Genomic DNA, 224,733 nt, shown 5'->3' on the forward strand with positions numbered 1-224,733 from the left:
GGGCGTGGCCAGCGAGCCCGGGTACATCACCTACCACTACGAGGTGATGCGGCCGCGACACGGGGTGGACCCGCGATTCGTCGTGTACCTGATGAAGTCCGAGTGGTTTACATCCGAGATGGTCCGACGCGAGCGTGGCATCGCTGCCGGCGACGACAGCGGATCCGTCCGCACGACGGAGGTTCCGTTCAAGGTCCTCAAGACCATCGATGTCCCGGTGCCGTCAGCCGACGGTCAGGTCGCGATCGCGGACTTCCTGGACCGGGAGACCGCACAGATCGACGCCTTCATCGCGAAGAACGAAGAACTCGTCACCCTCCTCACCGAACGCCGTGCGACTGTTGTCGACACACGCGTCTTCGGCTTGCGCGACGGTGACGCTGCGGAGCGTGTAATTCCAGAGTTCGTCAGCCAGAGCGCAGCAATCCGCGACTTCATTGCCCGAATGCCTTCCACTTGGTCAGTAGGACGCTTCAAGGCGCTCACGAAGCGGTTGGACACGCGGAACGCCAACTCGGCAGCCGCCATGAAGTCGCTCACCGTTTCAGGTGAAGTAGTGCCCCGCAGCTCAAAACAGAATCCGGACGAATCCAGCATTCCTCGATACCTGCTGGTCTCACCGGGCGACTTGGTCGTCAACCCGATGTGGCTCGTCGGCGGGTCAATCGGCGTCTCGAACGCGCACGGAGCTGTGAGCCCGGACTACCGCGTGTTCCGCCTTCGTCCAGCGATTCACGACCGCTATCTCCACCACGCAATGAGGTCTCGGCCCTATCGTCGCCAGTACGAGCTGTTCACACGCGCCGAAACCACATTCGATCGCCGCGTCAGCCAATCCGACCTCGATCGGTTGCCGATTCCGCTACCCGATATCGACGAACAAGTTGAGATCGCCCGTGCAATTGATTCTGAATTGGCGCACATCGACAAGACGATCGAGGTTGCACGCACGTCCGTGGACTTGGCTCGTGAGCGGCGTGCGGCGCTGATCTCGGCGGCGGTGACCGGCAAGATCTCGGTGGGGGTGGACGCATGAGTGGTGTGGCGGGGGCTCATCTGGAGTCGGTGCTCGAGGAAGAGATCTGCCAGCACCTTGAGGCGAAGGGGTGGTTGTACTCGCCGACGGATGCAGGCTACGACCAGGCGCTGGCACTGTTCCCGGAGGACGTGCTCGGGTGGATTGCGGACACGCAGCCGGACGAGTATGCGAAGGTCGTCCGCCCGACGGACAGCCCAACCCAGCGGAGCGCGGCCGAGGGCGTGCTCCTCCAGAATCTGGCGAAGAGGCTGGACAACGATCCGTTCAAGAACGGCGGCACTCTCGAGATCCTCCGTGGCGGCTTCTCATTCGTGCCGCCGACGGGCGGTGCCGTGAAGGTGCGGATGGCGCAGTTCCGTCCGGCGACGTCGAACAACCCCGACACGCTCGCCGCCTACGGCAAGATGCGTCTGAGGGTGATGCGGCAGGTTCACTACTCGGCGAAGAACCCCTACAAAGCGCTGGACCTCGTGCTGTTCGTCAACGGCCTGCCGGTGGCAACGGTCGAGTTGAAGACCGACTTCACGCAGAAGATCGCCAACGCGACGAAGCAATACCAGTTCGATCGCAACCCCGCGGGCGAGCCGCTGTTCGCGTACGGAAAGCGTGCGCTGGTGCACTTCGCGGTCTCGAACTCCGAGGTCGCCATGACGACCAAGCTCGCTGGGGCCAAGACGCGGTTCCTGCCGTTTAACCAGGGCGATGACGAGGGCAAGGGCAACCCGCTCAACCCTGCCGGCAGCGCATCGTCGTACTTCTGGGAGCAGATCCTGGAGCGCGACACGTGGTTGAAGATCGTGGGCTCGTTCATGCACACCCAGGTCGACACCGAGGTCGACCATGACACTGGCAAGAAGACCCGCGTCGAGAAGATCCTGTTCCCGCGTTACCACCAGTGGCGTGCCGTCACCCGCCTCATCGACGACGCCCGCACCCAGGGTTCCGGCCAGCGGTACCTGATCCAGCACTCGGCCGGGTCGGGCAAGACCAACTCGATCTCCTGGCTGGCCCACCAGCTGTCCCAGCTCCACGACGCCGACAACGGCAAGGTGTTCGACACCGTCGTCGTGGTGACGGACCGCACGGTTTTGGACAAGCAGCTGCAGGACGCGATCGCGCAGTTCGAGCGTCATGCGGGGGTGGTGAAGTCCATCACCCGTGCCGACGAGCACTCCAAGTCTGCCGGGCTCGCGGCCGCGCTGACCGGGGGCAAGCAGATCGTCATTGTCACGATCCAGACCTTCGAGGCGCTGATCAAGCTCCTCGACACCGCGCCTGAGCTCAAGGGCAAGCGCTTCGCGGTCATCGCCGACGAGGCCCACTCCTCCCAGACGGGCTCCACCGCCGGGGCCTTGACGAAGGTGTTGTCGCCAGACGAACTCGCCGCCGTCGCGGAAGGAGCCGAGGTCGACTCCGAGGCGTACCTGCAGTGGGCGATGTCCGTCACCGCCCACGCGCCAAACATCTCCTACTTCGCGTTCACCGCCACGCCGAAGGCAAAGACCCTCGAACTGTTCGGCCGGGTCCCTGAAGGCGGCACGCTGCCGGAGCCGTTCGATCTGTACTCGATGCAGCAGGCGATCGAAGAGGGCTTCATCCTCGACGTGCTGAACAACTACACGCCCTACAAGGTGGCGTGGTCACTCCAGCACGGCGGTGCGGACTACGACAGCGCGGGCGAGGTCGACGAGTCCACAGCCGTCAAGGCCCTCGTGCAGTACGTGCGCCTGCACCCGACGAACATCTCGCAGAAGGCGAAGATCGTCGTCGACCACTTCCGCACCTTCGTGGCGACCGAGCTCGACGGCAAGGCCAAGGCGATGGTCGTCACCGCCTCCCGGAAGGAGGCGGTGAGGTGGAAGAAGTACCTCGACAAGTACGTCGCCGAGAGCCACATCCAGGGCGTGCAGGCTCTGGTGGCGTTCTCCGGCACCGTCGACGACCCCGAAGACGTCGGCGAAGGCCTCACGGAGAAGACCCAGAACCCCGACCTGTGGACCTCGGACCTGGCCGAGGCGTTCAAGCCCTCGACCTACAACGTGATGATCGTTGCGGAGAAGTTCCAGACCGGCTTCGACCAGCCGCGCCTGGTCGCGATGTACGTCGACAAGAAGCTCGGCGGCGTCCAGGCTGTCCAGACCCTGTCGCGCCTGAACCGCACGCATCCAGGTAAGGACAAGACGTTCGTCCTCGACTTCGTCAACGAGCCCCAGGACGTGCTCGACGCGTTCCTGCCGTACTACCGCAAGGCAACCCTGACGGCGACGACGGACGCGAACCTCATCTACGACATCAAGTCCAAGCTCGACAATGCCGGCATCTATGACATGAGCGAGGTCGAGCAAGCATTCGACGCCGCCCTGACCGGAGGCCCGAACACCAACAGCGCCATCACAGCGGCGACTGCGCCCGCGGTGAGTCGCTTCCGTGCGCGTTGGGATGAGGCGTTCGTGGCCGAGGACAAGGCCGCGCAGGACGAGCTCAAGCTCTTCAAGTCCGATGCCGGCGCATTCGTGAAGTTCTACGACTTCATCTCCCAAGCCCGCAACCTCGAGGACACTGACCTGCCGCGCCTGCACTACTTCCTGCGCCGCATCCTGCCGCAGCTGTCGACCGCGACCTACGAGGAGCCGGTCGACGTGTCCCAGGTCAAGCTCTCGGGGCTCTCGATCACGAAGGGCGAAGCGGTCAGGCTCACCCTCGAGCAGGGGCCTGGGCTGGACCCGATCATGGCGATCGGCTCCGGCGCGGTCAACGAGAAGCACCGCAGCGCCCTCGAGGAGATCATCGCCAAGCTCAACGAACGCTTCGGCGACAAGTACGGTCCCGGCGTCGTCGACGGCACCATCGGCTCCATCGTCGTGCGCCTCGCCCACGACGAGAAGCTCGCCCACCAAGCCGAGGTCAACACCGCACACCAGTTCGCCGAGTCACCTGCACTGCCGAACGCCTTCGCCCAGGCGATCATGGGCGTCCGCGACGACACACCTCAGCTTGTCGATGACATCTTCAGCAACAAGGACCTGTTCGACCTGCTCAGCAACGCTCTGCCGGCGATGCTCTACGAGCACCTGCGCGGGGAGAGCAGCGAGTAATGGCACCGCAGTTGGGCGCGTTCTATGCCAGGACTCGGACGGCGCGCCGCAAAGGAGGGGGGGTCACATGACCGACGCAATGGCGGCACCCAGTGGGGAACTCGGCGGACAGTCCGTTGCCGACGAGATCCGTGACCGACTCAGGGATGACTCGACACGCCTTGGCGACGTCTATCGCCTGGTCGAACAAGGGCTAGAGCCCACGGAAGTGGCCCAGCGCCTCAGCGTTCCGACCGCCGGCTTCGTCTATTCGTACCGGCTCATGGCCGAGACGTTGATTTCGGGCATTGCACCCAACGGGCCAGTGCTCGCGGGCCAGTTCGCCGGGCGTGTACGCAAGTGGCTTCGTGAGGGCATTTGGAGTGTCGACGCGCGCGCTCACCTCGAATCCACTTTGGAAAGGCTTGAGGCCGTCGCGGAGCGCAGCGACATCCGGGAGGAAGAGTCGCGCCAGGCTTCAGAAAGTACCGCCCGGGGCGAGGAGTCTGGCATTCCCGGTGTTTACGTCTACACATATCCCCATTACCTCCGCCATCCATACGAACCGTCGTCCGGCAGGACTCTGCTGAAGGTGGGCCAGAGTGGCCGAGATGCCGCAAACCGAGCCGTCAGTCAGGTTCGCGGCACCTTCGTTCCAGAAGACCCATGGCTCCTACGCATCTACACGTGCGAGAACGTGCAAGAACTCGAAAGAAGTATGCACAGCGCGATCGACGCCGCGGATCACGACAGATCGCCCGGTAGACGAGCGGGGCGCGAGTGGTTCGTCACGTCGACGAAGTTCCTCGACGTCATTGCGAATCTCGCTGGGGCGTCGGTCGCATTCGTCAACGACTTCGATGTCCTCGCAGACTGACCGAACTGCAGATCTCGCGGACGGAGCGCCCTCGCGCCTCTCGACGGCTCGCGGGCGTGCGCGGGCAGGACGCGCTGGAGAACGTTGCGGGCCGTGCATGATGACCCAGGTAGGTTCGTATCCGTGGCATCTGATTGGGACGATTTCATCCTCGACTTTGTAGACGCCCTTGGTCGCGAAGAGTTCACGACCCGCGACTTTCGGCGCAACCTCGGTGTATTTATGGAACGTTTCCCCGACAACACCACCCCCGAAGAAAGCATCCGACGGCGCCTTCAACACCTTCGCGACCGCGGAATGATCGAGTTTGTCGATAACAAGGGCACCTACCGACGGGTCCGCGCGGACGGAGCCGCCGGAGCCATGGGAGTTCACGCTCCCACCGCGGAGCCACGCAGGAGGTCCGTAGGGCGATCCTCAACGCGCGCGGACGCAGTGTGTCCCCAGTGCTTCACAACCCTCGCCGCAAACGGCGCCTGCGGCAACTGCGACTAGAGACTCTGTGTAGCGCGCGCATCCAGATCGGGAACGATAGCCGCGGATCGGCGCGCATCTTCTGAATAGTCCGAGGGCTGATCTGCGCGCGGCCGTCGGACGTCACAGGAGGGCGGCGGACGCTCTGAGAGTCTTATCCGACACGCGGCGGGCTGAGGTCGATCCGCATCCACTCGCTTGCCTGGCCAAGCGCCTGGATCAGCTCGTCCTGGCGGGGCTGGCCGAGCAGCTGCCGGTACGCGACGACGGTGCGCAACAGCCTCCGATAGTGCTGGAGCTCGCGACTCAGCGGGAGTGCCGGTACGTAGCGCTCGATCTTCGCTCCACCCTCGGGCGCGAAGACCCAGAACGGCACCACCTCGGAGTCCTCGCCTGAGCGCGAGGCGACGGCTGCTGCGAACACATCGGCCCAGGGATCGTCGCTGCCGTCGAGCCCATGGCGCCCGAACTCGCGCGCGACGTTCTTGCGCACGGCGTGGCCCTTGTATCGGTGGACCCGCCCCTCGCGCTGCTCGAGGTCGACGGGGTTGCCCGGCAGGTTCCAGTGCACGATCGCGTGGGAGTAGGTATGGAAGTCCAGGCCCTCCTGCCCCACCGAGGTCGACGCGAGCACGAACGGCCGGAACGGCGAGTTGTAGGCAACTCGCACCGTGCCCTCGCGCATCAGCGCACTGTCGCTTGACTGCAAGCGCCCGTACCTTGCGGCGAAGTGGCTCGACATGCGTTGAGGTTCCGCGACCACGCGACCGTCCTCGACGCGCACATCCTCGACCACGTTCGTCGCGGTGCGGATCGCGAGGGCCTCATGCATGACCTCCGCGATGGTGCCCGCTCGGTCGAGCGGCTCAACGTCCTGGAGCCCCTCGGACTCGACCAGCACATGGGCGTACTCGTCCAGCACCGACTGGAGGCAGCCATCGAGCCCATGGCGCGCCACCTCGCGCCAGTACGCCTCGCCACCTTCCGAACGCAGCAACGCGACGATCTCCGGCTTGTTGAACATCGACCTGAGCCCTTGCGCCACCGTGAACGCCGCGTTGCGCAAGGTCGGCTCTGCCCGGACGGCGTCGCCTCCGCACACGCGCCCGAGCGCACGCAGCGCGACCACTGCCGGCCCGCCCAGGGCGAGCTCCGTGAGGATCTCGGCCAGGTCGTGCGGCCACGCTCCGAGCCCGAGCGCTTCAGCATCGGAGCTGGTACGAATCGCGTCAATACCGGACAGCACGTCCAGGTGCGCGTCGATCCGCCCGCTGCCCCCGTCCGCCTCGTCCTCGGCCTGGCCCTTGAGCGTGCGCACGAAGTCCCCAGCACGCGCGTCGAGCTCGCGATCAAGGAGAGTCGGCGCGACCCAGTACCACCGTGCGTCCGTCGCACCGCCGTCGACCGCGTACGCGCGCACGGTATCCAGACGCGCCTCGATGCGGGCCCGCACGATGCCGATGACCTCGTCACGGTCCATCGGCATCGTTCCGGCCGCACGGGCGATCGCGAGCGGATCGCCCACCTCCGCTAGCGCCGGCGAGGGAAACAGGAGCGCGAAGGTCGTCCCCGAGGCCCGGAACTGCAGCGGTGGCGTGGGGGGACGATGCGCGTCGTAGTCGCGGGTGGCACCCCCGTTGGCCTCGACCGTGCGCCGCTCGGCTTCGTAGCTCGTCATCACGGCGACGGCCTTCGGCACCACAGCCCATGCGGAGAACACGAGGCGCTTGGTGAACTCGGTCAGGGCGGGATCGGAATAGGCGCCGCGCGGGTTGTAGTACGGCATCGACGGCGGGAGCCAGGCCAGCTGCCACGCTCCCCTGTCGAGCACATCTGAGAAGAGCCCGCGTAGCTTCGCGTTCCCGGGGTCTACCCCGCGGTACTTCACCACGTCCTGCCACTCGAGGAGCCCGCCGGCATCGGCGAGAATCTCGGCGAGGTGCGGATCCTCCCTGTCGACGGCCGCCTCGAAGTGCTGACGCACCTGGTAGGAGTTGCGTTCCATCAGGTTGAGCGGGTACGGCGTGCTCCGCCAGTACTCGAACACGTCATGCCTGTCGAGGGCGCGGGCGACCCTGTCGAAGGTCACCCAGGCGTCCACGTCTCCCGCGCCGAGCGCGAGGCCCGGCAGGTCACGATGCTGCAGCATGCCGTCGCGATCGGGCGTCGAAGACAACCGCTCCGTGCGTGCCATCACGCGCCTCAGCTCGGCCTCGACACGGTCGCGCGCACCCACGGCGTCCGGTGCGGCGCCCGCGAGCGCGGTGTCGCGCATCGTCCTGAGATCGCGGCGTACCCGCGAGGCGGCGTCGTCGCCCGCAAGGAACGCGACCGTGCGGTTGAAGTCTGCGAAATGGTCGTCGCCGGCTGGCTCATCGGGAAGCGTGTACATCTTGAAGGGCGTCGCGGACAGCAGCAGCACGCGAGCGCTCACGTGGTCGAACACCTCGCGCGCTAGATCGGCGCCATAGCCGTCGCCATCAAGGACGTCCTTGAACCGCTGGAACTCGTCGAGGATGACGAGATCCGGCTCGAGGTGCTCGACTCCGGCCTTCGCGACAAGGTGTCGCAGGGCTCCGACCAGGTGGTCGCGCTTCCAGCGCAGATGTTGCGGCGGCCACCCCCGCAGGTGCGTGAATTCGAGCACGCACTCCTCGAGCTCGTCCCTCAACGGCGCGCCCTGAGGCCCAACGGCGCGAGCCACCTCCTCGTGGAACGAGTCGACCAACCGTTGGTCGAGGGTCGAGGTGTCGAACCACCCGAGCTGCGCCTCGTAGCGGTCGCGCCTCACTCCGCCTCGGAAGAACTTCACCCACGCTGCCTTGCGCGCGATGTCCCGGCCCCACCGCTCCGCGAGCATCCAGTGGAGCAGCACACGCTCTCGCACCGCTCCCCCGGTGCTGCCCACTGCGAACGACGTGCCCGGCGTGAACGACACGAAGTTGATCTTCTGTCCCCGCAGCTCGCGGATCACGGAAGGCAGGAGCGTGAGCCGATCGGCGTGCCGCATCTCGGCACCGCCCACCACGTTGAGGCGACTGAGGTTCTGCCGGGCGACCTGGGAGTTCGAGCAGATGTAGACGATGTCGATCCGCTCCTCCTTGTCCCAGAGGTAGTCCACCGTCTTCGCGATGACGCCCTTCGCGACCATGGTCTTGCCCAGCCCGACTTCGTCGGCCACCAGGAAGCGCTTGGTCCAGTCGTCGTCTGTCCAGAGTCGACGGAACGCGTAGTCGACGGTGTCGCGTTGGAAGTCCTTGAGGCTCGCGAGGATCTTCTCCTGGTCGGGCTTCGTCATGAGCGTCGCTCCTGGTGAACCGCCCACACGACCGCCCAGAGCTCCTCGAATCCCTCGGGCAGGCCCGGCCCGCGGTCCATCTGTTGGATCTCCTCAACGGCGCTTGCGATGCGCGCCAGCGCTCCCTCGTCGCGTCCCGTCGCCCTCACCATGGGCTCGAACAATGCGATGTCGAGGTTCTCGCCGGCAGGCGCGTCGCCCCACCGGCTCTCACCGCCTGCGCCAGCGAGATCGGCGAGCAGCGCATCGTACGCAGGGTCACCCAGCAAGAACACGAGGTAGCGGAGCACGTCCTGCGGCGTGCGCAGCACCGAACCCATCGCCTCCCTGCGCCGGTCGCCGACGTCGCCTGTCAACTCGGCCTTCACGACGCATCGTCGCGTGACGCGAGCGTCGCCCTCACCCGCGGACGTCTCGACCGCGATGAACGGGGTGACGTTCGCTCTCGCGAGGCGCCAGGTCATATCCGCCGCCATGCCAGCGGCGTGGGCATCTCGCCCGAGCGAGATCGGCCACACGCGCGTCTCGCCGACCACGGGCTCCGGCCAGCGCATGCGGACCGCGAGGTCGACGGTGTCGCCGTCTGTGGTGGGGACCGTTGCCGTGATGCCGCGCTCGGCAACAGCGCGCTGGAACGCCTCGATCGCGTACGTCACAGCGATGCTCGGGTCGTCGATCCCGTCGGCGTCCGCAATGTCGACGGCCTCGAGCATGCGGGTCAATCCAGGGGCGTCGACCGTGCCGTCAAGGACGGACTTCACGCCGCAGTCACGCGTACGGCCAGTGAGCACGACATCGAACTCGACGTTGCGGCCCCATCGACTGCTGGTGAGGTTCGCACTTCCGGTCACCACCATCGAGCGCGAACCCTTGAGGTCCAGCACATACGTCTTGGCGTGCACGCCCTCGTGGGTACCGACCAATTCGGAGACCGCTCGCGCTGCCTCCCCGATGTCCTCGCCGGGATCCGCCTCGGCGATGCGCTGCAGGACGTTGGCGTGCCAGCCATCGAGGGCGCGCGATCCCATGAGCTCCAGCGTCTCCTGGCGCGACACGAGGGTCCTCTCGCGAGAGATGCTTGCCAGCGCGTCGAGGCCACCCCGGGTGAGGAACGGGCTGATGGCGAGGAGACGATGCGCATCGTCCGGGAACGGCCAGACGTCTCGACCGTCGAGTCCGATGGGCACCATGGCGCCCCCATCAAAGCCCGATGGCGGCGCGAAGGCGACGCTCGCCAGGCTTGCGCTGAGCTCTGCGATGTCCTGCATGCGAGCCGGGCCGAGCGGTCGCAGGGCGAGACCCGGCAGCGAGCCGACGAACTCTGCGAGAGGAAGAGCCGCGATGGCACCGGCCGGGTCCTCGTCGAGCACGAGGGCGGTGTCCCACGACCGGTCCTGCGTGAGGTTGCGACTGAGGACCACTGCGCGATGCCGGAGTCCGCCGCACTCCTCACGGAACCGCAGGGCCCACACCTTGGGGTGGAAGATCGCGCCATCCGTAGGGGCCACGACCTCGACCACGCTGTCCTCGACGAAGGTTACAAGCGAGCGGTAGGCCGGAGGGACGTCGATTCCCCCGGCCTGGCAGAACACCGTGGTGCGGTCCGCATGCCTGCGGACGGCCTCGAGGAGCGCGATCGGGTCGGTCGCGTCGCCGTTCGCGTCGGCCGTACGCTCCTGCATCGCGAACGAGAGCGGCGCCATCAGCAGCGACGTGAGGTTGAGCGAGTAGGTGGTGCCGACGGCGATGTCCAGCGCGAAGCCCGCCGGAGGTCGCAACGCGTCGGTGAGGAGGACGCGGGTCTCGGGTGCGAGCGTCATGCGGCGTCCCGGGCGTCGTAGAGGTCTCCCAGATGCGAGCGAGTGATGTCCCAGCGATACGCGAGCCGACCGAGACCGCTCGATCCCGACCACCGGTCCAGGGCCGACTGATTGTGGAGGCGCGCTCGGCCTCCCTTGATCTGACGCTCGCGATTGGACACGAGACGTGCCGCTTCCGGACTGGTCACCAGGTCATCGTCGGCTTCGACCACCGTGAGCCATTCGTCGACGAACGTCCGGGTCATCGACCGCAGTCGCGGGTTGCGCTCGGCGATGGTCGCCCAGAACGCCGCCCGGTCCCATTCGCGGGCCGCCTGCGCGGGCGCCTCCTCACGCTGCCATGAGACCAATGCGGCCTCGTGCCTGTCGCGTGCGTCATCCCGTCCGGACTTCCGCGCGAGCGCGACGTTGTAGACGAGTGCGGCACCGTGCATGACGAGGCTGAAACGCCGGGCGTGGTCGACCAATGCGCGATTCGCGGGGTCGAGCGCGTCGAGGTTCGCGATCTCCCAGGGCGCTGTTGCTGCGGTGTCGCCAAGTCCCGACCCGAGATTCTCGGGACGGTTGCGGACCAGCCACGCGAGCAGCGAGCCGTGCGTGGATGTCGCGATGCGTGTCGAGAGGTACTCCTCGTCCTCGGGCGTGAGCACGAAGGTCACCTTCGCCATGAGATCTTCGGGCGCAGAGTGAAGGTTCGCGTCGATACCCGACGAGGGAAGCAGCTCGCGAGCCTCAGGGTCGTCGGCGGCCGCGGTGCGGCGCGCAAGGCTGCGAAAGTCGCTCTGCTTCCTGAAGAACCCTTGCGCCGAGCCGGCATCGACGATCCCCCACCGCCCGAGCACGGACCAGTAGGCGACGCTCGGCAGGCGCTTGAGCTGTCGTCCTGCGACGTTGCCCATCACCCCTTCGACCTCGCCGCCCTGTGTCAGGCTGCCGATGAGCCGGAACTCGAGCTCGCGGAACTCGGCGGCCATGTAGTCGGGCGTGCGCTTCGCGGCGGCGCGCCGCATGAGCCACGGCAGGAACAGCACGTACCGGAGGCGCGTATGAAGGGTTGACGTGCCAGGGAACATGGCATCCGCAAGCGTGTCGCGTATGGAACCGATACCGAGCTCGTCGATGGTGCCCTGCTCGCGGAACAGCTCCACGATCTCGATCATCCTGCGGCGTTGCGCGTCGTCGTTGTCGAGCCAGCCGAAGCTTGAGGTCATGCCACGATTCTGGCCGCGCACGCACCAAACAGGGCCGCGCCACGAGCAGGCGCGCGACATCCGGAGCTCCGTCAGAGGCAGCCGCTACGGTCAGTACATGCCAGATCACCAGGACGCGACGGAGCACCCGGGGCCGACCTACCTTGGCTTGGACGCGTGCAAGACCGGGTGGGTCGTCGCCGTGATCGACGACTCTGGCTGGGTCGACGCCTTCGTCGCGCCCGCCATCGCCACCGCGGAGTCGCACGGCGTGGCCGCGTTCGGCGCCGGGCATCTGGTCGTCGACATCCCCATCGGCATCCCAGACGCCGGGCCGCGGTCGGCGGATCAAATCGCGCGACGCTTCATCTCCCCGCGCGGCTCGAGCGCCTTCCCCACCCCGGTCCGACCGGCGCTCATCGCACCGACCTACGAGGCGGCCCGCGTTGCGTCGCTTGCCGCGTTCGGCAAGAGCCTTTCCAAGCAGGCGTACGCGATCGCGGACCGGATCCTGGACGTGGACGGCCACGTCGCAAGCGCCACCATCCCGATTCTCGAGCGCCATCCCGAGGTGAGCTTCCGCGCGATGGCGGGCGAAGGCATTGTCTACCCCAAGAAGGCCTTCGCGGGAGCCTCGCTGCGGCTGGCGCTGCTTGCAGCCGAGGGTATCGACGTCCCTGTCGGGATCGAACGCTCGCTGCCCGGGGCGGCTTGGGACGACGTGCTTGACGCCGCTGCCATGGCGTGGACCGCGCGGCGCGTGGCGCGCGGCGAGGCCGACCGTTTCCCCGCGGAGATCGATTCCGAGCGCTTCAGCGACGGCATCGATTCGGCGATCTGGCTCTAGGCGATGGCACACAAACGCAACGCAGGCGCACGCGACACGCGTCCTGTGGCTACCGACCTCAATACGCGTGTGTGGCCCTACCCGAAATCGTCACCGCAGTTGCTGACGCCTAGCGCACAGCGGTTCGCGGCGTGGCTTCGGTGGTGCTGGACGAGTGTCCTGGTGTGCGGCTGCACGTTCATCGTCGCCGCGTTAGGGCTCCTGGCGGTTCCAGCCAGCTCGCTCGTCGCGGCCGCGGCGGCCGGTGCGGCCCTCGCATGGGGCCTTAGCGTCTTCGCAACGGCCCTCACGGTCTCGTGGGCACCACGGCCTACCATCGAACTCGTGGAGACACTGTCGTGACCACTGCGATCGTCGCCGGCGTCTTCGCGACCGCCGTCGCAACAGTGGTCACCGCGATCTGGCAACTTCGGGGCCTGCGGCATGCACGCGCAGCATTCGAAGCCCGCAAGCGCGAGGTCGGCATACAAGCCCCGCTTGAGTTCGACCTTCTCAGGACCCACGAGTTCATCCTCGCCGCCACAAGTCCGTCGCTCAGGGGCTTCCCATCGACCGCCGAGTACGGTGACCGCACCGTCCTTCAACAGGATGCGTATCGCGCCAAGCTCCGTTCGCTAGCCGAGGATTCACACTTCCGCGAGTCGACAGCCAGCACGACGTTGACGGTGATGGCGGGCGTCGCATCGCTCCCCGTGATCAACGCCACCAAGGCCTTGTGGGAGGCGCGGCGCCACCATGACGCGTTCCTCGCAGCCGAGGGAACATGGCTCGCCTGGCTGTTGGTGCTCGCCGTGCTCGTCGTGGGACCGGGCGTGGTGCGCATCGGCGAGGAAGCGCGGCGCAGTCGGATCCATCAGCTCCTCGCGGCTTACGAGAACAGCGACGGGTCGCGTTCCTAACGACCGACGGACGAGAAGGACTCGCGTGGACCCGCCGGCGGGCTATTTTGCAGGGGCTCGGCCGAACGCACATCAGAGTGAAGCCTGGTCTGCGAGCCTCGCGCAGGGAACTTCGCCCACGACTCCTCTCCGCTCCGAGAGCCCACCCTGTTGTGCGCCAGCAAGACAGCACTGTGCGCGCACGCCACCGCGGCACGGCGTCCGCCGTAGCGGTGAGACGTCCCGCTGACGCCGTGCACAGCGTCAGCGCCACCCACTGAACCCCTGCATCGTCCCGTGACACCCGCTGCCGGAATACCCACCCCGGTACCCGCGTTGACGCCACCCGGCACCGCACGGGCTCCTCGCGCACAATTCGAGAAGACGCCCACGCCCCACTCCCACAAGGAAGGCCCCTCATGAAGGCACTGATTCACCACGCGTTCGGCAACCCGGCCGAGGTCCTCACCGTCGAGGACGTTCCCACCCCCGAGCCCGGCCCGGGCGAGGCGCGCGTCCGCCTCATCGTCTCCCCGATCCACAACCACGACCTGTGGACCGTGACCGGCAACTACGGCTTCAAGCCCGAGATGCCCGCCCGCTCCGGCACGGAGGCCGTCGGCATTGTCGAGGCCGTCGGCGAGGGCGTCGAGATCCTCCAGCCCGGTACGCGGGTCGCGACGGGCGGCACGTTCGGCGTGTGGGCGGAGCAGTTCGTCGCCAAGGCCGCCGCGCTCATCCCCGTGCCGGACGGCATCCCCGACGACGTCGCCGCGCAGCTGGTCGCCATGCCCTTCTCCGGGATCAGCCTGCTCGACTCGCTCGACCTCGCCGAGGGCGACTGGATGATCCAGAACGCCGCCAACGGCGCCGTCGGCCGCCTGGTCGCGCAGCTGGCCGCCGCCCGCGGCATCAACGTGGTCGGCCTGGTCCGCCGCACCGACGGCATCGGCGAGCTCGCCGCCCAGGGCATCGGGCGCATCGTCGCCACCGACACCGACGGCTGGCAGGAGCGCGTCCTCGAGATCACCGGCGGCGCGCCGCTCAAGGTCGGCGTCGAGTCGGTGGGCGGCCCGGCGGCCGGCGACGTGATGTCGCAGCTCGCCGAGAACGGCACGCTCGTGGTGTTCGGCGCAATGGCGTCGCCGACCCTGGAGATCGGCTCGGGTGACGTCATCTTCAAGCAGGCGACCGTGCGCGGCTTCTGGGGCTCGAAGGTCAGCGCCGCCATGTCGGCAGAGGACCGTGGGCGGCTGATGCGGGAGCTGTTCGCGCGGCTTTCCGATGGAACGATCACGCTGCCGGTGGAGGCTACGTTCTCCTTTGACGAGATCGCTGACGCTGTGAAGGCGCACTTCACGCCTGGGCGCACCGGGAAGGTCATGCTGCGTCCGTAACCGCCACTGGACGATGCGGCGGTCGGGTTCGCGCCCGGCCGCCGCTTCATTGGGCGAGGCGTGGGGTCTAGCGCCGCCCACCGCGCAGGCGGGCGGCGTGGTCCGCGTCCGTCATTGTTGCTTGCACTCGCACGCTCGCACCCTGAGGGAAGTACGTGCGGCGCCGCTTCTCCAGCGCGAGGACGTACCACCACGGCGGTGTCATGTTTGCCTTGCGCCGGTTGTGACCGGCGCACAGCGCCTGGCCATTGCTGACCACCGTCGGGCCACCCTTGGACCACGGGAAGACGTGATCGGCCTGCTCGGCCGTCGCGGGGCACCTGCCCCACGCGAAGAACAGCGCGCCCTCGCAGCGCCAGTCGGCGCGCGCCATCACCTCGACTCGCGCCCCGTACTTGAACACTCGCCACCGATCCCGGCGCGACGAGCGCGGGCCACGCCCGGGCATGGGGAACGCGATCACCAACGCGAAGAGCACCGCGGGGATGATCCACGGCAGGAGCGGTGAGAACGCCGCCATCAGCGAGTTGACCAGCAATCCCGGATCCACGTCACCCATTGAGCCCCCTCAAACTCGCGCCTCTCGCGAACTCCGCACCAAGCGGCAGTGCCTTCCCTGGCAGGAGGCTAGTGCCCCGCCTCAACATCGTCCGCGGGAAATCTCTCTGCCCCGTCCTCGAGTGGGGCCACAGCGACCAGGTCGACCGCCGACTTGGAATATCGGATAAGTGCGGAGGTGAGACGGTCGCGCATGCGGCGGCTCACACGCCCGTCCGAACCAGCGAGCGTTCGCACGATGTCATCCCGGTCGAGAGCCTCGGAGCCGCGCCGGGCGATGCCGCCGTATGCCACGATCGCCTCCACCGGACGAGTGCAGACCACATCAAGAGAGTGCCCACCCGTGTGACCTCGGATCATCGTGTCAAGATCTCCGTCTACGCCAAGCGGGGTTCGCCCTAGGGCGCCGGCCTGTGCCCGCTCGAACACGGATCGGAGGCGCGCCGGCGTCGCAGTCCCTCCGATCGTCGCAGCCGACGCGAGCGCCTGTGCAGCGGCCTGCGCGGTTGCCATGGTGCCGCCGCGGCGTGGCTTGAGCTCGATCGCAAGAAGGCCACCGCGCGAAGACACTCCAAGGAAGTCGATCGCGGGCTCACCCCACGACGAGGTCGCGTCATTGATCTGCCATGACGGCACCATCACTTCCCACGCGATCAGCCGCACCGATCGGCCCGCGAGGTCGAAGGCGCCGTCGGACCACGCGCGCGCAAGATGCTCCTGCAGCGCCCACTCTGTCATCGCCCGCTCCCCTGCCCCGCTTCCGCGCCGAGCGAGTCGAAGGCGTCCCTCGGATCGTGGATGCGCACGACGCTAGCGCCGGACCGTTCGGATGCTGCGCCTGACACGCCCCGACGCCGCGGCCACGCTCCCTACGCGACTGAACCCCCGCATCGTCCCCTTGCCATACCTCCAACCAGCGAGTACGGTCCCGTAATTGTGCCCAGCGACCGCCGCGGGCACCGTTGCAGTACAAGGAAGGAGTCACGATGCGCCTCGAAGCGAACCGCTCGGCCGTCGAGTATCGACTTCTGCCTCAGCGCACCCCGCTCAATCCCTCCTTGCGCTAGCCAGACTCGCCCACACGACCGTGGGCCACCATGGCGGCGCCGGGCCTGAGCCGCGCCCCGTCTCGCCGCACCGCGCCGCGAGCTCCGGCGCCCCCACCCGCCATGAACCGTGCGCGCGCACGCCTGCTCGCCACTAGCCGCCCCCGAGGGCGGCACCCACCCACACCAACACCCAGCAGAAAGGAAAGACCATGGAGAAGCTGAACGCTCGGCTTCTGAACTGGGCGTCCATCCTGGACCCTCAGACCAAGGAGCAGGCGCTCACCACCTCGACCATGCCGTTCATCTACCCGCACCTCGCTCTCATGCCGGACGCCCACCTGGGGCTCGGCGCGACCGTCGGCTCGGTCATCCCCACCCTGGGGGCGATCATGCCGGCGGCGGTGGGTGTGGACATCGGCTGCGGCATGATCGCCGTCGCGACCCAGTTCACGCGGGCCGACCTCGAGGGCAAGGACCTCGCCGAGCTGCGCCAGCAGATCGAGCGGGCCATCCCCCTGAGCGCCGGCGCGCGGAACCGGAAGCTGCGCGAGAGCGCCCAGGCCCGGGTCGCGGAGCTCGAGAAGGCGGCGACGCCCGAGCAGCTCGCACGGTTCGACGACCTCATGCGGCATTGGCGGCTCCAGCTGGGTTCGCTCGGCTCGGGCAACCACTTCATCGAGGTCAGCGTCGACGAGTCCGACAGCGTCTGGTTCTTCCTCCACTCGGGGTCGCGGGGCATCGGCAACCGGATCGCGCAGCACCACATCGGCGTCGCGCGACGGGAGATGGAGCGGTACTGGATCACCCTGCCCGACAAGGACCTCGCCTACCTGGTCGAGGGCACGCCGGAGTTCGACGCCTACATCGTCGACCTCCTGTGGGCCCAGGCCTACGCCCTCGCCAACCGGGAGGAGATGATGGACCGCGTCATCGACCAGTTCGAGCGGTGGTTCGCCTCCGCTACCGGGGACGATGCGGCGGTCCAGCAGCGCAACAGGATCAACTGCCACCACAACTTCACCCAGCGCGAGCGGCATTGGGGCAAGGAGGTGTGGGTGTCGCGGAAGGGCGCCATCTCGGCGACCGACGGCGAGTGGGGGCTGATCCCCGGCTCCATGGGCACCGCGTCCTACGTGGTGACGGGGCGCGGGCACGCGCCGGCGCTGCACTCCTCGCCGCACGGTGCAGGCCGCGTGTACTCGCGGTCGGCGGCGCGGCGGGCCTTCACCCAGGAGGATCTGCGGGCGTCCATGACGGGCATCGAGTACCGCGACACCGACGCCTTCATCGACGAGATCCCCGCCGCGTACAAGGACATCGACCAGGTGATGGTCGACGCCGCGGACCTGGTGGAGATCCGGCACACGCTCCGGCAGCTCGTCAACGTGAAGGGCGACTGACCGCCTTCCGAGGCGACCACCGCGGGACGATGCGGCGGCTGGGTAGCCGGCCGCCGCATCGTCCCCCGTGGGGGTGGGTGGGGCGACGGCGAGCTCAGCCGGTCGCGTCCTGGAGCCGGTCGCGTTCCGCGATGATGCGCGCGCGTCGCGCGCTCACGAGGAGGTCGGCACTGCCGAGCGGCAGGGTCGGCCAGGCGAATTCCATGGGAGCGTCGATCGCGTTGAGGAACACCTCGGCGCGCTGCGACACGGCGCCCGTCACCCCGAACCATCCGACGGCCTCCTCGACCGTCGGGCCCTGCTTGAAGGTGCCGGCGGTCTCGTTCGCACGGATCACCGCCCAGCCGATCGCCGCGGCGCCGCGCGCGACCAGGGACCGCCGCCGGAAGATGCCCGGGTCGGCCGCCGCCGCGCGCGCGAGGAACCGGCGCATCGCGGTGCGGTGCTCGACGTCGAGGTGCTGGTCCGCGACCTGGTCGAGCAGCGCGAGGTACTCCCCCACGCGCTCGCGGATGTCCTCGGGGATGCCGTCCCAGGTGAAGTCCTCGTCGGGGAGGGGCTCCGTGTCGAGGCCGCTCAACCGGGTGCGGCCGCCCACCGCGTCCGCGAGCCGGTCGAGCAGGAAGGCCTTGGCCTCGAGCTCGTCGTCGAGGTCGCCGAATGGGTCGGTGGCCCGCATGGCCTCGCCGAACGCCGGGACCATCGTGCCGATCGCGAGCAGGACCTCGTCGGTGAGGTCCTGGTCGACGCCCTCGCGGCGGTGCACGAACCGCACGAAGTCCGCGAGCAGCGTGGGAACCTCCTCGACCTCCTCGTAGCCGACCGGGACCACGTTCGGCATCCAGTCGAGCAGGAAGATCTCCGCGACGATCGGGCTCCAGCGCAGCGGACCGCCGACGTTCGCGCTCGCGCCGAACTGCAGGATCAGGTCGAGGTCGAGGATGGTGCCGTCGTCCTCGTCGTCGGCGAACCCTTCCGGGGCCGCGAACTCGTCGGAAGCGAGGAACTCCGCCTTGAGTGCGTCGAGGTCGTCCTGGGTCCACTCGCGGTCGGCCTCGGCGACGCCGCCGTCGGGGAGCAGGGACAGCAGCCACTCGGTGGCGGGGCGCAGCTCGGGCCACTCCTGGTCCTCGATCATGCCGGGCGTCTCGCGTGCGCGCTCGATTGCGGCGGTCACGGTCGCGCGCGCGGCCGCGGCGTCCCATTCGCGCACGTAACCCGCCTCGTCGGTGCCGAACTCGCCGGCCTTCACGCGCGCGAGCAGCTCCTCCTGGGACACGTCAAGGAGGAATGCGCCCTTGACCGCCGAGCCGAGGTTGTGGTCGATGAAGATCACGTCAGTGAACGCGTCGCCCGAGGGGAACCGTGCGCCGAGCACGCAGTTCTCGCCGTCGCCGGCGGACTCGGTCATCCTCGCCACGGCGACCTCGACGCGACCGGCGGCGAGGTCGCGGAGCCAGAGAGGGAGCGGGTGGCGGCGGTGCGCAAGCTCCTCGGCGATGGCCGCGTGGGCGCTGTCTGTGGGCGGGAGCATCTGCGACATCACGGTGAGCAGCGCGGTGGTCTCCGCGAACGGGGTGCCGATGAACGAGTCGACCAGGCCCTCGCGGGAGATGCGGTCCGTGTCCGATTCGGAGTCCCCTCCACCCAGCAGGTCGACGCTCGACCCGCGAGGGTCGGTCACCTCGATGATGGTGCTCACCAGCTGGATGAGGTGGATGGCGGTGTCCGCGCGCAGCGCCTCGCTCACACCGCTCAGCAGCTCCTCGGCGCGAGGGTCCTGGTCGCGGGCGTTCTCGTCGGGGCTCTCGTGCGCGGCGCGGTCCGGCACCGCGTGGAGGTGGCGGCGCGGTTCGGGGCGACGATGCTGGGGACGCTTCGCGGGACGGCGCTTCTTGGTCACGGGTCGAGGCTATCCGGTGCGCGCGTGCGGGGTCCTGGTCGAGCGGGGTCAGTACGGGTCCTCGCTGGAATCGTCGGAGTCGCGTTCAGCGATGATCGCCGCACGTCGCGCGCTGATGAGGAGGTCCGCGGAACCGAGCGCGGGTGGCGTCCGCGTGAACCCGTACGAGGCCGTCGACGGCGCGCCGATCGCGTGCCTGTAGATGCTGGCGCGGTCCGCCACTCCCCCGTCAGTCCCGAACCAGCCGGCGAGCACTTTGACGTTGGCGCCTGGGCGGCGGCTCGCGATGGTGTCGTTCGCCTCGCACACGACGAGAGCCATGGCGGCCGCACCGCGCACGACGGAGGAGCCGCGCCGGAAGACGCGCGGGTCCGCGAGCGCGATCCGCGCGAGGAGGCGCCTCATCGCGGTGCGGTGCTCGACGTCGAGGTGTGCGTCAGTGACCTCGTCGAGCAGTTCGAGGTACTCGGCCACCGGTGTGCGGATGTCCTCGGCGATCCCCTCCCATCGGAACTCCTCGTCGGGCAGCGGTTCCGTGTCGAGAGCGGCAAGCGCGTCCGGGCCGCCGACGGAGGCGGCGAGGGCGTCACGCGCCCGGTCTCGGTAGTCGCGTAGCTCCTCGTCGCGGAGCCACGGGTCGACGGGTCCTCGCCCGCTCCAGGTCACCGTCCCGTGGATGCGCCGGACCGACTCGTGAATCTCTCGCGCCACCTCCTGAGACGTGAGCGGGTCGACGCCCTCGCGGCGGTGCACGAACCGAACGAAGCCGGCGAGCACCGTCGGCATCTCGTCAATGGCGCCGCAGTCCTTGACGATGCCGGGCGCCCACACACGCAACAGGTGGCCGACCACCTGGGAGTCCCACCGCATCGTCCCGCCGAGGCTGACCACCTCGCCGAACGCCAGGATCAGGTCGAGGGCGCACCCGGCGCACTTACCCGGGCCGTACGGGGCGTCGTCGGATGCGAGGAACTCGGCTCGGAGGTTCTCGGACTCGTCGGAGAGCGCGCCATAGACGCGCTCGCCGGGGCGCGACACGCGTTCATCCCAGCCCCTGTCCCAGCCCGTGGACCACCACCGTTCATCTCGCATGCCCCGACGCTATCCACGCCGATCCCCCGGTGGACGTTCTCCACAGGACGGAACCCGCGCATCGTCCCGAGGCAGTGCCGGCGACCCCGGCGACCGATGTCCACAGGCCGTCCCGGCGCGAAGTTATCCACATCTACCAGGGGCAATGTCCGAGGTGGCTGTCAGACCCCCGTGATGAACTTGTTCCATGGACGTCACCACCGCAGCGCTCGACCGGGCAGCAGCCGGCATGCGCGCGCTCGACGGCGCTGACACCCGCGAGCTGCGCGGCGCGGGGCTCCATGCCGCGATCGTCGCCGCGTGCGAGGTGCTGTCGGAGGCGCGCCGGCTCGCGGCCCCGATCGCTGCGGCGGTCGCGCGCGATGCGGGTGGGCAGGGGCTGCGCGGCGGGATCTCGCGCGAGGCGGGGCACCGCAGCCCGGAGTACTTCATCGCGAGCCTGCTCGGCGGCACGGTGGCGGAGGCACGGACGCTCATCGGTGCGGGGCTAGCGATGGACCCGGATGAGCCCGAGGGATCGGGCGGGCCGGGTGGTTCGCGCGGGCCGGGAGACCCGGACCAGGGCGGCGCGGGCGGCTCCGGTGGCGGCGGTGGCGACGACGACAACCCGGACCCGCCTGACCCCAACCCGAAGCCCGAGCGTCCCAAGCCGCGGCCGCCGGTTCGCGGATCGCTCGCGGAGGCGGTCGGCCGCGGGGCCGTCGCGATCGAGGCTGCTGCACTCATCCGCACCACCCTCATGGAGCTCTTCGACGTGGTCGACCGCCCGACGCTGTGGGAGATCGAGAAGCGGCTCGTGGCGAAGGCCCCACGCCTTTCCCTGTACGACCTGCGCAAGGCCTGCTGGCGCGAGCGCGCCACCGCCGACCCTGCGGGGTGGCTCGAGCGCGAGAAGCGGATCCGCGCGCGGCGCTCGCTCACGCTGGGCGAGGACGCCGAGGGCATGACGACCCTCACCGCGCGGCTCGACCCGCTCTCGGCCGCTCCCCTGCGCGCGTGGCTCGACGCGCAGACCACCGAGGCGTTCCGCTCGGCGCGCGACGCGGGCGTCACCGAGGAGCGCACGGCCGCTCAGATCCGCGTCGACGCCCTGGCGGGGCTGGCCTCGCACGGGCTCGACTGCGACTCACCGGGGTCCGGTGTGAAGACCACCGTGATGGTGACCATCGACCGCGATGCGCTGGAGAGCGAGCTGGGGCTCGGCTCGTGCGACGGGATCGGTGTGCCGGTGTCCGGCGCGACCGCGCGCATGCTGGCGGTCGACGCCGAGATCCTGCCCGCCGTGTGCGGCGGCGAGTCCGAGGTCCTGGACCTGGGCCGCGCGCGGCGCCTCTTCACCCGCGCCCAGCGTCGTGCCCTCTCCGTGCGCGACGGAGGGTGCGCGTGGTGCAGCGCCCCGATCTCCTGGGCGGACACCCACCACATCGACCACTGGGCGCGCGACGGCGGCTGCACCGACCTCTGCAACGGAGTCCTCCTCTGCCGCAGCTGCCATCTCCGCCTCCACGACACGGGCTGGGAGGTCGAGATCCACGGCGGCATGGTGTGGTTCAGACCGCCCGCGTCGGTGGACCCGAACAGGGTGGCGATCCTCGGTGGGCGACGGCGCCTCGCGCCCGAGGAGATGCCCGCGCCACCGCCTCTACCCACGTCGCCTGCCTCCCGCCGGTGCAGCGGGAACCACGTGCGGACATGAAGATCGGCGAGGGAGACGATGCGCGGCGCACCTGGCTCGGTGGCGTTGCCCCCGTCGGAGTGCCCGGCTAGGGTCGACGGAAATCCGCACGCACGACTACTGGGGGTGTTCCAGTGCGGCACCTGCTTGCCATCGCAACGCTGGGGTGGGGTCTGGGGCTGGGTCTCGCGCTGGGTCCCGCGACCGCGGCGGCGGCCGCAGCGTCCAGCACAGCCATCGACGATTTCATCACCGCTGAGATGCCCGCCTCCGGCGCGCCCGGCGTCGCCTACGCGGTGATCACGGACGGCGAGATTGGCGAGGAAGGCGCACACGGCGTCATGCGCGTGGACTCCGAGGATCCCGTCACCACGCACACGCCCTTCGTCATCGGCTCGATCTCGAAGAGCTTCACCGCGCTCGCCGTCATGCAGCTCGTCGAGGCGGGTGCGGTGGACCTCGACTCCCCCGCGGGCGACTACGTCGACACCCTCGCGGGCACACCCGCAGGCGCCCCGACGGTGCGCGAGCTCCTCAGCCACACCAGCGGCTTCTCGACCCTGCAGGGCAATAGCGGGCACACCGAGTCCACCGGGAGTCCCGACGACCTCGCGAACGCCGTCGCCGCACTTGCCGCCGTCGAACCCGCGTACGCCCCCGGCACCACCTGGGAGTACTCCAACACGAACTACCAGATCCTCGGCGCGCTGATCGAGGACGTGACCGGCACCGCCTACGGCACCTACGTCACCGAGCACATCCTCGACCCGGTCGGGATGGCGGACAGCTTCGTCGCCGACGGTGAGGTCCACCCCGAGATCGCCACCGGCCACACGCCGTTGTTCTGGACCAAGCGACCGCTCGCCGAGAACACGACCGACATCGCCACCGCACCCCAGGGCGGGATAGTCGCAAGCGCACACGACGTCGCGCTCTACCTCGCGATGATGATGAACGGCGAGGACGACGTCCTCAGCGCCGACGGGAAGGCCCTCATGATGAGCCCCGCCGGCGATGTCTCGCCGTTCTACGGGTTCGGCTGGTACGTGGACACCTCGGACGGCACGGTGGGCCACACGGGCTCGACCCCGGGCGTCGAGACGCAGGCCACCATGGTGCCCGCAAGGGATGATGCCGTGGTGGTCCTGGTCAACGCCGGCAGCGGCATCGGGTTCGGGGAGACCACGCAGCTGCGCTACGGGGTCACCGCGATCGCGCTCGACCTCGACTACGACGGCGAAGGCTCGCGCTGGGCGCAGAAGGCGCTCTTCCTGGGGCTTTGCCTCGCGCCGTTCGTCTATCTCGCGAGCATGGCGTGGGCGTGGCGCAAGCGAGCGGCGGTCCGCGCGAAGAGGCACGCGGGGTTCGCAGGGCTGTTCAGCCTGTGGTTCCCGCTGCTCACCACCGCCGTCGCGGCGTGGGTGCTGCTCGTGCTCGTGCCGGGCTTCATGGGAGCCCCGCTCGGGACGGTGCGGCTCTTCCAGCCGGACATGGCGCTCGCGACGACCGCCACCGCGGTGGGCGGAGTGCTGTGGGCGGCGTTGAGGCTCGCGATCGCCTACACAGGGCGACCGGCCAGCGAGCCTTCCGTCGAGCCAGACGTGAGATCCGCCACTGGATGACCCCTCTCACGCCGAGCTGGGCCTACCATCGTCCCGCGCAGCCCGCGCACGTCTGAGGGGACACTCCATGCTCGCCGTTCGCCGCCTGAGCGCCGTCGCGGTCGCCACCGCCATCGCCGCCATCGCTTCGGTGCCCGCAGCCGCGCCGCCCGCCGACGCCGCCTCCGCGGTGCGGTTCTCGTACGTGCAGTACAACAGCCCCGGCTCCGACACCGGCGGCAACACCTCGCTCAACGGCGAGTACATCAAGATCAAGAACTACGGCACTGCCTCGAAGAACCTCACTGGCTGGTCAGTCCGCGACGTCGCGAACCACGTCTACACGTTCGGCAAGTTCACACTGAAGCCGGGTGCCACCGTGACCCTCTACACAGGCAAGGGCACCAACACCGCGTCAAAGCGCTACTGGGGACAGACCTGGTACATCTGGAACAACGATGGCGATACCGCGAAGCTCCGGAACGCGTCCGGCACCACGGTCGCCAGCTGCAAGTGGGGCAGCTCGGGCTCCGCCAAGAACTGCTAGACCTCAGCCTCGTCGCTCAGTCGCACCCGCAGGACCCGGAAGGCGTCCGCGCCTGCCAGCACACCTCGCAGATGCCGTAGCTCTTCTGCTCCGAAGGGTCGGCGGGCGTGATGCGCTTCTGCACGCCAGGGCTCATGCTGCGCTTGGTGACGGGGAAGTCGACGGCCCAGTTGACCATGCCGTTGCCGTGGGTCTTGTCGCGCACCCGGTCGGGAAGGTCGGAGGCGGCGATCGCCTCGCGCTTGGAACCGAACCACTCGGTCGACCGCTTGTTGATGTGCAGCGGGTGCAGGCCGTCCTCACGGAACGCCTTGATGTAGGTGGACTTCACCTCGCAGCCCGTCACCCCTGCTCTGAGGGCGATCTGGCGCACCAGAGGGCGGGCCTCGTCGGCGATCTTGAGCTGCTCCATGGCAGCCTCGAGGGGGATGTAGGTCACGTCGTTCACCCCTTAGGGTCCCATGAACTTCGGGGGTCCTGCAGGGCCGGACGGCCTACTCGAGGTCTCCGAGGTCGATCGACAGGTCAAGATTCGCGGGCGCTGAGAGCCCCGAGGGCGGCGCCGGACGCACCGGCCGGGCCACCACGTGCGGCACCTCGGTCACCAGCCGCTCCGGCAACGTCCCCAGGAAGTACGCGTCCTCGACGAACCCCGCGGCCGCTCCCCCGGCACCGACCCATGCCCGCACCGGCGTGTGCGACACGGTCCGCGTCACCATCAGCCGGTCCCGCGCCCGAGTGAGCGCCACGTAGAGCACGCGCCGCTCCTCCTCGATCTCGTCCACGTCACCCAGGGCCCGCGCAGACGGGTACGACCCCGCCGACACCCCCGCCACGAACGCCCAGTCCCGCTCGAGCCCCTTCGCCGAATGCACCGTCGACACGATCACGTGATCCTGCTGCGACTCCGGCTCCATCTCCGAGGTGAACACCGGCGACAGGATGTACTCCTCGATGAACTCGAGGATGCTGCGACGGGTGGCAGCGAGCCGCTCGACGTGCACGAGGTCGCGGGCGCGCGCCTCCCAGTTGTCGTTGCGGTACTTGTGCGCCAGGACCGGCTGGAGCATGGCCGCGGCCCTGCCCACCGCATCGTCCACCCGGGCCGCCGCGTCCTCGATCGCGTCGAGGCCCGCGGCCAGCCACGCGGGCATCCCGGCGAGCGCGACGGCACGCGAATCCCGGGCGCTCGCCCCACCCGCCCTTGCTGACAGGAACGCGTCGAAGGACCGCGCGGCCGTCACGTCGCCGACCCGCGGGACGAGGGTGAGGAGGCGCATCCACGCGACCTCGTCGTCGGGGTTCGCGACCACGCGCAACGCGGCGAGGACGTCGCGCACATGGGCGCTTTCCAGGAGCTTCACGCCGCCGAAGAACACGTAGGGGATGTCGTTCTCGACCAGCCGCGCCTCGATCGCGCGGCCCGAGTAGTTGGAGCGGACCAGCACCAGGTGCGTGGCCCAGGGCAGCTCGTCGGCGCGGGCGCGGAGCATCTCGGCGGCGATCCAGCCGGCCTCGTCGGCGGGGGTCTCGAAGCTGTGGAGCTCGGGCTTCGCGCCGCGGCCGCGGACGGCGCGCAGCTTCTTGTCGTAGCCGAGCGGGGACGCCGAAAGGAGCCAGTTCGACAGGTCGAGGATCTCCTGCGTGGACCTGTAGTTGTCCTCGAGCTTGAGCACGGCGGCTCCCGGAACCCGCGACGCGAAGGAATGGATGGAGGCGAAGTCCGCCCCACGGAAGCCGTAGATCGACTGTGCGTCGTCGCCCACGCAATACAGCCGCGTGTGAGGCACCAGCGGGTCGAGGATGAGCCACTGCAGCGGGTTGGTGTCCTGCATCTCGTCGACGAGGATCTCGTCGTAGTGCGACCCGACCCAGGCCGCCACCGCAGGGTCCTCGAGGCGCTTCGCGAAGACCCGCAGGATATCGTCGTAGGTGAGGTAGCGGCGCTCCTGCTTGCGCTGCTCGTACGCGCGCACCGCCGCGCCGATCGCCTTCGCGTCGACGTCCATGTCAGGGAACTTGACCGCGATCGCGGCCGCGAGCGTGCGCCGCGTGTTGTGCGCGAAGCTCAGCACGTCGACGATCTGCGCGGCCTTGAGCCCCTCGACCCGCTTGCCCCGGCCGAGCACGCCGCGCATCACCTGCAGCTGGTCCTCCGCGTCGAGCACGCTCCAGCCCTCGTAGCCGAAGACGTCGGGCGCGCCGCGCACCTCCCGCATGGCCCAGCCGTGGAACGTCATGGCCGCCACCCGGGACGATGCGCCGGCCAGGTCTCCCTGGACGCGCGACCGGATCTCGGCGGCGGCGCGGCGGGTGAAGGTGATCGCCAGGATCCGGTCGGGCGGCGTCCCCTGCTTGATGAGGTGGCGAATGCGGGCGACGATCGTGGTGGTCTTGCCCGTGCCGGCGCCGGCGAGGATGAGGTTGTGGCTCGCGCCGGTCAGGACGGCGGCTCGCTGTGCGTCGTTGAGGTGGCTCAGCGACCCGTCCACCTGCTCCTCAGCCATGCCGACGAGTCTAGGTCCGGGGTGCGACAGGGCCGACCCCGCCTACCGCCCCACGCTCGCCCACACCTCGGCCAACGGCTCCCCCGACGCCACCCGCAGATCCCGCGACCCGAGCGGCTCCGCCAGCTCGAACGTCACCGTGCAGATGGGCTGGCTCGCGTTCATCGGGATGAACCCGGAGCCCCCGAACCCCAGCAGGTCCAGCGTCACCGCATCGGCGGACTCGAGCGCCCGCAGCCGGATCATCTGGCCGCACCCTCCCGGCGGCGCGTACGCCACGGTCAGGGCCGAACCCGACGCCGAGTACCCGTCCACAAACGCCTGTTCCGTCGCCCCGACCATCCCCACGCCGGCCACTCCGAGGGCGAGGACGCCTACCGCAAGGCCGTGCGAGACCACGGCACCGGCACCTACCAGGGGCGTTCCCATGCCGCCACGGTACTCCCACGAGTCAATCGACGTCTTGAACCAGCACCCTCACGTCCCACGGCCCGAGCTCGATCACCGAGTTCTCGCAGATGCGCTCGCCGGACACCGCGTCCACCACCGGCGACGGCGGCGCGACGGACACCGACCCCCAGCCCCAGTGGTGCACGAAGAAGGCGCGTCCGCCGTCCGCGAGCGTCGTCGACGTCACCCGCACCGACTCCGGCAGCCCCGTCCAGCCAGCGACCGGCTCCGGCACCGCGGAGCCGACCAACGCCGCGACCGTCTCCTGATCCGGCACCGTCCCCACCACGGTCACGCGACCCGCCCCAGCCGCGGAAGAGGTGATCGCCGCGTACGCGCCCAGGTGCGGGTCGTCATACGACGCCAGCACCGAGGCGCCGGCCGGCCGCAGGTACTCGACCCACGCGGTGGCGACGGGCGACTCCACCCGGGCCAGCGCATCGTCCCTCGCCACCAGCGGGATGGACGATGCGACGGACTGGAACTCCTGGTACGTCACCTGCGCGAGGCGCGCCAGGCGGGCGGGCTTGATCTCGCCGCGCGCCCGGGCCTCCTCGTCGCCGTAGGCCGAACGTGGCCCGAGGATGAGGTGCCCGCCCGCCTCGGCGTACGCGCACAGCCAGTCCAACAAGGAGTCGGAGGCGGCGTAGTCGGCCGCGACCACGAGCACGGGCCGCGCGGCGGCGAAGGCCGCCGGGTCCCCGAACAGCGCACCAGACCCCACCAGCTGCGCAGGCCGCACGATGCTCACCTGCAGCCCCGCGTCGAAGGCCGCCCGGTAGAACGGCAGCGCGAGCTGACGGTACGCGTCCGGGTTGGGCCCCTGCCGCGCCTCGCCCGCGGGCTGCTGCAGCTGCGGCGCCGAGAGCGCCCACTTCGAGTCGCTCGAGTAGAGGAACGCGACGTCGGCGTCCGGCACGGCGCCGGCCAGCAGCGGCCCCACGGCCTCGAAGTCCGACCCGATCGCCGCGACCTCGTCGAGGATCCGCCCGGGCGCCCCGTCGTGCGGGATGAGCCCGATCCAGTAGGTCTCCGCGCCGTACTGGAGCGTGTGCCAGTGCCAGTACTCGATGGCGCGCGCACCGCGCGACACCAGCGCCCACGCGATCTGCCGCAGCTGCCCGTCGAACGGCGGGATGTTGTACGCGTTCTGGCCGATCCCGCCGGCGTTGGTCTCGGTGACCCAGAACTCGGCCTGCTTGGACGAGTACGCGAGGTCCGCGAGCTCGTAGACGGCCCAGGTCCCGTTGGCGATCCAGTCCGGAGACATGGGCGACGAGTGGGGCACCGCCAGCGCGTCCTGCGCCGTGTAGTACGCGTTGCAGGAGGCCGCATCGAGGGCCCGCGAGAGCGACGCGTCCTCGACGGCGGCCTGCTCGTAGGAGATGCACGTGGTGACGAAGGGCGCACCCGGACCCGACCCCACGATCTCCCGGACGAGCGCGGCCTGCCACGCGATGTACTCGTCCACGAGCCGCGCCTGGAAGCGCCGCCACGCGAGGTGGTACTGCGGCTGCCAGTTGTTGTCGGGCCGCCAGAGCTCGTCGAAGGAGGTCAGCCGGTGCGACCAGTACACGAGGCCCCACTCGCGGTTGAGCGTCTCGACGTCACCGTAGGTGTCCTCGAGCCACGCGCGAAAGGCCTGGAAGATCCCGTCGTTGGAGAGCAGCCGCAGCCCGGGCTCGTTGTCGACCTGGCAGCCCACGATCGCCGGATGGCCCGCGTACCGCCCCACCACCGCGCGGATCACCCGCTCGGCGTGCGACCGGAACGCCGGGTGGGTGAAGTCCATCTCCTGGCGCGCGCCCCACCCGATGGGCTGCCCGGTCGCGGACTCGCCGATCAGCTCCGGGTGCTTCGCCGCGAGCCACATCGGCAGCGCGTACGTGGGCGTCCCCAGGATCACCGCGATGCCGTGCCGGTGCGCCGCGTCGAGCACGGGCTCGAGCCAGTCGAGCTCGAACTGCCCGTCGCGCGGCTCCCACGTCGACCACACGGACTCGCCGACGCGGATCAGCGTGAGCCTCGCGGAACGCATGGTCTCCATGTCGCGTTCGATGCGCGCGAGGTCGGGCTCCTGACCCGCGAGCGGGTACTCGTGGTAGTACGCGGCGCCCAGGTGGAGGCGGCCGGGCGTGTGGTCGGCGGGCTGGGTCACGGTGCTTCCGTTCTCGTGGTGCGGGCGGTGCCGGCGGGCTGTCGCACGCGGGCGGGCTTCATGGGGGCAAGGGCGGCGCGCGCACGCGCCAGGCGGACGATGCGCAGGCCCGGTCGGCGACGCGGCGCCGCCTTCGCGTGGCCCGGCGTCACGGTCACCGCGCCTCCCGACGGTTGGCAGGCGGCGGCGCCGTGGACGCGCGCACCCGCAGCTCGACCGGCACCGCCTCGCGACGGGACGCGGGCGCGCGCCCCTCGACCTCGTCGAGCAGGCGCGCCACCCCCTCGCGGGCGATCGCGTCGAAGTCCTGCGCGAGCGTGGTGAGCGGGGTGTGGAGGTACGCGGACACGTCGGAGTCGTCCATCCCCACCACGCTCACGTCGCCGGGCACGGACAGCCCGCGGCTCTCGAGCGCGTGGATGAGGCCGATCGCCATGTCGTCGTTCGCACAGAACACCGCCGTCACGTCGGGCTGCGCGCCCAGCGCGACGCCGGCGGCGTACCCGGACGCGGCGGTCCAGTCCCCGGCCAGGGTCGGGGGGACGATGCGCCGGGCGCCTTCCAGCGCGGCACGCCAGCCCTCGGCGCGGGCGTCCGAGGTGCGCCAGCCCGCGGGCCCGGCGACGTGATGCACGGTGCGGTGGCCCAGCCCGAGGAGGTACTCGACGGCCTCGCGGCACGCGCCGGCGTCGTCGGCGCCCACGTGGATCCACTCGGGGCTCTCCCCCGGCCGGTCCTCGAACACAAGCACGGGGGTACCAGGCGTCTCGTGCCCGATGGTCGCGGTCGACTCCGCGGGCTCGAGGATCACGATCCCGTCGACGCCGCGCGCCACGAGCGAGTCCATCGCCTCGGAGATGGCCCGCGGGTCGCCCGTCGCGGTGCGCGTGAGCACGATCGAGTAGCCGGCCTCGCGCGCCGCCGCCTCGACGCCGGCGAGGATCGCCGACGGGCCGCGGAACGTGGTCGACATGGTCACCACTCCGAGCGTCCGGGTGCGCTGAGTCACGAGCGCACGGGCGGCAGCGTTGGGGCGGTAGCCGGCCTGCTCGACGGCGGCGAACACGCGGGCGCGGACCTCGTCGCGGACGTTGGGCTCGTGGTTGATGACGCGGGAGACGGTCTTCTGGGCGACCCCGGCCAGGCGCGCGACGTCGGCCATCGTGGGGTTCCGCGTGGCCGCTCGGCCCGCCGTTGACTGCGCTGTCACACCGCGAGTATCGACCCGCCTGACAGCGCTGTCAACCGCAAGTCGACCCGCGCGCGGGTGAACATCGCGCGACCGCCCTTCCCCGCGCATCGTCCCCCGACCTACCCTGCCCCCAGAGGCCCGACCCCCCGGGGCCCCGCGCGAAAGGGCGAGCGTCCATGACCGACGTCCGCGACCTCATCGACTACGACACCCCGTACGACTATGCGGAGCTCCTCGAGCGCGCCGGCGCCACCCGCGACTCCGCGCGCTGCACGCTGTGCGGCCTCGACTCCGAGCCCCTGCCGCCCGCGCGGCTGACCGTCATCAAGTACCGCCAATCGGGCAGCGAGCGCGGCTCCAGCCGCCTGTACTGCGCGCTCCACCTCGCGGCCTGGAGGGACGATGCCCGGTCCAGCAGGCGCCCCGGGCGCCGGGGCGCGGAGGCACCGTCCCATGAGATCTGCCCCACCTGCTTCATGCAGATGCCGCTCACGGGCGGCTGCCCCCAGTGTGACTAAGTTATCCAGGGACTTTACGCAAACTTGGGAATGGCGAGGACTCGTCGCGAGTTGAGCAACGATGCCCGCCCCCGCGCCGCGGGGGCCATCACCGACGGAGCGAAGACCCCGCCATGAGCGACCCCCGTGAACGCCACCTGAGCCTCGACAACTACGCCGACCTGCTGTCGCTCGCCGGCATCGTCCGCGACGTCGCCCCCTGCTCGGCGTGCGGACCCGACGCCCCGCCGCTGCGCACCGAGGCGCTGTGGATCGGGCACGACGCGCTCGGCGAGGAGCTCAGCGGCGCCGCCCTGCTCTGCGTGCGTCACGCGGCGGAGTGGTCGGACACGGGCCACATCGCGCTCGCCTCGTAGTCGCGTGGCCGGCGCGGGACCAAGGGCCCCCGGAGGCGCCTCGCGCCGGCGCTACCGTGGGGGCGCCCACGAAGACAACGACGTACGGAGTGCGGGCCCATGATCGACACCCCCGAGCGCCTCTTGAGCCTCGACAACTATGCGGACCTCCTTGCCCTCGCGGGCGTGGTCCGGGCGACCGGCACCTGCAGCGCATGCGGTGCCGCGTCCCACCCGGTCCGGACCGACGCCCTGTGGATCGTCCACGACCGCACCGGCCACGACCTCAGCGGCATGTCGCTGCTGTGCGCGCGGCACGCCGCCGACTGGTCGCGCTCGGGGCACGTCGCGGTCTGACGCCTCGCGGCTTCCCGCGTCGTGCCGGGGCCTCGGAGATCAGGACGAAGGCCCCTCGCATCGGCACTTGGTGCCACATAACCTTGTTGCTTCCCCGGATCCCGACTACCAGGCAGCATCATGACCGACCTTCACGAGCACGCACCCGCACTGAGCCTCGACAGCTATGCGCAGATCCTCGCGCACGCCGACGCCGTGCGCGACGCCGCGGCGTGCGCGGACTGCCCGCCGTCGGCCGTGCCGATCAGCGTCGACGACCTCTGGGTGGTGCACGACCGCACCGACCCCACGCTCGCGAACGCCTCCGTGCTGTGCGCACGGCACGCCGCCCAGTGGGCGCGCCCCCACCTGATCCGGAGCGCGACCGGCGGGCACCCGTTCACCCGCCGGCGCATCGTGCAGGCGCGGCCCTACCTCCACGCGATGGAGACGCGCGAGGGCTGAACGCTCTCGACGGCTACGCGCGCCGCAACCAGACGATCCCGCGGTAACCGTCCGGACCCCACCGGACCATCCGGTCGAGGTCCGCGGCCGCGACCGGCATGTCGTGGGTGTCGACCCACGACTCCCCGGCGACGTCCTCGACCCACGGGTCCTCGAGCAGGAACATCCCGTCGCGGGCCGCGTGCGCCACGATCCAGTGGGCGCCGGTGACGCCGTGCATGGGCTCCTCGTCGACCAGGAGCAGCGCGACCCACCCCTCCCGGATCCGGACCTCGAGCTCCTCCATCGACACCCGCGCCCGCGACACCGGCACACCCAGCGCCGCCGCCCGCGCCGCCGAGTGCTCCTGCAGCTCCGCGCGGTAGTTCCAGTCGAACCCCTGGTAGTCCTCCAGCAGCACCGGTCCGTCGTGGTCCAGCGCGACCTCGACGGGTGCCCCGTCTGGTGCCCCGCCGGCGGAAGCCCCGACCTCCTCGCGCAACCGCACCGCCAGTCCCACCGGCTCGCACGCGGGATGGTTGGTCGCCTCGCGCCAGAACCCGATCTCGCGGTCGCGATCGGATCCGCCGGCACCGGCGAAGCCCACCACGCCGCGGGACTCGACCGCCATGAGCCCCGCGACCGCGCCGCACGTGTACAGCGTGGTCTGGGCGTAATAGCCGAGCTCCTCGTGCGGCACGTCGCGCAGCCATAGCACGTAGCCGGCGAAGCGCTCGGTGCCCTTGGCGCCCCACGGCTCACGCAGCGGCGCGAAGCCCCGCGCGATCGCGAACGGCGGCAACGCGAGCCCCGGCGCGACCTCCCACTTCACCGCGGCGTCACCGGCGACCGTCCGCTCCTCCAGCAGCCCGTCGACCAGCGCCTCCGCGGCGGCGAGCCCCGCCGCCGACGCGGCCCACCACAGGTCCACGATCTTCACGGCGGCCGTTGCGGGCCTCCCGCTGGTGAGCATCGCCGCGAGCGGCGCACCGTCCGCGTCGCGCCGGACCGCGAGCGCCGGCCGGTAGGCGGAGCGCGGCAGGTTCCACCGCGCGGTCCGCTCCTCGCCCAGCACGTCCGCGAGCTCGGCGCCCCACTGCTCGAATGCCACCGGCGTGAAGCCCGCCGGCGGCGTCCCGAATCCCGACACGTCAGTCCTTCCCGTCGGCGGGCACGGCGTTCTCCCGCATCGCGGCCGCGACCAGCAGCCTCGTGTACTCGTGGGCGGGGTGCTCGAGCACCTCGTGGCACGGCCCGGCCTCGACCACGCGGCCGTCCCACATGACCGTCACCGTGTCCGCGATCATGCGCACCACCGCGAGGTCATGCGAGATGAAGAGGATCGCGATGCCGAGCTCGTCGCGGAGCCGCGCGAGCAGCGCCAGGATGTCCGCCTGCACCGACACGTCGAGCGCGGACACCGACTCGTCGCAGATGAGCAGCCGCGGCTCGGGCGCGAGCGCCCGCGCGATCGCGACCCGCTGGCGCTGACCTCCGGACAGCTCCGCGGGCCGCTTGCGCGCGAACTCCGCGGGCAGCCCCACCATCTCGAGCATCGTGGGCACCTCGGACGCTTCCCGTCCCGCCACCCCCAGCGCCTCCGCGAGGATCGCTCCGATGCTCATCATCGGGTTGAGCGACGAGTACGGGTCCTGGAACACGATCTGCATCTGGCCGGGCGTGCGCGACGCGCGCCCCGCAGCCAATGCGGCGCCCCCGAGGACGATGCTTCCCGCGTCCTCCCGTTCGAGGCCGGCGATGCACCGGGCCAGGGTGGACTTGCCGGACCCCGACTCCCCCACGATGCCGACGATCGCGCCAGGCGCGATGCTGAGATCCACCGCGTCGAGGACGGTGCGCGCGCCGAAGGCCTTGGTGACGCGCTCGCACACCAGCAGCGCCTCCACCTCGGCGGAACCGTCCGCCGATTCCTCGGCGATCCGCGCCCCCGTCCGGGCGGCCACCACCGGGTCCGCCTCGATGAGCGCCCGCGTGTACGGGTGCTCCGGGGCCGCGAGCACGGCGGCGGTGGCGCCCCGCTCGACGACCTTGCCGTCGCGCATCACCAGCACCTGGTCGGTGCGGCCCCTCACCACTCCCAGGTCGTGGGAGATGAGGATGACGGACAGGCGCCGCTCGAGCTGGATGCGGCGCAGCAGGTCGAGGATCTCGGCCTGGTTGGACGCGTCGAGCGCGGTGGTGGGCTCGTCGGCGATGAGCAGCTGCGGATCCGAGGCGAGCGCCGCCGCGATCGCGACGCGTTGGCGCATCCCGCCCGAGAGCTCGTGCGGGAAGGCGTCAGCGACGCGGGCCGGGAGGTTGACCTCGGCCAGCCTCTCCTCGACGGCCTTCCGCCGCGCGCCCCGCGTGAGCCGCCTCCCCTGCGCCGCCTCGATGGTCCACGCGATCTGATCGCCGCACCGGTGGACGGGCGTGAGGGAGGTGAACGGGTCCTGGAGCAGCAGCGAGACGGAACGTCCCCGCGCCCGCCGCCACGCCGCATCGTCCCCCGCCCGGGTGACCGGAAGGTCCTGACCGGCGACGGAGACCGCCCCGGTCGCGCGGAAGCCGCGCGGCAGCAGGCCCACGATGGACTTGGCGGTCAGGGTCTTTCCGGACCCGGACTCGCCGATGAGCGCGAGCGTCGCGCCGGGCGCGATCTCCGCGTCGATGGGCTCCACCATCGTCCCGGATGGCCCGAGAACGGTGAGCGCGGACAACAGGACCGTCATCGGACCTCCTCCCCCACCTGCGAGAGCCGCTGCCCGATCCAGTCGCCCACGAGGTTGACGCACACCGCGACCGCCACGATCAGCAGCGCGGGCACGAACACGGCGGCGGGGTTCTGGAACATGATGGCGCGGCCGTCGGTGAGCTGGCGGCCCCAGTCGGCGGTGCCGGGCGCGACGCCCACGCCCAGGAAGGACAGCGACGAGAACGCGACGAGCGCGAACGCGACGTTGAGCATCATGTTGGTGACCACCAGCGAGGTGACGTTGGGCAGGATGTGCCGGAACATCACGCGCCAGCGGGACAGGGACAGCATCTGGGCCGCCTCGATGTAGGGCCGCGCGGACTGCTCGAGCACGCCGGCGCGGACGATCCGGATGTCGGACGGCGAGAACAGCACGATGAGCAGCGCGACCGTCACCCAGTAGCCGCCGCCCATCACGCCCGAGACCACGATCGCGGCGAGCAGGACGGGCACGGCGAGCAGCAGGTCGGTCCAGCGCGAGATCAGGGTGTCGAGCCAGCCCCGCTCGTAGCCGGCGAGCGTGCCCATCACCACGCCCAGCAGCATCGAGCCGATCGCCACGATCACCGGTCCCACCAGGGCCGACGCGGTGCCGGCGACGGCCATCTGGAGGATGTCGCGCCCCAGCTCGTCGGTGCCCAGCGGATGCCCGGGCGAGCCCGGCGGCAGCGTGGAGGCGAGGATGTCCTGGTGCATCGCGTCGGGGAAGATCAGCTTCCCGAACGCCGCGGCGAGGACGGCCAGCGCGAGCACTCCGAGCGCGATCGCGACCCCGATGGGCAGGCGTCGGCGACGGCGCCGGACGGGCGCGACGCCGATCACGCGGATGTCGCTCATGACGCGGCTCCCATCTGACGGCGCACGCGCGGGTCGAGCAGGATGTACGTGAGGTCCGCGATGAGCGCGATCGCGGCGATCACCACGGCGACCAGCAGCGTGAGCGACTGCACCACGGCGATGTCCTTGAACAGCACCGAGTCCTGCAGCAGGGTGCCCAGTCCGGGCAGCGCGTACGTGGTCTCGGCGAGCACGGTGCCGCCCACCAGGAAGGTGAGCACCAGCGAGGCGCCCGTGACGATCGGGATCGCGGCGTTGCGCAGCGCGATGCGCCGCACCAGCCGCTCCCCCAGGCCGCGCGAGCGGGCGAACGTAACGTAGTCGGACTCGAGCTCGCGCAGCATCGCGGTGCGGGTGAGCTTGACGATGATCGCGCCGAGCCCCAGCGCGAGCGTCACCGCGGGCAGCACCAGGTGCCTGAGGGTGTCGACGCCGCCGTCGCCGCCCCCGTAGACCGGGAAGATCGGCAGGTAGTACGCGAACACGTAGAGCAGCAGCAGGCCCACGGCGAACGTGGGGGCGCTCAGCCCCAGGATCGACATCGCGTTGCCGGTGCGGTCCACCCAGCCGCCCGCCTTGACGGCGGAGCGCACGCCCAGCGGCACCGCGGAGATCACCGCGACCACGAACGCCAGCAGGCACAGCGCGAGCGTGATGCCCACGCGGTCGCCGATCGCGTCCGCGACCGGCTGCTGCAGGCGGATCGACATCCCCAGGTCACCCGTCACGAACCCCTTGAGCCACGAGAGGTACTGGATCACCACCGGGTCGTCCAGACGGTACTGCTCGCGCACCGCGGCGATCACGTCGGGGTTGGTGGGTCGGTTGCCCAGCAGGTTCTTCACGATGTCCCCGGGCGCGAGGTACATCATCGCGAACACCAGGATCGACAGCACGAACAGCACCCCGAGCACGCCGAGCACGCGCACCGCGACCATGCGGCCCAGGGGCCGCAGGCGCGAGGCGCGTGCTCGGGTGTCAGCGATCGACAACGTCAGCCTGCCCTGTACAGCTGGGCGGGCCAGGTGGAGACGAACGTGAACGCGCTGTAGTCGTTCACGCCCAGGTCGTTGGCGAAGCCGGTCGCGGACTGGCCCCACCACAGCGGGATGTTGATGGCGTCCTCGGCCTGGAGGGTCTCCGCCTCGACCAGCAGGTCGATGCGCGCGGCCGGGTCGTTCTCCGCGCCCACCTCGGCGAGGAGGTCCAGGACCTCCTGGTTGTCGTACTGCGCGGGGTTGCCCGCGCCGATGAGGTAGGACGGGATCTCCGCCGGGTCGCCGAGCGTCGAGAAGTACCACATGTAGTTGAGGCCGTACTCGGAGCTCGGGTCGAGGCTCGCGAGCCACTCCTCGATGGGCACCTCGCGCACGTTGAGCGTGATGCCCACCTCGGCGAGGTCCTGCGCGAGCGCCTGGGCCGCGGTGCCCAGCTGCGGGCCCGTGTTGGGAGTGAGCAGCTCGGTGGTGAAGCCGTCAGGGACGGACGATGCCGCGAGGGCTTCGCGTGCCGCGTCCAGCGAGTAGTCCCACTGGGGGATGCCGGCGAGGATCTCGCGCGCCTCGTCCGCGGAGTACACGCTGCCGAGCGACTCGGGCGTCATGATCGCGGTCGCGGCCTCGCCGTGGCCCTTGAGGAGGGTGTCGACGTACGCGTCGCGGTTGACCGCGTGGGCGATGGCCTCGCGCACCTTCGGGTCGTCGAACGGCGCGACCCCGGTGTTGAAGTACAGGCCCACATAGGAGAGGTCGTTGACGTACTCGACGCGCATGTCGGACAGCGACTCCCACTGCTCGGCCTGCGAGAACGGCACGTTGAACGCGATGTCGACGTCGCCGGACTGGGCGGCCAGCAGCCGCGTGGACTCGTCGGCGACGAAGTCGACGCGGATCTCCTTGACCTTGGGCAGCTCGCCCCACCACGTGTCGACCCGCTCGAAGGTGACGTGCGAGTCGGGCACGAACTCGGTGACCTGGTAGGGGCCGGTGCCGAGCAGCAGCGAGTCGGACGTGCCGACGTCGCCGGAGTTGGCCTCCCAGAACGCCTTCGAGGTGATGAACGCGGCGCCCGCGGTCGACATGTTCGCCGCGAAGGCCGCGTCGGGGGCATTGAGGGTGATGGTGACCTCGGAGTCGCCGGTCTGCTCGATGGTGTCGATGCCGGTCATGTAGTAGGCGAGGCCGGGCGAGGCCGTCTCGTCGCGCGCCATGTCGAGGCTGAAGACCACGTCCTCGGCGGTGACGGGCGTGCCGTCCTGGAACTGCGCGTCGTCCCGGAGCTCGTAGACGTAGGTGACCTCGTCGGTCTGCTCCCAGCTCTCTGCGAGGCCGGGCTGGATCGCGCCGTCCGCGTCGATGGTGACCAGGCCCTCCTGCGCGACCGAGGCGATGTAGTAGTTGAGGATGCCGGACTCGGCGCCCACGTAGAGGCTCGACAGCGAGCCCGGCAGCGCGACGGTGATCGACTCGATCTCCTCGCCGGTGTCCGTGCCCACCTCGGCCGGGGCCGGAGCCGAGGACGAGGTGTCCGGATCGGACGATGCGGTGCAGCCGGCGAGCGCCAGCGCGCCGGCGACGGTGGCCGCCGCGGTGCGGGCGACGGCTCCGGACGTGAGTGCCATGGTGTTCTCCTCGGTGTGGGTGGGTCCCAGGGACGCGAAGCGCGCCCGGTGAGCGGTGGTGCGGCGGCGCGCATCGAGGATGGCCTCGACGCCGACGGGTGAGGGCTGGTGCGCGGCGAGCACGCGCAGCGCGGCCACCACTCCAGGGATCTGGGCCGCCTCGGCGAGCGTGGCGGCGGTGGTGCGGCGGCGGATCGCGGGCGCGAGGCCCAGCGCGCGAACCGTGGACGGGAGGGTCGCGCCCTCGAGCGCGGATTCGACCACGAACGCCGTGCCGCGTGCGTGCGCCGCGAGCGCGACGGCGGTCTCCGGGCGGCTCACCGCGATATCGTGCGCGCCCGCGCCCCGACCCAGGCGGCCCGCGACGGTCGAGGTGCACGTGCCGGCGCCTGCGATCCAGGGGGTATCCGCGAGCGCCGCGGGGTCGATGCGGCCGTCCGTCGCGGGCACGTCCGTCGCCGTGACCGCGATGACCTCCTCCGCGAACAGGAAGGACGTGCGCAGCCCGGTGGCGCGCGCGCGCTCGCGCGGGTCGAGCGGGGTCGGGGTGACGGCGATGTCGGCGCGGCCGCCACGGACCATGTCGAGCGCGGCGTCCGCGTCGGGCGCCTCGAGGATCGCGACCTCGAGGTGAGGCTGCAGGCGGGCGAGCCGCGTGGCGGCGGGCGCGAGCACCGGCCCCACCTGGTCGGGGGTCGCCACCAGCCGCACCAGCCCGCCGCGCTGGCCGAGCGCGCGGGCGAGCTCCGTCGCGGCCGCCGTGAGGCTCGCGTCGATACGCGGGGCGTGGCGCGCGAGCAGTGCGCCCACGGGCGTGAGGCGCGCCGCACGTGCCGTCCTCGCGACGAGCGGGGCGCCCAGCCGCTCCTCGAGCCGCTGCACGTGCTGGGTGATGGTCGGCTGGCTGTAGCCCAGCGCGCGGGCCGCCGCGGAGATCGAGCCGTGCTCGTCGATGGCGACCAGGATGCGCAGCGAATGGAGGTCGATGACCCTCGTGAGGGACTCGATCTCGGGGCCGTTCGCGCCTTCCATAGGGGGACGCTATCCATCTTTTGGCAACCATGGATTACAGCAATGTTTCAATTTGCTCCGGATCCGGTGTCGGACGCGGGTGCGACCATGGCTTCCGTGACCGGACCCACCTCACCCGCACCGCCCGCCGCCGCCGACTACGCCGAGTGGTGCGCCGCGCGGGACGCGGCCGCCTTCGGCCCGCACGGCCTCGCGACGCTCGCCGGCACCGTGTGGCTCACCACGGGAGCGGACCCTGGCGTCCCGGCCGAGGCCACCCTCAGCTCGCTCCTGCTGCGCCGCTTCGAACGCGAGGGTCAAGTCGCCCTGCGCATATACGACCCCGCGCGCCCCGACCACAAAGGGCTCGAGTTCATCGAGCGCTACCCCCACGACCCCGCACTGGCCATCCCGGGCCGCTTCGACGCCACGCCCGCCGACCCGACGCCCACGCGCGCCGTCGACGGCTACCTCTCGATGACCGTCTACGACGGCACCGTGAGGTTCACCCTTGCCGGCACCGAGCTCGAGCTCCTGGTCCATCGCTCCGGCGACGACCTCTTCGCAGCGTTCTCCGACACCAGCAGTGCAGACCGGGACTCCTCGTACGAGTTCCGCATGATCCGCATCCCCGCACCCGGCCCCGACGGCCTCGTGACGGTCGACCTCAACCGCGCCTACCTGCCGCCCAGCCGCTTCTCCCCGCACTTCGTGTGCGTGATGCCTCCGGCGACCAACCGCTGGCAGGTGCCGGTGCAGGTGGGCGAGCGACGCATCGTCCCCCGCGACCAGGACTGAAGCGCGGTCAGAACAGCGCCGGGCGCTCCTGCTCGGGGACGCCGGCGGCCTGCACGGGGCCCACCTTCTCGAGGTAGCAGCGACCGCAGAGCGACTCGTAGTCGGCCTGCTGGCCGTCGATCGCGACCTGCTCGCCGTGGCTGACGAACACGCCGCCGACCACGCGGCCGTTGAAGATCGCCTTCGATCCGCAGCGGCAGATGGTCTTGAGCTCCTCGATCGAGTGCGCGATCTCGAGCAGGCGGAGCGACCCGGGGAAGGACCGCGTCATGAAGTCGCCGCGCAGCCCGTAGCAGAGCACGGGGATGCCGTGCTGAACGGCGATGACGAATGCCTCGTCGACCTGGGCGGGCGTGAGGAACTGCGCCTCGTCGATGAAGATCGCGTCGATCTGGTCGAACGGACGATGCGCGCGCAGTTCCGCCTCGAGCGACGCGTCCGCCGGCAGCAGCACGTCGACGGCACGCTCGACGCCGATCCGCGAGGACACCGCCTCGCCCGCCTTGGTGTCGGTCCCCGGCTTCACGATGACGGGGTGCTGCGCGCGCTCCTCGTAGTTGTAGGCCGCGGTGAGCAGCAGCGCCGTCTTGGACGAGTTCATCGCCCCGTATCGGAAGTAGAGCTTCGCCACCTCGGTCCTCTCGTTGCGCGTGAGCCGCGTGTGCGAGAAGGGTACCGGCGCGCCGGCACGCGCCCGCGCCGCACCGTCGGCGCCCGTGCGCGACGCGTGAAGGCGAGGGTCCACGCGCGCCCCTCGCCGCTTTCATGCACCTTCAGCGGGGAACGGGCGGACGTCGGCGCGCACGTCGCGCCGACGACGTCGACAACACCCCTGGTAAAGGAGCTGCGCGGATAATGCGGTGCCGCGCGGAGCCCCGCCGACCGCACCGACGAGGCCGCAGACCGCTCCGGCGAGACCGGCTATCCCGCGAGAGTGCATGAAAACGGCGAGCGTGGCGACACGAGGTCCGCCGCCAGCCACCGCACCCGTATTTTCCAGGACTCTCCACAGATCTGGTCAGGAGCCGCCGGAAGTGGTGTCATCCTCGTAGGGCTCAACGCGAGCAGTCGGCAACGACGCCGACCAGAAGAAGGAGCATGCATGTCGCTCAACCGGACCGAGGTCGCCCGTACCGGGGTGGAGCTCACCGCCAACCTCGAGCGCGCGGGAATCTCCCGTGAGCAGGTGCTCGAGGACCTCAGCTTCAGCGAGCGCCGCCTCAAGGAGACCCTCCGGGTGGGCCCGGCAGCCGACCCGGCGGACGTGTGGCTGCTGCGCGACTACCTCGACCGCGCCATCCGCGAGCGCGGCGACGTCCCGCAGGCGTGGACCGTGCTCACCGACCAGGCACGTCTGCGCGCGACCCACTGGTTCGCGCTGCGCGAGGCGCCCACCGCACGCCGGGCGTCCTAGGCGGGGCCACCGCACCCGGCAGCGCTCGGCGACGGCGTCCTAGTCGGAGTCGCCGACCTCGGCGGACCCGAACCGCCGACGCGCGTCCGCGCCCGACGTCCCCAGCGCCGCCCCGATCACGGACCACGGCTCGCCCGCGGCGCGCGCATCGGCGACCGTCTCGGTGAGGCGCTCGTACGCGGACGTCACCTCGCCGGCCGCGTCCGCGATCGCGCGCAGGTGCGCCGCATGGCGCGCGGCCCGTGCCGCGGGCACCGCCTCGGGCGACGCGGCGGCGTCGGGCAGGTCGGTCGCGGACTCGCTGGGCTGTCGCATGGTTCCTCCACCATGCGACACCCGGCCTCAACCGTCAACGGCGACCTAACCTGAACCCATGGCCGACACCCCGGCACCTGACGCCCCGGCTCCCGATCCCGCACCCCCGCGCGCGACCGCCGCGCAGGCCACGGTCCTGTGGATCGCGATCCTCGGCAGCTTCGTCGCGTTCCTCGACGGCAGCATCGTCACCGTCGCGCTGCCCGCGATCGCCGACGACCTCGGCGGGGGCATCGCGCTGATGCAGTGGGTCACGGACGCCTACCTCATCACGCTGGGCGCACTGATCCTGGTGGCGGGGTCCCTCTCCGACACGTTCGGGCGCCTCCGGGTGCTGACCGTCGGGCTGATCGGCTTCGGAGCGATGTCCCTGGTCATCGCGCTCGCTCCCACAGGCGGCGTGCTGATCGGAGCGCGCTTCGCGCAAGGCGTCGCCGGGGCGCTCCTGGTGCCTTCGAGCCTCGCGCTCATCATGAGCGCGTTCCGCGGCGCCGCCCAGGCGAAGGCGATCGGCACGTGGACGGGAGCGACCACCGCCGCGTTCGTCGCGGGCCCCCTGCTGGGCGGCGTCCTCACCGACTACGCGTCATGGCGCTGGGCGTTCGGCATCAACGTGGTCCCGATCGCCGTCACTCTTTTCCTGGTCGCGCGGCTCACGACGCAGGGTCACCAGGACGTGCGCCGGCCCGGCGCGACCGTCGACTACCTCGGCGCGGCGCTGTGCGCGATCGGCCTCGGCGCCGCCGTCTACGCGCTCGTCGAGCAGCCGCACCTCGGCTGGGACCACCCCGCCATCGTCGGCTCGGCGATCGGCGGCGTCGCCTGCCTCGCCGCGTTCCTCTGGCGCCAGTCCGTCATCCCCGACCCGATGCTGCCGCTGAGCCTCTTCAGGGCCCGCAACTTCGCGTGGGGCAACCTCACCACGTGGTTCGCGTACGGGGCGCTCGCGCTCAACGGGTTCATCGTGAGCGTGTACCTGCAGCAGGGCGCGGGGCTCACCGCGACCGCGGCCGGCCTCGCGAGCCTGCCCGCGACCGTGATCCTCATCCTCGGGAGCTCGCGCGTGGGCGCCTGGGGCGGGCGCTACGGCCCGCGCCTCTTCATGACGGTGGGTCCGCTGACGATGGGTGTGGGCTCGTTCATGCTCGTCGCCGTGTCCGACGACTTCGACTACTGGACCCAGGTGCTGCCCGGCATCGTCGTGTTCGGCGTCGGACTCACCCTCATGGTCGCGCCGCTCACCTCGGCCATCCTGGGCGCGATCGAGACGGCCCGCTCCGGCATCGCGAGCGCCGTCAACAACGCGGTCGCCCGCATCGCGGGCCTGGTGGCGATCGCGCTGATCGGCACGATCGTCGGGGGCGTGCTGGACCTCGACGGCTTCCGCCGCGCCACCATCGTCACCGGCATCTTCATGGTGGTCGCCGGCACCATCAGCTGGGCGGGCATCAGGAACGATGCGGTGGCCCGGGATGACCCGCCCGTCGCCTGAGCGCCCCTACAGATCCAGCGTCGCCCGCTCGATGAGGTAACGCCGGTTCATCACCACGGCCTGCGCGGTCGCGAGCGAGAAGCACGCCATCGCGATGATCGCGGTGTGACCGCCGGGCGGCAGCACGATCACGAGCAGCGAGATCACCAGCCAGATCCCGCCCGACACGTAGTACTTGGCCTTGGCCGTCTTGATGCCGGCCCAGAAGAAGCCGACCCAGCACAGCACCCCGAGCGACACGAGCGGCGGAAGGATCCACCAGGACGTCTTCCACCGCCACGCCCGGTTCTCGAGCTTGCGGACCGCATGCGGCGGGAGCGCCGAGCCGTCCGGTCCCGTCACCGCACTCACGGAGCAACCCCGAGGTCGTATGTCCACACGTTGAGGGTCATGGGGACGCCGCGATAGTCCTCGCGCAGCTCCGCGCGGAACTGGAACCCCACCGTCCGGCACAGCGCGTTCGAGGCGGCGTTGTCGACGTTCGGGCAGGCCATGAGCAGCGGCAGCGGCCCATGCTCGCGCGCGTCCTCGATCACCAGGCGCACGCCCGCGGTCGCGACGCCCCGGCGCTGGAACTCGGGCAGCACCATCCACCCGATCTCCAGGCAGGGCTCCCCCGCCCACTCCGACTCCCACCAGCCGATCGAGCCGACCGCGACCGGCGCATCGTCCCTCCGGATGGTGAACATGCGTGGGCGCCCGGCGTCCCAGCCGCGCACGTACTGCTCGTGGCGGCGCGCGACGCGCGCCGGCGTCTCGGGACCCGCGAGGTGCTCCATCATCGCGGGCGCGTTGGCCGCCTCGAGCACGGGCAGGTCCGCGTCGGTCCAGCGTCGCAGCCGGTAGCCCACTACAGGCCCTTCTCCTTGTCGGTGAGGAGGCCGGCCCAGCCCTCGTACTCGCCGCCGTACCGGGAGGCGATGTCCTCGCACAGGTCCACGCGCTCGCGCAGGAAGTCGGGCACCAGCGGCGTCCGGTACGCGCGCACGAACAGCATCCATTCGGGGATGTCGTGGCTGGGCTCGACCAGCTCGTGGTTGACGCGCTGAGACCGCAGCTCGTCCGCGGCGGCCTTGGCCTTCACGTCCGACGTGAACGAGACGAAGAACTCGGACTCGCGCGGCGCCGTCGGGTCGCCGCCGCGCGCGGCGAGCGCGTCAAGCTGCTCCTGGTCCTCGGCCCACAGGTCGTGCGGATCGACGCGCTTGCGGCCCCCGAACACCTTCGACAGGAATCCCATGGGTCCACGCTAGCGGCGCATGAGCTCGACGAATCCCAGCTTCTCGTACAGCGCCCTCGCGGGCGCGTTGTCGACGTCGACCGTGAGGGCGAGGTGGGTCTCCCCCACGGCCTTGAGCGCACGGGACGATGCGGCGAGCAGTCCCGCCGCGACCCCCCGTCGCCGGTGGTCGGGGAGGCTGATGCAGTCGAGCACGTACGGGCTGTCGGGGAGGTCGTCGCGCAGGGTGCAGCGCTGCACCACGGTGACGGCGCCGGCGATGGAGCCGTCCTCGGCGAGGCCCACGGGCGAGGCGACGGGCATGAAGTCGCCGGCGGCGTTCTTGAACATGCCCTGGGTCTCCGCGACCACCTCGTCCCACGTGGGCTGGTACGGCCCGCGATGCGGGTAGGCGTCCCACACGGCGCCCGCGAGCCACGGGATGTCCTCGGGGACCATCGCGCGCACGTGCGACCATGGGGTGGCGGCCGCGAGGATCGCGGCGACGGGCGCCTGCATGACGATGCGTCCGATCGACTGGTCCTGCTGCTCCGTCGCGTTGTCGGCCATGCCCCCGACCGTACCAACAACCCGTGTTGACACATACCCCCAGGGGTATGCATACTGGATGGCGGAAAGCGACCCTACGTCAGGAGAAACCCCTATGTGCTCTCGGATCACCTGCAGCCAGTGCGGCAAGCCCACGTGGACCGGCTGCGGCCAGCACGTCGACCAGGCGCTCGCCGGTGTCCCCCAGGACCAGCGCTGCACCTGCGACCAGGGCAGCGCGAACTCGGGCTCCTTCGGCTCGATCTTCGGCTCGATCTTCTCGCGCTGATCGCGTGAGGCCGGCGCAGGCCGCCGGCACCCCATCCGGGGAGGAACCCCCGTCGCCCACGAGGCGGCGGGGGTCTTTGCACGCTCAGGGCCCTCCCCATGTCGCGGTGAGCCGCGGCTGACTAGGCTCGAGGAAGGTCCCCCGCCACCTCTCCTGGAGCCCACCATGACCGACCCGGCACCGATGCTCCCTCCCAAGGACACCGCCATCACGTACATCCTGTGGTTCTTCCTCGGAGTGTTCGGGGTGCACCACTTCTACATGGGGAAGGTCGGCCGCGGGATCCTGTGGCTGCTCACCGGCGGGCTCTTCCTCATCGGGTGGATCGTCGACCTCTTCACCATCCCGTCGCAGGTGCGCAACGTGAACGCGCGCCGCGCGATGGGGTACCGCTGACCTGCCCCCACGCGCCGCGCGCTCCCTGGCAACGCGCGGCCCGCTCTCAGGCGGCTCTCAGGGTCCGTTGATGGGATGAGGGGCATGACCACCACCGACTCCGTCACCGACATCCTCGCCTCGCTGGAGCGCGCCGACGACGCCGCCTTCGCGGCGACGTTGCGTGGCGCGCTCGACGTCGAGGCGTTCGCGACCTACCTGGCCTTCCAGGAGATCGTCGACAACTACGACGCGCCCGCGACCCCATGCAGCCACGCCTACGTCTGCTACGACCCCGCGACCAGCCGCCTCGCGGTCGTGGACTGGGCGCTCGACGTCGCGATCGGCGACCGCTCCGGCCTGGGCGACGCGTCCGGTGCCCGCGCGCTCGCGGACCGCTTCCTCGCCCACCCGGCGTTCGCGGACCTGGTCGACCGCGAGCTCGAGCGGCTCGCCACCGCACTCGTGGACGCGGACGCCGCGGACTTCGGCGCCGCCGTGGGCGCCCGCGTGCTGCGCGAGCACACGCCGCGCCTCGCGCCGGCGCCCGCCGCCTGACAACGACCCGGGAACATCGGGGTTTACCGGGCACGTCGCCCGCGCCAGGATGAGCGCATGGACAACCTGAGCTCGTACCGCACGTTCTTCGTCGTCTGGGTCCTCGGCTTCGCGTTCGTGATGGCGTTCATCGCCACCGCGCAGGAGGGCGGCGACGGCGGCAACACCTTCATCCCCACCTTCTTCCTCGCGGCCATCGCGCAGGTGCCGCTGTTCGTGGTGGTGCTCATGGTGGAGCAGGTCGCGCGCAACCAGGCGACCGCGCTCGCGCGGATCGAGGCGGCCCTTGCCGCGAACCCGGCCGACGCATCGTCCGACTGACACCCCTGCTAGGTTCGAAGCACCCCGCGAGGAAGGTGCGCCACCCGCCATGACCGAGGCCCCGCCGATCACCCTGCCCGAGTACGGCGTGCACTCGGAGGTGGGGCCGCTGCAGAAGGTGCTGGTGTGCTCCCCCGGCCTCGCCCACCACCGGCTCACGCCGTCCAACTGCCAGGACCTGCTGTTCGACGACGTCATGTGGGTCGAGAACGCCGCACGCGACCACGCGGAGTTCGTCCGGCTCATGCGCGACCGCGACATCGAGGTGATGGAGCTCCACACCCTGCTCGCCGAGACCGTCGCGATCCCGCACGCGCGCGCCTGGCTGCTCGACCGCAAGGTCACCCCCGACGAGGTCGGGCTGGGCCTCGCCACCGACATCCGCGCCTACCTCGACGAGCTCCCCTCCGACGAGCTGGCCCGCCACATCATCGGCGGCCTGTCCACGCTCGACCTGCCGCGCGACTTCTCCCCGCCCGGCATCCAGCTGGTGCGCGAGGAGTCCGGCATGCGCGACTACCTGCTGCCGCCGCTGCCCAACACGCTGTTCACGCGCGACACCACCTCGTGGGTCTACGGCGGCGTCACCCTCAACCCGCTGTTCTGGTCCGCGCGTCACGCGGAGACGCTGGTGATGAAGGCGGTCTACGGGTTCCACCCCGACTTCGGCGACGCGGTCAACGTGTGGTGGGGCGACCCGGAGTTCGACCACGGCCTCGCGACGCTCGAGGGCGGCGACGTCATGCCGATCGGCAACGGCACCGTCCTGGTGGGCATGTCCGAGCGGTCGAGCCGCCAGGCCATCACGCAGCTCGCGATGGAGCTGTTCCTCGCGGAGGGCGCACAGCAGGTGATCGTCGCGAAGCTGCCGCGGCTGCGCTCGGCGATGCACCTCGACACCGTGTTCACGCTCGCGGATCGCGACCTGTGCACCGTGTTCCCCGGCATCATCGACGAGATCGAGACCTTCGTCATCCGCGAGGCGCCCGCGCCGGTGATGCTCGACGTGCGCCGCGAGGAGCGCCCGTTCGTGGAGGTGGTGGGCGAGGCGCTCGGCGTGGACCTGCGGGTCATCGCGACCGGGGGCGACCGCTACGCCTCGGAGCGTCAGCAGTGGGACTCGGGCAACAACCTGCTCGCGCTCGAGCCCGGCGTGGTGGTCGCGTACGACCGCAACACCCAGACCAACGACGAGCTCCGCAAGGCGGGCGTCGAGGTCATCGAGATCGTGGGCGCGGAGCTGGGTCGAGGACGCGGCGGCGCGCACTGCATGACCCAGCCCCTGCTGCGCGACGCGTAGCCCGGCGGGACCTACACCGAGGGCGGCGTGCCGCTCGGCAGCGTGGGCGTCTGCGGTCCCGAGCGCGGCTCCCACGCCTGGTCGTGGAGGAACAGGTCGCGGATCTGGTCGGGGAACGCGCCCGTGACCAGCTGGTCCACGGTGACCTCGTCGAACACCATCCGCACCGCTGCGCGCGCCGCGACCCACACCTCCTGCATGTGCTGCAGGCCCTCGGGGTAGACCACCTCGTGAGGTCGCAGGCCGTGCACGTCGGCGAGCGGCCCGTCGATCGCGCGCACCACCTCGCCCACCGTGATCTCGGCTGGCGGCCGGTGCAGCACGTAGCCGCCCTCGGGCCCGCGCATCGACTGCACGATCCCCGCGCGACGCAGGTCCGCGAGCGCCGTCTCGAGGAACTTGCGCGGCATCTCGAACCGCTCCGCGAGCACCGCGACCGGCACGCGCGCCGGGTACGCCTCGGCGAGGCCCACCACGGCCCGCACGGCGTAGTCCCCCTTGGCGGTCACGTGCATGCGGACACCCTACCCGCGGGGGGACGATGCGCCCGCGAGCGCGCGGCCTCCCTCCCCTCCCGCGACGGCCGGGAGGGTCGGGCCGGACGGGGCGACCGCCGCATCGTCCACCGGGAGCGTCGCCGCACCCGCGGCGAGCCGCAGCCAGACCGTGTCCCCCACCCGCGCGCCCAGCGCGCGCAGCTCCGCGCGGGTCAGCACCACGGCGACGGGCGGCGCGCCGCCCACGCCGACGCGGACGCGCGCCTCGTTGCCCACCCGCTGGATGTCCGCGACCACGCCGGCGACGGCGTCGCGCACCTCGATGCCGAGCACCTCGATGTCGTGCGGGCGCACCAGCCTCCCGCCGAGCTGGGTGACGGGGCCCAGGAAGGACATGACGAACGGGTTGGCGGGGCGGTCGTAGAGCGCGTCCGGCGAGCCGGTCTGCTCGACGCGGCCCTGGCTGATCACCACGATCTCGTCGGCGACCTCGAGCGCCTCCTCCTGGTCGTGCGTGACGAACACGGTGGTGACGTGGACCTCGTCGTGGAGGCGGCGCAGCCAGTCGCGCAGCTCCTTGCGGACCTTCGCGTCGAGGGCGCCGAACGGCTCGTCGAGCAGCAGCACGGACGGCTCGACCGCGAGCGCGCGGGCGAGCGCCATGCGCTGGCGCTGCCCGCCCGACAGCTGCGACGGCATGCGGTCCCCGAACTGCTCGAGGTGCACCAGGCGCAGCAGCTCGTCGACGCGGGCGCGGACCTCCTCCCGGGGGCGCTTGCGGATCTCGAGCCCGAACGCGACGTTGCGCGCGACGGACATGTGGGGGAACGCCGCGTAGTGCTGGAACACGAACCCGACCCCGCGCTTCTGCGGGGGAAGCCGGGTCGCGTCCGCGCCGTCGATGGTGACCACGCCGGAGTCCGCCGTCTCCAGGCCGGCGATGATGCGCAGCAGGGTCGACTTGCCGCCTCCGGACGGGCCCAGCAGCGCGGTGAGCGAGCCGGGGCGGATCGCGACGGAGACGTCGTCGAGCGCGGTGAAGGACCCGAAGGTCTTGGTGACGTCACGGATCTCGATGCTCACGAGGTCCTCCTCTCGGTGCGGGCGCGCAGCAGGCCCACGATGGCGATGGCGATGATGGACACGCTGGCGAGGGTGGCGGCCACAGCGAAGGCCCCCTCGCGGTCGAAGTTCATGTAGAGCTCCTCGACGGTGAGCGTCGCGGTCTGGGTGCGGCCGATCAGGTTGCCGGAGACCACCTTGACCGCGCCGAACTCGCCGACCGCGCGGGCGAGGCACAGCACCACGCCGTAGACGAGCCCCCAGCGGATCGCGGGAAGCGTGATGCGGCGGAACGTGGTCCACGGGCCGGCGCCCAGGGAGCGGGCGGCCTGCTCCTGCTCGGTGCCCACCTCCTCGAGCACCGGGATGATCTCGCGGATCACCAGCGGGAGCGCGATGAACGTGGTCGCGAGCACGATCCCGGGGGTCGAGTAGATGATGTCCAGCCCCACGTTCGCGAGCGGGACGCCCAGCCAGCCGGACCTCGCGCCGTAGACCAGGGCGATCGCGAGGCCCACCACCACGGGCGAGACCGCGAGCGGCAGGTCGACGAGCGCGGCGAGCAGGCGCCGTCCCGGGAACGTGCGGCGCACCAGCAGCAGCGCGACCCCGACGCCGAACACCGTGTTGAGCACCACAGCCCAGCCCGCCGCGATGGCGGTGAGGCGCAGCGCGTTGAGGACCAGCGGGTCGCGGAACGTGTCGAGGACCGGCGCGAGGCCGTTCGCGAACGCGCCGGTGAACACCAGCGACACGGGCCACGCGACCAGCAGCACCAGGTACGCGATCACCACGGCGCGCAGCACCACGGGTCCGCGCCTAGCCACGGCGGCCTCCCACGCGGTTGAACAGCCCCAGGGCCAGCGTGACGGCCAGCGAGATGGCGAGCAGGAACGTGGCGACCACGGCGGCGGCGGCCATGTCTCCCCCTTCGATGTAGCCGAGCATGCGGACGGAGGCGACCTCGGTGCGCATCGCGAGGTTGCCGGAGATGAGCACCAGCGAGCCGTACTCGGCGACGCCTCGCGCGAAGGACAGGGCGGCGCCCGCGGCGATGGCCGGCGCGAGGGCAGGGAGGACGATGCGTCGGAACACCGTCCAGCCCGACGCGCCCAGCGAGCGGGCCGCGTCCTCGGCGCTCCGGTCGAGCGTCTCGAGCACGGGCTGCACGGTGCGGACCACGAACGGCAGGGTGACGAACGCCAGCGCGAACGTCACGGCGACCTTCGTGTTCGCGATGTCGACGCCCAGCGGGCTCTGCGGTCCGTACAGCGCGAGCAGCACGAGGCCGGCGACCACGGTCGGCAGCGCGAACGGCACGTCGATCACCACGTCGAGCACGCGCCTGCCGGGGAACCGGTCGCGTACCAGCACCCACGCGATCGCGGTGCCCATCACCGCGTTGATCACGGTCACCAGCGCGGCCTGCTCGAGCGTGAGGCGGATCGCGGCGGCGGTCTGCGGCTGCGTGAGCACCCGCACCACGCCGTCCCAGCCGCCCGCCGCGGCGGTCGCGATGACCGCCGCGAGCGGGAGCAGCACCAGCAGCGAGAGCCACAGGACCGCGAGGCCCAGCCCGAGCCCGGCGCCGAGGCTGAGCGGCGGGGCTGCCGGGGCGACGCCGCGCGAGCTCGAGGCATGTGAGCCGCGCGCGCCGCCGCCCCGGCGCCGGCGGGACGTCACGGGCCGCCCGACCCCGTCTCCACCGGCGACCCCGGGTCGGGACGATGAGGCGACCGCCGCATCGTCCCTCACCGGGGTGGTCATCCCTCGACCCCGAGCTGGGTGAGGAGCTTCGTGATGGTGCCGTCCTCCTCGTCGAAGAACTCCGGAGCGGCGACCTCCCAACCGCCGAAGTCGTCGATCGTGTAGAGGTGCGACGGCGTCGGGAACGGGTCCGCGGGGTCGTTGGCGCCGGGAACCTCGGGGATCTCGACACCATCGATCACGGGCCGGTATCCGGTGCGGGCGAACTCGGACTGCGCCTCGGGCGTGAACAGGAACTGGTACCAGTCGCGCGCCTTGGGGTCGGCGTCCGTGAGCACGGCGCCCGGGTTGTCGATCCGGAGCGTGACGTCGGGGACCACGTAGTCGAGCTCCTCGCCGCTCGCGCGGGCCAGGATGGTCTCGTTCTCGTAGCTGAGCAGCACGTCGCCGGTGCCGGCGAGGAACGCGCTGGTCGCGTCGCGACCGCTCGCGGGCAGCGAGACCACGTTCGCGAGGACGTCCTTGGTGAAGGCCTCCGCGCCCTTCGCGTTCGCGCCGTCCGCGAGGGCGGCGGCCCACACGGCGAGGATGTTCCACCGCGCGCTGCCCGAGGACGTCGGGTTCGGCGTGACGATCTCCACGCCCGGCTCCGCGAGGTCCTCCCAGCTGTCGATGCCGAGCGGGTTGCCCGGCCGGACCGCGATCGCGACCACGGAGCTGGAGACGATCCCCTTGTGCTCGTCCTGGTTCCACTCCGGGTCCACCAGGCCCGCGTCGACCAGGCGGGTGACGTCGGACTCGAGCGAGAAGTGGACGTAGTCCGCCTCGAGCCCCGCCTCGACGGCCCGGCTCTGGTCGCCGGACGCGCCGTAGGACTCCACCCACTGGACGCCCTCCCCCTCGGGTGTCTGCGCCCACAGCGCCTGGATCGCGTCGTTGGCGGCCTGCGGGACGGCGTAGCCGACCACGGAGAGCGTGGTCTCGGTGTCCCCCTCGCCGGAGCCCGAGGCGGCGGGATCGGCGTCCGCGGCGCCCGAGCAGCCGGCGAGGACCGCCACCAGACCCGCCGCGACGGACCCTGCCACCCACCCCCGCGTGCTGAGCTTCCCTGCGTTCATGTCGACCTCCCAGGTCACGAGCCGAGCGGCGCTTGTCGCCTATTTCCTATCGGCTTGATAGACATTAGGGGGATTGCGGGCGCGAGGTCAACCACGAGGCGGGATCCGGCGTGTCGCGTGGGTCCGCAGATCCGTCGCCGGACGCGAAGAACCCCGGGCGGCCGCATCGTCGAGGCCGTCCCGGGGTCACAGGGAGGTGCGGACACGCCATTGTGTCCGCACTCGCCGACGCTAGCGCCGATCGTGGCCCGAATCCGGCCCGTTACGGAATAGTTATCAATGGGAACGGTCACAATGCGTCGCCCGGTGCCGTTCGACCGCTCCGAGGGACGATGCGCGGCGCGGCGCCGCGGCGGCGATACAGTCACAAGGGTGAGGGGGTGACGCCCATGACCGGATCCGCGACCGCCGCGACAGACCTCGCGCCCGTCCCCGACACCGGCCTCGCCGCCCGCGGCCTCATGCTTGTCCGCAGCCTCGCACGCCCCCGGGCCCGCGCATCGTCCACCCGACCGCCGCGCATCCTGGAGCCCACGTTCTCGGGCGTCGGCCTGGTGGTCGGGGCTCTCTTCATCGCCGTCTCGCTCGAACCCTCGCTGCTGCCACGGATCCCCGTGGTCCAGGGTCTCGCGACCGGCGTGTCGTTCATGGTCGGCTACGGGCTGGGCGCCGGGGCGCACTCCATCTGGAACTACCTCGAGGTGCCGAACCTGCGGGGGCGCGCGCTCACGGTGGTCGCCTGGGTGGTGCTCGGGCTGATCGGGGCGAGCCTGGGCCTCGCGATCTGGCGGTGGGTCGGGTGGCAGAACGGCATCCGCCGCACGTTCGGCATGGAGGAGCTCGACCCGACCGCTTGGCCCATCGTCGTCGGGATGGGCCTCGTGGTCGCCGCCACCGTGCTGGTCTGCTCACGCCTGCTGCGGGCCCTGTTCCGCTGGGGCGACTCGCTGCTGCGGCGCTGGCTCCCCCGCCGCCTCGCAGTGACGCTCGCGACCGCGGGGCTGGTGCTGCTGCTGTGGCTCGCGTTCTCGGGCGTGCTGGTGCGCGGCTTCTTCATCACCGCGAACTGGGCGTTCTCGGCGCGCGACCTGGGCGACAAGGTCGGCACCGAGGCGGTCACGTCGCCGCTGCGCTCCGGCGGCGAGGGCTCGCTGGTCGCATGGGAGGACCTGGGCCGCCAGGGGCGCGCGTTCCTGTCCTCGGGGCCATCCGTCGAGGAGCTGGACTCGTGGTCGGGCGGCGGCGCGATCGAGCCGATCCGCGTGTTCGTCGGGCTGCGGTCCGCGGACACCCTCGAGGAGCGCGCGCAGCTCGTGCTCGACGAGCTCATCCGCACGGACGCCTTCGACCGCGAGGTCCTGGTCCTCGCCACGACCACCGGCACCGGCCTCATCGACGCCAACGCCGCGGACTCCCTCGAGTTCCTCTACCACGGCGACACGGCGATCGCCGGGCTGCAGTACTCGTACCTGCCCAGCTGGATCTCGCTGCTCGCGGACCAGCAGGCGGTGAACGACGCCACCCAGGCGACGTTCCGCCTGGTCCACGACTACTGGGCCGAGCTCCCCGAGGACTCCCGCCCCGAGCTCTACCTCTACGGGCTGTCGCTCGGCTCCGCGGGCCCCGAGTCGGTGCTCGGGTCGATCGACATCCTCAACGAGCCCGTCGACGGCGCCCTGCTCACCGGCCCGACGTTCCTCAACCTCATGCACAACGAGCTCGAGCGCTCGCGCGACGCGGGCTCGCCGGCCTGGCTGCCCGTGGTGGGCGAGGGCCGCACCGTGCGCTTCACCGGGGAGGACGATGCGCTGGGCGAGCCGTCAGGGCCGTGGGGTTCCACACGGGTCGTCTACCTGCAGCACGGCTCGGATCCGGTGGTGTTCTTCTCCCCGGTGACGTTCTACCGCGAGCCGGAGTGGCTCAAGGCCGGGCAGCGCGCGCCCGACGTGTCGCCGCAGATGCGGTGGTTCCCGCTCATCACCGGGTGGCAGACCATGCTCGACATGCCCGCGGCCGGCTCGGTGCCCGAGGGCTTCGGGCACATGTACACCGCGAAGGCGAATCTCCAGGCGTGGGTCGGGGTGACCGACCCCGACGACTGGACCGCCGCGGACACGGAGGCGCTCGGCGACTTCCTCAACGAGCGCCGCGCGGAGCGGCTCACGCTCCTCGAGCAGCTCGGGCGGTAGCGGGCGCGGGCGCGAACGCAGGCGCAACGACGCGCGGCGGGCCCGGGGCCCGCCGCGCGTCGTCTCGGTGGTTCAGCGTGTGGCTGTTCAGCGCGCGACGGCGAAGCCGCCGGTCCACGGCAGCTTCTCGCCGACGGCGAGGGTGAGCTGCGCGAAGCCGATCGCCTCGAGCTCGTGCGCACGGGCGAGCGAGCCCGCGTCGATCCCGTCGAGGCCGCCGGCCTCGATCGCAGAGATGAGCGTCGCCTTGGCCTCGGACGAGTCGCCGGCCACCAGCACGGTCGTGGTGAGCTCGCCGACCCTCTTCGACGCGAGGGTCGCGGCGAAGGTGGTGTTGAAGGCCTTGAGGACCGTGGCGGCGGGGATCTTCGCCTGGATCTCGGCGGTCGCGGACGAGCCGGCGGGGACCACGAGCGAGTCGAAGGTCTCGAAGTTCAGCGGGTTGGTGATGTCCACGACCACCTTGCCGTCGAACGCCGAGCCGTAGGCCGCGAGGATCGCGTCGACCGCGGGGAACGGCACGGCGAGGACCACGACGTCGCCGGCGAGCGGCGCGGTGCCCACCTCGTCCTTCGCGACGTAGGTGACCGAGCTGCCGCCGTCGGCGAGCACGCCGCCGATCGCGTTGGCCATGTTGCCGGTGCCGATGATGGTGAAGGTGGTCATGTCCTGATCCTTTCGATGCGAGCCTGGCGGCCCGTTAGTTGTACCTACAACCACCGACCATAGACCCTCTTGGTTGTAGATGCAACCTCTTGGTAGGATGAACCCATGACGAGCACCACCACCGCCCTGCGCCACCCCGAGCGCGTCGCGGTCGCGCGCCTCCACGCGCTGCTCGAGCTGCTGCCGACCGCGCTCGATCACCGCCTGGCGGACGCCGGCCTCACCGCCTTCGAGTACACCCTGCTCGAGGCCCTCGACGAGGCGCCCGCGCACCGCCTGCGCCTCAGCGCCCTCGCCTCCCGCACCAACGCGACCCTGCCGCGCCTCTCGCGCGTGGTGACCGGGCTCGAGCGCAAGGGGCTCGTGGTCCGCGCCGCGTGCGCCGAGGACGGCCGCGCCTTCAACGCCGTGCTCACCGACGCGGGTGCGGACGCCTTCGCGGACGCCCGCCCGGTCCACGCGGACGCCGTGCGCGAGATGGTCCTCCAGGACCTCACCGAGCAGGACGTCGACGCCCTGTCGGATCTCGCGCTGAAGATCCTCGGCCGCCTCGACCCCGACCGCCGCCTCGCGGTCACCGCGTCGCTCGCCGCGTGCGCGGCGGACCCCGCACCCGCGACCGAGTGTGCGGCCGACCCCGCGCCCGCAGCCGACGCATCCTGCCCCGCCGACCCCGCCGAGTAGCGCGCGGCCCGCACGCCGCGCGTCGTCCCCGGAACCCGCGGGACGATGCGCGGGTTCAGTGGTGCTTGCGCGCCAGCCTCCACATGGTCCAGGACGTCCCGATGAAGCGGGCCGCCTGAGCCAGCAGGCTGCGACGCCTCCGCAGCTCCGCCCCGGTGGGCAGCGGCGCTTGGGCGATCCGCTCGTTGGTCGTATCCATCACAGACCTCCGCTCACTCCGGGATCCACGTCCACCCGGGACGCGCCTTCGCCTTGTAGATGAACAGGGTGTGCAGCATGCGCTTCACCCAGTGGCCCGAGAGCCCGATCTCACCCTTGGTCGCCTTGAGGTCGCGCCCCGTCTCGGGGTAGCGCTCCCAGTCCGGCACCACCGGGCTCATCGTCATCGCCGCGGCCGTCCCCGACCGGAACCCGGTCCCCGCCGAGGCGACGCACGCGGCCGCCATCTCGGACATCGACGCCGCATGGGTGGGCGCGGGCGCCGCGTGCAGGATCATGTCCGCGATCGACTTCGCGACCACCTTGCCCATGGTGCCCGAGGGCATGCCGGTGCGCGGGGGCGACGGCGCTACCGCCACGCCATCCGGGGTCGCGCGGGGACGGGAGATCTGGTGCGGCGGCGCGAACGCGATCCCCACCGCGAACACGTTGCGGTAGGTCGGGTTCTGGTACGTGCGCGGCCAGTCGCGGGCGCTCCACTCCTCATAGGGCCTGGGCGTGTAGTCCGCGTCGACCTTGAGGAAGCCCGACGGCGCGAACACGGTCGCGGTGATGTCCTCGCCGGCGCGGTCGAAGGCCTTCCAGTCGTTGCCCTTGAACGGCGGCAGCAGCATCGCGAAGTCGTAGGCGAGGTCGTTGTGGGACCCGTCGAGCTGGTCGTAGTGGATCACGCCGGGATCGATCGAGGTGACGGCGGCACCGGTGATGGCGCGCACGCCACGCTCACGGAACAGCGACTCGGTCCACAGCTGCGAGGTGGTGCGGTACCCGTTCTGCTCGAACTCCATGCCGCCCACGCCGAAGTCGCCGAGCTCGTTCTCGTTGGTGAGGTAGACGATCTCGGCGTTGTCGCGCACGCCCGCCTCGCGGAGCTCGTGCTCGACGTTGAACGTGTACTCGAACGCCGCGCCCTCGCAGGTGCAGGTGCCGTGCCCGACGCCGATCACGACCGTCTGGCGGCGCGTCCGCAGCACGGTGATCAGCGAGGCGAGCCGCGCCGCCGCCTCGGTCGCGTGGTCCGGCGTGCACACCGACAGCGTGTGCCCGCCGTCGGGCCCCAGGCCCGGGGTCGCGCCGAAGTTGAGCTTCGGGCCGGTGGCGTTGACGACGTAGTCGTACCGGATCTTCTCCGTCCGACCCTTGCGCCCGGGAGAGGTGCGCTCGACCTCGACGGCGGGCTTCGCATCGTCCGCGTCGCCCTCGGGCCACAGCGCGACGGCCTTCGCCTGGACGAAGGAGATGCCCTTCTTCCTGTAGATGGGCGCGAGCTCGAAGACCACGTCCTCGTGGCTCATCCTCCCGACGCCCACCCAGATGTTGGACGGGATCCAGTTGTAGGTGGGCTTGGGGTTGACCACCACCACCTCGTGCTCCGGGGGAAGGAGCTTGCGCAGGTACAGGGCAGCCGTGTGCCCCGACACCCCGGCGCCCAGGACGACCACGCGGGCCATGACCGATCACCTCGCTGACCTGAAAGGAGGGCCGTCGTCGTTGACGGCCCCTCAGCCCAGGTCTATACCCCCGAGGGTATCTACCGCAAGGGACGTTGGTCCCCCGCACGCGTCAGTCGCGGCGGTTCTCCACGGCCTTCTTGAGGAAGATCATGGGCAGCAGCCACGTCGCGAGCGCCGTGATGAGCCACACCAGCACGGTCGCCGCGATCCACGTGCCCACGCCGTCGATCGACAGGCCGTCGACCACGAGCGAGGTGATGAGCAGCGCCACGAACGTGGAGACGAGGCCCACGCCGCCCAGGAACGCGTTGGCGTACTTGGTGGCCATCTTGAAGATCAGCGGGGACAGGATCCACTGCGCGACGGTGAAGATCACCGCGGCGACCAGGAGCCCCACGAAGTCGATGGTGAAGCCGTCGAGGACCATCGAGGTGATCCAGAGACCCAGCGCTGCCGAGCCGAAGAAGATCAGCGTGTTGATCAGGAATCGCACCATGGTGCCGACGCTACTACCGACACGCCCGTTTTGCTCGGAAATCAGGGACGATGCGTGGGTCGAGGGACGATGCGCCGGTTCAGTCGCGCTTGTCGACGGCCTGGCCGTCGGCGGGCTTCTTGTCGCGGTCGCCGATCCTGTCGAACAGCCCGGGCAGCACCCACACGCCGATCGCGGTGATGAGCCACACCAGGAGGGTGCCGGCCGCCCACGTCCCGAAGCCGTGGATCGTGAGCCCCGAGGTGAGCGTCGCGGTGATGAGCAGCGCGACGAACGTCGAGATGATGCCCACGCCGCCCACGACGGCGCGGGCGCGCTTGTGGATCTGGCGCTCGATGAGCGGCGACAGCAGGCTCTGCGCGAGCGCGAAGATGATGGTCGCGGTGATGAGGCCGCTGATCTCGAGCTCGAAGTCCTCCCCGAGCATGAGCGAGGTCAGCGCGAGCGCCGCCACCGCCGACGCGAGGAACACGGCCGCCTTGAGCAGGAATCTCTCCATGAGCCGACGCTACCCCGCGGGTGGCGGGATGCGCGAGGACTCACGCCGAGCATCGTCCCAGGCAGCGCCCGCCGGACAGACGACGAGGGCGCCTCCGGGGAGGCGCCCTCGTGGTGCTGTCGACCATGTCCGGCCACCAGGGACTTGCGGCCGGTTTCAAGGCGATCAGGTCCTAGGACCTTGTGCCCAGAACACTAACGCATCGCACGGAATTCCCGTACCCCCTCACGTATTCGCGGAGCGCGAACCAGCCGGTCCCGGACACATGCGCGCAAACTCGGACGGATAGGGTCGGGGCATGCTCCACCATGCCCCCCTCATCGAGATGATCGCAGTGGGCCTGGTAGCGGCCTTCATCCTGGGCTTCGCGGCGCAGAAGCTGCGCCTGTCCCCCATCGTCGGCTACCTCGCGGCCGGCCTGGTGATCGGTCCGTACACGCCCGGATTCGTGGGCGACGTGGACCTCGCGACGCAGTTGAGCGAGATCGGCGTGATCCTGCTGATGTTCGGCGTGGGCCTGCACTTCAGCTTCAAGGAGCTGCTCGCCGTGCGGCGCGTCGCGCTGCCGGGCGCGATCGCGCAGATGACGGTCGCGACGGCGCTCGGCACCGGGCTGGGCCTGCTGCTGGGCTGGGGCATCGAGGGCGCGCTGCTGTTCGGGCTCGCGCTGTCCGTCGCGTCGACCGTGGTGATGCTGCGGGCGCTCGAGGAGCGGCAGCTGCTCGACACGCGCGCCGGTCACATCGCGGTCGGCTGGCTGATCGTCGAGGACCTCGCGATGGTGATCGCGCTCGTGGTGGTGCCGGTGCTCGCGGGCGGCGACGCGTCCGGAGCCGAGCTCGCGGGCGAGCTCGCGCTCACCGTGCTGCGGGTCGGCGCCTTCGTGGCGCTCATGTGGTTCGTGGGACGCCGCGTCATCCCGTGGGCGCTCGCGCGCGTCGCGGACACCGGGTCCCGCGAGCTGTTCACGCTGGGCGTGCTCGCGATCGGGCTGGGTGTCGCGGTGGGCGCCGCATGGATGTTCCAGGTGTCCTTCGCGCTCGGCGCGTTCTTCGCCGGCATGATCCTGCGCGAGTCCGACCTCTCCCACCGCGCCGCCGAGGACTCCCTGCCGCTGCGCGACGCGTTCGCGGTGCTGTTCTTCGTCGCGGTCGGCATGCTGGTGGACCCGTCGATCGTGCTGCGGCAGCCGGTGGCGCTGCTCGCGACCGTCGCGATCATCGTGGGAGGGAAGTTCGTCATCGCGTTCGGCCTGGTGCGGATGCTCAAGTACTCGCGATCCATGGCGCTGCTCATCGCGGTCTCGCTCGCGCAGATCGGAGAGTTCTCCTTCATCCTGGTCACGCTCGGGGCCGACCTCGAGATCCTCCACGAGGACGCGCAGGACCTGGTGCTCGCCGGCGCGATCATCTCGATCATCCTCAACCCGCTGCTGTTCGCATGGGTCGCCAGGATCCTCGCGCGCAAGAACGCGCTGCCCGAGGACGCGGACGCCGGGCCGGTCTCCTCGGAGGCCACCGGGCACGTCATCGTGGTGGGCTACGGCCGCGTGGGCGGCCGGGTTGCGAAGGCGCTCTGGGCCGCGGAGATCCCGGTGGTGGTGATCGACGACGACGAGACGCGCGTGCAGAAGATCCGCGACCGCGGCCACGAGGCCATCCTGGGCAACGCCGCGCGCGCGGGCGTGCTGCGCTCCGCCGGGATCGGTGCGGCGCGTGCGCTGCTCGTGGGCATCCCCGACCCGCTCAACGCCGGGTCCGTCATCGCGAAGGCTCGCTCGCTCGAACCCGAGCTGGACATCGTGACCCGGGGCCACGGCACACGCGACGTCGAGTACCTCGAGGGCCAGGGCGCCTCGCGGGTGCTGGTGGGCGTCCACGAGGTCGCGGACCTCATGGTCGAGCGCGTGGGCGGCCCGCCCAACGAGTCCGAGGCGCGGGGCTAGCCGCGTCGCGTCGATTGCCCATGACACTTGTGACGCAAGTGGACCGGTGGGGCACGTGAGGTCGCCACATCCTTCACGCGGCAACACCTGCGTCACAAGCGCCATTGGAGATCATCGGGCGGTCGCCTGGTGCGCGGCATAGCCTGGGGGTATGAGCCACGACGCCGTCCGTCTCGACGCTCTCATCAAGGCGCTCAGCCACGCCTACGACTCGGCGTTCGACGAGGCCCTCGCGGACCGGTCGACCACCCGCGCGGAGTTCGTGATGCTGAGCCTGCTGGCCCGCTCCCCCGACCCGATGACGTGGCAGCAGCTCGAGGACCACATGACCCCCTTCTACAGTCCGGCCAAGCTCACCGACGCGTGGAACGGCCTGGTTGCGGGCGCCTGGGCCGAGGACCTCGAGGGGCTGCGCGCCGCCACGCCCGAGGGGCGCGAGGTGGTCGACGAGCTGCACGACGAGATCGAGCGCATCCACGACGACGCATCGGAGGGCCTGACGGACGCGCAGATCGAGGCGGCGGAGACGGTCGTGCGGACGATGCTGGGGAACCTCGAGCGCTGAGCGTCGAGTCTCCCGATCGCGCCTACTCGGCGCCGCGCATGACCCTGTTCCACGCGTTGGTGACGGCCACCACCTCGACGATCGCGCCCAGCTGGGTCGCGTTGAACCACTCGCCGGCGTGGGCCCGCGCCTCCTGCTCGAGCGCCCGCGGGGCATCGGTGAGGACCTCCGCGAGACGCAGCGCAGCCGCCTCGCCGTCGGTGACGAGGCCGGGACGGATCTGACGCGCGGGGCGCGCGAGCGCCGCGATGAGATCCGGGCGCGTGCCGCCCTGCGCGAGGGACTCCGAGTGCAGACGCACGGAGTGGTGGCAGCCGTTGAGGTGCGACACCCGCAGGCGGATCATGTCGCGCAGCCGGGGCTCCAGGGCGTCGCCGACGTCGCCGTCGATCCGCTCGAGCGCCTTGAGGAAGCCGGCGCCAACCCTCGCCTCCATGCGCGCGACGCTACCCGTGCATCGTCCCCCGGTACGGGAGGCGTGCCGCCAGGCGCCCAGGTGCCCCGCGCATCGTCCCTGCTCTCGATTCCCGAGCACGGTCGCGCCTCTGGAAGAATGGCGCCCATGACTTCGCGCATCCCGGACAAGGCCACCGTCGACGGGCTTGAGGACCGCTGGAACGAGGCCTGGGAGGCCGCCGGCACGTACCGCTTCGACGAGTCGAAGACCCGCGAGCAGGTGTACTCGATCGACACCCCGCCGCCGACCGTCTCGGGTTCGCTCCACGTCGGCCACGTCTTCAGCTACACGCACACGGACGTGGTCGCGCGCTTCCAGCGCATGCGCGGCCGCGAGGTGTTCTACCCGATGGGGTGGGACGACAACGGCCTGCCCACCGAGCGCCGCGTCCAGAACTACTACGGCGTCCGGTGCGACCCCACGCTCCCCTACGTCGAGGGCTATGAGCCCCCGTTCGAAGGCGGCGAGGGCAAGTCCGTGAAGGCGGCGGACCAGCAGCCGATCTCGCGTCGGAACTTCGTCGAGCTGTGCGAGCGCCTCACCGCGGAGGACGAGAAGCAGTTCGAGTCGCTGTGGCGCCACCTGGGCCTGTCCGTGGACTGGTCGCGCACCTACCAGACCATCTCCCCGTCCTCGCAGGCGGTCGCTCAGCAGGCGTTCCTGCGCGGGCTGTCGCGCGGCGAGTGCTACCAGGCCGAGGCGCCGACCCTGTGGGACGTGACGTTCCGCACCGCCGTCGCGCAGGCCGAGCTCGAGGACCGGGAGCGTCCCGGCGCGTACCACCGTCTGGCGTTCGAGCCGGCGGCGGACATGGAGGAGGCCACCGGCTCGTACGAGTCCGTGTGGATCGAGACCACCCGTCCCGAGCTGCTGCCCGCGTGCGTGGCGCTGGTCGCGCACCCGGATGACGAGCGCTACCAGGGCCTGTTCGGCAAGCACGTGCGCACGCCGCTGTTCGGCGTCGAGGTGCCCGTGGTCGCGCACCACCTGGCGAACCCCGAGAAGGGTTCCGGCATCGCGATGATCTGCACCTTCGGCGACGTCACCGACGTCACCTGGTGGCGCGAGCTCCGCCTGCCCACGCGCCCGGTCTTGGGCTGGGACGGCCGGATGCTCGCCGAGGCACCCGCGGGTGTGGTGTCGGCCGAGGGGCTGGCCGCGTACGGCGAGCTCGCGGGGCTCACCACGTTCTCCGCCCAGAAGCGGATCGTGGAACTCCTGACCGAGGCCGGCGTCATGGACGGCGAGCCGCGCCCCATCTCGCACCCGGTGAAGTTCTTCGAGAAGGGCGACAAGCCGCTCGAGATCGTCACCACGCGCCAGTGGTACATCCGCAACGGCGGCACCGACGCCGCGCTGAACTCCGAGCTGGTCGCGCGAGGGTCCGAGCTCGACTTCGAGCCCGACTTCATGCGCGTGCGCTACGAGAACTGGGTGAAGGGCCTCACCGGCGACTGGCTGATCTCGCGCCAGCGCTTCTTCGGCGTCCCGATCCCGGTCTGGTACCCCGTGCTCGCGGACGGCTCGCCCGACTACGACCACCCGATCGTGCCCGCCGAGGACGCCCTCCCCGTGGACCCGTCGGCCGACGTGCCCGTGGGGTACTCGGCGGACCAGCGCGACGTCCCCGGCGGCTTCACGGGCGAGAAGGACATCATGGACACGTGGGCGACCTCGTCGCTCACCCCCCAGATCGTGTGCGGGTGGCGTGACAACCCCGCGCTGTTCGCCGCCACGTTCCCCATGGACCTGCGTCCCCAGGGCCAGGACATCATCCGCACCTGGCTGTTCTCCACCGTGGTCCGATCGCACGCCGAGCACGGCACCCTGCCGTGGAGGCACGCCGCGATCTCGGGCTGGATCCTCGACCCCGACCGCAAGAAGATGTCGAAGTCCAAGGGCAACGTCGTGACGCCGATGGGCCTGCTCGAGCAGCACGGCTCTGACGCGGTGCGCTACTGGGCCGCCGCCGCGCGCCTCGGCACGGACGCGGCGTTCGACGAGGGTCAGATGAAGATCGGCCGTCGCCTCGCGATGAAGGTGCTCAACGCGTCGAAGTTCGTGCTGGGTGCGACGGGGATCGCGACCGCCGCGGGTTCGTCGCTCGCGGCGGGAGTCGATGCGACCGCCGCGGTGGTGTCAGCCCCCGTCACCGAGCCGCTCGACCGCGCGATGCTGTCGGCGCTCGCCGACGTGGTCGACGCTGCGACCAAGGCGCTCGAGGGCTACGACCACACCAAGGCCCTCGAGGTCGCGGAGACGCTCTTCTGGACGTTCTGCGACGACTACCTCGAGCTGGTGAAGACCCGCGCCTACGACGGTGCGGCCCCGGGCGAGGCGATCGACCCCCTGGCGCCGTGCTCGGAGGGTGCGGCCTCGGCGCGCGCCGCGCTCACCCTCGCGCTGCAGACGTTCCTGCGCCTGTTCGCGCCGGTGCTGCCGTTCGCGACGGAGGAGGTCTGGAGCTGGTTCCAGGAGGGCTCCGTCCACCGCGCCGCGTGGCCCGTGTCCTCGCCGCTGCGTGAGGCCGCCGGCGCCGACTCGGCGGGTGCTCCCCTGCTGGCCGCCGCAGGCGAGGCGCTGTCCGTGCTGCGCAAGGTCAAGTCCGAGGCCAAGGTGTCCCAGCGCACGCCGCTCGCGTCGGTCGACCTGCTGGTGCCGGCCGCGAAGGCGGGCTTCGTGCGAGCCGCCGCGCCGGACCTGCTCGCGGCGGGTCGCGTCGAGTCGATGCAGATCGTTGACACCGAGGCCGCGCTCGAGCCCAATGTGGACGGGCTCGGCTCGGAGGACGGCTCCTCGGACGAGATCGCCGACCCGACGGTCATGCGCACCGAGAACGCAGTCCTGGGCGAGGCGTAGTTCTCCTCGCCCTCCACCCCCTCCCCAACTTCACCGCTATGGGGAACTCAGCGACGGTTCTGGAAGGTTTGCCACTCCTGTGGGGAACTGAGTGACGCTTCGAGGCGCGCGCCGCGAGTCATCTCGCGCTGCGCGCCTCGAGCACCTCGCGCACGCGCGCACGGCATTGCTCGGGTCGCTCGATGATGTCGTCGTAGGTCAAGCGGACGGTCTGAATCCCGATCCCGGCGAGCAACGCGTCACGACGGACGTCTCGCTGCCGCTGCTCCGGGTTCGCATGCGAGGCGGCGCCATCGAGCTCGACGGCCGTCATGGTGCTGGGGTCGTACATGTCGAGCCTGAAGAACTCGCCCTGCGCCGTCACCCGATGCTGTCGGAGGAAGCGCGCAAACTCCCCCGTGTTGAACACACGGCGCAGGCCCACCTCCTCGAGGTAGTTCTCGGCTCCGCGCTCCGCGGCCTCGACACGCCTGAGGAGTTCGGCGCGCGCCGTGCACCGCGGGACCCGCGCCAGCGCATCCCGGATGGCACGGGCCGTCGTGAAGCCGCTGCGGAACGCACGGTGCACGGCCGACGACCGGTCTCCCCGTGCGAGCCCGCCGAATCCGTGGATCACCGCCATGTCGGGTCCCAGCACCGTCGCGCGCCCGATGCGCGTGGTCGGCGGGCGGTAGGTCAGGCGCCTCACGCGGATCCACGTGGGTGGATACGGGCGTTCGCGGTGCGGCACGGCGATCTCGATGATCTCCGGTGGCTCGACCACGAATCCCCACAGGAACATCGCGGCCACGCCGGAGACCGCGGCGTTCGGTCCCGCCCAGAGCAGCGCGGCGTCCACGCGGGCCGCGAACGACTCGGCGTGGATGGCCGCGACGTAGGTGTCCGGCAGCAGCCTCACGATGTCTCCGCGTGCGATCGCGGTACGTGCTTTGCGCTCCGACGTGATCCCCTTGAGCTCGTCGAACGTGAAGGCACGAGGCTCGCGGCGCAACGCTTCGACAAGGGAGCCGCCAGGTGCCACCGTAGGCAGCGGCCTCAGATGGGTCATGCGACCGTTGTAGGCGACACGGCGGGGCCGGTCAGCAGGCGCGACCGGCGCTGGGGAGGCACGAGCGACGATGCGGTGCCGGGGACATCGGCCCACCACCGGGCAAGCCCGTCGCGCAGTTCCCCATGGCTCGCTCAGACCTGCCAGAACCGTCGCTGAGTTCCCCATAGCGCGCGGGGCGGACGCGCGGGCGCGGCGCGAGCGGACTTAGGCCGCGCCGGCTTCCTCGACCGGACCCTCGAAGGCCGGCCGGGCGCGTTCGAGCACCGTCTCGCGCGTGACGATCACGCGGGCGATGTCGTCGCGGCCGGGGACCTCGAACATGGTCTCCTGGAGGACCTCCTCCATGATCGCGCGGAGGCCGCGCGCGCCGGTGCCACGGTCCAGCGCCTGCTCGGCGATCGCCTGGACCGCCTCGGGCTCGAACTCGAGCTCCACCGAGTCGAGCTCGAACATGCGCTGGTACTGCTTCACCAGCGCGTTCTTGGGCTGGGTGAGGATGTTGACCATCGCGTCGACGTCGAGCGGGTTCACGGTGGCGATGACGGGCATGCGGCCGATGAACTCCGGGATGAGCCCGAACTTGTGCAGGTCCGTGGGGGTGACCTCGGAGAACAGGTCCGTGTTGTCCGCCTCCTTGAGCGTCGCGCCGAAGCCGATGCCCTTGCGGCCCACGCGCGAGCTGATGATCTCCTCGAGGCCCGCGAAGGCTCCCCCGAGGATGAACAGCACGTTGGTGGTGTCGATCTGGATGAACTCCTGGTGCGGGTGCTTGCGCCCGCCCTGCGGCGGCACCGAGGCGACCGAGCCCTCGAGGATCTTCAGCAGCGCCTGCTGGACCCCCTCGCCGGAGACGTCGCGCGTGATGGACGGGTTCTCCGCCTTGCGGGCCACCTTGTCGATCTCGTCGATGTAGATGATGCCGCGCTGGGCCTTGTCGACGTCGTAGTCGGCTGCCTGCAGCAGCTTGAGGAGGATGTTCTCGACGTCCTCGCCCACGTAGCCGGCCTCGGTGAGCGCGGTGGCGTCCGCGATCGCGAAGGGCACGTTGAGCATCTTCGCGAGGGTCTGCGCGAGGTAGGTCTTGCCCGTGCCGGTAGGGCCGATGAAGAGGACGTTGGACTTGGCGATCTCCACCTGGTCCTCGTCGCCCTTGAGCCGGGTCTCCCCGGCGCGCACGCGCTTGTAGTGGTTGTAGACCGCGACGGACAGGGCTCGCTTGGCGCTGTCCTGACCCACGATGTACTGGCCCAGGAAGTCGAAGATCTCGCGCGGCTTGGGCAGCTCGGTGAGCTCGGCCTCGACCTGCTCCGCGAACTCCTCCTCGATGATCTCGTTGCACAGCTCGATGCACTCGTCGCAGATGTACACGCCGCCGCCCGCGATGAGCTTGCGCACCTGCTTCTGCGTCTTTCCGCAGAACGAGCACTTGAGCAGGTCGCCGCTGTCAGCGGGTCGGTTCATCGGGGGCTCCTCTCACGAACTCCGTCGTGCCCCTCCAGGCTACCCACGGGGTCCGACAAGCGTCGGGCGGCGCGCCGGGCCCCCGGATGCGCCTGGCGCGTAGCAGGACCGTCGATGCAGCGCCTTATGCAATCGAGACCTTCCCGTCATGCATCCGAAACGCGGCGGGGGCGCCGCACGCGGAGAAAGCCGCGCGCGACGCCCCCGGCGTCTCGTGGAGGGGGTCCTACGAGTGGACGGCCTGCGTGCCCTTGCGGGACTCGAGCACCTGGTCCACCAGGCCGTAGTCGCGCGCCTGGGCGGCGGACAGGAACGTGTCGCGCTCGATGTCCTCGCGCACCTTCTCCGGCGTCTGGCCGGAGTGGAACGCGAGGGTGTTCTCGAGCCACTCGCGCATGCGGAGCATCTCCTCCGCGTAGATCTCGATGTCGGAGGCCTGCGCACGCGCGCCGCCCTCGATGCGAGGCTGGTGGATCATCACGCGGGCGTTGGGCAGCGCGAGGCGCTTGCCCGGCGTGCCCGCCGCGAGCAGCACAGCCGCCGCGGAGGCGGCCTGGCCCAGGCACACGGTCTGGATCTCGGGCTTGATGTACTGCATCGTGTCGTAGATCGCGGTGAGCGCGGTCTGCGAGCCGCCCGGCGAGTTGATGTACAGGGTGATGAGACGGTCCGGGTCCTGCGACTCGAGGACCAGGAGCTGCGCCATCACGTCGTCCGCCGAGGCGTCGTCGATCTGCACGCCGAGGAAGATGATGCGGTCCTCGAACAGCTTCGCGTAGGGGTCCTGGCGCTTGAAGCCGTAGGCCGTGCGCTCCTCGAACTGGGGAAGGATGTAGCGCGACGAGGGGGCGTCGGACACGCCGCCCCCGTACGCTCCGCCGCCGAAGGCGCCCGCCGTACGGCCGGCCGCCTGGAATGCGCGCTGGATCTCGCTCACGCCTTGCCTCCCTGGGACTTGTCGCCGGCCTCGGCCGCGTGCTTGATGACCTTGTCGACGAAGCCGTACTCGAGCGCCTCGTCCGCCGTGAACCACCGGTCGCGGTCCGCGTCCTTGGTGATCTGCTCGATGCTCTTGCCGGTCTGAGCCGCCGTCAGCTCCCCGAGCACCTTCTTCATGTGCATGATGAGCTCCGCGTTGATGCGGATGTCGGTCGCGGTGCCGTAGATGCCGCCCGAGGGCTGGTGCATCATCACGCGGGCGTGCGGCGTCGCGAAGCGCTTGCCGGGCGCGCCCGACGAGAGCAGGAACTGCCCCATCGACGCCGCCATGCCCATCGCGACGGTCGCGACGTCGGGCTTGATGTACTGCATCGTGTCGTAGATCGCCATGCCCGCGGTGATCGATCCGCCGGGGCTGTTGATGTACAGGTAGATGTCCTGGTCCGGGTCCTCCGCTGCCAGCAGCATCATCTGAGCGCAGATGGCGTTCGCGTTGTCGTCGCGCACCTCGTCGCCCAGCCAGATGATGCGCTCGCGCAGCAGCCGGTTGAAGATCGAGTCGTTGAGCGCCATGCCGGGCCCCTCGCCTCGTGCCGTGATCTCGTTCACGTGTGTCCTCCTGTCGAGCGTCCTGGTTGACAGTAACGCGCAGCACCGACGCCTCGATGCCGTTTCCCCCCTGGTTTCGCTACGGGGAGAACGGCTAGGGTCGCGACGGGCGCGAGGGACGCCCACGACGACGGGAGAGAGATGTCCACCACGAACGACCCCTTCAGCCAACAGCCCCCGGAGGGCACGATGCGCCCGGCCGAGTCGAGCGTGCAGCCGCACCAGGGATGGGAGCCGCAGGCCACCGCGGAGACCCCCGCGCCGGCAGCCGCGGACCTCCCGCCCGCGCCCGCTGCCCCGGCCCCGGCGCCCACGGCCCCCGGGTACGCGGCCCCGCCCGCGCCCTCGGCCGGCTACGGCGGCTACGCGCCGCGCCCCGCGAAGACGTGGATGAACATCACGTCGCTGGTGACGTCGCTCGTGGGCCTGGGCCTGCTCGGCGTGATCTTCGGCCACCTCGGCGTCGCGGCGGCCAAGCGCGGCGAGGCCGACTACAAGGGCATGGGCATCGCGGGCCTCATCATCGGCTACATCGGGATCGTCGCCACGATCATCTACGTCATCGCGATCATCGCGTTCGTGTCGGCGGGCACCGTCACGGTCCAGTAGTCCCCCTCGGGGCCATCCCCGACCCGCGCATCGTCCGGATCACACCGGGGGACGATGCGCGGGCCGGGCGGCGCTCGATAGCGTCGCCTGAGGAGGCGGCCACCCGGCCGCCGAGGAGGAGACCATGTCCACGCCCCAGGAACCGTTCGACCCGGCCGCCCCGCGGCCCATCCCCCCGTACGCGCAGCAGGCGCCTCAGCCGGCCCCGCAGCCCGCCTACCCCCAGGCGCCGTACGCCCCGCAGCGCCCCGCGGGAACGGACAAGAACTGGATGGGCGTCACCTCGCTCGTGCTGTCGCTCGCGGGCCTGTTCACGGGCATCACCGCGATCGTCGGCATCGTGTTCGGCCACCTCAGCCTGAGCGCCGTCAAGCGGGGCGAGGCCGACAACTGGGGGGTGGGTCTCGCGGGACTCATCATCGGCTACGTCATCACGGCGCTCGGGCTCCTCGTGCTCATCGGCCTGTTCGCCGTGTTCGGGTGGGCCGTCTCCGAGTGCGGCGGCTCGAACGCCGCCGACTGGTGCACGTCGACGGGATCCTGACCCGCCCCGCCACCACCCGGACCGCCCGCCGCGCCCGCCAAGGCGCGCGCGGCTAGCCTGGAACAAGACCGCGCATACGCCATCCGAGGAGGGATGATGTCCACACCAGACGAGCGCGAGAACGCGCCGGAACCCACGCCCGCGGAGCCCACCGCGTATCAGCCGGCCCCGTCGACGGAGCCCACCCCCGCGGAACCCACGGCACCCGCCGCGCCGGCCGCGGCATCGTCCCCTCAGGCGGGACCGCAGGCCACCCCGCCGCCCGCCCAGCCATACGCCCAGCCGGGTGCGCAGCAGCCGGGCTACGCGGCCGCGCCCCCGCCGCCCGCGTACCAGCGACCCCCCGGTCAGGCCGGAGCGAAGACGTGGATGAACATCACGTCGTTCGTCACGAGCATCCTGGGGCTGGGCCTCGTCGGTGTGATCTTCGGCCACCTGGGCGTCTCGGCGTCCAACCGCGGCGAGGCCGAGCTCAAGGGCCTCGGCATCGCGGGCCTCATCATCGGCTACCTGCAGATCGTGCTGGGGATCATCGCGATCGTGATCGGCATCACGTTGTTCGTCAGCTGCGCCAACGACCCGCAGTGCGTCGACTTCTGGACCCAGCTCGACCAGGAGATCAACGCCCTCGCGGCCTGACGCGAGACCCCCGGCAACAGCACAGCGCCCGCCTTCCCCGAGGGGAGGGCGGGCGCTGTCGCGTCTGCTGAGGGTTACTCGGCGGCGGCGTCCTCGGCCGCGGCCTCCTCGGCCTTCTCGTCCTCGATCGAGCCGATGACCTCGGAGAGGTCCACCGCGGTGCCCGCGGTGTCGACCACGGTCGCGCGGCGCAGCGCGAAGGCGGTGGCCTTCGAGCGGGCGACCTCGGCGACCATCGCGGGGATCTGGCCGGCCTGCTCCACCTGCTGGATGAAGGTGCCCGGGTCCATGCCGTACTGGCGCGACGAGTTGATGAGGTAGTCGAGGAGCTCGGGCTGCTCGACGTCGATGTCCAGGTCGTCCGCGAGCTGGTCGAGGAGGATCTGGGTGCGGAGGGCCTTGGTGGCCTCCTCGGTGACCTCGGCGCGGTGCTCGTCGTCCTCGAGGCGGTTCTCGTTCTCGAGGTGGCTGTGGACCTCGTTCTCGATGACCTTCTTGGGGAGCTCGAAGTCGGTGGCCTCGACCAGCTTCTCGAGGAGCTTCTCGCGCGCCTCCATCGCCTGGTTGTTGGTCTTGATGCGCTTGGCCTGCTCGGTGAGGTCCTCGCGGAGCTCGGCGATGGTGTCGAACTCGGAGGCGAGCTGGGCGAAGTCGTCGTCCGCCTCGGGCAGCTCGCGGGTCTTGACGGCGGTCACCTTGACGGTGATCTGCGCGGTCTCACCGGCGTGGTCGCCGGCGGCGAGGGGGCCCTCGAACGTGGTCTCCTCGTCGGCGGACAGGCCGGTGATGGCCTCGTCGATGCCCTCGAGCATGTTGCCGGCGCCCACCTGGTAGGAGGTGCCCTGCACGGTGTCGATGGTCTCGTCGCCGATCACGGCGGTGAGGTCGATGGTGACGAAGTCGCCCTCGGCGGCGGGGCGGTCGACGCCCACGAGGGTGCCGAAGCGCTCACGAAGCGCGTCGAGGCGACCGTCGACGTCCTCGTCCGAGACCTCGATGGGCTCGACCTCGATGGTGAGGTCGGCGGGCGCCGGGAGGGTGACCTCGGGGCGCACCTCGACCACGGCGGTGAACTCGAGGCCCTCGTCGCCGTCGACGACGCCGGGGACCTTGGTGACCTCGACCTCGGGCTGGCCGAAGGGACGGATGCCCGTCTCCTTGACCGCCTCGGTGTACCAGCCGGGCAGGCCGTCGTTGACGGCGTGCTCGATGATGGCACCCTTGCCGACGCGCTGCTCGAGGACCTTCGCGGGGACCTTGCCCTTGCGGAAGCCGGGGATCTGCACCTGCTTGCCCACGTGCTCGTAGGCGTGCTTCATGGTGTCGGCGAGGTCCGCCTCGGTCAGGTTGACCGTGAGCTTGACGGTCGTGGCGTCGATCTTCTCGAGGGCGCTGGTCACTACGTACTCCTGGAATTGGATGGTGGGGCCCGCGGGGGCTCCGTCGGCTCCCGCTGGTCGGGCAACCCTGCAATCGTACGCGCCGCACGCGTGCAGACCAATTCGGAGGGGACGATGCGGGGCACGGCGACGCGCGGACGTCCCGTCGCGCGCCTTTCGATAAGTGAGTTATATTCCTGACTTATGGACTCACGTCGCCGCACCATCGTGGAGCTGGTCTCCCAGACGCAGCGTCTCACCCGTCTCGCCGCGCAGGCCACGGGCAACTCGACCCCCGCCTCCGCGTGGCGGCTGCTCGCGATCCTCGATCGCGAGGGACCGCAGCGCGTGGGGACGCTCGCCGCAGCCGTGCGGGTCAGCCAGCCCGCGCTCACCCAGCTGTCGCAGCAGCTGTGCGAGCAGGGCCTCGTCACGAAGGGCTCCGATCCGGCCGACGCCCGCGCCTCGGTGCTCTCGATCACCGACGAGGGCCGCGTGGCCATCGAGGACTGGCGCGCGGAGCTCGGCGGCGCCCTCTCCCCCTACTTCGCCTCGCTCGATGCCGCGGCCTGGGAGCACCTCGCCGCCACGGTCGACATCCTCACCTCTCTCGACAAGGAGCACCTGTGAGCCCGTCCCTGCTCCAGCAGCCCAAGGCCGTCTGGGCCGTCGCCTTCGCGTCCGTGGTGGCGTTCATGGGCATCGGCCTGGTGGACCCGATCCTGCCCGCGATCAGCGAGTCGCTCGACGCCTCCCCCACCCAGGCGGAGCTGCTGTTCACCTCGTACCTGCTGGTCACCGGCCTCGCGATGCTGGTCACCAGCTGGGTATCGGGGCGGATCGGCACGCGGTGGACGCTGCTGGTCGGGCTCGGACTCGTGGTCGTGTTCGCCGCGCTGGCGGGCGCGGCCGGGTCCGTGAACGAGATCATCGGCCTCCGGGCCGGCTGGGGCCTGGGCAACGCGCTGTTCATCTCGACCGCCCTCGCCACCATCGTCGGCGCGGCCTCGGGCGGTGCCGCCAACGCGATCATCCTCTACGAGGCGGCGCTGGGCCTGGGCATCGCGATCGGGCCGCTGCTGGGCGGCCTGCTCGGCTCGGTCTCGTGGCGCGCGCCGTTCTTCGGCACCGCGACGCTCATGGCCATCGCCTTCGTCGCGCTCGCCGTGCTGCTGCGCGGCGACGCGACGCCGCGCGTGCGGGTGCCGTTCAGCGCCCCGTTCCGCGCCCTGCGTCACCCCGGGCTGCAGCGCCTCGCGATCACGGCGCTGCTCTACAACATCGGCTTCTTCACGCTGCTCGCGTACACGCCGTTCCCGCTGGGCTTCGACGCGATCGGGCTCGGGCTCACCTTCTTCGGCTGGGGCCTGGGCGTCGCGATCACCTCGGTGTGGGTCGCTCCGCTGCTCACGGCGCGCGTGCGCCGCACCACGGTGCTGGCCGTCACGCTCACGCTGCTCGCCGTCGATCTCGCGGTCGCGGCGGTCGTGGTCGCGACGCCCGCCGCCCTGGTCGCCTGCGTCGTGGTGGGAGGGCTGCTGCTGGGCGTCCTCAACACGGTGTTCACCGAGGCGGTCATGGAGGTCACGGACCTCCCGCGCACCGTGGCGTCCTCCGCGTACTCGTCCGTCCGCTTCCTCGGCGGCGCGGTCGCGCCGCCGCTCGCGGCGTGGCTCGCGGCGCAGGCCGGCGACTGGCTGCCGTACGTGGTCGCCGCGATCGCGGTGCTGGCGGGCGCCGCCGTGGTGGCCGCCTCGCGCGGCGTGCTCGCGCGCGTCGACGCCCACCTGGGCGAGCCGGCCGAGGTGGAGGCCGAGGCGATCTCCGTGGGCGACGCGGCCTGACGGCCGCGTCGGCTACAGGAACTGCTGCGGGTCGAACTCGGCGATCGGGATGATGCGCACGCGCGGCAACGACTCGTTGAACGCGTGCACGTCGTACTCGAGGTCGAAGAACTCGAGGCCCCGCTCCTGCAGCTCGATGAAGCCGCTGTTGCGGAACTCGACGAACCCCGCGAGGCCCACGCGACGCCCGTCGAGCAGGTCCTCCATGCCGTCGACGAAGTCGCCGTCGTTGCTCACCAGCACCACGTCGGCGTCGCGCTCGCGCAGCGCCTCCATGGTCCGCTGGATGGCCATGTCGACCACCTTCTCGTGCGGCGCGCCGGACAGCGGCACCGGCCGGAAGCCGATCGCGAGCAGCGCCTGCACGAACGTCATGGGCAGCTCGTTGTTCGCCGCGAGGAAGAACAGGCCCTGCGACTGCTGACCCCAGCGCTCCTCGACGTGGCGCAGCACGCGCTCCCAGCGCGGGCGCTCCTCCGGTCGCGGGCGGCGGCCCAGGATGGACGTGCCGAGGGTGGCGTCGATGTTCTCGCCGTCGACCAGGACGTAGGTGACCCGCTTGTGTGCCATGCCTGGAGCCTACGCGGGCTTAGCCTGACCGCATGAGCGAGCCGCGCATCGTCCCTGCCAACCGGGCGTCTCGGGCGGACCTCGACGTCATCATGCGCGAGGGCGGGGATGCGAACTCCTGCCGCTGCCAGTGGTTCAAGCTGCCGCAGAAGGACTGGACGGCGACGGGCCGCGAGGCGCGGGACGATGCGCTGGTCGCCCAGGCGGGTTGCGACCGGCCGGGCGCGACGGCCACCTCGGGGCTGGTCGCGTACGTGGGCGACGAGCCCGCCGCTTGGGTCGCGGTCGAGCCACGCGTCGCCTACCCGCGGCTGCGCACCGCGCGGATCCCGTGGTCGGGTCGCGACGAGGACAGGGACGACCCGGGCGTGTGGGCGGTCACGTGCTTCGTGGTCCGTCGCGACTTCCGAGGCCGCGGCCTCGCGAAGGCGCTCGCCATCGCGGCGGTCGCGCACGCGCGTGCCGGCGGCGCGACGGCCGTCGAGGGCTATCCACGGGTCGAGGGCGGCAGCGTGTCCGACCTGTACGTGGGGTCGCGGGAGATCTTCGCGGCGGCGGGCATGATCGAGGTGTCGCGGCCCACCCCGGGCCGCGCCGTGATGAGGGTGGAGTGGTGATGCTGGTCGTGTCGATGGGGCTCGCGGGGCTCGCGGCGGCGGTGCACGTGTACATCTTCTGGATGGAGTCGTTCGCGTGGACGCGGCCGGCGACGCGGAAGGTGTTCGGGATCGCCACCGAGGAGGAGGCGCAGACCACGCGCGCGCTCGCCTACAACCAGGGCTTCTACAACCTGTTCCTCGCGCTGATGGCGGTGGTGGGCATCGTGCTGCTCGCACTGGACCAGACCGCGGCGGGCGCCGCGCTGGTGTTCGCGGGCTGCGGCTCGATGGCTCTCGCGGCGCTGGTGCTGGTCGCGGGCTCGCGGTCGTACGCGAGCGCGGCCGCGAAGCAGGGCGTGCTGCCGCTGCTCGCCGTGGTGACGCTCGCGATCGCCGTGGTGTGACGCCGGGACTCTAAGCCTCGGCCCGCCGCGCCTCCAGCCGCTCCTGTGATGCAGCCCGCCACACCTTGACGCCCGCGTCGGCGTTGAGGACGGCGATGCCCACGCCCACGACGATGTCGGGCCATCCCGACACCCACGCCAACGCCAGGACGGCGGAGCCGATGATCGCGACGTTCGCCAGCGCATCGTTCCTGGCGGACAGCCAGGCGGCACGTGCGAGCGACCCTCCGACGTGCCGGTGCCGCGCCAGGATCGCGGCCGCCGCGAGGTTGGCGGCCAGCGCGCCGAGCGCCGTCACCGTGAGCGGGACGGTATCCGGCCGTGTCGGGTCGAGAATCTTCGCCACCGCGGTGATGAGCGTGACGGCCGCGGGCACCAGGATGACGATCGCGAGGGCATGGCCCACGCGGGCGCGGCGGTGGAGCGGCCACGCGGCGGCCACGAAGATCAGCATGTTGAGGACGCCGTCCTCGAGGAAGTCGATCGAGTCGGCCACCAGCGCCACCGAGCCGATGACCTGGGACACCGTGAACTCCACCACCGCGTACGCGAGGTTGATGAGCGCGACGGCCAGGACGGCGCGCCGCAGGGGGTCCAGGCGGGTCATGCCCCCAGCCTGGCATGCCGTGGCGTTGGCTCTAGGTGTAGCGTCGCGTCGCCGGGTCGCGGGCGCCGCGCACCAGCAGCCAGAGCGAGAGCCCGACCTCGGCGAGGAAGCTCACCGCCCACGCCGGGTAGCTGAGCTCACGATGATCGGGAAGCAGCATCGCCTGGAGGAACCAGAACGTGACGGCCACCGCATCGAGAAGCACCAGGTAGCCGAGCAGCCGTGGCACCACACCGCTGCGCAGCAGCAGGATGCCGAGCGGTACCAGCCACGCGCCGAAGAACACCTGGGCGGCGACAACGCCGTAGCCGTGAAGCGCGATCGCGGCGTCGACCGGCCCTGCGCCGCCTTGCGCCAGCGCAGCGGCCAGCTCGACGAGCCCGGCGACGTGCACCGCAGCCCCCACCGCATTCAGCACAAGGAACAGGAGCGCGCCCGCTTCGCCGTGCGGGCGCAGCAACACGTAGAGCATCCAGGCCGCGAGCAGGAACAGCAGATCGGCGAGCATCGCCAGCACGAGGCCCGCGCGGAAGCGGACCTCGGCGGTCTCGATCACCCGGGCGAGGGCCGCATCGTCGCTGAGACCGATGTCGCCGATCACGTCCGCAAGGATCGAGAGCAAGACGAAAGCAAGGTAGAGAGCACCCGCGGTTCGCGCGGCGCGCGACCGGCGACGGTGCTCCTCGGCGTCACTCGACATCGCGCCACCTGAGCCCGTTCTCCTCGCCCCCTACAAGTCAAGCACCACGGAAAGGCTTGCGCTCGCCGCCACCGCCACACCAGCCCGCCGCGCGCGCGACGCGTCCGACACTCACGGCGCAGGCGTGCAACCGGCCGGCGGCGAGTTGCCGCTGATCGAGAAGTCCTCGCATGTGAGGTAGTACGGGTGGAGCCATCCGAGCAGGGCGCTCAGCACCGCGATCACCGTCACGACCCCAGCGGCGGCGAGCCACCCGCGCGCCGGCACCGCCTCGACCAGGTCGTGTCGCAGGGTGGTGAGCAGCACCCACAGCATGGCCGGGAGGCCCACGAGGGTCACGGCGGCGCCGAACCACCGCAGCACCGTGGCGACGACCCCGCCGGTGGGCGGCGTCGCGAGCTCCGCGACCACCCACAGGCTGGGCAACGCGAGACTGGCGAGCAGCGGCCCGGGCGGGCGCGGACCGCCCTGCTTGAGCAGGACCACGAGAAGCGCCGCCGTCGCCGCGGCCCACAGCAGCAGGATCTGCTCGAAGAACACCTGACCCCACGCGCCGAGCTGGAACGCGGGCCACCAGATGATGGTCGATGTTGCGACCACGAACGCGCCGACCGTGCGTCGGGCGCGCTGCGTCTCCGTGGGCGGCGGCGTACCCGTGCCGGCCCCCGGCGCCGGCGATTCGGCAGTCACCGGGCCTCCGCCGGCAGACCGGCCTCGCGATACTCGAACGTCTGGACCGTCCAGAAGATCGCGAACAGGCCCAGCAGGCCGAACTCGAGCCAGAACACCAGGTGGCTCGCGTCGCTGGTGCGGTTGCGGAGCTCGATCACCGCGACCACCACGCCGACCGCGAGCACCGCGCCCATGGCCCACGCGATCGCACGGTAGAGCGGGCCCGCGCGCACCGCACGTCCCGGCAACGGCACGGTGCGCGTGCTCTGCCGCGCGTTGATGATCGCCACGAGGATCATCGCGACGATCGCGCCGATGGCGGCGGCGTAATGCCCGAGATCGAGGATCAGGCCCCTCACGGTATCGCCGTAGCGGCCGGCGTAGCCCGGCACGAAGGCGAGCCACAGGACGCACGCCGCGGCGAACCCCCAACGGTCCGAGCGATCCCCCCAGCCGCGCGACCGGAGCGTGAACGTCGCGAAGATCAGTCCCGCGGCACCCACGACGGCGAGCGTGGTCACGGTGACGTCCGCGTAGGGCACGAAGTCCTTCGGCACGCACATCTCGCGCCGGGGGCACCTGGCGCCGGGGATGCCCGGATCGCCCTTGAGTGGGGTCGGGATCGCCGCGACGATCGGCAGCAGCAGGCCCGCGGCGTCGAGCAGGTTGTTCTCGAGGCCGCGACGGCCACGGATGACGATCGCCATCACGCCCGCGGCGAACAGCGAACCGACGAAGACGGTCTGCACGGGCGTGTAGAAGTAGGCGCTCATCGAGCTGAGCCACCTGCCGGACCACGCGATGTAGACCGCGAGCCCGACGAACAGCAGCACCACCATGGCCGCCACCGCGACGCGCATGTACAGGTAGGTGCGGACGATCCCCTCCGACAGCCCGTCGTCCTCGGGCTCCGCGTCCGTCCCCATCGAGTCCCCCTCGATCGCGTCTCTCCCATTGAAGCACCGGGGTCCGACGCGGTGCCGGGCGGCCACCCGCCCCCGCACGCGTCCGCGCGGCCCGCGACGGCCGCATCGTCCCCCGCCGGCAGTAGTTGACACATCAACTGCATGCCTCTACATTTACTTCAACCTACAAGCAATCAAAGGACTGGCAATGGACACCGTCTTCCTCATCGCGCGCATCCTCGTCGCGCTGATCTTCCTTCTCTCGGCCGTCGGCCACCTCACGAGCGCCGACGCGATGGCGCAGTACGCGAACTACAAGGGCGCCCCGGGCGGCAAGTCCGGTGTGATCCTGTCCGGCATCGCGATGGGCGTCGGCGGCCTCATGATCCTGCTGGGCTTCTACGGCGAGATCGGCGCGCTGCTCATCGCTGCGACGCTCATCCCCGTGACGTTCTTCATGCACGCGTTCTGGAAGGAGACCGACGCCCAGGCGCGTCAGACCGAGCAGATCTCGTTCAACAAGAACCTGGGCCTCATCGGCGGCGCGCTCGCGCTGTTCCTGCTGTTCGCGAGCCAGGGCGCGGCGCTCGGGCTGACGATCACCGAGCCGCTCATCTCGATCGCGTAAGGCACGCACGCGAGGGGGCGGCCCGGTCGGGCCGCCCCGTCGTCGTCTCCACGGTCGTGGTGGTCGGTCGGGGTGACAGGATTTGAACCTGCGACCCTCTGCTCCCAAAGCAGATGCGCTACCAAGCTGCGCTACACCCCGTCGCGCCCGTCCGCGGGGCGCTGTTCCTCGCTCGCGCGAGGCTCCGCTACTCTAGTACGCGCCGAGCACGCGTCAGCGCCGGTCGGCTTCGCGGGTGTAGCTCAATGGTAGAGCCTCAGTCTTCCAAACTGATGGTGCGGGTTCGATTCCCGTCACCCGCTCTCGTGTGATGTGTCGGGACAGCGTTCACAGACGTCTCGGGTCATCGTTCACAAAGGCCCCTCCTCCGGGAGGGGCCTTCCTCGTTCCCGAGCGGCGTCCGCGCGCTCTGAAGCGGCGTCGACTCGCTCCGCTGATCGGATCGTGCAGAGAAGTCGCGACGGATCTGATGCGGTGTATCAATCCAACCGGCCGCGCCGCGGCGAACCAGCCCTGCCCGGGCGCACCGGACCCCTCCGGCGCGGCTCACAGCGCCGCCCACGCCTCCCGGCGCACCATGACCCGCTCGAGCGCACCCAGGAACCGTTCCACCGCCACCGAGTCGATCGTGAGCGGCGGCTTGATCTTGAGCACGTTCTTGTGGTCGCCGGTCGGCTGCACCACCACACCCTCGAGCAGCATCGCCTCGCAGATCTCACGCGCCGCGACCGGGTCCGGCTGGTCCGGTCCGCCCGCGACCACCTCGAGGCCCAGGTACAGCCCCATCCCGTGCACCGCACCGAGCGCCGAGAACCGAACGGTCAGCCCCATCAGACCGTCCCGCAGGAGCGCCCCGACCACGCGGGCGTTCTCCTGCAGCCCGTCCTCGTCGAGCACGCGCAGCACTGTCGACCCCACCACGGCACTCACCGGGCTGCCGCCGGCCGACGAGAAGAACGACCCCTCCACCGCGAACGCCTCGGCGATCGCACGCGTGGTGATGACCGCGCCCAGCGGGTGGCCGTTGCCCATCGCCTTCGCGACCGCGATCACGTCCGGCACCACGCCCTGCTGCGCGAATCCCCAGAAGTGCTCGCCGAGCCGCCCGTAGCTCACCTGCACCTCGTCGGAGACAACCACGCCACCGCGCGCCCGCACCGCCTCGTACAGACCCGCGAGGTAGCCGTCGGGAAGCAGGATCCCGCCGCCGTTGCCGAAGATCGGCTCGGCGACGAACCCCGCCAGCACGACCCCCGCATCGTCCATCTCCGACAGCCGCGCGAGCGCGTCCTCCAGGTAGCCACCCGCATCCGACCCGCGGTGGCGCCCGCGGTACGTGTTGGGCGCGTCGAGCAGGTGGACCCAGTCGGGCCGCGACTCGAGCGCGCCCGGGTTGTCGCCCAGCGACGTCGAGATCGCATCCGCGCCCACGGTCCACCCGTGATACGCCTCCGTGAGGGCGAGGATGTCCGTGCGACCGGTCGCGGCGCGCGCGACCCGGATCGCGAGGTCCACGGCCTCGGACCCGCTGTTGACCAGCATCACCGTGTCGAGCCCCTCCGGCGCCCGGGCCGCAAGCGCCTCGGACAGCTCGACCACCGCCTCGTAGTGGAACCGCGAGTTGGTGTTGAGACGCCTGAGCTGACGCGCGACGGCGTCCGCGATGCGCGGCTCGCCGTGCCCGAGGATCGCGACGTTGTTGACCATGTCGAGGTAGCCGCGGCCGTCCGTGTCGAGCAGGTGGTGCCGCCAGCCACGCTCGATGCGCGGGGGTGCCACGTAGTAGTGCTCCTGGACCTGGGCGAACGCGGCGTCGCGGGCGTCCAGCAGGTCGCCCGGCGTCCGGGGGGACGATGCGGCGGCTACCCTCCCCAGCAGCGGCGCCGGGTCGGGGCACAGCCGGGTCCAGGCGTCCGCGTGTTCAGCCGTGACCATCTCCGGCGGCACCAGCCCCGGTACCGCGCAGACCTGCACGTGGAACGGTCCGTCGGCCCGCGCGAGGAGCGTGCCCGTGACGATGTCGTCGTCCGGACCGACCACCGTCGATGCACGCGACAGGTAGACCGTCACACCGGTGTCGAGCTGGACCGCGAGGTCGCGCGGCCCGTGCATCGCCGCGAACCCCGGACCCGGGCTGCGGATCTCGGTCCCCACCGGCACCAGCACGTCCACCCCGAGCGCGACGGACCGTGGCGCGTCACCGGTCACCGCCTCCGGGGTCAGCCGGCGCTCGCCGTGGCGCGTGACCGCAGCCCATTCGCCCGCACCCGCCCGCAGGACGTCCTGAGGCCACGAGCGCCACAGCCACGCACCCCCGTCGGCGGCATCGCCCAGCACCGACAGGTCGACCTCGGGCGCGTCCGCGAGACCAGCGACCATCGGCACGACGCCGTCCATCGACACGGGTGCAACCCGACCGAGCCGCTCCATCAGCAGCAGCTCCGCCTCGTCGTACCCGAGCGTGAGGGCACGCTCCAACATCCGGTCCTCGAGCACGCGGCGCACGCGCGCGTAGTCGTTGCCCGGGTCCTCGGCCAGCACGCGCTCCCCCGCCGCCGCCAGCACCACCGCCCGCGACACGACCAGCGGCCAGAGCGCCGCGATCTCCTCGCGCGTCTGCGGGACCACCGCGTCGAACGCGGCGATCGCATCGAAGGCGTCGCTCACGGCCGGCCCATCATGCTGGAGCAGCGAGCACGCGAGCACCGCAACCTCCGCCACCAGCCACCCACGCCCCAGGTCGCCGAAGTCGATCACGCCCGCGATCGCGCCGTCCACATCCACCACGACGTTGTCGGCCGTCAGGTCGCCGTGGATCGGCTGGACGCGCAACGCGTCGCGCACGTGCAGCAGCCGGAACTCCGCCTCGGCGAGCACCGACGGCAGCTGCTCCAGGTACACCCCGCCGAGTGCCGGCATCGCCTCGTCGAGCACCCGGCGCGCCTCGCGCAGGTCCCAGTCGCCGCCCTCTCCCAGGCCCGGGTGGTCGAAGCCCTCCAGCGCCGCGACCACCGCTCCGGCGGTCGCGCCGAGCGCGGCGGGCAGGCCGGCGGAAAGGCGGGCACCGCGGGGCGGCTCACCCTCGAGGAAGTCGAGCACCCGCGCATGCGCGCCACCGTCGAGCGGCACCAGCGAGCGACCGTCGCGGGCAGGATGCACACGCGGCACCGCGACCCCGGAACCGGCCAGGTGCGCGAGAGCGGCATCCTGCGCCTCGAGCTCGCCCCGCGCGATCCCGCCGTGCGAGACCTTGAGCAGCCTCCGCGACCCGTCGGCCAGCGTGAGCAGCACGTTGCGATCCTCGTTGCTGCCCAGGTCCCGAGCGGCGAGGACGTCGAGCCCCCACTCACGGGCGGCCAGATCACGCAGGTAGTCGAGCGAGAGCGAGTGGTTCATGATGCGCGCATCGTGTCACGCCACCCGACCCCACGCCCGGCGACGCGCTCGCGACGCCGGGCGACCCGCGCATCGGCCCTACGCGGAGGCCTCCGTCAGCGCCGCGATCTCGTCGGCGGAGAGGTCGAGCGTCATGGCCGCGAGCAGCGGCTCGAGTTGCTCGACCGAGCGCGCCGACGCGATGGGCGCGACCACGGTGGGCTGCTCGCGCAGCCACGCGAGCGCGACCGAGGCGACACCGACGCCGTGCGCCGTCGCCACCGAGTCGAGCGCCGCGAGGACGCGCCGGCCGCGGTCGTCGAGGTACTCGGACGCGCCGGCCGCACGCGGGCTGTCGACAGTCGCGCCGTCGCGGTACTTGCCGGTGAGGAAGCCCTTCGCGAGCGCCCAGTACGGCAGGACGCCGAGGCCGTGCCGCTCCGCGGCGTCGCGCAGCCCGCCCTCGAACTCGCGCTCGACAAGGTTGTAGTGCGGCTGCAGCGCGACGGGACGGTGGAGACCCTCGCGCTCGGCGATGGCGAGCCATGCGTCGATGCGCGCGGGCGTGTAGTTGGACAGCGCCATCTCGCGGACGAGCCCCTCGTCGATCAGCTGCGAGAACGCGGCCGCGGTCTCCTCAAGCGGCGTCGACTCGTCGTCGAAGTGCGCGTAGTAGAGGTCGATGTGGTCGGCCTGAAGACGGCCGAGGCTGGCGCGCGCGGCGGCGGCGACGTTGTCCCCCGACAGCCCGGAGAACTCCGGGTGCTGGCTCACCTTGGTCGCGATGAGCACGCGGTCGCGACCCCCGCGGCTCGCGAGCCACTCGCCGATCACCGTCTCCGACTCCCCACCCGAGTGGCCGGGCACCCACGCGGAGTACGCGTCGGCGGTGTCGATCATCTCGCCGCCGCCGTCGACGAATGCGTCGAGGACGGCGAAGGAGGCGTCGCGGTCGGCGGTCCAGCCGAAGACGTTGCCGCCGAGCGCGAGCGGTGCGCGCGAGAGGTCGAGGGATCCGAGGGTGGTCGAGGCGATCTCAGTTGTCATGCATCCATCAACCATCGCCGGCCGCGAAGATTCCCTCAGAACAGCCCGAGGATCAGGCCGGCGATGCCGAGCGCCACCGTGTCGTGCGCGGTGTCGATGAGCGTGACCCCTGGGCTGCGCACCGCGAAGCCGTTGTGGATCGCGTGCGCGCCGCCGCGGAACACCAGGCCGATCAGCGCGCCGAGCGCCAACCCTCCACCCCAGGAATCGATCCCCAGCCCTGCCATCAGCATCGCGAGCAGGATGACGCCGAGCACGTTGAACACGATGGTCCCGCCGAACGCGGCGCCCATGTTGGCGTCCTTCATCAGGTCGTCGGTGACGCCCGCCTTGTCCCGCCACACCTTCCAGAACCCGGCCGGCGAGTACCACCACCACCCGATCGCGAAGCTCACGACGAACGCGACGAGCACCCCGATCCAGCTGATCCCCTCGAACGTGAACCAGTTCATGACCCCTCCCCGGGTCCACGGGTCGCCGCTGCGACCCCTCATGCCGAGCGTATCGCCGGGCTCCGACACCAGGGGGGACGATGCGCGGGTCGCGACGCGCGGTCGGCTCGCCTCAGGCGGCGGTGCGCCCCTCCGCCGCCTCCGCGATGTGAGCCAGGTCCTGGTCGAGCGCCTTCCGCGTCGCCCGCATGCCCGCCTTGCCGAACACGAACCAGCCGATGCGCTGCGCGGGGCCGGGGTTCGGCGTCTCCGCGGAGAAGTCGCATACCAGCAGGGTGCCGGCCTCGGTGGGCTCGAGCGTGTAGACGGTGAGGTACTCGGTGCCGCGGGACTCCGCGTGGATGCTGGTGGAGCGCGGCGGCTCGGATGCCACGACCTCCATCTCCTCGGTCTCCTCGCGCCCCCACATCTTGCGCGTCTCGCGCCACCGGACGCCCACCTCGTAGCCCTCGCCCTCGAGTCGCTCGAGGCTGACGATCGCGGGGATCACCTCGGCCGCATAATCGAGGTCGGTGATGATGTCCCAGACCCGCTCCACGGTCGCCGCGATCTCGCGTTCGACGCTCACACTGTGCCCGACCATCGTCGATCCCCTCTGCCGGCAGTCCGCCCAGGCTAACCCGCGCACCTCCCGGCCCGGGCATCGTCCCGAGGAACGGCGCCTAGGAGAAGTGCCTGATGAGGTCCCCGATGTCGGCTTTGAGCCGCACCGTGCCGCCCAGCGTGAAGAAGCGGGAGATCGCGCGCCGCATCGCGCGCTCCGCGATGGACGGGTCCGGGTGGTAGACGTGGAACACGCGACGCACCAGGGTCCCATCCTCGGACTCGGCGAGGAACGTGGTGCACGTGAACGTGCCGTCCTCCCCCACACGCTCCTGGACGAGCCGGTGGTACGGATCGACGGCGACCGTGGTGAGGCGCACCACCACGGGGTCGCTGCTGGCGTCCTTCTCGGTGAGCTGCAGGACGTGCCCGACCTCGCCGGGGATCCCGGCCTCCGTGACGGCTTGGCTCACCATGGTGAACACCTCGACACGCAGATCGGGGTCGGTCAGCGCATGCCACACGTCCTTGGCGGCGGCGGGCACCATCCCCTCGCGCTCGACCGAGACATCCAGCGGCCCTGACATGACCCCTCCTTCGCGGGACGTCCGGGGCGCGCCCCTGCTCCCACCGTAATAGCAGGAGCGGCGTTGCGTCGGAAGGGTTGCCCCGGTCGCGGGCGCGGCGCTAGCCTGACCCCGAAGCCCACGAAAGGTCTGGACGATGAGCATCGAGCGCAGTGCGGCCCCCGCACCCGCCTCTGCCGTCCCGACGTGCGCTCTCTGTGACACCTGCTGCCGCTGCTGCGGCTGCTGCTGTCTGTAGAGCGCTGGAAGCGCCTCGCCCGGCCTAGCCGCCGAGCCTCGCCCTCACCCAGCGCTCGCCCCGGCATCAATCGCGATGCTCCTGTGTTGTGCACCCAGAAGTACCCACCTCTCAAGGGAAAAGAGGAAGTAACCCCATGGCACGCATCTACGAGGACGTGACCGCCCTCATCGGCAACACTCCGCTGGTCAAGATCAACGCGCTCGCCGAGGGCGTCGACGCGACCGTGCTCGGCAAGCTCGAGTTCTACAACCCCGCGAACTCCGTCAAGGACCGCCTGGGCGTCGCCATCGTCGACGCCGCCGAGGCGGACGGGTCGCTGACCTCGGGCGGCACCATCGTCGAGGCCACCTCCGGCAACACCGGCATCGCGCTCGCCATGGTCGGCGCGGCACGCGGCTACAAGGTGGTCCTGACGATGCCCGAGACCATGTCCAAGGAGCGCCGCGCGCTGCTGCGTGCGTTCGGTGCGGAGCTGGTGCTCACCCCCGGACCCGAGGGCATGCGCGGCGCGGTCGAGGCCGCGAACAAGATCGCCGAGGAGCGCCCCGGCTCGATCCTGGCCCGCCAGTTCGCGAACGAGGCGAACCCGGCGATCCACCGCCGCACCACCGCGGAGGAGATCTGGAACGACACGGACGGCGAGGTCGACATCGTCATCGCCGGCATCGGCACCGGCGGCACCATCACGGGTGTCGGCGAGGTCCTCAAGGCCCGCAAGCCCGGCGTGCAGATCATCGGTGTCGAGCCCGCCGAGTCGCCCATCCTCAACGGCGGCCAGCCCGGACCGCACAAGATCCAGGGCATCGGCGCGAACTTCGTGCCCGAGATCCTCAACACGGAGATCTACGACGAGATCTTCGACGTCGACGCCGAGACCGCCGTCGCCACGGCCCGTGCCGCGGCGCGCAAGGAGGGCCTGCTCGTGGGCATCTCCTCCGGCGCGGCGCTCCACGCCGCCATCGAGGTCGCCAAGCGTCCCGAGAACGCCGGCAAGACCATCGTCGCGATCATCCCGTCCTTCGGCGAGCGCTACCTGTCCTCGGTCCTCTACTCGGACCTCATGGACTGACGCCCGTCACGCCCTCCTCACGTCCCCAGCAGTCCCCACCCGGAGGTACCCAGATGGCATCCGAGATCGGAGCGCTCGCCCGAGCGTTCGAGGACGTCCGCACCGTGCAGAGGCGGGACCCCGCCGCGCCTGCATGGTGGGTGATCGCAGGCTCCTACCAGGGAGTCCATGCCGTCTGGTACCACCGGGTGGCGCACTGGCTGTGGAAGCGCAACATGCGCTCGTACGCGCGGCTGCTGTCGCAGTACGCGCGTCGGGCCACGGGCATCGAGATCCACCCCGGCGCGCAGCTGGGCCGCCGCGTGTTCATCGATCACGGCAGCGGCGTGGTGATCGGTGAGACGGCCGTCGTCGGCGACGACGTCCTGATGTTCAACGGCATCAACCTGGGCGGCACCACCATGAGCCCGGGCAAGCGCCACCCCACCATCGGCGACCGCGTGGTCATCGGTGCCGGCGCGAAGGTGCTGGGGCCGCTCCGCGTAGGCCCCGACGCCCGCATCGGCGCCAACGCCGTGGTGGTGAAGGACGTGCCGGACGGCGCGACCGCGGTGGGCATCCCCGCCGTCATCCGCAACCACCCCGGACCCACCGAGGCGTCGACCGCGGCCTCGGCGGTGGACTCGGGCGACTCGCACCGTCACCCCAACCCGGACGCGCCGCCGGAGCCGGTGCGCGAGCCGGCGATGTACTACATCTGAGCGGTCCCCCCGCGAGGCCCTCCGTCGGCGACGGAGGGCCTCGTCGCGTCTCTAGACTGGGACGGTTCCCCCTGATCAAGGAGAGTCGATGAAGACGTTCACCCTGCCCGGAACCGAGATCGCCGCGCCCGCCGTGGTGCTCGGCCTCATGCGCATCGTCGAGAAGTCCGACGAGGAGGTCCGCACGCTGGTGCGCACCGCCCTCGACGCCGGGATCGACTTCGTCGACCACGCGGACCTCTACGGTCCCCCGTACCACGGCTGCGAGCGCCGCTTCGCGGAAGCGATGCAGCTGACCTCGTCCGAGCGCGAGGCGCTCACCATCCAGACCAAGTGCGGCATCCGCCAGCCCGGCCCGTACTTCGACTTCTCGTACGAGCACATCCTCGAGTCCGTCGACGGCTCGCTCGAGGCGCTCGGCACCGACTACATCGACATCCTGCTGCTGCACCGCCCCGACGCGCTCGTGGAGCCCGACGAGGTCGCCCGCGCGTTCGACCACCTCCACGCGGCGGGCAAGGTGCGCCACTTCGGCGTCTCCAACCACACGCCCGGGCAGATCGAGCTGCTCAAGCGCAGCGTCCGCCAGCCGCTGGTCGCCAACCAGATCCAGCTGTCCGTCACGCACGCGCCGTCGATCGCCAGCGGCATCGCGATGAACATGGGCGACCTGGACCAGTCGATCGACCGCGACAACGGGATCGTCGACTACTGCCGCCTGAACGACATCACGCTGCAGGCGTGGTCGCCGTTCCAGTCGCGGTTCTTCAACGGACCGTTCCTCGGCAACCCGCACTACGAGGAGCTCAACGCCGTGATCGACCGCCTCGCGTGGAAGTACGAGGTGCCCGCGGAGGGCATCGCCGTGGCGTGGCTGACCCGCCACCCCGCGCAGATGCAGGTGGTCCTGGGCACCACCACGCCCGCGCGCGTCGAGGCCGCGGCGAAGGGTGCCGACGTCCACCTGTCGCGCGCCGAGTGGTACGAGATGTTCCGGGCCGCGGGCCACACCGTGCCCTGACCGGCACGCGACGCGACGGGGCCCCGTCGCCCGGGTTCACCGGGCGGCGGGGCCTCGCGCGTGTGTCCCTCGGGAGGGACGATGCGGCGGTCAGGCGGCCGCGGAAGCCCCGTCCTCGACGGCGTCGGACTCGTCGTGCTCGCGGGTCCGCGGGAGGGCGAGGGTGGCCGCGAGGCCCAGCAGGATCACGCCCGCCGCGACCCCGGTCGTGACCTTGGACGCGTCGACCATCGCCTGCGCGGCGGCGTCCCCCGCGACCGTGGTCGCGGGGTCGGCCTGGAGCTCCGGGATCGCGGCGCCGGCCGAGTGACGGACCGTGTCGACGATCGCGGGGGCGGCGTCCGCCGGCACCCCGGCCTCAGCGAGCCGCGTCTCCGTCGCCTGACCCAGCGACACCATGAGCAGCGTGCCGAGGATCGCGACGCCGAGCGAGGAGCCGAGCTGCCGGACGGTGCTCTGCAGGCCAGAGGCCTGGCCGGACTCCGCGACGGGCACATCCGCCAGGATCACGCTGGTGAGCTGGGCGGTGGCCATGCCCACGCCCGCGCCGTAGACGAACAGCCACACGGCGATGAGGACGCCCGAGACGTCGATCGACAGCGTCACCGCGAGCGCGCCGACCGCGAGCGCCTCCAGCGCGAGGCCGGTGCGGACGACGGCTCGCGCGCCGATCCGACGCGTCAGCTGCGGGGTCGCACCCGACACCAGGAACGTGCCGATCGCGAGGAACAGCACCAGCCAGCCCGTGCCGAGCGGCGTGTACCCGAGCGCGTTCTGCAGCAGCAGCGGCAGGGTGAAGAGGAGGCCGAACTCGCCGAGGGCGACCACCAGCGCCGCGATCGAGCCGTAACGGAACGAGCGCAACCCGAACAGCGCGAGGTCGACCAGCACCACGCCGCCGCGACGGCGCCGCACGAGCTGGTCCCGCACGAAGACGACCATCAGCACGAGTCCCAGCGCGATGACGACGGGCACGGGCGACAGGCTGCCGTCCTCCTGGAGCCACCAGCCGTAGCGGCCGCCCTCGATCAGGCCGAAGACGATCGCGGCCATGCCGAGCGAGGACATGACGGCGCCGCGGATGTCGAGACCACCCTTCGCGGTCTCGTCCCTGGTCTCCGGGACGGCCCAGATCACGAGCGCGAGCACCGCGAGCCCGACGGGCACGTTGAGCCAGAAGGCCCATCGCCAGCTCACGTCGGTGGTGAGCCAGCCGCCGACCAGCGGTCCCACCGCGGCCATGCCGCCGATGGTCGAGCCCCACACGGCGAACGCGATCGCGCGCTCGCGGCCGCCGAACACGGCGTTCACGGTGGACAGCGTCGCCGGCATGATGAGCGCGGCGCCGATGCCCTGCACGGTGCGCGCGGCGATGAGCGCGCCGCCGTCGGCGACGGACCCGGCCACCACGGACGCCGCGATGAAGACCACCATGCCGATGAGCAGGAGGCGGCGCCGCCCCCACAGGTCGCCGATGCGGCCCGCCGTGAGCAGCAGCGCGGCGAACATGAGCGAGTAGACGGCGTTCATCCACTCCGCCTGCGTGGACGAGAGCCCGACCTCGCGGATGATCTCGGGCAGCGCGACGTTGACGATGGTCGCGTCCATGATGATGAGCGAGACGGCGAGTGCGACCGCGCCTAGCGCCCACCACCGCCGCCGTCCCGGCTGTCCCGCATCGGCGGACGAGGCTGCGCCCGCGCTAGAGTCTTCGACTGTCATGTCGACATCTTATCGACAGTTGCGTCGGGAAGATGTCGATCGCACATGAGAGGAGGCCCCGATGCCTCGCATCGACGCCCCCACCGTCGCCGAGCACCATCGACGCCGGCGCGCCGCGCTCGTCTCTGCAGGACGGGCGTTGCTCTCCGAGCGAGGCGCCGAGGCGGTGACCCCTGCCAGGGTGGGCGCGGCGGCGGGGATCGCACGCTCGAGCGTCTATCAGTACTTCCCCTCGACGGGCGACCTGCTCGCCGCCATCGTCGAGGAGGCGTTCGCGTCCGCGACGGCCCAGATCCGCGCGTCGCTGGCGGACCTGACCGCGCCTCGGGACCGGCTCGACGCGTACCTGAGGACGGCCTTCGCGCTCGCCACCGGCTCCGAGCATCGGACGTTCGACGCGATCGACCCCGCAAGCCTGCCCTCGGCGACCCACGGACGCATCGCCGCGCTCCACGACGAGCAGATCGCGCCGCTCGCGGACGCGGTTCGCGACTCGGGCGCCGCGGATCCCGCGATCGCCACGCAACTGGTGGGCGGCATGCTCACCGCCGCCGCGCGCGCGGTAGCGCATGGCGCCGACCCGGACACGACCCTCACCGCCCTGCTGCGCGCCGTCCATGACGGCCCCGTGCCCGGCTGAACCCGCGAGCGACGCCCACCATCCCGGTCAGGACGTGACGGCGACGCGACCGGCGTCGGGCGCACCGGCGACGGCCGCGGTATCGCGCTTCAGCGCCTTGCCGAGCGATAGGAAGAGCAGGACCAGCGCGCACGTCATGGCGATGTGCCCCAGTCCGGCCATGCCCGCGATCGCCGCGCCGGATTCGCGTCCGAGCACGGTGAGCGTGCCATGCCAGCCCATCATCATCGCCGTGACGACCAGTGCGACGTTGTAGGACCAGAAGAACCAGCCGAACATCCTGCTCCCGGAGAGTCGGAAGACCTTCTCGAGGACGAGGACGATGAGCAGGACGAGGGTGCCGAGCGCGAGCAGGTGGGTATGGACCCCGCTCAGCATCGTCCGCTGACCCTCGAAGTCGTTGAGCGTGGTGAGCTCGCGGTAGTAGAGGCCGGAGGCCAACCCGGCGATCGCGTAGGTGAAGGCTGCAGTGTAGAGGCGCTGCATGGAGAGGTCCCTCCGGTCGGACCGGAGGTGCGCGCGCGCCCGCCGGGTCGGTTATCGACAATGTGTCGGCATCTTACCAACACCTGTGTCGCGATCCCGACGGCTCGCGACGCGACGAGGCCCCGTTGCCCGGGTTCACCGGGCGGCGGGGCCTCGCGCGTGTGTCCCTGGGGAGGGACGATGAGGGGGTTACGCCGCGAACGACCGCAGCATCCAGGCGGCCTGCTCGTGCGCCGCGAGGCGCGCGTTGAACAGGTCCGCGGTCGCGCCGTCGCCGGCGTCCTCCGCGACCTCGACGAGCGGGCGCACGAGCCGCGCGAGGGTCTCGTGGTCGCGGGCGAGGTTCTCGACCATCGTCATCGCGTCGGTGGTCCGCTCGTTGTCCGTGAGCGACGCGTGCTCGAGGAACTCGGCGAACGAGCCGGGTGCGCCGGACCCGAGGGCCCGCATGCGCTCCGCGAGCACGTCCACCGCGGCCCACAGCTCCTGGTACTGCTCCTCGAACATGAGGTGAAGCGACCGGAAGTGGGGTCCGGTGACGTTCCAGTGGTAGCCGTGGGTCTTCACGTACAAGGTGAAGGTGTCGGAGACCACCTGGGCGAGGCCGGCGTTGATCGCCTTGAGGTCATCGGCCTTGATGCCGATCTTCGGGCTCGACTCGGTGGTCTTCACGGGCGTGGTGGCAGCCATGGTTCCTCCTCGGTGTCGGTGCGCGGCGCCCAGGGTGGCGGCGCCGTCCTCCCCTGCCAACCGAGACGCGCGGGCGGGCATTCCCGCCGCGGCGTGACCACCGTCACACGGGTGGCACGGAATGCCCACTTTGACTGATACGTTCCCGGTCCATGGAGCACATGCGCCTCGACCCCACCCGCAAGGCCCACGCCGAGACCTGCCCGGCGCCGGTCCTCACCGACGTGCCCGGCGACGACGAGCTCGCTCTCGCGCTGGCCCGGACGCACCGGGTCGCGATCGTGGGGGCGTCGCCCAACCCGTCGCGCACCAGCTACCAGATCGCGGTGTGGCTCATGGAGCACACCCCCTACGAGCTGTACCTGGTCAACCCCGCCGCCGTAGGCGAGGAGATCCGCGGGCACGGCTTCTACGCGTCCCTCGAGGACCTGCCCGTGCCGGTGGACATGGTCGACGTGTTCCGTCGCGCCGAGTTCACTCCCGCTATCGCGGCGGACACGGTGGGGATCGGCGCGAAGGCGCTGTGGCTCCAGCTGGGCATCACGCACCCGGACGCGATGGCGACGGCGCGATGCGCCGGCCTGGTCGCCGTCCAGAACCGTTGCATCAAGGTCGAGTACCGGCGCCTCGAGGACCGGATCGCCTCGTTCCGCGCGCTCTGACGCCGCACCCCGAACCACCGCGGGCGGCGACGCGCCGCGACCGTGCCAGCCCGCGCATCGTCCCCGATGCCACCATGGCGATATGTCCGTCACGCCCGGTTATCGCCTGATCTCTCTCACCCCCGACCGCGCGGGCGACATGCTCGACGTCAACCGCTGGGCCTTCACCGGGGACATGCGCCCGGAGGACCTCGAGGCGTACGCGTCGGAGATCCCGTTCTCGCGCACGCGTGCCATGGAGATCCAGGACGCCGCGCACGGCGAGGTGGGCGCCCTCGCGGGCGTCGCGGCCTCGTACACGTTCCGGCTGCGCGTGCCCGGCGGCGCATCAGTGCCGGTCGCGGGGCTCACGTGGGTGGGCGTCCACCCCGGCCACCGCAGGCGCGGCCTGCTGCGGGCCATGATGGGCGACCACCTCGCGGACGCGCGCGCCCGCGGCGAGGTCGCGTCCGCGCTCTACGCGGCAGAGACCGAGATCTACCAGCGGTTCGGCTACGGCCTCGCGGCCCGCCAGATCGACGCGCGGCTGCCGCGCGGGGCCGCGCTGCGCGACGTGGCCGGCTCGGACGAGCTCAGGGTGCGCGTCGAGGACGCCAGCCTAGAGCGGCACGGCGCGGCCGTCGCCCGCATCCAGCGGCGCATGGAGCGGCCCGGCACGCCCACGCTGGACCACGAGGAGACCCTGCGGGCGCGGTTCGGGGACCCGATCGCCCACCGCCGCGACAGCGAGCGCATGCGCATCCTGTTGGTCGAGGCCGCGGACGGCACACCGGTCGCGTACGCGTTCTTCCGCCGCGAGGGCAAGTGGGACGAGGACGGCGTGCCCGGCGGCAAGGTGCACACGTGGTCGTTCGGCGCGGTCGACGCGGCGGCCGCGCACCGGCTGTGGTCCGTGCTGCTCGACCTCGACCTCATGGGCACCGTCGAGGCGATGCCGCTCGCCACGGATGACGCCCTGCTGTGGCTGCTCAAGGATCCGCGCGCCGCCCGCGCACGGATCCGCGACAACATCTGGCTGCGGATCGTCGACGTGCCCGCGGCGCTCACCGCACGCGAGTACCTGTGCCCCGTCGACGCCGTCATCGAGGTGACGGACCCGCTGTTCCACGACAACCACGGCCCCTGGCGCGTCACGTCGCGCGACGGCGAGGGCCACGTCGAGGCGGCGCCGGGCGCGACGCCGGACGTGGTGATCGGCGTGCAGGAGCTGTCGGCGGCCTACCTCGGTGGGGTCAGCCTGGGAGCGCTCGCCGCGGCGGGGCTCGTCGAGGAGCGCACGCCGGGCGCGGTCCACGCGCTCGCCGCCGCGTTCGAGTCGACCTCCGCGCCCGTGTGCAACCTGTTCTTCTGAGCCGGTTGCACGGCGGCGCCGACCCTCAGCGCCGAGCCTCGTAGTCCTTCATGAGGTCGATGCGGCGCTGGTGACGCTCGTCGCCGGAGAAGGGTTCGGCGATGAACGCGTCCGCGATCGCGGTGGCCTCCTCGAGCGAGTGCATGCGTCCGCCGAGCGAGCCCACCTGCGCGTCATTGTGCTGGCGCGCCAGCTTCGCGGTCTCGACCGACCAGATGAGCGCGGCGCGGATGCCGGTGACGCGGTTCGCGGCGAGCTGCTCGCCGTTGCCCGAGCCACCGATCACGATGCCCAGGTCTGCGCCGGCGCTGGCCGCGACGGCCTCGGCTGCGGCGATGCACATGGGCGGGTAGTCGTCGAGCGCGTCGTACTCGTGCGCGCCGTGGTCGACCACGTCGTGGCCCGCCTCGGCGAAGTGGGCGATGAGGTGCTGCTTGAGCTCGAAGCCGGCGTGGTCCGCGGCGATGTGGATGCGCATGGCCACCATTCTGCCAGCGTGCGCGGGCTGCCGACGTGCCGCTCGCCGCCGCGCCTGGACGCGCGGCGGCGAGCAGTGCTCGTCTGGAGTCAGCGGCCGCCGAGCGGCGTGTTCTGGTAAGCCGCGAAGAGCCAGCGCCCGCCGGTCCTGTGAGCGACCAACGAGTAGACGGTGCGCTTGTTGCCGTCGCTCGACCGGTGGTCGAGGTACTCGATGTGGCCGTGCGCGATCAGCAGCGCGACATCCGTGGTGATGAAGCGGATGCTCTCGATCACCCCGACCAGGCGGCTGTCCCGCGCCCAGGCGTTGAAGATGATCTCGTGGCCGTCCACGATCTCCTTCCACCCGTGCTCGATCATCCCGTTCGCGATGATGTAGTCGGCGTCGGGGGTGAAGCACTCGGCATAGGCGGCCGCGTCGCCCCACGCGTCGATCATGCGCTGGTAGTGGTCGCGGATCTCGACCTCGTCCGCATAGGTCACGTCGATGGACATGGTGTCTCCTTCGCTCGTCGAGCCAGGCAGGCCCCGGACGGCGAATGGATGCGCAGGGGCCGCGGCACGGATGTGCGCCTGGCGGAAATCCTGCGGGGCGGGCGTCACGCCCGCCGGAGGACCGACTCGTCGATCCCTTCGGAGCTCACGCTCCTAGACATTGGTCTCCGCCGCCGATGCTAGCGCCTCGCCGTGAGCGAAACGGCCACGCCCTGCGCAACGTCCACCCCTAGGGTGAGAGGCATGACGCTTCACTCCGGCATCGACCAGTCCGAGTTCTCCCCCACCGTCCGCGCCCAGGACGACTTCTTCCGGTACGTCTCCGGACCGTGGGAGGCGTCCCACGTGATCCCGGGCGACCGGTCCGCGGACGGCTCGTTCTACACGCTGCGCGACGAGGCGGAGAAGCAGGTGCGTGTCATCATCGAGGAGGCGTCGCGCGCCAGCCAGATCGGCGCGCTGTACGCGTCCTTCATGGACGTCGAGCGCGTCAACGCGCGCGGGGTGTCGCCGCTCGAGCCGGACCTCGCGAGGGTCGAGGCTGCCTCCTCGCACGAGGAGCTGGCGCGCGCGCTCGGCGAGCTGCAGCGCGACGGCGTGTCCGGCACGGTCGGGTACTACGTGTTCGCCGACCGCCTGGACCCCGACCGCAACGTGGTCTACCTGGGCCAGTCCGGCATCGGCCTGCCGGACGAGGCGTACTACCGCGACGAGGCCCACGCGGAGACCCGCGAGAAGTACGTCGCACACGTGGACCGCATGGCGGAGCTCACCGGCCTGGAGTTCGACTCGTCGACGGTGGTGGGCCTGGAGACCGCGATCGCGCGCGAGCACTGGGACGTGGTGAAGACCCGCGAGGCGGAGCTCACCCACAACCCCACCACCCTCGAGGGCCTGGCCGCCGACGCGCCGGGCTTCGAGTGGGCGGCGTGGGCGCAGGCGATCCGCATGCCGGCGGAGGCGCACGCGCTCCTGGTGGTCGGCGAGCCCTCGTACTTCACGGCGTTCGCGAAGATCTGGGAGGAGACGGACCTCGACACGTGGAAGGCGTACCTGCGCTGGCGTATCGCCAACTCGCGTGCCGCCTACCTCACCGAGGCCCTGTCGAGGGCGAACTTCGACTTCTACGGCACCGTGCTGTCGGGCGCGACGGAGCAGCGCGAGCGGTGGAAGCGCGCCGTGAGCCTGGTCGAGGGCGTCGCGGGCGAGCTGGTGGGCCAGGAGTACGTGTCCCGGCACTTCCCGCCGGCGTACAAGGTGCAGATGGACGCGCTGGTCGCGAACCTCATCGAGGCGTACCGGGTGTCGATCGAGGCGCTCGACTGGATGACGCCCGCGACCAAGGACAAGGCGCTCGACAAGCTGCGCCAGTTCACGCCCAAGATCGGCTATCCGGAGAAGTGGCGCTCCTTCGACGGGCTCGAGCTCTCGCCCGAGGATCTGGTGGGCAACGTGCGCGCCGCGAGCGCGTTCGAGGAGGACTGGGAGTGGGCGAAGATCGGCAAGCCGGTCGACCGCTCCGAGTGGCTGATGACGCCGCAGACCGTGAACGCCTACTACCTTCCCGTGGCGAACGAGATCGTGTTCCCCGCGGCGATCCTGCAGCCGCCGTTCTTCCACCCCGAGGCGGACGACGCCGTCAACTACGGCGGCATCGGCTCCGTGATCGGCCACGAGATCGGGCACGGCTTCGACGACCAGGGCTCGAAGTACTCCGGCACCGGCGCGCTCGAGGACTGGTGGACCGAGGCGGACCGCGCCGCGTTCATGGAGCGCGCCAAGAAGCTCATCGAGCAGTACAACGGCTACTCGCCGCTGCAGCTCGCCGGCTCGCACCACGTCAACGGCGCGCTCACGGTGGGCGAGAACATCGGCGACCTCGCGGGCGTTGAGATCTCCCTCAAGGCCTACGAGATCGCTCTGGGCCACCCGATCGCGGAGGCGCCCGAGCTCGAGGGGCTCACCGCGGTGCAGCGCTTCTTCATCGGCTACGCGCTCACGGAGCGGATGAAGGTGCGGTCGGAGGCGCTGGTGACCCGGCTCGCGACGGACCCGCACTCGCCGTCCGAGTTCCGCGTCAACGGGATCGTGCGCAACATGGACGCGTGGTACTCGGCATTCTCGGTGGGCGCCGAGGACGCGCTGTGGCTCGAGCCGGAGGAGCGCGTCTCCATCTGGTGACCTCCCCATCGTGAGGAAGGCCCGGCCCCGGGCGCGGGGTCGGGCCTTTCGCATGCGGGCGCCGCGCGGGTGGAGGTCCGGCGGTCCGGCGCGCACGAGGCGGACGACGGGACCCATTGATCGGATCGTGCAGATCCGCCGCGGTTTCTCTGCACTGGATGATCAGTGGGCGCAGGGGTGCCTCCGCGCGCGGGGAAGATGTCTCCCCGTGACACACCGGTGCTCGCACAGCGGCGTGTGCGCGCACTGATGTGTCACCAGGAAGCGACGAGCACTCACGTGTCACCGGGGCGCACGAGCGGCGTGCCCCCGCCCCGCCCCACGCCTCACCGGTGCAGGTAGACCCGCGCCTCCCACGGACCCAGCGGCACCTCGCCGGCGCCGGCCGGGTACGGCGTCGCCGCCTCGCCCAGGTTGTGCAGCACCAGCCCGCCGTGGGCGACGTCGACCGCCGCCGTCACGTCCGCGCCCGAGATGTTCGCCACCACCGTCAGCACCGTCCCGTCGAGCACGCGCCGGTACGCGAACACCTGCGGGTCCTCGGCCAGCAGCATCTCGAAGGTGCCGTGCGCGACCACGGGCTCCGCGTGCCGGAGCTCGATCAGCGAACGGTAGAACGCCGACACCGAGTCCGGGTCCTCACGCTGCGCCTCAGCGTTCAGCCACGTGTGGTTCGGCGTGACCGCGATCCACGGCGTCCCCGTGGTGAAGCCTCCGTGCGCAGACCCGTCCCACTGCACCGGCGTCCGCGCGTTGTCGCGGCTCATCGCCGCGAGCCCGTCGAGGATCCGTGCCTCCGGCACGTCGAGCTCGCGCAGCTCGTCATAGGCGTTGAGCGACTCGACGTCGCGATAGTCATCGATGGACGTGAGGCCGGCGTTGGTCATGCCCAGCTCCTCGCCCTGGTAGATGTACGGCGTGCCGCGCATGAGGTGCAGCACGGCCGCCAGCGCCTTCGCGGACGCCGCCCAGTGGTCGCGGTCGTCGCCGAAGCGCGACACCACGCGCGGCTGATCGTGGTTGTCCCAGTACAGCGAGTTCCAGCCGCGGTCCGCGAGCGCGGCCTGCCAGCGGCCCAGGATCGCCTTGAGCCGCACCAGGTCGAGCGGCTGCGGGTCGAACTTGCCCAGCGGCCCGTGGTCGACGTCGACGTGCTCGAACTGGAACACCATGTCCACCTCGGCGCGCTCGGGGTCGGTGAACAGGACCGCGTCGTCGACGGTCGCGCCGGGGGTCTCCCCCACGGTGAGGAACCGGCCGGCGCGCCCCGCGAACACCTCGCGGTGCATCTCCTGGAGGAACTCATGGTTGCGCGGACCGCACGCGTACAGCGGGAAGCCGTTGCCCAGCCCGCCGGGCAGGGGCTCGCCGTCACGCAGCGGCAGCACCTTGGAGATGAGGTTGATGACGTCCATGCGGAACCCGTCGACCCCGCGGTCGAGCCACCAGTTCATCATCGCGTACACCGCCTGGCGGACCTCGGGGTTCTCCCAGTTGAGGTCGGGCTGCTTCTGGTGGAACAGGTGGAGGTAGTACTCGCCGGACTCCTCGTCGAACGCCCACGCGGGCCCCGAGAAGAACGCCCGCCAGTTGGTCGGCTCGGCGCCGGGGGCGCCGGGCTCGAACCCGTCGCGCGGGGGCCGCCACCAGTACCAGTCGCGCTTGGGGCTGCGCTTCGAGGCGCGGGACTCCAGGAACCACGGGTGCTCGTCGGAGGTGTGGTTGACCACGAGGTCCATCACGACCTTCATGTCGCGCGCGTGCGCCGCGGTGAGCAGCGCGTCGAAGTCCTCGAGGTCCCCGAACGTCGGGTCGATCGCCTGGTAGTCGGAGATGTCGTAGCCGTTGTCGGCCTGCGGCGACGCGTAGATGGGCGACAGCCAGATGACGTCGACGCCGAGCCACTCGAGGTGGTCGAGCCGTGACCGGATGCCCTCGAGGTCCCCGATGCCGTCGCCGTTCGAGTCCTGGAAGCTCCGCGGGTACACCTGGTACACCACCGCGGACTTCCACCAGTCGTCGCTCACGGGCGCTCCTCTCGCATCGTCGCCCTGTCCACCCTAGTCCGACTGTTCGGCGGCGAGCCGGGCGTACAGTCCCCCGCGCGCGACCAGCTCGCCGTGGGTGCCGGACTCGACGATCCGCCCGTGATCGACCACGTGGATGACGTCCGCGCCGCGGACGGTGGACAGCCGGTGCGCGACCACGAGCGTGGTCCGCCCCTCGGCGGCCCGGTCCAGCGCGGACTGCACCACCCGCTCCGAGACGGTGTCGAGCGCGCTGGTGGCCTCGTCGAGCAGCAGCACGGGCGGGTCCTTGAGCAGCACGCGCGCGATCGCGATGCGCTGCTTCTCGCCGCCCGACAGGCGGTAGCCGCGCTCGCCCACCACCGTCTGATAGCCGTCCTCGAACCCGACGATCGCGTCGTGGATGTTCGCCCGGCGGCACGCGTCCTCCAGCTCCGCATCGGTCGCGTCGGGCCTCGCGTAGCGGAGGTTCTCCGCGATGGTCGCGTGGAACAGGTAGGTCTCCTGGCTCACCACGCCCACGTGCTCGACCACCGACTCGTGGCGCAGCCGCCGCACGTCCTCGCCGGCGAACATCACCGCTCCCCCGGTCGCCTCGTGGAGCCGAGCGGCGAGGTAGACGATCGTGGTCTTGCCCGCACCCGACGGCCCCACGAAGGCGTGCGAGGTGCCCGGCGCGACCGCGAACGTCACGCCGTCCAAGGTGGGCGGGGCATCGTCCCGCGCGCCCGGGTACCGGAACACGACGTCGCGGAACTCGACCGCGCCGAGCGGCCCGGGCGCGTCCTCGACGCCCACCGCGTCGGGGACGTCGCGGATCGCGGGCTCGAGGTCGAGATACTCGAAGATGCGCGCGAACAGCGCGCGCGACGTCTGCACCTCGAGCGCCACGCGCATGAGCGCCATGAGGGGGAACAGCAGGCGCGACTGCACGGCCGTGAACGCCACGATGGTGCCCGCGGTCAGGACCGTCGACCCCTGCGAGATCAGCAGGCCCGCCGCGAGGTAGATGACCGCCGGCACCGACGACATCACCACGGTCACCAGCCCGAAGAACCACTGGCCCGTCATGGCCTGCTGGACCTGGAGGCGGATCTGGGTGGCGTTCTCCGCGCGGAACCTGTCGGTCTCCAGGCGCTGACGGTTGTAGACCTTCGACAGCAGGATCCCGCTGACGGACAGCGTCTCCTGGGTGATCGCGGTGAGCTCGGACAGCGACTCCTGCGTGCGTGCCGCGATGCGCGCCCGCACCCGCCCCACCCGCCGCTGCACCATGACCAGCGCGGGCATGAGGATCACCGCGAGGACGGTGAGCCGCCAGTCGAGCAGGATCATCGCGACCAGCGACGCGGCCACCGTGACGGTGTTGCCCACGATGCTCGACACGAACGTGGTGAGGACGCCGGACACCCCGCCCACGTCGTTCTGCAGGCGCGACTGGATCACGCCGGTCTTGGTGCGCGTGAAGAACGCCAGCTCCATGGACTGGAGCCGCGCGAACAGGCGTTCGCGCAGATCGCCGGTGACGCGGTTGCCCACCGAGGAGGTGAGGTACGTCTGCCACACCTGCAGGCCCGCGGCGATGACGTAGATGGCGATCATCACGCCGACCAGCCGGGCGAGCAGCCCCACCTGGACGGTCCCCGACGTCGGGAACAGCGCGTCGTCGAAGATCCGCTCGACTATCAGGGGTGGCACCACGGTCGCGGCCGCCGCGGCGACCACCAGCACCGCGGTCGTGACGAGCGCGCCGCGGTACGGCCGGAACAGCGCGACCACGCGCGGCCACAGGTCGGGGATGTCGGGCGCCTCCGCATTGAGGGCGCGCTGCGCGTCCTCGTCGCGGCTCGCGACGCCGCGCCCCGCCATGCCTCCGCCCATGGCGGCGCGGCGGCTGCCGGAGGGCGCGGGATGGCTCATGGACAGAGCCTAGGGCCGCCGTGGGACACGGGACGATGCGCGGGTCCCGGCCGCCGCATCGTCCCACCGGCGGCGCGTGCCAGACTGGCGGCATGCCAGTCGCCCTGCCCTCGATCGCGTTCTACGAGCCCCGCATCCCGGAGAACACCGGCAGCGCGATCCGCCTGTCGGCGGTCACCGGCGCCCCGCTGCGGCTCATCGAGCCGCTCGGCTTCGAGCTCGAGGACTCCAAGCTGCGTCGCGCGGGCCTCGACTATCACGACCTCGCGACGGTGACCGTGCACCCGAGCCTCGACGCGATGCTTGACGACCTGCCGGAGTCCCGCGTGTTCGCGTTCACTGCACGCGCGGGCGCCACCTACACCGAGATCGAGTATCGAGCCGACGACATCCTGATGTTCGGCCCCGAGCCCACCGGGCTTCCGGAGGAGGCGCTCGACCACCCTCGCGTCACCTCGTGGGTGCGCATCCCGATGCTGCCCAGCCGGCGCTCGCTCAACCTGACGAACGCGGCGTCGATCGTCATCTACGAGGCGGCACGCCAGCTGGGGTTCACCGGCATGGAGTGAGCGGGGCTCAGATCCCCAGCTCGAGCAGGTCGCGCGCGTCGGGCTCCCCGGCCGCGCGGGCGAACGCCTCCATTCCCCGGCGCACCGCCTCGCGGTCCTCGGGCGCGACGGAGTCGAGCACCTCGTGCAGGAGCGCGCGGCGCCGCTCCGTCACGGTGGACACCAGCTCGGCCCCCGACTCGGACAGGTCGACGCGCACCTCGCGGCGGCTCTCGGGCGACTCGGCGCGCGTGATCCAGCCGCCGTGCTGCAGGCGCTCGACGGTGCGCGTGAGGGTCGACGGGTGGATGCCGATGCGCTCCGCCAGGTCGCCCATCCGCAGCGGACCCGCGGTGGACAGCACCACCAGCACCCGGAACTGAGGCACCGTCACCTCGGACAGCGCGGGCGCGAGGGAGCGGGCGACTATCCCGAGGAGGGCCCGCGAGGCGACCAGGGTCGCAGAGGTGGCGTCATCGTGCACGCGCTCAACATAGCGCCACGGCCTGCTAGGGTCCAAAGGTTGCATTCATACAACAGTAAGGACCCTCCAGGTGGCCGTGCTCACCCGTCTGCGCCGTTCCGAGAACACCGTGCTCATCGCGCTGGCGCTGGTGGTGGGCGTCCTCGGCGGTTTCGGCGCGATCGCGTTCCGTCGGCTCGTCGAGACGGCGACCTGGATCTTCACCGGCCAGGCGGACTACGCGGCCACCACCGGCCACCCGGCGCACCCGTGGCTGCCGTGGCTCGGGGGGTTCTTCGTGATCCTCGCGCCGGCCGTCGGCGGCCTCCTCTACGGACCCCTGGTGCAGCGGTTCGCGCGCGAGGCGCGCGGCCACGGCGTCCCCGAGGTGATGTACGCCATCCACCGTCGTGGCGGACGCATCCCGGCGCGGGTCGCGTTCGTCAAGGCGCTCGCCTCCGCGCTCACCATCGGCTCGGGCGGCTCGGTGGGTCGCGAGGGCCCGATCGTCCAGATCGGCTCGGCGCTGGGATCATCGCTCGCGCGCGCCGCACGCCTCGACGAGGGCGGCGTGCGGATGCTCGTCGCGTGCGGCGCCGCCGGCGGCATCGCGGCCACCTTCAACGCGCCCATCGCGGGCGTGTTCTTCGCGTTCGAGCTGCTGCTCGGGTCGCTCGCGGCCCGCTCGCTGGGCGCGATCGTCATCTCCGCGGTCACCGCGTCCGTCATCGGCCGCGTGTTCCTCGGGGACGAGCCGTTCCTGGTGCTGCCCGAGTTCCACGTCGACCACCTTGCCGAGTACGTCCTCTACGTGGTGCTGGGCGTGCTCGCGGCGCTCGTGGCGGTGACCTTCACGCGCGTCCTGTACAAGGTCGAGGACTGGTGCGACGCGGTGTGGCGCGGCCCCGAGTGGGCGCGTCCCGCCGCGGGCGGCCTGCTGCTCGGCCTGCTGCTGTTCGTGCTGCCGCAGATGTACGGCGTCGGCTACCCGGTCCTCGAGGGCGCGGTCCTGGGGCGGTACGCCGCATGGTTCCTCCTGGTGCTGCTCGCCGCGAAGGTGGTCGCGACGTCGCTCACCATCGGGATCGGCGGCTCGGGCGGCGTGTTCGCGCCGTCGCTGTTCCTCGGCGCGATGCTGGGCGCGGCCTTCGGCCAGGGCGCGGCGGCGCTGCTGCCCGGGCTCGGGCTCGACGCGGGCGCGTACGCGCTCGTGGGGATGGCGGCCGTGTTCGCGGGCGCGTCGCGCGCGCCGCTCACCGCGGTCATCATCCTGTTCGAGCTCACCGGCGAGTACACGATCATCCTGCCCCTCATGCTGGCCGTGGCCGTGTCGACGCTGCTGTCGGGCGCGATCACCCGCGACAGCATCTACACGCTCAAGCTGCGGCGCCGCGGCGTCGACCTCGCCCAGCGCGCGGACACGCGCGCCCTCGCGGGCGCCGCGGTGAGGGACGAGATGACGCCCGCCCCGCCCGCGCTCCGCACCGGCCTCACGGTGGACGATGCCCTGGCCGCCCTGGTCGCCGCGCGTCGCCACGCGCTGCCGGTGGTGGACCAGGGCGCGTACCTGGGCGTCGTGACGTCGGCCGCTGCGGCGGGTGCGGTGACGGGCGACGACGACGCGGCCGACGTCACGGTCGCGCAGCTGGTCGAGCGGCGCGCGCCCGTCGCCCCGGACGATGCGCTCGACGCGGTGCTCGACCCGCTGCTCGAGGACGACGGCGCCGACGGCCTCGCCGTGGTCGAGCGCGGCGCGCTGGTCGGATGGCTCCATCAGGACGCGGTGCTGCGCCGGCTCGCCGCCGCGCACCGCTGACTCCCAGGCACGACGCGGCCGGGCACGTGGCGGATGCTAGCGTCGTCCCGATCGAAGGGACCCCCGCATGATGCCTCGCCTCCTGCCCGCCTGGACGGCAGCCGCCGTCGGCGCAGCCGTCGCGCTCGCCGGCTGCACGCCGCTCGACTCGGACACGGAGCCCTCGACGGACCCGTCGGCGATCGCCGACCCGACGGTCTCCGCCATCGCGGAGGCGCCCGCGGGCACGCCCGACCCGTGCGAGACCCTCACCCTGAGGCGCCTCAACGCGATCGTCGGCGCCAAGATGGCCGAGGGCGAGTTCAACTCGAGCCTGTCCTACGACGGCCGCAACATCTGCGAGTGGCACCCGGAGAACGAGGAGCGCTCGGAGCCGCGCGTGGTGGTCGAGATCAACTGGGAGTATCCGGACGCCGCACGTCACCGCGAGCTCGCCGAGGAGCAGCTCGGCAAGACATACGTGGTGAAGCGGAAGATCCCGGGCGCCGAGAACGCCTACGCGAGCTCGACACGCCGCACCATCGGCATGGAGGTCGACGGGAACTTCGTCAAGGTGTCGTTCGTGCAGCCCAAGAACAAGTCCGGCCAGGAGATCACGTACAACCTTGCGCGCGAGGTCGCCGCGACCCTCAACCCCGAGCCCGCCGAGGGCTGAGCCCGGGACGTCCTCCCGGCCCGCGCATCGTCCCCCCGTCCGCTAAGGCGTAGGCGACTGCGCGTCGTACTCGCGCCACGCCCGCTGCGCGCGGGTGAGGATCGCGATCAGAGCGATGATGACGATGCCGCCCAGCAGCGGCGGGAACCACAGCGCGACCGCGGTCGCGAGGATGCCCGCGTACATGTCGCCGATGCGCGGCCCGCCGGTGACGACCACCATGAACACGCCCTGGAGGCGGCCACGCATCTGGTCGGGCGCGGCGGTGATGATCATGGTCTGGCGGAAGATCGCGCTGACCTCGTCGGACGCCCCCATGCCCGCCATCGCGAGCGCCATGAGCGCGAGCATCGACAGATCCGTGCCCGACCAGCCGGGCCCGGCCGCGTGATCACCGCGCACCGCGAACAGCGTGACCACGCCGAACATCAGGGCGAACGCTCCGAACACCTGGATGGCGCGCGAGATCGCGATGCCGTGGCGGTGGACGTGCGAGATGCGTCCAGAGAACAGGCTGGTGAGGAGCGTGCCGATCGCGCCGGCGGCCGTGAGCGCGCCGACGGTGAGCGACTCGCCGCCCACCACGGTCGCGCCGAGCGCCGGGAACAGGACGTACGGGCGGCCGAACGTCATCGCGATGACGTCGACGATGAAGCTCATGCGGATGTTCGGCGCGTGCCGCAGGAAGGTCAGCCCCTCCTTGACGACATGCCAGCCGGCGTCGACCTTCTCCCCCAGACGGGGCAGCGGCGGCAGCATCCAGATGCCCAGGAAGCCCGCGCTGAACAGCACCGCGTCGACCACGAACGTCCACGGCAGCCCCACACCGGCGGCGAGGACGCCCGCGAGCGCGGGACCCACGGTCACCATCGCGCCGAAGCTGATGCCGTTGAGCGCCGTCGCGCGGCTGATGAGGTGCTCGGGAAGGATGCGGCCGACCACCGAGCCGCGCGCCGCGCTGCCCACGGTGGTCGCGACCGCGTTGACGGTGGTGACCAGGTAGAACGGCCACACGGGCGCATGGGAGCCGCCGCCCTGGAGGTGGACGTCCCAGAACGCCAGCGCGACCAGCGACAGCGTCGACGCCCACGACACCAGGGACGATGCGATGAGCACCTTCCGACGGTCGAAGACGTCCGCGATCATCCCGCCCCACAGGCCGGCCACGATCATGGGCAGCAGCGAGATGCCTCCCACCAGGCCCACCATGAACGTCGAGCCGGTGATCTCGTGGATCTGGAGGCCCACGGCGACCTGGGTCATGAACGCGCCGATGCCGGAGACGGCACCACCGATCCACAGACGCGCGAACGCGGGGCTCGCCTTGAGCGGCGTGATGTCCACCAGGTGCCGCGTGAGGCGGCGGCGGGCGACCTCGGGCTCGACGGGGGCGGTCGCGGGGTCGGTGGCGCCCTGCTCGGGGTCGATCTGCTCGGTCACCGCTGGAGTCTAATGGCGAGCGCCCGCACCGATTTGGCGACCGGGACCTCCGCGCGCTACGGTCCCTCCCGTGTTCACCTCGCTCATGACGACCGCCCGCGCGAACTTCGCTGCCCCGGCGCGCATGTGCATGCGAATGTGTTGACGCACCAGAGCTGAACCCCTCGCGACGCCGCGCCATCCCTGACCCCGGGCCCCGCCCGGGCAGCTGACGGCCGCCCCGGCTCGCCCTTCGCTCTCCCGCCGCGGGCCGCCGCCCCCTGCCCGGCGACGCCCGCGCGCACCCTCGCTCGCACCCCCACGGATCCGGCACGGGTCCCGCTCGAAAGGCACGCGTTGATCACCGTCACCCACCTCGCCAAGGTCTACCGCCAGGCCGGCCGCGACATCCATGCCCTCGCCGGCGTGAGCCTCGACGTCCCGGCCGGCACGGTCCACGGCGTCATCGGCCCGTCGGGTGCGGGCAAGTCCACGCTGGTGCGCTGCCTCGCGCTGCTCGACCACCCGACGTCCGGCACCGTCGAGATCGACGGGGTCGACCTCGCCTCGGTCCCCGCCGCGCAGCTGCGCCGGGCGCGCCGCCGCCTGGGTGTGGTCTTCCAGCACGCGAACCTGTTCGACTCCCGCACCGTGCTCGACAACGTGGCCTACCCGCTCGAGATCGCCGGGGCGGGCCGCCGCGAGCGCCGTGCCCGCGCGCTCGAGCTGCTCGGCCTGGTGGGGCTGGCGGACGCCGCCGGCGCGTACCCGGCGCAGCTGTCGGGCGGCCAGCGCCAGCGCGTCGGGATCGCCCGCGCGCTCGCCACGGACCCCGACGTGCTCCTGTGCGACGAGCCCACCAGCGCGCTCGACCCCCGCACCACCGACGAGATCCTCGACCTCATCGCGGGCCTCAAGGAGCGGCTGGGGCTCGCCGTGCTGGTCATCACCCACGAGATGTCCGTGGTGACCCGCATCTGCGACGCCGTGTCCCTCCTGGACGCCGGGCGGATCGTCGAGTCCGGCGCGATCGCGGACGTGGTCGCGGACTTCGGCAGCCGCCTCAGCGAGGCCCTGCTCGCCCTGCCTGGCGACCACGCCGGCGGCGACGTCGACGTCCTGGACGCGGTGGACGATGCGCGGGTCCCGGCCCTCGACCAGGTCGCCGCGGCGCTGGGGGCCGGCCCGCGCATCGTCTCCGGGACCGTCGAGGCCTTCGGGGGCGTGACGTTCCACCGGCTGCGGCTCGCCGCGCCGCCCGGGGTGACGCCGGACGCGCTGGTGCGCGCCCTGGTCGACGCGGGCGCCCGCGCGCAGGAGGTGGCCCGATGAGCTGGATCGACTCCCTGGTCTCCAACCCCGCGATCACCGAGGCGCTGGGCCCCGCCGCTCTCGAGACCGTGCAGATGGTGGGCATCTCGACCGTGTTCACGGTGCTGCTCGGGCTGCCGCTCGGGGTCGCGATGGTGGTGACGGCGCGCGGCGGCATGGCCGAGAACCGCGCCGTCAACGTGGTGCTGTCGGGCGTGATCGTGAACATCACCCGGTCCATCCCCTACGCGATCCTCATGCTCGCCCTCATCCCGGTGACGCGCGCGCTGGTGGGCACGTCGATCGGACCCATCGCCGCATCGGTCTCCCTCACCGTGGCCGCCGTGCCGTTCTTCGCGCGCCTGGTCGAGACCGCGCTGCGCGAGGTCGACCCCGGCAAGGCCGACGCCGCGCACGCGATGGGCTCGACCCGCCGCCAGACCATCACCCGCGTGCTGCTGCCCGAGGCGCTGCCGTCGCTCATCGCGGGCGCCACCACCACGGTGGTCACGCTCATCGGCTACAGCGCGATGGCCGGCCTGGTGGGCGGCGGCGGCCTGGGCCGCCTCGCCTACAACTACGGCTACCAGCGCTATCAGCCCGAGGTGATGGTCGTCGTCCTCGTGGTCCTGGTGCTCCTGGTCCAGGCCGTGCAGGCCGTCGGCGACGCGCTCGCACGACGCGCCGACCACCGCTGACCCCTCCTGTCCACCCCACCCGATCCTCCCCACCCATCACAAGGAGAAACCCATGCGACTCACCCGCACCCCCCTCGCCACCGCCGCGTTCGCCGGCCTCGCGACCCTGAGCCTCGCCGCATGCAGCGCGGACGCGTCCGGGTCCGCCTCCTCGGCCGGCGCCGAGGCGGGCGACGTCACCACCGTCACCGTGGGCGCCAGCCCCATCCCCCACGCGCAGATCCTCGAGTTCATCGACTCGGAGCTCGCCGCGGACGCCGGCATCGACCTCGAGATCGTCGAGTTCGACGACTACGTCCTGCCCAACGAGGCCCTCGCCTCGGGCGAGCTCGACGCGAACTACTTCCAGCATGTGCCGTACCTCGACTCGCAGATCGCGGACAAGGGCTACGAGTTCGAGCACGGCGCGGGCGTCCACATCGAGCCCTACGCGGCGTTCTCGCACACGTACGCCTCGATCGACGAGCTGCCCGACGGCGCCGCCATCGCCATCACCAACGACGTCGCGAACCAGCTGCGCGGCCTGCGCCTGCTCGAGTCCGCCGGCCTGCTGGTGGGCGTCACGGACGACTCGTCCGTCATCAACCTCACCGACGAGCAGAACCCGCACGGCTTCACGTTCGTGGAGAACCAGCCCGAGGTGATCGTCCAGCAGATCGACGACCCCGCGATCGACCTCGCGTTCGTCAACGGCAACTTCATCCTCCAGGCCGGGCTGTCGACCGACGACGCGCTCCTGGTCGAGGAGGTCGAGGGCAACCCGAACGCGAACATCCTGGTGTGGCGCTCCGACAACACCAACACGGGCGTCGAGGTCCTCGAGGAGCTCCTCCACTCGCCCGAGGTCGCGGACTTCATCCGTGAGACGTGGCCGTCGGGAGACGTCCTCCCGGGCGCCTGATCCCTGCCGGTCCCTTCGCGACGGGGACGATGCGCGGGTCGGGTGACCCGCGCATCGTCCCCGTCGCGTGTGACGGCGGACGCACGCGGGCACGAGCGTCGGAGGGGCGTGGCACAATCGCGCCATGCCAGGTACCAACCTCACGCGCGCCGAGGCCGAGGCCCGCGCCGCCATCGTCGACGTCGACACCTACACGGTCAACCTCGATCTCACCTCCTCGGACACCACGTTCCGTTCGATCTCGACCGTGCGCTTCACCGCCACCCCTGGTGAGAGCACGTTCATCGACCTCATCGCACCCGAGGTGCTGAGCATCACCCTCAACGGCGAGGAGCTCGACCCGGCCACGCACTTCGCGGACTCCCGCGTCACGCTGCCGCACCTCGCGGCGGACAACCAGCTCACCGTGGTCGCCGACTGCGTGTACATGAACACGGGCGAGGGTCTGCACCGGTTCGTGGACCCCGAGGACGGCGAGGTGTACCTCTACTCGCAGTTCGAGGTCGCGGACACGCGCCGCGTGTTCGCGGTGTTCGAGCAGCCCGACCTCAAGGCGTCGTTCGCGTTCACGGTGACCGCGCCCGAGCACTGGCACGTGCTGTCCAACTCGCCCTCCACCAAGGAGGCCGCGGACGGCACCGTCGAGGTCGCGAGGACCGCGCGCGGCAAGGCCACCTGGACGTTCTCCCCCACCACACGCATCCCCTGCTACGTCACCGCGATCGTCGCGGGGCCGTACCACGAGGTGGTCGGGACGGTGGAGAGCCGCAAGGGCACGCTGCAGGCCAACGTGTACTGCCGGAAGGGCCTCGCGCCGTACCTCGACGCGGACGTCATCCTGGACGACACCCAGAAGGGCTTCACCTTCTACGAGGAGAAGTTCGAGACGGACTACCCGTTCGAGAAGTACGACCAGATCTTCGTGCCCGAGTTCAACGCGGGCGCCATGGAGAACGCCGGCTGCGTGACGTTCCTCGAGGACTACGTGTTCCGGTCCAAGACCGCACAGGCGCGCGTCGAGCGCCGCACCGTCACCGTGCTGCACGAGCTCGCGCACATGTGGTTCGGCGACCTGGTCACCATGAAGTGGTGGAACGACCTGTGGCTGAACGAGTCGTTCGCCGAGTTCGCCTCGACGCTCGCGACCGCCGAGGTCACCAAGTACACGAACTCCTGGGTGACGTTCAACGCGCTCGAGAAGTCGTGGGCGTACCGCCAGGACCAGCTGCCCTCGACGCACCCGATCATGGCCGACATCCGCGACCTCGAGGACGTCGAGGTCAACTTCGACGGCATCACCTACGCCAAGGGCGCGTCCGTGCTGCGCCAGCTGGTCGCGTGGGTGGGCCAGGACGAGTTCTTCGCCGGCGTCGCCGAGTACATGCGCAAGCACCACCACGCGAACGCGACGCTCAACGACCTGCTGGTCGAGCTCGAGAAGGCCTCCGGCCGCGACCTGTCCGGTTGGTCGGACGTGTGGCTGCAGAAGGCGGGCGTCACCACGCTGCGCCCCGAGATCGCGGTGGACGATGCGGGGGTCATGACCTCCTTCGCCGTCACCCAGGAGGTGCCGGCCGAGTGGCCCACCCAGCGCCCGCATCGTCTCCGCGTCGGCGGCTACGACCTCGCCGTGAACGACGAGGGCGACGAGGTCCTCGCCCAGACGTGGTCCGTCGAGGTCGACATCGACGGCGCGCGCACCGAGATCGCGGAGCTGGTCGGTCGTGAGCGTCCCGCGCTGGTGCTGGTCAACGACGGCGACCTCGCGTACGCGAAGGTCCGCCTCGACGAGGCGTCGCTCGCGACCGCCGTCGAGCACGTGTCGAAGTTCACCGACCCGCTGGCCCGCTCGATGGTGCTCGCCGCGGCGTGGGACATGACCCGCGACGCGGAGATGCCCGCGCGCCAGTACATCGACCTGGTGCTCAAGAACATCGGCGCGGAGACGGAGTCGACCACGGTGCTGGTGCTGCTGCGCCAGCTCGCGACCACCATCTCGCTGTACGTCCACCCCACGCACACCGACGAGGTGCAGGCCTATGCGGCGCGCGAGATCTGGAAGCTCATCATGGCGGCCGAGGCGGGCTCGGACAGCCAGCTGCAGTTCGTCAAGGCGTTCGCGTCGCTCGCGTGCGTCGACTCGATGTTCGACACGGTGCAGGCGCTGATCGACGGCAAGCTCCAGCTCGACGGGCTCACCATCGACACCGACCTCACGTGGGACCTGCTCATCTCGCTGGTCGCCGGCGGGCGGGCGTCGGAGGTCGCGATCGAGGTGCAGCTGACCAAGGACGCGACCGCGTCCGGCCAGCGTCGCGCCGCGCATGCGCGTGCGGCGATCGCCACGGCCGCGGCCAAGCGTGCGGCGTTCGACGCGCTGGTCAATGCGGAGACGGACCTGCCCAACGCGCTGCAGTACGAGACCATCGCCGGCTTCAACCACGCCCACGACCTCGACCTGCTGATCCCGTTCGTCGACGAGTACTTCGGCGCGCTGCGCCGCATCTACGCCGAGAAGACCAACGAGATCGCCGCGAACCTCATCGAGGGCCTGTACCCGGTGGAGCTCGCGGGCCGCGTCGCGGACCTGCAGGACAAGGCGTTCGCGTGGCTCGAGGCGAACCCCGACGCGCACGACGCGCTCAAGCGCCTGGTGCGCGAGGGCTCGGACGGCGTGCGGCGTGCGCTGCGCGCGCAGGGGGTGGACCTGGCCTACCAGGGCTGAGCCTGTCGCCCCACCCAGGGCTCACCCCAGCCCAGGCGCGCTATGGGGAGCTCAGCGACGCTTCTGACGGATCCGGAGCGCCTGTGGGGAACTGAGTGACGGACGGCCGTCCGCCGTCCGGGCCGGCCACCTGTCGCTCAGCTCCCCATAGGAATCGAGGATCGCGAGAAACCGTCACTGAGTTCCCCGTAGCGCGCGGCACGCGCCCGGACTGCCAGACTTGAGTCATGCCCGGTCTGAACCTCACCAAGCAGGAGGCCGCGGAACGCTTCGCGACCGTCCCGCACGCCAGCTACGCGATCACGCTCGACTTCACGGGCGCCGGCGACACGTTCCGCTCCGACACCACGGTCACGTTCGACGCGACCCCCGGCGCGACCACCTTCATCGAGTCGACCGGCGCGTCGATCGACCTCATCGAGCTCAACGGCGAGCCCCTGAGCCCCGAGACGCATCGCGACGGGCGCATCGAGCTCGCGCACCTCGACAGCACCAACACCCTCCGCGTCGCCGGCGACTTCCGCTACCGCAACGATGGCCAGGGCATCCACCGGTTCGTCGACCCCGCGGACGGCGAGGTCTACCTCTACAGCCAGTTCGCCGCCAATGACACCCGCGCGGCGTTCGCATGCTTCGACCAGCCCGACATCAAGGGCGAGTTCACCTTCACCGTCACGGTGCCAGCACACTGGACGGTGGTGTCGAACTCCCCCACCCCGGAGCCCGAGTCCCGCGACGACGGCACGGCCACCTGGGCCTTCGCCCCGACCGTCGCGATCCCGAGCTACGGTGCCGCGATCATCGCCGGCCCGTACGCGTACCACGAGGGCGAGCTCCACGGCGTGAACGGCCCGATCCCCGCCCGCGTCTACGGCCGCCCCAGCCTCGAGCAGCACTTCGACGGCGACCGTGTCCTCGCGGACACCCAGGCCGGCATCGAGCTCTACGAGCGCGTGTTCCAGACCCCGTACCCGTACGACAAGTACGACCAGATCTACGTCCCCCAGTACAACCTGGGCGCGATGGAGAACATCGGCTGCGTCACCATCTCCGAGGACAGGCTGCTGTTCCGCGGCCGCGCGACCGCCGCCGAGCTCGAGTTCCGCACCGTGGTGGTGCTGCACGAGCTCGCGCACATGTGGTTCGGCAACCTCGTCACCATGAAGTGGTGGGACGACCTCTGGCTCAACGAGTCCTTCGCGGAGTTCATCGGCACGTGGGCCGCCGCGGAGATCTCGGAGTGGAAGGACTCGTGGGTGACGTTCGCCGCTGACCGCAAGTCCGTCGCCTACGTCCAGGACCAGCTCCCCACCACGCACGCGATCGTCACCGAGGTGCCCGATACCGAGGCGACCGTGTCCGCGTTCGACATGATCACGTACGCGAAGGGCGCCTCGGCGCTCAAGCAGCTCGCGCAGTACGTGGGCGAGGACGCGTTCTTCGGGGGCGTCGCGACGTACCTGCAGCGCTACCACCACGGCAACGCGACCCTCGCGGAGTTCCTGGCCGAGGTCGAACGGGCCGCGGGCCGCTCGCTCGCCGGGTGGGCCGAGGTCTGGCTGGAGACGCCCGGAGTCACCACGCTCCGGCCGGTGATCGCGGTGGACGATGCGGGGGTCCTGACCCGCCTCGCCGTTGCCGAGGACGTGCCGGCCGAGCACCCCGTGCCGCGCCCGCACCACGTCGAGATCGCGGGCTACGCGTGGAGCGACGGCGCCTTCGCACGCGAATGGACCGTCCCGGCCATGGTGGGCGGCGACCTCGCCGAGATCCCCGAGGCCGCGGGCCACGCGCGCCCCGACCTCCTGCTGGTCAACGACCGTGATCTCACCTACGCGAAGCTCCACCTCGACGACGTGTCGCTCGCCACGCTCGAGCAGCACATCGGCGCCGTCACCGACCCGATGGCGCAGGCCACCGTGCTCGACGCCCTGTGGCACATGACCCGCGACGGCTCGCTGCCGGCGCAGCGCTACATCGACGCGGCGCTCACGCTGCTGCCCCACGTGCGCAACTCCGCCACCGCGCGCTCGCACCTGGACCTCATGGTGGTCGCGCTGCGCCGCTACCTCGCCCCCGAGCTGGTCGCGGACGTGACGGCGGCCGCGGCGGAGCGGTTGTGGACCGCCCTCGCGGCCGCGGAGCACGGCTCGGACATCCAGCTCCAGCTGCTCAAGGGGTATGCGCAGGTCGCGGCGACCACGGAGCAGGCGCTGCGCCTGCGCGCGCTCGTCGAGGACTCCGCGGAGATCCCGGGCGTCACCGTCGACTCCGATCTCACGTGGGACCTGCTGGGCGGCCTCGCCGCGGCGGGCGGGATCGACCTCGAGGAGGTCGACCACTACGCGTCGCGCGACGTGTCCGCGGCCGGTCAGCGTCGCGCCGCGGGCGTGCGGGCCGCGATCGCGCGCGTCGACGCGAAGCGCGCCGCGTGGGACGCGCTCGCACGACCGACGCACGGCCCCGTCGTCAACGCGGTCCAGTTCGAGATGGCCTCCGGCCTCGCCCGCGCCGTCGACCCGGCGCTCCTCGCGCCCCTGCTCGACGACCTCCTCGCGAGCCTGCGCGGCTACTACGACGCCAACGCCGGGTTCGTGGGCGCCCGCGTCGCCCGACTGGTGCTACCGGTCGCGCTGGCGGGTCGCGTCGACGGCCTCGCCGGTCGCCTCGAGTCCTGGCTGGCGGAGAACGCCGACGCGCCGAGCGTGCTCCGCAAGGTGATGGTCGAGGGCCTCGACCACGTGCGCCGTGCGCAGGTCGCGCAGACCGTCAGCCGGATGGCGACCCCCTCCTGAGGGGAGACGGGACGATGCGGCGGGCGCCGCATCGTCCCCCGTCGCCCGGGCGGGCGGCTACGACCGCGCGCTCTTGATGGCGCGGAACAGGCGCCGCACGCGCGGGTGCTCGAAGAGGTCGTCGAGCAGGACGGGAACGCCGTTGCCGTCGGTGACGGGGACGCACCAGTTGGGGTACTCGGTGTCGGTGCCGGGCATGTTCTGCGCGCGGCGCTCTCCCACCGCGTCCGTCACCGAGACCCCGGTGAGGAGCGCGGGGCTGTCGAGGACCCAGCGGTGGAGGCCCGCGATGAGGTCCTCCTCGTTGTAGTCCTCGAGGATCCAGCCGCGCTCGAGCATCACGTCGATGAAGGCCTGGCGCTCGCGCTCCGCCTCGGCCTGAGCGTCCTCGACGCTGCCGCCGCCGAGCATCCCCAGCTCCGCGCGCAGGCGCACGTGCTCGCCGGCGAGGTACGCGCCGGTGGGCGGGAGGTCGTGCGTGGTGACGGCGGCGAGCGTGTCCGGCCGGTAGTGCTCGGGCAGGCGTGGCGAGCCGTCGTCGTGCCGCTCGAACCAGGTGATGGACGTGCCGAGCAGGCCACGCTCGTGCAGGTAGTCGCGCACCCACGGCTCGACCGTGCCGAGGTCCTCGCCGATCACGATCGCGCCCGCACGCTCCGCCTCGAGCGCGATGATCCCGATGAGCGCCTCGTGGTCCACGTAGACGTAGACGCCGTCGACGGGGATGTGGCCCTGCGGGACCCACCACTGGCGGAACATGCCGAGCACGTGGTCGATGCGCAGGGCGCCGGCGTTGCGGACGGCCGCGCGGACCATGTCGCGGAACGGCAGGTAGGCGGCGGTCTCGAGCGCGCGCGGCTGCCACGGCGGGATCGACCAGTCCTGGCCCAGCGCGTTGTAGAAGTCCGGCGGGGCGCCCATGCTCATGCCCTGGGCGAGGACGCGCTGGTAGGACCACGCGTCGGCGCCCTCGGGGTGCACGCCCACCGCGAGGTCCATCATCACGCCGATGCTCATGCCTGCGCGCGTGGCGGTCGACTGCGCGTGGGCCAGCTGCTCCTCGCAGATCCACTGCAGCCACGCGTAGTAGAGGACGCGGCCGGAGTGCTCCTCGCGCCAGCGCACCACGGCGGGCGACGCGGGAGACTCGAGCTCCTCGGGCCACGGCAGCCCGCGGTGCGCCTCCGCGATCGCGCACCACGTGGCGAAGTCCTCGAGCGCCGACCCCTCGCGCAGGCAGAACGCCTCGAACAGCGCCTCGCGGCCGGCGGAGCGCGGCGCGCGGAACACCTCCTCGAGCGCGGCGGACTTGAGTCGCCAGATCGCGTTGCGGTCGAGCAGCTCCGCGGTGTCGTTGGTGCGCTGCGGGCGCTCCGCCTCCCAGGCGAGCACCGCCCGCTGCTGCGACGGCAGGTAGGCGACCTCGGGGATGTCCTCGACCCGGATGTACAGGGGCGACATGTACCGCTTCGAGGTGGGCAGGTACGGCGAGTTCGCGATCGGCGCGACGGGCTCCGTCGCATGAAGCGGGTTGATGAGGACGAAGTCGGCCTCCGCGCGCGCCTTGCCGAGCGCGCACAGGTCCGCGAGGTCGGCGAGGTCGCCGATCCCCCACGACCGCTCCGAGCGCAGCGAGTACAGCTGCAGCGTCAGGCCCCAGGGCCTGCGCGCGACCACGTCCTCGGGGAGGGTGACGCGCGGCGGGGTCACCACCACGTAGCCGCGCGCCTTGCGACCGGTGGTCTCGCCCTCGATCACGTGCCAGCCGAGCGGCAGGTCGCCGGGGATCTCGAAGGTCGCCCGGCCGATGGTCTGGGACCCGACCTCGCGCGGCGGAACCCACCGGTCCAGCTGGGCCAGGTCGCGGGTCGCGCCGGACTCCAGCCGGAGCGTGAGCGCGACCGGCTCACCGTCGACCACGTGGGCGGGGATCTCACGCGGGTCGCCGGCGCGCACCACCGTGACCGGCGGCACCAGTCGGGACCATGCGAGGTCCTCGAGGTCGGCGAGAGCACCCTCGCATGCGCGGTCCGACGAGGCGTCGAGACCCATCGCGGTCAGGGCGGCGCGGATCGCCGCCGCGGAGCACTCCGTGCGGGTGCCGTCGATCGCGAAGTACTCGACGGAGACGCCGCACGCGCGTGCGAGTGCGACGAGGGACTCGGACGGGGCCTCGCGCTCGACCTCCGGCGCATCGATCACAGTGCAATCCTGCCAGATGCGAGGGCGGATAGGGCGAGCGCCGCGCGCTCGCTACTCTGTTGGAGTGCTGACCTTCGCGACCTCGCCCGAGCCCTCCCCCTCGCCGACGCTCGAAGGCCCCGCCGGAGACGTCCAGAACCTGTGGGAGGACCTCACGTCCGACACCAGCGGGCAGTTCCTGGGGCTGGGCATCGCGATCCTCCTGCTGGTGATCGCGTGGTTCGTGGGCCGTGCCGTCATCCGGGGCATCGTGCTCGGCATCGAGAAGGGCACGCCGCTCGATGGCCGCGCACGCCGCGCGCTGCGCAAGGCGAAGATCAAGGTCGCGGAGCCCGACACGATGGAGCTGCGGCTCGAGGGCGAGCGGCGCAGGCAGCGCGCCAAGACCATCGGGCGGGTGCTCAACTCCACGCTTCTGGTGATCCTCATCACCATCGGGGTCACCACGCTGCTGTCGATGATCGGCGTGCCCGTGGCGCCGTTGATGGCGTCCGCGGGTGTGGTCGGCGTCGCGCTCGGCTTCGGCGCGCAGTCGCTGGTCAAGGACGTGCTCAGCGGCGTGTTCATGCTGCTGGAGGACCAGTACGGCGTGGGCGACGTGGTCAACCTGGGCGAGGCGACGGGCTCGGTCGAGGAGGTCGGTCTGCGCTGCACCAGGCTCCGCTCGCTCGACGGCACCGTCTGGTATGTGCCCAACGGCGAGATCACCCGCGTGGGCAACATGACGCGCATGTGGTCGCGCGCGCTCGTCGAGGTGCGGTTCGCGTACGACACCGACATCGAGGCCGCGCGCGAGGCCATGATCGACGCGGTCAAGGCGGCGCAGGACAAGCACAAGAAGGTGGCGGCCGCGATCCTGGGCGAGGCCGAGGTCGCGGGCATCGAGTCGCTCGAGTACAACGCGGTGATGCTGCGCCTGCTGGTGCAGACCAACCCGGCCGCGCAGTGGGACGTCCAGCGCGAGGTGCGCCACGAGATGCGCCGCATCTTCGCCGAGCGCGGCATCGAGCTCGCCGTCCCCGGGGAGGCCATGGTGGTCGACGCCGGCTCCAGCCGCCGCCCGCTCCACGACTCCGCGCGCCCCGCAGGGGACGAGCAGCCCGTCGATCAGGACGGCCGTCCGCTGCCCCCGCCCAACGACGGGGACGACGAGTGAGCACCCCCGGCATGAACGTGGGCGCCGGTCCCACGCAGGAGCAGGGACAGTCCTTCTTCGACGCGGTGGGAGGCCACCCGACGTTCGACGCGATCGTGCGGGCGTTCTACGAGGGAGTCGCCGACGACCCTGTGCTGCGACCGATGTATCCCGAGCAGGACCTGGAGGGCGCGATCGAGCGCCTCACCCTGTTCCTCGAGCAGTATTGGGGCGGCCCCACCACGTACTCCGAGCAGCGCGGGCATCCGCGGCTACGCATGCGCCACGTGCCGTTCAAGGTCAACCCCGACGCGCGCGACCGGTGGATCGCGCACATGCGCGAGGCGGTCGCCCGCCAGAACCTGGCGCCGCTGCACGCCGTCACCCTGATGGACTACCTCGAGCGCGCCGCGCATTCGATGGTCAACACGTTCGACGCCACCGAGGAGGCCTGATGCCCGCGACCGAGGACACGTGGGCGGAGTCCGCCCTGCGTGAGGGACTCGCCTGCCTGGATCTGCGCCGGTCGGGCGACACGAGCTTCGAGGGCGACTCGCTGCCGATGCCCGGCGGCCGCGTGTTCGGCGGTCAGGTCCTCGCCCAGGCGCTGCTCGCCGCGGGCGCGACGGTCCCCGAGGACCGCTTCGCGCACTCCCTGCATGGCTACTTCCTGCGGGCCGGCGACGCGGCGCACCCGATCCAGTTCGAGGTCGAGGTGCTGCGGGACGGCCGCTCGTTCTCGGCGCGCCGCACGCACGCGCTCCAGGACGGCCGGCCGATCCTGTCGATGATCACGTCCTTCCAGGTCGAGCAGGACGGGCCCGAGCACTCCGTCACGATGCCGGAGGTGCCCGGCCCCGACACCGTCCGCTCCGGGATCGAGGTGCTCGCACCGTTCGCCGGCCACCCGTCCGCGGACTTCTGGCTGACCAAGGCGCCGTTCGACGTGCGCCACGTCGAGGGCTCGCTGTTCCTGGGACCCGACAAGCGTCCCCAGCAGTACCAGACGGCGTGGATGAGGTTGCGGGGGCCGATCGACGGCTCCGATCTCATGCACCGCGCGCTCCTCGCGTTCGGCTCCGACCAGGTCATGCTCGAGCCGCTGCTGCGCCGCCACGGCGCCTCGTGGGTGACGCCCGACATCTCGTTCGCGAGCCTCGACCACGCCATGTGGTGGCACCGCCCCGCCCGCGCCGACGAGTGGCTCCTCTTCGTCCAGGACTCCCCCACCGCGCAGGGCGGGCGGGGCCTCACGGGCACGTGGATCTTCTCCGAGGACGGCCGGCTGGTCGCGTCTGCGGCCCAGGAGGGCATGATCCGGCTGTAGCCGCGCCCGCTCTAGCAGGGACGATGCCCGGTTCGGGCATCGTCTTTTGCATGTAAGCAATTATTTCGATTCGATAACAAAGCGCGTCCCGATTGGACAGGACCACGGTCCCGGTTGTTACGGTCGCAGGGCCGTTCCCACTGGCAAGCGCCAGTCAAGGGAACGTCAATGACCAGCCAAAGGCCTCCTGGTGCCGCCCTCCCCTGGGCGATGCGCCGGAGTGTTAGTAGCGGCGCTCACGCGCTGCCCGGCGGGCCCGTGATTGCCGTCCGACGGCTGCGAGTCCCCTCGCTAGCCGAGGCCCTTGCGCACCTGAGACTCCAGGAGCTGAGGACCATGAACGACGACACGATCGCCCTGCGCGCCGACGGCCTGTACAAGGTCTTCGGGCGCCACGCCGACGAGGCGGTGATCCGGCTGCACCAGGGCACCCCGCGCGACCAGCTGGGCCACGGCACCACCGCGGCCGTCATCGACGCCTCGTTCGAGGTGCGGCGCGGCGAGATCTTCGTGGTGATGGGGCTGTCCGGATCGGGCAAGTCCACCCTGATCCGCATGCTCAACGGCCTCCACGAGGCGACGGCCGGCACCGTGGAGATCGGCGGCGAGCGCATCACCGACATCGCGCCCAAGCGCCTCCGGGAGATCCGCCGTCAGCGGGTGTCGATGGTGTTCCAGCACTTCGCGCTGCTGCCCCACCGCACCGTGCTCGACAACGTCGCCTACGGCCTCGAGATCCAGGGCGTCGCGAAGGCGGAGCGCGAGGCGAAGGCCCGTGAGGTCACACAGATCGTGGGGCTCGCCGGCTGGGAGGACAAGCTCCCCGGCCAGCTGTCGGGCGGCATGCAGCAGCGCGTCGGCCTCGCCCGCGCGCTGACGGCGGATACCGATGTGCTGCTCATGGACGAGGCCTTCTCCGCGCTCGACCCGCTGATCCGGCGCGAGATGCAGGAGCAGTTGCTCGATCTGCAGGCGACGCTGGGCAAGACCATCATCTTCATCACGCACGACCTCAACGAGGCCATGTTCCTGGGCGACCGCATCGCGGTCATGCGCGACGGCCGCATCGTCCAGGTGGGCACCCCCGAGGAGATCCTCACGGATCCCGCGAACGAGTACGTCGAGCAGTTCGTCCAGGACGTCGACCGCACCCGCGTGCTCACCGCCGAGTCGGTGATGCGCAAGCCCCGCGCGGTGGTGCATCCGACCGCGGGCGCGCGCGGCGCTCTCCAGGTGATGCGCGACGAGCAGCTCTCCGCCGTCTACGTCACGCAGCGCGACCGCACGCTGATCGGCTGGGTGTCGGACCGCGACGCCCTCGACGCCGTCCGCCGCGGCGAGCGCTCGCTCGAGCGGATCGTGCGACCCGACCATGGAGCCGTCGCGCACGACACCCCGCTCGCCGAGCTCTTCATCCCCGCGCTCGAGGCGCAGCTGCCGCTCGGTGTCACCGACGCGCGCGGCCGCCTCGTCGGCGTGGTGCCCCGTGTCACGCTGCTCGCCACGCTGGGCGGCGAGCCCGAGGCCGACGCGCAGGCCTCGCCCCGACCCGACCCTCTCCCGGCCGCCGTGGTCGATCGCGCCCTGGAGGCCGCCGTCGACTCGGGTGCTCTCGAGACCAAGGAGGCCATCTGATGGACTTCCGCATCCCCTTCGGCAGCTGGGTCGAGGCCGGCCTCGACTGGATCGAGGACAACCTCGATTGGCTGTTCGACCTGCTCGCCGCCGTCTACGTCGCGCTCTACGACGCGGTGGTGTGGGTGGTCGCCACCCCGCCCGCGGTCGTCGTGATCGCGGTCCTCGCCGTGCTCGCGCTCGCCGCGCGCGGGTGGCGGTTCGGGCTCGGCACGGCGCTGGGCCTGCTGTTCATCGTGGGCGTCGACCAGTGGGACAACGCCATGGAGACGCTCGCACTCGTCGTGGTCGCCGCGTTCCTCGCGATCGTCGTCGCCGTGCCGCTGGGCATCTGGGCGGCACGCAGCGACCGCGTCTCCGCCGTCATCAAGCCCGTCATGGACTTCCTGCAGACCATGCCCGCGTTCGTCTACCTCATCCCCGCGATCGGACTCTTCGGCATCGGCGTCGCCCCCGGCATCTTCGCGACCGTCCTGTTCGCGCTGGCGCCCGGTGTGCGCCTCACCGAGCTCGGCATCCGCGGTGTCGACCGCGAGGTGGTCGAGGCCGGTCAGGCCTTCGGCTCCACCCCGGGTCGCATCCTGCGCCAGATCCAGCTGCCGCTCGCGATGCCGTCCATCATGGCCGGCATCAACCAGGTGATCATGCTGTCGCTGTCGATGGTGGTCATCGCCGGCATGGTCGGCGCCGGCGGTCTCGGTGGCGACGTGACCAAGTCCCTGTCGGCGCTCGACACCGCGCTCGGCTTCGAGGCCGGACTCTCGGTGGTGATCCTCGCGATCATCCTCGACCGCTTCACCGGCGCGTTCGGGATGAAGCGCGGGCTGCACCTCATCAGGCGCCTTCGCGCCCGCGGAAGGGCCGACGACGCGGCGACCACCGCATCGTCCCCCGGCGCGACCGCGCCCTCAACGGCCCGCGACACCGTCGCGGCCTGACGGACCTGGCGGCTTCTGAGGGAGCCGCGCGCACCCCGCCCCGACCGATGGGCGGCCGGTGCTCACGGCGTGGGGAGACTCCGCGCGCCGGGAAAGGAAACACTCATCATGAAGATGCGCTCCTTCGCGCCCTTCGCCCTGGCGGCCGGCGCGGGCCTCGTGCTCGCGGGCTGCTCCTCCTCCGAGGCCGACTCCGACGCGGCCGCGTCGGGCGACGCCGCGACCGGCGGCGAGCTCACGCTCGGCGTGTTCAACGGCTGGGACGAGTCGGTCGCCTCGTCGCTGCTGTGGCAGGCGGTGCTCGAGGACCAGGGCTACGACGTCACCCTCGAGTACGCCGACCCCGCCCCCACCTTCCAGGCGCTCGCCGACGGCGACTACGACCTGGTGACGGACGTGTGGCTGCCCGTGACCCACGCCGACTACCTCGAGAAGTTCGGGGACGACATCGAGGAGCTCGGCGCCTGGTTCGACAGCGCGGCCCTCACCGTCGCCGTGAACGCGGACGCGCCCGTCGATTCGCTCACGGACCTCGCGGAGCACGCGGACGAGTTCGGCGACACCATCGTGGGCATCGAGCCCGGCGCCGGACTCACCGGCGCGGTCGAGAAGGCCATCCCGGTGTACGGCCTGGATGACATGGACTTCGTCACCTCGTCGACGCCGGCGATGCTCGCGGAGCTCGACTCGGCCATGGCCGACGGCGAGAACATCGTCGTGACGCTGTGGGAGCCGCACTGGGCGTACGGCGCGTACGACCTCAAGAACCTCGAGGACCCCGAGGGCACGCTGGGCGACGCCGAGTCGATCGTCACGTACTCGCGCTCCGGCCTCGGCGAGGACTTCCCCGACGTCGCGCGGTGGCTGTCCGACTTCACCATGGACGCCGAGCTGCTCTACGACCTCGAGAACCAGCTCCAGGCCGCGGATTCCGAGTCCGACCACGAGTCCGTGGTCGAGGCGTGGATCGCGGAGCACCAGGAGTGGGTGGACTCGCTCACGGCGTAGTCCCCCCGCCCACGCGCGGTATGGGGAAGTGATCGACGGTTTCGGCGGGTTCGCGCGTCCTGCGGGGAAATCATCGACGGCGCGGCACCTTGACGGTGCCGCGCCGTTGTCGCGTCTCAGCGCGGAGGAGTGCCCGGTCGGCGCGCCGGCGTCTCAGCGCCGGCGGAACGCTACGGGCTCGTCGAGGTGCGGGCTCCACGCCTCGCGCTCGGCGTCGGTGAGGCGGCGCGGCCGCTGGGCCTCGGAGTCGATCAGCACCAGCGTGGTGGCGGCGCGCGCGTACAGCACGGGCTCGGGCTCGCCCGCCGGGGACCACACCTCGTAGCAGATCTCGATGCTCGCTCCCCCGAGCCTTCCGATCCACAGCTGCACGTCGAGCGGCCTGCGGAGGTACGGGATGGGTTCGAGGTACTCGATCTGCTGCGCGGCGATCAGGGTGATGGTCTCCGCGTCGGGGCCGCCGGCGATGAGGGCGGTGTGCGGGACGTCGTGCTCCTCGGCCGCAGAGCGGTCCGCCCAGAAGACCCGGATGCGGGCCTCCTCGAGCAGGCGCAGCATCTCCGCGTTGTTGACGTGGCCGTAGGCGTCGAGGTCCGACCACCGCAGCGTGATCGGGACGTGGATGCGGGTCATGGGACTCACGCTAGCGCGGCCGGGAGCGCCGACGGCCCCACGCCTCGTCCGAGACGCAGGGCCGTCGATGAGTTCCCCACAGGAGATCCGGATCTCCCGAGACCGTCGGTCACTTCCCCCTAGCGCGCGGCTCGGGTGGTACCGACAGCGGCGGGGGTCAGTCGCGCGTGAGCTTCCGGTACGTCACGCGGTGCGGGCGGGCGGCGTCCGCGCCGAGGCGCTCGACCTTGTTGGCCTCATAGGACTCGAAGTTGCCCTCGAACCAGAACCACTTGGCCGGGTCCTCCTCGGTGCCCTCGTACGCGAGGATGTGCGTCGCGACGCGGTCGAGGAACCAGCGGTCGTGCGAGACCACCACGGCGCAGCCGGGGAACTCGAGCAGCGCGTTCTCCAGCGAGCCGAGCGTCTCGACGTCGAGGTCGTTGGTCGGCTCGTCGAGCAGGAGGACGTTGCCGCCCTCCTTGAGCGTCAGCGCGAGGTTGAGGCGGTTGCGCTCACCACCCGACAGGACCCCGGCGGCCTTCTGCTGGTCCGGGCCCTTGAAGCCGAACGCGCTCACGTACGCACGCGACGGCATCTCGACCTTGCCGACGTTGATGTAGTCGAGGCCGTCGGACACGACCTCCCACAGCGACTTGTGCGGGTCGATGCCGCCGCGGCTCTGGTCGACGTACGACACCTGGACCGTCTCGCCGACCTTGAGCTCGCCGTCGTCGAGGGGCTCGAGGCCCACGATCGTCTTGAACAGCGTGGTCTTGCCGACGCCGTTGGGGCCGATGACGCCGACGATGCCGTTGCGTGGCAGCGAGAAGCTGAGCCCGTCGATGAGGGTGCGGTCGCCGAAGCCCTTCTTGAGGTTCTTCGCCTCGATGACCGTCGAGCCCAGGCGCGGGCCCGGCGGGATCTGGATCTCCTCGAAGTCGAGCTTCCTGGTGCGCTCGGCCTCCGCGGCCATCTCCTCGTAGCGGGCGAGGCGGGCCTTCGACTTGGTCTGGCGGCCCTTCGCGTTGGACCGGACCCACTCGAGCTCCTCCTTGAGGCGCTTGGCGAGCTTCGCGTCCTTCTTGCCCTGGACCTGCAGGCGCTCCTGCTTCTTCTCGAGGTAGGTCGAGTAGTTGCCCTCGTACGGGTAGAGGCGGCCGCGGTCGACCTCGCAGATCCACTCCGCGACGTGGTCGAGGAAGTAGCGGTCGTGGGTGACCGCGAGCACGGCGCCGGGGTACTTGGCGAGGTGCTGCTCGAGCCACAGCACGGACTCGGCGTCGAGGTGGTTGGTGGGCTCGTCGAGCAGCAGCAGGTCGGGCTTCTCGAGAAGCAGCTTGCACAGCGCGACGCGGCGGCGCTCGCCGCCGGAGAGGACCTTCACGTCGGCGTCGGGCGCGGGGCACCGGAGCGCGTCCATGGCCTGCTCGAGCTGGGCGTCGAGGTCCCATGCGTTGGCGTGGTCGAGCTCCTCCTGCAGCGTCCCCATCTCCGCGAGCAGGGTGTCGAAGTCGGCATCCGGGCTCGCCATCTCCTCGGAGATCGCGTTGAAGCGCTCGAGCTTGCCGTAGATCTCGCCGACGCCCTCGCGGATGTTGCCGATGACGTCCTTGTCCTCGTTCAGCGGCGGCTCCTGCATGAGGATTCCGACCGTGTAGCCGGGGCTGAGGCGCGCCTCGCCGTTGGACGGCTCCTCGATGCCGGCCATGATCTTGAGGATGGTCGACTTACCTGCGCCGTTGGGGCCCACCACGCCGATCTTCGCGCCCGGGTAGAACGCCATCGTGACGTCATCGAGGATGACCTTGTCACCGTGCGCCTTGCGCGCCTTCTGCATGGTGTAGATGAACTCTGCCACTGCTGCTCCGTCAGTTGTCCTGTGCGGGCGCGCGGGCGCCCGGATGCCGCCCCCTAGCCTACGGGAGGACGGTGGGGCGGCGAGGTCGGGCGGCCCCGCGCGGCCCGCTCAGGACACGGCGGCGGCCTCCTCCTCGTCGGCGTAGGTGCCGGGCTCCTCGTCGCCGTCGGGCCGCACGGTCTCGAACGCGGACGCGTCGAGCTCGCTCGCGGGCTCCGCGTCCCCCTCATGCGCGGCGGCTATCGCGCTCGCGGCGGGGCTGGCGTCCGCCGCGGTGAGGCTCGCGTCGCCGATGGCGCGCGCGAACTCCTTGACCCAGCCGCGCGTGCAGTCCGGCCCGACCGCGTTCGCGTCGATGATGTGGTCCACGCGCGGCCCGTCCTTCGCCTCCCACGTGCTGGTCCGCAGCCTGCCGGTGACCACCACCGGCATGCCCTTCTTGATGGACTTCTCGACGGTGACGGCCGCGGAGCGGAACGTCCGTACGGTGAACCACTCGGTGACCCCGTCCACCCACGCGTTCTTGTCGCGGTCGAAGTACCGCGGCGTCGACGCGAGCCGGAACGATGTGAGCGCGAGGTCGCCCTGGCCCACGAACAGCTTGGCGTCCGACGCGACCCACCCCGACACGGTGATGATCAGCTCGTTCATGCTCTCCTCCCTGCGCCGCACGGTGCGGCTTCCCCCAGGGTGGGGCGGGCGGGAGGGACGATGCGCGGGCCGGGTGAGAACCGTGGAGCACCCGCCCGCGCGGAGGGGCTGGGGACATCGGCGCACCCTTCGCGCGGCAGGGTCACCCGTCGCGGTGCCGGCGCTCCTGCTCGCGCTCGACGGGCGCCCAGATGTCCGCGGGCAGCGGCTCCTCCGGCGCCTCGGCGACGGGGAGCACGGGCTCGACCGGCGCATCGTCCTCCCGCTCGGGCACCCCGGCGGGCGCGGCGGCGCGCGCGATCACCGTGAGCTCGTCGAGGTTCCGGTACGCCTGATGGATGAGCTGCGTCGGGCGCACCATCCCCGGCTCGAGCGCGCCCGCGATGGCCTCCCGACCGAGCCGCAGCATGTCCTCGCGCACCGCGCCCGCGCGCGAGCGGCGGCGTCCGAACGGCGCGCGGCCGGCCTCGGGCCACGTCACGGACTCGAGCGCGCGGTCGACCAGCGTGGTGAGCTCGTCGGCCGGGGCGACGGCCTCGCCGATCACGATCCGCCACTGCACGGGCAGCCCCTCGGACGCGGCGTCGATCCAGTCGAGCCGCTCCCGGTCGACCACCTCGAGGCGCAGGGGCTCCTGCGCGGGCACGCTCGCGCCGCGCCCGGACACGACCGCGGCGGCGGCGTCGGCACGCGCGTCCACGCCCGCGGCCTTGGCGAGCGCGGCCGCGATCTCCGCGACGTCGGGGAGCACCGGCTCGGCGTCACGCGCGAGCGCCCGCTCCAGCGTGCGGCCCGCGTCGACCAGGTCCGCGGCCACCGCGTCGGCCGCGACGGACCTCGCCTGGACGGCGCCCTCGAGCTCGGCACGCAGCACGTCGACGCCCTGACCGGTGCGCGCGCTCAGGGGCATGACGGGCACGGAGTGCATGCCGTCCTCGGCGAGCAGGCGCTGCAGGTCGCGCGCGACCTCCCAGCCGTCCTCGGTCGACAGCCTGTCGACGTGGTTGAGGACCACGAGCGACGGCTGGCCGGACGCGGACGCCTGGCGCAGGTAGCCCTCGTGGATGGCGTTGTCCGCGTACTTCTGGGGGTCGACCACCCACAGCAGCAGGTCCACCTGCGGCACGATCGCGTCGACGACCGCGCGATGCTCGGGATTGACCGAGTCGTGGTCGGGAAGGTCGAGCAGCACGAGGCCCGCGAGCGCGGGGTCGGGCATGGTGCCCATCGCGTCGTAGCGGCGCAGGCGACGCTCGGGCAGCACGCCGATCCAGTCGAGCAGCGCGTCCGCGCGCTCCTTCCCCCAGACCGCGGCGCTGGCATCCGCCGTGGTGGGGCGCGAGACGCCCGGCACCGCGAAGTCGACGCCCACGAGCGCGTTGAACAACGTCGACTTGCCCGAGCCTGTGCCGCCCGCGAGCGCCACCACGGTCCAGTCGATGCCGAGTCTCAGGCGCTCCTCGCACCGGTCGACCGCCGCGTGGAGCTCGTCGCGGATGGGCGCGGGGATGGCCTCGCGCGCCCAGTCGAGCGAGGACCGCAGCCGGTCGACGCGCTCGCGCAGCACCGTGGTCTCGTCGTGCGGGGGCAGGGAGTCGAACTTCACGCTCACAGCAGCCCCCTCAGCTCGGCCCGGCGCAGGCGGATCTTCGCGGACGAGTCTGGCATCAGCGACGGGATGTCGGTGGGGCGCATCATGTCGAGCGACTCGCGGTTGACGCAGTGGCGGCGGGCGGCGTCGAGCTCCGCCCGGGCCTCGTCGACCGCGGCGCCCACGGCCTGCGGCGAGGTGAGGATCATGAGCGCGGTGCGCGCCTCCTCGATGCCGAGCGCGGCGGAGGCGAGCGCCGTGGTGAGGCCAGGTTCGCCGATCACCTGGATGCCGGTCTCGACGCCCGGGAGCTGGAGCACGATCTCCTGGCAGCGGTGCGCCCAGCGGCGTGACGCGTCCGCGGCCTGGCGCTCGCGCGCCTGGCGGGCGTCGCGCGGGTCGCGACGCTCGGCGAGCCACGGGCCCACGCCCGTCTCGGCGCGCCGGAGCGCGTCCTCCATCGCGTCCGCGACGGACGATGCGGCGAAGACCAGGCGCGATTCGACGGCTTCCAGCAGGTCGCGATAGATGGCGTGGAGCACCTCGTCGCGCTGCTCGCGGGCATGACCGCGGCGCACCCACATGCTGTTGCGGAGCTTGAACAGCGCGCCGCCGTCCGCGGTGGCCTGCTGCCAGCGCGCGGTGAGCGCGCCCGTCGCGATGGTCTCCCACCACCGCTCGCCGCCCTCGTGGGAGACCTGCGCCGCCGCTCGGCGCACCTCGGAGCGGACATCCTTGGCCGCGGCGGACTGGTCGTCCATCGCCTCGGCGAGCGTCTCGAGCCACTCCTTGAGGGACTCGGCCGCGCCGTGGAGGGTGCGTTCGACGATCGTGGTCGCGGACGCCGCCGCCACCGAGTCGAGCCAGCGCCCCAGGCCGCCGACCACGTCGCGCGGCACGATCGACTGGCGGTTGGGCGCCTCCGGGATGACGAACAGCGGCAGCGCCTCGAGGTGCTCGCTCGCGAGGCGCGACACCAGCTCGCGCCTCACCTGCGCGGCGACGTCGACGGTGACGCGGTTGAGGACCACCGCGATCGACGCGCCGCGATCCGCGCCCGCGCGCAGCGCCTCCCACGGCACGGCGTCGCCGTAACGTGCGGCCGTCGTGACGAAGATCCACAGGTCCGCGGCCTCGAGCATGGTGTGCGCGATGTCGCGGTTCTCGCCGCTGATCGAGTCGAGGTCGGGCGAGTCCACCAGCGCGAGGCCGCGCGGCACCGCCTCCGTGGCGATGACCTTGCAGCGCTGCGCGACGTCGGTGAGCACCGACGTGTCGAGCGGGTGGTGGAACAGGTGCGGCACGCGGGTGGTGGGACGCAGCACGCCCGACGGCGTGAGGTCCTCCCCCACCAGCGCGTTCACCACGGTCGACTTGCCCGCGCCGGTGGACCCGGCGACCACCACGATCGCCGGCGACGCCTCCTCGCGCACGCGCGGGATGAGGTGGTGGTCCAGCTGGTCGAGCATGCGGCGGATGGTGGCCCGCGCGTCCTCGACGCCGGCGACCGGGAGCGGCAGCTGCACGCCGGCGACGACCTTGCGGGTGTCGACCAGGGCATCGAGAAGATTGCCGGGGTACGACCACGTCTTGATGGGTCGCAGGCTCATGCGACGCCGCACCCGTTCCGGAACATGCGTCCCAGGGTAGCGCGGAGGTCTTTACCAGGCGGCACAGGCACGTGTCGCGCCACCGGACCGAGCGCGGACCGCACCCCCAGTACCCTGGTCCCGGCGTGCGAGCGCCGCCCGCCCCCGTAGCTCAGTGGATAGAGCGCCGGACTTCTAATCCGTTGGTCGCTGGTTCGAATCCAGCCGGGGGCACCCGCCCAGCAGGCGCCGCCCACCCGGCCCGCGCATCGTCCCGCGGCGCTCGTCGCGAAACCGGGACCCGACCGCACCCAGGTCCCGGGTGCGCGACCCGATCGCCCACTAGCCTTCTGATCAGGCAGGTACGACCCCCGATCAGCGCGCCCCGGAGCGCCGAGAGCGCGCGGGACAGGATGGACGATGCGCATAGGAGTCCCCGCGGAGACGCGCCAGGGCGAGCGGCTGGTCGCCGCGAGCCCGGCCTCGGTCGCGCAGCTCATCAAGCTCGGCTACGACGTGGTGGTCGAGGCCGGCGCGGGCACGCAGGCGAGCTTCCTCGACGCGCAGTACGAGGACGCGGGCGCGACCCTGGTCACGGCGCAGGAGGCGTGGGGCGCGGACATCGTGACCTGCGTGAACGCGCCCAAGCCGGGCCAGATCCGCCTGCTCACCCCGGGATCGACCCTCGTCGCGACCATGGCGCCCCACTCCCACGACAAGCTCGTGGCGTCGCTCGCCAAGCGCGGCGTCACCGCCCTCGCGCTCGACGCCGTGCCGCGCATCTCCCGCGCGCAGGCCATCGACGTCCTCTCGACCATGTCGAACGTCGCGGGCTACCGCGCCGTCATCGAGGCGGCCGAGCACTACGGCGGCATGTTCACCGGCCAGGTGACGGCCGCCGGCAAGACCGCCCCGGCCACCGTGTTCGTCATCGGTGCGGGCGTCGCCGGCCTCGCCGCGATCGGCGCCGCGTCCAGCCTGGGCGCGCAGGTGCGCGCGTTCGACGTGCGCCCCGAGGTCGCCGAGCAGATCGAGTCGATGGGCGGCACGTTCGTGTCCGCCCCCGAGGCGCAGCAGGAGATCAGCGCCGACGGCTACGCGAAGCCCCTCACGGAGGCGCAGCAGGCGGCGGCGATGGACGTCTACGCCGCGGAGGCCGCGAAGGCGGACGTCATCATCACCACCGCGCTGGTGCGCGGCACCGCGCCCACCACCATCACCGCGGACGTGGTGGCGGTGATGCGCCCCGGCTCCGTGATCGTGGACCTGGCGGCGTCGGGAGGCGGCAACTGCGCGCTCACCGTGCCGGGCAAGACCATCACCAGCGACAACGGCGTCGCCATCGTCGGCTACACCGACCTCACCAGCCGCATGCCGCGCCACACGTCGACGCTGTTCGGCACCAACATCGTGCACCTCATGGCGCTCCTCACCCCGGGCAAGGACGGCGCGCTCGTGCTCGACCTCGAGGACCCGGTGCAGCGCGGCATGACCGTCGCGCACGCGGGCGAGGTGATGTGGCCGCCACCCCCGGTCGCGGTGTCCGCGGCGCCGGCTCCGGCGGCCGCGCAGGGCCCCTCCGACGAGGAGCTCGCGGAGAAGGCGCGCCTCGAGCGCGAGGCGGCCATCGCCAAGGCCAAGCGTCGGAACTGGCTGTACGGCGCCGGCGCGCTGGCGGCGCTGCTGCTGCTCGCGTTCTCCGACACCGACACCGTCAAGCACCTCACGGTGTTCGCGCTCGCGGTGATCGTGGGCTTCTACGTCATCTCCAACGTCAAGCACTCGCTGCACACCCCGCTGATGGCTCAGACCAACGCGATCTCCGGCATCATCCTGGTGGGCGCGCTCCTCCAGATCGGCTCCGCGGACCCGGTCGTGTCGACCCTGTCGTTCATCGCGGCAGCGGTCGCGAGCATCAACATCTTCGGCGGCTTCCTGGTGACGTACCGGATGCTCGGCATGTTCAGGAAGGACGCCTGATGACCCTCACCTCGCTGGCCACCGCGATCTACGTGATCGCGGCCGTCCTCTTCATCCTGTCGCTCGCGGGCCTGTCCAAGCAGGAGACCGCGCGCCGCGGCAACATCCTCGGCATGGTCGGCATGGGCCTCGCCCTCGCGGCGACCGTGGTGCTCGCGCTCCAGCGGTCCGAACGCGACGCGTGGGTCACCGCGCTGCTCATCGCCATGGTGTTCGCGATCGGCGCCGGCGTGGGCATGTGGCGCGCCCGCACGGTCGAGATGACCCAGATGCCCGAGCTCATCGCGATGCTCCACAGCTTCGTTGGCCTCGCGGCCGTGCTCGTGGGCTTCAACTCGTACCTCACCGAGGAGGCCGACGCCGTTCACCAGGTCGAGGTCTTCCTGGGCGTCTTCATCGGCGCGATCACCTTCACCGGGTCGATCGTCGCGTACCTCAAGCTGTCCGCCCGCATGAAGTCCCGCCCGCTCACGCTTCCCGGCCGCAACCTCCTCAACCTGGGCGCCGTGGTCGCGAGCGCCGGCCTCATGGCCTGGTTCATCGCCACCAACTCGATCACCCCGCTGCTCATCATGACCGCGATCGCGCTCGCGCTGGGCTTCCACCTGGTCGCCGCGATCGGCGGCGGCGACATGCCCGTCGTCGTGTCGATGCTCAACTCGTACTCCGGCTGGGCCGCCGCCGCGGCCGGCCTCATGCTCGAGAACGACCTCCTCATCATCACCGGCGCGCTCGTCGGCTCGTCCGGTGCGATCCTCAGCTACATCATGTGCAAGGCGATGAACCGCGCGTTCGTCTCCGTCATCCTGGGCGGCTTCGGCGCCGAGGGAGGCGCCGCATCGTCCACCGCCACCGAGCAGGGCGAGCACCGCGAGGTCAAGGCGGCCGAGGCCGCCGACATCCTGTCCGCCGCCCGGTCCGTGGTGATCGTGCCCGGCTACGGCATGGCCGTCGCGAAGGCGCAGTACCCGATCGCGGAGATGGTGCAGAACCTGCGCGGCCATGGCGTCGAGGTGCGGTTCGGCGTCCACCCGGTCGCCGGACGCCTGCCCGGCCACATGAACGTGCTGCTGGCGGAGGCGAAGGTGCCGTACGACATCGTGCTCGAGATGGACGAGATCAACGAGGACCTCCCCGAGACCGACGTGGTGCTGGTGATCGGCGCCAACGACGTGGTCAACCCCTCCGCGATGGAGGACCCGGGCTCGCCGCTCGCCGGGATGCCCGTGCTCGAGGTGTGGAAGGCGAAGCAGTGCATCGTCTTCAAGCGCTCGATGGCCACGGGCTACGCCGGCGTGCAGAACCCGCTGTTCTTCCGCGAGAACTCGGCGATGCTGTTCGGCGACGCGAAGGCGCAGGTCGAGGCGATCCTCACCGAGCTGCGCTCGCGCGAGGGCGCCGCGGTCTGACGCTCAGGCGTCCACGGCCTCGCGGGGGGACGATGCGGCGGTCGCCCGGGCGGGCAGGCGCAGCCCTCGCGTGAGCAGGGTGATCGCCAGGCTGATCTCCCACACGAAGATGGGGACGGCCGCGAGCGAACGCGCCGTCGTGATCTCGCCCTGGAGCCCGAACATCACGGTGAGGTTCGACGCCGTCACGAGGATCGCGCCCGCGATGCCGAGCGCCGGGATCCACCGCGGCACGGCCCGGAGCCGCCACAGGACGGTCGCGAGCACCACGGTGTGCACCCCGACCACCAGGCCGGCGCCCACGAGGAACGTGCCCGAGTAGAGCTCGCGCAGCGCGATGCCGGCCGCGCCGCCCGCCTCCCCCGCGTCGCGCAGCGCGACGAGCGCGATCACGGAGACCGCGCCGATGAGGATGACGCCTGCCTCGAGACCGCGCAGCGCCACATAGGCCCGCGCGCCGACGGGCGCATCGCGGCGGAGCAGCGGATGCAGGAACAGCGCGGTGCCGACCACCGCGAGCGCGAGCACCACGTCGAGAAGCGCGCCGAGCAGCTGCGGCGCTCCCGAGCCGTCGCCCGTCAGCCAGGCGTCGTCGGTGATCATGCCGCCGTAGAGCATCACGGCGGCCACGGACGTGACGTGCGTGACGAGGTAGAGCGCGCCGGCTGCGCCGGCCATGCGTCGTGCGGTGGTCATGAGGTTCCCCCTTCGCGGTGGCGGCTCGCGCCGGGTGTACGGCGTACACCTTGGTTGCTGCCAGGCTAGGGTGTACGGAGTACACCGTCAAGGGTTCGCGACGAGGAGGCCGGATGAACGCGTCCGAAGGGGTCCGCGAGAGGCGCCCGCCGCTCACCCGTGCGCGGGTGCTCGAGGACGCGGTCGCTCTCGCCGATCGCGACGGCCTCGATGCCGTCAGCATGCGGGCCCTCGCCGACCGCCTGGGCGTGGTGCCGATGGCGCTGTACAAGCACGTGCGCGACAAGGAGGCGCTGCTCGACGGGATGATCGAGACCGTGCTCGCCGAGATCCCCCCTCCGGGCGAGCCCGGCCCGGACTGGAAGACCGCGGCCCGCGCGAGGGTGCTCGACGCGCGGCGCGCGCTGCAACGGCACCCGTGGGCGTGGCGCGTGCTCGAGACGCGCGCCGCACCGAGCCCCGCGATGCTCGATCACATGGAGTCGATGCTGCGGATCCTGCGCGCCGGAGGGGTCTCGGCCCACCTCGCGCACCACGCGATGCACGCGCTGGGCAGCCGGATCTGGGGCTTCACGCAGGAGGTGGGCGCGTCGGGGCCCCCGCCCACCGAGCCCGCGGCGGTCGAGGCGGCGATGGCCGCGATGGCCGCGCGGTGGCCCGCGGTGCTCGAGTCCGCGATGAGCGCGGGGCACGATCCGGACTCCGCGGTGGGCGCCGGATGCGACGACGACTTCGAGTTCGCGTTCGCGCTCGACCTCCTGCTCGACGGCACGGAACGGCTTCACCTGCTCGGCTGGACGCCGTGGCACGGCGTCTCCGCAGGTCCGGGCCGGTAGGCTGGGCCCCGTGACCACGGATCCGCGGTTCGTCCGGAGCGCAGACGCGCTCGCCGAGGCGGTGCTCGCCCTCGCCTCCGAGGCCCCGATCGAGTCGGTGACCGTGACCGAGGTGGCGCGTCACGCACGCGTCACCCGCGCCACCTTCTACAACCACGCCACCTCCCCCGCTGCGTTGCTCGCGCGGGTGCTCGAGCGCGACCTCGACTCGATCCGCGCCGACTTCCTGGTGCGCGTCGCGGGTGACCCGACGGACGTCGAGCACATCTGGCGCGAGTCGGAGCTCACCCTCGTCGACCACGTGCTCCGTCACGAGGCGGTGTACCGCCAGGGGCTGGGCACGGGTAGCGACGCGCACGGCTCGGTGCTCTCGACGCTGCTCGCCGGCCACGTGGAGGCGAGCCTGGTCGCGTTCGCCCAGGACCGCGGCGCCCCCACCGAGGGGCCCGAGGCGACGCGCCTCGCGATGGCGGCCGCGTTCGTGGGCCAGGGCACGGCAGGCGCGATCCGCGCGTGGCTCGCGACGCCCGGCACCCACAGCGCCGCGGACGCGGTCGAGGTGCTGCTGTCGCTCATCCCCCCGATGTGGTTCGCGGTGGCACGGGCCTGAGCACAGGGTGCAGGAATCACCCGGGACCTCGGGGCGTTCTGTCTCGCGCCGGGCTCCGCGAGAATGAGCCCGTCCCGCCCAGTAAGGATTCGCATGACGTCAGCGCTGTTCTCGCCCCTGCCCCTCCGCTCCGTGGAGGCCCGCAACCGCCTCTGGGTGAGCCCGCTCTGCCAATACTCGTGCGAGGAGCAGGACGGCGTGCCGAACGACTGGCACCTGGTCCACCTGGGCTCCTTCGCGCGCGGCGGCGCCGGCCTGGTGATGGCCGAGGCCACGGCGATCGTGCCCGAGGGCCGCATCTCCCCCTGGGACACCGGCATCTGGAACGACGCGCAGCGTGACGCCTGGGCGCGCATCGTCAGCTTCATCCACGGCCAGGGCGCGCTCGCCGCGATCCAGCTCGCGCACGCGGGCCGCAAGGCGTCGACGCACCGCGAGTGGAGCGGCGTGGGCTCGGTGCCCGCGAGCGAGGGCGGCTGGGCAACCGTCGCCCCGAGCGCCATCGCGTTCGACGGCTACGCGGAGCCCGCCGCGCTCGACGAGGACGGCATCGCCGCGGTGATCGAGGCGTTCGCCGACGCCGCGCGTCGCTCGCTCGACGCCGGCTTCGACGTGCTCGAGGTTCACGCGGCGCACGGCTACCTGCTCCACCAGTTCCTCTCCCCCGTCTCCAACCACCGCGAGGACCGCTGGGGCGGCGCGCTCGTGGGCCGCGCGCGGCTGCTGCTGCACGTGGTGCGGCGGGTCCGCGAGGTCGCCGGCCCGGACGTGCCGTTGTTCGTGCGCGTGTCCGCGACCGACTGGCTCGAGCCGGAGGGCTGGACGCTCGACGACACGGTGACGGTGTCGCAGTGGCTGCGCGAGGCGGGCGCGGACCTCGTGGACACGTCCACGGGCGGCCTGGTCCCCGGCGTGCGGATCCCCACGGGCCCCGGATACCAGGTGCGTCACGCGGCCGCGATCCGCGAGCGCTCGGGCATCCCCGCGACCGCGGTCGGCATGATCGTCGACGCCCGGCAGGCGGAGAGCCTGGTCGCGTCGGGCCAGGCGGACGCCGTGTTCGTGGGCCGCGAGTTCATGCGCGACCCGCACCTGCCGTTGCGCGCGGCGCACGAGCTGGGCGCCGACATCGACTACTGGCCCGTCCAGTACACCCGTGCGGCGTGGTCCTCGCGCCCCACGGTGGTGCACGAGGAGGACTGACCTCCTACGCCTCCGGCGCCGCGCGCGTCGAGGCGCGCACCACGAGCGTGGTGGGGATGGGCGTCGCCGAGGACTCGGCGGCGCCCTCCTCGAGCGCGACCAGCACCTTCTGCATGGCCATGCGCCCGAGCGCCTCGAAGTCCTGGTGCACCGTGGTGAGCGGCGGGTAGAGGTACGCGGCCTCGGGGATGTCGTCGAAGCCGACCACGCTGACGTCCTCGGGCACGCGTAGCGCGCGCCCGCGCAGCGCGGACAGCAGGCCCACCGCCATCTGGTCGTTGCCCACGAAGATCGCGGTGCCCGGCTCGATGTCGAGGCCGATCCCGATCCGGTGCCCGCTCGCGGCGCTCCAGTCCCCCGTCAGCGGTTCGACCACCTCGAGCCGCCTCGCGGCGAGCTCGTCGCGCCATCCGCGGACGCGCTCGGTGGCGTCGGGCGCGTCGGCCGGTCCGGCGATGTGCAGGATCCTCGAGTGGCCCAGCTCGGCGAGATGTCGCACCGCCGCGCGGGCACCGCGGTACTGGTCGATGGAGACGATGCGCGGGCCGGGGTGAGCGGTGGAGGCCACGGCCACGATGGGCACCCCGAGGTCGAGCCCCTGCACCACCTCGAGCGCGGCGACCTGCGCGACCACCACGACGATCGCGTCGACCCGCTGGCGCAGCAGCCCCTCGATCGCACCGCGCACCACCGCCTGGTCGTCCCCCGGCACGCCGACCGAGTCCATGCTGTAGCGCGCCTCGCGCGCCGCGAGGTTGATGTGCATCGCGACGGAGGCGGGGCCGTGGTCGGTGACGTTCGGCGTGATGAGGCCGATGGTCCGGGTGCGGCGCGTGACCAGGGCGCGGGCCGCCGGCGACGGGCTGTAGTGGAGCTGCGCGATCGCCTTCTCGACGCGCTCCTTGGTGGCGGGGCGCACGTTCGGCATGCCGTTGATGACGCGCGACACCGTCTGGTGCGACACGCCCGCGAGGCGTGCGACGTCGAAGATGTTGGCGGCGCGCGCGCCCTGCTCGTCGGCCACCCGCTACTCCTCGTCCTCGTCGGGCTGCGCGACCAGGGCGAGCAGGGAGTCCGCGGTGAGCTCGACCGCGGCGGCGATCCGCACCACGCGGCCGTCGCGCACCACCGCGACGCGGTCGCCCACGCGCAGCACCTCCTCGAGCTCCGCAGAGATGAACACCACCGACATCCCGTTGTCGGCGAGCTCGCCCACCAGGTTCTGGATCTCGACCTTGGCGCCCACGTCGATGCCGCGCGTGGGCTCGTCGAGCACCAGGACGCGCGGCGACAGGGCGAGCAGCCGCGCGAGCAGCACCTTCTGCTGGTTGCCGCCCGACAGCGTGCCGGCGGGACGGTCGAGGTCCGGCGGGCGGATGTCGAGCGCCTCGACCCAGCTCGCGGCCAGCTCGCGGCGCCGCGCCGCCGGGATCTGACGGAGGACGCCGCGCTCGGACTGCAGCGCGAGGGTGATGTTGTCGAGCACGGACAGCTCGGCGACGATCCCGTCCCGGCGCCGGTCCTCGGATGAGTAGACCACGCCGAGCGACATGGCCCGGCGGGGCGAGTCCAGGCGCACGGGCCGGCTCTCGATGCGGATCACGCCGGACTCGAGGCGGTTCACCCCGGTGAGCGCGCGGGCGAGCGACGTGCGACCCGACCCGAGCAGCCCGGCGACCCCCAGCACCTCGCCCTCCCCCAGGTCGACGTCGGCCTCCGTGATCCCCCGCGCCGAGGACACCCCGCGAGCACGCAGGACCACGGCCGCGTCGGGCTCGTCGTCGGCGAGGCGGTCGCGCGACTTCAGCTCGGAGGCGCCGCGGCCGAGCATCTTCTGGACCAGGTCGATCCGCAGCAGCTCGCGCGTGAGGTACTCCCCCACGAGCTCGCCGTCGCGGAGGACCGTGACGCGGTCGCAGATCTCGTAGACCTGGTCCAGGAAGTGCGACACGAAGAGGATCGCGACACCGCGGGTCTTGAGCTCCCGGATGATGCGGAACAGCTCCGCCACCTCATCGAGGTCGAGGCTCGAGGTGGGTTCGTCGAGCACCAGCACCCGGACGTCCGCGGAGATCGCGCGGGCGATCGCGACGAGCTGCTGGACCGCGAGCGAGTGCGTGCCGAGCGTGGACGCCGGGTCCAGGTCGAGCCCCAGGTCGAGCAGGATCTCGTGGGCGCGGGTGTTCATCGCGCGCGCGCTGATCACGCCGCCGCGGCGTGGCTCGCGCCCCAGGCAGATGTTCTCCGCGACCGACAGGTTGGGAAGGAGCTCGATCTCCTGGTAGACCGTGCCGATACCGGCCGCCTGTGCCGCGTGCGGGTCGCGGAACGTCACCGTCTCGCCGGCGAGCACGAGGACACCCTCGTCGAGCGCGAGCGCACCCGTGATCGCCTTGATCAGCGTGGACTTGCCGGCACCGTTCTCGCCCATGAGCGAGTGCACCTCGCCTGGAAACAGCCGGAAGTCGACGTCACGCAGCGCCGCGTCGGCACCGAATCGCACCGTCGCGCCGGTGACCTCGAGCACAGGCCGCACCTCGTCCACGCGCCCATTATCGGGGCGAGGACGAGGTGCGGCGGTCGACGCGGCTGGCAGACCGCTAACGACGACCCTCGGCGCGGGCCACGATCGCGCGCTGGACCACGATGAACAGCAGCAGGAGCGCGCCCACGATGATCTGCATCCACGCCTGCTCGGCGCCCATGAAGTTGATGATCGTCTTGATGGTGCCGTACACGAACACGCCGATCATCGACCCGAGCACGTAGCCGCGCCCACCCGTCAGCAGCGTTCCGCCGATGACCACAGCGGCGATCGCGTCGAGCTCCGTGCCGATCCCGTTGCGGGGGTACGAGGAGTTGGCGTACGCGGTCAGCAGCAGCCCCGCGAGGCCCGCGCACGTGCCCGAGATCACGTAGGCGCCCACCTTCGCGCGTCCCACCTTGAGACCCATGAGGCGCGCCGACTGCTCGGACCCGCCGATCGCGTAGATGGTCCGGCCGAACCGGGTGAGGTGCAGCACGAACGCCGCGATCGCCACCGTCGCCAGCGCGATGATCCCGGTCGGTGTGACGACCCAGTCGCCCAGCTTCCAGCGGGTGGACTGCAGCCACAGCACGGCCGGGTCCTCGACCTTGATCGAGTTCAGGCTCACGATGAACGCGAGCCCTCGACCCAGGAACAGGCCGGCGAGCGAGGCGATGAACGGTTGCACCCCGAAGTACTGCACGAGTATTCCGATGAACAGGCCGATCGCGGCGCCTCCGAGCAGCATCGCGGGGATGGCGATCGCGACCGGCAGCCCGTCCGCGAGCAGCTTCGCGCCGAGCATGCCGGTGAAGGCCATCACCGAGCCGACCGAGAGATCGATGCCTCCCGTGAGGATGACGAAGGTCATGCCGACCGCGAGCACCAGCAGGTACGCGTTGTTGATGAGCAGGTTGGAGATGGTGAGCGGCTTGATGAAATCGCCGCGCAGGAACGCCTCCGCACCGATGAACAGCAGGACCAGGATGAGCGCCGCGGCGAAGGTCGGCATCATCCCGCCGTGACGGCTCAGGAAGGTCTGCACCCTCGAGGAGGCGCGGTCCGCGCGGCCACCCGCGCGTGCCGTCGTCGTGGTCATCGCGGCCATCACGCCACCTCCGCCTTCTCACGGTCCTGGACGCCGGCGCCTCGGGGGCGCAGCCGTCCGCTCAGATTGGCCAGCCCGCTACGCATGCGCGGCGACTGGAGCACCACCACGACCGCCACGACGAAGCCGAAGAACACGGGGCTCTGCGCGGACGGGATCCCGAGGAACAGCACGGTCGAGTCCAGGGTCTGGATGATGAAGACGCCGACGACCGTGCCGGCGATCGAGAACTTGCCTCCATTGAGCGACGTCCCGCCGAGCACCACGGCGAGGATCGCGTAGAGCTCGATGAACACACCCGCGTTGTTCGCGTCGGCCGCGCTCGTGCGCGAGGCGTAGATGAGGCCGGCCACGCCTGCGAGGGCTCCGCTCACCATGTACGCGCCCCAGATGATGCCCCGTGAGCGCACCCCGGCGAGCCTGCTCGCCTCGGGATTGATGCCCACCGCCTCGGTGAGCACCCCGAGGGCCGTCCGTCGCTCGATGACACCGATGACGATGATGGCGGCCACGGCGATGAAGAACGCCACCGGCAGCGCCACCATGTACCCGCTCGACATCCACTTGAAGGGCGCCGAGTTGACGGTCGTGATCTTGCCGCCCGTGATGAGCAGGGCCGCGCCGCGGCCGGCGAGCATGAGCACCAGGGTCGCGACGATGGGCTGGATCCCCAGCACCGTGACGAGGAATCCGTTCCACATCCCGAGGATCAGCGCGACGAGCACCGCGACGAGCACCGCGATCAGCACGGTCGCGAGCGCGTCGGGGTCGCCCGAGCCGTCGATGATGGTGAGCGCGACGGCACCGGAGACCGCCATGATCGCGCCCACCGACAGGTCGATGCCACGGGTCGCGATCACGATGGTCATGCCGAGCGCCACCAGCATGAGCGGGGCGCTGTCCCGCAGGATGGTGATGAGCGCGCCGTACAGCTCGCCGTCGCGCATCGTGATCGTGATGAACTGCGGCCTCGCGATCGCGTTGATCGCGATGAGCGTGAGCAGCGAGACGATCGGCCAGAAGAGCCGATGCTTGTAGACGGCGGTCATGCCGCGCTCCCCTCACCTGCGTTGGCGATGTAGTCGATCAGGCCGTCGAGGTCGGTGGTGGACGCCTCGAGCTCTCCGATCTTCTTGCGATCCCTGAGTACCACGACCCGCTGCGCCATGCGCAGCACCTCCTCGAGCTCCGACGAGATGAAGATCACGGCCAGCCCCTGGGCCGAGAGCTCGGCGACCTTGCGCTGGATGTCCGCCTTCGCGCCGACGTCGATGCCGCGCGTGGGCTCGTCGAGCACCAGGAGCTCGGGAGCCGTGGCGAGCCATCGCGCCAACAGCACCTTCTGCTGGTTGCCGCCGGACAGGTTCCCGACGAGCGCGTGGGGGTTCGCGGGCCGCACGCCGAGCGCGTCGATGTACTCCTGCACCACCGCGTCCTGATCCTTCTTGGGGATCTTGCGCAGCCATCCCTGACGGGCCTGCATCCCCAGGACGATGTTCTCCGCGACGGTGAGGTCCGCGACCACCCCCTCCTCGCGACGGTTCTCCGAGGACAGCGAGATGCGGTGGTCGATCGCGTGTCGCGGCTGGTGCAGGCGCACGTGCTCGCCGTGCACCTCCACCGTGCCCTCATCGGCGCGGTCCGCGCCGTACAGCAGCCGGACGAGCTCGGTGCGCCCCGACCCTAGGAGACCCGCGATCCCCACGACCTCGCCCTCGTACACCTCGAGATCCGCGGGCTCCAGCACGCCGCGCCTGCCCAACCCGGTGGCCTTCACCACGGGGGTGCCGGAGCGGTCGATGTCGCGGTGGGAGGACGATGCGATGGCGGCGAGGTCCGCGAGCTCTCGGCCGATCATCTTGGTGACGAGCGCGTCGCGCGGAAGCTCCGCGACCGGATACTCGCCCACCAGGGCGCCGTTGCGCAGCACGGTGATGCGGTCAGAGATCTCGTAGACCTGGTCGAGGAAGTGCGACACGAACAGGATCGCGACGCCCTTGTCGCGCAGGTCACGCATGATGCCGAACAGCTGCTCGACCTCGCCCCGGTCGAGGCTCGACGTGGGCTCGTCGAGGATGAGCACCTTCGCGTCGAGCACCATCGCGCGGCTGATCGCGACCAGCTGCTGGATGGCGATCGAGTGGTGCGCCAGCATCGAGCGCGTGTCGAGCTCGAGACCCAGGCTGGCGAGGTGGCGCGCCGCCTCCGCGTGCGTGGCCCTCCAGTCGATGCCGGTGCCGCGCCGGGGCTCGTGCCCGAGCATGATGTTCTCGCCGACGGTGAGATTGGTGCAGAGGTTGACCTCCTGGTACACCGTCGAGATGCCGGCGTCCTGCGCATCGGATGCGGTGGAGAAGGTCTGCCGCTCGCCCGCGATGGAGATCGATCCCGAGTCGATCCCGTACACGCCGGTGAGGGCCTTGATGAGGGTCGACTTCCCGGCGCCGTTCTCGCCCATGAGCGAGTGGACCTCGCCGGGGCGCAGCGTGAAGTCGACGTCGTCCAGGGCGAGCACGCCGGGGAACCGGATGGTGATCCCCCGCATCTCGACGATCGGTGGGACCTCGGTGTCCGCATTCATGAAGGTGCAGCTTTCTGCTCGGTGCCGCGGGACCCTGCGGGGGCCGGCCTGAGCCGACCCCCGCAGGGGTGCCCGCGCCTACAAGGTCATGATCCGGGCGGGATCAGTACTTGCGGTCCGGCAGCGCCGCCTCGGCCGCGGCCTGGTCGAACGCCAGGTCCTCGACGTACTGCACCGGCTCGACCTCGTCGCCGTTGACCACGCCGGTCACGGCGGCGGCGACCAGCTCACCGAGCAGCGGGTTGCACTCGACGATGTAGTTGATCTTGCCGTCGACGAGCGCCTGCATGCCGTCGTGGACCGCGTCGATCGAGATGATCTTCACGTCCTCGCCCGGCACCGCTCCGGCCGCCTCGATCGCCTCGATCGCGCCCAGCGCCATGTCGTCGTTGTGCGCGTAGACCAGGTCGATGTTGTCGATGCCGTAGTTCTGGATGAAGCCCTCCATGACGGACTTGCCGCCGTCACGGGTGAAGTCGCCGGTCTGCGAGTCGACCTTCTCGATCATGGTGCCCTCGATCGCGGCGTCGAAGCCCGTCGCGCGGTCGTTCGCCGGAGCCGAGCCCGTGGTGCCCTCGAGCACCACCATCTTGGTCTCGGTGTCGCCGAACTCGGCGGCGGCCCACTCGCCGGCCTTCGTCCCCTCGGCCTCGAAGTCGAGGCCGATCCAGGCGTTGTACAGGTCAGCCGACGCGGAGACCGTGCGGTCCTCGAGGATCACCGGGATGCCGGCGTCCGCGGCCTCCTGGAGCACGTCGTCCCAGCCGTCCTCGACGATCGGCGCGATGACGATCGCGTCGACGCCCTGGTTGATGAAGTCACGCACCGCGGCGATCTGCGCCGCCGTGTCGTTGTCCGCCGCGTTGAAGATCAGCTCGAAGCCGTTGGCCTCGGAGAACGCCTCCTTCATCGAGTCGGTGTTGGCCGAGCGCCAGCCCGACTCGGAACCGGTCTGCGCGAAGCCGACGACGATGGTGTCGCCGCCGCCACCGCCGTCCCCGCCGGCCGCGGAGCCGCTTGCTCCGGGCTCCGGGTCCGACGAGCACGCCGTCAGCGCCATGGCCGCGGCGCCCGCGAGCGCGATGGTGGAAATGAAACGCTTCTTCATTGTCAGAACCTCCCTGTTCTGGCCCGGCGTCCTTGCCGGTAGTCGAGCGCGATGCCCCCGGCGTCCACCGAGGACCCCGTGTCTCGGATATTAGCGCTCACAATGTGAGCCCTCACAAGAGGCAATCGGTCACGTTTCGATAACGGAGCGAACGGGGTGAACGCGCTCTCGCCGCGGATGCGCCACCATGGGCGCGCGGCGAATGTGAGTGCTCACTCGTGGAGCGCCTGCGCGGCAGGGCCCGCGCGTCGTCTGGGGGGACGATGCGCGGGCCCGACCTTCGTACGGACGCGGCGGCTCAGCCGCGGACCGGCGTGCGACGCATCACCAGGAATCCCAACGCGGCGAGCACGGCGCTCGCCGGGAGGGTCCACGCCATGATCACGGCGATCGGGCTCTCGGTGAAGAACGCGGCCGCCGCGCTCGCGCCCGAGCCCACGAGCCACCACACCAGCAGGACGCCGAGCAGGAGCAGCCCCGCGAAGAAGGCGTACAGCCCGGTCGCGCGCCACCGCACGAACATCGCACCGACGAGCGTGCCCGCCGCGATGAACAGCAGGTACAGCGCGAAGAAGTGGAAGCCGACCACGGCGAGCGGCTGGTTGTAGAGGTACGCCGGAGCGTAGAAGCTGCCGTCGAGGCCCCAGCCGTCCGTCGCGCGCTCGATCCCGGCGAGGACGGCGAGTCCTGCGCCGTAGACCACCGCCATGATGCCGAAGAACGCGAGCGTGCCCAGATAGTAGTCGCGGCGGGTGGACGCGAAGCCCAGCGCGAAGCGGAAGGTCGCGTTCATCGCCTGGATCGCGATCACCATCATGTAGATGACAAGCCAGCTCACCCCGCCCGCGTAGCGGAACGCGTCCGCCTCGAGGCTCGGACCGGCGTAGTGGGCGATGATCGCCCAGATCGACCAGGTGAGCGCGTGGACCCCGAACAGCACCAGCCACGGGGTGATGACCGTGGGCCACGGGTTCGCGAACTGCAGGCGGGCGACGTTCCACACGCGCCGGCCGGCGGGGATGAGCGCCGCGGACGCGGCGGGGACGGCGGTCATGAGGCGACCTCCTCGGGGGCGGGGGCGCCGGTGCGGCGCACGATCAGCTGCTGCAGGGACACGGGGGTGACCTCGAGGCCGGACTGTGCGGCGCGCGCCCGGTCCTCCTCGCTCAGCCCCGCGACGGTCACCGAGGCGATGCCGGCGATCCACTCGCGGCCGAGGACCTCGCGTCCCGCCACGAACGCGGCGATGTCCGCGGAGCGGCCCACGAGCGTCGCTGCCGCGCTCCGCAGCTCCTCGGTCGCGGCGTCGATCTCGAGCCGGCCGCGGTGGACCACGAGGACGTGATCGAGCAGGTCCGCGACCTCGTCGATGAGGTGGGTGGACAGGAGGATGGTGCGCGGGTGACGCGCGTAGTCCTCGAGCAGCCGGTCGTAGAAGACGTGGCGCGCGACGGCGTCGAGGCCCGCGTAGGGCTCGTCGAGCAGCGTGAGCTCCGCGCGCGAGGCGATCCCGACGATGGCGCCGAGCGCGGAGCGCTGGCCGCGCGACATCTTCTTCACCATGCGGTTGACGGGCAGGTCGAAGTCCGCGACGAGACGCTCGGCGAGCGCACGGTCGTAGTGAGGGAAGAAGTGGGGCGCGGTGGCGAGCACATGCTTCGCCCGGTACGCGTCCGGGTAGCTCTGCGACTCCTTGATGAAGCAGGTGCGCGTGAGCACCCGCGCGTTCTCGACGGGGTCCTCCCCCATCACCCGCACGGTCCCTGCCGTCGGGAAGTCCTGTCCCATGACGAGGTTCATCAGCGTCGACTTGCCCGCGCCGTTGCGTCCGAGCAGCCCGCAGATGGACCCCTCCTCGACGGCGAAGCCGATGCCGTCGACGGCGCGCACGTCGCCGAACGTCCGCTGGAGGCCATCGGCCTCGATGATGGCGGTCACTGGCCCGCCTCCTTCCTGATCATCTCCACGAGCCGGTCGACGCCGACCCCGAGCGCGGCCGCGCGGTCGACCAGCGGCCTCACGTGCTGGTCGCGGAACGTCTCGCGCCGCTCCGCGAGCAGCCGCTCCCGCGCCCCTTCCGATACGAACATCCCGATCCCCCGTCGCTTCTCGAGCATCCCGGCATCCACGAGGCGGTTCACGCCCTTGAGCGCGGTCGCCGGGTTGATGCGGTGGAACGCGGCGAGCTCGTTGATCGACGGCACCTGGGACCCCTCCGGCAGCGAGCCGTCGAGGATCCTCGCCTCGAGCTGCTCCGCGATCTGCTGGAAGATCGGCCGACCGTCGTCCACGTGCACCCCTCGGTTCCCTGGTTAGTTACTTCACCAACTAACCAATCATCCAGCAGGCGCCCTGTCAACCCCCGCATCGTCCCCTCGCACGCTCGGTACAGTGGTCGGCATGACCGACACCCCCCTCGTCTGGATCGACTGCGAGATGACCGGCCTCGATATCAGCGCGGATGCGCTGATCGAGGTCGCATGCCTGGTGACCGACTCGGACCTCAACGTCCTCGGCGACGGCGTCTCCGTGGTGATCAAGCCCACCGAGGCCGAGCTCGCCGGCATGGGCGACTTCGTGCGGAACATGCACGTCGAGTCCGGGCTGCTGCCCGAGCTCGCAGGCGGCACCACCATGGAGGACGCTCAGGCGCAGGTGCTCGCGTACATCAAGCAGCACGTGCCCGTCGCGGGCAAGTCGCCGCTCGCGGGCAACACCGTCGGGATGGACCGCATGTTCCTCGAGCGGGACATGCCCGAGGTGATCGGCCACCTCCACTACCGCGTGGTGGACGTCAGCTCCTTCAAGGAGCTGGTGCGCCGCTGGTACCCGCGCGTGTTCTTCCAGGCGCCGGCGAAGACGGGCGGCCACCGCGCGCTCGGCGACATCCGCGACTCGATCACGGAGCTGCGCTACTACCGCGAAACCATCCTGGTGCCGCTGCCCGGGCCGGACTCCGACGCCGCCAAGGCGGCCGCCGCGAGCGTGACGCCCGACGCGTCACCCGCCGCGTCGTAGACCCGGTATACTCTTCCTCGGCCCTTCACCGAGGGCCGATGGTGGCTATAGCTCAGCTGGTAGAGCACCGCGTTGTGGTCGCGGGGGCCGCGGGTTCAAGTCCCGTTAGCCACCCCATCGAGGCAAGGCCCCCGGCGTGTCGACGCCGGGGGCCTTCGCCGTTCCCGTCGGTCTATCCTTGCGGGGGCGCCGTCGCGCCGCCCACGCCTGAGGAGGTCACATGTTCGCAGCCCTGACCGGCGCCGGCCTGGCCGCCGCCGCAGGACTCAACGCGTTCATCCCGCTCGTGATGGTCGGCCTGTTCGCGCGCTTCACGGACTTCATCGTGCTCCCCGAGCAGCTCGACTGGCTGCAGTCGTGGCCGGCGATCATCATCGGCCTGCTCTTCCTTGCCGCCGAGCTGGTGCTCGACAAGATCCCGGGCGTCGACCACATCAACGACCTCATCCAGTCGCTCGTGCGACCGCTGGTGGGCGGCGTGATCTTCGCCGCCACCGCCGCGGCTCAGGTGGTCGACGAGAGCAGCTTCTGGCAGGACAACCCGCTCATCGCCGGCATCGTGGGCGCGATCGTCGCCGCAGGCGTGCACACGGCCAAGTCCGCGTCGCGCCCGTCGGTCAACGCCGCCACCGCCGGCACCGGCGCGCCCGTCGCGTCGTTCGCGGAGGACGCGACCGCGGTCGGGCTGAGCCTCATCGCGATCTTCGTGCCCATCCTCGTGCTGGTGGTACTGGTCGCGATGGGCCTGGTGTTCTACCGGATCGTCACCACCGGACGGCGGCGTCGGCGCCGGCGTGCGCAGCTCGAGGCGGAGGAGCGCGCCGAGCGCGAGGAACGCGCCGCCGCCGGCATGAAGACGCCCTGGTGGCGGGGCCGCTGGCGCTAGACCCGGCCCCCGCATCGTCCCTCGGGACGATGCGCTGGTTCAGGCCGCGGGCGCCTCGCCGAAGTCGGCCAGGAAGTCCGCGACGAACGCGTTGGCCGGGCTGCCGGTGACCTCCTCCGGCGTGCCGAGCTGCTCGAGCACGCCGCCGCGGGACAGCACTGCGATGCGGTCCGCGAGCAGGACGGCCTCGCGCATGTCGTGGGTGACCATCACCACCGTCAGGCCCAGCTCCCGCTGGAGCGCCTGGAACTCGCGCTGCAGGCGGCGCCTGCCCTGCGGATCGACGGCGCCGAAGGGCTCGTCCATGAGCATCACCGGCGGCCGCGCCGCGAGCGCACGCGCCACGCCCACGCGCTGACGCTCACCTCCCGAGAGCTCGTGGGGGTAGCGCGGGCCGTACGTCGCGGCGGGCAGGCCGACCAGGTCGAGCAGCTCGGCCACCCGCTCCGAGGTGCGCGCCTTGTCCCACTTGAGCAGGCCCGGAACGGTCGCCACGTTCTGCGCGACGGTGCGGTGCGGGAACAGTCCCACGTGCTGGATGACGTACCCGATGCCGCGACGCAGCTCGACCGGGTCCTGGCCCATGACGTCCGTGCCGCCCACCAGGATCCGTCCGGCGCTGGGCTCGACCAGCCGGTTGATCATGCGCAGCGTCGTCGACTTGCCGCAGCCCGAGGGGCCCACCAGCGCGAGCACCTCACCCGGGCGCGCCTCGAGGTCGAGCGAGTCGACCGCGACGGTCCCGTCCGGGTAGACCTTGCGCACGGCCTCAAGCGTGATCCCGCTGGTGTCCATCGGTCCACCGTAGCGTGCGCCCGGTGGCCGGTCGGGGGCGGCGTGTACGGTCGAGGGGTGGATAACCCCTGGCTGTCGCTCGACTACCTGCGGCGCAGCGGCGACGAGGTGTGGGAGCAGCTGGTGATCCACACGTCGCTCACGTTGCAGGCGATCGTCATCGCCGCCGCGATCGCGCTGCCGCTCGCGATGGTGGTGCGCCGCTCGCCCCGCTTCGCGGGACCCATCCTGGGGATCACGGGGGTGCTCTACACGGTGCCGTCGTTCGCGCTGTTCGCGCTCCTCGCGCCGTTCACGGGGATCGGGCGCACCACGGTGCTCATCGGGCTGGTCGCGTACGCGCTCCTGGTGCTGGTGCGCAACACCGTGGTGGGGTTCCAAGGCGTCGACCCCGACATCGTCGACGCGGCGCGCGGCCTCGGGTACTCGCGCATGCGGATGCTGCTCACGGTGGAGCTGCCGAACGCGCTGCCGTCGATCTTCGCCGGGCTGAGGATCGCGACCGTGTCGACCGTGGCGCTCGTGACCGTGGGCGTGGTGGTGGGCTACGGCGGGCTCGGGCAGCTCATGTTCCGCGGCATGCAGTCGAACTACCGGGCGCAGATCGCGACCAGCGCCCTGCTGTGCCTGGCGCTCGCGCTCGTGCTCGACCTGCTGCTGGTGCTGATCGCGCGGTGGGCGACCCCGTGGGCACGCGACCGCCGGCGCGGGCGCCGCTCGCCGAGGGGCGGACGGTCCGCGACCGCCGCGGAGGCAGCCGCATGAGCACCGTCGGCGACGCCTGGACCTACCTCACCACGCCGGAGAGCTGGGTGGGGGCGAACGGGGTGTTCGGCACCAACTTCGACGGCTCCCTGCGATTCCAGCAGGACTCGATCATCGCGCTCACGCTCGAGCACCTCTACATGTCCTTCGCGGCCGTCGGCATCGCCGCGGCGCTCGCGCTCCCGCTCGGGCTGTGGCTGGGCCACGTGCGGCGCGGCGGCGGCGTCACCACGGTGGTGTCGAACGTGTCGCGCGCGATGCCCACGCTCGCGCTGCTCACGCTGTTCGCGGCCTCGGCGATCGGGTTCGGCAACCGCGCGGTCATCATCGCGGCCGCGATCTTCGCGTTTCCCCCCATCCTCACCAACACGTTCACCGGCATGGCGGGCGTGGACGCGGACGTGCGCGAGGCCGCCTTCGGGCAGGGCATGACGCGGCTGCAGGTGGCGCTGCGCGTCGAGCTGCCCCTCGCCGTGCCGCTCATCGCCGCCGGCCTGCGCACCTCGACCACCCAGACGGTCGCGACGGTGCCGCTCGCCGCGCTGGTCGCAGGCGGCGGGCTCGGCGTCATCATCAACTTCGGGCTCGCGACGCAGCGCTACGGCGAGGTGCTCGCCGGCGGCATCCTGGTGGCGGCGCTGTGCCTCGGCATCGACTGGCTGCTCTCACGCGCGCAGCGGGCCGTCACCCCGGCGCCGCTGCGCCGCGCCACGGTCGCCGCGGCCTGAACCCGATCATGGTCCCCGCGCGAACCGCGCGCACCGTGAATACCCTGGAAACCGGGTGGCGCGGGAACATCCCGCCTTCTCGCGGGGTTGCGCCCCTGTGATCCCCTACCGGAGGAGTGACATGCGTACCAGGAATCCACTGATCGTCGCGGCCGCGGCGAGCGCCCTGCTGCTGGCCGCCTGTTCGTCGGGCGGCTCCGAGGGCGAGGCGACCGGAGCCGCCACGGGCGCCACGTCGGGCGCGACCGCGATGGCCCAGGAGTGTCAGCCGGTCCCGGGCGACTCGATCACCGTGCTCGCCGACGACGCGATGCTGCAGAACGCCGACAACCTCATCCCGGCCGTCAACGCCGACGCCGCGAGCGACGAGCTCCTCGCGGGCCTCGACGCGGTCTCCGCGGTGCTCACCACGGACGACCTCATCCAGCTGAACAAGGCCGTCGACATCGACCGCCAGACCTCGCAGGAGGCCGCAGCCGCCTACGTCGAGGACAAGGGCATCGAGTCCCCGTCCACCGGCTCCGGGTCCGTGGTGATCGGCGCCGCGAACTTCTCGGAGAACATCACGGTCGCGGAGATCTACTCGGCGGTGCTGTCCGCCGCGGGCTTCGACACCGAGGTGCGCACCATCGGCAGCCGCGAGACCTACCTGCCCGCCCTCGAGAGCGGCGAGATCCAGGTGGTGCCCGAGTACGCGGCCACCGTCACCGAGTTCCTCAACCTCGCCGCCGACCCCGACGCCGCACCCGTCGCCTCGGGCGACATCGACGCGACCGTGGCCGCGCTCGAGCCGCTCGCGACGGAGGTGGGCCTGGTGTTCGGCGAGCCCGCCGCGGCGCAGGACCAGAACGCCTTCGCCGTCACGCAGGCGTTCGCCGACCAGTACGGCGTCACCTCGCTCACCGAGCTCGCGGAGACCTGCGGCACCATCTCCCTGGGCGGGCCGCCGGAGTGCCCGGAGCGCCCGTTCTGCCAGATCGGGCTCGAGGAGCAGTACGGTCTCGAGATCGCGCAGTTCGACTCGCTCGACGCGGGTGGCCCGCTCACCAAGAACGCCCTGCGTCAGGGCCAGGTGATGGTGGGCCTGGTGTTCAGCTCGGACGGTGAGCTCGGGAGCTGACCCGGGCGTCCCCGCGCATACGAACGGCTCCGGTCCTCACGGACCGGAGCCGTTCGCCTGAGGCCTTGGCCTGGCGCGTCAGGCGGCCGCGCGCAGCGGCGCCGGGACGGTGTAGTACTCGGCGGCCTGGCGGCGCGTGGCCTCCGCGGGGGTCATGCCCGCGTCGGTCCAGCGCACCCAGTCCACGATCCGCTCCGCGGAGCGGCGCAGGTCGAACGCGTGGGTCCAGCCCAGCAGCGCCGCGGCCTTGGAGCCGTCGAGCCAGAGAAGCTTGTCCTCGGGGAACGCGCACGCCTCCTTCTCGGGGCTGATGAGCGCCTCGTCGCCCCACGCCCGAGCGAGCTCGAACACCATCTCGCCGGCGGTGTGACCCGAGCTGGGCGGCGCGAAGTTGAGGGCGTCGACCACGCGGCCCTCAGCGGTGAGCAGCCTCGCCCCGGCGAGCACGAAGCCGGCCACCACGTCCAGCACGTGCTGGAACGGGCGGACCGCAAGCGGGTCGCGCACGGCGAACACGCGGTCCTCCTCGAAGGCGCGCAGGCAGTTGGGGACCAGCCGGTCCGCGTCGTCACCGCCACCGATGACGTTGCCCAGGCGCACCGAGGTGGCCTTGAACGGCGCGCCGTCGAGGCGCGTGAGGTCGGTGAACTCGCGGAACAGGATCTCCGCGATGGTCTTCGACGCGGAGTACGGGCTGTGGCCGCCCAGCGGGCTGTCCTCGGTCAGCTTGCCGCTGCCGGGACCCATCGGCACGTAGCACTTGTCGCTGGTGACGTGGACGAGCGCGGGGATCATGCCCAGGCGTGCCGCCTCGAGGACATTGATCGACCCGCGCAGGTTGACGTCGAAGGTGAGGGCCGGATCCTCGAACCCGACGCACAGGAGCGCCTGGGCCGCGAGGTGGTAGACCACGTCGGGCTGGTGCTCGTCGATGACCGCGAACAGCTTGTCGCGGTCGCGGACGTCCGCCTCGTACTGGGCGGTACAGACGTCACCCAGCCACTCGGCTCGCGCCGCGGCGGACGGGTCGTCGTTGATCGAGTATCCGACCACGCGGGCGCCGAGGTGCTCGAGCACCGTCGTGAGCCACGCTCCGATGAATCCGCTGTGGCCCGTGATGAGCACAGTCTTTCCCGCGAATGCAGAGATGCCCCCAGCCTGCTCAGGCATGTCCATCACATTCCCCCCATGTTGTGATCCCCCCTGGACGGCTCGCGACCCCGTTCCCCAGCTCCTCAGAACCAGGGGTCGTTGCCCTCACCTGGCGGGCTGTCGGGACGTTCCGGGCGACTCCTCAGTTCACCCTTTGTCCGTTTTGCCCACGTTCATACTTTTAGCGCACGGATGGGTGTTTCGCCAGTGGGGGTTTCGGCGTTTTGCGCGATTCGCACGGTTCGTGCGCGCCGGTTCGGAGCGTCGCGCGGCAGATTCGCGCCGGTTTGCCGTCGATGTAGACGGGGGACGATGCAGGGGTGGGCTAGGCGCGCATCATGCCTGGTCGAGGGGCACCAGGGGTCGGTTCTCGTAGAAGGTCTGGAGCACCACGGTGGTGCGGGTGGTGACGTTCACAGCCTTGCGGATGTCGCGGATGAGCGCCTCGAGGTCGGGCGGCGCGGCCACGCGCACGAAGAGCATGTAGCTCGCGTCGCCGGCGATCGAATGGCACGCCTCGACGGCCGCGAGATGCTCGAGCAGCTGGGGGACCTCGTCGATCTGCGCCGGGTCGAGCGGCGTGATCTCGATGAACGCCGAGAGCGGACGCCCCACGGCCTCGGGGTTCACCAGCGCCATGTAGCCCGTGATCACCCCGCTCGCCTCGAGCCTGCGTAGGCGCGCCTGCACCGCGGACGTCGACAGGCCCACGTGCGCGGCGAGCTGGGCGAGCGTGGCGCGCGCGTCGCGCGACACCTCCGCCACGAGGCGCGCGTCGACCGGATCCTGCATGAGGGGGACGCTACCGCATCGCCCGATCGGACGGGACACGCCGCGCCCGCCCGGACCGGCAGATTCCTTGACCCGCGCATCGTCCAATGAAATGCTTCCTGTACTGCACGTGAAATGCAGGAATGTTTCCGTCTCGACGCCGAGGGAGGTCCCCCATGTCCTTGTCAGTCGCACCCACACAGGCAGTCATCGGAGAGCCCGAGGTCGTCGAGGACGTGCGGTCCGTCGAGTCCAGCGTCGCATGGCGGCGGCTCAAGGAGGCCGCGACCGCGCTGCAGGCGTTGCAGGCGAGGAACGGCTCGATCCCGGACGCGACCCACCACCCGGCGGCGCGCCGCCACGTCGAGACGCTCGTCGGCTCGATCGAGGTGCTCGCACCCCTGTTCCCGCACGACGCGGCCTACCTGGAGACCCTCCCCCGCGACTTCTCGCGATGGGTCGACGGCGGCTTCGCCGAGCCGGACTTCCTGGACTCGCTGGTCACGTTCCAGCCGCAGCAGCACCGCGTGGACGGGACGCGCCACCTGGTGGTGTTCCCCATGTACACGCAGAACGGATCGTCGAACCGGCACGTCGAGGCGCTCCTGGTGGAGGCCATCTGGCCCGACTTCATCGCGGAGCTCGAGGCCGGCGACTACGGCAACGCCCTCTTCGTGTCGCTGCGGCTGATCGACTTCACCCCGGGATACGACACCAACTCCGCGGTGCTGTTCCCCGAGACCGTCGCGATGCGCGAGATCCCGCAGTTCACGTGGGGGGCGATCTTCCAGGACCGCGAGGCCGCGCGCTACCGACGCGTCGTCGCGGCCGCCGCCGAGACCACCAAGCTCACGCTGCCGGCGGAGGCCGCGGCGATGCTCGCGGACCAGGACCTGGCGGAACGCACGTTCGTGATGTGGGACATGATCCACGACCGCACGCACATGCGCGGCGACCTCCCGTTCGACCCGTTCATGATCAAGCAGCGCATGCCGTTCTTCCTCTACACGCTCGAGGAGCTGCGGTGCGACCTCACGGCGTTCCGCGAGGCGGTGAGGATCCAGACGGCTCTCGACGCTCGGGTCGCGGAGGGCGAGGAGCTCACCGCGGTCGAGGAGGACACGCGCAGGCACGCGGGGCTGGTGCAGTACGCGGTGCTGTTCGACCGGATCTTCCGGTTCCCGATCACGGGGACGCGGGTGCGCAACTACGACGGGCTGGGCGGGCAGCTGCTGTTCGCGTGGCTGCATCGCGCGCGGGTGATCGAGTGGCGCGACGTCGAGCTGAGCGTGGACTGGTCGCGGGTCCCCGAGGCCGTGATCGAGCTGAGCGACGCGATCAACCAGCTGTACTGGGAGTCGATCGACCGGCCCAAGACCGTGCACTGGCTGCAGGCGTACGCGCTGGTGTCGAGCGTGGTCGCCCCGAACCCGGCGTCGGTGTGGGCCGAGGGGCTGCCGCGCGAGGTGCTCGCCGGGCCGCCGAAGGGCTACACGGACCTGGTGATGGACGACGAGTTCCCGCTGTCGATGTTCTTCGAGGCGCTCGACAAGAAGATACGGCCGGTCATCGAGTCCACGGCCGGGATCCGGGCGACCCCGGCGTGACGATGCACGGGGTCGCGGGGCGGACGGTGCTGGTCGCGGGCGCGACCAGCACCGTCGGCGCCGCCGCGGTGGGCGCTCTGGTGAGCGCGGAGGCGCGCGTGATCGCCACCGGGCGGTCCGCCGAGCGTCTGGAGCCGTTGGCTGCTCTGGGCGCGCGGGTGGAGGCGCTCGATCTTGCGGACGAGGACGCGGTAGCCGCCTTGGCGGCGCACCTTCACGCCGACCGGGTCTCGCTCGACGGCGTCCTGCACCTGGTGGGCGGCTGGCGTGGGGGCGGCGGGATCGCCGGCCAGACCGAGGCCGACTACCGTGTGCTCGAGGCGTCCTTCACGGCGTTGCGCCACGTGTCGCGCGCGTTCGACGCGGACCTGGTCGGCTCCCCCGCCGGTCGTCTTGCGATCGTGTCCTCCACCGTGGTGGAACGGCCGCTCGCGGGCGGCGCGAACTACGCGGCGGTGAAGGCGGCGAGCGAGGCGTGGGTGCGCGCCGTCGCACAGGGGTACGCGAAGCAGGCGCGGGACGCTGGCGAGCCGCTGCGCGCCGCCGCCGTGATCTTCCGGGCGACAACCCTCGCAGGACTCGAGGAGTCCGTCGCGGAGGCGTTCCTGGGGCTGTGGGAGGCGGGTGCGCCGGCGAACGGTGCGACGCTGGCGCTGGTCGCCGACGGCGCCTGACAAGGCGGAAGGCCCGGTCCATCCGGACCGGGCCTTCGTGTCTGGTACGCCCCCAGGGACTTGAACCCTGAACCCACTGATTAAGAGTCAGTTGCTCTGCCAATTGAGCTAGAGGCGCTCTGTCCCGCATCGCGGAACGAGAGACAACGTTAGCAGGCTTTCGACGCAAATGTGAAATCGGCACCCGGGGTCGACCGTGGCCCTCGCGCTGGCGGTCGACGCGGCTACGGTGGACCCCATGACCGACACCCGTCTGAGCGTGGGCGACACGGCCCCCGACTTCACCGCCCCGACCGACTCCGGCACCTTCACCCTCGCGGACATGCGCGGCAAGAAGGTCATCCTCTACTTCTACCCGGCCGCCATGACCCCCGGGTGCACCACGCAGGCGTGCGACTTCCGCGACTCCCTCTCGGCGCTGCACGCGGCGGGCTACGAGGTGGTCGGCATCTCCAAGGACTCCCCCGCCAAGCTGGCCGAGTTCCGGGAGAAGGAGGGTCTCACCTTCACGCTCGTCTCGGACGAGGACCTCGCGATCCAGAACCTCTACGGTGCGTGGGGCCTGAAGAAGCTCTACGGCAAGGAGGTCGAGGGGTCGATCCGCTCGACCGTGGTGGTCGACGAGTCCGGCAAGGTCGCGGTCGCGCAGTACAACGTCAAGGCCACCGGCCACGTCGCCAAGCTCCGCCGCGACCTCAAGATCGACTGACACGCTCGAGGCGGCACCACGCGCCGCGCGCGCGCCCGTATCCTTGACCGCGCGCGCGAGTGGCGGAATTGGCAGACGCGCTGGATTTAGGTTCCAGTGTCTTCGGGCGTGGGGGTTCAAGTCCCCCCTCGCGCACCAGCAGGCTCCGGGCCCGGCCACGCCGGGACCGGAGCCTCACGCGTTTCCGGGGCACGCACCGCCACACTGGTCGCCGTGACCCACGACCTCCTCACGCTCGCGGCCGCCGGCTTCCTGGCGGGCCTCGCGGTCGCGATGCCGCTGGGGGCGATCGGCCTGCTGATCCTGCGCGAATCCATGGTGCGCGGGCTGGGCGAGGGCCTCGCCGCCGCGGCCGGGGTCGCCACCGTCGACCTGGCCTACTGCGCGGTCGCGGTCGGGTTCGGCGCCGCGATCGCGCCCGCGCTCGAACCGTGGCTGCCGTCCATCGCGGTGGTCTCGGGCGTGGTCATCGTCGGGATCGGCGCCTGGCTGCTGCGCGGCGCGCTGCGCCCGGCGGAGGCTGCCACGACCCAGGACGGCGCGACCATCCCCGGCCGCCCCCTGCGCGTCTACGGCCGCTTCGTCGCCCTCACCGCGCTCAACCCCGCGACGGTCGTGTACTTCCTGGCGCTCGCCGCGGTGGTGACCACGGTGACGACGGCCGCGGCCGGTCCGGCGGTGTTCGTGGTCGCCGCGGGGCTCGCGTCGCTGCTGTGGCAGGCGGGCCTCGCCGTCGTGGGAGCCGCGGTCGGCGCGAAGGTCTCCCCGCGCATCGTCCGCGCGCTCGGCATCGCCGCCGCGGTCGCCGTCATGGCGCTCGGCGTCGCCGCGATCGTGGCGGCGCGCGCGGCCTGAGCCACCCGCGGCAGGACACGCCAAGGGCCCGACCCCTCCGCGAGGAGGGATCGGGCCCAGGCGAGGTCGAGCCTTAGGCGGACTCGGTCTCGGCGATCTTGGCGCGGACCTCGTCCATGTCGAGGCCCTCGATCGCGCCGACGAGCTGCTGCAGGGCCGGGCCCGGCAGCGCGCCGGCCTGGTTGAAGACCATGATGCCGTCGCGGAAGGCCATCAGCGTGGGGATGGCGGTGACGCCGTACTTGATGCCGAGCTCCTGCTGCGCCTCGGTGTCCACCTTGGCGTGCACGATCTCGGGCTTGGTGTCCGACGACTGCTCGAAGATGGGCGCGAAGCGCTTGCAGGGGCCGCACCAGTCCGCCCAGAAGTCGACGAGGACGATTCCGTCCTTGCTCACGGTCTCATCGAAGGTCTCGGTGGTCAGGTCGATCGTTGCCATGGGTTCCTCTCTTCGGCATATACCCCTAGGGGTATTTTACCATGCCCCTCAGTGCGGTGTTCCGGTATCCAGATTGTCATGCTCCGGCGCGGATGTGAGGCCACGCGCGGCCAGGCGGTAGAAAAGACTCATGACCGACATGGCCGAGCTTCCCGACGAACCCACCGGTTGGCTGTCCGACCGCGAGCTGCACCACGTCCGCTCCGAGCTCCCGCTGGTGTACGTCAACGTGATCCCCGTACGGATTAATCCCATGGGCGAGATCACCGAGGTGGGCCTGCTCCTGCGGGCCTTCGACGGCGTCATCTCGCGTGCGATCGTGGCGGGCCGCGTGCTCTATCACGAGCGCATCCGCGACGCGATCGTCCGCAACCTCGAGAAGGACCTGGGTCTCGGCGCGATGCCGCAGGTGCCGCTGTCGCCGGTGCCCGTCGCGGTCGCGGAGTACTTCCCCACCAAGGGCGTCACCCCGTTCCACGACTCGCGTCAGCACGCCGTCGCGCTGGTCTACGTGGTCCCTGTCGAGGGGCACTGCGAGCCGCAGCAGGACGCGCTCGACCTCACGTGGATCTCCCCCGAGGAGGCCGCGAGCGACGACGTCGCGGGCGACATGGCCGGCGGCCAGCACGTGCTGCTGCGCCAGGCGCTCGCGCACTGCGGCGCGCTCAGCTGAGCATCCGGCCCAGCTCGGCCCACCACTCGAGGCGGGTGGCGCGCCCGTCATAGGAGGCGCGACCCTGGTTGCGTCCGCTCGGGCTCGGCAGCACGAACACCCTGGCACCCTCGAGGGCCCAGTCCTGTGCGCCCAAAGCGGGGCGCGGGCGGCCGAGCCACCGCGCCGCCTGGCTTCCGGCCTCCTTGGACGTGAAGGCCACCCAGGCGGGACGATGCGCGGCCACCTTCGCGGCGAGCGCCGGGACGTCGTACGGCAGGCCCCGGTCGTGCGACTGCGCCATGGTCTTCACCAGGTCGGTCAGGCCGATCCCGTACCCGGCGACGCGCGCATCGTCCCCAGGCGCGAGCGCGACCGGAACGATGCCGGCGAGGTGCAGGTACTCCCAGAAGCGGTTGCCCGGGCCCGCGTAGTAGTGGCCGCGCGCCGCGGAAGCGAGACCCGGAGCCGTGCCGCAGAACACCGCGCGCAGGCCCGGCCCCAGATGATCGGGGAGCACGGGCCCGGCCACGTCAGCCGCCCAGCACCGCCGCGACGTGCGGGGCGAGCGCGCGGAACGCGAGGCCGCGGTGCGAGATCTCGTTCTTGCGCGCGGGTTCGAGCTCGGCGTTGGTGACGGACTCGCCCTCGGCCACGAAGATCGGGTCGTATCCGAATCCTCCGCCGCCGGCGGGCTCGCGCGTGAGGCGGCCGGGCTGGCGACCGAGCACCACCACCTCCTCGCCGGCCGGCGTCACCAGCGCGGCGGCGCACACGAAGGACGCGCCACGATGCTCGTCGGGGATGTCCGCCATCTGCGCGAGCAGCAGGTCGAGGTTCTCGCTGTCGGCGCCATGGCGGCCGCTCCACAGCGCGGAGAAGATGCCGGGCGCGCCACCCATGACGTCGACCGCGATGCCCGAGTCGTCCGCGATCGCGGGAAGGCCCGACGAGGCGGCGAGGGCGCGGGCCTTGATGAGCGCGTTGTCCTCGAAGGAGATGCCGTCCTCGACGGGCGAGGGGGCGTTCAGGTCCTTCGCGGAGGCGAGGTCCCCGGCAGCGAGGCCGGGGATGAGGTCGGCCAGGATCGCGCCGATCTCCCCCACCTTGTGCGCGTTGTGCGTCGCGACCGCGAGGCGCGCCACGCTCAGTCCTCCTGCGCGGGCTCGAGGGCGAGCGCCTGGAGCACCGCGAGATCGGCGTTGCCCTGGGTGGCGAGCGCGAGGAGCGCGTCGAGCTCGTCCTTGGAGAAGGGCGCGCCCTCGGCGGTGCCCTGCACCTCGACGAACCCGCCCACGCCGGTCATCACCACGTTCATGTCGGTCTCCGCGCGCACGTCCTCGACGTACGGCAGGTCGAGCATGGGGGTGCCGTCGATGATGCCGACGGAGACCGCGGAGACGGACCCGGTGAGGGGCTGCGCGCTCGCCTTGATGGCGCCGCTCCGCTTGCCCCACGCGATCGCGTCCGCGAGCGCCACGTACGCGCCCGTGATCGCGGCGGTGCGGGTGCCGCCGTCCGCGTCGAGCACGTCGCAGTCGAGCACGATGGTGTTCTCGCCGAGCGCCTTGACGTCGATGATCGCGCGCAGCGAGCGGCCGATGAGGCGGCTGATCTCGTGCGTGCGGCCGCCGATCTTGCCGCGCACGGACTCGCGGTCGTTGCGCGTGTTGGTCGCGCGGGGCAGCATCGCGTACTCGGCGGTGACCCACCCCTCGCCCGAGCCCTTCTTCCAGCGCGGCACGCCCTCGGTGAAGGACGCGGAGCACAGCACCCTGGTCCCGCCGAACGTCACCAGGCACGAGCCCTCGGCGTTCTTCTGGAACCCGCGCTCGAAGGCGATGGGGCGGAGCTGGTCGGGAGTGCGGCCGTCGGCGCGAGTCACAGTCATGGTGACGAGCCTATCCGGGCGCGGGTCCGCCCCTCCCCCCGAGCGCTCATGCACACGCATGTGGCGCTGATCCACACGAAGCCCGGGATGTGTCCGCGCACATGCGCGTGCGAGCCCGGATTCGCCGCCCCGTGTGTGGACGGGCGCGCGCGGAGCCGGCACACCACATCACGCCTGGTCACGGCATGGTCACGGGTTGATCACCAACGCTTCCGCCGCGCCGGTCGTCTCCCTAGCATGAGCGACATGAGCACACGCGCCGTCGCGACCCGCCCCTTCCGCCGGGGCGTGGTCATCGCCTCGCTGCTCGCCGCCGCCTTCGGGTTGGCGGGCTGCTCCTCCGGCGCCGACTCGTCCTTCGCGGGGACGGACGAGGAGCAGTCCAGCGTCGACGGCGCCGAGTCCGACTCGGGCGGCGACGGCGGCGCGATCTCCGCGGACAGCCCGTCCGGCGACCGCGCGCTCATCGTCACGGGTGAGATGTACATGACGGTCGAGGACCCCATCGCCGCGGCTGACGACGCGACGGGGATCGTCGAGGACGCCGGCGGCCGCGTCGACGCCCGCAGCGAGACCGCGCCGCAGACCTACGACGGCGGATCGGCCCACCTCACGCTCAGGATCCCGGCGCCCGAGCTCGACCCGGTGGTCGAGGAGCTCCGCAGCCTCGGCACGGTCGACGAGTTCTCGACGAGCTCCGCCGACGTCACCCGCGAGGTCGACGACCTGGCGGCCCAGATCTCCACGCTCCGCGCCTCCACCGCGCGGATCGAGGCGCTCCTCGACGACGCCGCGGACATCAAGGACATCATCACGCTCGAGGACGAGCTCGACTCCCGCCAGGCGGAGCTCGAGAGCCTCGAGGCCCGTCAGCGCGGCCTCGACGATCAGGTGTCGATGTCCACCATCGACCTGTCGCTCACCACCGAGCCGGTGGTGTTCGTGGACGACTCGCCGCGCACCTTCTGGAGCGGCCTCGCCTCCGGCTGGGACGCGCTCACCGCGTTCGTCTCGGGCGCGCTGGTGGTCACGGGCGTGCTGATTCCGTGGCTCGCGGTCGCGGCGCTCATCGCCGCCGTGGTGGTCGGCCTGGTGCGGGCATCGCGGACCCGGAAGGCGGCGAAGGTCGCCGCGGCCCCGTCGGACCCGACCCCGCCGGCCGCGACCGCGGGATCCTCGCACCCGGGCGACAACTAGAGCACGTGCACCGCGCCCGGCACCGCGAGGCTCACGGGCGCCCCGAAGGCCACCGCCGCGAGCTCGAGCGTCCCGGACGGGTCCACCCACGAGGCGACGTGGGTGACCACCAGGTCGCCGACCACCGCGTCGCGCGCGAGCGTGCCCGCCTGCGTGCCGTTCATGTGGACACCCTCGGGGTTGACGCGCGAGTGGGCCCAGCCGGCCTCCGCGAGCAGCACGTCGCAGTTGAGCGCGAGGTCGAGCACCTCGTCGCACCGGTCGGTGTCGCCGGTGAACACCAGCGACGCGACGCCGCCCGTCTCCGAGGGCCCGGCGACGCGCACCGCGACGGCCGGGACCGGGTGCCACGCCGTGGCGAAGGTGAGGGTGAAGGGGCCCACGACCACCGCATCGTCCCCCTCGACGGGGGTGAAGGCGAACGGGTCGAGGTCGTGCCTGTCGGTGGCGCCGGCGACCTGGAGGATGCGCTCGTCGATGCCGGGCGGGCCGTAGAGCGGGATCGGCGCGAGCTCGCGATCCTTCGTCGGGCCGTAGCGGCGCAGCACGGACAGCGCGGCGAGGTCCGCGCAGTGGTCGGGGTGGCCGTGCGAGACCACCACGGCGTCGACGGTCGCGGGGTCGCAGTACCGCTGGAGGGGTCCGATCGCGCCGGAGCCCAGGTCGAGGACGATGCGCCACGTGCGCCCGTCCGCGTCCTCGCCGGAGACCAGGTAGCAGGACGCGGGCGAGTCCGCCCCCGCGAGGGAGCCGGCCGCGCCGACGACCGTGAGCCTCACGGCGCGGTCTCCACGGCCGGCAGCGGCTCCACCTGCGACACCACGGGGCCCAGGAAGCGCTGCGCGAGCGCCTCGAAGCGGTCGCGAGGACCGGTGGCGTAGAAGCGGTGCGTGGGCGGGCGCAGGCCCGGGTTCTCGAGGCCGTTCGCGGCGAGCACGCGGTACACGTCGCGCGCGGTCTCGGACGCGGAGTCGACCAGGGTGACGTCGGGTCCCATGACGTAGCCGATGGCGCCCGCGAGCAGCGGGTAGTGCGTGCAGCCCAGGATGAGGGTGTCGACGCCCGCCTCCTGCAGCGGCGCGAGGTACTCGTGCGCGACACGCAGCACCTCGACCCCGGAGGTCTCCCCCGCCTCGACCAGCTCGACGAACCGGGGGCACGCCTGGCTGGTCACCTGGATGTCGGGCGCGGCGGCGAGGGCGTCCTCGTACGCGCCGGAGGTGACGGTCGCGCGGGTGCCGATCACCCCCACGTGGCGGCTGCGGGACAGCGCCGCGGCGCGGCGGGCGGCGGGGATGATGACCTCGACCACGGGCACGCCGCGCTCCTTGGAGAAGCGCTCGCGCGCGTCGCGCAGCACCGCCGCGGATGCGGTGTTGCAGGCGATCACCAGGGTCTTCACGCCGTCCGCGATCAGGGCGTCCATGATGTCGAGCGCGTGCTGGCGGACCTCCGCGATGGGCAGCGGGCCGTAGGGTCCGTGGGCGGTGTCGCCGACGTAGTGCACGGACTCGTGCGGCATGGTGTCCATGATCGCGCGGGCGACGGTGAGGCCCCCCACGCCCGAGTCGAACACGCCGATGGGCGCGTCGTTCATGCCTGTCCTCCTAGCCTGAGCGACACCAGCGACTCCTGGAGCCACGTGAGCGCGTCGTAGACCATGCCGAGCCACAGCCGTTCGGGGTCGATCCCCACCTCCGCGGGCGAGGATCCCTCGAGCGCGGCGGTGGCGTCCGCGATCTCGTGGTGGAGACGCTCGGCGTCCTCGTCGTGTTCCAGGCCCAGCCGGGACGCGATGACCAGCCGCACGTCGGTGAGCGCGGCCGCGGTCGCCATCACGTCCTCCGCGGGCACGGTCCAGTCGGTGCCGCCGGTGCTGAGGTCGTCCCACATGCGGCGCAGGCGGGTGAGCTTGGTGGCGCGCAGGTCGTCCTCGGTGAGGCGGCGGAACTCGTCGGCGACCTCACGGTCGTCGGGCGCGGCGTTGGGCAGCAGGCGCAGCAGGGCCGGGTCGTCGGGCTCGGGAGGCGAGTCCGCGAGTCCGTCGAGGAACGCGAGCGCCTCCGACAGGTCCTCGCGGTGCGGCAGCGCGGCCTGGCGCTCGCCGCCGAAGTCCTCGCCGCCCAGCAGCAGTCCCACATCCGCCACGATCCTCGCGATGACCAGGCGCTCGTCCTCGTCGAGGGCGGCGACGGCGGCGCCGTCCCGCGCGGAGAAACCCCTCACGCGTCGCTCCGCTGGAGCGTCGCCCACAGGCCGTACGAGTGCATCGCCTGCACGTGCACCTCCATCTGCTCGCGGCTGCCGGCGCTCAGGACGGAGCGGCCCTGCTCGTGGACCTCGCGCATGCGCTTCTCCGCCTCGGGGAGCGGCAGGTGGAAGTACTCCTGGAAGACCCGGGTGACGTAGCTCATGAGGTTGACCGGGTCGTTCCACACAATCGTGACCCACGGGTCGGACACGCGCGTGCCGACGCCCGCCTGGGTGTCGAGCCGCTCCTGGGTCCCCATGGGATCAGCGTACGGCCGGGAGCGGCCGGAGCCTCGTTACTCGTCGCCCTCCGGGCCGAACGCGCCGTCGATGATCTCCTTGCACGCGGGGCACACGGGGAAGCGGTTCGGGTCGCGGCCCGGCACCCACACCTTGCCGCACAGCGCGATGACGGGCTCGCCGGTCATCGCGGACTCGAGGATCTTCTCCTTCTTCACGTAGTGGGAGAAGCGCTCGGCGTCGCCGGGCTCGACCAGCTCGCGGGTGTCGGTCCGCTCGATGGTCGCGGTGCCGCCCTGGGGCTGGGTCATCGGCTCAAGGGTCTCGCTCATGCGGCCCATGGTACGCGGGCGTCGCCCGCCCGGGGCAGGGCGTTGGGGGGACGATGCGGCGGTCGCCTCACGCGATCGCGGCGAGCAGGCGGCCCGACCGGCGGTCGTACAGCGCGCCCGCGAGGCGCAGCCCGCCCGCGTACGCGCCGACTCCCGCCACGACGCCGGCGAGGCACGCGACCCACCCCCACGCCGTCGCCACGGTGAGGGCGAGCACGAAGGGCAGCACGACGAACGGCACCAGGCTCATCGCCGCGATCGAGGAGACGAGCTGCGCCGCGAGGCCCGCGCCCACGGCGCCCACCTCGGCGCCGAACGGGCTCGCGCCCGGCGCGGGGGCGCGGTACGGCAGCAGGACCGCGCTCACGGCGGCGACACCGAGGCTCACCCCGAGAACGCCGATGGCCGCGCCCACCAGGCCCGGAGCATCGTGCCACCGCCCGGTCCACGCGAGCGTGCCCAGGCACGCGACGATCACGAGCGGCAGCGCCCACCCGGCGACCGCCGCGAGGCGGCCCCGCATCACGGCGCCTCCGAGCCGCCCGGAGACGATGTCGAGCCACAGCGCGCTCGAGTCGAATGCGACGTCGTTGTGCCGTCCCCAGCCGATGGTCGCGGCGAGCATCAGCGGCACCAGGTACGCCCAGCGGCGGTCGAGGTCGAACACCGGCATCACGAGCGCGAAGAACGTCACGGGCAGCAGCAGCACGCCCGCGAGCGAGGCGAGGTAGCGGGGGTCCGAGGTCCACGCGCGCGCGAGACGGGCGTGCACGGCGGCCGCGGCAGGGTCGCGGGGTGCGCCGACGGAGCGGACCGGGTCGAGCACACGGTCGTGGTGACGGCGCGCCCCGCCGCCGCGACCGACGGGGGCGACGAGGCTCCGGGCGACGTTCTGCTGCCAGACGGCGAGCAGCGCCAGCATCCAGCCCGCCTGCAGCGCGAGGCGCCACGCGGCGCCCAGCCAGTCGCCCGCGGCCGCCGCGCCAGGGGCTGCCGCGCCCGCGCCGAGCGGGGTGTCGGCGAGGCGCTCGAGCACCAGCGCGATGTCCTCGACCACCACCTCGGTGAGGCCCTCGCTGAAGAGCACCCACGCGAGCGGAGCGATCGCTGCGAGGCCCGCGGTCATCGCGGCCGCGGTGGCGAGCTTGGCGCGGCGCGAGGACAGCAGCCGCGCCGCCCAGGCGGCGCTCACCCGCGCGCCGAGGACCATCGAGGCGAGCACGAGCCCCAGCCCGACCAGGGCGACGGCGAGCACCGCGCCACCCTCGCCGGCCCAGGCGCTGCCCAGCATCGCGAGCGCCGCGGCGACGAAGAGCGCGGGAAGCGTGAGGAGGCCCGCGACCAGGAGGCCCGGCATGATCGCGCGGGCGGAGACGCCCAGTGACCGGAACCGGGCCGCGTCGAGCGAGTCGTCCAGCCCGGAGATGACGAGGGGCACCGTCACCCAGCCGAGCGTGAGGATCGCGACGAGCGCGACCATCGCGTCCGCCCGGAGGTCCGCGTCCTGGCCCGCGAGCGCGGATCGCGCGATGAGCAGCGACGGCAGCATCGCGAGCGCCCACAGCACCCCGAGGGCGAGCACCACCGCGCGCCACCAGTCGCGCCGCAGGAGGTGGCGCATGGTGGCGAGGCGGATGGCTACGACTGTCGCAACCACGTGAGGTCCCGCTGATCGCGGACGTCGCCCACGAGCTCCACGAACCTCTCCTCGAGGTCCCCTCCCCCGCGCACGTCGCCGAGCGTGCCGGCCGCGAGCACGCGCCCCGCGCCGACCACCGCCACGTGGTCGCACAGCCGCTCGACGAGCGCCATGACGTGCGACGACATCACGACCGTGCCGCCCGAGTCGACGAACGCGGCGAGGATGCGCCGGATCGCGCCGGCGGAGACGGGGTCGACGGCCTCGAACGGCTCGTCGAGCACCAGCACGCGCGGCGCGTGCACGAGCGCGCACGCGAGGCCCACCTTCTTGGTCATGCCCGCCGAGTAGTCCATCACGAGCACCTGCCCGGCCTGCTCGAGATCGAGGGCGGCCAGGAGGTCGTCGCGGCGCGCACGGACCGTGTCGCGGTCCAGGCCGCGCAGGCGGCCCGCGTAGGAGATGAGCTCGGCTCCGGTGAGCCGGTCGAACGTGTGAAGACCGTCCGGCAGCACGCCGAGGAGTGGCTTCGCCGCCTCGGGGGCGGCCCACAGGTCCGTTCCCAGCACCGCGACGGTGCCGGCGTCGGGCTCGAGCAGCCCGGTCGCCATCGACAGCGTGGTGGTCTTGCCCGCGCCGTTGGGCCCGACGACGCCGTAGAAGGACCCCGCCGGGATGTCGAGGTCGATGCCGTCGACCGCCAGCGTGGCGCCGAAGCGCTTGGTCAGGCCGCGCAGCGCCAGCGCGGGGACGGTGGTCACCTGGTCAGCGTATCGCCGCACCGACGGCGGCGTTGACCGCGGACCCTGGGACGGCGTCATGCCTGGCTGACACACGATCGAGCGTGGCACCGTGACACCTAACCTACGGTCGCGTAGGGTTGCGGCATCCGTACACCGGGCGTGCGCGCTCACCGTCGGATGGGAACCAATCCCCCACCCCCCGGAGAGGCATGTCCACTCAGCCGTACCCCGCATCGTTCCCCCTCAACCGCATGACCTCGTCGTTCGCCGAGCTCTCGGCGACCGTCCGCGAGACCGGGCTGCTGCGTCGCAGCTACACGTTCTACTCCGTGTACGGCGCGGTGCTGCTGCTCGCGCTCGGCGGGATCGTCACCGGCGTATTGCTGCTCGGCGACTCGTGGCTGCAGCTGCTGATGGCCGCCGCGCTGGGCGTGTGGTTCACGCAGGTCGCGTTCCTGGGCCACGAGGCCTCGCACCGCACCGTGCTCGCGTCCGGCCCCGCGAACGACCGCCTGGGACGGTTCCTGTCCACCGTGCTGGTGGGGATCAGCCACCAGTGGTGGATGCGCAAGCACACGCGCCACCACGGCAACCCCAACCGGGTGGGCAAGGACCCCGACATCGAGAAGGACACCATCTCCTTCCTCGAGGACGACGCGGCGGTGGCCCGGGGCCCGATCCGCTGGATCACGCAGCGCCAGGGGTGGCTGTTCTTCCCGCTGCTCACGCTCGAAGGGCTCAACCTCCACTACCGCTCGGTCGCGTCGCTGGTGACGGGCGGCACGCGTCGCGAGCGCTGGATCGAGCTGCCGTCGATCGCGCTGCACTTCGCGCTCTACCTGGTGCCGGTGTTCTGGTTCCTGCCGCTGGGGATGGCGTTCGCGTTCGTCGGGGTGCAGATGGCCGTGTTCGGCGTCTACATGGGCGCGTCGTTCGCGCCCAACCACAAGGGCATGCGGATCATCGGGCGCGACGAGCGCGTGGACTTCCTGTCCAAGCAGGTGCTCACCAGCCGCAACATCCGCGGCGGATGGACCATGTCGATCCTCATGGGCGGCCTCAACTACCAGATCGAGCACCACCTGTTCCCGTCGATGGCGCGGCCTCACCTGGCCCGCGCACGGGAGATCGTCCGCGAGCACTGCGCGACGCTGGGCGTGCCCTACACCGAGACGTCGCTGATCGAGTCGTACGCGATCGTGATCCGGTACCTCAACCGCGTCGGGCTCGCCGCGCGCGACCCGTTCGACTGCCCCGAGCGCGTCGCGATGGGGCGGTAGCCGGCCGCTCTCGGCGGGTTCAGCGGGCGGGCGCGTCCTCGAGGATCGCCTCGGCGGCCTCGACGGGGCCCCCGGCCGGGGCATCGTCCCTCCGGGCCTTGCCTGCCACGAAGGTGTACGCGAGGCCGATCACCACGGCGCCGCCCACCAGGTTGCCCAGGCCGACGAAGGTCATGTTGGTGCCGAACTCGGCCCAGGTGACATCGCCCTGCATGAGGCCGATCGCGAAGGTGGTCATGTTGGCGACCACGTGCTCGAAGCCCGAGGCGATGAACGCGAGCACGGCCCAGAAGATGATGATGGCCTTGCCTGCCTCGGACCTGAGGCGGGCGGCGGCCCAGATCGCGACGCAGACCAGGACGTTGCACATGACGCCGCGCCAGAACAGCTCGGACGGGGTGTGGTCCACCTTGCCCGCGAGGTAGTCCTGGAAGAACTCGCCCGCCGGGCCGTGCTGGAGCACGCCGGTCTGGATCATCACCCACGCGAACGCGAACGCGCCCAGCATGTTGGAGAAGAAGATCGCGAGCAGCACGCCCATCGCGCGCACCCAGGAGACGGTGCGGCGGATCGCGCCCAGCGGCAGGATCATCATCGCGCTGGTCACCAGCTCCGATCCGGCGAACACGACGATGGTGAGCGCGGCGGCGAACACTCCGCCCGCGACCAGCTTCTCCATCGGGTCCCCGGCGACGTGGAGAGGTCCGGCGGCGGACCACATGAGGACGTCGCCCACGCCGATCCACATGCCCGCGAGCATCGCGGAGACGATGAGGCGGGCCGGGGTGCGCGCGAGCGTCGCCTTGGCGGCCGCGGCCTTCGCGTGGACGTCGACGGTGTCGGGGAGTGAGAGCACGTCACGACGGTACGCGGCGTTCCGTGCGCGGTTCAGGGGCTTTGGTCCGGGCGGGTCACCCCGCGGTGACCACGAGGACCGCCGTGTACGCGATCCAGGCCGCGAGCAGCGCCGCGCCCTCGACCCGGTTGATGCGGCCGTGCGTCCGCGGCCGGAAGCCCATGATGAGCAGGGCGGCCGTCATCGCGAGCAGGACGGGAAGGTCGCGGCTGATCGCCTCCGCGTCGACCGCCATCGGCGCGATGAGCGCCGCGATGCCCACCACGGCGAGGGTGTTGAAGATGTTGGAGCCGATGACGTTGCCGAGCACCAGCTCCGTCTCGCGGCGGCGTGCGGCGGCCACCGCGGCGGCGAGCTCGGGGGCGGACGTGCCGATCGCGACGACGGTGAGGCCGATCACCAGGTCCGACCAGCCGAGCCGCTCCGCGATCCCGACGGCGCCCCACACCAGCAGGCGCGACGCGATCACCAGGAGGACGATGCCACCGATGGTCCACGCCCACGCCGCTCGCCGGGACATGCCCGCGCGACGTTCGCGCTCCTCGACCTCGCGGGCGAGCTCGTCGACGGGGTCGGTCGGGCGAGCGCGGCGCGCGCTCAGGATCGACCACGCGAGCTGCACGCCCAGGGCGGCCAGCAGGATCACGGCGTCCCCACGGCCGATGCTGCCGTCCGCCATCACCACCGCGAGGAGCAGCGTGATGCCGAGCAGGACGGGCATCTCGCGGCTGAGCACGCCGCGGTGCACCGCGATCGGGATGAGGATCGCGGTGGTGCCGAGGATGAGGCCGATGTTCGCGATGTCGGAGCCCATCGCGTTGCCCAACGCGATCTCGGGGTTCCCGCCGGCGGCGGCGAAGCTCGACACCACCAGCTCGGGCGCGGACGTGCCGAAACCGACCACGAGCATGCCGACGAGCAGGGGCGCCATCCCCAGGTGGGTCGCGACGGCCGAGGCGCCCGACACGAACTTGTCGGCGCTCCACGCGAGGGCGAGCAGGCCCAGCAGGGTCGCGAGGATCGCCGCCGTCATGGGGTCGAGCCTAGTGAGGGGACGAGGCTCGATCCCGTTGATACGCCGGTGCGGAACTCTTCGAAGATCTCTGCACTCGCCTATCACCGCGCGGCAATCGACCACCGCGCAGCGGCGGATCGCCGGGAGTGCCGGATCTGCGCCAGGACATGGCGAAGCCCCTGGTACCCGAAGGCACCAGGGGCTCACTCGTGGAGATGCCGGGAATCGAACCCGGGTCCGCATGTCCAAACCGAAGTCTTCTCCGGGCGCAGCCTGAGGAGTATTTCTCGGCCCCCGACCCGCATCAGGCGAGCAAGTCGGATAGGCCCAGTCACCTAGAAGTCCCGCAGCCCCCGATGACGAGGGGCTGAAGCAAGTTCCCTAGTCGACGCCAGGATCCAGGACGGGAACACGCCTGGGCTGACGGACTTCATGGCGCTCGCTTAGGCAGCGAGGGCGAAGTCGGTGCGCTTGGAATCGGCACCTATTGGTTTGCTGAGGTCGTTTACGAGATAACTCAGCGTTCTCGGCCCGCTTCCCTCCGGAAGTAAACACACGTCGAAACCGATCATCCCCTGTGCAGTTATGACACCAGTCTACCGGGCGGTCCGACAGCGCCCAACCCCCTGGAGACGGGACGATGCGCGGGTTCAGCGGGCGTAAGCGTCGCCGGCCGGCGGGCCGAGCACGATCCGCCACACCCACAACGCCGCCTCCGCCGGAGGCACGTCCTCGTCGAGCTGCAGCCACGCGCCGATGACCCCCACCACGGCGCCCGACACTCCGGCGGCCACCACCTCGACGGGCGCGCCGAGCGGCATGAGCGCCTCGATCTCGGAGGCGGCGCCGCGGATCGCGTGGATCATGTGGGCGCGCAGGCGCGCGAGCACCGCGCCGTAGCCAGGTTCCGTGTAGACGCGGCGGTACAGGTCGCGATGCTCGGCGAGGTGGGTGAGGTAAGACTCGAGCACGGCGGGCGGGGCGTCCGCGCCGAGGTCCACGGTGCCGAGCTGCGCGCCGGACTCCTCCGCGACCAGGTCGAGCGCGTCCGCGAGCAGCGTCTCCTTGTCGGAGTAGTGCTGGTAGAAGGTCGACCGGTTGACGCCCGCGCGCGCGACGATGTCGCTCACGGAGATCTCCTCGAGCCCCCGCTCGCGTGCCAGGGCGAACAGCGCCTCCTGCAGGCGGGTCCGGGTCCTGACGATGCGTGCGTCCACGCGGAGATCCTCCCATCCCCAGGCCGGTTCACCAAGCGATAACCAACATTTGTCGTAGAACTCCGTGACTTGTCCTACACTGGCGGAAGCCGCCGCCGTCCGTCCCCTGGCCCTCGCCCGCGTGACCGACCGGCCGGCCCCGGCATCGTCGCCAGTCCCCTGGACCTCCCTCGAGAAAGGCTCCCCTGTGGCCCACCTCCTCTACCGCATCGGCCGTGCCTCGGCGATGCGGCCGATCATCGCGATCGTCGCGTGGATCGCCGCGCTCGGCGTCGCGGGCGGCGCGTTCGTCGCCTTCGGCGGCACGCTCACCGACAGCTTCTCCATCCCGGGCCTCGAGACCGAGAAGGTCACCGAGCAGCTCACCCAGGAGATCCCGGAGCTGGCGGGCGGGACCGCGCGCGCCGTGTTCCAGACCGAGAGCGGCGAGCCGTTCACCGCCGAGCAGGAGCAGCAGGTGAGCGACGCTCTCGCCGCGGCCGAGGAGGTCGGGACGGTCACCGGCGTGGTCGACCCCTTCGCGACCCAGGCCCAGATCGAGGAGCAGCAGGCGCAGCTCGAGGCCGCGCCGCAGCAGATCGACGACGGCCGCACCCAGCTCGAGGACGGTCAGGCGCAGCTGGACGCCGGTCAGGCGCAGCTCGATGCGGCGCGCGACGACCTCGAGGCGGGACAGGCCCAGCTCGACGCCGCGGTGCAGCAGGCGCAGGACGCCGGCACCTACGAGCTCGCGAAGGCGCAGTTCGACGCGCAGCAGGCGCAGATCGACGACGGTCTCGCGCAGCTCGACGACCAGCAGGCGCAGATCGACGCGCAGCAGACGCAGATCGACGACGGCGTCGCGGAGCTCGCGGCGCAGGAGGAGCAGCTCGCGCTCGGATCCGAGCTCGCGACCGCCGCCTCGGACATCCGCACCGTGTCCGAGGACGGCACCACCGCGCTCGGCATGATCCAGTTCGACCAGAACATCTACGAGGTGGTCCAGGAGGACAAGGACGCCGTCATCGCGGCCGTCCAGTCGGCGACCCCCGAGGGCCTGACGGTCAACTTCAGCGCCGACATCGCCACCAGCGTCGAGGGCGTCATGGGCGCCGGCGAGGTGGTGGGCGTGCTGCTGGCCTTCGTGGTGCTCATGGTCATGATGCGCGCCATCTGGCCGGCCGTCCTCCCCATCGTCAGCTCGGTCCTGGGCGTGGGCGTGGGCGTCGCGACCGCGCTGGCGTTCTCCGGCGTGGTGGAGATGTCGTCGGTCACCCCGGTGCTCGGCGTGATGCTCGCGCTCGCGGTCGGCATCGACTACTCGCTGTTCATCGTCAACCGTCACCGGCAGCAGTACAAGCGCGGCATGGACCTGCACGAGTCGATCGGCCTCGCTAACGGCACGTCGGGCAACGCCGTGGTGTTCGCCGGCTCGACCGTCATCGTGGCGCTGCTCGCGCTCAACATCACCGGTATCCCGTTCCTCGGCATCATGGGCACGGTCGGCGCGTTCTGCGTCGGCATCGCGGTCCTGGTCGCCGTGACGCTCACTCCCGCGGTGCTCGGGCTCATCGGCCACCGCGTCCTCGGCAGGAAGGCGCGCGCCACCCGCGGCGCCGCCGAGCACGCCGAGGCACCCGTCGAGCCGATGCGCACCAGCGCCGCGCTCCTGCGCTTCGCGGCAGCCGTGGTGGGCCTCCTCATCCTCGCGATCCCGGCGATGTCGATGCGCCTGGGGCTGCCGGACGGCACCCAGGAGCCCGCGGACTCGACCCAGTACATCGCGTACAAGACCCTGGACCAGAAGTTCGGCGAGGGCCTCAACGGCACGCTCCTCGTCACCGCCGACCTGCCCGAGGCGCCCTCCGACGAGGACCTGCTCGCCGCCCAGGTGGCCGTGGTGCAGGCGCTCATGGCGGACGAGGACGTCGTGGCGGTCGCGCCCGCCGGCGTGTCCGAGGACAACGGGTTCCTCGCCTTCCAGGTGATCCCCGCGGAAGGGCCGTCGAGCGAGTCGACCGAGCGCCTGGTCCACGACCTGCGCGACCTGTCACCGCTCGAGGACGGCACCGTGATCGGCGTCGCCGGCCAGGCGTCGGGAAACATCGACGTGTCCGAGAAGCTCGACGAGGCGCTGCCCGTCTACCTCGCCATCGTGGTGGGCCTGTCCATCATCATCCTCGTCGTGGTGTTCCGGTCGCTCGTGGTGCCGCTCATCGCGACCCTCGGATTCGTGCTGTCGCTGTTCGCGGCGTTCGGCATGGTGACCGCCGTGTTCCAGTGGGGATGGCTGAGCTCGATCTTCGGGGTCCACGACCCGGGCCCGATCCTGAGCTTCCTGCCGATCCTCCTCACCGGCATCCTGTTCGGCCTGGCGATGGACTACCAGCTGTTCCTCACCACGGGCATGCGCGAGGCGTACGTCCACGGCACGGACGCGCGTCGCTCGGTAGTCGCCGGCCTGCGCCACGGACGCGCGGTGGTGACGGCCGCGGCGATCATCATGATCTCCGTGTTCGGCGGCTTCGTGTTCTCCCACATCGCGATGATCCGACCCATGGGCTTCGGGCTCGCCATGGGCGTGCTGTTCGACGCGTTCGTGGTGCGCATGGTGATCGTGCCGTCGCTCATGCACCTCGTGGGCGAGAAGGCCTGGTGGCTGCCGGGCTGGCTCGACCGGATCCTGCCGAACGTCGACGTCGAGGGCGCCGCGCTCGAGCGGGAGCACCCCGTGCCTCACACGGAGGCGCAGGAGGACGATGCGGCGGCCACCACGGCCTGACCCGTCACCGGCGTCGAGGCCCGCGTTCCCGTCAGGGGGCGCGGGCCTCGTGCGGTCCGGCGGGGTTCACCAGCCTCCGCCGCCGCCGCCTCCTCCGCCGCCTCCCGAGAAGCCCCCGCCGCCGGAGAAGCCCGACCCGCCCGAGGATCCGGGCGTGGGCGCGGCCATCGCCTGGCCCGCGAGCACGCTGAAGTGGTCCATGCGGTGACCGATCCCGGCGGCGTGCATCCAGAAGTAGCCGTACGCGGCCCCGTGGTACCAGGTGGGCTCGGCGAGCTGGACGCCCTGCGCGGCGAGCTGCTCGAACTTCTTCGCCCACTGCTCGGTCACGCCGAACGCGATCGCGTACGGGAGGTAGCGGCTGAAGATGTCGTGGCCCTCCTCGAAGCGGAGCTGGTTGGCCTCGGCCTTGTCGAGGTAGAGCTCGAAGCCGCGCGCCTGCGCGAGCACGCGTGAGCCCTCGGGCGTGCGCGCCGGCGCGGCGCCCGTGGTGGCCAGCACCACCACCCCGAGCACGATCACGGCGACCGGGATGAGCGCGAGCGTGGTCATCGACGCCGCGGCGATGGTCGCGAGCACGCCGCCGATGAGCAGCGCGATCCCGCCGCCCGCCCACGCGCCGCGCGCGTGCGACGGGTTGCCGCGGAACCAGCCGAGGTGCGTGACGTTGCGATAGAGCTGCTTCTGCACGGCCGCCATGTCCGCGTGGAAGGTGGTCCTGAGGTCGCCGAGCGTCACGCGGTCGCGCCCCTCGAACACGGCGTCGAACAGCATCTGCTCGTACGGGTGGAGGCCCTCGTCCGCGTCGCGCTGCTTGACGAACGTGTAGTCCTTCTCCCCCGCCTCCTCGATCACCAGGTAGCCGCGCACCGCGAGGTCGACGATGGTCGCGGTGACGTCCCGGATGTCGGCCTTCTCGTCGATCAGCGTCCCCAGCTGGCCCGGTCGCAGCCCGTCCGGGGGTGCGAACGCGACCGCGACGGGAGCCCGCGTGTCACGCCTGCGGACCGCCGCATCGTCCCCCGCGACGGGGCCGACGCCCGGCGTGAAGTCCGCGTACTCGAGGTCCGCGCCGGTGGTCCGGATGCGGCGCACCACCAGGGCGAGCCCGCCGACCAGGATCACCAGGAACGCCCCGATGGTCCAGGCGTTCAGGCGGAAGGCGTGCGCGAGGTCGCTGCTCTCGGTGAGCTGCGGCGTGGCGTCGTAGGTGCCCGCGGGGTAGGCGACGATGACGCTCATGGGCTCGCCGGGCTCGAGCGCGCCCTGCGCGAAGGTTGCGGTGGCGCCGTCGAAGTCGACGCCGTCGCACTGGTCGAGCGTGCCCGTGGGGCCCGCGTAGCAGGCGGCCTGCCGCACCCCGGCCGCGCCCGTGACGGCGACGGAGATGTCCCTGATCGGGGTCTCCCAGGCGTCGCCGATCGCGTTCCAGTAGAACTCGTCGCCGGCGTCGGTCGCGTTGATCACGTGGTGGATCGTGTAGGTGAGGACGTATGTCTGGACGCCGGAGACGTCCCCGATGCTCTCGTCCCCCACGCGGACGGCGAGATAGTTGCCGTCCTCCTCGGTGTAGACGTGCGCGGGCGCGCCGGTCGGGGACGACGCGGAGACGTCCGTGACCTCGTAGACCCGGTCCATCGAGTCGTCGTAGCCCTGGCGGATCGGGAGGGTCCAGTACGGGCCGTGGCCGGGATCGTTCCCGAAGTCGAAGTCGATCTCGACGGTCACGTCGACGGAGCCGTCCTCCTGCAGGGCGTACGTGGCCTCCCATCGCTCGACGCTGCGCCCACCGTCGGGAGCGGCCGCGTGTGCGACCGCGGGCACGAGGGCGGCTAGCAGGGAGAACAGCAGGGCCAGGACGATGCGGCGCATGGCCCCATCATGCCGAAGCCGGCGGGGTGCGGGGAGGCGACCCGCGCATCGTCCGCCGCGTCAGCGGTTGATGCCGCGCTGGGTGCCGAACGCGCGCTCGGCCTCGCGCTTGTCCTGCTTCTCGCGCAGCGCCTGACGCTTGTCGTGCTGCTTCTTGCCGCGCGCGACGCCGATCTCCAGCTTGGCGCGGCCGTCGAGGAAGTACAGGCGCAGGGGAACGATGGTGTACCCCTTCTCGCGCGTGCGCTGCTGCAGGTCCTCGATCTCGTGGCCGTGGAGCAGCAGCTTGCGCTTGCGCCGCGGCGCGTGGTTGGTCCACGTGCCCTGCAGGTACTCGGGGATGTGGAGGTTCTCGACCCACGCCTCGCCGCCGTCGATGTAGACGTAGCCGTCGCCGATGACGGCGCGACCATGGCGCAGCGACTTGACCTCGGTACCCGTGAGGACGATCCCGGCCTCGAGGACGTCGTCGATGAAGAAGTCGTGGCGCGCGGCGCGGTTGGTCGCGATCACCTTGATGGCGTCACCCATGACCCACCTCCTGCGTCCGTCCGGGGTCGCGCCCGGTTCCGGGCGCGGCGCACCAGTCTACCGGGCGTTCCGCGCCCGTCAGCCGATCAGCGTCATCGGGTCGACGGTGTCGCCGTTGACGTAGACCTCGAAGTGCAGGTGGCAGGCCGCCGAGGTGCCGGTGTTGCCGGCGTAGCCGACCAGCTGGCCCTTGGTGACGTACTGGCCGGCGCCCACCGCGAAGGCGGACAGGTGGTTGTAGCTCGACATCAGCGACTTGCCGCCCACGTAGCCGTGGTCGATGAGCACCTCGTTGCCGAGCCCCGCCACGTACGTCGCCCACTGGACGCGACCCTCGCGGGCGGCGTAGATGGGGGTGCCGCAGTACGCGCGGATGTCCGTGCCCGCGTGCAGACGCCAGTAGTGGAGGATCGGATGGAAGCGCATGCCGTAGCTCGAGGTGACGTAGTGGCTGGGCGCGGGCCACCCGAGGGCGCCCTTGGTGAGCCCGGTGGTGGAGCCGGAGCTGGAGCCGCCGCTCGAGCCGCTGCTCGACCCACCGTTGGCGGCCGCGGCCTTGCGCGCCGCCTCCTCCGCGGCCTTGCGCTTGGCCTCCTCCTCGGCGAGCTTCTTCTTCACCAGGTTCTTGATCTGGTTGCGGGTCTGCTCCTGCTTGGCCTCGATCGCCTTCTGGCGCTCGAGCTCCTCCGCCTTCTTGGCCTCGAGCCGGGCCTTGATGCGGCTCTGCTTCGCGACGAGCGCGTCGAGCGCCTTCTTCTTGGCCTCCGCGCGCTCCTCGAGGCGCGTGGTGCGCACCACGAGCGCGTCCGCCTCGGCCTTGAGCTCGACGATGTACTCCCGCACCGCCTCCTGGCGCACCCCGCGGTTGCGGTTGACGGCCGCGATCTCCTCGACGTCGGCGAGGGCGTTGGTCTGCACGCGGGACGCGTTGTGCTCCGCGGCGAACTTGTCGACGAACTCCTGGGAGGTGCTCGCGCCGAACACGAGGCTGAGCGCCTCGTCGTCGCCGACTCCCTGGTACTGCGCCCGCGCCAGCGCGGCCACGATGTCCTGGAGCTCGACGATCCGCTCCTCGTCGGCGGCGATCTGGTCGGAGATCGCCTGGTCCTGCGCCTCGGCCGCGGCGAGCTTGTCGGCGACCAGCTTCTGCTGGACCAGCGCCTGGTCGACCTTCTCCCGCGCGTCGTCGAGCGCGGCCTGAGCTGCCGGCAGCTTGGCCTCGGTCCGGCGCAGCTGCCGGGCGGCGGCGACGATGTCGGCGCTGGTGTCCTCGAGGGCGGCCTCGAGGTCGTCGAGCTGCTGCTCGTAGTCGTCCTGCTTGTCCTTCGCCCGCTCGATGTCGTCGTCGTAGCTGGACGCCGCCTTGAACCCGTCCACCGCATCGGCCCCGGACACGACGGTGCCCGTGACGAGCGCGATGAGGAACACCGCGAACGCGGCGATGAGGGACGGGCGGTAGCGGGTCATGCGCGCGTGTACCTCCCGAGCGTCACGAGCGACGCGACGGCGGCGAGGCCCACGGCGATGACGAGGAGCCACGGCGCGACCGACCAGACCTCCTGGGTGCCGATGTACTGCACCCAGGTGACGGAGCTGCGCAGCCAGTCCTCGATGAGGTAGCGGACGCCGAAGAAGAGGCCGGCGACGGCGAGCAGCGCGCCGCCCGTGGCCGCGACGGCGCCCTCGAGCATGAACGGCATCTGGATGAGCGAGCGGGAGGAGCCGACCATGCGCATGATCTGGGTCTCGCGGCGCCGGCTCAGCGCGCTCAGGCGGATCGTGGTGGTGATGAGCAGCATCGCGGCGAGCAGCATGACGGCCGCGAGCGCCGCGGCGACCACGGTCGCGGCGTTGAGGAACCGGAACAGCTCCGAGAAGATCTCGCGCTGGTCGCGCACCACGTCGACGCCCGGGAGCCCCTCGGTCGCGTCCGCGACCACCTGGTACTGCTCGGGGTCGGAGAGCTTGACGCGGAAGCTGGGCTGCATCTGGTCGGCGGTCAGCGAGGACCAGATGCCCTCGTCGTCGTTCGCGACGAACTTGTCGTACGCCTGCTCACGCGACTCGTAGTAGACCTCCTGCACCAGTCCGGCGAGGGCGCCGTCCTCGAGCACGCCGCGGATCGCATCCTCCTGCTCTGGCGTGACCGCCCCCTCGGCGCAGCGCTCGTTGCGGGAGTTCTCGGGGCACAGGAAGATCGAGATCTCGACCTTGCCGTACCAGTCGTCCTTGAGCTGGTCGATCTGCATCTGCGTAAGCGCGGCGGCGCCCACGAACATGAGCGACACGAACGTGACGAGCACCACGGACAGCGCCATGGTGCCGTTGCGACGGAGGCCGTTGACCACCTCGCCCAGGATGAAGCGGAGCCTCACACGCGCTCCAACCCGTAGACGCCGCGGTCCTGGTCACGGACCAGCTGGCCGCCGCGGAGCTCGATGACGCGCTTGCGCATCTGGTCGACGATCTCGTCGTCGTGGGTGGCCATCAGCACGGTGGTGCCGGTGCGGTTGATGCGGTCGAGCAGGCGCATGATGCCCACCGAGGTGCCGGGGTCGAGGTTGCCGGTCGGCTCGTCGCACAGCAGGATCGGCGGGTGGTTGACGAACGCGCGCGCGATGGCCACGCGCTGCTGCTCGCCGCCGGACAGCTCGTGCGGCATGCGCCGCTCCTTGCCCGACAGCCCCACCAGCTCGAGCATCTCGGGCACCGTCGACTGGATGTGGTGGCGGCTCTTGCCGATCACCTGGAGCGCGAACGCGACGTTCTGGTAGACGGTCTTGTTCGGCAGCAGGCGGAAGTCCTGGAACACGGCGCCGATCTCACGGCGCAGGTGCGGCACGCGCCACGCGGACAGCTTGTTGAGGTGGCGGCCCGCGACGTAGACGTCCCCGCCCGTGGGGCGCTCCTCGCGCAGGATCAGCTTGAGGAATGTCGACTTGCCCGAACCGGACGAGCCCACGAGGAACACGAAGTCGCCGCGTTCGATCTCCACGGAGATGGAGTCGAGCGCGGGACGGGCGCCCCGCTTGTAGACCTTGGTGGCGTTGTCGAGTCGAATCATGTGATGCGCGGGCGCGAGGGGTAGGAGACCCGCGCCACCTGTGCATCGTAGGAACGGGGTCCGCGGGGTCCGGGGAGGCGCGCCGCACCGGGCGTGTCCCGTTGGCCGCGCGCCGACAGTTAGCCAAGCGCAAACCACTTCGCTCCGCACGGTCTGCAAGGCGACACGCGGGGCCCGGCCAGCGCATCGTCCCTCATGGACGGCGTGTCTCCGCTGAGACCGTGCGAAGCGAATCGGGACGGCCGGGGTCAGTCCTCGTTCTGCGAGGAGCGGCGCCAGCGGATGCCGGCGTCGATGAAGCCGTCGAGGTCGCCGTCGAACACGATCTGCGGGTTGCCCACCTCGTAGCCGGTGCGCAGGTCCTTGACCAGCTGCTGGCCGTAGAGGAAGTACGAGCGCATCTGGTCGCCCCACGAGGCCTTGATGTCGCCCGCGAGCTCCTTCTTCTGCGCCGCCTCCTGCTCCTTCTTGAGCAGCAGCAGCCGCGACTGGAGCACGCGCATGGCGGCCGCGCGGTTCTGGATCTGCGACTTCTCGTCCTGCATCGACACGACGATGCCGGTCGGGAGGTGGGTGAGGCGCACCGCGGAGTCGGTGGTGTTGACCGACTGGCCGCCGGGGCCTGACGAGCGGAACACGTCGACCTTGATCTCGGACTCGGGGACCTCGATGTGGTCGGTGGACTCGATCTGCGGGATCACCTCGACGGCCGCGAAGGACGTCTGGCGCTTGTCCGCCGAGCCGAACGGGCTGATGCGCGCGAGGCGGTGCGTGCCCGCCTCGACCGACAGGGTGCCGAACGCGTACGGCGCGTTGAGCTCGAAGGTCGCGGACTTGATGCCCGCGCCCTCCGCGTACGAGGTGTCGAGCACCTTGGTCTGGTAGCCGTGACGCTCGGCCCAGCGCAGGTACATGCGCAGGAGCATCTCGGCGAAGTCGGTCGCGTCGTCGCCGCCGGCGCCGGAGCGGATGGTCACCACGGCGTTGCGCTCGTCCCACTCCCCCGTCATGAGGGTGCGGATCTCGAGCGCCGCGAGGTCCTTCTTGATACCCACGAGGTCCGCGTCGGCCTCGGCGAGCGTGTCCTCGTCCTCGCCCTCGGTGCCCAGCTCCACCAATACCTCGAGGTCGTCGATGCGGGAACCCATGCGGGCGACGCGCTCGAGCTCGGCGTTGGCCTGGCTCAGCTGGCTCGTGACGGCCTGCGCGTTCTCCTGGTCGTCCCACAGGTCGGGGGCGGCGGCCTGCTCCTCGAGCTCGGCGATGCGCGCCTTGAGCCTGGTCGGGTCGGTCACCGCCTCGATCTGGGAGAAGGTCGAGCGGAGCTCCTGGATCTCGGTCGCGAAGTCGGTGGCCACGAGGGTCAAGTCTAGTGGCGCGCGTGCGGGGCGCGTGCGGGGCGGGCCCGCTCAGCCGCCGCTGACGGCGTCGAGCGCGTCCTTCGCGGAGCCCACGGCGTCCTCGACGCCCTTCTTGGCGTCCTCGACCTTCTGCTGGGTGTCCTCGACCTGGTCCTGGATCTCCTTCGCGCGCTCCTCGGCCTGCTCCTGCACGTCCTTGGCCTTGCCGATCGCGTCCTCGACGCCCGCCGTGGCGTCCGCGACGGAGCCGGCGACGTCGCCGCAGCCGGTGAGGACGGTCGACAGCGCGGCGGCGGACACGGCGAGGGAGACGATGCGGCGGTTCATGGCCCCATCATGGCAAACCCGGGCGACGGCCAGGTGCGGCGGGACGATGCGGCGGCCCGGGCATCGTCCCCCGTCGCCCGGGCGGGGGCCCGGTACGCAACATGGCGGCAACTATCGCCCGCTAGGCTGAGGGGTGCCCCGCGAACGTCGCGGGGTCACCACCCCACGGAGGTCACCCGCGTGAGCCCTGCCCGCCTTCCCACCGTCCCCGCCGCGCCCGGGCTCACGCTCATCACGGGGGCGACGGTGATCGACGGCACGGGGGCAGAACCGCGCGAGGGGTGCGACGTCGAGATCCGCGACGGCATCATCACCGCGGTGGGTCCGACGAGCCCCGCGGCCGCGCGCCCGGACACCCTCGTCGACGGCGCGGGCGCCTGGCTGATGCCGGGGTTCGTGGACGCGCACGTGCACCTCACCATGCCCAACGGCGCGCGTCCCGAGGACGAGCGCCTCAAGTTCGCCGAGGAGCATGCCTTCGCGACCGCCGAGTCGATGCGCCTCACCCTCGAGGCGGGCGTGACGGCCGCGCGGGACCTGTCCGGCCTCACCCCGGGCTACCGCAACGCCGTCGCCCAGGGGCTGATCACGGGACCGCGCATGCACATGTCGATCGCTCTCCTGTCCCCCACCGGCGGGCACGCGGACCCGGTCCACGCGAACGGCAGCGTCGCCGGCTACGTCGCCTACGAGGCGATCCCCAGCTGGGCCGTCGTGGACACGGACGACGAGGTGATCAAGGCGGTCCGGGCGCTGATGCGCACCGGCGCCGACGTGATCAAGGTGTGCACCACGGGCGGCATCTCCACCCCCACGGACAGCCCGGACGACCTGGGGCTGAGCGAGGAGCAGGTGCGTCTCATCGCCGCGGAGGTGACCCGGCGCGGCGGTCGCGCGATCGCGGCGCACGCGCAGGGCAACGCGGGCGCGCTCGCCGCCGTGCGCGGCGGCACCACCAGCCTCGAGCACGGCTACGAGATGTCCGAGGAGCTCATCGAGGAGATGCGAGCGCGCGGCACGGTGCTGGTCCCGACGCTGTCCACCCTGTCCCTCACCCCCGACCCGGCCGTCAAGCCTGCCGCGGTGGTGGCCAAGAAGAAGGAGTGGCAGGTGCGCGGGCGCGATGCGGCCTCGCGGGCGATCGCCGCGGGCATCCCGGTGGCGCTCGGCACCGACGCGGGCATCCACCCGCACGGCCGCAACCTCGCCGAGCTGGGCCACCTGGTGGACGCCGGCATGACCCCGCTCGCGGCGATCCACGCGGGCACGCAGGCCGGTGCCCGGCTGCTGGGCCTCGACGCCCACGTGGGTACCGTCGCGCCTGGCATGCTCGCCGACCTGGTGCTGACGGGCGTGGACCCGCTGACACGGATCCACGCCCTGGCGGACGCCCGCACGGTGGAGGCCGTGATGCAGGGAGGCCGCGTGGTCAAGGACGCCGCGGGACGCGCGACGGCGCCCCGCGGCTGACCGCTCAGGCGCGGGCGGGCTCCTCGCTCGCTGTCTCGGCGCCTGCGGGGACCTCGGCGGTGGCGGCCGCGCGACGTCGCGCCCGCGCGGTCGCCGCCCATGCCACGCCCGCGGTGATCGCGCAGGCGACGAACAGCACCGAGGAGAGGTACGGCAGCTGCTCGAGCCGCCCCTGGTCCACCTGCGCGCTCGCCAGCGCGGCACCGATCGAGGTGCCGGTGTAGATCAGCGACGAGTTGATGCCGACCACCACATTCACGTGGCGGCCGGAGTGCCCGACGATGAGGGCCTGCAGCGGCGGGTTGATCGCCCACGAGCAGAATCCCCACGCGAGCAGCAGCAGGGCGGCCGGCAGCGGGCCGGACACCAGCGCGAGGCCTCCCACGGAGACCGCCGCCGCGACGCCGAGCGCCGTGAGGATCCGGGCGGGTCCGAGCCTGTCGGCGAGGCCGCCCAGGACGCCGTTGCCGGCGAGGCCCGCGATCCCGTAGCAGAGCAGCAGCGCGGACAGCAGCGCACCGGACGCGCCCGTGGTGGACTCCAGGAACGGCGCGATGAAGGTGTTGAGCCCACCCGTCGCCGCCCCCTCGAGCAGTGCGGTCGCGAGCGTCGCGCCCAGCACCAGAGCGGCCGAGGCCCACACGGTGGCAGCGCCGTGCTCGCGCCGGCGCGCCTCCGCGCCCGCGAGCCGCAGCTCCGCCTGCCAGGGGCGCAGGGCCGCGACGGCGACGCAGACCAGCACCGCGAGCGTGCCGACCATGATGAATGCGGCGCGCGCGCCCACGGTGGCGCCGAGCAGGTTGCCCAGCGGTGCGCCGACGAGCGACGAGGCGACCATGCCGGTGAAGGAGATGGACAGCGCGCGCGAGCGATGCGCGCCCGCGACGATGCTGCCGGCGTGCACGGTGCACATGGGCACCACGCCGGCGACGGCGACCGCCTGCGCGACACGGGCGACCATCAGCTGCGACACGGTGTCCACCTGGGACACGGCGACGGCCGCGGCCGCCACCAGGGGCAGCGCGACCATCATCACCGTGTACGGCTCGAGCCGGCGCACGCTCCACGCGATGACCGGCGCCGCGACGGCGTAGGCGAGGCCGAACACGGCGTTCGACCGCCCGACATCGGCAAGCGAGATGCCCGTCTCCTCAGCGAACGCGGACAGCACGCCCGGCACCAGCATCGAGCCGAGCGTCGCCGCGAACACCGCGCCCGCGAGCACCCAGAGCGTCAGCAGGGTGCGACGCGAGACCCCGCTCACGCGTCGGCGGGAACGGCCGCGCCCTCGAGCGAACCCAGCCAGCGCATCGTCTCCGCGGACGTGACCAGGGAGCCGTGCTGGAGGTAGTGGATCATCTCGAGCGCGTCGTCGTGCGCCTGGAGCGAGGAGCCCATCACCACGTCGGTCACCACGTTGAGGTGGAAGTCGCGCTGGTGCGCGTCGACCGCGGTGTAGAGGATGCAGATGTCCGTGAAGCCGCCGATGAGCACGAGCGTCTCCGCCTTGTAGGCCTTGAGGACGATGTCGAGCTCGGTGCCGAAGAACCCGCTGTAGCGGCGCTTGCGGATGTGGAACTCGTCGGGCGTGGGCTCGAGGCCCTCGGCCAGCTCGGTGTACTTGTTGCCCTCGATGCAGTGCGGGCCCTCGGAGCCGTCGAGCTCGCGCCCGATGTCGGTGAGGTGCGGCTTGTGGACCTCCTGGATCCACACGACGGGTACGCCCTTGGCGCGGGCCTCCGCGACCATCGTGACGGCCTTGTCCCGCTGCGCGGGGATGTCGAACGGGTCGTCCTGGGACATGGGGCCGTCCATCGGGCCGCCCTGGAAGTCGACCACCACGAGCACGGTGGAGCCGTGGATGTTCATGCGTCCTCCTTCGAGGTCTCGGTGGTGGGCTGCGGGAGCGCGTCGAGCCAGGCGTCGACCGCCTCGAGCGAGACGAGGGCGTCGCGCTGGAGGTACTTCATCGCGCGCAGCGCGGCGTCGTGGAGCTTCTGGCCCGAGCCGATCACCATGTCGGTGACGGTCCGGAAGCGGTAGTCGAGCTGATGCGCGTCGACCGCGGTGTAGTGGATGCACACGTCCGTCATCCCGCCGATGAGGATGAGGGTCTCGGCCTTGTAGCCCTTGAGCACGATGTCGAGCTCGGAGCCGAAGAACGCGCTGTAGCGGCGCTTCTTGATCAGGTACTCCTCGGGGCGGGGCTCGAGCCCGGGGTGGAGGTCGGTGCGCGGGTCGCCCTCGACGCAGTGGACGTTCTCATTGCCGTCGAGCTCGCGACCGATGTCGATCAGCGAGGGCTTGTGCACCTCCTGGATGAAGACCACGGGCACGCCCTTCGCGCGGAAGCGGGCGACCATGTCGACCGCCTTCGCGTTGCGTTCGGGCCGGCCGGGCATGTAGCCGGGCTTGTCCGCGCCGAACGACGACGGCTGGCCGCCGCCCTGGATGTCGACCACCACGAGGACGGCGTTGCCGACCACGTCGAGGGTGTCGGAGGGGGTGATGTCTGTCACCTGAAGTGGCATGAGGGGGTCCTTTCCGAGATCAGGAGAGCCGGACGCGGGGGTCGACGGCCGCGAGCGCGACGTCGACCAGGGTGTTGAGGATCACGTAGACGGCGCCGAGGATGAGGCACACGGCAGCGATGGCCGGGAAGTCGCCGACGCCGATCGCGCCGGAGAGGTAGGAGCCGAGGCCGTTCCACGAGAACACCTGCTCGACGACCACCAGGCTCGACACCATGAACCCCGCCTGAACGGCGAGGAGGGACAGCGCCGGCGAGGAGGCGTTGCGCAGCGCGTGACGGCGCAGCACCGTGCCCTCGCGCTCCCCGAGCGCGCGGGCGGTCCGCGCCCACGGCGAGCCGAGCGAGGAGGAGATGCCGTCCGCGAGCACGCGCGCCAGGGCGACGCCCGAGCCCACCGCGGCGGCGAGCGCGGGCAGCAGCAGGTGCTGGATCGCGTCCCAGGTGTAGGTGGGGCTGCCGTGCAGGATGCCGTCGAGGACGTAGAAGCCGGTCGCGTCCTCATAGGGGCCATAGGAGGAGCGGCCCGCGGCGGGGAGGGCGCCGTCCAGCCACTTGTAGAACACGAGCACGGAGAGCATCGCGATGAGGAACGACGGCGCGGACGCCGCGGAGAAGAACACGAAGCGCATGAACGCCCCGAACCGTCCCGGTCGCGAGTACAGCGAGGCGAGCGAGACGCCGATCACGACGGTGAGGGCGAGGGCCCAGCCCGCGAGCTCGAGCGTCGCGGGCAGGCGGGTCGACAGCTCGTCCGCGATGGGCCGCTTGGAGGAGAGCGAGATGCCGAAGTCGCCCTGGACGGCGCCCGCGACGAAGGACCCGAACTGCACGGGGATGGGGTTGTCGAGCCCGAGCTCCTCGCGCGCGGCCTCGACGGCCTCCGCGCTCGCGTTCACGCCGACGTACGTGCGGACCGGGTCGGAGTCCGCGACCTTGCCGAGGGTGAACACCAGCAGGGTGAGGAAGAACAGCACCACCGCGAGCGAGCCGAGGCGCTTGGCGACGAAGACCAGCATGGTCACACACCCGTCCGCCGGAGCATGACGCGCAGGGCGTCGCCGGCATAGTTGAAGACGAAGGCCAGCAGGCCGATCGCGAGGCTCGGGAGGACCGCGACCCACCACGCGTTGAGGAAGTACTTCATGCCGTCCGAGGCCATGCGGCCGAGCTCGGGGGCCGGTGCCGGGGTGCCGAGGCCGATGAAGGACAGCGCGGCGAGGGTCATGACGACGGCGCCGATGTCGAGGCTCGCCGTCACCACGACGGTGGGCGTGACCGCGGGCACCACGTGGCGCCACAGCAGCTTCCAGCCGCGCACGCCCGCGACCCGCGCCGCCTGGACGTGGGGCAGCGCGGCGACGCGGCGCACCTCGCCGCGCACCAGGCGGGCGTACAGCGGCCACCACACGACGATGATGCCGATCATCGCGGATCCGAGGGACTGGCCGATCGCGGCGGCGATCGCCATCGCGATGATCATCGCGGGGAACGCGAGGAAGAGGTCGGTGAAGCGCATGAGCGCACTGTCGATCCACCCGCCCCTGAAGCCGGCGACCACGCCGATCAGCGTGCCGATCGCGGCGGCGATCAGCGTCACCACGACGGCGGCGAAGAGGCTGCGCTGCATGCCCGCGACCAGCCGGGTCGCCATGTCCATGCCGAGCACGTCGGTGCCGAGCAGGTGCCCGGGCGACAGCGGCGGCAGGAGCTGCTCGCCCGAGGGGATGATCGCGCTGTACGGCATGAGGACGGGGCCGACGACGGCGATCAGCACGGTCAGCGCCACCGCGATCAGCGAGAGCTTCTCCCCCATCCCGAGGGCGGACCACGCGCCGTCGGGACGGTCGGGGGTGGGCCGCTCGAGCCGCTTGAGCGTGCGCCTAGGCGAGTACAGCATCGACGAGCCTCCGGCCGTAGTCCGTGGTGATGTCCTGCGCGAGCCGCTCGGCGCCGACCGTCTCGACGATCTCGCCGCCGGTCATGACGAGCACGCGGTCGGCGATCAGCCGCGCAGCGGCAAGGTCGTGCGTCACGAACATCACGGAGATGCCGAGCGAATGCCGGAGCAGGTTGATGAGGTTGAGCACCGAGCACGCGACGGACACATCCAGCGCGCTCGTGGGTTCGTCGCACAGCAGCACGGACGGCGGCACCACCACCGCCCGCGCGATCGCCACGCGTTGCTGCTGGCCGCCCGACAGCTGCGTGGGCCGGGCCGCGAGCACGGACTCGTCGAGGCCCACCAGCTCGAGGGTGCTGAGAGCGAGGGCGCGCATCTGGGCGCGCGACATGCCGGCACCCGTGGTGGTGTGCTCGATGCGCTCGCGCAGGAGCTCCTCGACCGTGCGCCACGGCGTGAGGGAGGCGCCCGCATCCTGGAAGATCACCTGGGTGCCCTCGCCTGCGACACCCTGCGAGTCGACGGAGCCGGTATCGGGCTTCTCGATCCCCGCCGCGATCCGCAGCAGCGTCGACTTGCCCGATCCGGACTCGCCGACGAGCGCGACCGCCTCGCGGTAACCGATCTCGAAGGACACGTTCGTAAGCACGTGGTTCCCCACCTTGCGCCCCTTGACGCGGGACCAGTAGGTCTTGTCGACCTCGTTGACCGCGAGCGAGGGCCGGGTGACGTGCTCGACGAGCCGGACGTCGGTCAGGCCGCTTGCCGCTCCGACCGCCGCGGTGCGTCCCATGAAGCGCTCCCACTCGAGGTCGCCCGCACCCCACGCGTCGGCGACGCCCTCGTCCGGCCGCCCCTGCTCGCTCAACACGTCCCGCATGGACGCCACGACGGCCGGCTCGGGAGCGCCGACGGGGCGCATGCGGTCCGTGGTCAGGGTGATGCGGGAGGCCATGAGCCGCTGCGTGTAGGCGTCCTCGGGACGCGCGATGACGTCGCCGGCGGGGCCGGTCTCGACCACCAGGCCGTCCTTCATCACGGCGATGTCGTCGCACATGTGGCGGGCGACGCCCAGGTCGTGGGTGACGAAGAGGACCGCGCACCCGGCGCCCTCGATCGCCTCGCGCAGCACGCTCAGCACCTCGGCCTGCACGGACACGTCGAGCGCGGTGGTCGGCTCGTCGGCGACCAGGAGACGGGGCTGCGGCGCCAGCGCGAGCGCGATCATCACGCGCTGGCGCATACCGCCGGACAGCTGGTGGGGGTACTTCTTGAGCACCTCGCCCGCGCGGCGGATCTGGACGCGCTCGAGGGCGGCGACCGAGGCCTCGGCGGAGCCGGTGTAGCGGTTGAGCATCCGACCGATGGTCATGGTCGGGTCGAGCGAGCGCATCGGGTCCTGGAACACGGACGTGACGTCGCGGCCGCGCACCTGCGCCCACGCGGGGTCCGTGATGGGGGTGAGGTCGCGGCCCGCGATGGCGATGCGCCCCGTCGCGTGCGCGGAGCCGTCCGCCGCGATGATGCCCTGGACGGCGGCGCCGATGGTCGACTTGCCCGAGCCGGACTCGCCGACGAGGCCCAGGCAGCGGCCCGCGGCGATCGACAGCGACACGTCCTGGACGGCGGTGACGACGCGTCCGCGGCCGCGGTACGTCACCGTGAGGTCGGAGACCGTGAGGACGGTCGGTTCGGCCATGGTGCCTCTCCTTCGCGAGGGGCGGCCTCCCGTGGCGGCGTGAGGGGGCGCCGCCACGGGAGGCCTGTTCGGGGTGGGCCCTACTGGCCCGGGGTGAGCTGCGTGAAGTCGAACGTGATGCCCAGCAGCGGGTAGCTCGCCGACTCGGCGCCCGTGATCCCCGCCTGGAAGGCTGCGGAGACCTTGAGGTCGGCGACCGTGTAGTAGTCGGCCGAGTCGGTGATCAGGTCCGTGACCTCGCCGTACAGGGAGTGGTCGCCGGTCTCGATGGCCTCGTCGAGGACAGCGTCGAGCCCCTCGATCTCCGGGTAGAAGAGATTGAGGCCACCGCTGGACGAGTACAGCAGGCGCGCCCAGGCGTCGGGGTGGGCGGCGTCGGGGAAGACGCTCATCAGCGTGATGTCGGGCGCCTTCTCGGGGTCGAAGACCGTGGACCAGTACGCGCTGGACTCCAGGCCGACCGACTCCGCGGTGATCCCCACGGTGTTGAGCTGTGCCGCGAGGTTGTCCGCGATGTCCTGCCCGCCGGGGACGTAGGACGGGTAGTTGATGGAGATCTTCTGACCCGCGAGATCGCCCTCGGCGAGCGCGGCGAGCGCGTCCGCGTCGTATTCGATGCCGGTCTGGTTGAGGTCGGAGTCGACCAGCGTCGACGGGAACACGCCCGTCGAGGTGGTGCCGAGCTCGCCGTACACGGACTGCACGATGCCGTCCCAGTCGACGCCGGACAGGAGCGCCTGACGGGTCTCGACGTCCGCGAGCGCGGCGCGGCCGGGGTTGAGGTAGACCACGGGCGCCATCATCGAGGGGTACGTGTACGCGTTGAGGTCCGCGTTCTGGCTGAGCGCGTCGAACAGCGGCTTGTTGGCGGAGCCGATGTAGCCGTCGAGCTCGCCGCTCTCCAGCTGGAGCTGGATGGTGTTGGTGGAGTCGAGGATGTGGAACTCGATCGACTCGTAGCCGCCGGTGTCGCCCCAGTAGGAGTCGTTCGCGGTGAGCTCGTAGTTGACGCCCTCGTCGAAGGTGCCGTACTGGAACGGTCCGGTGCCGGCGGAGTTCGCGGCGAACCACTCGGCGTCGTCGCCGTGGGCGGTGAGCGCCTCCGGCGAGATCATCTTGAGGCCGAACGGCGACGCGAGGTAGTCGAGGAACGCGTCGTTCGGCGCCTCGAGGGTGAAGACCACCTCGGTGTCGGACGGGGTGTCGATCGAGGCGATGCCGCCCACCAGGTACGCGGGTCCGGACTCGCCCGCGGTGAGGAGGCGGTCGACGGACGGCTGCACCGCGGCGGAGGTGAACGGCGTGCCGTCGGCGAAGGTCACGCCCTCGCGGAGCGTGAACGTGTAGGTGAGGCCGTCCTCGGACACGGTCCACTCGGTCGCGAGCGACGGCACGATCTCCGCCTCCTCGGTGCCGGTCGCGTACTTGACGAGGCCCTCGTAGGCTGCGAGGACCAGGTTCATCTCGGAGCCGTTGTACGCGCTGCTCGGGTCGGGCGCCGAGATGTCGGAGGAGAGGCCCATGTCGAGCGTGGTGTCGACGTCGGCGGCGCCGGATGCTCCGGCCGACTGGCCGGGCAGCGACTCCTCGGCGCTCGAGCAGGCGGTGAGCCCGAGCGCCAGAGCGGCGGCTCCGGCGAGGGCGAAGGTGGTGCGGCGGTTCACTGCTGGCTCCTTCGATGAGGGTTCGGGGGACCGTTGGGGGGAACGGTACGGAGAACCTATCGGTCAATAGTTACATTCGGTCGCTGCCCGTGTTACATCGTTGTTTCACAGGTGTCGAAGACCGCGGATCCACGCCACGCGAGCCAGTCGCCCGCGGCGGTGATGTCCTGGGCGCCGTCGGTCGCGTAGGGCTCGCAGAGGAAGCCCGTGACGATGCTGCCGTCATCGAGGGCGACGCTGCCGATCGCCATCGGAGCGGGAAGCTCGTCGACGAAGGTGCCGAATCCGACGGCGGGAAGTCGCCACACCTCGCCGCGGATCGACCCGCCTTCGAGGGCCGTGCGGACGAGTCCCGGCTTGGGCGGAACGGTGTCAAGAGCGTACATGCGGTACTCCGGGGCCGTGGCAGCCCCGCGCACCAGGCGCGCTCCCCTGTCCGTGAGCTGCGAGTTCAGCGCCTGGCCCGAACGGTGCGCGCCGACCACGAACACGTCCACCTCGTCGGGCTCGCGCGCGCCGGCAGCGACGCCGTCCGTCACGCCGCGGACCGCCACGCCGTCCTCGGTGCGCGCGGAGATCACCCGCGCAAGCTCGAGCAGCCTGACGTCGCTGAAGGCGTGGCCGGTGAGCATCGCGCCGAAGCGCTCCTCCCCCACGCTGCCCGCGGGCAGCGCGACCGCGGCCATGTCGAGGAGGTTGGCGAAGTTGGTGAACCGGCCCATGCGCGAGTTCGCGCCCACCGGATCGGCCGCGACCTGGGCGAGCGTGGGGTGCCACGTGGTGGTGGGCGTGAGCACCGCGGCGGCGTCGGCGAGCAGCGCGGTCGCCGCGGCGCGGTAGCCCTCGAGCGCGCGCTGGTCGGCGAAGAGCGCGGCCGCGGAGTGGCCGGCGCCGGCGAGGACGATGCGCGCGACGGTCGGGTCGATCGCGTCGCCGATCGCGTCGCGATGGGCCTCGAGGTGGTCGCCCACGGCGGCGTAGCGCTCGGCGACGAACGAGGACTCGTAGAGCATGCGCGCGGCGTCGAGCAGGGGCGCGATCGACCGCTCGACGGTCTCAAGGCCGGCCGCGCGGGCCGCGTCCACCACGTGCGCGAAGCGCTCGGCCCACCCGGGCGCGAGCTCGCCCAGGTCCGCGGCCGTGGGCACCACCAGGCGCCGGCGCGCATCCGACGGCAGCGGCGCGGCCGCGGCGGGGCGAGAGGAGAGCGGGTCGCCCGCATCGGGGCCGCTCATCACCTGCACGGCGAGCGCGGCCAGGCCGGGGTCCGCGCAGAACACGGTCACGCAGTCGAGGGAGGCGCACGCGGGCACCACCCCCGTGGTGGGCACCAGGCCGCGCGTGGGCTTGAGCCCCCACAGCCCGTGGAGGGCGGCCGGCACGCGACCGGAGCCGGCGGTGTCGGTGCCGAGCGCGAGGTCGACCAGGCCGAGCGCGACCGCGACGGCGGAGCCGGAGCTCGAGCCGCCGCTGATGCGGTCCTCGCGGACGGCGTGACGGACGGCGCCGTACGGCGAACGGGTGCCCACCAGCCCGGTGGCGAACTGGTCGAGGTTGGTCTTGCCGACGACGATCGCCCCGGCGGCGCGCAGGCGCGCGACCGCGGCGGCATCCGCCGCCGGCCGGTACGCGAACGTGGGCGCACCCGCGGTGGTGGGGCACCCCGCGACGTCGATGTTGTCCTTGACCGCCACCAGCCGTCCGGCGAGCGGCAGGTCCGCGCCCCCGGCGACGGCGGCGTCGACGCGTGCCGCCTCCGCAGCGAGGGCCTCCGGAGAGACCAGGTGGATCCACGCCTCGGGCCGCGAGGTCGCGGCGACGGCCGCGGCGAAGCCCGCCACCGCATCGGCCGCGCTCACGCCTCCACCGCCGGGTCCGTCACGATCACGCGTAGTGGCGTGGGGTTGAAGTCGTTGCACGGGTTGTTGACCTGAGGGCAGTTGGAGATCACCACGAGCACGTCGCGCTCGGCGCGGAGCGCGACCCGCTTGCCCGGCGCGGACATGCCGTCGACGATCCCGAGCGTCCCGTCCGCCTCCACCGGTACGTTCATGAACCAGTTGATGTTCGACACGAGGTCGCGCGGTCCCAGCCCGTGCCTCGCGCCCTCGAGCAGGAAGTTCTCGCGGCACGCGTGGTGGAACAGGGTGTGGTGCCCGTAACGCAGCGTGTTGGACTCCTTGGAGCAGGCGCCGCCGATGGTGTCCTGGCGGTCGACCTCGTTGCCCACGATGGTCATGAGCGGGTCGCCCTCGTTCGAGCGCAGCACGGAGCCGTCGACCAGGTAGGCGTGGCGCTGCGCGACCAGCGTCGCCTGCGCGCTGTACCGCACGTCGTGGTCCGCCGCGTCGTAGATGAGGCAGTCACCCGACTGGTTGCCGCCCACGTCGACGAGCGTCAGGACGTGCCCGGCGCGGACCACGCCTGACCAGCCCTCGCGCGGCGCGATCTCGTGGTCGAGCACGGCCGCACCCGGCACGTACGGCGTCGATCGGTCGAAGTAGGCGGCCTCGTGCGTGGCCCAGGTGACGGTCATCGGATCCCCCTCGCGAGCAGGTGCTGGTCGGTGTTGAGGTACGCGCGGGTGCGCTCGGGCGTCGCGGTCCACCACGGATCGGAGGGGGACGATGCGGCGGCGGCCCAGCCGTGGACGCGCAGGGGCCCCGTCCGGTAGCCCTCGGCGGGATCCAGCGGGTGGGCGGCGTTCGCCACGAGCAGGGTGAGGGGCATCTCCGCGACCAGGTCGACGGTCGCGCCCGCGCCGCCGTCGCCGGTCCACTCGAGGGAGCCGTCCGCGGCGACCCGCACGCCCTTGAAGAAGGACACGCTCGGCGGAATGTCGCGGGCCGTCAGCCCCTCCTTGGCGGCGGCGAGCAGCAGCAGCTCGCGGCCCGCCGCGGTGGCGGTGTGCGCGGCGCCCGCGCCGTAGCGCTCGACGTTGCCGGCGAGGGTGGTGACGCCGCAGAAGGCGTCGTGACGGCCGCCCGCGGCGTCGGCGACCACGGTCGCGAGCACGCGGCCGTCGCCGGACAGCAGCGGGTGCCCGGCGCCCAGGTACGCCTGCCACGGGATCTTCTGGGTGTCCGCGACGTTGAGCCGCTCCCCCGGGTTGAGCGCGCTCAGCACCACCACGTGGGCGCATGCGTCTCCGGTGACGTCCTCGAGGCGGATCCGCGTGCCGCGCGCCACCGTCATGTGCGTGTAGCCCGGGCCGGCGACGGTCTCCGCCCACACCAGGGTCGACGGATCCACGTCGGCGGGCGCGTACGGCGAGGAGGCCGGCGGCAGGTACGGCATGGCCTCGACGGCGGTGTCGGCACGTCCCCGCGCGTCGTCGCGCGCCTGGGCGAGCGTCGCGGTGCTCGAGCGGCGCCCCGCTCCACGGTCATCGGTCACGGCTCCACCTTTCGGTCGATAGGTACAGAGCGAGTGTAGGGCCCCTTTGTTTCCGCTCGATTTCGCGTGCGAGGCGCCCCGTCCCCGCGTGTCCGCAGGCGCTACTGTGGGGGCGATCCGCCATGACGAACGCCGACACCGCCTCGACCCGCACCGACGCCCCGCGTCGGTCGCGCCCTCACGGCAAGGAGCCCGTGGGACGCGAGCGGATCCTCGATGCGGCGGCCCGGCTCTTCGTCGAGCAGGGCTACGCGGCGACCACCACGCGTCAGATCTCGGCCGCGGTCGACATCAAGCAGCCGTCGCTGTACTACCACTTCCCCAACAAGGCGGCGATGCTCAAGGAGCTCTTGATCGAGACGGCGCGACCCTCGATCGACAAGGCGCGCGAGCTGCTGGCGGACACGTCCACGGACCCGCTCGAGCAGCTGCTCGCGCTCATCCGCTTCGACGTGCACCTGCTCGCATCCGGGCCGTCGAACATCGGCGCGCTCTACCTGCTGCCCGAGACCAACGAGCCGATGTTCGGCACGTTCCAGGCGCTACGTCAGGAGCTGGTCGGCGCCTACGGCGCGCTGCTGCGGCGGTCGATCGCCGCCGGCCGGGCCGACGTCGACGACCCGGCCGCGACGGCCGCGCTGCTGTTCTCCCTGGTCGAGGGCGTGATCCTGCGCCGCGCCGACGATCCGCGGCTGGATGCCGAGACCGTCGCGGACGGCATCGAGCAGGCGACGCTGCGCATCCTCGCCGCGCGCCGCTGACCACACCCCCGCGCGCGGGGGTCACTCGACCCGCACGCGCTCCCCGCGCATCGCGGCGGCCCACGCCCAGAACTCGGGGTCGTGACCCGGCCACACCTCGACGCCGGCCGCGTCGAGGTCCGCGAGGCGGTCGATCGCCCGCTGCGCACGGACGTCACCATCCTCCTCCGGAGTCCAGCCGCACGGCGTCCGGGTGGTGATGTTCGCACGCAGATCGGCGGCATCGCAGGCGAGCACCACCGAGCGGCTCGGAAGGTCGACCCGGAACGACTGGTGGCCGGGCGTGTGGCCACCCGTGTCGAGTGCGGTGAGGCCGGGCGCGAGCGGCGTGTCGCCGTCGAGCACACGCACCGAGGACTCCGCGTCGAGCAGGTCCGACGCGATGACGAACTCGGGGCGTGACGCGCCGTCGCGCACCCACTCCCATTCGCGGCGCTGCACCAGCACCGGCACGTGGGGCGGCAGGCTCGGCGCGAGACCCGTGTGGTCGACGTGCGCGTGGCTGATCGCGCAGCCCGCCATCGTCTCCCACCCGAGCCCCACGCGCCCGAGGGCATCCCGCAGCGGATCTCCGGGCGGGATGATCGGCGTGTAGCCCTCGTAGTTGTAGTGGCGAGCGCGCGCGGCCTCGTCGCGCACGTGCGCGAGGTTGAAGCCGGCATCGACCAGCACCCAGCCGTCGGCGTACTCCACCGCGCTCGCCGTCACGGGCTCGAGGAGGTAACGGTCGCGGCGACCGCCCCGGATCGAGACGCCCTCGCTGATGGGTTCGTAGCCGACCACGAAGGCGTGCAGGGCGACGGGACGCCCCGAGACCGCCAGCGCGCCGTCGAACTCCTTCACCACGTCAGACCTCCGTCCGGAGCGCCACGATCGCGTCTCCCGGTGCGACGGTGGCACCCGCGGGCGCGAGCACCGACTCGACGGTCCCGGCATGCGCCGCGAGCACCCTGGTCTCCATCTTCATCGCCTCCACGACCGCGACCGTATGCCCTGCCTCGATGCGCTGCCCCTCCGACACGAGCACCTTCCACACGTTGGCGGCGAACGGCGCCTCGACGCCGATGCAGCCCTCCGCGAGCGCCGGCGGCGGCGCGGGAGCGGCCGGCTCGACGTCGCGATCGAACTCCCCCGCCGCGGTCCACCGGTCGCGCTCCTCCGCGAAGGCCCGGCGCTGCACGGTCCGGAAGCGGGAGATCGACTCGGCGTTGTCGTCGAGGAACCGCGCGTGGTCGGCGAGCGAGAGCTCACCCGCGGTGATCTCGGGGCGCCACAGGCCCGCGGAGAAGTCGGCGCGCAGGCGCAGCAGCTCGTCCGCCTCGACGGGGTACCAGGTGATGCGGTCGAAGAAGTCGAGCAGCCACGGGCGCGAGCCGTCGATGGCGCGGTCGGCGCCCGCGAAGGACGCCCACCGGTCCCACACCTGCGTGGTGCGCCCCACGAACTGGTAGCCGCCGGGGCCCTCCATGCCGTAGATGCAGAGGTACGCGCCGCCAATGCCGACGGAGTTCTCCGCCGTCCACGTGCGGGCGGGGTTGTACTTGGTGGTGACCAGCCGGTGCCGCGGGTCGAGCGGCGTGGCGACGGGGGCGCCGAGGTACACGTCGCCCAGGCCCAGCACCAGGTACTCGGCCTCGAAGAGCGTGCGGTAGACGTCGTCGACGCTCTCCAGGCCGTTGACCCGCCTGATGAACTCGATGTTCCAGGGGTTCCACGGGGCGTCGTCGCGGACGCCCGCCTCGTAGCGGGCGATCGCCTCGCGCGTCGCCGGGTCGTCCCACGACATCGGCAGGCGCACGTGACGGCTCGGGACCACCAGGTCCTCGGCGCCCGCGACGTCCGCCGCGAGCGCGAGGAGCCGCTCGAGCGCCTCACGGTTCGCGTGCGCGGGGTCCCCGAAGGTGACCTGGAGCGACCGGATGCCAGGGGTGAGGTCCCGCAGGCCCGGGAGCGCCGCGTCGCGCACGCGCTGCTGGAGCACGTGGACGCGCGCGCGCAGCATCAGGTCGAGCTCCTGCGGGCCGAGCTCGATCAGCAGGCTGTCGTCGCTCTGGCGGCGCACCACCACGCCGTCGCGGTCGGCGAGCACGCCGCGCGGGGCGCCCGGCTGCTCGGGGATCGCGGGCTCGAGGCGCACGAACCGCACCTGGTCGCCGGCCGCGAGCTGGCCGAGCTTCCACCGCTCCCCCTTCGCGACCGTCACGGGGGTGACGAACCCGCCGAGGCTGGGCCCATCGGGGCCGAGCAGCACCGGGGTGTCCCCGGTGAAGTCCATGCCGCCCACCGAGTACGGGGTGTCGTGGATGTTGGACGGGTGGAGGCCCGCCTCGCCGCCGTCGGCACGCGCCCACGAGGGCTTGGGTCCCACCAGCCGCACGCCGGTACGGTCGGAGTTGAAGTGCACCGCGTAGGCGGCGGTCAGGATGGTGTCGACGTCCTCGGGCGTGAAGAAGTCGGGGGCGCTGTGCGGCCCGTCGAGCACCCCGATCTCCCAGGCGGTCCCGATGGCGGGACGCTCGACATCCACCGCCACCTCGACAGGGAGGGCCGCCGCACCGGGACCGGGCGCGAGCGGCAGCTCGTCGCCGGTGTGCAGCGCGCGGCCCGCGTGGCCGCCGAACCGCCCCAGCGTGAACGTCGCCCGCGATCCCAGGTACTCGGGGACGTCGATGCCGCCGCTCACCAGGACGTACGCGCGCAGGCCCGCCTCGACGCGGCCCACGGTGAGCACGGAGCCGGCGGGGACGTCGATCGCCTCCCACTGCGCCACGGCACGGCCGTCGACCGTGACCGGCACGGGCGCGCCGGTGACGCACACGCGAGCGTCCCTGGACATGCGCAGCGACGGCCCCGACACGGTGCATTCGAGGCCCGCGGTGCCGGGGGCGTTGCCGAGGATGCGGTTGCCGAGCGTGAAGCTGCGGTCGTCCATGGGGCCCGACGGCGGCACCCCGATGTGCCACAGCCCGGTCCGGCCGGGGCCCTCCTGGACGGTGGTGAGGAAGCCCGCGTCCTCGACGCGGATGCCGCCCGCCGGCGCGGTGATCTCCGCGCCCAGGCTCGCGGTGGTGTGCGCGCCGTCCGCCACCACCGGCTCGTTCGCGATCCGGCGCAGCAGCGCGAGGTTGGTGTGCACGCCGTCGATGCGGGTCGCGTCCAGCGCGTCCGCCTGACGCGCCCACGCCTCCGCGCGGTCCGCCCCCGCGGTGACGACCTTGGCCAGCATGGGATCGAAGCGCATGCCCACCTCGGTGCCGGAGCGCACCCATGTGTCGACGCGCGCGCCCTCGGGCAGCTCGACGTGGGTCACCGTGCCGGGGCTGGGGCGGAAGTCCGCGACGGGGTCCTCGGCATAGACGCGGCTCTCGACGGCCGCACCGGAGACGGGCACCTCGCCGGTCCCTGCGTACGGCGCCAGGAAGCTCGCGTCGCCCGCGGCGAGGCGGATCATCCACTCCACCAGGTCCACGCCGGTGACGGCCTCGGTGACGGGGTGCTCGACCTGGAGGCGCGTGTTGATCTCAAGGAACGACGCCTCGCCGGTGTCCGCGTCCAGCACGAACTCGACGGTGCCGGCGCTGCGGTACCCGACGCTCGCGCCCAGCGCGCGGGCCGTCGCGTGCAGCCGCTCGCGCACGTCGGGCGCGAGGCCGAACGCGGGCGCCTCCTCGACCACCTTCTGGTTGCGGCGTTGCAGGGTGCAGTCGCGGTCGCCCAGCGTCACCACGCTGCCGTCGCCGTCGCCGAAGATCTGGACCTCGACGTGCCGCGCGCGCTCGATGTAGCGCTCTGCGAACACGCCGCCGCCGACCACGGCGGCGATGCGGGCGACGCCCTCGTACGCGTCGGAGACCTCGTCGAGCGCGCGCACCACCGCCATGCCCTTGCCGCCGCCGCCGGCGGCCGCCTTGAGGATCACGGGCAGCCCGATCTCCGCGATCCGGGCCCGCGCGTCCTCCGCGTCGCGCAGCTCCGGCGTCGCCGCGGAGGTGGGCACACGCGCCGCGATCGCCCGCTCGCGGGCGGCCTGCTTGTCGCCGAACAGCGCGATCTGCTCCGGGCGGGGCCCGATGAAGACCAGCCCCGCGGCCTCCACCGCGGCCGCGAAGCCGGCGTTCTCGGAGAGGTAGCCGTAGCCGGGATGGATGCCCCACACGCCGTGCGCGAGGGCGACCTCGATGAGCTGCTGCGCGTCGAGGTAGGGGTCCAGGTCACCGCGGCGCTCCAGCCGCACCACCCGGTCGGCCTGCTCGATGTGGAGGCTGCCGCGGTCGTCGTCGGTGTACACGCCGAGCGTGGTGCCGCCCCACGCCGTGACCGTGCGGAAGATGCGGCACGCGATCTCGGCGCGGTTCGCCACCATGACAGTTCGCGGGGTCGTCTGGGTCGTCATGCGGGGACTCTATCGTACGATAGGTAAACGCCGTGTTACGTCTCGACGCGCGCGATGTTTCGTCGCCCGCTGGGCCCCCGCCCGGGTGCGCCGGGACGATGCGGCGGCCGGCGCATCGTCCCCCGTCACCCGGGCGAAGGGAAGGCTCCGGGAACGACACAGGGCCCCGACACCGGTGGGTGTCGGGGCCCTGGGGAGGGACTCGCGGGCGTTCGGCCCGCGAGCCGGATCTGTCAGCCGCTCAGGCCTTCTTGGCGACCTTCTTGGCCGGGGCCTTCTTGGCGTCGGCGACGATCGCCTCGGCCTTGCGGTTGGCCTTCACCTCGTCCCAGGTGATGCCGTAGTACGCGGCCTCCATCATCACCTTCATGTCCTCGAGGATCGGCAGGCGCGGGTTGGCCGGCGCGCACTGGTCGGCGTAGGCGTTCATCGCGAGGGTGTCGAGCGAGGCCATGAAGTCCGCCTCGTCCACACCGACCGACGCGAACGAGCGCTCGATGCCCACCTTGTCGCGAAGCGCCTCCACCGCGGCGGCGTAGGACTCCACGCCCTCCTCGGGGGTCGAGGCCGGCAGGCCCAGGTGCTTCGCGATCTGCTGGTAGCGCTCGGGAGCCACGTAGGACTCGGCCTTGGGCCACGACGCGGGCTTGGTCGGGACCTTGCCGTTGTAGCGGATCACGTGCGGCAGGTAGATCGCGTTGGTGCGGCCGTGGGCGACGTGGAAGGTCGAGCCGGTCACGTGCGACATGGCGTGCACCAGGCCCAGGAAGGCGTTGGCGAAGGCCATACCGGCGATGGTCGCGGCGTTGTGCATCTTCTCGCGGGCCTTGACGGCGCCGCCGCCCACGGTGACGGACTCCTCGATGTACTCGAAGACCATCTTGATGGCCTGCAGGGCGAGGCCGTCGGTGTAGTCGTTCGCGTAGACGGAGACGAACGCCTCGGTCGCGTGGGTGAGGGCGTCGAAGCCCGAGTCCGCGGCGACGCGCGACGGGAGGTTCGCGGTGAGGACCGGGTCCACGATCGCGACGGTCGGGGTCAGCGCGTAGTCCGCGAGCGGGTACTTGCGGCCGCTCTCGGGGTCGGAGATGACCGCGAACGGGGTGACCTCGGAGCCGGTGCCCGACGTGGTCGGGATGCAGACCAGCTTGGCGAGCTCGCCCAGCTTCGGGAACTGGAACGCGCGCTTGCGGACGTCGAAGAACTTCTCCTTCAGGTCCGCGAAGTCGACCTCGGGGTGCTCGTACAGCAGCCACATGACCTTCGCCGCGTCCATCGGCGAGCCGCCGCCGACCGCGATGATCGTGTCGGGCTTGAAGGCGCGCAGCACCTCGGCGCCCTTGCGGACGGTCGCGACGCTCGGCTCGGGCTCGACACTGTCGATGATCTGGACCGACACGTTGTTGCTGCGACGGTTGAGGACGTCGAGGACCTTGTCCACGATGCCGATGCGGGTCATGGTCGCGTCGGTGACGATGGTGACGCGCTCGACGCCGTTCATGTCGTGCAGGTACTGGATGGCGTTGGGCTCGAAGTACGTCTTGGCCGGCACCTTGAACCACTGCATGTTGTTGTTCCTCCGACCGATGCGCTTCACGTTGATGAGGTTCACCGCGGTGACGTTGTTCGACACCGAGTTGTGGCCGTAGGAGCCGCAGCCGAGGGTGAGCGACGGCATGAACGCGTTGTAGATGTCGCCGATGCCGCCGTGGCTCGAGGGCGAGTTCACGATGATGCGGATCGCCTTGCAGCGCTTGCCGAAGTCCTTGATCAGCGCGTCGTCGGTCGCGTGGATCGCGGCCGAGTGGCCGAGGCCGTGGAACTCGACCATGCGCTCGGCGTAGTCGAGGCCCTGCTCGGTGGAGTCGGCCTTGAGGACGGCGAGGACGGGGCACAGCTTCTCGCGGGTGAGGGGCTCGCTCTCGCCCACGGTCGAGACCTCGGCGAGGATGATCGAGGTCTCCTCGGGAACGGAGAAGCCGGCCTGCTCGGCGATCCACTGCGGCGACTTGCCCACCACGTTCGGGTTGAGCTTGGCGCCGGCGCAGTTCTGGCCGTCCGCGGTGACGCCGAAGATGAACTCCTCGAGCATCTTCTTCTCCGCCGGGGTGACCTTGTACGCGTGGAGGCGGTGGAACAGCTCGAGGGCCTTGTCGTAGATCTCGGCGTCGAGGATGACGGCCTGCTCCGACGCGCACACCATGCCGTTGTCGAAGGCCTTCGAGATGACCAGGTCGTTGATCGAGCGCTCGAGCACCGCCGACTTGTGCACGTAGGCGGGCACGTTGCCCGCGCCGACGCCCAGGGCGGGCTTGCCGCACGAGTACGCGGCCTTCACCATGGCGTTGCCGCCGGTCGCGAGGATGAGCGCGACGCCGTCGTGGTTCATGAGGAGGTTGGTCGCCTCGAGCGACGGGGTCTCGACCCACTGGATGCAGTGCTCGGGGGCGCCGGCCTTGATCGCGGCGTCGCGCACGATCTTGGCGGCGGCGACGGAGGACTGCTGCGCGCTCGGGTGGAACGCGAAGATGATCGGGTTGCGGGTCTTCAGCGCGATGAGCGACTTGAAGATCGCGGTCGAGGTGGGGTTGGTGACCGGGGTGACGCCGGCCACGACGCCGACGGGCTCCGCGATCTCGGTGATGCCCTTGATCGGGTCCTCGTTGATGATGCCCACGGTCTTCATGGGGCCCATCGAGTGGGTGACGTGCTCGCACGCGAAGATGTTCTTCACGGCCTTGTCCTCGAACACGCCGCGACCGGTCTCCTGGACCGCGAGGACGGCGAGCTCGCCGTGCTGGTTGAGGGCGGCCACGGAGGCCTTCTTGACGAGCAGGTTGACGTCGTCCTGAGTGAACACGCTGTAGGCGTCGAGCGCCTCCTGCGCGTTCGCGACGAGCTGGTCGATGGCGGCGGCGACGTCGGTGGTCGCGGTCTCCGGGGCGGTGGTGGTCATCTTCGTCTGGCTCCTAGTGCCGGGTGCCGGCCCCCTCCGGGCCTCGATCCCCATGTCCTTCACGGTAGGGGCGGCTCGCGCCGATCTCGCGGGGCAGAGGTCCCGGGGACCATGGGCCTACTACCAGGCATTTTATACCCATGGGGGTATAACGAACAGGGGTTTTCGACACCTGTCGAGGGGACGATGCGCGGGTCGCGGGGGTCCCGGAAGTCGCCGCGCGCGGGGTTGACGGCGCGTCGCGGGGCACGCGGAGGTGCACGCCGGTGCCATGCTGGGAGCATGCCCCAGGGGGTAACACATCACGCCGAGGAGGCGCCCATGCCGACCGTGCCAGCAGGCGCATCGTCCACCCCGACCGCGGGCGAGCGGAGCCTCGCCCATCTCCCGGTCGGCATGTTCGCCATCGTGATGGGCGTGGGCGGCATCTCGCTCGCATGGTTCCGGGCCGACCAGGCGTTCGGGTGGTCGCTCGCGGTGAACGATGCGCTGGCATGGCTGGGCCTCGCGGCGCTCGCGGCAGCCGCGGTCGCGTACGGCGCGAAGGTCACGCGCCACCCGAGCGCCGCCGTGGCCGAATGGGGACATCCCGTGAAGGCGGCGTTCGTGGCCACCCTCCCGGTGTCGATGATGGTGCTCGCGGCCGCGTTCCTGCCGGCGTCGGACACCGTCTCCGCGTGGCTGTGGTGGCCCGGCGCGGCGCTGCAGTTCGTGGTGACGGTGCTGGTGATGCGGACGTGGATCGCGGACGCGCGGGTCCAGGCGGTGCACGTCCACCCCGCGTGGTTCATCCCCGTGGTCGGCAACCTGGTCGCGCCGCTCGCCGGCGTCGCGCATGCCCCCGCGGAGATCTGCTGGTACTTCTTCGGCGTCGGCGCGGTGTTCTGGGTCGGACTGCTGCCCGTGGTGCTCAGCCGGCTGTTCCTCGAGGGCGTGATGCCGTGGCGGCTCGCGCCCACGCTCGCGATCCTGGTGGCGCCGCCCGCCGTCGCGGCGTCCGCTTGGGTACGCCTCGGGGGCTCGTGGGAGGACCCGCTCGCGATGATGCTGCTCGGCGTGGTGGTCTTCCAGCTCGCGCTGCTCGCGTCTCAGGCGGCGGCGCTGCGAAAGGTGCCCTTCGCCGTGAGCGCGTGGGCGTACACGTTCCCGCTCGCCGCGGCCGCCTCGGCGCTGCTCGCCGCCTACGAGGCGGGGGCCACCGCGTTCGCGGCATGGGTCGGGGCGGTGGCGCTCGTGGTCGCGACCGCGCTGGTGATCGGGCTCGGATGGAGGACCTGCGTCGCGGTCGCCCGCGGCGAGCTGCTTGCCGCGGAGGGCTGACCCTGCGGGCGCCGCGGGCCACGGGCCACGGGCCGCCGAGCGGCGAGCGGCGAGCGGCGACCCAGCAGAGCTCAGCCCGTGACCACCTCGCCACCCCACGCGCCGATCCCGCCCTCGAGCCCCACGGTGTGCTCGACACCGGCCGCGGCCATCGCCTCGAGCGCGACGCGCGAGCGGTTGCCGGACTGGCAGTAGACGGCGTAGTCGGCCTGGGGATCGAGGGTTGCGACCTCGGCGGGGAACGTCGCGGCGGAGACGTCGATGTTGACCGCGCCGGGCAGGTGGCCGGCGGCGAACTCCTCGGGCGTGCGCACGTCGATCACGGTCACGCCCTCGCTCGCGGCCGCGCCCGCGAAGGCGTCCGCCGGCACGTGCGAGCCGTCGAAGGCGACCGCCGCCACCGACTCTGCGGGCGCATCGTCGCCGCCCGAGCAGGCGGAGACGGCGGGGATCAGGGCGAGCAGGGCGCCGGCGAGGGCGCCACGGAGGATGCGTCGGTTCATGCCCAGCAGCATACCCCAGGGGGTATCTGTGTCCGGCCCGCGGAGCCGGGTTCCACACACGATCCCGTCTCAGACCGGATTCACCTGCCCCTCACGTCGCATCGCCCGACCACCCCGGGCACAGTTGCAGATTCCGTGTGGAGCGCGGTCGGCGAGCACGGGGCCCGCGGACGCGACCGCGCCCGGTGCGCGCCCCCGGGAGAGCAGGGGCGCGGACCGGGCGCGGTGGGTCCAGGGGCGGCCGGAGCCGCGGGCGTCAGGCGACGCGGATGAGCTTCTTGTTGACGAACTCGTCCGCGGCCAGCAGGCCCATCTCGCGCGAGGTGCCGGAGCGCTTCACGCCGCCGAACGGCAGCTCGGGGCTGTCCGCGAGCACGCAGTTGACGTAGACCATGCCGGCCTCGATCGCGTCCGCGACGCGGTCCGCCTGCTCGGGGTCGGTCGTGTAGACGTAGGAGCCGAGGCCGTACGAGGTGTCGTTCGCCAGCGCGACGGCCTCCTCCTCGGAGGCGACCTTGTACACCGCGGCGGCGGGGCCGAAGAGCTCCTCGCGGTACACGTCCATGTCCGAGGTCACTCCGGTGATGACGGTCGGCTCGTAGAACGCGCCGTCGCGCGTGCCGCCCGCGACCAGCGTCGCGCCCTGGTCGACCGCGCGGGAGACCTGCGCCTCGAGGCGCTCGGCCGCGGCGAGCGAGGACAGCGGGCCGATCACGGAGTCCTCCGAGAACGGGTCGCCCGCCGTGCACTCCACCATGGCGGCGGCGAACTTCTCGAGGAACGCGTCGTACAGGGAGTCGATCACGATGAACCGCTTCGGGGCGTTGCAGGACTGGCCGGAGTTGTCCATGCGTGCCTCGACGGCGCCGGCGACCACGGAGTCGAGGTCGTCGGTCGACAGCACGATGAACGGGTCCGAGCCGCCCAGCTCGAGGGCGACCTTCTTGAGGTGCTGGCCCGCGAGCGACGCGACCGCCGAGCCGGCCCGCTCGGAGCCGGTGACGGACACTCCCGCGATGCGCGGGTCGGCGATCATGGTCGCGGCCTGCTCGTTCGAGGCGTAGACGTTGACGTACACGCCCTCGGGGAAGCCCGCGTCGCGGTACATCTGCTCGATCGCGGCGGCCGACTCGGGGCACTGCGGCGCGTGCTTGAGCACGATCGCGTTGCCCACCACGATGTTCGGCGCCGCGAAGCGTGCGACCTGGTAGTAGGGGAAGTTCCACGGCATGATGCCGAGCAGGGCTCCGAGCGCGCTGCGGCGGATCACCGCGGTGCCCTCGCCCAGGATCTCCAGCGGGGTGTCGCCCGTGATCCTCTCCGCGTTGTCCGCGTAGAACTCGGTGATGTCCGCGGCGAAGTCCACCTCGCCGAGCGCGTGCGACAGGGGCTTGCCCATCTCGCGCACGATGATCGCGGCGAGCTCGTCGCGGCGCTCGCGGTGAAGCTCGGCCACGCGGCGGATCTTCGCGGCACGCTCGGCGACCGACGCGGTCCGCAGCCACCCGCGGTACGCGCCGTCCGCGGCCGCGAGCGCGGTCTGGACATCCGCGTCGGACATCGTCGGGTAGTCGGCCAGACGCTCGCCGGTGGCCGGGTTCACAACTGCGTAACCGCTCATGTCTCTCCTTGGGTTGAAACTGGTGGACGATGCCGGGGCCGGGCGGGTGCTCAGCCGTGCGGGATCAGGGTGTACTTGGTCGAGAGGTACTCGTGGATGCCCTCGGCGCCGCCCTCGCGGCCGATCCCGGACTGCTTGACGCCGCCGAACGGCGCCGCGGCGTTGGACACCACGCCCGCGTTGAGCCCCATCATGCCGGTGTCGAGCCGGTCGATCAGCCGCTGCCCGCGGGCAAGGTCGCTGGTATACGCGTAGGACACGAGGCCGTACTCCGTGGAGTTCGCGAGCGCGATGGCCTGGTCCTCGGTCTCGAATGTCGCGATGGCGAGCACGGGGCCGAAGATCTCGGTCGACAGGATCTCGGAGCCCGGCTGCACGCCGGTGAGCACGGTCGGCTCGACGAACGAGCCGACGCCGTCGATCGCCGCGCCGCCCGTGGCGATCGTGGCGCCCTTGGCCACCGCATCGTCCACCAGGGCCAGCGACGTCGCGACGGCGCGGTCGTCGATGAGCGGGCCGATGGCGACGCCGTCCTCGGTGCCGCGCCCGACCTTCATGCCCGCGACGCGGGCCGTGACGCGGCGCGCGAACTCGTCCGCGACGGACGCGTGCACGATGAACCTGTTGGCCGCGGTGCACGCCTGGCCGATGTTGCGGAACTTCGCCATGAGCGCACCCTCGACGGCCTTTTCCAGGTCCGCGTCCTCGAACACCAGGAACGGGGCGTTGCCGCCCAGCTCCATCGAGACGCGGAGCACGCCGTCGGCGGCCTGCTTCATGAGCGCGCGGCCCACCTCGGTGGAGCCGGTGAAGGACAGCTTGCGCAGGCGCGGGTCCTCGAGCAGCGGCGCCGTGACGGCGCCCGAGCGGGTGGTGGTGATGACGTTGACAACGCCGGCCGGCACGCCGGCCTCCTCGAGCACGCTCGCGAGCAGCAGCGTGGTGAGCGGCGTGAGCGCGGCGGGCTTGACCACCACGGTGCACCCTGCGGCCAGCGCGGGGGCGATCTTGCGCGTCGCCATCGCGAGCGGGAAGTTCCACGGGGTGATGAGGTAGCAGGGCCCGACGGGACGCTGCGAGACCACCATGTTCCCGGTGCCCTCGGGGTTCGACCCGTAGCGCCCGGTGATCCGGACGGCCTCCTCGGAGAACCAGCGCAGGAACTCGTTGCCGTACGCGACCTCGCCGCGCGCCTCGGCGAGCGGCTTGCCCATCTCGAGGGTCATGAGCAGGGCGAAGTCCTCGGTGCGCTCGCGCACCAGGTCGAACGCGCGGCGCAGGATGTCGGAGCGGACGCGCGGCGCGGTCGCGGCCCACGCCTCCTGCGCGGCGACCGCCGCGTCGAGGGCGCGCTGGGCGTCCTCGGGCGTCGCGTCGGCGATGGTGGCGAGCACGTCACCGTTGGAGGGGTCGAGCACGTCGAACGTGCCGGCGGACGATGCGGCGGTCCACTCTCCCCCGACGTACAGGGACGTGGGGACGGAGTCGAGCAGGGTGCGCTCGGCGGTGGCGGTCATGCGGACACCTCCGCGGCGAAGGCGGCGGCGACCACGTCGAGGCCCTCGTGGAGCAGCGCGTCGCCGATGCTGAGCGGGGGAAGGAAGCGCAGCACGTTGCCGTAGGTGCCGCACGTGAGGACGATGACGCCTTCGGCGATGCATCGCTTGGCGACGGCGCCGGCGAGCGCGGCGTCGGGGGCCTGCGTGGCCGGGTCGACGACCTCGATCGCGACCATCGCTCCGAGACCGCGGACGTCGCCCACGCGGGGGTCGTCGGCCTGCAGCGCGCCCAGGCGGCCCAGCATGATCTCGCCGAGCTCGGCGGCCCGCTCGACGAATCCCTCGGTCTCGAAGGCGTCGATCGACGCGAGCGCTGCGGCGCAGGCGATCGGGTTGCCGCCGTAGGTGCCGCCCAGGCCGCCGGCGTGCGCGGCGTCCATGATGTCGGCGCGGCCGGTGACGGCGGCGAGCGGGAGGCCGCCCGCGATGCCCTTGGCGGTGGTGACCAGGTCGGGGGTGAACCCGAAGTGCTCGGACGCGAACATCGCGCCGGTGCGGGCGAACCCGGACTGGACCTCGTCGGCGATGAGGACCACGCCGTTGGCGTCGCACCAGGCGGCGATCGCGGGCAGGAAGCCCTCGGCGGGAACGATGAAGCCTCCCTCGCCCTGGATGGGCTCGATGATGACCGCCGCGAGGTTCTCCGCGCCCACCTGCTTCTCGATCACGGAGATCGCCTTCGCCGCCGCGTCGGGGCCGGAGAGGCCGTCGCGGTACGGGTAGGACATGGGGGCGCGGTAGACCTCGGACGCGAAGGGTCCGAAACCGCTCTTGTACGGCATCGACTTCGCGGTGAGCGCCATCGTGAGGTTGGTGCGGCCGTGATACGCGTGGTCGAACGCGACCACGGCCTGGCGCTTGGTGAACTTGCGGGCGATCTTCACGGCGTTCTCGACGGCCTCGGCGCCGGAGTTGAACAGCGCGGACTTCTTCTCGAAGTCGCCGGGCGTGAGGCGGTTGAGCGCCTCGGCGACCGCGACGTAGCCCTCGTAGGGCGACACCATGAAGCAGGTGTGTGTGAACTGCGCGGCCTGACGCTGCACGGCCTCGACCACCTTGGGGTGGGCGTTGCCCACCGAGGTGACCGCGATGCCGGAGCCGAGGTCGATCAGCGAGTTGCCGTCGGCGTCGAGCACGACGCCGCCGCCCGCGGCGACCGCGGCGATCGGCGCGGTGTGACCCACGCCCTTGGCGACGGCGGCGGCCTTGCGGTCGAGCAGCTCCTGGGAACGCGGTCCTGGGATCGCGGTGACGAGCCGGCGCTCCTGCGCGAGCGCGGGTCCGCCGGGGATCGAGGGCGCGCCGTCGGCGGCGATGTCGAGGGTGGTCATGGGTGCGACGCTAGGCCCGGGGGCGCCGGTCGACCACCCGCCGCTGCGTACAACCGCTTGCGCCTCACTGTCCACGGTGGCAGGCTCGCGGCATGGCCTCACCGACGATCCGCGCGCTGCTCGCGCGTCCCGAGCTGAAGCTGCGCCTCGCCACACCGGAGGAGGACGTCGGCCCGGGCGCGCTCGACGCGACGGTGCGATGGGTGCACAGCTCGGACCTGCTCGATCCGACGCCGTTCCTGGCGGGCGGCATGGTGCTGCTCACCACGGGCACGCAGTTCCACGACTCCGGGGACAGCCCGAAGGCGTATGCCGCCTACGTGAAGCGCCTGGCACGGTCGGGGATGCTGGGGCTCGGCTTCGGCACCGAGGTGGTGCGCGACGGCATCCCGGACGCGCTCATCGCGGCCTGTCGGGATGCCCGCCTGCCGCTGTGGGAGGTGCCGTACGACACCCCGTTCATCGCGCTCGCCCGCGCGAACGCGGAGGCCCTCGCGGCGGTCGCGTACGAGCGTCGCACGTGGGCGCTGGAGGCGCAGCGCGCCGTCGCGGTGGCGGCGCTGCGGCCCGACGGGCTCAAGGCGATGCTCGCCGAGCTCGCGCGTCGGCTCGGCACCTGGGTCGGGCTGGTCGACGCGGACGCCCTCCTCCACGAGCACCCGGGCGGCGGGGTCGACGCGGACGCCGTCACGGACCTGCAGCACCACGCGGGGACGATGCTGGTGCGGGGCGTGCAGGCGACGTCCGGGGCCACCGTCGCCGGCAGGGACTTCCAGCTCCAGACGCTCGGCCAACGCGGTCGCCTCCGCGCCGTCCTCGCGATCGCCGCGGACGAGCTCGACGAGCAGCAGCGCGCCGTGGTCACCACGGTGGTCGCGATGGCGGCGCTCGCGCTCGAGCAGCGGCAGGACCTCGAGCTCGCACGCGACGCGCTCGCGGCCGGGGTGCTCGAGGCGCTCACGCGCGGCGACGTCGCGCTGGCGGCGTCCGTGGCCGCGGCCTCCGGCTCGCCGCTGCCCGCGGCGCCCGTGGTGGTGGCCGTGGCCGACGAGAGGCTGGCCTCGGTGGGTGGCGCGGGCCGGTGGCTCGACACGCGCGGTGTCGCGGTGCTGCACGCGCAGCGCGGCGGCGACCTGGTGATGGTCCTGACCGAGGAGGACGCGCCCCTGGTCGACGAGCTGGTGCTGCGCCACGGCGGCACGGTCGGGGTGTCCGCGCCGGCGCGGCTCGACGCCCTCGCGGAGGCGCTGGTGCAGGCGCGCACCGCACGCGAACGGCGCACGGGTCCCGTGACGCGGTTCGCCGACCTGCCGGGAGCCGGGGTGCTCACGCTGCTCGACGGGCCGCAGGCGCGTGCGGTCGCGCGCGCGGCGCTCGAGCCGCTCGCCCGGCACGACGAGGAGCAGGGCACGGAGCTGGTGCCCACGGTGGCGGCATGGATCGCCGCGGACTGCTCGCACGACGCCGCGGCGCGGGCGCTCGGCGTGCACCGGCACACGGTGCGCGCGCGCCTCACCGCCGCACAGGAGCTGCTCGGTCAGGACCTCGCCACCGTGGCGGGTCGCGCCCAGGTGTGGGCGGCGCTGCGCGCGGCGGGGCTGCTCGACTGAGGCGCCCACCCGCCCGGCCGGCCGGCCGCCCGGCCGGCCGCCCGGCCGCCCGGCCGCGACCAGTCTCCACACAGAATCTGCAACTGCGCCCGTGCCGCGGGCGATGTCAAGCTGCGTGGAGTCGCTCGGCCTCTGCTTCGGTGCTTGGCGTGGGCAGGTTGATGCCGACCAGTTTCGCGGGTTGGGCGGTGCGCGGGCGATCACGGAATCGTTCGGGGAAGGCGTCGTAGTAGGCGTCCTGGACGATGCTGCGCGCGACCCAGCGGGCATGCCAGCTGCCGTCGTGGACCTCATTCGGGGTGAACAGCCCGATCCCTGAATGCCGGTGAGTGCCGTTGTACCAGGGTGCATACCAGTCGACGTAGGCGCGGGCCGCGTCGATGTCCGCGAAGGTGCCGGGGAAGTTCGGCCGGTACTTCATCGTGCGGAACTCGGACTCCGAGAACGGGTTGTCGTTGGACACTCGCGGCCGGTTGTGAGTGCGTGTGATGCCGTGCTCGGTCAGGAAATCGCCCAGCAGGTTCGACCGCATCGCCGGGCCCGAGTCGGCGTGGACCGTGTGGGGTGCGCCGTGCTCGGCGATCGCGGTCGCGAACATCTCGACGGCCAGGTGGTCGGCTTCGCGTTCCTCAACCCGCCAGCCCACGAGCTTGCGGGAGTAGATGTCGATGATCGAGTAGGCCTTGAAGGACTTGCCCCGCCACAGCGAGTGCAGGTCGGTGATGTCCCAGCTCCACACCTGGTTCGGGCCGGTCGCGTACACCACCGGCGCTTCACGCGACTGCCGTGCCGTGCGACGCGTGGGCGCGACCGGACGAGCGGACTTGTCTGCAATCTCCTTCGTGATGCGCCACCACGACCGCCTGGACGCGACCATCACACCGTCGTCCCACGCAGCCGCGAACGAGTGATCGACTGAATGGCCCTGTTCCCAGCCGGCCGTGACCTGGGCCTCGACGACCGCCCTCTGCTCGGCAGTGATGCGCGACGGATAGGCGCGCTCCTTGTGCGGCTTGGGGCTAGCGACCCGCGGTCGTGGCTTCGCCCGGTAGTGCCACGTCGACCGCGACAGCCCCACCACCGTCAGCGCCTTGCGGACCGACCCCAACGCGTCAGCAAGCTCCACGACCAAAGAGTTCTCCAGCGTCAGGAATCCGTCGGCTCTTCCGACGGCGTCGACGTCGGCGGGGTCGACTCGTCGGGCTCGTGCTCGCTCATCGCGTGCAAGAGCCCGATAACTTTTCCCAACGCATCGTTCGCGGCCTCCAGCTCACGCACCCGCGCCCGCAGCCGCTCCGTCTCAGCGGCGTGATCCGCACGCTCCTTGGCACGCCGCTGCTCAAGCGCACGCCGCTCTCCTGGGGGAACCGTCATCCGGCTACCCTCTCGCGGAATCAGGCCCCTGGCGATATCTCCCTCGTACACGGCCTCACGCCAGCGTCGCATCGTCCACGACGAGATCCCATGCTCCTGAAGCCAGGCCTCCTTCGACCCGTACGCCACCAACGCGTACTCGTACACCAACTCCCGGATCTCCTCAGCGGAGTACCCCACCGACACCGTCACCCTCTACCTCCTGATCGTGAACTGACTCACGACCAGCCTGGCGGAGAGGGCCGGTCGGGCGATGCGACGCGAGTGGCATGCGAATCCGGCCTCAGCCGGGATTCTGTGTGGAGACTGGCCTCCGAGCGATCAGGCGATGAGCGCGTCGATCTCGCTCAGCGCGTTGTCGATGACGGCGAGGCCTCGACGGAGCTCGGCCTCGGTGATGACGAGCGGCGGCGCGATGTGGGTGCGGTTGAAGTGCACGAACGGCCACAGGCCCGCGTCCTTGCACGCCTTCGCGAACACGCCCATGGGGGCGGCGTCCGCGCCGGCGGCGTTGAACGGCACCAGCGGCTCGCGCGTCTCGCGGTCGCGGACCAGCTCGATCGCCCAGAACAGGCCGGTGCCGCGCACCTCGCCCACGCACGGGTGCGACTCGAGCCAGCCCTGAAGCGTCGGCTCGACCACCCGCGCGCCCAGGTCCTTGACCCGCTCGAGGATGCCGTCCCTGCGGAACACCTCGAACGTCGCGACGCCCGGGGCGCACGCGAGCGGGTGGCCCGAGTAGGTGAGGCCGCCGGGGAACGCGCGCTCGTCGAAGGCCGCCGCGATCTCCGCGGAGATCACCACGCCACCCAGCGGCACGTAGCCCGAGTTGACGCCCTTCGCGAACGTGATGAGGTCCGGCTCGACGCCGTGGCCCTGGAACGCGAACCACTCGCCGGTGCGGCCGAATCCCACCATGACCTCGTCGGCGATGTAGACGATCCCGTACTTGTCGCACAGCTCCCGCACGCCCGCGAGGTAGCCCGGCGGCGGCACGAGCACGCCGTTGGTGCCCACCACGGTCTCGATGAGGATCGCGCCGATGGTCGACGCGCCCTCGAGGATGATGGTCTGCTCGAGGTGCTCGAGCGCGCGCGCGGTCTCCTCCTCGGGCGTCGACGCGTGGAACGCCGAGCGGTAGAGGTAGGGCCCGAAGAAGTGCACCACGGAGCCGTCCGCGGGCTCGTTGGGCCAGCGGCGCGGGTCGCCCGTGAGCGAGATCGCCGTGGTGGTGTTGCCGTGGTAGCTGCGGTACATCGCGAGCACCTTGCGCTTGCCCGTCACCAGGCGGGCCATGCGCACCGCGTTCTCGTTCGCGTCGGCGCCGCCGTTGGTGAAGAACACCTTGGTGAAGCGCTCCCCCGCCACGTCCGTGATGAGGCGCGCGAGCTCGCCGCGCACGTCGTTCGCGAAGGACGGCTGGATGGTCGCGAGGGTGCGCGCCTGCTTCTCGATGGCCTCGATGAGGTCGGGGTGCTGGTGACCCAGATTGAGGTTGACCAGCTGCGAGCCGAAGTCGAGATAGCGGTTGCCCGCGTAGTCCCAGAACTCGGAGCCCGCGCCGCCGGCGATGGGCAGCGGGTCGATCATCCCCTGCGCGCTCCACGAGTGGAACACGTGGCCGCGGTCATCGGCGCGCACGCGTGCCTCCGCGCCGGTCATGGCGTCGCTGTCGAGGGTCATGTCCGCGCCTCTCAGTGGTTGCTCGGGAAGCCGAGGTCGATCTGCGACTCGCTGGGCTCGGGCCAGCGCGTCGTCACCACCTTGCTCCGCGTGTAGAAGTGGATGGACTCGGGTCCGTAGATGTGCGAGTCGCCGAACAGCGAGGACTTCCAGCCGCCGAACGAGTACGCGCCGATCGGCACGGGCAGAGGCACGTTGACGCCCACCATGCCCACCTCGATGTCGATCTCGAACGCGCGCGCGGTGGCGCCGTCGCGCGTGAAGATCGCGGTGCCGTTCGCGAACTGGTTCGCGTTGACCAGGGCCACGGCCTCGTCGTAGGACGATGCGCGGGTCACCGCGAGCACGGGGCCGAAGATCTCGTCGTCGTAGACCTTCATGCCGGGCTTCGCGTGATCCACCAGCGAGGTCCCCACGAAGAAGCCGTCGCCCTCGAACTCCTGGGTGGTGCCGTCGACCACCACGGTCGCGCCCTCGGCGGCCGCACCCGTGACGTACGAGGCGACCCTGTCGCGGTGCTCGCGCGTGATGAGCGGGCCCATCTCCGAGGCCGGGTCGGTGCCGTCGCCGATGGTGAGCGTCGCCATGCGCTCGGCCACCTTGGCGACCAGCGCGTCGGCGGTCTCCTCGCCGACGGGGACCAGGACGGAGATCGCCATGCAGCGCTCGCCCGCCGAGCCGTACGCCGCGGAGACCGCGGCGTCCGCCGCGGCGTCGAGGTCCGCGTCGGGCATCACGATCATGTGGTTCTTCGCGCCGCCCAGCGCCTGGACCCGCTTGCCGTGCGCGGTGCCGCGCTCGTAGATCGCGCGGGCCACCGGGGTGGAGCCGACGAAGGACACGGCGCGCACGTCGGGCGAGTCGAGGAGCGTGTCGACCGCGACCTTGTCGCCGTGGACCACGTTGAGGACGCCCGCCGGCAGGCCGGCCTCCTCGAACAGCGCGGCGAGGAACAGGGACGCCGAGGGGTCCTTCTCGGACGGCTTGAGGACCACGGTGTTGCCGCACGCGATCGCGGAGGCCGCCATCCACAGCGGCACCATCACGGGGAAGTTGAACGGGGTGATGCAGCCCACCACGCCCACCGGCTGCTTGGTCGAGTGCACGTCGACGCCGCGCGCGACCTGCTCCGAGTGCTCGCCCTTGAGGTGGTGCACCAGGCCCGCGGCGAACTCGACGTTCTCGATGCCGCGGCTGATCTCGCCCTTCGCGTCGGAGAGCACCTTGCCGTGCTCGCGGGTGATGATCGCGGCGAGCTCGTCCTGGCGCTCGATCAGCAGGTGGCGCAGGCGGAAGAAGACGTCCGCGCGCTTGATCAGGCCCGTCGCGCGCCAGGCGGGCAGCGCGGCCTTGGCGGCGGCGATCGCCTGCTCGACCTCCGCGACGGACGCGTAGGCGACCTCCGCTACGGCCTCGCCGGTGGCGGGGTTCCAGACCTGGCCGGTGCGCTCTGCGGCGCCGAAGGCCTCGCCTGCGACATGGTGACGGATCAGGCTCACGGTTCTCCTCTCGGGACGCGCCGGACACTCTGCCGGACGCGATGGCGGTGCGATGGCACTCAGATTCACACATACGATGGCCCGATGGAGCCCTCGGAACGTCGTCATCTCACGTCGGGACCTACACATCGTCCGGCCGGCACGGCGCTCGCCGCGCTGCCCACCGTGGCGGAGCTGCTGGAGGACCCCGCGTTCCGCGCGGGGCTGCCCGAGGTGGTGGTCGGGGGCGACGCGCTCGACGCACCCGTGAGGTGGGTCCACACCTCCGAGCGGGGCGACATCGCGCGCATGCTCGACGGGCGCGAGCTCGTGCTGTCGATGGGGACGGCGTGGCCGGAGGACGATGCCGCGCTCGGCGTGTTCGTCGACAGCCTGGCGGACGTGGGGGCGTCCTGCCTGGTGCTCGAGCTCGGCACGCGCTACGACGCCCTGCCGCCGGCCGTCCGATCCGCCGCGGAGAGCCGCGGCCTCGCGCTCGTGGTGCTCCACCGCGAGGTGCGGTTCGTGTCGCTCACGGAGGCGGGGCACGGCCGCATCATCGCGGGCCAGATGACCGCCCTGCGCGCCCGCGACGAGGTCCGCGAGGTGTTCACCTCGCTCGCGCTCAGGGGCGCGCCAGCCGACCACGTGGTCCGCGAGCTCGCCCGCGCGCTCGGGGCGCCCGTGGTCCTCGAGAGCTTGGCGCACGAGGCGCTCATCGCGGAGATCCCGGCCGGATCCGAGCAGACCGTGCTCGCCGACTGGGAGCGCCGCTCGCGCGCCGCCCACCGCGAGGCGCAGGCCGGCGCGCACGGCGAGGAGGGCTGGCTGGTGGTGCCGGTCGACGCGCGCGGCAAGCGCTGGGGCTCGCTGGTCGCGCTGCCGGGTCAGGCACATCCGGCCGGACGCGCGAACGTGCTGAGCCAGGGCGCGATCGCGCTCGCGCTGGGCAGGCTGGCCGACGGCGGTCGCGACGAGTGGGCCGCGATCGCCCGACGCCACGTCCTCGACCCGCTGCTCGCGGGCCGCTTCGCCACGCCCGAGGCGATGGCGGCACGGCTCGAGGCCGCCGGCGTGCCCGTCGAGGGCCGGCTGCTCTACGGCCTCGCGCTGCGCGGCTCCGAGCCCTCGCCCGCCGAGATCGAGGCGTGGGCGCTCGCCGCCGGCGGACGCGCCCGGGCGCTCGCCATGCCCTCCCGGAGCGGGGCGGCCCTCACGGTGGTGCTGCTGTCCCTGCCCGCGCATCGTCCCCTCGACGAGGCGGCCACCGCGGCCCTCCAACGCGCGCTGCGCGACGGCGGCCGCGTCGCGATCGCGGTGGGTCGCGAGGCGCGCGACGTCGACGGCGCGACGCTCGCGCTGCACGAGGCGATCGACAACGCGGGCGAGCCGGCCGCCGGCACGGTGCTGTGGGTGGAGCGGCGGCCGCTCGCGCGGTTGCTCAGCTCGCTGCGCGACGACCACCGGCTGCTCGACCACGGCGAACGCGTCCTGTCCCCCATCGTCGAGCACGACCAGCGCACGTCCGGCGACCTGCAGCGGGTGCTGCGCGCCGCGCTCGCGCACCCGGGCAACCGCACCGCGGCGGCGCGCGCGGCGCACCTGTCGCGTTCGGTGTTCTACCAGCGGCTGGAGCTCATCGAGACGCTCCTGGGCGTGGACCTCGAGGACGGCGAGACGCAGACCGCGCTGCACGTGGCGCTGCTGTCGCGGCCCGGCGCGCGCGACTGACCGCTACCCGGCGACGTAGACCTTCCGCAGCGTCTCCGTGACGGTCCAACGGGTCCGCATGCCCTCCTGGAGCCACACCATCGACCCCGGCCCGACCTCCGCCGGCGGCAGCGCGGGGTCGACGTACTCGATGGTCGCCCGACCGGACAGGACCACGAACACCTCGTCGGCCTCGACGTCGGTCGCGACCCCGGCCGTCATCTCCCACACGCCCACCTCGACCTCGCCCACCTCGGCGAGCGCCGCGGCCCCCGCGACGGGGGTCCCGGCCTCCACGAGCTCGGCCTCGACCGGCTCGGTCTCGATGGCGACGGTGTGCAGGTCGACGGGGATGCCGGGTTCGAGGATCATGCCTCGCACCCTAGCCCGGCGGCATCCACCCGCGGCCTGCGGCTCGCCCGCCACCGGTGCGCGATCGCGCGGGCGCACCGCGGCACGTTCGACAGCAGCGCGAGCGCGCCGAACGCGAGGTAGCTGGGGATCACGGCCGTGCCGGTCCATCCGAGGCCGATGACCACGTAGATGACCCCTTCGGCCGCGCTGACCGCGGTCGCCAGCACCGAGATGCCGGCGACGTCGGCGGCGCGCATGCCCGACCACAGTGCGGGGATCGCGTAGGCGGCCGCCACCGCGACGAGCGACATGCCGACCGACATGCGCAGGACGCCGGCAGCCTCCCCCACGATCCCGATGAGCGCGAGCCCCGCGACCGTCGCGCCCGCCGCGCGCGGCAGGACCACACGGAAGCCGGGATCGAGCCGGACGGCGTCGACGCACAGCCGCGCGTGGAAGTACGCCCACACCGCGGTCGCGACCACCACGCCCCACGCCTGCGCGAGCACCGCGACCGCGAACCACGCGGGGATCGAGCCGAGGAGCACGCCCAGCGAGACCGGCGAGAGACCGGCGACGCTGCGCGAGCGGCGCACCCGCAGCCACGCGGGCACCGACCTGCCCAGCTCGACGGCGACGAGGCCGGCGCCGGTCGCCAGGGCCCCGACGAGCCCCGGGGTCACGAGTCGAAACCGAGGCCCACGGCGTCGAGGCCGCGAAGCAGCAGGTTGCGACGGCCCTCGCGGTGGTCCGCGCGGTCGAGCGACCAGCGCGTCGCGTTGATGCCCAGGCTCGCGACGGGCTCGGGCGGGAACGGCAGCGGCCGCTCCTGGACCATCCGCAGGCGCGTGCGCTCGGTCTGCTCACCCGCCAGCAGGTCGAGCATCACGTTGGCGCCGAACCGGGTCGCGCCCACGCCGAGCCCGGTGAAGCCCAGCGAGTACGCGACGTCGCCACCGCGCGCCGTGCCCCAGAACGCGCAGAACCGGGTGCTGGTGTCGATGGCGCCGGCCCACCGGTGCGTCGCACGGATCCCGTCGAGCTGCGGGAACGTGGTGAGGAGGTGGCTCGCGAGCTTCTCGTACGACTCGCGTCGGTCCTGGTAGGACGCCTTGACGCGGCCGCCCGCGTGGTAGATCGCGTCGTAGCCGCCGAACAGCAGGCGGTCGTCCGCAGTGAGCCGGTAGTAGTGGAACTGGTTGGCCATGTCCGCGACGCCCTGGCGACCCTCCCACCCGATCTCCGCGAGCTGCGCGGGGGTGAGCGGCTCGGTCATGAGCGCGTAGTCGTAGACGGGCACGGTCATGAGCCGGTTGCGCTTGAGCAGCGAGGTGAACACGTTGGTGGCGAGCGCCACCTTGCCCGCCCGCACGTGCCCGTCGCGGGTCCGCACCACGGGGCCGTCCTCGAGCGCGGTGACGGGCGAGCGCTCGAAGATCCGCACGCCCAGCTGCTCCGCGACGCGGGCGAGCTCGCGCGCGAGCTTGCCGGGGTGCACCAGCGCGGTGTCGTCAGGGCTCAGCTGTCCACCCAGGTAGGTGGGCGAGTTCACGAGCGCGCGGGTCGCCTCGGCGTCGAGCACCCCGTCCCCCTCGAGCCACTCCAGCTGGTGCGGCTCGACCGCGACCGCGAGCGCGCCGGCGCGCTGCCAGTCGACATCCATCGAGTACCGCCCGACCGTCGCCTCGATCTGGTCGAGGTTCTCCATCCCCAGGCGGTCGAGCTCGTCGATCTCGTCGGGCCAGCGCGACTCGCCGTTCTCACGCCCGTGCGTGAGGCTCGCCTCGCAGAAGCCGCCGTTGCGGCCCGACGCCGCCCACCCCACGCGCCGCCCCTCGAGCAGCACCACGTCCAGGTGCGGGTCGCGCTCCTTCGCCAGCACCGCGGTCCACAGTCCCGAGTACCCGCCGCCGACGATCACCAGGTCGGCGCGGTGGCTCCCGCTGAGGCGCGGCCGCTCGGGGCCGGGCGCGTCGTCCGTCCAGAAGGGATCGAGGCGTGAGCCCTCGAGCATGGTGGCGATGGACGATGCGGCAGCCGGGTGGCGCTCGAAGACCGTGGTTCCCACGGGTATCACTCCTGACGGTGAAGGGCTTGGCGGCATCGAACCGCACGCGTGGCCCGGATGCAAGGGACCTCGGACACTCGTGCACCTGCGGGGAGGGGTGACCGACGCATCGTCCGGACCCGGCATGGACCGCGGCCCGGGCGATCGGCTACCGTGTGAGGTGCACTCCCCGGGTGTGCGACCCCAGCGCCAGGCCGGCGGGCGGTCGCGAACCTCACCTCATGAAGATGCCCGTCGCCAGGCCGGTCGGGTGGAGGAGTCATGCCTGTCACGCTCGACCGCGCCCGGATCGCCCAGTTGATCGAGGAGCAGACCGCCCTGCTCAACGAGCGCACCGTGAAGTCCAAGGCCATGTACGCCCACGCGTCGGAGCACCTCTCCGGCGGCGTCGCGTCCAGCTACCAGGGCCGCGACCCGTGGCCCATCTACATCGACTCGGGTGCGGGCGACCGCATCGTCGACGTCGACGGCAACGAGTACTACGACTTCCACAACGGATTCGGCTCGATGGTCCAGGGCCACGCCCACCCCGCCATCGGCGCGGCGCTCGAGAAGCGCTACCCGCTCGGCACCCACTTCGCCGCCGCCACCGAGGACGTCATCGACGTCGCCGACGAGCTCGCGCGCCGGTGGGGCCTGCCCAAGTGGCGCTTCACCAACTCGGGCTCCGAATCCACCATGGACGCGATCCGTATCGCCCGCGCCTACACCGGCCGCGACACCGTGATGAAGATCTTCGGCTCGTACCACGGCCACCACGACACCGTCATGGTGTCGATCGGCGTCGAGTACGACAAGATCGGCGACCGCGAGAACTACGCGTCGCTGCCCTACGGCGGCGGCATCCCGCAGGCGACCGTCGACATGACCGTCGCGGTGCCGTTCAACGACGCGGGCGCCATGGAGCGCCGCATCATCGCGCTCGACGCCGAGGGCCGGAAGCCGGCCTGCGTCATCATGGAGGCCGCCATGATGAACCTGGGCGTGGTGCTGCCCGAGCCCGGCTACCTCGAGGCCGTGCGCGAGATCACCAGGAAGCACGGCATCGTGCTGATCTTCGACGAGGTCAAGACCGGCCTCGCCATCGCCCCGGGCGGCGCGACCGAGAAGTTCGGCGTCACGCCCGACATGGTGACGCTCGCCAAGGTGCTGGGCGGCGGCCTGCCGTCGGGCGCGATCGGCGGCTCCGCCGAGGTGATGAGCGTGGTCGAGGACCACACCGTCTACCAGGTGGGCACCTATAACGGGAACCCGCTGTCGATGGCCGCGGCGAAGGCCTCGCTGCTCGAGGTGCTCACGCCCGCCGCGTACGAGCGGCTCGCGGAGCTCAACGACCGGATCGTCGCCGGCTGCCAGGCCGTCATCGAGAAGTACGACCTCGCGGGCTACGCCGTGGGCATCGGCTCGAAGGGCTGCGTGACGTTCTCCACCGAGAAGATCACCGACTACGAGACCTTCAAGAACGCGCAGGACGTCGAGCTGTGCGACCTCGCCTGGCTGTGGAACATGAACCACGGCATCTTCATGACGCCGGGCCGCGAGGAGGAGTGGACGCTCTCGGTGGTCCACACCGACGAGTCCGTGGACGCCTACATCAAGGCGTTCGACGAGCTGGCGGCGGCGCTCACCGCGTAACCGCCCCGTGCACACGGAAGGCCGGGTCCCGCTGAGGTGGGCCCGGCCTTCCGCGTTCACATCACGGTGATGCCGCGCGCGGCGAACTGCCCCCTCACGCGATCGAGCAGCTCGTGCGACGGCGTGGGGGTGTCCTCGAGCAGGTACGGCTCCCCCGTCGCGGCCCACTTGTCGCGGCCCAGCTGGTGGAACGGCAGCACCTCGACCCGCGCCACCCCGTCCAGCGTCGCGACGAAGTCCGCGACCGCGTCGACGTTGTCGACCGCGTCGGTGAGCCCGGGCACCAGCACGAACCGGATCCACATGGTCCGGCCCCGGTCGGACAGCCGCCGGGCGAAGTCGAGCGTGGGCTGGAGCGGACGCCCGGTCACGCGGGTGTAGGTCTCGGGGATGCCCGACTTGATGTCGAGCAGGAACAGGTCGATCTTTTCGAGGTCCTCGTCGGACAGCCGCGCGCCCAGCAGTCCCGCGGTGTCCAGCGCCGTGTGCACGCCCATCGCGTGGCAGCGGCGGAACACCTCCATGACGAATTTCGCCTGGAGCAGCGGCTCGCCGCCGGAGATCGTGATGCCGCCACCGGAGACCTTGAGGACCTTCTCGTAGCGGCGGATCTTCTCCATCACCTCGTCGACGCTGTGGCGCTTGCCGTCGCGCATGCGCCACGTGTCGGGGTTCTGGCAGAACTGGCAGCGCATCCCGCAGCCCGCCATGAACAGGGCCATGCGGGTGCCCGGGCCGTCGGCGCCGGTGACGAGGTCCCACGAGTGGACCGAGCCGGTGGTGTGGTCGACGATGCGCTCGGCGGCGGCCATCTCCTCGTCGGCCACCTCCATGGGGGGCGACGCGAGAAGCGGGACGGGGACGGGCTGGTCAGGCATGGCGGGGACCTCCTGCTACTGAGGATAGAAGCGGCGCCCCGCCCCCGGTGGGGACGGGGCGCCGCTGGGTGTCCGGTCTGCGGAGAGCGGGCTACAGCCCGGCGTGGAACGTGCGGGAGAGCACGTCGAGCTGCTGCTCGCGGGTCAGGCGGACGAAGTTGACGGCGTAGCCCGAGACGCGGATGGTGAGCTGCGGGTACTTCTCCGGGTGCTCCATCGCGTCCTCGAGGACCTCACGGTTGAGGACGTTGACGTTGACGTGGAAGCCCTGCGACACGTTGTACGCGTCGAGGATGCCCACCAGGTTCTTCACCTGGTCCTCGCGGGTGCGACCCAGTCCGGACGGCACGATCGAGGTGGTCAGCGAGATGCCGTCCTGCGCCTCCGCGTAGGGCAGCTTCGCGACGGAGAGGGCCGAGGCCATCACGCCGTGCACGTCGCGGCCGTTCATCGGGTTGGCACCGGGAGCGAAGGGCTCGCCGGCGCGGCGGCCGTCGGGGGTGTTGCCCGTCGCCTTGCCGTAGACCACGTTGGACGTGATGGTGAGCACCGACTGCGTGTGGGTCGCGTTGCGGTAGGTGGGCTGCTGGCGCACCTTCTCCATGAAGCGGCCCACCAGGTCCACGGCGATCTCGTCGACGCGGTCGTCGTCGTTGCCGTAGCAGGGGAACTCGCCCTCGACCTCGTAGTCCACCGCGAGGCCCGAGGCGTCGCGGACGGGACGCACGGTCGCGTACTTGATGGCCGATAGCGAGTCCGCCGCGACCGACAGGCCGGCGATGCCGCAGGCCATGGTGCGGAGGATGGTGCGGTCGTGCAGCGCCATCTCGATGCGCTCGTACGCGTACTTGTCGTGCATGTAGTGGATGACGTTGAGCGCGTCCACGTAGGTCTCGGCGAGCCAGTCGAGGAGGCCGTCGAACGCCGCCATGACGGAGTCGAAATCGAGGACCTCGTCCGTGAGGGGTGCGCTCACCGGGGCGACCTGCTTGCCGGACACCTCGTCGCGGCCGCCGTTGATCGCGTACAGCAGCGACTTGGCGAGGTTGACGCGGGCGCCGAAGAACTGCATCTGCTTGCCCACGGCCATCGCGGACACGCAGCACGCGATCGCGGTGTCGTCGCCGTAGCAGGGGCGGATCAGCTCGTCCGACTCGTACTGGATGGCCGAGGTGTCGATCGAGACCTTCGCGCAGAAGTCCTTGAAGCCCTGCGGGAGGCGGTCCGACCAGAACACGGTGAGGTTCGGCTCCGGGGCGGGGCCCAGGTTGTAGAGCGTCTGCAGGTAGCGGAACGAGGTGCGGGTCACCAGCGGGCGACCGTCCTCGCCGACGCCGCCGATGGTCTCGGTGACCCACGTCGGGTCGCCCGAGAACAGGGCGTCGTACTCGGGGGTGCGCAGGAAGCGCACGATCCGCAGCTTGATGACGAAGTCGTCGATGATCTCCTGCGCCTGCTCCTCGGTGAGGACGCCCTCGGCGATGTCGCGCTCGAGGAACACGTCGACGAAGGTCGAGGTGCGGCCGAGCGACATGGCGGCGCCGTTCTGCTCCTTCACCGCGGCGAGGTACGCGAAGTACAGCCACTGGACGGCCTCGCGGCCGGACTGCGCGGGGCCGGAGATGTCGAAGCCGTAGGAGGCCGCCATCTGCTTGAGCTCCTTGAGCGCCTTGATCTGCTCGGAGTTCTCCTCGCGGTCGCGGATGATGTCCTCGGTCGAGCGCTCCATGTCGAGCTCCATGCGCTCGAGCTTCTTGCCCTCGATCAGGGCGTCGACGCCGTACAGCGCGACGCGACGGTAGTCGCCGATGATGCGGCCGCGGCCGTACGCGTCGGGCAGGCCGGTGACGATGTGCGAGGAACGGGCCGCGCGGACGTTCGGCGGGTACGCGTCGAAGACGCCGTCGTTGTGGGTCTTGCGGTACTTGGAGAAGGTCTCCTCGAGCTCCGGCTTGATCGGGTAGCCGTAGGTCTCGAGCTCCTTCACCACCATGCGCCAGCCGCCGAACGGCATGATCGCGCGCTTGAGCGGGGCGTCGGTCTGCAGGCCGACGATGACCTCGTTCTCCTGGTCGATGTAGCCGGGGCCGTGCGAGGTGATGAGGGCCGGGGTCTCCCAGTCGACGTCGTAGACGCCCTTCTCGCGCTCCTCCGGGAACATCGCCGAGAGCTTGTCCCACACGCCCGTGGTGCGGGCGGTCGCGCCGGCAAGGAAGGAGTCGTCGCCCTCGTACGGCGTGTAGTTCTTCTGGATGAAGTCACGGACGTCGATGCCGTCGCACCAGGCGCCGGTGGTGAAGCCGCGCCACGCGTGGGCGCGGGGGTCGCCCGCGTCGTCCTGGATGGTGGTGCTGTCGACGGCTTCTGCGGTCATGGCCTGTACTCCCTCTCCCAATTGGATGGCCCTGTAGGGCCGATGCGTGGGGCTCGCTCCTGCCGGGATGGCGGTGTGGATTGCCTCGTGTTTCACCGTACGGTCGGGGAGGACCCTTTGCATGGGACCAAGTGCCCGCGGACCTTCGGTCCTGGAATGGGAGGGGTCAGGGAAGCGCGCGCGCGGACGCGGTCGCGTCGAGGTTCACGGCGCCGGGCAGCCACGTCGCGCCGAACAGCACGGGCGTGCGCAGCGCGAGCGCCACCTCGACGGTGACGCCGTCCGGGGACGATGCAGCGGTCAGGACCGCGCCTTCCAGCCCTTCGCGCGTGGCGGAGAGGGCCAGCTGGGTGCGCGCCGCGGCGTCGAGCGCGACGGGGTCGAGGCGGGTCGCCCCCGTGGAGTAGTAGGCGTCGAGGTCGAGCGCGTCGGCGGCCGCGAGCGCGACCTCGTCCGCCGCGTGGGCGAGGCGCGACCGTTGCAGCTGGACGTGCGTGACGGCGGCGACGGTGACGAGCGCGGCGAGCAGCACGGCCACCAGGCCGAGGGTGAGGACGGTGATCGAGCCCTCGTCGTCGCGCGGCACGGTCATGGCGCATACCCGTCGACCGGGCTGGACGCGGTGGAGTCGATGGTGATCCGCGCGGGGATCGCGGCGCGCACCAGGGCGGGCACCCCCGGCAACGGGACATGGAGCTCGACCCGCGCGATCACGGTCGACCCGGCGGCCAGGCAGGCGCCGTCGCAGCCCAGCTCGACGGCGGCGGTCCCGATCCCGAAGTCCTCCGCGGCGACCGCGGCAGCCGCGTCCGCGGCGGCACGCGACTCCGCGAGCGCCTCCTCCGGCGTGGCGCCTGCGTCGAGAGAGTCGAGCCCGGTCACCACCGCGGCGCGTGCGGCGGAGTACGCGGCGGCCTCGGCGGCGTAGGCCCCGGCCTGCACGCGGGAGACGGCGACCACCAGGTAGAGGAGAGGCACGAGCAGCACGAGCGTGAGCGCGACCAGCTCGACCGTGGCGGCGCCGTCCTCGGCGCGGAGGTCACGGCGCATCGACGCCCTCGATCAGCGCGCGGCCGCTCGCCTCGACTCTGTGGGAGGTCCACAGCACCACCGACGCCTCGCCGGTCAGGGTGACCCGCACCGCGGCGCGACCGCCCACGTCCTCGTGGGAGATCGCCGCCTGCGTGCCCATCCCGAGCGACGACTCGGCGCAGGTGGCCGCCCGGGCGACCCCCGCATCGTCCCCCTGCCGCGCGACGGCGGCGACGCGGGCGCCCTCGGACGCGCACGCGGTGAGCGTGCTCCGGACGTGCGCGGCGAGGGCGAGCTGGAGCACGCCGAGCGCGACCGCGGCCACGAGGACCGCGACCAGCACGAACTCGACGGCCGCGGAGCCCCGGTCAGGCGCCGGTGACCGATTCAAGGGCCGTCGTGAACATCTCGCTGAGCGCGGGCCCGGCGAGCGCCCAGATGGTGGCCACCAACCCGGCGGTCATGAGCGTGATGAGCACCCAGCCGGGCACGTCACCGCGGTCTTCGCTCCAGTCCCTCTTCCACTTGTCCATCTCTCCCCCATCTCCTACAACCCCAGCCGGAGCGCGATGAGCCCCGGGTACAGCGCGAACAGCACGGTCACCGGCAGGATCAGGAGCACGACGGGCACGAGCATCGCGATCTCGCGCTTGCCGCCTTCCTCGAGCAGCACCTGGCGTCCGCGGTCGCGTACGTCGGTCGCCTGCGCGTGCAGCACCTCCGCGAGCGGTGTGCCGCGTTCGATCGCCGTCACCAGCGCGTCCGTGAACGACGTCACGACCGGCTCGCCCGCGCGGGCGGCGAAGCGGTCGAGCGCGCTGGCGACCGTGCGGCCTGCGCGGATCTCGGCGAGCGCGGTCCGGAGCTCGTCGCCGAGCGGACCCGGCGAGAGCGTGGCGACCCGGTCCAGGGCGGCCGGCACCGACTCGCCGGCGACCACGGCGAGCGCGAGCATCTCCGCGGCGGCGGGGAGCTCGTGACGCATCCGGCCACCGCGCGCGGCGGCGCGGCGGGACAGCAGCACGTCCGGAGCGAGCCCGCCGAGCACGGCACCGCACGCCGCGACGACGAGCGCCACCACGGGGCCGGTGCCACGGGCCACGCCGAGAAGAAGTCCGACCGCGAGGCCGGCCGCCAGACCCGCCGCCGCGCCCGCGAGCGCCTGCGCCCGATGCCGCGCGACCGCGGTGGCGGATCCGGCGCGCGCGAGGCGACGCTCGAGCTCCTCGGTGGGTGCTCCGAGCCGTGCGACCAGGCGCGACGCGTCGGCGATGACCGGCGCCACCATCCGGGCGAACGGCCCTCGAGCGACGGACACCGTGGAGGACCCGCGCAGGCGGGGCGCGAGGCGCCTCTCGAGCGAGAACCGGCGCGCGTGAGCCCAGGACCACACGAGGCCGAGGCCGGCGGCGAGGCAGAGGCACAGGAGGGCGATCATCGCAGCACCCGCTCCTCCGCCGGAAGCCTGCCGAGTCGTCGCATGAGCGCGTACGCGCCCACGCAGGCGAGCGCGCCGGCGACCAGGACGGTGGCGCCCGCGGCGGTGTCGAATGCGGCGAGCCCGCCGGGCCGGGTCGCGAGGAGCGCGAGCAGCAACCACGGCGCCGCGACGGCGAGCCGTGCCCCGTTGACGGTCCACGACTGGCGCGCCTCGAGCTCTCCCCTGACCCGGGCATCGTCCCGGAGGAAGCGCGCGAGCGAGCGCAGGACGGCGCCCACCTCCGTGCCGCCGACGTCGCGCGCGAGGCGGACGGCCTCGACGATGCGGTCGGCCACCGGGTCCGCGAGACGCGCCTTGAGCGCGTCGAGAGACGCGCCGAACGCGCCGCTGGCGCGATAGTCCTCGGCAAACGCGGCGAACGCTGGGCGCAGCGGCTCGGGTCCGCGGTCGCCGAGCGCCGCGAGCGCTTCCGGCAGCGCGAGCCCCGCGCGGATGCCCGACGCGATGGTGTCGACCGCCTCGGGCCAGG

210 protein-coding genes, 6 tRNA genes, 1 other RNA gene and 1 pseudogene (2 of these 218 cut by a window edge) are annotated in these 224,733 nt (G+C 71.5%); 85 read left to right on the forward strand and 133 right to left on the reverse strand.

Going from position 1 to position 224,733, the window contains the following annotated elements:
- From AOM01_RS00555 to AOM01_RS14810, 4 genes are all read left to right on the forward strand, one after another.
- On the forward strand, window positions 1-1,036 hold the 3' portion of the coding sequence (locus AOM01_RS00555; RefSeq protein ID WP_062287459.1) for a restriction endonuclease subunit S. Its footprint begins 209 nt before the window's first position; 1,036 of the gene's 1,245 nt are visible here — the last part of the coding sequence; its start codon lies off the left edge, out of view; it ends in the stop codon at window positions 1,034-1,036.
- Complete coding sequence (locus AOM01_RS00560; RefSeq protein WP_062287462.1) at window positions 1,033-4,134, forward strand: type I restriction endonuclease subunit R; 3,102 nt, start codon at window positions 1,033-1,035, stop codon at window positions 4,132-4,134. The genes AOM01_RS00555 and AOM01_RS00560 overlap by 4 nt, the downstream gene beginning before the upstream one ends.
- 67 nt (window positions 4,135-4,201) lie before the next feature.
- Window positions 4,202-4,990, forward strand: a complete 789-nt coding sequence (locus tag AOM01_RS00565) for a GIY-YIG nuclease family protein (RefSeq protein WP_062287465.1) — start codon at window positions 4,202-4,204, stop codon at window positions 4,988-4,990.
- Window positions 4,991-5,113: 123 nt separating this feature from the next.
- Window positions 5,114-5,485: a hypothetical protein gene (locus AOM01_RS14810; RefSeq protein ID WP_169746484.1), complete on the forward strand. Its 372-nt coding sequence runs from the start codon at window positions 5,114-5,116 to the stop codon at window positions 5,483-5,485.
- A 133-nt stretch (window positions 5,486-5,618) separates the two neighbouring features.
- On the opposite strand, the gene AOM01_RS00570 is transcribed toward AOM01_RS14810, so the two are convergent.
- From AOM01_RS00570 to AOM01_RS00580, 3 genes are read right to left on the reverse strand one after another with little or no spacing between them, the layout of a single operon-like run.
- On the reverse strand, window positions 5,619-8,762 hold the full coding sequence (locus AOM01_RS00570; protein WP_062287467.1) for a helicase-related protein: 3,144 nt from the start codon (window positions 8,760-8,762) through the stop codon (window positions 5,619-5,621).
- Window positions 8,759-10,582, reverse strand: coding sequence for a phospholipase D family protein (locus AOM01_RS00575; RefSeq protein ID WP_062287469.1), 1,824 nt, complete (start codon window positions 10,580-10,582; stop codon window positions 8,759-8,761). The genes AOM01_RS00570 and AOM01_RS00575 overlap by 4 nt, the downstream gene beginning before the upstream one ends.
- A complete protein-coding gene (locus tag AOM01_RS00580; protein WP_169746485.1) occupies window positions 10,579-11,853 on the reverse strand; it encodes a DUF6361 family protein in 1,275 nt (424 codons plus the stop codon). Before AOM01_RS00580 ends, AOM01_RS00575 begins: the two co-directional genes overlap by 4 nt.
- Window positions 11,854-11,890: 37 nt before the next feature.
- Between AOM01_RS00580 and AOM01_RS00585 the strand changes: the two genes are divergently transcribed.
- The 3 genes from AOM01_RS00585 to AOM01_RS00600 all read left to right on the forward strand — a co-directional run bounded on the left by AOM01_RS00585 (window position 11,891) and on the right by AOM01_RS00600 (window position 14,894).
- Complete coding sequence (locus AOM01_RS00585; RefSeq protein WP_169746486.1) at window positions 11,891-12,619, forward strand: DUF429 domain-containing protein; 729 nt, start codon at window positions 11,891-11,893, stop codon at window positions 12,617-12,619.
- 338 nt (window positions 12,620-12,957) lie between these two features.
- Complete coding sequence (locus AOM01_RS00595; RefSeq protein WP_062287482.1) at window positions 12,958-13,518, forward strand: hypothetical protein; 561 nt, start codon at window positions 12,958-12,960, stop codon at window positions 13,516-13,518.
- A gap of 398 nt (window positions 13,519-13,916) precedes the next feature.
- Entirely contained in the window at window positions 13,917-14,894 is a 978-nt protein-coding gene (locus AOM01_RS00600) for a zinc-binding dehydrogenase (protein WP_062287485.1), read from the forward strand.
- A gap of 67 nt (window positions 14,895-14,961) precedes the next feature.
- Here AOM01_RS00600 and AOM01_RS00605 read toward each other — a convergent pair whose 3' ends face one another.
- Window positions 14,962-15,453 carry an HNH endonuclease gene (locus AOM01_RS00605; RefSeq protein ID WP_156155765.1) on the reverse strand — a complete coding sequence of 164 codons (492 nt, stop codon included), beginning with the start codon at window positions 15,451-15,453 and terminating at the stop codon, window positions 14,962-14,964.
- 68 nt (window positions 15,454-15,521) lie between these two features.
- Window positions 15,522-16,190: a hypothetical protein gene (locus AOM01_RS00610; RefSeq protein ID WP_062287492.1), complete on the reverse strand. Its 669-nt coding sequence runs from the start codon at window positions 16,188-16,190 to the stop codon at window positions 15,522-15,524.
- Window positions 16,191-16,710: 520 nt separating this feature from the next.
- On the opposite strand from AOM01_RS00610, the gene AOM01_RS00615 reads away from it, so the two are divergent.
- Window positions 16,711-17,901 (forward strand): RtcB family protein, encoded by a 1,191-nt coding sequence (locus tag AOM01_RS00615; protein WP_062287495.1) that lies wholly within the window; start codon window positions 16,711-16,713, stop codon window positions 17,899-17,901.
- A gap of 94 nt (window positions 17,902-17,995) precedes the next feature.
- On the opposite strand, the gene AOM01_RS00620 is transcribed toward AOM01_RS00615, so the two are convergent.
- A complete protein-coding gene (locus AOM01_RS00620) occupies window positions 17,996-19,804 on the reverse strand; it encodes a hypothetical protein (RefSeq protein WP_062287499.1) in 1,809 nt (602 codons plus the stop codon).
- Window positions 19,805-19,852: 48 nt separating this feature from the next.
- On the reverse strand, window positions 19,853-20,896 hold the full coding sequence (locus tag AOM01_RS00625) for a hypothetical protein (RefSeq protein WP_156155766.1): 1,044 nt from the start codon (window positions 20,894-20,896) through the stop codon (window positions 19,853-19,855).
- A 187-nt stretch (window positions 20,897-21,083) separates the two neighbouring features.
- On the opposite strand from AOM01_RS00625, the gene AOM01_RS00630 reads away from it, so the two are divergent.
- The 3 genes from AOM01_RS00630 (at window position 21,084) to AOM01_RS00640 (ending at window position 24,719) form a co-directional block, all read left to right on the forward strand.
- Window positions 21,084-22,592: an HNH endonuclease signature motif containing protein gene (locus AOM01_RS00630; RefSeq protein ID WP_062287505.1), complete on the forward strand. Its 1,509-nt coding sequence runs from the start codon at window positions 21,084-21,086 to the stop codon at window positions 22,590-22,592.
- A 113-nt stretch (window positions 22,593-22,705) separates the two neighbouring features.
- On the forward strand, window positions 22,706-24,193 hold the full coding sequence (locus AOM01_RS00635; RefSeq protein ID WP_228374168.1) for a serine hydrolase domain-containing protein: 1,488 nt from the start codon (window positions 22,706-22,708) through the stop codon (window positions 24,191-24,193).
- A 67-nt stretch (window positions 24,194-24,260) separates the two neighbouring features.
- On the forward strand, window positions 24,261-24,719 hold the full coding sequence (locus tag AOM01_RS00640; protein ID WP_062287508.1) for a lamin tail domain-containing protein: 459 nt from the start codon (window positions 24,261-24,263) through the stop codon (window positions 24,717-24,719).
- Between the two features lie 16 nt (window positions 24,720-24,735).
- Here the strand turns inward: AOM01_RS00640 and AOM01_RS00645 are convergent, their stop codons facing one another.
- The 5 genes from AOM01_RS00645 to AOM01_RS00665 all read right to left on the reverse strand — a co-directional run bounded on the left by AOM01_RS00645 (window position 24,736) and on the right by AOM01_RS00665 (window position 30,996).
- A complete protein-coding gene (locus AOM01_RS00645; protein ID WP_156155767.1) occupies window positions 24,736-25,158 on the reverse strand; it encodes a hypothetical protein in 423 nt (140 codons plus the stop codon).
- A 55-nt stretch (window positions 25,159-25,213) separates the two neighbouring features.
- Window positions 25,214-27,226: an ATP-dependent helicase gene (locus AOM01_RS00650; protein ID WP_082109860.1), complete on the reverse strand. Its 2,013-nt coding sequence runs from the start codon at window positions 27,224-27,226 to the stop codon at window positions 25,214-25,216.
- A gap of 42 nt (window positions 27,227-27,268) precedes the next feature.
- Window positions 27,269-27,655: a hypothetical protein gene (locus tag AOM01_RS00655; protein WP_156155768.1), complete on the reverse strand. Its 387-nt coding sequence runs from the start codon at window positions 27,653-27,655 to the stop codon at window positions 27,269-27,271.
- A gap of 22 nt (window positions 27,656-27,677) precedes the next feature.
- Complete coding sequence (locus tag AOM01_RS00660) at window positions 27,678-29,834, reverse strand: beta-galactosidase (RefSeq protein WP_062287520.1); 2,157 nt, start codon at window positions 29,832-29,834, stop codon at window positions 27,678-27,680.
- 154 nt (window positions 29,835-29,988) lie between these two features.
- Window positions 29,989-30,996, reverse strand: coding sequence for a LacI family DNA-binding transcriptional regulator (locus AOM01_RS00665; protein ID WP_062287523.1), 1,008 nt, complete (start codon window positions 30,994-30,996; stop codon window positions 29,989-29,991).
- A 206-nt stretch (window positions 30,997-31,202) separates the two neighbouring features.
- On the opposite strand from AOM01_RS00665, the gene AOM01_RS00670 reads away from it, so the two are divergent.
- The 4 genes from AOM01_RS00670 to AOM01_RS00685 all read left to right on the forward strand — a co-directional run bounded on the left by AOM01_RS00670 (window position 31,203) and on the right by AOM01_RS00685 (window position 32,680).
- Complete coding sequence (locus AOM01_RS00670; RefSeq protein WP_062287527.1) at window positions 31,203-31,544, forward strand: hypothetical protein; 342 nt, start codon at window positions 31,203-31,205, stop codon at window positions 31,542-31,544.
- A gap of 113 nt (window positions 31,545-31,657) precedes the next feature.
- Window positions 31,658-31,900 carry a hypothetical protein gene (locus tag AOM01_RS00675; protein WP_062287530.1) on the forward strand — a complete coding sequence of 81 codons (243 nt, stop codon included), beginning with the start codon at window positions 31,658-31,660 and terminating at the stop codon, window positions 31,898-31,900.
- 99 nt (window positions 31,901-31,999) lie between these two features.
- Window positions 32,000-32,236 (forward strand): hypothetical protein, encoded by a 237-nt coding sequence (locus tag AOM01_RS00680; protein WP_062287533.1) that lies wholly within the window; start codon window positions 32,000-32,002, stop codon window positions 32,234-32,236.
- 120 nt (window positions 32,237-32,356) lie between these two features.
- Complete coding sequence (locus AOM01_RS00685) at window positions 32,357-32,680, forward strand: hypothetical protein (protein WP_062287536.1); 324 nt, start codon at window positions 32,357-32,359, stop codon at window positions 32,678-32,680.
- Between the two features lie 13 nt (window positions 32,681-32,693).
- Here the strand turns inward: AOM01_RS00685 and AOM01_RS00690 are convergent, their stop codons facing one another.
- The 5 genes from AOM01_RS00690 to AOM01_RS00710 are packed head-to-tail and all read right to left on the reverse strand — an operon-like array spanning window position 32,694 to window position 39,903.
- On the reverse strand, window positions 32,694-33,809 hold the full coding sequence (locus AOM01_RS00690) for a peptidase C39 family protein (RefSeq protein ID WP_062287539.1): 1,116 nt from the start codon (window positions 33,807-33,809) through the stop codon (window positions 32,694-32,696).
- Between the two features lies 1 nt (window position 33,810).
- Window positions 33,811-35,391 (reverse strand): ATP-binding cassette domain-containing protein, encoded by a 1,581-nt coding sequence (locus AOM01_RS00695; protein WP_062287542.1) that lies wholly within the window; start codon window positions 35,389-35,391, stop codon window positions 33,811-33,813.
- Complete coding sequence (locus AOM01_RS00700; RefSeq protein ID WP_062287545.1) at window positions 35,388-36,251, reverse strand: ABC transporter permease; 864 nt, start codon at window positions 36,249-36,251, stop codon at window positions 35,388-35,390. The genes AOM01_RS00695 and AOM01_RS00700 overlap by 4 nt, the downstream gene beginning before the upstream one ends.
- Window positions 36,248-37,243, reverse strand: a complete 996-nt coding sequence (locus tag AOM01_RS00705; protein ID WP_228374171.1) for an ABC transporter permease — start codon at window positions 37,241-37,243, stop codon at window positions 36,248-36,250. The genes AOM01_RS00700 and AOM01_RS00705 overlap by 4 nt, the downstream gene beginning before the upstream one ends.
- A 2-nt stretch (window positions 37,244-37,245) precedes the next feature.
- Window positions 37,246-39,903: an ABC transporter substrate-binding protein gene (locus tag AOM01_RS00710; RefSeq protein ID WP_062287548.1), complete on the reverse strand. Its 2,658-nt coding sequence runs from the start codon at window positions 39,901-39,903 to the stop codon at window positions 37,246-37,248.
- A gap of 87 nt (window positions 39,904-39,990) precedes the next feature.
- Here AOM01_RS00710 and AOM01_RS00715 point away from each other — a divergent pair, with 87 nt between their 5' ends.
- The gene (locus AOM01_RS00715; protein ID WP_169746487.1) at window positions 39,991-40,680 is read left to right on the forward strand and encodes a DUF1684 domain-containing protein; all 690 of its coding nucleotides are present in this window, start codon (window positions 39,991-39,993) and stop codon (window positions 40,678-40,680) included.
- Window positions 40,681-40,687: 7 nt separating this feature from the next.
- Here AOM01_RS00715 and AOM01_RS00720 read toward each other — a convergent pair whose 3' ends face one another.
- Window positions 40,688-41,311, reverse strand: a complete 624-nt coding sequence (locus tag AOM01_RS00720) for a thymidine kinase (RefSeq protein ID WP_062288539.1) — start codon at window positions 41,309-41,311, stop codon at window positions 40,688-40,690.
- Between the two features lie 471 nt (window positions 41,312-41,782).
- On the opposite strand from AOM01_RS00720, the gene AOM01_RS00725 reads away from it, so the two are divergent.
- Window positions 41,783-42,094, forward strand: coding sequence for a DUF2316 family protein (locus tag AOM01_RS00725; protein ID WP_062287554.1), 312 nt, complete (start codon window positions 41,783-41,785; stop codon window positions 42,092-42,094).
- A 39-nt stretch (window positions 42,095-42,133) separates the two neighbouring features.
- Here the strand turns inward: AOM01_RS00725 and AOM01_RS00730 are convergent, their stop codons facing one another.
- On the reverse strand, window positions 42,134-42,409 hold the full coding sequence (locus AOM01_RS00730; protein WP_062287557.1) for a hypothetical protein: 276 nt from the start codon (window positions 42,407-42,409) through the stop codon (window positions 42,134-42,136).
- Window positions 42,410-42,467: 58 nt separating this feature from the next.
- Here AOM01_RS00730 and AOM01_RS00735 point away from each other — a divergent pair, with 58 nt between their 5' ends.
- Window positions 42,468-43,901 carry an MFS transporter gene (locus AOM01_RS00735; RefSeq protein WP_082109862.1) on the forward strand — a complete coding sequence of 478 codons (1,434 nt, stop codon included), beginning with the start codon at window positions 42,468-42,470 and terminating at the stop codon, window positions 43,899-43,901.
- Window positions 43,902-43,907: 6 nt separating this feature from the next.
- Here the strand turns inward: AOM01_RS00735 and AOM01_RS00740 are convergent, their stop codons facing one another.
- The 4 genes from AOM01_RS00740 to AOM01_RS00755 are packed head-to-tail and all read right to left on the reverse strand — an operon-like array spanning window position 43,908 to window position 45,690.
- Complete coding sequence (locus AOM01_RS00740) at window positions 43,908-44,252, reverse strand: hypothetical protein (RefSeq protein WP_156155769.1); 345 nt, start codon at window positions 44,250-44,252, stop codon at window positions 43,908-43,910.
- Window positions 44,249-44,752 carry a GNAT family N-acetyltransferase gene (locus AOM01_RS00745; protein ID WP_062287562.1) on the reverse strand — a complete coding sequence of 168 codons (504 nt, stop codon included), beginning with the start codon at window positions 44,750-44,752 and terminating at the stop codon, window positions 44,249-44,251. The genes AOM01_RS00740 and AOM01_RS00745 overlap by 4 nt, the downstream gene beginning before the upstream one ends.
- Complete coding sequence (locus tag AOM01_RS00750; RefSeq protein WP_062287567.1) at window positions 44,752-45,141, reverse strand: ribonuclease E inhibitor RraB; 390 nt, start codon at window positions 45,139-45,141, stop codon at window positions 44,752-44,754. The genes AOM01_RS00745 and AOM01_RS00750 overlap by 1 nt, the downstream gene beginning before the upstream one ends.
- 9 nt (window positions 45,142-45,150) lie before the next feature.
- Window positions 45,151-45,690 (reverse strand): GNAT family N-acetyltransferase, encoded by a 540-nt coding sequence (locus AOM01_RS00755; protein WP_062287570.1) that lies wholly within the window; start codon window positions 45,688-45,690, stop codon window positions 45,151-45,153.
- 94 nt (window positions 45,691-45,784) lie between these two features.
- Between AOM01_RS00755 and AOM01_RS14540 the strand changes: the two genes are divergently transcribed.
- From AOM01_RS14540 to AOM01_RS00775, 5 genes are all read left to right on the forward strand, one after another.
- Window positions 45,785-45,958: a DUF8730 family Cys-rich protein gene (locus AOM01_RS14540; RefSeq protein ID WP_169746488.1), complete on the forward strand. Its 174-nt coding sequence runs from the start codon at window positions 45,785-45,787 to the stop codon at window positions 45,956-45,958.
- Between the two features lie 165 nt (window positions 45,959-46,123).
- The gene (locus tag AOM01_RS00760; RefSeq protein WP_228374172.1) at window positions 46,124-46,354 is read left to right on the forward strand and encodes a TM2 domain-containing protein; all 231 of its coding nucleotides are present in this window, start codon (window positions 46,124-46,126) and stop codon (window positions 46,352-46,354) included.
- Between the two features lie 84 nt (window positions 46,355-46,438).
- Complete coding sequence (locus tag AOM01_RS00765; RefSeq protein ID WP_062287573.1) at window positions 46,439-46,891, forward strand: CotH kinase family protein; 453 nt, start codon at window positions 46,439-46,441, stop codon at window positions 46,889-46,891.
- Between the two features lie 57 nt (window positions 46,892-46,948).
- Window positions 46,949-47,212, forward strand: coding sequence for a hypothetical protein (locus tag AOM01_RS00770; RefSeq protein WP_062287575.1), 264 nt, complete (start codon window positions 46,949-46,951; stop codon window positions 47,210-47,212).
- Window positions 47,213-47,261: 49 nt separating this feature from the next.
- A complete protein-coding gene (locus tag AOM01_RS00775) occupies window positions 47,262-48,512 on the forward strand; it encodes an arginine deiminase (protein ID WP_062287578.1) in 1,251 nt (416 codons plus the stop codon).
- Between the two features lie 11 nt (window positions 48,513-48,523).
- Here the strand turns inward: AOM01_RS00775 and AOM01_RS00780 are convergent, their stop codons facing one another.
- The 5 genes from AOM01_RS00780 to AOM01_RS00800 are packed head-to-tail and all read right to left on the reverse strand — an operon-like array spanning window position 48,524 to window position 52,896.
- Window positions 48,524-49,027: an RrF2 family transcriptional regulator gene (locus AOM01_RS00780; RefSeq protein WP_062287581.1), complete on the reverse strand. Its 504-nt coding sequence runs from the start codon at window positions 49,025-49,027 to the stop codon at window positions 48,524-48,526.
- Between the two features lie 9 nt (window positions 49,028-49,036).
- Window positions 49,037-50,092 (reverse strand): sulfate/molybdate ABC transporter ATP-binding protein, encoded by a 1,056-nt coding sequence (locus tag AOM01_RS00785; protein WP_082109865.1) that lies wholly within the window; start codon window positions 50,090-50,092, stop codon window positions 49,037-49,039.
- Window positions 50,089-50,898 (reverse strand): sulfate ABC transporter permease, encoded by an 810-nt coding sequence (locus AOM01_RS00790; RefSeq protein ID WP_062287584.1) that lies wholly within the window; start codon window positions 50,896-50,898, stop codon window positions 50,089-50,091. Before AOM01_RS00790 ends, AOM01_RS00785 begins: the two co-directional genes overlap by 4 nt.
- Window positions 50,891-51,838, reverse strand: a complete 948-nt coding sequence (gene cysT, locus AOM01_RS00795; protein WP_082109866.1) for a sulfate ABC transporter permease subunit CysT — start codon at window positions 51,836-51,838, stop codon at window positions 50,891-50,893. Before cysT ends, AOM01_RS00790 begins: the two co-directional genes overlap by 8 nt.
- The gene (locus tag AOM01_RS00800) at window positions 51,835-52,896 is read right to left on the reverse strand and encodes an extracellular solute-binding protein (RefSeq protein WP_062288551.1); all 1,062 of its coding nucleotides are present in this window, start codon (window positions 52,894-52,896) and stop codon (window positions 51,835-51,837) included. The genes cysT and AOM01_RS00800 overlap by 4 nt, the downstream gene beginning before the upstream one ends.
- A gap of 389 nt (window positions 52,897-53,285) precedes the next feature.
- Here AOM01_RS00800 and AOM01_RS00805 point away from each other — a divergent pair, with 389 nt between their 5' ends.
- Complete coding sequence (locus AOM01_RS00805; protein ID WP_062287586.1) at window positions 53,286-55,085, forward strand: alpha/beta hydrolase; 1,800 nt, start codon at window positions 53,286-53,288, stop codon at window positions 55,083-55,085.
- A gap of 87 nt (window positions 55,086-55,172) precedes the next feature.
- On the opposite strand, the gene AOM01_RS00810 is transcribed toward AOM01_RS00805, so the two are convergent.
- Window positions 55,173-55,751, reverse strand: coding sequence for an NADPH-dependent F420 reductase (locus tag AOM01_RS00810; RefSeq protein WP_062287589.1), 579 nt, complete (start codon window positions 55,749-55,751; stop codon window positions 55,173-55,175).
- A 105-nt stretch (window positions 55,752-55,856) separates the two neighbouring features.
- On the opposite strand from AOM01_RS00810, the gene AOM01_RS00815 reads away from it, so the two are divergent.
- Window positions 55,857-56,435, forward strand: coding sequence for a MarR family winged helix-turn-helix transcriptional regulator (locus tag AOM01_RS00815; protein ID WP_062287592.1), 579 nt, complete (start codon window positions 55,857-55,859; stop codon window positions 56,433-56,435).
- A 55-nt stretch (window positions 56,436-56,490) separates the two neighbouring features.
- Here AOM01_RS00815 and AOM01_RS14545 read toward each other — a convergent pair whose 3' ends face one another.
- From AOM01_RS14545 to AOM01_RS00830, 4 genes are all read right to left on the reverse strand, one after another.
- Window positions 56,491-56,634, reverse strand: coding sequence for a hypothetical protein (locus tag AOM01_RS14545; protein WP_169746489.1), 144 nt, complete (start codon window positions 56,632-56,634; stop codon window positions 56,491-56,493).
- Between the two features lie 13 nt (window positions 56,635-56,647).
- Window positions 56,648-58,105 carry an NAD(P)/FAD-dependent oxidoreductase gene (locus tag AOM01_RS00820; protein ID WP_062287594.1) on the reverse strand — a complete coding sequence of 486 codons (1,458 nt, stop codon included), beginning with the start codon at window positions 58,103-58,105 and terminating at the stop codon, window positions 56,648-56,650.
- Between the two features lie 112 nt (window positions 58,106-58,217).
- The gene (locus AOM01_RS00825; protein WP_062287597.1) at window positions 58,218-58,604 is read right to left on the reverse strand and encodes a phage holin family protein; all 387 of its coding nucleotides are present in this window, start codon (window positions 58,602-58,604) and stop codon (window positions 58,218-58,220) included.
- A 79-nt stretch (window positions 58,605-58,683) separates the two neighbouring features.
- The gene (locus AOM01_RS00830; RefSeq protein ID WP_062287599.1) at window positions 58,684-59,103 is read right to left on the reverse strand and encodes a phage holin family protein; all 420 of its coding nucleotides are present in this window, start codon (window positions 59,101-59,103) and stop codon (window positions 58,684-58,686) included.
- 298 nt (window positions 59,104-59,401) lie between these two features.
- On the opposite strand from AOM01_RS00830, the gene AOM01_RS00835 reads away from it, so the two are divergent.
- Both AOM01_RS00835 and AOM01_RS00840 read left to right on the forward strand, forming a co-directional pair.
- Window positions 59,402-61,048, forward strand: a complete 1,647-nt coding sequence (locus AOM01_RS00835) for a cation:proton antiporter domain-containing protein (RefSeq protein ID WP_062287602.1) — start codon at window positions 59,402-59,404, stop codon at window positions 61,046-61,048.
- A gap of 151 nt (window positions 61,049-61,199) precedes the next feature.
- Window positions 61,200-61,613, forward strand: a complete 414-nt coding sequence (locus AOM01_RS00840) for a winged helix DNA-binding protein (protein ID WP_062287605.1) — start codon at window positions 61,200-61,202, stop codon at window positions 61,611-61,613.
- A gap of 22 nt (window positions 61,614-61,635) precedes the next feature.
- On the opposite strand, the gene AOM01_RS00845 is transcribed toward AOM01_RS00840, so the two are convergent.
- A complete protein-coding gene (locus AOM01_RS00845; protein ID WP_062287607.1) occupies window positions 61,636-62,049 on the reverse strand; it encodes a carboxymuconolactone decarboxylase family protein in 414 nt (137 codons plus the stop codon).
- Window positions 62,050-62,175: 126 nt separating this feature from the next.
- Between AOM01_RS00845 and valS the strand changes: the two genes are divergently transcribed.
- Entirely contained in the window at window positions 62,176-64,929 is a 2,754-nt protein-coding gene (gene valS, locus AOM01_RS00850; protein ID WP_082109916.1) for a valine--tRNA ligase, read from the forward strand.
- A gap of 118 nt (window positions 64,930-65,047) precedes the next feature.
- On the opposite strand, the gene AOM01_RS00855 is transcribed toward valS, so the two are convergent.
- The 4 genes from AOM01_RS00855 to AOM01_RS00870 all read right to left on the reverse strand — a co-directional run bounded on the left by AOM01_RS00855 (window position 65,048) and on the right by AOM01_RS00870 (window position 68,953).
- The gene (locus tag AOM01_RS00855) at window positions 65,048-65,977 is read right to left on the reverse strand and encodes a DUF559 domain-containing protein (protein ID WP_169746490.1); all 930 of its coding nucleotides are present in this window, start codon (window positions 65,975-65,977) and stop codon (window positions 65,048-65,050) included.
- 207 nt (window positions 65,978-66,184) lie between these two features.
- Window positions 66,185-67,441 carry an ATP-dependent Clp protease ATP-binding subunit ClpX gene (gene clpX / locus AOM01_RS00860; RefSeq protein WP_062287613.1) on the reverse strand — a complete coding sequence of 419 codons (1,257 nt, stop codon included), beginning with the start codon at window positions 67,439-67,441 and terminating at the stop codon, window positions 66,185-66,187.
- A 226-nt stretch (window positions 67,442-67,667) separates the two neighbouring features.
- Complete coding sequence (locus AOM01_RS00865) at window positions 67,668-68,369, reverse strand: ATP-dependent Clp protease proteolytic subunit (RefSeq protein ID WP_174441880.1); 702 nt, start codon at window positions 68,367-68,369, stop codon at window positions 67,668-67,670.
- Between the two features lie 5 nt (window positions 68,370-68,374).
- On the reverse strand, window positions 68,375-68,953 hold the full coding sequence (locus AOM01_RS00870; RefSeq protein ID WP_062288557.1) for an ATP-dependent Clp protease proteolytic subunit: 579 nt from the start codon (window positions 68,951-68,953) through the stop codon (window positions 68,375-68,377).
- 177 nt (window positions 68,954-69,130) lie between these two features.
- Here AOM01_RS00870 and AOM01_RS14290 point away from each other — a divergent pair, with 177 nt between their 5' ends.
- The 3 genes from AOM01_RS14290 to AOM01_RS00885 all read left to right on the forward strand — a co-directional run bounded on the left by AOM01_RS14290 (window position 69,131) and on the right by AOM01_RS00885 (window position 70,781).
- Complete coding sequence (locus tag AOM01_RS14290; protein WP_062287616.1) at window positions 69,131-69,598, forward strand: DUF4190 domain-containing protein; 468 nt, start codon at window positions 69,131-69,133, stop codon at window positions 69,596-69,598.
- Window positions 69,599-69,722: 124 nt separating this feature from the next.
- Window positions 69,723-70,142: a DUF4190 domain-containing protein gene (locus AOM01_RS00880; protein WP_062287618.1), complete on the forward strand. Its 420-nt coding sequence runs from the start codon at window positions 69,723-69,725 to the stop codon at window positions 70,140-70,142.
- Between the two features lie 96 nt (window positions 70,143-70,238).
- A complete protein-coding gene (locus AOM01_RS00885; RefSeq protein ID WP_156155772.1) occupies window positions 70,239-70,781 on the forward strand; it encodes a DUF4190 domain-containing protein in 543 nt (180 codons plus the stop codon).
- A gap of 74 nt (window positions 70,782-70,855) precedes the next feature.
- Here the strand turns inward: AOM01_RS00885 and tig are convergent, their stop codons facing one another.
- On the reverse strand, window positions 70,856-72,181 hold the full coding sequence (gene tig / locus AOM01_RS00890; protein WP_062287622.1) for a trigger factor: 1,326 nt from the start codon (window positions 72,179-72,181) through the stop codon (window positions 70,856-70,858).
- Between the two features lie 183 nt (window positions 72,182-72,364).
- On the opposite strand from tig, the gene AOM01_RS00895 reads away from it, so the two are divergent.
- On the forward strand, window positions 72,365-72,790 hold the full coding sequence (locus AOM01_RS00895) for a MarR family winged helix-turn-helix transcriptional regulator (RefSeq protein WP_062287625.1): 426 nt from the start codon (window positions 72,365-72,367) through the stop codon (window positions 72,788-72,790).
- On the forward strand, window positions 72,787-74,004 hold the full coding sequence (locus AOM01_RS00900; RefSeq protein ID WP_062287628.1) for an MFS transporter: 1,218 nt from the start codon (window positions 72,787-72,789) through the stop codon (window positions 74,002-74,004). The genes AOM01_RS00895 and AOM01_RS00900 overlap by 4 nt, the downstream gene beginning before the upstream one ends.
- Window positions 74,005-74,016: 12 nt before the next feature.
- Here the strand turns inward: AOM01_RS00900 and AOM01_RS00905 are convergent, their stop codons facing one another.
- Entirely contained in the window at window positions 74,017-74,574 is a 558-nt protein-coding gene (locus AOM01_RS00905) for an NYN domain-containing protein (RefSeq protein ID WP_062287631.1), read from the reverse strand.
- Between the two features lie 32 nt (window positions 74,575-74,606).
- Between AOM01_RS00905 and AOM01_RS00910 the strand changes: the two genes are divergently transcribed.
- Together AOM01_RS00910 and AOM01_RS00915 are read left to right on the forward strand one after the other, a co-directional pair.
- Window positions 74,607-75,191 carry a GNAT family N-acetyltransferase gene (locus AOM01_RS00910; protein WP_062287634.1) on the forward strand — a complete coding sequence of 195 codons (585 nt, stop codon included), beginning with the start codon at window positions 74,607-74,609 and terminating at the stop codon, window positions 75,189-75,191.
- Window positions 75,191-75,577, forward strand: a complete 387-nt coding sequence (locus AOM01_RS00915) for a DUF1304 domain-containing protein (RefSeq protein ID WP_062288560.1) — start codon at window positions 75,191-75,193, stop codon at window positions 75,575-75,577. The genes AOM01_RS00910 and AOM01_RS00915 overlap by 1 nt, the downstream gene beginning before the upstream one ends.
- A gap of 10 nt (window positions 75,578-75,587) precedes the next feature.
- Here the strand turns inward: AOM01_RS00915 and AOM01_RS00920 are convergent, their stop codons facing one another.
- The 4 genes from AOM01_RS00920 to AOM01_RS00935 form a co-directional block, all read right to left on the reverse strand.
- A complete protein-coding gene (locus AOM01_RS00920; protein WP_062287638.1) occupies window positions 75,588-76,184 on the reverse strand; it encodes a cation efflux transmembrane domain-containing protein in 597 nt (198 codons plus the stop codon).
- A 31-nt stretch (window positions 76,185-76,215) separates the two neighbouring features.
- Window positions 76,216-76,884, reverse strand: coding sequence for a DUF4386 domain-containing protein (locus AOM01_RS00925; RefSeq protein WP_062287641.1), 669 nt, complete (start codon window positions 76,882-76,884; stop codon window positions 76,216-76,218).
- A gap of 111 nt (window positions 76,885-76,995) precedes the next feature.
- Window positions 76,996-77,574, reverse strand: coding sequence for a hypothetical protein (locus AOM01_RS00930; RefSeq protein WP_062287644.1), 579 nt, complete (start codon window positions 77,572-77,574; stop codon window positions 76,996-76,998).
- A complete protein-coding gene (locus AOM01_RS00935; RefSeq protein ID WP_062287647.1) occupies window positions 77,571-78,482 on the reverse strand; it encodes a hypothetical protein in 912 nt (303 codons plus the stop codon). The genes AOM01_RS00930 and AOM01_RS00935 overlap by 4 nt, the downstream gene beginning before the upstream one ends.
- A 187-nt stretch (window positions 78,483-78,669) precedes the next feature.
- On the opposite strand from AOM01_RS00935, the gene AOM01_RS00940 reads away from it, so the two are divergent.
- Window positions 78,670-79,089 (forward strand): DoxX family protein, encoded by a 420-nt coding sequence (locus tag AOM01_RS00940; RefSeq protein WP_062287650.1) that lies wholly within the window; start codon window positions 78,670-78,672, stop codon window positions 79,087-79,089.
- A gap of 67 nt (window positions 79,090-79,156) precedes the next feature.
- Here AOM01_RS00940 and AOM01_RS00945 read toward each other — a convergent pair.
- Window positions 79,157-79,230 (reverse strand) — tRNA-Pro (locus tag AOM01_RS00945).
- Between the two features lie 90 nt (window positions 79,231-79,320).
- On the opposite strand from AOM01_RS00945, the gene AOM01_RS00950 reads away from it, so the two are divergent.
- Window positions 79,321-79,391 (forward strand) — tRNA-Gly (locus AOM01_RS00950).
- A gap of 244 nt (window positions 79,392-79,635) precedes the next feature.
- Here the strand turns inward: AOM01_RS00950 and AOM01_RS00955 are convergent.
- The 5 genes from AOM01_RS00955 to AOM01_RS00975 all read right to left on the reverse strand — a co-directional run bounded on the left by AOM01_RS00955 (window position 79,636) and on the right by AOM01_RS00975 (window position 85,093).
- Window positions 79,636-82,485: an aminotransferase gene (locus AOM01_RS00955; protein ID WP_062287654.1), complete on the reverse strand. Its 2,850-nt coding sequence runs from the start codon at window positions 82,483-82,485 to the stop codon at window positions 79,636-79,638.
- A gap of 78 nt (window positions 82,486-82,563) precedes the next feature.
- Entirely contained in the window at window positions 82,564-83,511 is a 948-nt protein-coding gene (locus tag AOM01_RS00960) for an aldo/keto reductase (RefSeq protein ID WP_062287657.1), read from the reverse strand.
- Between the two features lie 35 nt (window positions 83,512-83,546).
- Window positions 83,547-83,963, reverse strand: a complete 417-nt coding sequence (locus AOM01_RS00965) for a DUF1761 domain-containing protein (RefSeq protein WP_062287661.1) — start codon at window positions 83,961-83,963, stop codon at window positions 83,547-83,549.
- Between the two features lie 112 nt (window positions 83,964-84,075).
- Window positions 84,076-84,531: an SRPBCC family protein gene (locus AOM01_RS14550; protein WP_062287665.1), complete on the reverse strand. Its 456-nt coding sequence runs from the start codon at window positions 84,529-84,531 to the stop codon at window positions 84,076-84,078.
- Window positions 84,532-84,625: 94 nt separating this feature from the next.
- A complete protein-coding gene (locus tag AOM01_RS00975; RefSeq protein WP_062287668.1) occupies window positions 84,626-85,093 on the reverse strand; it encodes an SRPBCC family protein in 468 nt (155 codons plus the stop codon).
- 374 nt (window positions 85,094-85,467) lie between these two features.
- Here AOM01_RS00975 and cysK point away from each other — a divergent pair, with 374 nt between their 5' ends.
- The 3 genes from cysK to AOM01_RS00990 all read left to right on the forward strand — a co-directional run bounded on the left by cysK (window position 85,468) and on the right by AOM01_RS00990 (window position 88,125).
- A complete protein-coding gene (gene cysK, locus AOM01_RS00980) occupies window positions 85,468-86,403 on the forward strand; it encodes a cysteine synthase A (protein ID WP_062287670.1) in 936 nt (311 codons plus the stop codon).
- A gap of 53 nt (window positions 86,404-86,456) precedes the next feature.
- Window positions 86,457-87,104 carry a serine O-acetyltransferase gene (cysE, locus tag AOM01_RS00985; RefSeq protein WP_082109875.1) on the forward strand — a complete coding sequence of 216 codons (648 nt, stop codon included), beginning with the start codon at window positions 86,457-86,459 and terminating at the stop codon, window positions 87,102-87,104.
- 88 nt (window positions 87,105-87,192) lie between these two features.
- Window positions 87,193-88,125 carry an aldo/keto reductase gene (locus tag AOM01_RS00990; protein WP_062287673.1) on the forward strand — a complete coding sequence of 311 codons (933 nt, stop codon included), beginning with the start codon at window positions 87,193-87,195 and terminating at the stop codon, window positions 88,123-88,125.
- Window positions 88,126-88,215: 90 nt separating this feature from the next.
- On the opposite strand, the gene AOM01_RS00995 is transcribed toward AOM01_RS00990, so the two are convergent.
- Entirely contained in the window at window positions 88,216-89,847 is a 1,632-nt protein-coding gene (locus AOM01_RS00995; RefSeq protein ID WP_062287676.1) for an MFS transporter, read from the reverse strand.
- 61 nt (window positions 89,848-89,908) lie between these two features.
- On the opposite strand from AOM01_RS00995, the gene AOM01_RS01000 reads away from it, so the two are divergent.
- On the forward strand, window positions 89,909-90,487 hold the full coding sequence (locus AOM01_RS01000) for a TetR/AcrR family transcriptional regulator (RefSeq protein ID WP_062287679.1): 579 nt from the start codon (window positions 89,909-89,911) through the stop codon (window positions 90,485-90,487).
- A 27-nt stretch (window positions 90,488-90,514) separates the two neighbouring features.
- Here AOM01_RS01000 and AOM01_RS01005 read toward each other — a convergent pair whose 3' ends face one another.
- Together AOM01_RS01005 and AOM01_RS01010 are read right to left on the reverse strand one after the other, a co-directional pair.
- Window positions 90,515-90,973: a DUF2871 domain-containing protein gene (locus AOM01_RS01005; protein ID WP_062287682.1), complete on the reverse strand. Its 459-nt coding sequence runs from the start codon at window positions 90,971-90,973 to the stop codon at window positions 90,515-90,517.
- 189 nt (window positions 90,974-91,162) lie between these two features.
- A complete protein-coding gene (locus tag AOM01_RS01010; RefSeq protein ID WP_062287685.1) occupies window positions 91,163-91,663 on the reverse strand; it encodes a Dps family protein in 501 nt (166 codons plus the stop codon).
- Between the two features lie 152 nt (window positions 91,664-91,815).
- On the opposite strand from AOM01_RS01010, the gene AOM01_RS01015 reads away from it, so the two are divergent.
- Entirely contained in the window at window positions 91,816-92,325 is a 510-nt protein-coding gene (locus AOM01_RS01015) for a CoA-binding protein (protein WP_228374174.1), read from the forward strand.
- A gap of 82 nt (window positions 92,326-92,407) precedes the next feature.
- The gene (locus AOM01_RS01020) at window positions 92,408-93,676 is read left to right on the forward strand and encodes a GNAT family N-acetyltransferase (RefSeq protein WP_062287689.1); all 1,269 of its coding nucleotides are present in this window, start codon (window positions 92,408-92,410) and stop codon (window positions 93,674-93,676) included.
- Window positions 93,677-93,701: 25 nt separating this feature from the next.
- Here the strand turns inward: AOM01_RS01020 and AOM01_RS01025 are convergent, their stop codons facing one another.
- A complete protein-coding gene (locus AOM01_RS01025) occupies window positions 93,702-94,154 on the reverse strand; it encodes a ribose-5-phosphate isomerase (RefSeq protein WP_062287691.1) in 453 nt (150 codons plus the stop codon).
- A gap of 89 nt (window positions 94,155-94,243) precedes the next feature.
- Window positions 94,244-94,648, reverse strand: coding sequence for an SgcJ/EcaC family oxidoreductase (locus AOM01_RS01030; protein ID WP_062287695.1), 405 nt, complete (start codon window positions 94,646-94,648; stop codon window positions 94,244-94,246).
- 243 nt (window positions 94,649-94,891) lie between these two features.
- Here AOM01_RS01030 and AOM01_RS01035 point away from each other — a divergent pair, with 243 nt between their 5' ends.
- Window positions 94,892-96,829: a M13 family metallopeptidase gene (locus tag AOM01_RS01035; protein ID WP_062287698.1), complete on the forward strand. Its 1,938-nt coding sequence runs from the start codon at window positions 94,892-94,894 to the stop codon at window positions 96,827-96,829.
- A gap of 326 nt (window positions 96,830-97,155) precedes the next feature.
- Here AOM01_RS01035 and AOM01_RS01040 read toward each other — a convergent pair whose 3' ends face one another.
- Both AOM01_RS01040 and AOM01_RS01045 read right to left on the reverse strand, forming a co-directional pair.
- A complete protein-coding gene (locus tag AOM01_RS01040; RefSeq protein ID WP_062287701.1) occupies window positions 97,156-98,856 on the reverse strand; it encodes an alpha-glucosidase in 1,701 nt (566 codons plus the stop codon).
- Window positions 98,857-98,889: 33 nt separating this feature from the next.
- Window positions 98,890-100,737, reverse strand: a complete 1,848-nt coding sequence (locus AOM01_RS01045; protein WP_062287705.1) for an ABC transporter ATP-binding protein — start codon at window positions 100,735-100,737, stop codon at window positions 98,890-98,892.
- A 131-nt stretch (window positions 100,738-100,868) separates the two neighbouring features.
- Here AOM01_RS01045 and AOM01_RS01050 point away from each other — a divergent pair, with 131 nt between their 5' ends.
- Entirely contained in the window at window positions 100,869-101,345 is a 477-nt protein-coding gene (locus AOM01_RS01050; RefSeq protein WP_062287708.1) for a tRNA (cytidine(34)-2'-O)-methyltransferase, read from the forward strand.
- Between the two features lie 7 nt (window positions 101,346-101,352).
- Here the strand turns inward: AOM01_RS01050 and AOM01_RS01055 are convergent, their stop codons facing one another.
- Window positions 101,353-101,808, reverse strand: coding sequence for a MarR family winged helix-turn-helix transcriptional regulator (locus tag AOM01_RS01055; RefSeq protein WP_062287711.1), 456 nt, complete (start codon window positions 101,806-101,808; stop codon window positions 101,353-101,355).
- 70 nt (window positions 101,809-101,878) lie between these two features.
- Between AOM01_RS01055 and AOM01_RS01060 the strand changes: the two genes are divergently transcribed.
- Both AOM01_RS01060 and AOM01_RS01065 read left to right on the forward strand, forming a co-directional pair.
- Window positions 101,879-103,603, forward strand: coding sequence for a chloride channel protein (locus tag AOM01_RS01060; protein WP_228374175.1), 1,725 nt, complete (start codon window positions 101,879-101,881; stop codon window positions 103,601-103,603).
- A gap of 67 nt (window positions 103,604-103,670) precedes the next feature.
- Window positions 103,671-104,258, forward strand: a complete 588-nt coding sequence (locus AOM01_RS01065) for a DUF3558 family protein (protein ID WP_062287713.1) — start codon at window positions 103,671-103,673, stop codon at window positions 104,256-104,258.
- A 42-nt stretch (window positions 104,259-104,300) separates the two neighbouring features.
- On the opposite strand, the gene AOM01_RS01070 is transcribed toward AOM01_RS01065, so the two are convergent.
- Window positions 104,301-105,698 carry an MFS transporter gene (locus AOM01_RS01070; protein WP_228374176.1) on the reverse strand — a complete coding sequence of 466 codons (1,398 nt, stop codon included), beginning with the start codon at window positions 105,696-105,698 and terminating at the stop codon, window positions 104,301-104,303.
- Between the two features lie 336 nt (window positions 105,699-106,034).
- On the opposite strand from AOM01_RS01070, the gene AOM01_RS01075 reads away from it, so the two are divergent.
- From AOM01_RS01075 to pepN (AOM01_RS01095), 5 genes are all read left to right on the forward strand, one after another.
- The gene (locus AOM01_RS01075; protein ID WP_062287716.1) at window positions 106,035-107,009 is read left to right on the forward strand and encodes a methionine ABC transporter ATP-binding protein; all 975 of its coding nucleotides are present in this window, start codon (window positions 106,035-106,037) and stop codon (window positions 107,007-107,009) included.
- Window positions 107,006-107,686, forward strand: coding sequence for a methionine ABC transporter permease (locus AOM01_RS01080; protein WP_062287721.1), 681 nt, complete (start codon window positions 107,006-107,008; stop codon window positions 107,684-107,686). The genes AOM01_RS01075 and AOM01_RS01080 overlap by 4 nt, the downstream gene beginning before the upstream one ends.
- A gap of 52 nt (window positions 107,687-107,738) precedes the next feature.
- The gene (locus AOM01_RS01085; protein WP_062287724.1) at window positions 107,739-108,587 is read left to right on the forward strand and encodes a MetQ/NlpA family ABC transporter substrate-binding protein; all 849 of its coding nucleotides are present in this window, start codon (window positions 107,739-107,741) and stop codon (window positions 108,585-108,587) included.
- Window positions 108,588-108,711: 124 nt separating this feature from the next.
- A complete protein-coding gene (pepN, locus tag AOM01_RS01090) occupies window positions 108,712-111,312 on the forward strand; it encodes an aminopeptidase N (RefSeq protein WP_062287727.1) in 2,601 nt (866 codons plus the stop codon).
- 227 nt (window positions 111,313-111,539) lie between these two features.
- Complete coding sequence (gene pepN / locus AOM01_RS01095; RefSeq protein WP_062287730.1) at window positions 111,540-114,107, forward strand: aminopeptidase N; 2,568 nt, start codon at window positions 111,540-111,542, stop codon at window positions 114,105-114,107.
- Between the two features lie 57 nt (window positions 114,108-114,164).
- Here the strand turns inward: pepN (AOM01_RS01095) and malQ are convergent, their stop codons facing one another.
- Window positions 114,165-116,309, reverse strand: coding sequence for a 4-alpha-glucanotransferase (malQ, locus tag AOM01_RS01100; protein ID WP_062287732.1), 2,145 nt, complete (start codon window positions 116,307-116,309; stop codon window positions 114,165-114,167).
- 64 nt (window positions 116,310-116,373) lie between these two features.
- Between malQ and AOM01_RS01105 the strand changes: the two genes are divergently transcribed.
- The 6 genes from AOM01_RS01105 to AOM01_RS01130 all read left to right on the forward strand — a co-directional run bounded on the left by AOM01_RS01105 (window position 116,374) and on the right by AOM01_RS01130 (window position 122,352).
- Window positions 116,374-117,465 (forward strand): mechanosensitive ion channel family protein, encoded by a 1,092-nt coding sequence (locus tag AOM01_RS01105; RefSeq protein ID WP_062287735.1) that lies wholly within the window; start codon window positions 116,374-116,376, stop codon window positions 117,463-117,465.
- An 11-nt stretch (window positions 117,466-117,476) separates the two neighbouring features.
- Entirely contained in the window at window positions 117,477-117,899 is a 423-nt protein-coding gene (locus AOM01_RS01110) for a globin (protein WP_062287738.1), read from the forward strand.
- On the forward strand, window positions 117,899-118,771 hold the full coding sequence (locus AOM01_RS01115; protein WP_062287741.1) for an acyl-CoA thioesterase: 873 nt from the start codon (window positions 117,899-117,901) through the stop codon (window positions 118,769-118,771). Before AOM01_RS01110 ends, AOM01_RS01115 begins: the two co-directional genes overlap by 1 nt.
- Window positions 118,772-119,107: 336 nt before the next feature.
- Window positions 119,108-120,406 carry a quaternary amine ABC transporter ATP-binding protein gene (locus AOM01_RS01120; RefSeq protein ID WP_062287744.1) on the forward strand — a complete coding sequence of 433 codons (1,299 nt, stop codon included), beginning with the start codon at window positions 119,108-119,110 and terminating at the stop codon, window positions 120,404-120,406.
- Window positions 120,403-121,344: an ABC transporter permease gene (locus tag AOM01_RS01125; RefSeq protein ID WP_062287747.1), complete on the forward strand. Its 942-nt coding sequence runs from the start codon at window positions 120,403-120,405 to the stop codon at window positions 121,342-121,344. The genes AOM01_RS01120 and AOM01_RS01125 overlap by 4 nt, the downstream gene beginning before the upstream one ends.
- A gap of 108 nt (window positions 121,345-121,452) precedes the next feature.
- On the forward strand, window positions 121,453-122,352 hold the full coding sequence (locus AOM01_RS01130; protein WP_062287751.1) for a glycine betaine ABC transporter substrate-binding protein: 900 nt from the start codon (window positions 121,453-121,455) through the stop codon (window positions 122,350-122,352).
- A 153-nt stretch (window positions 122,353-122,505) separates the two neighbouring features.
- On the opposite strand, the gene AOM01_RS01135 is transcribed toward AOM01_RS01130, so the two are convergent.
- From AOM01_RS01135 to AOM01_RS14300, 5 genes are all read right to left on the reverse strand, one after another.
- Window positions 122,506-122,985, reverse strand: a complete 480-nt coding sequence (locus AOM01_RS01135; RefSeq protein ID WP_062287754.1) for an acyl-CoA thioesterase — start codon at window positions 122,983-122,985, stop codon at window positions 122,506-122,508.
- A gap of 157 nt (window positions 122,986-123,142) precedes the next feature.
- The gene (ettA, locus tag AOM01_RS01140; protein WP_062287757.1) at window positions 123,143-124,825 is read right to left on the reverse strand and encodes an energy-dependent translational throttle protein EttA; all 1,683 of its coding nucleotides are present in this window, start codon (window positions 124,823-124,825) and stop codon (window positions 123,143-123,145) included.
- Between the two features lie 108 nt (window positions 124,826-124,933).
- Window positions 124,934-125,476 (reverse strand): single-stranded DNA-binding protein, encoded by a 543-nt coding sequence (locus AOM01_RS01145; RefSeq protein ID WP_062287760.1) that lies wholly within the window; start codon window positions 125,474-125,476, stop codon window positions 124,934-124,936.
- Between the two features lie 142 nt (window positions 125,477-125,618).
- Window positions 125,619-127,088, reverse strand: a complete 1,470-nt coding sequence (locus AOM01_RS14555) for a GTPase (RefSeq protein ID WP_169746493.1) — start codon at window positions 127,086-127,088, stop codon at window positions 125,619-125,621.
- The gene (locus tag AOM01_RS14300) at window positions 127,085-128,677 is read right to left on the reverse strand and encodes a dynamin family protein (RefSeq protein WP_062287766.1); all 1,593 of its coding nucleotides are present in this window, start codon (window positions 128,675-128,677) and stop codon (window positions 127,085-127,087) included. Before AOM01_RS14300 ends, AOM01_RS14555 begins: the two co-directional genes overlap by 4 nt.
- A 140-nt stretch (window positions 128,678-128,817) precedes the next feature.
- Between AOM01_RS14300 and AOM01_RS01160 the strand changes: the two genes are divergently transcribed.
- From AOM01_RS01160 to pntB, 3 genes are all read left to right on the forward strand, one after another.
- Window positions 128,818-128,890: transfer RNA gene (locus AOM01_RS01160), tRNA-Arg, on the forward strand.
- 186 nt (window positions 128,891-129,076) lie between these two features.
- The gene (locus AOM01_RS01165) at window positions 129,077-130,636 is read left to right on the forward strand and encodes a Re/Si-specific NAD(P)(+) transhydrogenase subunit alpha (RefSeq protein ID WP_062287768.1); all 1,560 of its coding nucleotides are present in this window, start codon (window positions 129,077-129,079) and stop codon (window positions 130,634-130,636) included.
- The gene (gene pntB, locus AOM01_RS01170) at window positions 130,636-132,045 is read left to right on the forward strand and encodes a Re/Si-specific NAD(P)(+) transhydrogenase subunit beta (protein ID WP_062287770.1); all 1,410 of its coding nucleotides are present in this window, start codon (window positions 130,636-130,638) and stop codon (window positions 132,043-132,045) included. The genes AOM01_RS01165 and pntB overlap by 1 nt, the downstream gene beginning before the upstream one ends.
- Before the next feature lie 3 nt (window positions 132,046-132,048).
- Here pntB and AOM01_RS01175 read toward each other — a convergent pair whose 3' ends face one another.
- A complete protein-coding gene (locus tag AOM01_RS01175) occupies window positions 132,049-132,741 on the reverse strand; it encodes a DUF4386 domain-containing protein (RefSeq protein WP_062287772.1) in 693 nt (230 codons plus the stop codon).
- 113 nt (window positions 132,742-132,854) lie between these two features.
- Here AOM01_RS01175 and AOM01_RS01180 point away from each other — a divergent pair, with 113 nt between their 5' ends.
- The 3 genes from AOM01_RS01180 (at window position 132,855) to AOM01_RS01190 (ending at window position 135,390) form a co-directional block, all read left to right on the forward strand.
- On the forward strand, window positions 132,855-133,577 hold the full coding sequence (locus tag AOM01_RS01180) for a TetR/AcrR family transcriptional regulator (protein ID WP_062287774.1): 723 nt from the start codon (window positions 132,855-132,857) through the stop codon (window positions 133,575-133,577).
- Window positions 133,578-133,587: 10 nt separating this feature from the next.
- On the forward strand, window positions 133,588-134,187 hold the full coding sequence (locus AOM01_RS01185) for a TetR/AcrR family transcriptional regulator (RefSeq protein ID WP_062287776.1): 600 nt from the start codon (window positions 133,588-133,590) through the stop codon (window positions 134,185-134,187).
- Window positions 134,188-134,280: 93 nt separating this feature from the next.
- The gene (locus AOM01_RS01190; protein WP_062287778.1) at window positions 134,281-135,390 is read left to right on the forward strand and encodes an NADH:flavin oxidoreductase/NADH oxidase; all 1,110 of its coding nucleotides are present in this window, start codon (window positions 134,281-134,283) and stop codon (window positions 135,388-135,390) included.
- Window positions 135,391-135,394: 4 nt separating this feature from the next.
- Here AOM01_RS01190 and AOM01_RS01195 read toward each other — a convergent pair whose 3' ends face one another.
- From AOM01_RS01195 to AOM01_RS01235, 9 genes are all read right to left on the reverse strand, one after another.
- Window positions 135,395-136,414 (reverse strand): LacI family DNA-binding transcriptional regulator, encoded by a 1,020-nt coding sequence (locus tag AOM01_RS01195; protein WP_062287781.1) that lies wholly within the window; start codon window positions 136,412-136,414, stop codon window positions 135,395-135,397.
- A 3-nt stretch (window positions 136,415-136,417) separates the two neighbouring features.
- The gene (locus AOM01_RS01200) at window positions 136,418-137,935 is read right to left on the reverse strand and encodes a sugar ABC transporter ATP-binding protein (protein WP_062287784.1); all 1,518 of its coding nucleotides are present in this window, start codon (window positions 137,933-137,935) and stop codon (window positions 136,418-136,420) included.
- Between the two features lie 55 nt (window positions 137,936-137,990).
- On the reverse strand, window positions 137,991-139,025 hold the full coding sequence (locus AOM01_RS01205; RefSeq protein ID WP_062287788.1) for an ABC transporter permease subunit: 1,035 nt from the start codon (window positions 139,023-139,025) through the stop codon (window positions 137,991-137,993).
- Window positions 139,025-140,074, reverse strand: coding sequence for an ABC transporter permease (locus AOM01_RS01210; RefSeq protein WP_062287790.1), 1,050 nt, complete (start codon window positions 140,072-140,074; stop codon window positions 139,025-139,027). The genes AOM01_RS01205 and AOM01_RS01210 overlap by 1 nt, the downstream gene beginning before the upstream one ends.
- On the reverse strand, window positions 140,071-141,606 hold the full coding sequence (locus tag AOM01_RS01215; RefSeq protein WP_062287793.1) for a sugar ABC transporter ATP-binding protein: 1,536 nt from the start codon (window positions 141,604-141,606) through the stop codon (window positions 140,071-140,073). Before AOM01_RS01215 ends, AOM01_RS01210 begins: the two co-directional genes overlap by 4 nt.
- 103 nt (window positions 141,607-141,709) lie before the next feature.
- Window positions 141,710-142,714 (reverse strand): ABC transporter substrate-binding protein, encoded by a 1,005-nt coding sequence (locus AOM01_RS01220; RefSeq protein WP_062287796.1) that lies wholly within the window; start codon window positions 142,712-142,714, stop codon window positions 141,710-141,712.
- Window positions 142,715-143,012: 298 nt separating this feature from the next.
- Window positions 143,013-143,768, reverse strand: coding sequence for a hypothetical protein (locus tag AOM01_RS01225; protein WP_062287799.1), 756 nt, complete (start codon window positions 143,766-143,768; stop codon window positions 143,013-143,015).
- A complete protein-coding gene (locus tag AOM01_RS01230) occupies window positions 143,765-144,652 on the reverse strand; it encodes an ABC transporter ATP-binding protein (protein ID WP_062287803.1) in 888 nt (295 codons plus the stop codon). The genes AOM01_RS01225 and AOM01_RS01230 overlap by 4 nt, the downstream gene beginning before the upstream one ends.
- Window positions 144,649-145,005 carry a GntR family transcriptional regulator gene (locus AOM01_RS01235; RefSeq protein ID WP_062288572.1) on the reverse strand — a complete coding sequence of 119 codons (357 nt, stop codon included), beginning with the start codon at window positions 145,003-145,005 and terminating at the stop codon, window positions 144,649-144,651. The genes AOM01_RS01230 and AOM01_RS01235 overlap by 4 nt, the downstream gene beginning before the upstream one ends.
- Window positions 145,006-145,114: 109 nt before the next feature.
- On the opposite strand from AOM01_RS01235, the gene orn reads away from it, so the two are divergent.
- The 3 genes from orn to AOM01_RS01250 all read left to right on the forward strand — a co-directional run bounded on the left by orn (window position 145,115) and on the right by AOM01_RS01250 (window position 146,618).
- Window positions 145,115-145,732 (forward strand): oligoribonuclease, encoded by a 618-nt coding sequence (orn, locus tag AOM01_RS01240; RefSeq protein ID WP_062287805.1) that lies wholly within the window; start codon window positions 145,115-145,117, stop codon window positions 145,730-145,732.
- 41 nt (window positions 145,733-145,773) lie between these two features.
- A tRNA-His gene (locus AOM01_RS01245) sits at window positions 145,774-145,849 on the forward strand.
- Window positions 145,850-145,952: 103 nt separating this feature from the next.
- Window positions 145,953-146,618 carry a DUF4126 domain-containing protein gene (locus AOM01_RS01250; RefSeq protein ID WP_082109882.1) on the forward strand — a complete coding sequence of 222 codons (666 nt, stop codon included), beginning with the start codon at window positions 145,953-145,955 and terminating at the stop codon, window positions 146,616-146,618.
- A gap of 69 nt (window positions 146,619-146,687) precedes the next feature.
- Here the strand turns inward: AOM01_RS01250 and AOM01_RS01255 are convergent.
- Window positions 146,688-147,413: pseudogene (locus AOM01_RS01255) on the reverse strand (ABC transporter ATP-binding protein); the annotation flags it as partial.
- Between the two features lie 57 nt (window positions 147,414-147,470).
- Between AOM01_RS01255 and AOM01_RS01260 the strand changes: the two are divergent.
- The 3 genes from AOM01_RS01260 to AOM01_RS01270 all read left to right on the forward strand — a co-directional run bounded on the left by AOM01_RS01260 (window position 147,471) and on the right by AOM01_RS01270 (window position 150,026).
- Window positions 147,471-148,178: an ABC transporter permease gene (locus AOM01_RS01260; protein WP_228374177.1), complete on the forward strand. Its 708-nt coding sequence runs from the start codon at window positions 147,471-147,473 to the stop codon at window positions 148,176-148,178.
- Entirely contained in the window at window positions 148,175-148,906 is a 732-nt protein-coding gene (locus AOM01_RS01265) for an ABC transporter permease (RefSeq protein WP_082109919.1), read from the forward strand. The genes AOM01_RS01260 and AOM01_RS01265 overlap by 4 nt, the downstream gene beginning before the upstream one ends.
- 121 nt (window positions 148,907-149,027) lie before the next feature.
- Window positions 149,028-150,026: a glycine betaine ABC transporter substrate-binding protein gene (locus AOM01_RS01270; protein WP_062287811.1), complete on the forward strand. Its 999-nt coding sequence runs from the start codon at window positions 149,028-149,030 to the stop codon at window positions 150,024-150,026.
- A gap of 78 nt (window positions 150,027-150,104) precedes the next feature.
- Here AOM01_RS01270 and AOM01_RS01275 read toward each other — a convergent pair whose 3' ends face one another.
- Both AOM01_RS01275 and AOM01_RS01280 read right to left on the reverse strand, forming a co-directional pair.
- Window positions 150,105-151,196: an NAD-dependent epimerase/dehydratase family protein gene (locus AOM01_RS01275; protein ID WP_169746494.1), complete on the reverse strand. Its 1,092-nt coding sequence runs from the start codon at window positions 151,194-151,196 to the stop codon at window positions 150,105-150,107.
- Between the two features lie 318 nt (window positions 151,197-151,514).
- Complete coding sequence (locus AOM01_RS01280) at window positions 151,515-151,970, reverse strand: Lrp/AsnC family transcriptional regulator (RefSeq protein ID WP_062287818.1); 456 nt, start codon at window positions 151,968-151,970, stop codon at window positions 151,515-151,517.
- 155 nt (window positions 151,971-152,125) lie between these two features.
- Here AOM01_RS01280 and AOM01_RS01285 point away from each other — a divergent pair, with 155 nt between their 5' ends.
- Together AOM01_RS01285 and AOM01_RS01290 are read left to right on the forward strand one after the other, a co-directional pair.
- Window positions 152,126-153,556 carry a DUF6421 family protein gene (locus tag AOM01_RS01285; protein WP_062287821.1) on the forward strand — a complete coding sequence of 477 codons (1,431 nt, stop codon included), beginning with the start codon at window positions 152,126-152,128 and terminating at the stop codon, window positions 153,554-153,556.
- Window positions 153,557-153,558: 2 nt separating this feature from the next.
- Window positions 153,559-154,230, forward strand: coding sequence for an SDR family NAD(P)-dependent oxidoreductase (locus tag AOM01_RS01290; protein ID WP_062287825.1), 672 nt, complete (start codon window positions 153,559-153,561; stop codon window positions 154,228-154,230).
- Between the two features lie 42 nt (window positions 154,231-154,272).
- Here AOM01_RS01290 and AOM01_RS01295 read toward each other — a convergent pair.
- Window positions 154,273-154,348, reverse strand: a tRNA-Lys gene (locus tag AOM01_RS01295).
- A gap of 120 nt (window positions 154,349-154,468) precedes the next feature.
- Between AOM01_RS01295 and bcp the strand changes: the two genes are divergently transcribed.
- The 3 genes from bcp (at window position 154,469) to AOM01_RS01310 (ending at window position 155,794) form a co-directional block, all read left to right on the forward strand.
- Window positions 154,469-154,939 carry a thioredoxin-dependent thiol peroxidase gene (gene bcp, locus AOM01_RS01300; protein ID WP_062288575.1) on the forward strand — a complete coding sequence of 157 codons (471 nt, stop codon included), beginning with the start codon at window positions 154,469-154,471 and terminating at the stop codon, window positions 154,937-154,939.
- A 53-nt stretch (window positions 154,940-154,992) separates the two neighbouring features.
- Window positions 154,993-155,077: transfer RNA gene (locus AOM01_RS01305), tRNA-Leu, on the forward strand.
- A 75-nt stretch (window positions 155,078-155,152) separates the two neighbouring features.
- Window positions 155,153-155,794: a LysE family transporter gene (locus AOM01_RS01310; RefSeq protein WP_062287828.1), complete on the forward strand. Its 642-nt coding sequence runs from the start codon at window positions 155,153-155,155 to the stop codon at window positions 155,792-155,794.
- 73 nt (window positions 155,795-155,867) lie between these two features.
- Here AOM01_RS01310 and trxA read toward each other — a convergent pair whose 3' ends face one another.
- Window positions 155,868-156,233: a thioredoxin gene (gene trxA, locus AOM01_RS01315; RefSeq protein WP_062287831.1), complete on the reverse strand. Its 366-nt coding sequence runs from the start codon at window positions 156,231-156,233 to the stop codon at window positions 155,868-155,870.
- Between the two features lie 130 nt (window positions 156,234-156,363).
- On the opposite strand from trxA, the gene AOM01_RS01320 reads away from it, so the two are divergent.
- Window positions 156,364-156,906: a DUF4916 domain-containing protein gene (locus AOM01_RS01320; RefSeq protein WP_156155776.1), complete on the forward strand. Its 543-nt coding sequence runs from the start codon at window positions 156,364-156,366 to the stop codon at window positions 156,904-156,906.
- On the opposite strand, the gene AOM01_RS01325 is transcribed toward AOM01_RS01320, so the two are convergent.
- Genes AOM01_RS01325 through rph form a run of 3 tightly spaced genes read right to left on the reverse strand, consistent with a single transcriptional unit; the run spans window position 156,899 to window position 158,776 of the window.
- Entirely contained in the window at window positions 156,899-157,405 is a 507-nt protein-coding gene (locus AOM01_RS01325; RefSeq protein ID WP_228374178.1) for a mismatch-specific DNA-glycosylase, read from the reverse strand. The two genes, AOM01_RS01320 and AOM01_RS01325, sit on opposite strands and share 8 nt — an antisense overlap.
- A 13-nt stretch (window positions 157,406-157,418) precedes the next feature.
- Window positions 157,419-158,036, reverse strand: a complete 618-nt coding sequence (gene rdgB / locus AOM01_RS01330) for an RdgB/HAM1 family non-canonical purine NTP pyrophosphatase (protein WP_062288581.1) — start codon at window positions 158,034-158,036, stop codon at window positions 157,419-157,421.
- Window positions 158,033-158,776, reverse strand: coding sequence for a ribonuclease PH (gene rph, locus AOM01_RS01335; protein WP_082109885.1), 744 nt, complete (start codon window positions 158,774-158,776; stop codon window positions 158,033-158,035). The genes rdgB and rph overlap by 4 nt, the downstream gene beginning before the upstream one ends.
- Before the next feature lie 246 nt (window positions 158,777-159,022).
- Between rph and AOM01_RS01340 the strand changes: the two genes are divergently transcribed.
- Window positions 159,023-159,973 carry a DUF4349 domain-containing protein gene (locus tag AOM01_RS01340; protein WP_062287836.1) on the forward strand — a complete coding sequence of 317 codons (951 nt, stop codon included), beginning with the start codon at window positions 159,023-159,025 and terminating at the stop codon, window positions 159,971-159,973.
- Here AOM01_RS01340 and AOM01_RS01345 read toward each other — a convergent pair.
- From AOM01_RS01345 to AOM01_RS01375, 7 genes are all read right to left on the reverse strand, one after another.
- Window positions 159,970-160,752 carry an MBL fold metallo-hydrolase gene (locus AOM01_RS01345; RefSeq protein ID WP_062287839.1) on the reverse strand — a complete coding sequence of 261 codons (783 nt, stop codon included), beginning with the start codon at window positions 160,750-160,752 and terminating at the stop codon, window positions 159,970-159,972. The genes AOM01_RS01340 and AOM01_RS01345 overlap by 4 nt on opposite strands.
- Window positions 160,749-161,570 carry a glutamate racemase gene (murI, locus tag AOM01_RS01350; RefSeq protein ID WP_062287842.1) on the reverse strand — a complete coding sequence of 274 codons (822 nt, stop codon included), beginning with the start codon at window positions 161,568-161,570 and terminating at the stop codon, window positions 160,749-160,751. Before murI ends, AOM01_RS01345 begins: the two co-directional genes overlap by 4 nt.
- On the reverse strand, window positions 161,567-162,199 hold the full coding sequence (locus AOM01_RS01355) for a DUF2017 family protein (RefSeq protein ID WP_062287845.1): 633 nt from the start codon (window positions 162,197-162,199) through the stop codon (window positions 161,567-161,569). Before AOM01_RS01355 ends, murI begins: the two co-directional genes overlap by 4 nt.
- Complete coding sequence (gene clpS, locus AOM01_RS01360; RefSeq protein WP_062287847.1) at window positions 162,196-162,483, reverse strand: ATP-dependent Clp protease adapter ClpS; 288 nt, start codon at window positions 162,481-162,483, stop codon at window positions 162,196-162,198. Before clpS ends, AOM01_RS01355 begins: the two co-directional genes overlap by 4 nt.
- Before the next feature lie 36 nt (window positions 162,484-162,519).
- Complete coding sequence (locus AOM01_RS01365; protein WP_439645089.1) at window positions 162,520-162,774, reverse strand: DUF3039 domain-containing protein; 255 nt, start codon at window positions 162,772-162,774, stop codon at window positions 162,520-162,522.
- 88 nt (window positions 162,775-162,862) lie between these two features.
- Entirely contained in the window at window positions 162,863-164,452 is a 1,590-nt protein-coding gene (locus tag AOM01_RS01370) for a hypothetical protein (RefSeq protein ID WP_169746495.1), read from the reverse strand.
- Window positions 164,434-165,255, reverse strand: coding sequence for an ABC transporter ATP-binding protein (locus tag AOM01_RS01375; protein ID WP_156155777.1), 822 nt, complete (start codon window positions 165,253-165,255; stop codon window positions 164,434-164,436). The genes AOM01_RS01370 and AOM01_RS01375 overlap by 19 nt, the downstream gene beginning before the upstream one ends.
- 131 nt (window positions 165,256-165,386) lie before the next feature.
- Between AOM01_RS01375 and AOM01_RS01380 the strand changes: the two genes are divergently transcribed.
- Complete coding sequence (locus AOM01_RS01380; protein ID WP_062287857.1) at window positions 165,387-166,457, forward strand: fatty acid desaturase family protein; 1,071 nt, start codon at window positions 165,387-165,389, stop codon at window positions 166,455-166,457.
- A 19-nt stretch (window positions 166,458-166,476) separates the two neighbouring features.
- On the opposite strand, the gene AOM01_RS01385 is transcribed toward AOM01_RS01380, so the two are convergent.
- The 4 genes from AOM01_RS01385 to AOM01_RS01400 all read right to left on the reverse strand — a co-directional run bounded on the left by AOM01_RS01385 (window position 166,477) and on the right by AOM01_RS01400 (window position 169,545).
- A complete protein-coding gene (locus AOM01_RS01385) occupies window positions 166,477-167,313 on the reverse strand; it encodes a formate/nitrite transporter family protein (protein ID WP_082109887.1) in 837 nt (278 codons plus the stop codon).
- Between the two features lie 55 nt (window positions 167,314-167,368).
- Window positions 167,369-168,346 (reverse strand): calcium/sodium antiporter, encoded by a 978-nt coding sequence (locus AOM01_RS01390; RefSeq protein WP_062287861.1) that lies wholly within the window; start codon window positions 168,344-168,346, stop codon window positions 167,369-167,371.
- A gap of 189 nt (window positions 168,347-168,535) precedes the next feature.
- Window positions 168,536-168,904: a transfer-messenger RNA gene (gene ssrA / locus AOM01_RS01395) on the reverse strand.
- Window positions 168,905-168,978: 74 nt separating this feature from the next.
- Window positions 168,979-169,545: a TetR/AcrR family transcriptional regulator gene (locus AOM01_RS01400; RefSeq protein ID WP_062287866.1), complete on the reverse strand. Its 567-nt coding sequence runs from the start codon at window positions 169,543-169,545 to the stop codon at window positions 168,979-168,981.
- A 187-nt stretch (window positions 169,546-169,732) separates the two neighbouring features.
- On the opposite strand from AOM01_RS01400, the gene AOM01_RS01405 reads away from it, so the two are divergent.
- Window positions 169,733-172,306 (forward strand): MMPL family transporter, encoded by a 2,574-nt coding sequence (locus AOM01_RS01405; RefSeq protein ID WP_062287869.1) that lies wholly within the window; start codon window positions 169,733-169,735, stop codon window positions 172,304-172,306.
- A 66-nt stretch (window positions 172,307-172,372) separates the two neighbouring features.
- On the opposite strand, the gene AOM01_RS01410 is transcribed toward AOM01_RS01405, so the two are convergent.
- The 7 genes from AOM01_RS01410 to AOM01_RS01440 form a co-directional block, all read right to left on the reverse strand.
- Complete coding sequence (locus tag AOM01_RS01410; protein ID WP_062287872.1) at window positions 172,373-174,178, reverse strand: DUF2207 domain-containing protein; 1,806 nt, start codon at window positions 174,176-174,178, stop codon at window positions 172,373-172,375.
- 60 nt (window positions 174,179-174,238) lie between these two features.
- Window positions 174,239-174,709 carry an SsrA-binding protein SmpB gene (gene smpB, locus AOM01_RS01415; protein ID WP_062287875.1) on the reverse strand — a complete coding sequence of 157 codons (471 nt, stop codon included), beginning with the start codon at window positions 174,707-174,709 and terminating at the stop codon, window positions 174,239-174,241.
- 78 nt (window positions 174,710-174,787) lie between these two features.
- Entirely contained in the window at window positions 174,788-176,176 is a 1,389-nt protein-coding gene (locus AOM01_RS01420; protein WP_062287878.1) for a M23 family metallopeptidase, read from the reverse strand.
- Window positions 176,173-177,084 carry a permease-like cell division protein FtsX gene (gene ftsX / locus AOM01_RS01425; RefSeq protein ID WP_062287880.1) on the reverse strand — a complete coding sequence of 304 codons (912 nt, stop codon included), beginning with the start codon at window positions 177,082-177,084 and terminating at the stop codon, window positions 176,173-176,175. The genes AOM01_RS01420 and ftsX overlap by 4 nt, the downstream gene beginning before the upstream one ends.
- Complete coding sequence (gene ftsE, locus AOM01_RS01430) at window positions 177,081-177,773, reverse strand: cell division ATP-binding protein FtsE (protein ID WP_062287883.1); 693 nt, start codon at window positions 177,771-177,773, stop codon at window positions 177,081-177,083. The genes ftsX and ftsE overlap by 4 nt, the downstream gene beginning before the upstream one ends.
- 248 nt (window positions 177,774-178,021) lie before the next feature.
- Window positions 178,022-179,131 (reverse strand): peptide chain release factor 2, encoded by a 1,110-nt coding sequence (gene prfB, locus AOM01_RS01435; RefSeq protein ID WP_062287886.1) that lies wholly within the window; start codon window positions 179,129-179,131, stop codon window positions 178,022-178,024.
- A 51-nt stretch (window positions 179,132-179,182) separates the two neighbouring features.
- On the reverse strand, window positions 179,183-179,461 hold the full coding sequence (locus tag AOM01_RS01440; RefSeq protein WP_062287889.1) for a hypothetical protein: 279 nt from the start codon (window positions 179,459-179,461) through the stop codon (window positions 179,183-179,185).
- A gap of 180 nt (window positions 179,462-179,641) precedes the next feature.
- On the opposite strand from AOM01_RS01440, the gene AOM01_RS01445 reads away from it, so the two are divergent.
- Window positions 179,642-180,931: a metal-dependent hydrolase family protein gene (locus AOM01_RS01445; protein ID WP_169746496.1), complete on the forward strand. Its 1,290-nt coding sequence runs from the start codon at window positions 179,642-179,644 to the stop codon at window positions 180,929-180,931.
- Window positions 180,932-180,935: 4 nt separating this feature from the next.
- On the opposite strand, the gene AOM01_RS01450 is transcribed toward AOM01_RS01445, so the two are convergent.
- From AOM01_RS01450 to AOM01_RS01495, 10 genes are all read right to left on the reverse strand, one after another.
- Window positions 180,936-182,195: an MFS transporter gene (locus AOM01_RS01450; protein WP_062287892.1), complete on the reverse strand. Its 1,260-nt coding sequence runs from the start codon at window positions 182,193-182,195 to the stop codon at window positions 180,936-180,938.
- Window positions 182,192-182,800, reverse strand: coding sequence for a cysteine hydrolase family protein (locus AOM01_RS01455; protein ID WP_062287895.1), 609 nt, complete (start codon window positions 182,798-182,800; stop codon window positions 182,192-182,194). Before AOM01_RS01455 ends, AOM01_RS01450 begins: the two co-directional genes overlap by 4 nt.
- On the reverse strand, window positions 182,797-183,462 hold the full coding sequence (locus AOM01_RS01460; RefSeq protein ID WP_062287898.1) for a cysteine hydrolase family protein: 666 nt from the start codon (window positions 183,460-183,462) through the stop codon (window positions 182,797-182,799). The genes AOM01_RS01455 and AOM01_RS01460 overlap by 4 nt, the downstream gene beginning before the upstream one ends.
- 19 nt (window positions 183,463-183,481) lie before the next feature.
- Window positions 183,482-184,480: an ABC transporter permease gene (locus AOM01_RS01465; RefSeq protein WP_062287900.1), complete on the reverse strand. Its 999-nt coding sequence runs from the start codon at window positions 184,478-184,480 to the stop codon at window positions 183,482-183,484.
- 2 nt (window positions 184,481-184,482) lie between these two features.
- Window positions 184,483-185,361 (reverse strand): ABC transporter permease, encoded by an 879-nt coding sequence (locus tag AOM01_RS01470; protein WP_062287903.1) that lies wholly within the window; start codon window positions 185,359-185,361, stop codon window positions 184,483-184,485.
- Window positions 185,345-187,063, reverse strand: a complete 1,719-nt coding sequence (locus tag AOM01_RS01475; protein ID WP_062287906.1) for an ATP-binding cassette domain-containing protein — start codon at window positions 187,061-187,063, stop codon at window positions 185,345-185,347. The genes AOM01_RS01470 and AOM01_RS01475 overlap by 17 nt, the downstream gene beginning before the upstream one ends.
- 80 nt (window positions 187,064-187,143) lie before the next feature.
- Window positions 187,144-188,727 carry an ABC transporter substrate-binding protein gene (locus AOM01_RS01480; RefSeq protein WP_062287909.1) on the reverse strand — a complete coding sequence of 528 codons (1,584 nt, stop codon included), beginning with the start codon at window positions 188,725-188,727 and terminating at the stop codon, window positions 187,144-187,146.
- 92 nt (window positions 188,728-188,819) lie between these two features.
- Window positions 188,820-190,586, reverse strand: coding sequence for an allophanate hydrolase (gene atzF, locus AOM01_RS01485; protein WP_062287912.1), 1,767 nt, complete (start codon window positions 190,584-190,586; stop codon window positions 188,820-188,822).
- Window positions 190,583-191,263, reverse strand: coding sequence for an urea amidolyase associated protein UAAP2 (locus tag AOM01_RS01490; protein ID WP_062287914.1), 681 nt, complete (start codon window positions 191,261-191,263; stop codon window positions 190,583-190,585). The genes atzF and AOM01_RS01490 overlap by 4 nt, the downstream gene beginning before the upstream one ends.
- Entirely contained in the window at window positions 191,260-192,123 is an 864-nt protein-coding gene (locus AOM01_RS01495) for an urea amidolyase associated protein UAAP1 (RefSeq protein ID WP_062287916.1), read from the reverse strand. The genes AOM01_RS01490 and AOM01_RS01495 overlap by 4 nt, the downstream gene beginning before the upstream one ends.
- A gap of 122 nt (window positions 192,124-192,245) precedes the next feature.
- On the opposite strand from AOM01_RS01495, the gene AOM01_RS01500 reads away from it, so the two are divergent.
- Complete coding sequence (locus AOM01_RS01500) at window positions 192,246-192,884, forward strand: TetR/AcrR family transcriptional regulator (RefSeq protein ID WP_062287918.1); 639 nt, start codon at window positions 192,246-192,248, stop codon at window positions 192,882-192,884.
- Between the two features lie 21 nt (window positions 192,885-192,905).
- On the opposite strand, the gene AOM01_RS01505 is transcribed toward AOM01_RS01500, so the two are convergent.
- The 3 genes from AOM01_RS01505 to adhE form a co-directional block, all read right to left on the reverse strand.
- Window positions 192,906-193,730 carry an N-acyl homoserine lactonase family protein gene (locus AOM01_RS01505; protein ID WP_062287921.1) on the reverse strand — a complete coding sequence of 275 codons (825 nt, stop codon included), beginning with the start codon at window positions 193,728-193,730 and terminating at the stop codon, window positions 192,906-192,908.
- Window position 193,731: 1 nt separating this feature from the next.
- A complete protein-coding gene (locus tag AOM01_RS01510; RefSeq protein ID WP_062287924.1) occupies window positions 193,732-197,277 on the reverse strand; it encodes a 5-oxoprolinase/urea amidolyase family protein in 3,546 nt (1,181 codons plus the stop codon).
- A 241-nt stretch (window positions 197,278-197,518) separates the two neighbouring features.
- Complete coding sequence (gene adhE / locus AOM01_RS01515; RefSeq protein WP_062287927.1) at window positions 197,519-200,233, reverse strand: bifunctional acetaldehyde-CoA/alcohol dehydrogenase; 2,715 nt, start codon at window positions 200,231-200,233, stop codon at window positions 197,519-197,521.
- 321 nt (window positions 200,234-200,554) lie between these two features.
- Between adhE and AOM01_RS01520 the strand changes: the two genes are divergently transcribed.
- A complete protein-coding gene (locus tag AOM01_RS01520) occupies window positions 200,555-201,553 on the forward strand; it encodes an SLAC1 anion channel family protein (RefSeq protein WP_062287929.1) in 999 nt (332 codons plus the stop codon).
- Window positions 201,554-201,624: 71 nt separating this feature from the next.
- On the opposite strand, the gene AOM01_RS01525 is transcribed toward AOM01_RS01520, so the two are convergent.
- From AOM01_RS01525 to gabT, 4 genes are all read right to left on the reverse strand, one after another.
- Window positions 201,625-202,056, reverse strand: coding sequence for a rhodanese-like domain-containing protein (locus tag AOM01_RS01525; RefSeq protein ID WP_082109922.1), 432 nt, complete (start codon window positions 202,054-202,056; stop codon window positions 201,625-201,627).
- A gap of 256 nt (window positions 202,057-202,312) precedes the next feature.
- A complete protein-coding gene (locus AOM01_RS01530; RefSeq protein WP_062287934.1) occupies window positions 202,313-203,677 on the reverse strand; it encodes an NAD-dependent succinate-semialdehyde dehydrogenase in 1,365 nt (454 codons plus the stop codon).
- A 50-nt stretch (window positions 203,678-203,727) separates the two neighbouring features.
- A complete protein-coding gene (locus tag AOM01_RS01535; RefSeq protein ID WP_062287937.1) occupies window positions 203,728-205,194 on the reverse strand; it encodes an NAD-dependent succinate-semialdehyde dehydrogenase in 1,467 nt (488 codons plus the stop codon).
- Window positions 205,191-206,567, reverse strand: a complete 1,377-nt coding sequence (gabT, locus tag AOM01_RS01540; protein ID WP_062287940.1) for a 4-aminobutyrate--2-oxoglutarate transaminase — start codon at window positions 206,565-206,567, stop codon at window positions 205,191-205,193. Before gabT ends, AOM01_RS01535 begins: the two co-directional genes overlap by 4 nt.
- Before the next feature lie 92 nt (window positions 206,568-206,659).
- On the opposite strand from gabT, the gene AOM01_RS01545 reads away from it, so the two are divergent.
- Window positions 206,660-208,177, forward strand: a complete 1,518-nt coding sequence (locus AOM01_RS01545; protein ID WP_062287943.1) for a PucR family transcriptional regulator — start codon at window positions 206,660-206,662, stop codon at window positions 208,175-208,177.
- A gap of 106 nt (window positions 208,178-208,283) precedes the next feature.
- Here AOM01_RS01545 and AOM01_RS01550 read toward each other — a convergent pair whose 3' ends face one another.
- The 4 genes from AOM01_RS01550 to AOM01_RS01565 all read right to left on the reverse strand — a co-directional run bounded on the left by AOM01_RS01550 (window position 208,284) and on the right by AOM01_RS01565 (window position 212,733).
- A complete protein-coding gene (locus tag AOM01_RS01550) occupies window positions 208,284-209,258 on the reverse strand; it encodes an IS3 family transposase (protein WP_062288593.1) in 975 nt (324 codons plus the stop codon).
- Between the two features lie 65 nt (window positions 209,259-209,323).
- Window positions 209,324-209,743, reverse strand: a complete 420-nt coding sequence (locus tag AOM01_RS01555) for a hypothetical protein (RefSeq protein WP_062287946.1) — start codon at window positions 209,741-209,743, stop codon at window positions 209,324-209,326.
- 129 nt (window positions 209,744-209,872) lie between these two features.
- The gene (locus tag AOM01_RS01560) at window positions 209,873-211,234 is read right to left on the reverse strand and encodes an aspartate aminotransferase family protein (protein WP_062287949.1); all 1,362 of its coding nucleotides are present in this window, start codon (window positions 211,232-211,234) and stop codon (window positions 209,873-209,875) included.
- 11 nt (window positions 211,235-211,245) lie between these two features.
- On the reverse strand, window positions 211,246-212,733 hold the full coding sequence (locus AOM01_RS01565) for a CoA-acylating methylmalonate-semialdehyde dehydrogenase (RefSeq protein ID WP_062287952.1): 1,488 nt from the start codon (window positions 212,731-212,733) through the stop codon (window positions 211,246-211,248).
- 84 nt (window positions 212,734-212,817) lie between these two features.
- Here AOM01_RS01565 and AOM01_RS01570 point away from each other — a divergent pair, with 84 nt between their 5' ends.
- On the forward strand, window positions 212,818-214,443 hold the full coding sequence (locus tag AOM01_RS01570; RefSeq protein WP_156155780.1) for a PucR family transcriptional regulator: 1,626 nt from the start codon (window positions 212,818-212,820) through the stop codon (window positions 214,441-214,443).
- 3 nt (window positions 214,444-214,446) lie between these two features.
- Here AOM01_RS01570 and AOM01_RS01575 read toward each other — a convergent pair whose 3' ends face one another.
- Genes AOM01_RS01575 through AOM01_RS01585 form a run of 3 tightly spaced genes read right to left on the reverse strand, consistent with a single transcriptional unit; the run spans window position 214,447 to window position 216,844 of the window.
- Window positions 214,447-214,794, reverse strand: a complete 348-nt coding sequence (locus tag AOM01_RS01575) for a cupin domain-containing protein (protein WP_062287955.1) — start codon at window positions 214,792-214,794, stop codon at window positions 214,447-214,449.
- Entirely contained in the window at window positions 214,791-215,459 is a 669-nt protein-coding gene (locus AOM01_RS01580; protein WP_062287958.1) for a hypothetical protein, read from the reverse strand. The genes AOM01_RS01575 and AOM01_RS01580 overlap by 4 nt, the downstream gene beginning before the upstream one ends.
- Complete coding sequence (locus AOM01_RS01585; protein WP_062287961.1) at window positions 215,456-216,844, reverse strand: NAD(P)/FAD-dependent oxidoreductase; 1,389 nt, start codon at window positions 216,842-216,844, stop codon at window positions 215,456-215,458. The genes AOM01_RS01580 and AOM01_RS01585 overlap by 4 nt, the downstream gene beginning before the upstream one ends.
- Before the next feature lie 261 nt (window positions 216,845-217,105).
- Here AOM01_RS01585 and AOM01_RS01590 point away from each other — a divergent pair, with 261 nt between their 5' ends.
- The gene (locus AOM01_RS01590; RefSeq protein WP_062287964.1) at window positions 217,106-218,479 is read left to right on the forward strand and encodes an aspartate aminotransferase family protein; all 1,374 of its coding nucleotides are present in this window, start codon (window positions 217,106-217,108) and stop codon (window positions 218,477-218,479) included.
- A gap of 56 nt (window positions 218,480-218,535) precedes the next feature.
- Here AOM01_RS01590 and pflA read toward each other — a convergent pair whose 3' ends face one another.
- From pflA to AOM01_RS01625, 8 genes are all read right to left on the reverse strand, one after another.
- Entirely contained in the window at window positions 218,536-219,357 is an 822-nt protein-coding gene (pflA, locus tag AOM01_RS01595; RefSeq protein ID WP_062287967.1) for a pyruvate formate-lyase-activating protein, read from the reverse strand.
- 91 nt (window positions 219,358-219,448) lie between these two features.
- Window positions 219,449-221,731, reverse strand: coding sequence for a formate C-acetyltransferase (pflB, locus tag AOM01_RS01600; protein WP_082109891.1), 2,283 nt, complete (start codon window positions 221,729-221,731; stop codon window positions 219,449-219,451).
- A gap of 166 nt (window positions 221,732-221,897) precedes the next feature.
- Entirely contained in the window at window positions 221,898-222,323 is a 426-nt protein-coding gene (locus tag AOM01_RS01605; RefSeq protein ID WP_062287970.1) for a pilus assembly protein TadG-related protein, read from the reverse strand.
- The gene (locus tag AOM01_RS01610) at window positions 222,320-222,781 is read right to left on the reverse strand and encodes a hypothetical protein (RefSeq protein WP_062287973.1); all 462 of its coding nucleotides are present in this window, start codon (window positions 222,779-222,781) and stop codon (window positions 222,320-222,322) included. The genes AOM01_RS01605 and AOM01_RS01610 overlap by 4 nt, the downstream gene beginning before the upstream one ends.
- Window positions 222,771-223,154, reverse strand: a complete 384-nt coding sequence (locus AOM01_RS01615) for a TadE/TadG family type IV pilus assembly protein (protein WP_082109892.1) — start codon at window positions 223,152-223,154, stop codon at window positions 222,771-222,773. The genes AOM01_RS01610 and AOM01_RS01615 overlap by 11 nt, the downstream gene beginning before the upstream one ends.
- Window positions 223,132-223,296, reverse strand: a complete 165-nt coding sequence (locus AOM01_RS14560; protein WP_169746497.1) for a hypothetical protein — start codon at window positions 223,294-223,296, stop codon at window positions 223,132-223,134. The genes AOM01_RS01615 and AOM01_RS14560 overlap by 23 nt, the downstream gene beginning before the upstream one ends.
- 14 nt (window positions 223,297-223,310) lie before the next feature.
- On the reverse strand, window positions 223,311-224,201 hold the full coding sequence (locus tag AOM01_RS01620; RefSeq protein ID WP_062287979.1) for a type II secretion system F family protein: 891 nt from the start codon (window positions 224,199-224,201) through the stop codon (window positions 223,311-223,313).
- Window positions 224,198-224,733: the 3' portion of a type II secretion system F family protein gene (locus tag AOM01_RS01625; RefSeq protein ID WP_062287982.1), read on the reverse strand. Its footprint extends 322 nt past the window's final position; only the last 536 of its 858 coding nucleotides appear in the window; its start codon lies beyond the right edge, outside the window — the gene reads right to left on this strand; the stop codon is at window positions 224,198-224,200. The genes AOM01_RS01620 and AOM01_RS01625 overlap by 4 nt, the downstream gene beginning before the upstream one ends.

The sequence above is a fragment of the Demequina phytophila genome (assembly GCF_000971135.1).
GTDB classification, from domain to species: Bacteria; Actinomycetota; Actinomycetes; order Actinomycetales; family Demequinaceae; genus Demequina; species Demequina phytophila.

Bases quoted from the DNA above. Each gene is read 5' to 3' on its own strand.
- AOM01_RS00560 (WP_062287462.1), top strand. From the start codon at position 1,033: ATGAGTGGTGTGGCGGGGGCTCATCTGGAGTCGGTGCTCGAGGAAGAG.
- AOM01_RS00565 (WP_062287465.1), top strand. From the start codon at position 4,202: ATGACCGACGCAATGGCGGCACCCAGTGGGGAACTCGGCGGACAGTCC.
- AOM01_RS00570 (WP_062287467.1), bottom strand. From the start codon at position 8,762: ATGACGAAGCCCGACCAGGAGAAGATCCTCGCGAGCCTCAAGGACTTC.
- AOM01_RS00575 (WP_062287469.1), bottom strand. From the start codon at position 10,582: ATGACGCTCGCACCCGAGACCCGCGTCCTCCTCACCGACGCGTTGCGA.
- AOM01_RS00580 (WP_169746485.1), bottom strand. From the start codon at position 11,853: ATGTCGCGCGCCTGCTCGTGGCGCGGCCCTGTTTGGTGCGTGCGCGGC.
- AOM01_RS00585 (WP_169746486.1), top strand. From the start codon at position 11,891: ATGCCAGATCACCAGGACGCGACGGAGCACCCGGGGCCGACCTACCTT.
- AOM01_RS00600 (WP_062287485.1), top strand. From the start codon at position 13,917: ATGAAGGCACTGATTCACCACGCGTTCGGCAACCCGGCCGAGGTCCTC.
- AOM01_RS00605 (WP_156155765.1), bottom strand. From the start codon at position 15,453: ATGGGTGACGTGGATCCGGGATTGCTGGTCAACTCGCTGATGGCGGCG.
- AOM01_RS00610 (WP_062287492.1), bottom strand. From the start codon at position 16,190: ATGACAGAGTGGGCGCTGCAGGAGCATCTTGCGCGCGCGTGGTCCGAC.
- AOM01_RS00615 (WP_062287495.1), top strand. From the start codon at position 16,711: ATGGAGAAGCTGAACGCTCGGCTTCTGAACTGGGCGTCCATCCTGGAC.
- AOM01_RS00625 (WP_156155766.1), bottom strand. From the start codon at position 20,896: ATGCGAGATGAACGGTGGTGGTCCACGGGCTGGGACAGGGGCTGGGAT.
- AOM01_RS00630 (WP_062287505.1), top strand. From the start codon at position 21,084: ATGGACGTCACCACCGCAGCGCTCGACCGGGCAGCAGCCGGCATGCGC.
- AOM01_RS00640 (WP_062287508.1), top strand. From the start codon at position 24,261: ATGCTCGCCGTTCGCCGCCTGAGCGCCGTCGCGGTCGCCACCGCCATC.
- AOM01_RS00650 (WP_082109860.1), bottom strand. From the start codon at position 27,226: ATGGCTGAGGAGCAGGTGGACGGGTCGCTGAGCCACCTCAACGACGCA.
- AOM01_RS00655 (WP_156155768.1), bottom strand. From the start codon at position 27,655: ATGGGAACGCCCCTGGTAGGTGCCGGTGCCGTGGTCTCGCACGGCCTT.
- AOM01_RS00665 (WP_062287523.1), bottom strand. From the start codon at position 30,996: ATGGCCGACGTCGCGCGCCTGGCCGGGGTCGCCCAGAAGACCGTCTCC.
- AOM01_RS00670 (WP_062287527.1), top strand. From the start codon at position 31,203: ATGACCGACGTCCGCGACCTCATCGACTACGACACCCCGTACGACTAT.
- AOM01_RS00675 (WP_062287530.1), top strand. From the start codon at position 31,658: ATGAGCGACCCCCGTGAACGCCACCTGAGCCTCGACAACTACGCCGAC.
- AOM01_RS00680 (WP_062287533.1), top strand. From the start codon at position 32,000: ATGATCGACACCCCCGAGCGCCTCTTGAGCCTCGACAACTATGCGGAC.
- AOM01_RS00685 (WP_062287536.1), top strand. From the start codon at position 32,357: ATGACCGACCTTCACGAGCACGCACCCGCACTGAGCCTCGACAGCTAT.
- AOM01_RS00695 (WP_062287542.1), bottom strand. From the start codon at position 35,391: ATGACGGTCCTGTTGTCCGCGCTCACCGTTCTCGGGCCATCCGGGACG.
- AOM01_RS00700 (WP_062287545.1), bottom strand. From the start codon at position 36,251: ATGAGCGACATCCGCGTGATCGGCGTCGCGCCCGTCCGGCGCCGTCGC.
- AOM01_RS00710 (WP_062287548.1), bottom strand. From the start codon at position 39,903: ATGGAAGGCGCGAACGGCCCCGAGATCGAGTCCCTCACGAGGGTCATC.
- AOM01_RS00715 (WP_169746487.1), top strand. From the start codon at position 39,991: ATGGCTTCCGTGACCGGACCCACCTCACCCGCACCGCCCGCCGCCGCC.
- AOM01_RS00725 (WP_062287554.1), top strand. From the start codon at position 41,783: ATGTCGCTCAACCGGACCGAGGTCGCCCGTACCGGGGTGGAGCTCACC.
- AOM01_RS00730 (WP_062287557.1), bottom strand. From the start codon at position 42,409: ATGCGACAGCCCAGCGAGTCCGCGACCGACCTGCCCGACGCCGCCGCG.
- AOM01_RS00735 (WP_082109862.1), top strand. From the start codon at position 42,468: ATGGCCGACACCCCGGCACCTGACGCCCCGGCTCCCGATCCCGCACCC.
- AOM01_RS00750 (WP_062287567.1), bottom strand. From the start codon at position 45,141: ATGGGATTCCTGTCGAAGGTGTTCGGGGGCCGCAAGCGCGTCGATCCG.
- AOM01_RS00755 (WP_062287570.1), bottom strand. From the start codon at position 45,690: ATGGCCGACAACGCGACGGAGCAGCAGGACCAGTCGATCGGACGCATC.
- AOM01_RS14540 (WP_169746488.1), top strand. From the start codon at position 45,785: ATGTGCTCTCGGATCACCTGCAGCCAGTGCGGCAAGCCCACGTGGACC.
- AOM01_RS00760 (WP_228374172.1), top strand. From the start codon at position 46,124: ATGACCGACCCGGCACCGATGCTCCCTCCCAAGGACACCGCCATCACG.
- AOM01_RS00765 (WP_062287573.1), top strand. From the start codon at position 46,439: ATGACCACCACCGACTCCGTCACCGACATCCTCGCCTCGCTGGAGCGC.
- AOM01_RS00770 (WP_062287575.1), top strand. From the start codon at position 46,949: ATGGACAACCTGAGCTCGTACCGCACGTTCTTCGTCGTCTGGGTCCTC.
- AOM01_RS00775 (WP_062287578.1), top strand. From the start codon at position 47,262: ATGACCGAGGCCCCGCCGATCACCCTGCCCGAGTACGGCGTGCACTCG.
- AOM01_RS00780 (WP_062287581.1), bottom strand. From the start codon at position 49,027: ATGCACGTGACCGCCAAGGGGGACTACGCCGTGCGGGCCGTGGTGGGC.
- cysT (WP_082109866.1), bottom strand. From the start codon at position 51,838: ATGACCACCCCGGTGAGGGACGATGCGGCGGTCGCCTCATCGTCCCGA.
- AOM01_RS00800 (WP_062288551.1), bottom strand. From the start codon at position 52,896: ATGAACGCAGGGAAGCTCAGCACGCGGGGGTGGGTGGCAGGGTCCGTC.
- AOM01_RS00805 (WP_062287586.1), top strand. From the start codon at position 53,286: ATGACCGGATCCGCGACCGCCGCGACAGACCTCGCGCCCGTCCCCGAC.
- AOM01_RS00810 (WP_062287589.1), bottom strand. From the start codon at position 55,751: ATGACCACCTTCACCATCATCGGCACCGGCAACATGGCCAACGCGATC.
- AOM01_RS00815 (WP_062287592.1), top strand. From the start codon at position 55,857: ATGACGAGCACCACCACCGCCCTGCGCCACCCCGAGCGCGTCGCGGTC.
- AOM01_RS14545 (WP_169746489.1), bottom strand. From the start codon at position 56,634: ATGGATACGACCAACGAGCGGATCGCCCAAGCGCCGCTGCCCACCGGG.
- AOM01_RS00820 (WP_062287594.1), bottom strand. From the start codon at position 58,105: ATGGCCCGCGTGGTCGTCCTGGGCGCCGGGGTGTCGGGGCACACGGCT.
- AOM01_RS00825 (WP_062287597.1), bottom strand. From the start codon at position 58,604: ATGGTGCGATTCCTGATCAACACGCTGATCTTCTTCGGCTCGGCAGCG.
- AOM01_RS00830 (WP_062287599.1), bottom strand. From the start codon at position 59,103: ATGGAGAGATTCCTGCTCAAGGCGGCCGTGTTCCTCGCGTCGGCGGTG.
- AOM01_RS00835 (WP_062287602.1), top strand. From the start codon at position 59,402: ATGCTCCACCATGCCCCCCTCATCGAGATGATCGCAGTGGGCCTGGTA.
- AOM01_RS00840 (WP_062287605.1), top strand. From the start codon at position 61,200: ATGAGCCACGACGCCGTCCGTCTCGACGCTCTCATCAAGGCGCTCAGC.
- AOM01_RS00845 (WP_062287607.1), bottom strand. From the start codon at position 62,049: ATGGAGGCGAGGGTTGGCGCCGGCTTCCTCAAGGCGCTCGAGCGGATC.
- valS (WP_082109916.1), top strand. From the start codon at position 62,176: ATGACTTCGCGCATCCCGGACAAGGCCACCGTCGACGGGCTTGAGGAC.
- AOM01_RS00855 (WP_169746490.1), bottom strand. From the start codon at position 65,977: ATGACCCATCTGAGGCCGCTGCCTACGGTGGCACCTGGCGGCTCCCTT.
- clpX (WP_062287613.1), bottom strand. From the start codon at position 67,441: ATGAACCGACCCGCTGACAGCGGCGACCTGCTCAAGTGCTCGTTCTGC.
- AOM01_RS00870 (WP_062288557.1), bottom strand. From the start codon at position 68,953: ATGGCGCTCAACGACTCGATCTTCAACCGGCTGCTGCGCGAGCGCATC.
- AOM01_RS14290 (WP_062287616.1), top strand. From the start codon at position 69,131: ATGTCCACCACGAACGACCCCTTCAGCCAACAGCCCCCGGAGGGCACG.
- AOM01_RS00880 (WP_062287618.1), top strand. From the start codon at position 69,723: ATGTCCACGCCCCAGGAACCGTTCGACCCGGCCGCCCCGCGGCCCATC.
- AOM01_RS00885 (WP_156155772.1), top strand. From the start codon at position 70,239: ATGTCCACACCAGACGAGCGCGAGAACGCGCCGGAACCCACGCCCGCG.
- AOM01_RS00895 (WP_062287625.1), top strand. From the start codon at position 72,365: ATGGACTCACGTCGCCGCACCATCGTGGAGCTGGTCTCCCAGACGCAG.
- AOM01_RS00905 (WP_062287631.1), bottom strand. From the start codon at position 74,574: ATGGCACACAAGCGGGTCACCTACGTCCTGGTCGACGGCGAGAACATC.
- AOM01_RS00910 (WP_062287634.1), top strand. From the start codon at position 74,607: ATGAGCGAGCCGCGCATCGTCCCTGCCAACCGGGCGTCTCGGGCGGAC.
- AOM01_RS00915 (WP_062288560.1), top strand. From the start codon at position 75,191: ATGCTGGTCGTGTCGATGGGGCTCGCGGGGCTCGCGGCGGCGGTGCAC.
- AOM01_RS00920 (WP_062287638.1), bottom strand. From the start codon at position 76,184: ATGACCCGCCTGGACCCCCTGCGGCGCGCCGTCCTGGCCGTCGCGCTC.
- AOM01_RS00925 (WP_062287641.1), bottom strand. From the start codon at position 76,884: ATGTCGAGTGACGCCGAGGAGCACCGTCGCCGGTCGCGCGCCGCGCGA.
- AOM01_RS00935 (WP_062287647.1), bottom strand. From the start codon at position 78,482: ATGGGGACGGACGCGGAGCCCGAGGACGACGGGCTGTCGGAGGGGATC.
- AOM01_RS00940 (WP_062287650.1), top strand. From the start codon at position 78,670: ATGGACACCGTCTTCCTCATCGCGCGCATCCTCGTCGCGCTGATCTTC.
- AOM01_RS00955 (WP_062287654.1), bottom strand. From the start codon at position 82,485: ATGAACCACTCGCTCTCGCTCGACTACCTGCGTGATCTGGCCGCCCGT.
- AOM01_RS00960 (WP_062287657.1), bottom strand. From the start codon at position 83,511: ATGACAACTGAGATCGCCTCGACCACCCTCGGATCCCTCGACCTCTCG.
- AOM01_RS00965 (WP_062287661.1), bottom strand. From the start codon at position 83,963: ATGAACTGGTTCACGTTCGAGGGGATCAGCTGGATCGGGGTGCTCGTC.
- AOM01_RS00975 (WP_062287668.1), bottom strand. From the start codon at position 85,093: ATGTCAGGGCCGCTGGATGTCTCGGTCGAGCGCGAGGGGATGGTGCCC.
- cysK (WP_062287670.1), top strand. From the start codon at position 85,468: ATGGCACGCATCTACGAGGACGTGACCGCCCTCATCGGCAACACTCCG.
- cysE (WP_082109875.1), top strand. From the start codon at position 86,457: ATGGCATCCGAGATCGGAGCGCTCGCCCGAGCGTTCGAGGACGTCCGC.
- AOM01_RS00990 (WP_062287673.1), top strand. From the start codon at position 87,193: ATGAAGACGTTCACCCTGCCCGGAACCGAGATCGCCGCGCCCGCCGTG.
- AOM01_RS00995 (WP_062287676.1), bottom strand. From the start codon at position 89,847: ATGACAGTCGAAGACTCTAGCGCGGGCGCAGCCTCGTCCGCCGATGCG.
- AOM01_RS01000 (WP_062287679.1), top strand. From the start codon at position 89,909: ATGCCTCGCATCGACGCCCCCACCGTCGCCGAGCACCATCGACGCCGG.
- AOM01_RS01005 (WP_062287682.1), bottom strand. From the start codon at position 90,973: ATGCAGCGCCTCTACACTGCAGCCTTCACCTACGCGATCGCCGGGTTG.
- AOM01_RS01010 (WP_062287685.1), bottom strand. From the start codon at position 91,663: ATGGCTGCCACCACGCCCGTGAAGACCACCGAGTCGAGCCCGAAGATC.
- AOM01_RS01015 (WP_228374174.1), top strand. From the start codon at position 91,816: ATGGAGCACATGCGCCTCGACCCCACCCGCAAGGCCCACGCCGAGACC.
- AOM01_RS01020 (WP_062287689.1), top strand. From the start codon at position 92,408: ATGTCCGTCACGCCCGGTTATCGCCTGATCTCTCTCACCCCCGACCGC.
- AOM01_RS01025 (WP_062287691.1), bottom strand. From the start codon at position 94,154: ATGCGCATCCACATCGCCGCGGACCACGCCGGCTTCGAGCTCAAGCAG.
- AOM01_RS01030 (WP_062287695.1), bottom strand. From the start codon at position 94,648: ATGTCCATCGACGTGACCTATGCGGACGAGGTCGAGATCCGCGACCAC.
- AOM01_RS01035 (WP_062287698.1), top strand. From the start codon at position 94,892: ATGACGCTTCACTCCGGCATCGACCAGTCCGAGTTCTCCCCCACCGTC.
- AOM01_RS01045 (WP_062287705.1), bottom strand. From the start codon at position 100,737: ATGGGCGGAGGCATGGCGGGGCGCGGCGTCGCGAGCCGCGACGAGGAC.
- AOM01_RS01050 (WP_062287708.1), top strand. From the start codon at position 100,869: ATGCCAGTCGCCCTGCCCTCGATCGCGTTCTACGAGCCCCGCATCCCG.
- AOM01_RS01065 (WP_062287713.1), top strand. From the start codon at position 103,671: ATGATGCCTCGCCTCCTGCCCGCCTGGACGGCAGCCGCCGTCGGCGCA.
- AOM01_RS01080 (WP_062287721.1), top strand. From the start codon at position 107,006: ATGAGCTGGATCGACTCCCTGGTCTCCAACCCCGCGATCACCGAGGCG.
- AOM01_RS01085 (WP_062287724.1), top strand. From the start codon at position 107,739: ATGCGACTCACCCGCACCCCCCTCGCCACCGCCGCGTTCGCCGGCCTC.
- pepN (WP_062287727.1), top strand. From the start codon at position 108,712: ATGCCAGGTACCAACCTCACGCGCGCCGAGGCCGAGGCCCGCGCCGCC.
- pepN (WP_062287730.1), top strand. From the start codon at position 111,540: ATGCCCGGTCTGAACCTCACCAAGCAGGAGGCCGCGGAACGCTTCGCG.
- AOM01_RS01110 (WP_062287738.1), top strand. From the start codon at position 117,477: ATGAACGTGGGCGCCGGTCCCACGCAGGAGCAGGGACAGTCCTTCTTC.
- AOM01_RS01115 (WP_062287741.1), top strand. From the start codon at position 117,899: ATGCCCGCGACCGAGGACACGTGGGCGGAGTCCGCCCTGCGTGAGGGA.
- AOM01_RS01120 (WP_062287744.1), top strand. From the start codon at position 119,108: ATGAACGACGACACGATCGCCCTGCGCGCCGACGGCCTGTACAAGGTC.
- AOM01_RS01130 (WP_062287751.1), top strand. From the start codon at position 121,453: ATGAAGATGCGCTCCTTCGCGCCCTTCGCCCTGGCGGCCGGCGCGGGC.
- AOM01_RS01135 (WP_062287754.1), bottom strand. From the start codon at position 122,985: ATGACCCGCATCCACGTCCCGATCACGCTGCGGTGGTCGGACCTCGAC.
- AOM01_RS01145 (WP_062287760.1), bottom strand. From the start codon at position 125,476: ATGAACGAGCTGATCATCACCGTGTCGGGGTGGGTCGCGTCGGACGCC.
- AOM01_RS14300 (WP_062287766.1), bottom strand. From the start codon at position 128,677: ATGAGCCTGCGACCCATCAAGACGTGGTCGTACCCCGGCAATCTTCTC.
- AOM01_RS01165 (WP_062287768.1), top strand. From the start codon at position 129,077: ATGCGCATAGGAGTCCCCGCGGAGACGCGCCAGGGCGAGCGGCTGGTC.
- pntB (WP_062287770.1), top strand. From the start codon at position 130,636: ATGACCCTCACCTCGCTGGCCACCGCGATCTACGTGATCGCGGCCGTC.
- AOM01_RS01175 (WP_062287772.1), bottom strand. From the start codon at position 132,741: ATGACCACCGCACGACGCATGGCCGGCGCAGCCGGCGCGCTCTACCTC.
- AOM01_RS01180 (WP_062287774.1), top strand. From the start codon at position 132,855: ATGAACGCGTCCGAAGGGGTCCGCGAGAGGCGCCCGCCGCTCACCCGT.
- AOM01_RS01190 (WP_062287778.1), top strand. From the start codon at position 134,281: ATGACGTCAGCGCTGTTCTCGCCCCTGCCCCTCCGCTCCGTGGAGGCC.
- AOM01_RS01205 (WP_062287788.1), bottom strand. From the start codon at position 139,025: ATGGCCGCGATGACCACGACGACGGCACGCGCGGGTGGCCGCGCGGAC.
- AOM01_RS01210 (WP_062287790.1), bottom strand. From the start codon at position 140,074: ATGACCGCCGTCTACAAGCATCGGCTCTTCTGGCCGATCGTCTCGCTG.
- AOM01_RS01215 (WP_062287793.1), bottom strand. From the start codon at position 141,606: ATGAATGCGGACACCGAGGTCCCACCGATCGTCGAGATGCGGGGGATC.
- AOM01_RS01220 (WP_062287796.1), bottom strand. From the start codon at position 142,714: ATGAAGAAGCGTTTCATTTCCACCATCGCGCTCGCGGGCGCCGCGGCC.
- AOM01_RS01225 (WP_062287799.1), bottom strand. From the start codon at position 143,768: ATGACCGCCGTCCCCGCCGCGTCCGCGGCGCTCATCCCCGCCGGCCGG.
- orn (WP_062287805.1), top strand. From the start codon at position 145,115: ATGACCGACACCCCCCTCGTCTGGATCGACTGCGAGATGACCGGCCTC.
- AOM01_RS01250 (WP_082109882.1), top strand. From the start codon at position 145,953: ATGTTCGCAGCCCTGACCGGCGCCGGCCTGGCCGCCGCCGCAGGACTC.
- AOM01_RS01265 (WP_082109919.1), top strand. From the start codon at position 148,175: ATGAGCACCGTCGGCGACGCCTGGACCTACCTCACCACGCCGGAGAGC.
- AOM01_RS01270 (WP_062287811.1), top strand. From the start codon at position 149,028: ATGCGTACCAGGAATCCACTGATCGTCGCGGCCGCGGCGAGCGCCCTG.
- AOM01_RS01275 (WP_169746494.1), bottom strand. From the start codon at position 151,196: ATGCCTGAGCAGGCTGGGGGCATCTCTGCATTCGCGGGAAAGACTGTG.
- AOM01_RS01280 (WP_062287818.1), bottom strand. From the start codon at position 151,970: ATGCAGGATCCGGTCGACGCGCGCCTCGTGGCGGAGGTGTCGCGCGAC.
- AOM01_RS01285 (WP_062287821.1), top strand. From the start codon at position 152,126: ATGTCCTTGTCAGTCGCACCCACACAGGCAGTCATCGGAGAGCCCGAG.
- AOM01_RS01290 (WP_062287825.1), top strand. From the start codon at position 153,559: ATGCACGGGGTCGCGGGGCGGACGGTGCTGGTCGCGGGCGCGACCAGC.
- bcp (WP_062288575.1), top strand. From the start codon at position 154,469: ATGACCGACACCCGTCTGAGCGTGGGCGACACGGCCCCCGACTTCACC.
- trxA (WP_062287831.1), bottom strand. From the start codon at position 156,233: ATGGCAACGATCGACCTGACCACCGAGACCTTCGATGAGACCGTGAGC.
- AOM01_RS01320 (WP_156155776.1), top strand. From the start codon at position 156,364: ATGACCGACATGGCCGAGCTTCCCGACGAACCCACCGGTTGGCTGTCC.
- rph (WP_082109885.1), bottom strand. From the start codon at position 158,776: ATGACTGTGACTCGCGCCGACGGCCGCACTCCCGACCAGCTCCGCCCC.
- AOM01_RS01340 (WP_062287836.1), top strand. From the start codon at position 159,023: ATGAGCACACGCGCCGTCGCGACCCGCCCCTTCCGCCGGGGCGTGGTC.
- murI (WP_062287842.1), bottom strand. From the start codon at position 161,570: ATGAACGACGCGCCCATCGGCGTGTTCGACTCGGGCGTGGGGGGCCTC.
- clpS (WP_062287847.1), bottom strand. From the start codon at position 162,483: ATGGGGACCCAGGAGCGGCTCGACACCCAGGCGGGCGTCGGCACGCGC.
- AOM01_RS01365 (WP_439645089.1), bottom strand. From the start codon at position 162,774: ATGACCCAGCCCCAGGGCGGCACCGCGACCATCGAGCGGACCGACACC.
- AOM01_RS01375 (WP_156155777.1), bottom strand. From the start codon at position 165,255: ATGACGCCGTCCCAGGGTCCGCGGTCAACGCCGCCGTCGGTGCGGCGA.
- AOM01_RS01380 (WP_062287857.1), top strand. From the start codon at position 165,387: ATGTCCACTCAGCCGTACCCCGCATCGTTCCCCCTCAACCGCATGACC.
- AOM01_RS01390 (WP_062287861.1), bottom strand. From the start codon at position 168,346: ATGACGGCGGCGATCCTCGCGACCCTGCTGGGCCTGCTCGCCCTCGCG.
- AOM01_RS01410 (WP_062287872.1), bottom strand. From the start codon at position 174,178: ATGCGCCGCATCGTCCTGGCCCTGCTGTTCTCCCTGCTAGCCGCCCTC.
- smpB (WP_062287875.1), bottom strand. From the start codon at position 174,709: ATGGGTGACGCCATCAAGGTGATCGCGACCAACCGCGCCGCGCGCCAC.
- AOM01_RS01420 (WP_062287878.1), bottom strand. From the start codon at position 176,176: ATGACCCGCTACCGCCCGTCCCTCATCGCCGCGTTCGCGGTGTTCCTC.
- ftsE (WP_062287883.1), bottom strand. From the start codon at position 177,773: ATGATTCGACTCGACAACGCCACCAAGGTCTACAAGCGGGGCGCCCGT.
- AOM01_RS01440 (WP_062287889.1), bottom strand. From the start codon at position 179,461: ATGAACCGCCGCATCGTCTCCCTCGCCGTGTCCGCCGCCGCGCTGTCG.
- AOM01_RS01455 (WP_062287895.1), bottom strand. From the start codon at position 182,800: ATGAACATCCACGGCTCCACCGTGCTCGTGGTGGTCGACTTCCAGGGC.
- AOM01_RS01460 (WP_062287898.1), bottom strand. From the start codon at position 183,462: ATGCCACTTCAGGTGACAGACATCACCCCCTCCGACACCCTCGACGTG.
- AOM01_RS01465 (WP_062287900.1), bottom strand. From the start codon at position 184,480: ATGCTGGTCTTCGTCGCCAAGCGCCTCGGCTCGCTCGCGGTGGTGCTG.
- AOM01_RS01470 (WP_062287903.1), bottom strand. From the start codon at position 185,361: ATGCTGTACTCGCCTAGGCGCACGCTCAAGCGGCTCGAGCGGCCCACC.
- AOM01_RS01475 (WP_062287906.1), bottom strand. From the start codon at position 187,063: ATGGCCGAACCGACCGTCCTCACGGTCTCCGACCTCACGGTGACGTAC.
- AOM01_RS01490 (WP_062287914.1), bottom strand. From the start codon at position 191,263: ATGACCGTCACCTGGGCCACGCACGAGGCCGCCTACTTCGACCGATCG.
- AOM01_RS01500 (WP_062287918.1), top strand. From the start codon at position 192,246: ATGACGAACGCCGACACCGCCTCGACCCGCACCGACGCCCCGCGTCGG.
- AOM01_RS01510 (WP_062287924.1), bottom strand. From the start codon at position 197,277: ATGACGACCCAGACGACCCCGCGAACTGTCATGGTGGCGAACCGCGCC.
- adhE (WP_062287927.1), bottom strand. From the start codon at position 200,233: ATGACCACCACCGCCCCGGAGACCGCGACCACCGACGTCGCCGCCGCC.
- AOM01_RS01520 (WP_062287929.1), top strand. From the start codon at position 200,555: ATGCCGACCGTGCCAGCAGGCGCATCGTCCACCCCGACCGCGGGCGAG.
- AOM01_RS01525 (WP_082109922.1), bottom strand. From the start codon at position 202,056: ATGAACCGACGCATCCTCCGTGGCGCCCTCGCCGGCGCCCTGCTCGCC.
- AOM01_RS01530 (WP_062287934.1), bottom strand. From the start codon at position 203,677: ATGAGCGGTTACGCAGTTGTGAACCCGGCCACCGGCGAGCGTCTGGCC.
- AOM01_RS01535 (WP_062287937.1), bottom strand. From the start codon at position 205,194: ATGACCGCCACCGCCGAGCGCACCCTGCTCGACTCCGTCCCCACGTCC.
- gabT (WP_062287940.1), bottom strand. From the start codon at position 206,567: ATGACCACCCTCGACATCGCCGCCGACGGCGCGCCCTCGATCCCCGGC.
- AOM01_RS01545 (WP_062287943.1), top strand. From the start codon at position 206,660: ATGGCCTCACCGACGATCCGCGCGCTGCTCGCGCGTCCCGAGCTGAAG.
- AOM01_RS01560 (WP_062287949.1), bottom strand. From the start codon at position 211,234: ATGACCCTCGACAGCGACGCCATGACCGGCGCGGAGGCACGCGTGCGC.
- AOM01_RS01570 (WP_156155780.1), top strand. From the start codon at position 212,818: ATGGAGCCCTCGGAACGTCGTCATCTCACGTCGGGACCTACACATCGT.
- AOM01_RS01575 (WP_062287955.1), bottom strand. From the start codon at position 214,794: ATGATCCTCGAACCCGGCATCCCCGTCGACCTGCACACCGTCGCCATC.
- AOM01_RS01590 (WP_062287964.1), top strand. From the start codon at position 217,106: ATGCCTGTCACGCTCGACCGCGCCCGGATCGCCCAGTTGATCGAGGAG.
- pflA (WP_062287967.1), bottom strand. From the start codon at position 219,357: ATGCCTGACCAGCCCGTCCCCGTCCCGCTTCTCGCGTCGCCCCCCATG.
- pflB (WP_082109891.1), bottom strand. From the start codon at position 221,731: ATGACCGCAGAAGCCGTCGACAGCACCACCATCCAGGACGACGCGGGC.
- AOM01_RS01605 (WP_062287970.1), bottom strand. From the start codon at position 222,323: ATGACCGTGCCGCGCGACGACGAGGGCTCGATCACCGTCCTCACCCTC.
- AOM01_RS01610 (WP_062287973.1), bottom strand. From the start codon at position 222,781: ATGCGCCGTGACCTCCGCGCCGAGGACGGCGCCGCCACGGTCGAGCTG.
- AOM01_RS14560 (WP_169746497.1), bottom strand. From the start codon at position 223,296: ATGGACAAGTGGAAGAGGGACTGGAGCGAAGACCGCGGTGACGTGCCC.
- AOM01_RS01620 (WP_062287979.1), bottom strand. From the start codon at position 224,201: ATGATCGCCCTCCTGTGCCTCTGCCTCGCCGCCGGCCTCGGCCTCGTG.